Raw genomic sequence first — 230686 nt, forward strand, 5'->3', positions numbered from 1 at the left:
ACGGCCCAGCCGTCCATCGCCGAGGTGTCGAAGGAGGGGAGATCGCACAGGGCGGTCAGGGGCTCGGCGAGGACGTGCCCGAGGGCGTCGGCCGGCGGCAGCCGGTGCGACCGCGGGGTGTCCAGGCGGCCGAGACGGGCGGCTAGCGCGGTGGCCTCGGGCCAGGGGGTGGCGCGGTGCCGGGGGGTGGGACCGGGGCGGCCGCCGGTGCCCGGGGCACCGGAGTGGCCGCCGGCGCCCGGGGCTCGGTGGCCGGGGCCGTCGGTGCTCCGGGTGCGGGCCGGGTCCTCGTGGCGGGCGGGGCCCGGGCCGTCGGCGGCCGGGTCCTCGTGGCGGTGGCCGGGGCCGTCGGTGCCCGGGGCTCGGTGGCCGGGGCCCTCGGTGCTCCGGGTGCGGGCCGGGTCCTCGTGGCGGGTGGTCGGGTCCTGGTGGCCGGTGGGGGTGGGGGCGGCGCGGCCCGGGGCCGGGTCGGGCGGCGTGGGAGCGGGGGACGCGGAGGCCGCCGGGCCGCCGGGCTCCGGGGCGGCGCCCCGGCCACGGGGGCCGTCGGGCTCCGAGCCGGTGCCACGGGGTTCCCCGCCGCCGTCGGAGTGCGCGGAACCGGCGTACCGGGAGGCGTTGTGCGCGGTGCCGTCGTACGCACTGCCGCTCAGGAGCGCCAGGGCCTCGTCGACGCCGTGGAGGTACGCATCCGTGCCGTCGGCCGCCTTCCCGGGCGCCGGGGAAGGCGCGGTCCCGTCCACACGGGGGGCCTCCCCCGGGCCGCACGGCGCGACGGGGTGCCGGGTGACGGCGTCGTCGGCCAGGACCGCGTCGGCCGCGGCGGCCGGGTCGGGTTCTCGTCCGTGGTCCGTCATCCCGACGCGGCCCCGCCCCGGCTGCCGCCCTCGCCCGGGCCGGCGCCGGGCGGCTTCGGGGCGTCGGTGCCCTCGGCCTCCTCGGCCCAGCGCGTGGCGAGGGCCGCCGCCTTGCGCGCCGCCTCCGCCACCGCCTCGGGTCCGCCGCCGGCCTGGGCCGCCGCATAGCCGACCAGGAAGGTCGTCAGGGGCGCGGCGGGGCGGGCGACACCGTGCGCGGCGTCGCGTGCGAGGTCCAGAAGACCGGGGGTGTCGACGTCCAGTCGGATGCCGAGTTCGTTCTTGACAGCGGTGATCCATTCATCCAGCACCTGCCCATGCTCCCTGATGCGGGCCCGGGCCGTGGAGATGTCCTCCCAGGTGTCGCAGTCGAAGGAGGCGAGGGAGTCGGCGGCGACCCGGGCGAGGTCCAGTTCCCGGGTCAGCAGACGCAGCGGGAGCCCCGACAGGCTGCCGTGCTCGGTGGCGAGGAGAGCGATCTCACGTCGCAGCGGCTCGGCGCGGTAGGCGCCGACGAGCGGCTGGTCCCGGCCCCCGGCGTCGCTCAGCAGCGCGCCCTCCGCGCCCTCCGCACCGGCCGCGAGGGCCGCGAGCAGGCGGCGGACTGTGGCGGCGTCGAGGAACGGCAGGTCCGCGGAGAGGACCAGGACGGTCTCCGCCTCGCAGTGGCGCACCCCCGCGTCGAGCGCGGCGAGCGGTCCGCCCCCGGGCGGTTCCTCCCTGGCCCAGACGACGGGCCGCCCGGTGGGGCGCCGGGCGCCGACGACGACCGTGGACCGGGCACCCTCGCAGGCCGTGAGGACCCGGTCGAGCAGCGTCCGGCCGCCCACGCGCACCGCGGGCTTGTCGGCTCCGCCCAGGCGGCGCGCCGCACCGCCGGCCAGGACGACGGCGTCGTACGCGGTGCCCCCGGGCACCCCTGCTGTGGTCACCACAGCAGTATGGTCCCCCGCTTCGCGGCCCCGGGTGCGGGGTCGGGGTGCGCGACTCCGGGTGCACGCCCGGCCCGCTGCGGGCGCGGCCCGGGGGCGGGTGCGGCCCGGGGGCGGGTGCGGGGGATCACGGGCCAGGTGCACGCCCGGCCCGGGGAACGGGTGCCGCGGGTCACGGGCCGGGTGCGGGCGGACAGATGGGCCGCCGCGCGCCCGGGGCCCGCCCACCGCGCCGGGGCCCCGCCGCTCCGCCTACAGCGTGCGCAGCAGCACCGCCGGCTGCTCCACGCAGTCGGCCACGTACCGGAGGAAGCCCCCGGCGGTGCCGCCGTCGCAGACCCGGTGGTCGAAGGTGAACGAGAGCTGGACCACCTGCCGCACCGCCAGTTCGCCTTGGTGCACCCACGGCTTGGGCACGATCCGGCCGACGCCGAGCATCGCCGCCTCCGGGTGGTTGATGATCGGCGTGGAGCCGTCGACACCGAACACCCCGTAGTTGTTCAGGGTGAACGTGCCTCCCGTCAGGTCCGCCGGCGTCAGCGTGCCCTGCCGGGCGGCCTCCGTCAGCCGGGCGAACTCGGCCGTCAGCGACTCGGCGGACCGGGTGTGCGCATGCTTCACCACCGGGACGACCAGGCCGCGTTCGGTCTGTGCGGCGAAGCCGACGTGCACCTCGGGCAGCCGCACGATCTCGCGGGCCTCGGTGTCGACGGTGGCGTTCAGCTCGGGGTGGCGCGCGAGTGCGGCCACGCAGATCCGGGCGAGAAGCGCGATCAGGGAGACCTTCGGTCCACCCGCCGCGTTCATCGCGGCGCGGGCGGCGAGGAGTTCCGTGGCGTCCGCGTCCACCCAGCAGGTGGCGTCGGGGATCTCGCGGCGGCTGCGCGACAGCTTCTCCGCGACGGCGCCGCGCACCCCGCGCAGCGGCACGCGAACCGCCTCGGCTGCAGCGGACACCGGCGCGGCGGAGTCGGCGGGCCCCGGCGCGGCGGCGGCACCCGGCGCGGCGACCGCGGCCGCCTGCTCCCCGCCCGCCCGCAGGGCACGCTCGACGTCGGCCCGCAGGATCAGCCCGTCCGGGCCGGAGCCGGTGAGCCGCCGCAGATCCAGGTCGTTGTCCCGGGCCAGCTTGCGCACCAGCGGGGAGATCACCGCGACCGGACCACTCCCGGCCCCCGCGCCCGTGGCGGCAGCCGCGACGGGCGGCGCCTGCCGGACGACCGGCTCGGCCGCCCGCGGCGGGGCGGGATCCACAGCCCGGCCGTCCGCCGCTGCGGCCGCGCCCGCCGCGCCGAACGCGGTGGGCCGCAGCCGCCGCCGGCGCGCGGCCGGGGCGCCCGTGCCGTAGCCGACCAGGACGTTCCCCGAGGTCTCGCCGTCGGCACCGGAGGAGGCCCCGGAGGCTCCGGCGGCTTCGGCGGCTCCGGACGCCCCGGTGCCGCTCCCGGCGCCACCGGCCGGGACGTCCTCGTCGCCCCGCGCGCCGACCGCGACCGTCAGCAGCGGCGCGCCGACGGGCAGTTCGGTGCCCTCCTCGCCGAACCGGGCGGTGACCACACCGCCGTACGGGCAGGGGACCTCCACCATCGCCTTGGCCGTCTCGACCTCGACCACGGGCTGGTCGATGGCCACGACATCGCCGACGGCCACCAGCCACCGCACGATCTCGGCCTCGGTCAGCCCCTCGCCCAGGTCGGGCAGCTTGAACTCCAGGACCTGCGCCATCAGTTGCCCGCCTCCCACTGCAGCCGCGCCACCGCGTCCAGCACCCTGTCCACGCCGGGCAGGTGGTGCTTCTCCAGCATGGGCGGCGGATACGGGATGTCGAAGCCGGCGACCCGCAGCACGGGCGCCTCCAGATGGTGGAAGCAGCGCTCGGTCACCCGGGCGGCGATCTCCCCGCCGGGGCCGCCGAATCCGGTGGACTCGTGGACGACGACGGCCCTGCCGGTCCGCCGCACGGAGGCGCACACGGTCTCGTCGTCGAACGGGACCAGGGAGCGCAGGTCCACGACCTCCAGGTCCCAGCCCTCCGCCCGGGCGGCCTCCGCCGCCTCCATGCACACCGGCACCGAGGGACCGTACGTGATCAGGGTGGCGCTGCCGCCTTCGCGCCGGACGACCGCCCGGCCGATCGGCTCCACGGCGTCGGGCGCCTCGGGCGACCACGAGGACTTGGACCAGTACAGCCGCTTGGGCTCCAGGAAGACCACGGGGTCGTCGGAGGCGATCGCCTCGCGCAGCATGCCGTAGGCGTCCTCCACCGTGGCGGGGGTCACCACATGGAGCCCCGGGGTGGCCATGTAGTACGCCTCGGAGGAGTCGCTGTGGTGCTCGACGCCGCCGATCCCGCCGCCGTAGGGCACCCGCACGGTGATCGGCAGCGGCATCGCCCCGCGGGTGCGGTTGCGCCAGCGGGCGACATGGCTGATCAGCTGCTCGAACGCGGGGTAGGCGAAGGCGTCGAACTGCATCTCGACGACCGGCCGGAGTCCGTACATCGCCATGCCCACGGCGGTGCCCAGGATGCCCGCCTCGGCGAGCGGGGTGTCCGTGCAGCGGTCCTCGCCGAACTCCTTGGCGAGCCCGTCCGTCACCCGGAACACGCCGCCGAGGGTGCCGACGTCCTCTCCCATGACGTGCACGGTCGGGTCCTCCGCCATCGCGTCGCGCATCGCGCGCTGGAGGGCCTGGGCCATGGTGGCCGGCTTCGCCGCGGCCGTGGTCATCGTGCTTCTCCTTCGGCGTCCGCCGCGGCGTCCAGCTCGGCGCGCAACTGCGCCGCCTGCTCGCGCAGCTGGCTCGTCCGCTCCGCGTAGACATGGCCGAACAGGTCCATCGGGTCGAGGACGGGATCGGCGTTCATCCGCTCGCGCAGGCGCCCGGCCATGGTCTCCGCCGCCTCGGCCGCCGACCGGCGGGTCTCGTCGTCGAGCAGGCCGCGCTCGGTCAGCTCGCGCTCCAGCAGGGTGATCGGGTCGTGGGCGCGCCAGGTCTCGACCTCGCTGTCGACGCGGTAGCGGGTGGCGTCGTCGGCGTTGGTGTGGGCGTCCATGCGGTAGGTGACGGCCTCGACCAGGGTGGGGCCGCCACCGCGCCGGGCGCGCTCCACGGCCTCGCCGAGCACCTGGTGGACGGCGGCCGCGTCGTTCCCGTCGACCAGGCGGCCGGGCATGCCGTAGCCGACGGCCTTGTGGGCGAGGGAGGGGGCGGCGGTCTGCTTGGCCAGGGGCACGGAGATGGCGAAGCCGTTGTTCTGGACGAGGAAGACGACCGGGGCCTGCCACACGGCGGCGAAGTTCAGCGCCTCGTGGAAGTCGCCCTCGCTGGTGCCGCCGTCGCCGACCATGGCGAGGGCGACCACGTCGTCCCCCTTGAGGCGGGCGGCGTGGGCGAGGCCCACCGCGTGCGGGAGCTGGGTGGCAAGCGGGGTGCACAGGGGCGCGACGCGGTGCTCCCGCGGGTCGTAGCCGGTGTGCCAGTCGCCGCGCAGCAGGGTGAGGGCCTGGACCGGGTCGAGGCCCCGGGCGACGGCGGCAAGGGTGTCGCGGTAGCTCGGGAAGAGCCAGTCCCGCTCCTCCAGCACCATCGCGGCGGCGACCTCGCACGCCTCCTGGCCGGTGCTCGACGGGTAGACCGCGAGGCGGCCCTGCTTCGTCAGCGCCGTCGCCTGCACGTTGTACCGGCGGCCGCGGACGAGCTCCGCGTAGAGCCGGAGCAGCAGGGCGGGGTCGGCCGACGCGGCGGCCTCGGTGCCGAGCACGCGCAGCGGCTCGGCGTCCGGGAGCAGGGGGGCGGGGTCGGTGCGGGGCTGCCAGGCCGGGGGCGGGGTGGGCCGGTATGCGGCAGCGGCACCGGGCAGCTCCGGGACCGTCATGCTGCTCTTTCTCAACGCGAGCACCTCCTCGTGGGAGCGCCGACGAAACGAGGCCGTGGGCGACGACGAATTGCGGACAGGAGGCGGCGCCGGGTGTGGCGTGCCTCACCTACCGATTGTTCGGTCGTGGGCGCATTTTGGCTACAGGCACGGGCAGCCTGTGGACAAACGGTTCTCCACACCTTGTGATGGAAACAGGTCGTCCATATGACGGAGGCGGGGGGACATGTCCACTGAACAAATGGCCGGTGGCGGTGACCACGCGGAGCCGGCACCTCCGCCGAGGCCGCTGGACGCCGTCGACCGCGACATCCTGCGCATGCTCCAGGCGGACGGGCGGGCCTCCATCCGTTCCGTCGCCGAACGGGTGCACGTCTCCCGCGCGAACGCCTACGCGCGGATCAACCGGCTCATCGACGACGGCGTGATCCGGGGCTTCAGCGCCCGGGTGGACCACGAGCGGGCGGGCCAGGGGGCCTCCGCCTACATCACGCTGAAGATCGTGCAGAACTCCTGGCGCACGGTGCGCGAGCAGTTGCAGGCGCTGCCGGGGGCGGCGCACATCGCGCTGGTCAGCGGGGACTTCGACGTGCTCCTGCTGGTGCACACCCCGGACAACCGCACCCTGCGCGAGCTGGTGCTGACCCGCCTCCAGGCCATCCCGGAGGTGCTGTCCACGCGGACGCTGCTGGTGTTCGAGGAGACGGACCTGGACCCCGTCCCGGGCCCGTCCCCCGCCGGTCTCGGCCCGGACCCGGACCAGCCCGCCCCCTGAGCCCGGGCGGGACGGCCACGCCGCGCCACGCCACGCGGCTACGCGGTCGTGTTCGTGCGCAGCCCGTCGAAGGCCAGGCGCACGACCGCCTCGGCCGCCTGGTCCCCGTCGTGGCCGCCGCCCGGCTGCGGGCGGTACCACTCGACCAGGGAGTTGATCATGCCGAAGAGCAGCCGGGTCGCGAGCCGGGTGTCCACGTCCGCGCGCAGGTCCCCCTCGGCCGCCGCGGCCTTCAGCAGATCGGCGACCCGCTGGTCGAACTCGCGGCGGCGCTCCAGCGCCCACCGCTCGGTCTTGGTGTTGCCCCGCACCCGCAGCAGCAGCGTCACATAGGGCAGTTCGGCCATCAGCACCTCGACGGTGCGCCGGGTGACGTACTCGACCCGCTCGACCGCGCGGCCCTGCCCGGCCCCCGGCTCGTCCAGGATCGCGAAGAGCGCGTCCAGGGCCCGGCTGACGGCCCGGCGCAGCAACTCCTCCTTGCCCGCGACATGGTGGTAGATGGAGGACTTGGAGATACCCGCCGCGCGGGACAGGTGCTCCATGGAGGTGCCGTCGTAGCCGCGGTCGTTGAATATCCGCACGGCGACCGTCAGCAGGCTCTCGGGCGTGTAGGTGTCCCGCTTCACCGTGGTCATGAGGCGTCCCCCGGTCCGGTCGGGGGCGCGGTGTGCGCCCACTGGTGGAGGCCGAGGGTACGGGCGTAACGGCCGGTCGGGACCGTCTCGTGGAGGTTGGCCAGCAGCTCCCACGCCCAGTCCCGGCCCAGCTTCTCGTTCCATTCGACGGGCCCCAGGGGGTAGTTGACCCCGAGCCGCATCGCGGTGTCCACGTCCTCGGCGGTGGCGAGGCGGCGGGCCACGGCGTCCAGGGCGAGATCGCCGAGCATCGCGACCGTGCGGGCGACGATCATGCCGGGCACGTCCCCGAGGACGGTGACCTTCTTGCCGAGGGCCTGGAAGAGGCCGACGGCCTGGGCCAGGGTTCCGGCCGGGACGTCGGGCGCGGCGGAGAGGGCCACGCGGGCGGCGGTGCGGTAGTCGAGGGCGAGGTCGAAGTAGACCACGTCACGGAACTCGCAGGCCGCCTGCCCGTCGGCGAGGACCAGCTGACCGCCGCCCGGCAGCACCAGGCGGGTGCCCTCGTCCTCCTCCGCCCGCCGGAGGGTGATCCCCGCCTCCGTGATCATCGCGAGGAGCTCGCCCGCCGGTCCGAGGCCGCCCTCCGCCACCACGTACTCCGGTGCCGGCTGCGGCGCCGCGTCGGCGGGCACCGGCCGCTCCGCGCCCTCCGCGTAGGAGAACCAGCCCTGGCCGGTCTTGCGGCCCAGCCGGCCGGACTCGACGAGCCGCCGCTGGGCGAGGGAGGGCTGGAACTTGGGGCTGTGGAAGAAGGACTCCCAGACGGAACGGGTGACCGCCTCGTTGACGTCCTGGCCGATCAGGTCGGTCAGTTCGAAGGGGCCCATCCGGAAGCCGCCGCACTCCCGCAGGACCAGGTCGATCACCGCGGGGTCGACGCCGTGCTCCTCGTGGACCGCCAGGCCCTCGGCATAGAAGGGGCGCGCGACGCGGTTGACCACGAAGCCGGGCAGGTCGGCGCAGCGCACCGGGGTCTTGCCCCAGGCGGCGACGGTCTCCCGGGCGCTCTCGGCTGCCCACTCGTCGGTGGCGTGGCCGCTGACCACCTCGACGAGCGGCAGCAGCGGCGCCGGGTTGAAGAAGTGCAGGCCGACGAAGCGCCCGGGGGCCCGCAGGGCGCCCGCGACCGCGGTGACCGAGAGGGAGGAGGTGTTGGTGGCGAGCAGGCAGTCGTCGGCGACGGTCTTCTCCAGCTCGGCGAAGAGCTCCCGCTTGACCTCCAGCCGCTCCACCACGGCCTCCACCACGAGGGCGGCGTCCGCCAGCTCCGCGAGGCCGGACGCCGGGGCCAGCCGGGCCAGGGCGGCGTCCCGTGCCGCGGGCTCCATCCGCCCCTTCTCCACCAGCCGGCCGAGGCGCCCGCCGATGGCCCCCGCCGCCTCCTCGGCCCGACCCGGCACGGCGTCGTACAGGCGCACGGGGTGACCTGCGGCCAGCGCGACCTGTGCGATGCCCTGGCCCATGGTGCCGGTGCCGACGACGGCGACCGTACGGCTGAGGTCGATGGCGGTCATGGAGCGATCCTCCCCGATGCGTTGTCCACAGGTTCGACAGGCCCCCTTGTACCGACCGATCGTTCGGTTACTCTAACTCTGTCCGTCCACCCCTGCCCAGCTCGACGAGGAGTTGGTCCGCATGCCGCTGACCGAGACCCACCGGCCCACGCTCGACCAGGCCCTCGAAGCCATCCGCACGCGCGCCTACTGGTCCCCGCACCCCGAGCACCCGAAGGCGTACGGCGAATCGGCGCCGGCCGACGGCCTCGCCGCCTTCGAGGCCGTGCGCAACACCCGCTTCGACCTGGACCAGCCCGGCACCGACGGCTGGGTGGGAGGCGAGGTCTCCCCCTACGGCCCGGAGCTCGGTGTCGAGTACCCGCACCCGGATCTCGATGTGCTGCTCCCCGCCATGCGGGCCGGGATGGCGGCCTGGCGCGAGGCCGGTCCGGAGACACGCGCCCTGGTCTGCATCGAGATCCTCTCCCGGATCAGCGCGCGCACCCATGAGTTCGCGCACGCGGTGATGCACACCAGCGGGCAGGCGTTCATGATGGCGTTCCAGGCCGGCGGCCCGCATGCCCAGGACCGCGGCCTGGAGGCCGTCGCCTACGCGTACGCGGAGCAGACGCGCACCCCCGCCGAAGCGGGCTGGTCGAAGCCCCAGGGCAAGCGGGACCCGCTGGAGCTGACCAAGACCTTCACGGCCGCGGGCCGCGGCATCGCCCTGATGATCGGCTGCAACACCTTCCCCACCTGGAACGGCTACCCGGGCCTCTTCGCCTCCCTTGCCACCGGCAACCCGGTCCTGGTCAAGCCGCATCCGCGGGCCGTGCTGCCCCTCGCGCTGACCGTCCGGGTCGCCCGGGAGGTACTGGCCGAGCAGGGCTTCGACCCGAACCTCGTGGCTCTGGCCGCCGAGGCGCCCGGCGAGGGCATCGCCAAGGTCCTGGCCACCCGGCCCGAGATCCGGATCATCGACTACACGGGCTCCACCGCCTTCGGCGACTGGCTGGAGGAGCACGCCCGCCAGGCCCAGGTCTACACGGAGAAGGCCGGCGTCAACACGGTCGTCGTCGACTCCACCGACGACTACAAGGGCATGCTGGCGAACCTCGCCTTCTCCCTCTCGCTCTACAGCGGCCAGATGTGCACCACCCCGCAGAACGTGCTCGTCCCCCGCGACGGCATCACCACCGACCAGGGCCCCAAGTCCTACGACGAGTTCGCGGCCGACCTCGCGGCGGCCGTCGGCGGTCTGCTCGGCGACGACGCCCGGGCGAACGCGCTGCTCGGCGCCCTGGTCAACCCGGATGTGAAGGCCCGCCTGAAGGCCGCGGCGGACCTCGGCGAGGTGGCCCTCGCCTCCCGCGAGGTCGCGAACCCGGAGTTCCCCGGCGCGACCGTGCGCACCCCGCTGATCGTCAAGCTGGACGGCGCCCGGAAGCTCTGGGAGTCGGCGGACGCCGAGCCGGCGTACCTCTCGGAGTGCTTCGGCCCGGTGTCCTTCGTGGTCGCGGTGGACTCCACGGCGGACGCCCTGGACCTGCTGCGTCGCACCGTGCGCGAGAAGGGCGCGATGACGGTGGGCGCGTACACCACCTCCGCCGAGACGGAGCGCGCGCTGGAGGAGGTGTGCCTCGACGAGTCGGCCCAGCTCTCGCTGAACCTGACGGGCGGGGTGTACGTCAACCAGACCGCCGCGTTCTCCGACTTCCACGGCTCCGGCGGCAACCCGGCCGCCAACGCGGCCCTGTGCGACGGGGCGTTCGTCTCCAACCGCTTCCGGGTCGTCGAGGTGCGCCGGCAGGCGTGACGCGAGGGCCCGCCCGGGGGTCGGCGGGACCGGCCGCGCCGGGCCCGTCGGCCCGGGGCCCGGCTCCGGCCGTGCCGGGCCGGGGGGCCGCCGTCAGGGCAGCGGCACGTCCGCGTGCCGCTGCACCCACGCGTGCATCGCGATCGCGGCGGCCGCTCCCGCGTTGATGGAGCGGGTCGAGCCGAACTGCGCGATCGAGCAGACCAGGGTCGCGTGCCGCCGCGCCTCCTCGGTCAGGCCCGGCCCCTCCTGCCCGAAGAGCAGCACACACCGCCGGGGCAGCTCGGTCCGCTCCAGCGGCACGGCCCCGGGCAGGTTGTCGATCCCGATCACGGGGACGCCCTCATCCTCGGCCCAGGAGGTGAGAGAGGCGGTGTCCGGGTGGTGCCGGACGTGCTGGTAGCGGTCGGTCACCATGGCGCCGCGCCGGTTCCAGCGCCGGCGTCCGACGATGTGCACCTCCTTCGCCAGGAAGGCGTTGGCGGTGCGCACCACGGAACCGATGTTGAAGTCGTGGCCCCAGTTCTCCACGGCGACGTGGAAGTCGTGCCGCCGGGTGTCCAGATCGGCAACGATCGCCTCGCGCCGCCAGTACCGGTACGCGTCCACGACGTTGCGGCGGTCGCCCCGCTCCAGCAGCTCGGGGTCGTAGCGCTCGTCCCGCGGCCAGGGCCCCGGGTACGGGCCGACGCCGACCTCGGGGGCGTAGCCCTCGTCGTACTGGAGGGGTTCCTCGGCGGGCAGGGGTTCCTCGGTGGTGCTCACCCGACGAGGGTACGTGGCTCCCCGTCGGCCACGGGGGGCTGCCCGGAGGGGTCGACCGGGTGCTTTGCGGAGCGGCGGTCCCGGGAGCTGCCGAGGAGCCGGTCCCGCAGCCGGGCCGCCCGGGCGCCGAGCCAGACCAGGAAGACGGTCGGCAGGAAGACGGCGTCCGCGGCGATCATCGCGAGCGAGAAGAACGGCAGCCCGAGCAGCAGGGCGATGCCCGCGTGCTCCAGGATCATGACGACCAGCAGGACGTTCTTCACCCGGCGGTTGAACAGGGTGAACGGGAACGCGACCTGCACCAGGACCGTGCCGTAGGTCAGCACCATGACCGTCAGCGCGCTCGCGGCGAGCAGGTCGGAGAGCGCGGGCCACGGCGTGAAGTACTCCAGCTTGAGCGGGTAGTACAGCGCGGTCCCGTCCTGCCAGCGCGAGCCCTGGATCTTGTACCAGCCGGCCGTCGCGTAGATCAGGCACACCTCGGCCATGATCACGACGAGGGCGGTGTTGTGGACCAGGTTCGCCACGACGTCGAGGAGGAGCCGCGGCTGGCTGCGCGGGGCGTACCGGTTCACCAGCCACCACAGCCCCTGCGTCACCCACACGCCCCAGAGGAGGAGCAGAGGGAAGGTGCCGGTCCGGTTCTCCAGGCCGCTGCCGATGAGCAGCCCCGCCCCGAGCACCGCCCAGAGGACCGGGCCCACGATGTCGCGGGCCGCGTCGGGCCCCTCGCCGGCCTCGGCCCTCGCGGCCCGGCGGGCGTCCAGGGACCAGACCCGGGCGCACCGGGTGAGCACCAGATAGATCGCCATGAGGTGGACGACGTTGTCGCCGCCGTCGCCCACGAAGATCGACCGGTTCTGGAGGGACAGGACACCGAACATGAAGAGCGCGGACATCGCCCGGGTCCGCCAGCCCAGCAGCAGCAACAGGCTGGAGAGGACCGAGAGGCCGTAGACGATCTCGAACCACACCGTGCTGTCCGTCCACAGCAGGGCGGTGAACGCGCCGTTGCCGGCGACGAGTTCGCGGCCCATGTCCCAGCTCCACGGGCTCTCGGGACCGTAGAGCTCGCGGCGGTTGGGGATCTCGAAGAGGAGGAAGACCAGCCAGGTCGCGGCGAAGCCGATCCGGACGACGGCGCTCTGGTACGGGCCGAAGGCCGCGGCCGTGACGCGCTGGACGGCGGCGGCGGCCCTGCGCTCGACGGCGGTGGTGAGCACGGGGTCGGCGGCGGGCTTCCCGTCCGCCCCGGGGGCGGGCGCCTGGGGGACGGGCGCCGGCTCGGAGGCGGCCGGGCGGGACGCGGCGGGGGTGCTCATCGGGCGGCCTCCGCAGGCAGGTTGTCGACGCCGCCGGGCAGGTCGGCGCCGGTCACGGTCCACCACGGCAGCACGTTGTGGACGGGCCGGGTGTCGACCTTCTCGGTGCTCCACGCCGGGGGCCGGATGGCGCGGCTCTCGGACCTCATCTGTATCCGCTGCACCTGGCCGAGGTCCTCACGGTCGAGGCGCTGCATGGCTATCCGGCGTATGTAGCGCTCGGACAGCCGTGCCCGCACCCCGTCCGCGCGCTGCCCGTCGGCATGGGCGCCCACGTAGAAGTCCCAGCCGCGCCGCAGCTGGTTCTGGTGCACATGGCTGGGGAAGAGGTTGCCGCGGATCACCTCGCCGTCCTGACCGGTCAGGTCGATCCAGTCGCTGGTGCGCCGGTCGCCGCCGGCGTCCGTGTACTCGGCGCGCACCTGTACGGAGATGTTCTGCTGGAGCGGATTGGGCGCGAAGAGCTTCCAGTTCTGCTCGAACTCCGGGTACACCCACCACTGCACCGTGTCGCCGTGCTTCTTGGTCACCGTGTTCGACGGCGCGACATGCAGGAAGACCATCCCGAGATGCACACAGGCGACCCCCACGACGAGCACACCGCAGATCGCCGCCACGATCCGGTACGGAAGCCTCAGCCCGGCGATCCCGCCCGCGGCGACGGCCTCGGACCCCGGCCCGCCGCCGCGGTCGGCACCGGACCCGCCGGGCTCGGGGCCTGACCCGCCGGGCTCGGCACCGGACCCGCCGGGCTCGGGGCCTGACCCGCTGGACTCGGGGCCGGACGCGTCGGGCTCGGCGGGGCCGTCACCGGCCGGCGGCCCGGGCGGGCGGGGGGAGGGCAGACCCGCGGCGCCGGTCCCCGCCCCGGTCGCACCCTCGCGCTCGTAGGACTTCATCCCCGCCCCGATCCCCACTCGTCCCCGTCGGTCATCCACAGGGTTGACACCCTAAGGGGCCTCGACCGACCATTGAAGTCAATGAACCGAACGATCGGTCGGTAGGAGTCCGGGATGACCTCAGTGACTGCGGATGCGTACGAGGCGGCAGCGGAGTCGCACCAGGCGGCTTTCGACGCCGCCGTGGCCGCCGACGAGCGCATCGAGCCGCGCGACTGGATGCCGGACGCCTACCGGGCCACGCTGATCCGCCAGATGGCCCAGCACGCGCACTCCGAGATCATCGGCATGCAGCCCGAGGCCAACTGGATCACCCGGGCCCCCTCGCTGCGCCGCAAGGCCATCCTGATGGCCAAGGTGCAGGACGAGGCCGGCCACGGCCTGTACCTCTACAGCGCCACGGAGACCCTCGGGGCCAGCCGCGACGAGCTGCTGGACAAGCTCCACTCCGGCCGCCAGAAGTACTCGTCGATCTTCAACTACCCCACCCTCACCTGGGCCGACGTCGGCGCGATCGGCTGGCTGGTGGACGGCGCCGCCATCACCAACCAGGTCCCCCTCTGCCGCTGCTCCTACGGGCCGTACGCGCGGGCGATGGTCCGCGTCTGCAAGGAGGAGTCCTTCCACCAGCGCCAGGGGTACGAGCTGCTGCTCGCGCTCTCCCAAGGCACCCCCGCGCAGCACGCCATGGCGCAGGACGCGGTCGACCGCTGGTGGTGGCCCTCCCTGATGATGTTCGGCCCCCCGGACGACTCCTCGGCCCACTCCGCGCAGTCCATGGCCTGGAAGATCAAGCGGCACTCCAACGACGAGCTGCGCCAGCGCTTCGTGGACATCTGCGTCCCCCAGGCCGAGGCGCTCGGCCTCACCCTCCCCGACCCGGACCTGAAGTGGAACGAGGAGCGCGGCCAGCACGACTTCGGCGCGATCGACTGGTCGGAGTTCCACGAGGTCATCAAGGGCAACGGCCCCTGCAACGAGCAGCGGATCGCCCAGCGCCGCAAGGCCCACGAGGACGGCGCCTGGGTCCGCGAGGCCGCCGCGGCCCACGCCGCCCGGCACAGCGCGGCCCGCACGGCCACGGCGCACCACCCCACCGCACAGCAGACCCAGTCCCCGGAGGCGACGGCATGAGCAGCTCGACCGAATGGCCGCTGTGGGAGGTCTTCGTGCGCTCGCGCCGCGGCCTCTCCCACACCCACGCGGGCAGCCTGCACGCCCCCGACGCCGAGATGGCCCTGCGCAACGCCCGGGATCTCTACACCCGCCGCAGCGAGGGCGTCTCGATCTGGGTGGTCCCCTCCACAGCCGTGACGGCCTCCTCCCCGGACGAGAAGGACCCGTTCTTCGAGCCCTCGGCCGACAAGCCCTACCGGCACCCCACCTTCTACGAGATCCCGGACGGGGTGAAGCACCTGTGACCCCCACGACGCCCCACGCGGCCACCACCGCGACGCCCGCCGCGCACACCACCGCCGCGCTCGCCCTCGGGGACGACGCCCTGGTGCTCTCCCACCGGCTGGGGGAGTGGGCCGGCCACGCCCCGGTCCTGGAGGAGGAGGTGGCCCTCGGCAACATCGCCCTGGACCTGCTCGGCCAGGCCCGTGTCCTCCTCTCCCTCGTCGGCGACGAGGACGAGCTCGCCTACCTCCGCGAGGAGCGCGAGTTCCGCAACGTCCAGCTGGTCGAGCAGCCGAACGGCGACTTCGCCCACACCATCGCCCGCCAGCTCTACTTCTCCGTCTACCAGTACCTCCTCTACGAGCGCCTGGCCGCCGGCGACGGCCCGTTCGCGGGCCTCGCGGCGAAGGCGGTCAAGGAGGTGGCCTACCACCGGGACCACGCCGAGCAGTGGGCCCTGCGGCTGGGCGACGGCACGGCGGAGAGCCATGAGCGCATGCAGCGCGCCTGTCAGGCCCTGTGGCGGTTCACCGGCGAGCTGTTCCGGCCGGTCGAGGGCCTGGGGCTCGACGCGGAGACCCTGGCCGCGATGGACACCGCCTGGCTGGAGCAGGTCACCGGCGTCCTGGAGCGGGCCACCCTGACCGTGCCCGAGGGCTCGCGCACCGGCGCCTGGTCGGCCGGCGCGGGGCGGGAGGGCCTGCACACCGAGTCGTTCGGGCGGATGCTCGCCGAGATGCAGCATCTGCACCGCAGCCACCCGGGGGCGTCATGGTGACCGGCGTCCAGGAGCCCTGCACCCCGCTGGAGGAGGAGCTGCGCCGGCTGGCCGGCTCGGTCCCCGACCCGGAGCTGCCCGTGCTGACCCTGGAGGACCTGGGGGTCGTGCGCGGGGTGCATCTGACCGGTCCCGACCGCGTCGAGGTCGAGCTGACCCCCACGTACACGGGGTGCCCCGCCGTCGAGACGATGACCGCCGACATCGAGCGGGTCCTGCACGACCGCGGCATGGCCGAGGTCCATGTGGTGCGGGTGCTCACCCCGGCCTGGTCGACGGACGACATCACGGCCGAGGGGCGCCGCAAGCTCGCCGAGTTCGGCATCGCCCCGCCGCGCCCCCACGCGGCCGACGGGCCCGTGCCGCTCACCCTCTCCGTCCGCTGCCCGCACTGCGGGTCGACGGAGACGGAGCTGCTGAGCCGCTTCTCCTCGACGGCCTGCAAGGCACTGCGCCGCTGTGTCGCCTGCCGCGAACCCTTCGACCACTTCAAGGAGCTGTAGATGTTCCACCCGCTCCCGGTCGGCGCCGTCGATCAGCTCACCGACGACTCGGTGGCCGTCACCTTCGACGTGCCGCCCGAGCTGCACGAGCTCTTCCGCCACACCCCCGGCCAGCACCTGGCGCTGCGCCGCTTCGTGGACGGCCGGGAGATCCGCCGCACCTACTCCATCTGCGCCCCGGCCCCCGCCGCCGGCGGCGCCCCGGCCCTGCGGGTGGGCATCCGCCTGGTCGACGGGGGAGAGTTCTCGGCGTACGCCCTGAAGGAGCTGGCCGTCGGCGACGTGGTCGAGGTCATGCCGCCGATGGGCCGGTTCCTGCTCCCGCCGCGCCCCGGTTACTTCGCGGCCGTGGTCGGCGGCAGCGGCATCACTCCGGTGCTGTCGATGGCCGCCACCCTGCTCGCCCGGGAGCCGGGCGCCCGGTTCTGCCTGATCCGCAGCGATCGCACGGCGGCCTCCACGATGTTCCTCGACGAGGTCGCCGACCTCAAGGACCGCTATCCGGACCGCTTCCAGCTGGTGACCGTGCTCTCCCGCGAGGAGCAGCAGTCGGGCCTCCCGTCCGGGCGCCTGGACGCGGGGCGGCTGACCACCCTGCTGCCGGCCCTGCTGCCCGTCGACCACATCGACGGCTGGTTCCTGTGCGGGCCGTTCGGCCTGGTGCAGGGGGCGGAGAGCGCGCTGCGCGCGCTGGGCGTGGACCGGGCCCGGGTCCACCAGGAGATCTTCCATGTCGACGAGGGGCCCGCGCCCGCGGTGGCCCGCGCCGCCGCACCCGCGCACGCCTCGCTGACGGCCACCCTGGACGGCCGGTCCGGGACATGGCCGGTGCGCGAGGGCGAATCCCTGCTGGAGACCGTCCTGCGCAGCCGCGCGGACGCGCCCTACGCCTGCAAGGGCGGGGTCTGCGGCACCTGCCGCGCCTTCCTCGTCACGGGCGAGGTCCGGATGGACCGGAACTTCGCCCTGGAGCCGGAGGAGACCGAGGCGGGTTACGTCCTGGCCTGCCAGTCCCATCCGGCGACCGCCGAGGTGGCGCTGGACTTCGACCGGTGACGGCAGCCGCCTGCCCCCGGCTCGGGCAGGCGGACGCCCCCGGCCCGCGGGCCACCGGGCGCGCACACCGGCGCCCCGGTGGCCCCACCCCGCCCGCCGTCAGAGGACGAAGGCGGGGCTTCCGGTCTCCGTCACCATCGGGCGGCCCGCGCCGTCCCAGGCGAGCATGCCGCCGTCGACGTTCACCGCGTCGATGCCCTGCTGCACCAGGTACTGGGTGACCTGGGCGGAGCGCCCGCCGACCCGGCACATCACATAAGCGCGCCGGCCGTCCGCCACGGCCTCGGTCACCTCGCCGAAGCGCGCGACGAAGTCGCTCATCGGGACGTGCAGGGCCCCCTCTACGTGGCCGGCCGCCCATTCGTCGGCCTCCCGCACATCCAGGACCAGACCGTCGGCCGGGACCACCGCGGCTTCCACACTGGGCAGCGGGGCGAAGTTCATGGGGCGGTGCCTTCTCTCGTGCGTCGGGGCCGGGCGGGTCCGGTCCCCGGCCGGAACGGACGGATCTGGTCCCCGGCCGGGCCGGACGGCCGGACCGGAGGACCCGTGGAAACCTACTCCACCAGGGCGGCGAGTTCCTTCTCCCGCTCGGCGACCTGGGCGAGCAACTGCTCCGCGATCTCGTCGAGGAGGGTGTCGGGGTCGTCCGGCGCCATCCGGAGCATCGCCCCGATCGCGCTCTCCTCCAGCTCCTTGGCCACCGCGGTGAGGAGTTCCTTGCGCTGTGCCAGCCACTCGAGCCGGGCGTACAGCTCCTCACTCTCGCTCAGGCGCGCCTTGGGGGGCGGCGGGCCGGCCTCCCACTCCTCGGCCAGCTCGCGCAGCCGCGCCTCGTCGCCGAGGGCGTAGGCCGCGTTCACCCGGGTGATGAACTCCTCCCGGCGCGTCCGCTCGCCCTCCTCCTGGGCGAGGTCCGGGTGGGCCTTGCGCGCGAGCTCGCGGTAGAGCCGGCGCGCCTCCTCGCCGGGGCGGACCCGCCCGGGTGCGCGGACCGGCTGGTCGGTGAGCATCGCGGCGGCCTCGGGCGAGAGTCCGTCGCCGTCCATCCAGTCGTGGAAGAGCTCGTCGACCCCGGGCATCGGCTGGACCAGGGCACGCGCCTCCCGGGCCCGGCGCAGGTCCTCCGGGTCCCCGCTGCGCGCGGCCCGCGCCTCGGCGATCCGGGCGTCGAGCTCGTCCAGCCGCGTGTACATCGGCCCCAGCTTCTGGTGGTGCAGCCGGGAGAAGTTCTCCACCTCGACGCGGAAGGTCTCCAGCGCGATCTCGAACTCGATCAGGGCCTGCTCGGCCGCGCGCACGGCCTTGGCCAGCCGGTCCTCGGGCCGCGGCGGGGCCTCCTGCCGCGCTGCGTGCTCTTCGTTCCGGGTGGTGGAGCCCCCGGCTGCGTCCTGGGTCACCCGACCAGCCTACGGGCGCTGCCGGCCCCCGGCTCACACCCCCAGCTCAGCGGCTATCCGCCCACTCTTGATCGCCGTCAGGAGGTCCGCGTGGTCCGCCTCGGTCCGGTCCGCGTAGGTGACGGCGAACGCGGCCACGGCCTCGTCGAGTTCGTCGCTCTTGCCGCAGTAGCCGGCCAGCATCCGGGGATCGGCGCTGTGGGCGTGCGCCCGGGCCAGCAGGGCGCCGGTCATCCGGCCGTAGTCGTCGAACTGGTCCGGGGCGAGGGCCGCGGGATCCACGCTGCCCTTCCGGTTCCGGAACTGCCGGACCTGATACGGCCTGCCGTCCACCGTGGTCCAGCCGAGCAGGGAGTCGCTGACCACCTGCATGCTCTTCTGCCCGAGGACTACGCGGCGGCCCTCGTGCCCGGCGGGCACGACGGTGAAGCCGGCGGCGCGCAGATGCGGTTCCAGCACCGAGGGCCGCGCCTCCTTGACCTGGAGGACCAGCGGGTCCCCCCGGTGGTCGAGGAGGAGCACCACATAGGAGCGGGTGCCGACGCTTCCGGTGCCGACCACCCGGAAGGCGACGTCGTGGATCGCGTACCGGGCGAGCAGGGGGTGCCGGTCGGGCGGGAGGGTGTCCAGATAGGGCCCGAGGGAGGCCGCCACGGCCGCGGCCTCGCCGTCGCCCACCCGCCGCAGCACGGGCGGCGCGTCCACGAAGCGGCAGACCTGGCCGCCGTGCTCGTCGGTGACGGACTCGGTCGACTTGGCGGCGAAGCGGGCGCTGGTGTTGTTCCGGGCCTTGGCCTCGACTCGTTCGAGGGTGCCGACCAGGTCCCTGGCGTCCGTGTGGGAGACCAACTCCTCGTCGGCTATGGCGTTCCACGCGTCATGGGCGGGGAGTCTCGCCAGCAGGCGCATGGTGCGCCGGTAGGCGCCGACGGTGTCGAACGCGGCGGTCCGGCACACCTCCTCGTCGGCTCCGGCGACCCGGCCGGCGAGCACCAGGGAGGTCGCGAGCCGCTTCAGGTCCCACTCCCAGGGGCCGACCACGGTCTCGTCGAAGTCGTTGAGGTCGATGACGAGCTGGCCGCGGGCGTCTCCGTACAGGCCGAAGTTGGCCGCGTGCGCATCACCGCAGAGCTGGGCGCTGATACCGGTGACGGGGGTGCCCACCAGGTCGTGCGCCATCAGCCCGGCCGCGCCGCGCAGGAAGGCGAACGGCGAGGCGGCCATCCTGCCGACCCGGATCGGGGTCAGCTCCGGCACCCGGCCGACGCTGGACTCCTCGACCGCCCGCACCGCGTCCGGGCGGTCGGTGGTGAGCACCAGGGAGTCGTGGCCGGAGCGGGGCACCCTGCCTCGCAGCGCCTTCCCCTGCGCCTTCGGTGAGGCGACGGGCTCCGCCGCCGCGCCGCGCATCGCCGGGCGTCCGGCGAAGCCGGGCACCTCGGGAATCCTGCTGTCTCCCGCTCCCCCGGATGCCGGCCGCTGCGCCGGCACCACCGTCTCGGTCGCGCTCATGGTGCCTCCCCCGCCCTGGAACAGTTCATTCGGTTCACGTGCACCCAGCGTCCACGCCACCGTCCACGTGCACCGACCGTACCGCCGCGTCATGACCGCCGTCTGCCCCTGTGGAAAACCCTCCGGGACCCGCTCACTCTCCCGCACGCCCTCCCCGCACCACGTCCGCCCGGTGCCGTCCGGCGTCCGCCGCGCGTCGCCGCCGACGCCTCAGCAGGACTCCCGCCGCTCCGGCGGGAGATGGGCCTCCGCCCAGCGGGAGAGCTCCCTGAGGGCGGGCTCCATGGCCGCGCCCGCCTCGGTCAGCCGGTAGGCCACCCGCAGCGGCGGCCCTTCGTCGACCTCCCGCACGAGCAGCCCCGCGGCGCCGAGTTCGGTGAGGCGGTCGGAGAGCATGCGTTCGCTGATCCCGGGGATCGCGCGCCGCAGCTCGGTGAAGTGGGCCGGCCGCTGCATCAGCACCGCCATGATCAGCCCGTTCCAGCGCTTCCCGAGCAGACCGAAGACACGCGTCATCGATGCGTCGACCTGCTTGCAGTCCTCCTGACCGTGCGTCCTCCTGTCCGCCATGGCCCCAGGCTACGGCCCCGCGCAGCATTAACTTACAAAAAGTAAGCTGCTATGTGATCCATAAGTACACAGGGCAGAGCTGGTCCCGCTCGCCGCCTCGCCCCACACCAGGACCCCGGACGAGGCGGCCGGGAAGCGCCCCGCACCCGCGGCAGGGGATCCCCCATGAGCGGGTGTTCCACGTGAAACATCCCACTCCGGGAGAAACACGGCGAGGCCCTGCCCGGCCACCCCGGGAAAACCCCCGAACACACGAAAAACGGGCCCCCACCAGGACTTTCGTCCGGTGGAGACCCGTCTCCATGGTGCGCGAGGGGGGAGTTGAACCCCCACGCCCTTTCGGGCACTGGAACCTGAATCCAGCGCGTCTGCCTATTCCGCCACCCGCGCATTGGGTGTTGTCGTGGGTTCCTCACCTGCTTGGTGCGGCCCCCGGCGACATGCAGAAGATTAGCACGCTGCGGAGGGTGGATTCACATCCGTTTGTTTGGCCCTCCCCGCGAGCGAACAGGCAAGGACGGGGAAGGAGAGGAACGGCACCACCGCGGCCGGGGAGGGGACCCCACCGGGGGCGCGGGGCGCTGCCACCGGGCACCCTGCCCGGCGGGCGCACGGTGCGAATCCCGACAGGACCGGAGGGAACGCACAGCGGTCTTCCCCCACTCCTCCTGTACACGCCCGGGGTGCGGGACACTGTGGAGAGGCCGCCTCTACGATCCGTGTGAGAGGTGACACTCATCGACGGGGCAGACAAGGGGAACCAGCCGATTTCCCGACGCGTGGATACGATCAGTAAGCAGTACCAGGGCGACAACGACGGAGGAGGTGCCCCATGGGAGTCCTGAAGCGTTTCGAACAGCGCCTCGAAGGCTTGGTCAACGGCACCTTCGCCAAGGTGTTCAAGTCCGAGGTCCAGCCCGTGGAGATCGCGGGCGCGCTCCAGCGAGAGTGCGACAACAACGCGACGATCTGGAACCGCGACCGCACGGTCGTCCCCAACGACTTCATCGTGGAGCTCAGCGCTCCGGACTTCGAGCGCCTGAGCCCCTACTCGGGCCAACTCGGCGACGAGCTCGCCGGCCTCGTCCGGGACTACGCCAAGCAGCAGCGCTACACCTTCATGGGCCCGATCAAGGTCCATCTGGAGAAGGCCGACGACCTGGACACCGGGCTCTACCGGGTGCGCAGCCGCACCCTCGCGTCGAGCACCTCCCAGGCCCCGGCCGGCGGCCAGGGCGGCGGCGCCCGGGGTGGTTACGGCTACCCCCCGGTGGGCGCACCCCCCATGCCGGCCGCCCCGCCGCCCGGCGGGCACCCCGGCCCCTCCGCGGGCCAGCGCGCCCCGAGCCCCGGAGGCCCGGCGGGCGCGCACGTACGACGCTGGATCGAGATCAACGGCACACGCCATCAGATCTCCCGCCCGACGCTGGTGCTGGGTCGCAGCACCGACGCCGACGTGCGGATCGACGACCCCGGCGTATCGCGCCGGCACTGTGAGATCCGGACCGGAACGCCCTCGACGATCCAGGATCTCGGGTCTACCAACGGCATCGTGGTAGACGGGCAGCACACCACCCGCGCTACGCTCCGCGACGGCTCGCGGATCGTCGTGGGCAGCACCACCATCGTTTACCGGCAAGCCGAAGGGTGAAGCGGGGGCAATGTCAGAGCTGACCCTGACGGTCATGCGGCTGGGTTTCCTGGCTGTTCTGTGGCTGTTCGTCATCGTGGCCGTCCAGGTCATCCGCAGCGACCTGTTCGGAACGCGCGTCACACAGCGCGGGGCGTCGCGGCGCGGGGCGGACACGCGTCCGCAGCAGGCGCGCCAGGCCGCCGCGCCGCCGCAGCAGCGCCAGCAGCAGGGGGGCGGGCGCCAGCGCCGTGGCGCGCCGACCAAGCTGGTCGTGTCCGAGGGCACACTCAGCGGCACCACGGTCGCGCTCCAGGGGCAGACCATCACCCTGGGCCGGGCCCACGATTCGACGATCGTGCTCGACGACGACTACGCGTCCAGCCGGCATGCCAGGATCTACCCCGATCGGGACGGCCAGTGGATCGTCGAGGATCTCGGGTCCACCAACGGCACCTATCTCGACCGGACCCGGCTCACCACCCCGACCCCGATTCCGCTGGGCGCGCCGATCCGCATCGGCAAGACCGTCATCGAGCTGCGGAAGTAGTACGACAATGAGCGAGCGGAGCGAGCGAGCCGCAACGGTCGTCACCGGCGACCGCCACGGGCTCCCGACCGGAGGGTGGGCAGTGTGGCTCGAGACCGGCTGTACCCCGAGTCGGCGTCAACAGGGCAGGTGCGCATGAGTCTTTCCCTGCGTTTCGCCGCCGGATCGCACAAGGGCATGATCCGCGAGGGGAACGAGGACTCCGGTTACGCCGGTCCCCGGCTGCTGGCGATCGCCGACGGCATGGGCGGACAGGCGGCCGGCGAGGTCGCGTCCTCCGAGGTCATCTCGACCCTCGTCACGCTCGACGACGACGTTCCGGGCTCGGACATCCTCACCTCGCTCGGCACCGCGGTGCAGCGGGCCAACGAGCAGCTGCGGATGATGGTCGAGGAGGACCCCCAGCTCGAAGGGATGGGGACCACCCTCACCGCCCTGCTGTGGACCGGTCAGCGCCTCGGCCTGGTGCACGTCGGCGACTCCCGCGCGTACCTGCTGCGGGACGGGGTGCTGACGCAGATCACACAGGACCACACCTGGGTGCAGCGCCTCGTCGACGAGGGGCGCATCACCGAGGAGGAGGCGACCACCCACCCCCAGCGCTCGCTGCTGATGCGGGCCCTGGGCAGCGGCGACCACGTCGAGCCCGACCTCTCCATCCGCGAGGTCCGGGCCGGTGACCGCTATCTGATCTGCTCCGACGGTCTCTCCGGCGTGGTGTCCCACCAGACGATGGAGGACACCCTCGCCAGCTACCAGGGCCCCCAGGAGACCGTTCAGGACCTGATCCAGCTCGCGCTGCGCGGGGGCGGTCCCGACAACATCACCTGCATCGTCGCCGACGTCCTGGACACGGACTCGGGCGACACCCTGGCGGGCCGGCTCAGCGACACCCCGGTCGTCGTCGGCGCGGTCGCCGAGAACCAGCACCAGCTCAACGACGGCGGCGCCATGCAGACCCCGGCCGGGCGGGCGGCCGGCCTCGGCCGCGGCGCGTCCTCCTCCGGCGGCGGGAAGTTCGGCCCACCCGGATCGGGCGCCGGATACGGCGGCATGCCCCCCGAGGACTCCTTCGACGCCTACACCGACGACGACTTCGCCAAGCAGCGTGGCGGCCGCAAGTGGCTGAAGCGCTCGTTCCTTCTCGTCCTCGCGCTCGCGGTGGTCGGCGGCGGACTCTACGGCGGGTACCGCTGGACGCAGACCCAGTACTACGTGGGCTCCAACGAAGAGCACATCGCCCTGTACCGCGGTATCAGCCAGGACCTCGCCTGGGTCTCGCTCTCGGAGGTGGAGAAGGACCACCCCGAGATCGAACTCAAGTACCTACCGCCCTACCAGCGCAAGCAGGTCGAGGCGACGATCACCGAGGACAGCCTCCCCAGGGCCCGGGCGAAGATCGAGGAGCTCTCCCGCCAGGCGACGGCCTGCAAGAAGGACGAGGAGCGCCGCGAGGCGGCGGACCGCGCCAGCGCCAAGCCGCCCGCCGGGGACACGGCGGAGGACACCGCCGGGACGCCCACGACCCAGGACGACACGACCAAGCCGAACGCAGCCTCTCCCTCTCCGGGTCCCACCCTCTCGGAGGAGGAGCAGAAGCTGGCCTCCAACTGCGGCAAGCAGTAGCGGGCCGTAGGGGGCCTTCTCCACCATGAGCGTTGTCACCAACACGACCACGATCGGCGCGATCGACGCACCGAGCCGGCGGAACACCGAGCTGATGCTGCTCGCCTTCGCCGTCGCGATCCCGGTGTTCGCGTACATCAACGTGGGCCTCGCGCTCGACGGCACACTGCCGGCGGGCGTCATCGGCTACGGCCTCGGCCTCGGCCTGATGGCGGCGGTGGCCCACATCGTGGTGCGCCGGTTCGCCAAGTACGCCGACCCGCTGCTGCTGCCCCTGGCGACCCTGCTGAACGGGCTCGGCCTGGTGCTGATCTGGCGGCTGGACCAGTCCCCGCGCCTGCTGGCCCGGGGCGAGGCGGTCCAGGCGACCAACCAGCTCATGTACTCGGCGCTCGGGATCGCGCTCTTCGTGGGGGTGCTGCTGGTCCTGAAGGACCACCGCGTCCTCCAGCGGTTCACCTACATCTCGATGGCCGTCGCCATCGTCCTGCTGCTGCTCCCGCTGGTGCCCGGCCTCGGCGCGAACGTCTTCGGCGCCAAGATCTGGATCCGCGTCGGCGGCTTCTCCATCCAGCCCGGTGAGTTCGCGAAGATCGTGATCGCGGTCTTCTTCTCCGGCTATCTGATGGTGAAGCGGGACGCCCTGGCCCTGGCCAGCCGGCGCTTCATGGGCCTCTACCTGCCGCGCGGCCGCGACCTCGGGCCGATCCTGACGATCTGGGCGATGAGCCTGCTCATCCTCGTCTTCGAGAACGACCTCGGCACCTCACTGCTGTTCTTCGGCATGTTCGTGATCATGCTGTACGTCGCCACCGAGCGGACGAGCTGGATCGTGATCGGTCTGCTGATGTCCGCGGGCGGCGCCGTCGTGGTGGCCTCCTTCGCCAGCCATGTGCAGTCCCGCGTGGCCGCCTGGCTCGACCCCTTCGGCTGCCGGGAGACCGCCGAGGCGGGCACCAACATGCTGAACGCCTGCGACCAGATGACGCAGGTGCTGATGTCCTTCGGCGCCGGCGGCACCCTCGGCACCGGCCTCGGGCAGGGCAACTCGGACCTCATCGGCTTCGCCACCAACTCCGACTTCATCTTCGCCACCGTCGGCGAGGAGCTCGGGCTGGCCGGTGTGATGGCCTTCCTGCTGCTCTACGGTCTGATCATCGAACGGGGTGTGCGCACCGCGCTGGCCGCCCGTGACCCCTTCGGCAAGCTCTTCGCGATCGGCCTGTCCGGCGCCTTCGCGCTCCAGGTGTTCGTCGTCGCCGGCGGTGTGATGGGGCTCATCCCGCTGACCGGTATGACGATGCCGTTCCTCGCGGCAGGTGGCTCGTCCGTCATCGCCAACTGGGCCCTGATCGGGATCCTGATCCGGATCAGCGACACCGCGCGCCGCCCCGCGCCCGCGCCTGCCCCGTCCCCCGACGCCGAGATGACCCAGGTGGTCCGACCGTGAACAAGCCCCTGCGCCGAGTCGCGATCTTCTGCGGGATCCTCGTCCTGGCCCTTCTGATCCGGGACAACTGGCTCCAGTACGTCCGCGCGGACGAGCTGAACTCCCACAAGCTCAACAAGCGCGTGGAGATCGAGCGCTACGCCCACGAGCGCGGCAACATCATCGTCGACGGCAAGGCCATCACCGGCTCCGAGGAGACCGACGACGAGTACTACAAGTTCAAGCGGACCTACACCGACGGGCCCCTGTGGGCCCCGGTGACCGGATACGCCTCCCAGGTCTTCGGCGCCAACCAGATCGAGAAGCTCGAGGACGGCATCCTCAGCGGCAACTCGGACCAGCTCTTCTTCGACCGCACGATGGCGATGTTCACCGGCGACAAGAAGAAGGGCGGCAACGTCGTCACCACGCTCAAGGGCGCGGCTCAGAAGGCCGCGTTCAAGGGCCTCGGCGACAAGAAGGGCGCCGTCGCGGCGATCGACCCGCGCACCGGCAAGATCCTCGCCCTCGCGTCCACGCCCTCGTACGACCCCTCCGCCTTCGCGGGCCGGCTGAAGGCTGACGAGAAGGCGTGGGTCGCGAACAACAAGGACAGCGACAAGCCGATGCTCAACCGGGCGCTGCGCGAGACCTACCCGCCCGGCTCCACGTTCAAGGTGCTCACCGCCGCCGCCGCGCTGGAGAACGGCAAGGTGACCGACATCGACGCGGCCACCGACACCCCCGAGCCCTACATCCTCCCCGGCACCCGCACCCCGATGGTCAACCACGCCCAGGGCTGCGAGAACGCCTCCCTGAACAAGGCGATGGAGGTGTCCTGCAACTCCGTCTTCGCCAAGCTGGGTGACGACGTGACGCGGGACAAGATGGTCGAGATGGCGGAGAAGTTCGGCTTCAACAACGCGGAGATCGACACCCCGGTCCGCGCCGCCGCCTCCGTCTACGACAAGAACATGAGCCGGGACGGCAACGCGCAGTCCTCCATCGGCCAGTTCAACACCGCGGCCACCCCGCTCCAGATGGCCATGGTCACCGCGGCGATCGCCAACGACGGCAAGCTCATGAAGCCGTACATGATCGACAAGCTGGAGTCCCCCGACCTGGAGGTCATCCAGCAGAACGAGCCGGAGGAGATGAGCCGGCCGGTCTCCGGGGAGAACGCCCAGCTGCTCCAGCGGATGATGGAGAACGTCGTCGAGCGCGGCACCGGCAGCAACGCCGCGATCCCCGGCGTGAAGGTCGGCGGCAAGACCGGTACCGCCCAGCACGGCGAGAACAACAGCAAGAACCCGTACGCCTGGTTCATCTCCTACGCCAAGGACGACAACGGCTCCCCGGTCGCCGTCGCCGTGGTCGTGGAGGACAGCAATGCCCGCCGTGACGACATCTCCGGCGGCGGTCTCGCGGCCCCCATCGCGAAGGCCGTGATGAAGGCCGTACTGGACGAGAAGTGACGAGGATCACTCCCGACCCGCATACCTGCACATTGCGATACCGGTCGGGTATCAGCTGACGGCCTCGGGCGGATCACGTGGTAGGTGGCCGGTAGCGTATGCGCGAACAGCACACCGCCGGACCACACACGGGTGCGGTCGGGACTGACGGAGAGGGCTGGAAGGTTATGGAAGAGCCGCGTCGCCTCGGCGGCCGGTACGAACTGGGCTCGGTGCTCGGCCGCGGTGGAATGGCCGAGGTCTACCTCGCCCACGACACCCGGCTCGGCCGCACCGTCGCCGTGAAGACGCTGCGGGCCGACCTCGCCCGCGACCCGTCCTTCCAGGCCCGGTTCCGCCGGGAGGCCCAGTCCGCCGCCTCGCTCAACCACCCGGCGATCGTCGCGGTCTACGACACCGGCGAGGACTACGTCGACGGGGTCTCGATCCCCTACATCGTCATGGAGTACGTCGACGGGTCGACCCTCCGTGAGCTGCTGCACTCGGGGCGCAAGCTGCTGCCCGAGCGCACGCTGGAGATGACGATCGGCATCCTCCAGGCCCTGGAGTACTCCCACCGCAACGGCATCGTCCACCGTGACATCAAGCCGGCGAACGTCATGCTGACACGCACCGGCCAGGTCAAGGTCATGGACTTCGGCATCGCGCGCGCCATGGGCGACTCCGGGATGACGATGACCCAGACCGCGGCCGTCATCGGCACCGCCCAGTACCTCTCCCCGGAGCAGGCCAAGGGCGAGCAGGTGGACGCCCGTTCCGACCTGTACTCGACCGGCTGCCTCCTCTACGAACTCCTCACGGTACGGCCGCCGTTCGTCGGCGACTCCCCCGTGGCCGTGGCCTACCAGCATGTGCGCGAGGAGCCCCAGCCGCCCAGCGTCTTCGACCCCGAGATCACGCCCGAGATGGACGCGATCGTGCTGAAGGCCCTGGTCAAGGACCCGGACTACCGCTACCAGTCCGCCGACGAGATGCGCGCCGACATCGAGGCGTGCCTCGACGGCCAGCCCGTCGCCGCGACCGCCGCCATGGGCGCGGTCGGCTACGGCTACCCGCCGGAGGACCAGCCCACGGCCGCGCTCCGCCAGGCGGACCCGGCCGGGCAGACCTCCATGCTGCCGCCGGTCAACCCGGACGACGGCGGTTACGGCGGCTACGACGACCGCCCGGACCGCCGGCGCCAGAAGAAGTCCAGCACCTCGACGATCCTGCTCGTGGTCGCCGGCGTCCTGGTGCTGATCGGCGCGGTGCTGATCGGCAAGTCGCTCTTCGGCGGGGACGGCGGTGGCGAACAGGTCCCGGTGCCCCAGCTGGTGGGCAAGACCCTGGAGGAGGCCCGCAGCTCCGCGGTCAACGCCAAGGTCGAGATCGAGGAGAACGGCACGGCCCGCTGCGACCAGCCGAAGGGCAGCATCTGCAGCCAGTCGCCGCAGCCGCCCGGGAAGATGGCGGAGGGCGGTCTCGTCACGGTCGTCGTCTCCGAGGGCGCCCCGAAGGTCAAGGTCCCGGACGTGGTCGACCAGGACCGCGACCGCGCCACCGAGATCCTGGAGAAGGACAAGTTCAAGGTCGACGTCGAGGAGGTCGAGTCCTCCGAGGCCGAGCCCGGCACGGTCCTGAAGCAGAACCCGGGGGCCGGCAGCGAGGCCGAGACCGGCGCGACCGTCACGCTGACCGTCGCCAAGGAGGCCAAGGAGAACCTGCCGAACGTGGTGGGCCGCTCCTTCGACCAGGCGCAGAACCAGCTCCAGGCGCTGGGCTTCGAGGTCGTCCGCTCGGACGTCGACTCCGACCAGCCGAAGGACCAGGTCACCGCCCAGGACCCGGCGGCGGGCCAGGTCACCAAGGGCTCGAAGGTGACCCTCCAGGTCTCCAAGGGGCCGCAGCAGACCCAGGTCGCGGTGCCCGCCGAGATCGTGGGCAAGCGGCTCGGTGAGGCCAAGCAGATCCTCGCGCAGGCCGGCTTCGCCCAGGTCTCCGTCGCCCCGGGCTCCCCGCAGGGGGACAACGCGATCGTGATCGCCTCCAACCCGGGCCCGGGCGCCCAGGTCGACCCGGCGACGACCCCGATCGTCCTCCAGACCTTCGGGGGCGGGGGCGACAACGGCGGGAACGGCAACGGCGGCAACGGCGGCGGCGGTGGCTTCATCGGCGGCAACGACGGGGACTGACCCCGGCCCGGCAGCACGGAGCCCCCGGCACCCCCCTCTGGGGATGCCGGGGGCTCCGTCGTGTACCGGGGGCGCCCCGCCGTGCGGCCCGGGGCCCCGGGCCGGCTAGCGCAGTTCCGCCGGCGGGGTGCGCTCGGCGTCGACCTTCTCGGTGCGCTCCAGCTCGCCCCAGACGATGTAACGGAAGTCCGAGGTGAAGATCGGGGTGCAGGTGGTGAGCGTGATGTAGCGGCCCGGCTTCTTCTTCCCGGACTCCTCGGGCACCGGCTGCAGCACGTCCACGTTGTACTTCGACGTCTTCGGCAGGGTCTCGTAGACCTTGTATACGTACCAGGTGTCCCGGGTCTCGAAGACGATCGGGTCGCCGTCCTTGATCTTGTGGATGTTGTGGAACTTGGCGCCGTGGCCGTCCCGGTGCGCGGCGAGGGTGAAGTTGCCCTTGTCGTCCCAGGGCAGGGCCGACTTGACCGGCTCGGTGTAGTAACCCGCGATGCCGCGGTTGAGGGCCTTGCTGTCGGTGCCCTTCTTGACCAGCACCTCGTCGTCGCCCATGGCCGGGACGTGGAGGAAGCCGATGCCGTCCTTGGTGTTCAGGTCGCCCGGGCCCCGGTCGGCCGCCCAGCCGTCGCGCATCCGGTCGCCCTGGGCGGACGCCTCGCGGTCGGCGAGCACATTGGTCCACCACAGCGAGTAGACGACGAAGAGCCCGAGCACCACACCCGCGGTGATCAGCAACTCCCCGAAGATGCTTATCGCACCGGCGATCCGGCCTCGTGCACGTCCCACTGCACCTGTTCCCTGTCGTGAGGTATCTCGGCCTCGAAGTCTCTCGGCCCGTCCGGACGGCACGGCCTCAGCCGACGAGCGCGTCCGGTTTGCCCTGGCTGCGCGGCCGTTCGTCGACCATCTTGCCCCACACGATCATCCGGAAGGTACTGGTGAATTCGGGTGTGCAGGTGGTGAGCGTGATGTACCTGCCGGGCTCGGTGAAGCCGGACCCCTTCGGGATCGGGTCGATCACCGCCACGTTCGACGGCGAGGTCTGCGGCAGGATGCTGGCCATCTCGTAGGTGTAGTACGTGTCCCGCGTCTCGACGACGATCGGGTCGCCGGGCTTGAGGCGGTTGATGTAGCGGAACGGTTCGCCGTGGGTGTTGCGGTGGCCGGCGACCGCGAAGTTGCCCTGCTCGTCCTCGGGCATGGCGGTCTTGAGCTTGCCGTCCGCGTAGTGGCCGACCAGCCCCCGGTCCAGCACCTTGTTCTTGTCGATGCCCTCGGCGATGGGCGCCACGACGTCCAGCTTGGGGATGTACATGATGGCGAAGCCCTGGCCGGGCTCGAAGGCGCCGGGGGTGCGGGACTTGCCGTCCTCCTTTGCCCAGTCGTCCTGGATCTGGTTGGTCGCCCGGTTGGCCTGCTGCCCGGCGAGGACGTTGGTCCACCAGAGCTGGTAGGTGACGAACAACAGCATCAGCACACCCATGGTGATGAAGAGTTCGCCGATCAGCCGGCTGGCGATCACCGCAGGGCTGTCCTTGGCGGCCTTGGCCGCGCGTCTGGCCTCCATCCGCGACATCGGCTTCGCCGGTGCCTTCCCGGCCCCGGCCGCCGGTGAGACGGCGGACGACGGGGCTCCGGCGGGCGCGGAGCGCCGGTGGCCCCGGCCGCCCCTGGCCGCGCGCCGGCGCTCCGCCCGGCCGGGACCCGGGGGGGTCTCGGCGGCCCGGCGGGTCTCGGAGGTGCGCAGGGCCACGGTCTCGTCGTCCGTCACCGGATCCGGCGCGGCGGGGCCCCGGGGTCCGGGAGGGGCGGCGGCCGGATCGTCCACGACGGGGAGGACGGCGGTGCCCTCCGCGTAGGAGGTGTCGTACGCCGCGTCCGGAGCGGGGGCACCGTAGGCGTCGGCCGCCGGGTGCCCGCCGCCGGCCCCGGGACGCGGTTCGTCTGCGGCCCCAGGCCCGGGGCCGTAGGGGGCGCGGGAGCCGGGGCCCGTGCCGTAAGGGGCGCGGCGCGGCGGGGCGGAGCCGGGCACGCGCGGGGCCGCCGCCCCGGGCTCCGTGGCGTACCAGTCCTGCCGGTAGCCCTCGCGGTCGTACCAGTCGTGCGGTTCGTCGGTCGCCCGCCGGGCGTACGGACCCGGCCGCGTGGCCCCGGCGGGGGGTTCGGCGGTGTCGGGGGCAGGGGACCAGGGCGGTCCGCCGGCACCCGGCGGCAGCGGATCGGTCAGGGGGTCGTAGCCGCCCTGACCGCCGTATCCGTCGGGCCCGTCGTGGCCGTGCCCGGGACGCCCGGCGCTCACGCCAGCGCCTTGCCCACCACTGGCGCGAGCCCGGCCGAACGACCCACCGCACCGTTGTCCCCGCACTGCTCCAGCCAGTTGGCGAGCATCAGGTGCCCGTGCTCGGTGAGCACCGACTCCGGGTGGAACTGCACGCCCTCGACGGGCAGATCACGGTGCCGGAGCCCCATGATGATGCCGTCGGCGGTACGGGCGGTGACCTCCAACTCCGCGGGAAGATCGCCCGGTTCGGCCGCCAGCGAGTGGTACCGCGTGGCCGTGAAGGGCGACGGCAGCCCGGCGAAGACGCCCTTGCCCTCGTGGGTGACGAGGGAGGTCTTGCCGTGGAGCAGTTCGGGGGCCCGGTCGACCACGCCGCCGTAGGCGACCGCCATGGACTGCATGCCGAGGCAGACGCCGAAGACGGGCACGCCGGTCGCGGCGCAGTGGCGCACCATCTCGATGCAGACACCGGCCTGCTCGGGGGCCCCGGGGCCGGGGGAGAGCAGCACGCCGTCGAAGCCGTCCTGCGCGTGGGCCGTCGACACCTCGTCGTTCCGCACCACCTCGCACTCGGCGCCGAGCTGGTACAGGTACTGGACGAGGTTGAAGACGAAGCTGTCGTAGTTGTCGACGACCAGGATGCGCGCGCTCACCGGGCCGCCCCCGCTCCGTCGACCGTCACGTCGTTGAAGGGGAGCAGCGGCTCCGCCCACGGGAAGACGTACTGGAACAGCACGAAGACGGCCGCCAGGACCAGCACGAGCGAGATCGTCGCCCGCACCCACGCGTTGCCCGGCAGATGCCGCCAGATCCAGCCGTACATGCCGTCCCTTTCCGTTCGGTACGGGACCAGACTAAAGGTCGGCGGGGACGCGTGGGCCTGCTGTGGAAAGCCCGCGACTTGCCGTCCGTCACAGCGCGCCCGTCGCCGTCCGTCACCGCGCGCCCGTCGCCGTCCGTCACCGCGGGTCCGCGACGACCCGGGCGGGCGGCGGCCGCTCACTCCTCGACGGGCTCCGCGTGGTGCAGGTCCACCGTGCCCGAGTAGCCGGGCAGGGTCACGTCGTCGGCGTCCTCGACCCGCCAGCCGAGTCCGTACGCCTTCACGTAGAGCTGGTAGTTCTGGATGGCGGGCGACTCGGCGAGGGCCTTCCGCAGCCGGTCCTGGTCACCCACGGCGGTGATGCGGTACGGCGGCGAGTAGACGCGGCCCTGGAGGATCAGGGTGTTGCCGACGCAGCGCACGGCGCTGGTGGAGATCAGGCGCTGGTCCATCACGCGGATGCCCTCGGCCCCGCCCTGCCAGAGGGCGTTCACCACGGCCTGCAGGTCCTGCTGGTGGATGACGAGGTCGTTGGCCTGCGGCTCCGGGTACCCGGGGGCGGCGCGGGCGTCCGGCGGGGCGTCGTCGAGGGTGACGCTCAGGGCGTCCCCGGTCAGCGCCCGGGTCCCCGCGGCCGTCTCCAGCTTCCTGAGCTCGGCGTCCTGCGCCTCGGTGGAACCGTCGTCGCGGCGGGCGAGGGCTTCCACGTCCTGGCGGAGGGCGGACGTCGACTCCTCCAGGTCCTTGTTGTCCGTGCTGCGCTGGGTGATGAGGTCGCCCAGCTTGAGCATGGACGCGTCGGTGCGCAGGTCCGTACCCTTGGCGGTGTTGAAACTGGTCACGAAGATGACTCCCGCCAGGGCGAAGACGGCAGCCGTGAGCAGCCGGACCGGTCGCCGGTCGAAACGGCGGACCGGGCCTCGGGGGGAGTCGGCGGAATTGCTCAACGTACCCTTATCTCCTTAGGCACCGCGGAAGCACTACGCTAACGGACGCCCGGGGGAGGTCGTGGGCCCCCTCGCACCCCCCGGCGCCAGCCACAGTTACCTGCGCGGTCACGCAGCGCATCGACAGGAGAGTCCCTCGTGCCGAAGTCACGTATCCGCAAGAAGGCCGACTTCACGCCGCCTCCGGCCTCGAAGCAGGCCGCGAACATCAAGCTGACCAGCCGTAGCTGGGTGGCCCCGGTGATGCTGGCGCTCTTCCTGATCGGCCTCGTCTGGATCGTCCTGTTCTATGTGACCGAGGGTGAGCTGCCGGTCCAGAGCTTCGGCAACTGGAACATCGTGGCCGGCTTCGGCTTCATCGCGGCGGGCTTCGGCGTCTCGACGCAGTGGAAGTAGCGCCTGCGCGCCCCTCCCGTCAAGCCCTGCCCCAAGGTTGTCCACACGGTTATCCACAACCCGGGGAAAAGGTCTGACGATCTGTGGATAACTCTCGGATCGTTGACGCCGATCTGACTACTTCACTCTTGGCGGTGAAGTTTCGTGCCCCTCACACCGACCGAGAAACCCCAGGTCAGTGCCGAGGGGCACGCGCGTTCCCCACAAGGTGCACACGATCCGGCACACGCTGTGGACAACTTTGGGGAAAGCTGGCGTCCGGGCCCGCACCCCGCACCCTCAGGTGAGCGCGAGGGTGCGCAGGACCACCACCAGCAGCGAGACCGCCAGCACCAGCCCGCAGGTCCCGAACTGCACCAGGCTCCGGCGGCTCCCCTGCGGCGCGTGGACCATCCCGTAGGCGATGAGCGCTCCGGCGACGAGACCGCCGATGTGCGCCTGCCAGGCGATGCCCGGCGCGAGGAAGGTGATCGCCAGGTTGATCGCGAGGAGCACGACGATCGGCCGCAGGTCGTAGCGCATCCGTCGCATCAGGACGATCGTCGCCCCGAAGAGGCCATAGACCGCGCCCGAGGCGCCGAGGGACCCTTGGTTGGGAGCGGCGAGGAGATAGGTCAGGGCGCTGCCCGCGAGGCCGGAGACCAGGTACAGCGCCAGATAGCGCGACCGCCCCAGCGCCTGCTCGAGCTGCCCGCCGAGCCACCACAGCAGCAGCATGTTGAAGAAGACGTGCCAGATCTCCTGGTGCAGGAAGACCGAGGTCAGCAGCCGGTAGTACTCGCCCTGCGACGCGACCCCGACGAAGTCCCCGACCGAGCGGTCGTAGGCCCCGCCGATCAGCGTCAGGCGCCCCACGAACTCGTCGCCGAGGGAGACCGCGAGCAGGAACACCACCGCGTTGATCCCGATGAGGATCTTGGTCACCAGCCGGGGGTCGGCGGCGACCGTCCCGCCCGCGATCGTCCGCGGCCGGCTCGCGTCCGGCTTGTGGCCGGTGCCGGAGCCCGTGCGCACGCACTCGGGGCACTGGAAGCCGACCGAGGCGCTGATCATGCACTCGGTGCAGATGGGCCGCTCGCAGCGGGTGCAGCTGATGCCCGTCTCGCGGTCCGGGTGGCGGTAGCAGCCGGGCAGGCCGTGCGTGGCCCCCGGCTCCTGCGGACTGCCTGGCGCCTGGTCCATGGGTCCCTCGTCCTCCCGGCTCGCGACGTCGCCCTGTCCATCCTGTCGCCCTGTCCATCCATACGGACGGGCAGGGCCGAAAGGTTCCCGGCGGGCTACGCCTCGCGCTTGTCCACGGCCACCTGCGTGCCCCGCTTCTCCACGACGACCGACTCGATGACGACGTCCTGGAGCGGCCGGTCGGTGCGCGGGTTGGTCTTGGTGCCCGCGATCGCGTCCACGACCTTGCGGCCGGCGTCGCTCGCGACCTCGCCGAAGATGGTGTGCTTCCGCGTCAGCCAGGCCGTCGGGGAGACCGTGATGAAGAACTGCGAGCCGTTGGTGCCCGGGCCCGCGTTGGCCATCGCCAGGAGGTAGGGCCGGTCGAAGGCCAGCTCCGGGTGGAACTCGTCGGCGAACTCGTAGCCGGGGCCGCCCGTGCCGTTGCCCAGGGGGTCACCGCCCTGGATCATGAAACCGCCGATCACCCGGTGGAAGACGGTGCCGTCGTACAGCCTGTCCTGCGACTTCTTGCCGGTGGCGGGGTTGACCCACTCGCGCTCACCGGTCGCCAGCTCGACGAAGTTCTTCACGGTCTTCGGCGCATGGTTCGGCAGGAGCCGGATGTCGATGTCGCCGTGGTTGGTCTTGAGGGTGGCGTAAAGCTGCTCGGCCACGGTGTGCCTTCCGTAAGTCTTCCTGTGACGTCGCCCGATCCTCGCACGGACGGACGGGCCTCCCGGTGGCGGACGGGGGAAGGCATGCGGAAGCGGCCGGTGGCGCAGTCGGCACCGGCGCGTCGCCGCCCGGAGGCGGTCACTCTGGCATCGCGTCCACGGACGCGGATGTGCCGCGTCAGACGACGCGGATGTGACCCGGATGCGCGTCCCGCATGCCGAAGAGGCTCACGAGAGGCATGATTTGCAACCGGGTGGAAAGGCGGAACTGTGCCCCCAACTGGGGACAACCCAGGCCCTCAGAACGCCACCGAGGAGGAGGATCCCGTGACCCGCATCGACAGCGTGCGCGCCGCGACCGGTACGGCGAAGGACAGCGTGCTGCACGCCGCGGACGTGGTGGCGCCCTACGCCGGCACAGCCAAGGACCAGGCCGCTCTCTATGCACGCGAAGCGCGTGTGAAGCTCGCGCCCACGGTCTCGAAGGCAGCCGCTCAGGCCCGCGCACACTACGACGTACGCGTGGCGCCGCATGTGCCGCCCAAGGTCGACCACGCCGCTCACAAGGCCGCGAAGCGTGCCCGCAGGGCCGCGAAGCAGGCGGCCGACTACACCGTTCCCCGGGTCGAGCACGCGGTGGCGGTCGCCCAGCCCGTCGGTGCCGAGGCCGCGGCGCGGTCGTCCGCCGCGCTGGCCGCGCTGCGCGGACAGGTGACGGCCAAGGAGATCCAGAAGCTGGTGCGCAAGCACGAGCGGCGTTCCAAGGCAGCCGGTGTGGCCAAGGGGCTCGCCATCGCCGGAGTCCTGGCCGCCAGTGCCTTCGCGGCGTGGAAGTGGTGGGACAAGCAGGCCAACCCCGACTGGCTGGTGGAGCCTCCCGCGGCCACCGAGGTCGCCGACCGGGGCCGGCTGTCGTCGGTCGACGGCAGCGCCACGGCCGATCTGGACCCCGAGGTCCGGGCCAAGCAGGACGAAGCGGAGGGCGACGAGGGCCGCTGAACCGGCTGAGCCGGGGGGGGCGCCGACAGGCGGTCCGGGCGGTCGCTCCGGCCGGGGCGGTCGGTCCGTTCGCCGGCACAGGCACCTCTGACGCGGGCGCCGGGAGAAGGAGACGCTCCCGGCGCCTCATGCTGCCACGACATACGCGTCACGGGCAGGCAGGTCCGCGACGTAGGCATCACGGGCGGACGAGGCGGCCGCGCTGCGGGCGGCGGCGTCGCGGGCGGAGCTGTCGGCCGCACGGCGCACGGAGGGACGGCCGCCGGCGACGGCGGACAGGGCACGCACGGGCGCGGCGGTCCCGGAGTTCAAGGCGGCCGGCGAGCCGGTCGTGGAGCCGGTCGTGGAGCGGGCGGCGGGCACGGACGAGGCCGTCGCGTGGCGTTCGGGGGTACGGCGGCCGGTGCGGACGACGCCCTCGGGGGCCGTGGCGGCGGGACGTGCGAGGCGGGCGGCGGCCCGGGCGGTGGAGGTGGCACGGCGGGCGGGCTTCGGCGCGGCCGCGTCATGCACCGGAGCGGTTTCGGCGGCCCGGGCGGCGGTGCCGGGGGAACCGGCGTCACCGATGCCGGCGGGCTCGGTCTCCGCGGTGGGCAGGTGCCGGGTGGCGGGTGAGGCGCCGTGCGCCTCGGCGCTGATGCGCTGCTTCATCGTCGGCGGCAGGGAGCGGTCCCGCGCCGCTCGCAGCAGCGGGGTCCACGTTCGCCTGCTCTGCGCCGGGACGGCCGCCGTGCGGACCGCCTCGGTGCGGGGCGCCGCGGGCTCGTCGGGCGTCGCGACGGCCGGCTGGGCCGTGGCGGCGGAGGCGGTGGTGAGCCCCACCGAGGCAAGCAGAGCGAAGAACGCTGTGACGAACGCGGTCCACAGATTCCTGACCTTGAAGGCGGTCATGACCCCTCACTTTCGGGTTGAGCGCTTTACATACCTTTCTCATGATGTGTACGCATCTCGAGGAGTGGGGGACCGACGCCCCTGCCGCGCAGTTCTTCCGATGAACACCACCCGTCCGGCCCACCCGCCCGACGCCCTGGACGGATGCGCACGGGATGCGGGCCCCGTGAGGACGGGGTAGACGACGGGACCCCCGGTCCGCGAGGTCGCGGACCGGGGGTCCCGGTGGAAGTGGAGCCTAGGGGAGTCGAACCCCTGACATCTGCCATGCAAAGACAGCGCTCTACCAACTGAGCTAAGGCCCCGGAAGGGTTGTGCACAACGGTGGCCGACCGTGTGGTGACCATCGTCGCGCACCAGAGTACCGGGTCGCCACCATGATCCTGCAAAAGCCCGGGGACTCCCTCTCGGGCCTCCCCGTGAGCGACCGCTCTCCGTAGGATGCACCACAGCTTCGCAGCAGCGAAGCCACCAGGGGAAGCGATGGGGAGACGCTATGGACGCAGCACAGCAGGAGACGACCGCGAGAGCCAGGGAGCTCCAGCGGAGCTGGTACGGGGAGCCGTTGGGGGCGCTCTTCCGCCGGCTCATCGACGACCTCGGCCTCAACCAGGCCCGTCTCGCGGGTGTGCTCGGCCTCTCCGCCCCGATGCTCTCCCAGTTGATGAGCGGCCAGCGCGCCAAGATCGGCAACCCGGCGGTGGTCCAACGCGTCCAGGCACTGCAGGAGTTGGCCTCCCTGGTGGCGGACGGCAGTGTGAGCGCGGTCGAGGCGACGGCTCGCATGGAGGAGATCAAGAAGTCCCAGGGCGGCTCCGTCCTCACCGCCACGAGCCAGTCCACCGGCACGTCCGGCGCCCCGACGGTGCGCCGGGTGGTGCGGGAGATCCAGTCGCTGCTGCGCTCGGTCGCGGCGGCGGGCGACATCATCGACGCGGCGGACTCCCTCGCCCCGACCCACCCCGAGCTGGCAGAGTTCCTCCGGGTGTACGGCGCGGGCCGGACCGCCGACGCGGTCGCCCACTACGAGTCGCACCAGAGCTGAGCGAGGCGGCTGACGCCTCCACGAGGGAAGCAGGAGCCGGCACACCACCATGGGTGAGGTCTTCGCTGGTCGGTACGAGCTGATCGACCCGATCGGGCGCGGCGGAGTCGGCGCCGTCTGGCGTGCCTGGGACCACCGGCGCCGCCGCTATGTGGCCGCCAAGGTCCTCCAGCAGAGCGATGCGCACACCCTGCTCCGCTTCGTCCGCGAGCAGGCGCTGCGCATCGACCACCCGCACGTCCTGGCCCCGGCGAGCTGGGCGGCGGACGACGACAAGGTCCTGTTCACCATGGACCTGGTCGCCGGCGGCTCGCTGGCCCACGTCATCGGCGACTACGGACCGCTCCCGCCCCGTTTCGTGTGCACCCTGCTCGACCAGCTCCTGTCGGGGCTCGCCGCCGTGCACGCGGAGGGCGTGGTGCACCGGGACATCAAGCCGGCCAACCTCCTCATGGAGGCCACCGGCACGGGACGGCCGCATCTGCGGGTCTCCGACTTCGGCATCTCGATGCGCAAGGGGGAGCCCCGGCTGACGGAGACGGACTACGTCGTCGGCACCCCCGGCTACTTCGCGCCCGAGCAGATGATGGGCGCCGAACCGGACTTCCCCGCCGACCTGTTCGCGGCCGGGCTGGTCGGGCTCTATCTGCTGGAGGGCAGGAAGCCGGACTCCCGGGCGCTGATCGAGCACTTCGCCCGGCACGGCACCCCCGGCGCCCCGCAGGGTGTGCCGGAGCCGCTGTGGCAGGTCCTGGCGGGGCTGCTCCAGCCCGATCCCGGCGCCCGGTTCCGTACGGCGACGGGGGCGCGCAAGGCGCTCGGCGCGGCCGTGGAGCTGCTGGCCGAGGGGGGCCCGGACGAGGAACCGGTGGAGATCTTCGACCAACTCGGCCCGCTGCCGGCCGGGTTCGGGCCGTCCGGGCCGGTGGCCTCGCCGGGTGCCGCCTCCGGTGCCGCCCCGGCGGGGTCGGCTGAGGCGGCACCGGCCGCCGCCGCTCCGGTGCCCTCGTCGTCCGGGACCGGCAGCTTCCATCCGGCTCCGCCCCCGGCACCCGCGCCCCGCCCGAACCCGGGTCCGCCGACCGCCAACGGCCCGGGCCCGGGCGGTCCGGCCGCGCACGTGCCGGAGCCCGCCCAGCCGCCCGTGGGGCATGGGCCCGGCCCGGCTCAGCCGTTCCCCGCGCCGGCGGCGCCGCCGGGGTACGACCCCTCCGCCACCCGCCCGTACACCGCCGGCGCCCCGCGGCCGGACGTGCCCGGGCCCGGCGCCGCGACCGTGAAGCGGCCGGGGCCGCCCCCGAAGGTCGCGGTCCCGGTGCTGGTCGTGGCACTGCTCTGCCTCGCGGTGGGTGTCTGGGCCCTGACCCAGGTATAGGCCGCTCCTTTCCGATCACCGTGAGGACCGGCTGAAGCCGGGCGGCGAGGTGGATGGGCCGGCCCGCCGGCCAGGGCTCCCGGGGGCGGGCCGGTGCGTCCACGGCTTACGGGTGCGGTGCGTGGGCGGTACCCACGCCGGCCCGTGCGCCGGTCCGTGCGTCGGCCCGTGCGCCGGTCCGTGCGTCGGTCCGTGCGTCGGTCCGCGGAACATTTCTCCAATACGGGGCGGCCCGGGTCCGTCAGGGTGGAGGCATGCACAGTGACGAAGTGAACGCCGAGGGCGAGGCCGTGGCCGTGGACCATGGTCCCGACGGCGACCGGGGAGCCGGCGGGGGCTGGGAAGTGGCGCGGCCCGGCGGCGCCCCTGCTGTCGTCGGTGTCCGGATGGCCGGATTCCGGGATCGCGTCGACCGGGCACTGGACCTGCGGGTGCTGCCCCAGCCTGCCGTGGTCGTCGTCATCGGTCTGGGGAACGAACCGTTCACGGTCGAAGGCGAGACCGGGCAGCGCCCCCCGACAGGCCCGAGCCTTCGTCCGAGCCTGGTCGCGTCGTTGTCGCCCGGTCCCGCACGGATTCGCGGCCGGGACGTCGAGTGCGTCGAGTTATGCCTGTCGCCCGGCGCCGCATACGCACTGCTGGGTGTGGCGCCGCACGAACTGGAGGGGGCGGTCGTCGGCCTGGGGGACCTGTGGGGACGGCAGGAACGGCAGCTCCGGGAACGGGTGGCCGCCGCCACCGCCTGGCAGGAACGTTTCACGCTGGTCGGCGAGTTCCTCGCCCGCCGGGCGGCCCGGGGGGCGTCGATGACACCTGAGGTCGCCGGTGTGTGGGACACGATCGTGGCGCGCGGGGGCCGGGTACGGGTCGACGACCTCGCCGCGTCCTGCGGGTGGAGCCGCAAGCGGCTGTGGTCCCGGTTCCACGCGCAGACCGGCCTCACACCCAAGCGCGCCGCCATGCTTGTGCGCTTCGACCGGGCCGCCCGGGCCCTGCGCGCGGGCGGCAACGCCGCGGACGTCGCCCTGGCGCACGGATACGCCGACCAGTCCCACCTCCACCGCGACGTCCTCGCCTTCGCCGGGTGCACGCCCGCCGCCCTGGCCGGCCTCTGACCCGCCCCGGACATCACAGCCGGTCATCCCGACGAGAAAGGAAGTCATCCGTGAGCACCCTGGACACCACTGCCGGCCAAGAGGCCGAGGCCGACCGAGGTCTGATCGTCCGGCTCGCCTTCGGCAGCATGGCCTCGCAGACCTTGCGCGCCGCACTGCGGCTCGGAGTCTTCGACCTGATCGGCGGCGAGGGGCGGCGGGCCGTCGAGGTGGCCGCCGACGCCGGAGCCGAGCACCAGCCCATGACGAGGCTGCTGCGCGCCCTCGCCGGTCTGGGCCTGATGGAGGAGCACGAACCCGACGCGTTCTCCGTGACCGCGGCCGGCGCCCTTCTCGATTCCGGCCGGCCCGACTCGCTCGTCTCGTTCGTCCGGATGTTCACCGACCCGGCGATCGTGCGGGCCTGGGACGGCCTGGACACCAGCGTCCGTACCGGCGAGACCGCGTTCGACGCCGCCTTCGGCACCGACTTCTTCAGCCATCTCGGCCGGCACCCCGAGCTGTCCGCCGACTTCAACGCGGCGATGAGCCAGGCATCCGAGGAGACGGCCGCCGTACTGCCGCACGCCTACGACTTCGGCCGCTTCACCTCGGTCACCGATGTCGGCGGCGGCGACGGAAGCGTCCTCGCCCGCGTACTCGCCGCGCACCCGGCGCTCACCGGTGTCCTCCACGACACCGAGGAAGGTCTGGCCCAGGCGCCGAAGACTCTGGACCGGCACGGGGTGACGGGCCGCTGTTCCCTGGCCGCGGGCGACTTCTTCCGTTCCGTACCCGGCGGTTCGGACCTGTACCTCGTCAAGAGCGTCCTGCACGACTGGCCGGACGATCAAGCGGTCACGATCCTCCGCCACTGCCGCGAGGGGCTGCCGCCCGACGGCCGCGTCCTGGTCGTGGAGCCGGTGCTTCCCGAGGTCGTCGGCACCGGCGCCGCTGCGCACGCCGCGGACGGCGGGATCACCTACCTCAGCGACCTCAACATGCTGGTGAACATAGGCGGGAGGGAACGTACTCGCAAGGACTTCGACGAGCTGTGCCACCGCGCGGGACTGTCCGTCGTGTCGGTGACTCCCCTGCTGGAGGCGGCCCCCTTCTCCCTGATCGAGGCCGCGGCCTGCTGACCACGAGCGCGCGCCGAGGGCCGGTGGGGCCGGCCGGCCCCTTCCGGACACACCCCTTCCGGACACGTCGCTAGGACCCCGGCGGCCCGTACGCCCCCTGACCGTGGCCCGGGCCGGCCCCCTGGCCCTCGTGGGGTGCGCCGCCGTGCGTCGGCGGGTAGCCGTAGCCGGACGCGGGAGGGCCGTAGGCCGGGTACCCTCCCGGGCCCGGGGGCGCGGCCTGGGCGGGCACGGTTCCGGTGCCCGCGGGCTTGGCGGCCCGGCGGCGGGCGAGCAGGGTCCAGGCTCCCAGCGCGAGGAGGAGGACCGTGCCCGTGCCCAGGCCCGCGGCGGCGACCAGGGCCATGGTGTCCCCGCGTTCCTCGTCGGCCACCGTCCGGCCGGTGTCGGCGGCCTCCCGGTCGTCGCCGGTGACCTGGAAGGGGCCGGCGTCCCCCGCGTACGGGGGCCCGCCCTTCGCCTCGCCCCGCACGTTCACGCGCAGGGTGAGGGGCAGCGGGCCGTCGCCGAAGGAGTCGGCGATCTCCGGGCTGAGTGTGACCGAGAGGTAGTACCAGCCGGCGAACCGGACCGCGGCGTCCTTGCTGCTGGAGGCGTAGCGGTTCTCGTAGGCGACCGGCGGCAGGGGGTCGAGGTCCAGGCCCTTCTGCTTGCCGTCGTAGTAGACGCTCGACTTCTCGTCCACCAGACCGCGGGCCGGGTTGTGCAGGGCGACGGCCAGCGCGTTGCCGACACTGCCGAGACGGTCGTCGGAGACCGTGCTGCTGCCGAGGTCGGCGCTGACGAAGAGCTGCTGCCCCCAGTCGACCGGCACCCGGTAGAAGTGCGTCCGGCCGGGGCGGATCGTGTCCTTCCACTCGCCCTGGGCCAGGCCCGTCGCGTCGTGGAAGCCGCTGCCGCCCGCACGCTCGACCGCGGCGCCGGCAGGGGCGGCGGGTGAGGCGGACGGCCAGCCCTCGGGCGCTACGGCGGGGCCCTTGCTGGTCAGCCCGGGCTCGGTGAGGAAACGGATCTCCACGTCCCACCGGTCGGGCGAGGAGTCGCTCTCGCTGCTGCGCTCCAGCAGTACGTAGTAGGGACCGGCCTCCTTGCAGCCGCTGCTGCCGCTGCGGTCGACGCGGCGGGAGGCGTAGTCCGCGACCGGGCGGGCGTACTCGGCGGAGCCGAAGCGGGCCCGACCGTCGCTGCACGAGGAGCCAGAGCGGTTCTCGATCGACACCTCCAGCTCGTCGCCGTAGGAGACCTTGGTGCCGGGCTTCGGGACGGCCACGGCGGAGACGTACGCGTTGGTCTCGGCGTCCAGGTCGACGCGGTAGTAGCGCTTCTCACCCGGCCCGATGCCGTCCTTGTACGTCGAACCGGCGGTGAGGGAGGGCCCGTCGGTGTTCACGGGCGTGCCCGTGACGGGCTTCGCTCCGCTGTCGAAGGAGTACGGGCTCGGCTCGTCCGCCGCCCGGGCCGCTCCGGGCAGCGCCGTTACCGCGCACACCGCCGCGATCCCGGCGAGCGCCGCCCGGCCCGCCCTGCCGCGCTGCCTCTTCACGCGCTTCTCCTCGTGTCCGTCCAAGCCCTCATGCGCCGTCGCCGCGTGCGCGGTCGCGCGGCGTCCGCCGTCGCTGCGCCCACGGGCCGCGCGAGGACGGTCCGGGCGCCGGACCATCCTGCCCCGCGGCCGGGTGCGCTGTCTGCGCGCGGGGGTGAATCATCCGCCGTGCCCCGCTTCGCCTCGCCTCGACGGCCCCGAACGGCACGGAGCCCCGGCCGCGTTGACGCGGCCGGGGCTCCGGTTCCGGAATCTGGGTCTCACACACCCGAACCTGCGGGCACGGAGTCGGTCGCCTCCGTCCACAGATCCTGCTCGGCGCGATCCGCCTGGATCTGGCGGTACACGAGGAGCCCGCCGATGGCGGCCAGTGCGACCAGGAGGAGCTTCTTCACCGCGCGACCTCGTCTTTCCTTGACGTATGAGGACTTCTGGCGCCCGACTATACACACCGGCCGATACCGTTCGGTGACCTGCGTGGGCCCCCGCAGACCCCTGCCCGGCACCCGACCCGGCCCGCCCCGCGCACGCCGAAGGCCCCCGACCGGAACCGGTCGGGGGCCTTCGAACTGGTGGGGCTAACAGGATTTGAACCTGTGGCCTCATCCTTATCAGGGATGCGCTCTAACCAACTGAGCTATAGCCCCGCCGCGCTGCGCGCTGACCTCTGAAGATTAGCGCACGCGGGGTGCAGCGCCAAAATCGGTTACCGGGGACCCGGTGGAAGCCGCTTCCGGCGCCGCCCCGGCCGCTACTCGTCCTCGGCGAGGGTGAGCTCCACGCCGCCGACGAAGCCGGCGGAGAGGTTGTAGATGAAGGCGCCGAGGGTGGCCAGCGCGGTCGCCAGGACCACGTCGATCACCGCGATCACCGAGGTGAAGATGAGCACCCGCGGCAGCGAGAGGAAGGACTGGAGGTCGAAGCCGTTGCTCTCGTTCGAGCCGGTCGCCTCGCTGATCGTGCCGCCGACGGTCGAGAAGACGCCCATGGCGTCCATGACCATCCACAGCACCGCGGCCGCCACCACGGTGCAGATGCCCAGGGCGATGGAGAGCAGGAAGCTGACCTTCATCACCGACCACGGGTCGGCCTTGGCCACCCGCAGCCGCGCCTTGCGGGTGCGCGGTGTGGTGCGGGCCCCGGTACGCGGCTTGCGCGTCGCGGCGCCGGGCCCGGCCGGGCGGCCGGGCTGCTGCTGTCCGCCCTGCGTCCCGTCGGGGGACGGGTACGCCTGGGGTGGGTGGTACGGCCGGCGTGCGTTCTGCGCGCCGTCGTACGCGTCGTAGGAGGGCTGCTGCTGCCCTCTGGTGTCCGTCACTGTTGTGGCCCCCTGGGAGTCCGCGGCAGGGCCACGGGCACCGTTCGCTCCGGAAGCGGCCGCTCCGGCGCCCGTGGCTCCACTCACGTTCTACTCCTCGTGCTCCCCTGCCGAGGACGGGGTGCCCTCGGCTGCCGATACGTCCGCCTCGCCGTCGGCCGCTCCGGCCGCGTCGACCTCTTCGGCCTCGCGACCCGCCTCGGCGTTGCGGGCGATGCCGACGACGGCGTCCCGCTTGCCGAGATTGATCAGTTGGACGCCCATGGTGTCACGGCCCGTCTCCCTGACTTCATTGACTCGCGTGCGAATCACACCGCCGCCCAGGGTGATGGCGAGGATCTCGTCGGTCTCCTCGACCACCAGCGCCCCCACGAGCGAGCCGCGGTCCTCCACGATCTTGGCAGCCTTGATACCGAGGCCGCCACGCCCCTGGACGCGGTACTCGTCGACCGCGGTCCGCTTCGCGTACCCGCCGTCGGTTGCGGTGAAGACGAACGTACCGGGCCGGACGACATTCATCGAGAGCAGTTCGTCTCCCTCACGGAAACTCATGCCCTTCACACCCGAGGTCGCGCGGCCCATCGGGCGCAGCGCGTCGTCGGTCGCGGTGAACCGGATGGACTGCGCCTTCCTGCTGATGAGCAGCAAATCGTCCTCGGCGGAGACCAGCTCGGCCCCGATCAGCTCGTCGTCCGCGCCGGACTCCGTCTCGCGGAGGTTGATGGCGATGACGCCGCCGGAGCGGGGGGAGTCGTAGTCCTTCAGCGCGGTCTTCTTCACCAGGCCGCCCTTGGTCGCGAGGACCAGGTAGGGCGCGGCCTCGTAGTCGCGGATCGCGAGGATCTGGGCGATCTGCTCGTCCGGCTGGAAGGCCAGCAGGTTGGCGACGTGCTGCCCGCGGGCGTCCCGGCCGGCGTCGGGGAGCTCGTACGCCTTGGCGCGGTAGACGCGGCCCTTGTTGGTGAAGAACAGCAGCCAGTGGTGCGTGGTGGAGACGAAGAAGTGGTCGACGATGTCGTCTTCCTTCAGCTTCGTACCGCGCACGCCCTTGCCGCCGCGCTTCTGGGAGCGGTAGTCGTCCGTCTTGGTGCGCTTCACATAGCCGCCACGCGTGATGGTGACGACGATGTCCTCCTCGGCGATCAGGTCCTCGATGGACATGTCGCCGTCGAAGGGCACCAGCTTGGAGCGGCGGTCGTCGCCGAACTTCTCGACCAGTGCGGCCAGTTCCTCGCTGATGATGGCGCGCTGCTTCTCCGGGGAGGCGAGGATCGCGTTGTACTCGTTGATCTTCGCCTGGAGTTCGTCGTGCTCCTGGATGATCTTCTGGCGCTCCAGTGCGGCGAGCCGCCGGAGCTGCATCTCCAGGATCGCGTTGGCCTGGATCTCGTCGATCTCCAGCAGGTCCATCAGGCCCGCGCGGGCCACCTCGACCGTGTCGCTGCGCCGGATCAGGGCGATGACCTCGTCGATCGCGTCCAGGGCCTTGAGCAGGCCGCGCAGGATGTGCGCCCGCTCCTCGGCCTTGCGCAGCCGGAAGCGGGTGCGGCGGACGATGACCTCGACCTGGTGGGTGACCCAGTTCCGGATGAACGCGTCCAGCGAGAGGGTGCGCGGCACCCCGTCGACCAGGGCGAGCATGTTGGCGCCGAAGTTGGTCTGCAGATCGGTGTGCTTGTAGAGGTTGTTCAGCACGACCTTGGCGACCGCGTCGCGCTTGAGCACGATCACCAGGCGCTGGCCGGTCCGGGAGGAGGTCTCGTCGCGGACGTCGGCGATGCCGCCGATCTTGCCGTCCTTCACCAGGTCGGCGATCTTCTGCGCGAGGTTGTCCGGGTTGACCTGGTAGGGCAGCTCGGTGACCACCAGGCACTGGCGGTTCTGGATCTCCTCGACCTCGACGACCGCGCGCATCGTGATGGAGCCGCGGCCGGTGCGGTACGCCTCCTCGATGCCCTTGCGGCCCACGACCAGCGCGCCGGTCGGGAAGTCCGGGCCCTTGATGCGCTCGATCAGGGCGTCGAGCAGCTCCTCGTGCGTCGCCTCCGGGTGCTCCAGCGCCCACTGGGCGCCGGCCGCGACCTCGCGGAGATTGTGCGGCGGGATGTTGGTGGCCATACCGACGGCGATGCCGGCGGAGCCGTTGACCAGCAGGTTCGGGAAGCGCGCCGGCAGGACCGTCGGCTCCTGGTTCCGGCCGTCGTAGTTGTCCTGGAAGTCGACGGTCTCCTCGTCGATGTCCCGGAGCATCTCCATGGACAGCGGCGCCATCTTGCACTCGGTGTAGCGCATGGCGGCGGCCGGGTCGTTGCCCGGGGAGCCGAAGTTGCCGTTGGAGTCCACCAGCGGCATCCGCATCGACCACGGCTGGGCGAGGCGCACCAGGGCGTCGTAGATCGAGGAGTCGCCGTGCGGGTGGTAGGTGCCCATGACGTCGCCGACGACGCGGGCGCACTTGTAGAAGCCCTTCTCGGGACGGTATCCGCCGTCGTACATCGCGTACAGCACCCGGCGGTGGACGGGCTTGAGGCCGTCCCGGACGTCCGGCAGCGCTCGCGACACGATGACGGACATCGCGTAGTCGAGGTAGGAGCGCTGCATCTCGGTCTCGAGCCCCACCGGTTCGATCCGCAGCTGCGGGCCCAGGTCCTCGGTGGTGGTCACGGGGGTGGGGGTCTCCCCGCCGGGGGCAGGGGAAGTCTCGTCGGCCATTGCTGGTCTTCAGTCCTTTCGCGCGGTCAGCAGAGACCGACTCAGATGTCGAGGAAGCGGACGTCCTTGGCGTTCCGCTGGATGAACGAGCGACGTGCCTCGACGTCCTCGCCCATCAGCACGGAGAACAGGTCGTCGGCCTGCGCGGCGTCGTCCAGGGTGACCTGGCCGAGCACCCGGTGCTCCTGGTCCATGGTGGTGACGCGCAGCTCCTCGGCGTTCATCTCGCCAAGACCCTTGAAGCGCTGGATCGAGTCCTCCTTGATCCGCTTGCCGGCCTGCTTGCCCATCTCGACCAGGGCGTCCCGCTCGCGGTCCGAGTAGGCGTACTCGAAGTCGTCACGACCCCACTTGATCTTGTAGAGCGGCGGGCGGGACAGGAAGACATGACCGGCCTCGACCAGCGGGCGCATGAAGCGGAAGAGGAAGGTCAGCAGCAGGGTGTTGATGTGCTGGCCGTCGACGTCGGCGTCCGCCATCAGGATGATCTTGTGATAGCGCAGCTTCTCGATGTCGAAGTCCTCGTGGACACCGGTGCCGAAGGCGGAGATCAGCGCCTGGACCTCGGTGTTCTGGAGGATCTTGTCGATCCGGGCCTTCTCGACGTTCAGGATCTTGCCGCGGATGGGCAGGATGGCCTGGTACATCGGGTTCCGGCCGGACTTGGCGGAGCCGCCGGCGGAGTCACCCTCGACGATGAAGATCTCGCACTTGGTGGGGTCGTTCGACTGGCAGTCGCTCAGCTTGCCGGGCAGGGAGGCCGACTCCAGCAGCCCCTTGCGGCGGGTCAGGTCCCGGGCCTTGCGCGCGGCGACCCGGGCGGTGGCCGCCTGGATGCCCTTGCGGATGATGTCCGCGGCCTCGTTCGGGTTCCGGTCGAACCAGTCGGTCAGGTGCTCGTGGACGACCTTCTGGACGAAGGTCTTCGCCTCGGTGTTGCCCAGCTTGGTCTTGGTCTGGCCCTCGAACTGCGGCTCGCCCAGCTTGACCGAGATGATCGCGGTCAGACCCTCGCGGATGTCCTCACCGGTGAGGTTGTCGTCCTTCTCGCGGAGCAGCTTCTTGTCCCGGGCGTAGCGGTTGACCAGGCCGGTGAGCGCCGCGCGGAAGCCCTCCTCGTGGGTACCGCCCTCGTGCGTGTGGATCGTGTTGGCGAAGGAGTACACGCCCTCGCTGTACTGCGAGTTCCACTGCATCGCGATCTCGACCGAGATCATGCGCTCCTTGTCCTCGGCCTCCACGTCGATCACGGTCGGGTGGATCAGCTCTCCCTTGCGGGAGTTGAGGTACTTCACGAAGTCGACGATGCCGCCCTCGTAGTGGTACGTCACCGTGCGCGCCGGCTGCTCCTCGGCCGTCTCGGCGGCGTCGGGGTCGTCGGCGTTCATCGTCGCCTTGGCCGACTCGCGCTCGTCGGTGAGGGTCAGGGTGAGGCCCTTGTTGAGGAAGGCCATCTCCTGGAAGCGGCGGGCGAGCGTCTCGAAGGAGTACTCGGTGGTCTCGAAGACGTCCGGGTCCGCCCAGAACGTGACCGTGGTGCCGGAGTCCTCGACCTGCTCGTGCTGGGCGAGCGGGGCGGTCGGCACACCGAGCTTGTAGTCCTGGGTCCAGCGGTAGCCGTCCCGCTTGACCTCGACCGACACCTTGGAGGACAGGGCGTTCACGACGGAGACACCCACACCGTGCAGACCGCCGGAGACGGCGTAGCCGCCGCCGCCGAACTTGCCGCCCGCGTGCAGCACGGTGAGCACGACCTCGACCGCGGGCTTCTTCTCCACGGGGTGCATGTCCACCGGGATGCCGCGGCCGTTGTCGACGACGCGCACGCCGCCGTCGGCCAGGATCGTGACGTCGATCGTGTCCGCGTGGCCGGCGAGCGCCTCGTCGACGGAGTTGTCGACGACCTCTTGCACAAGGTGGTGAAGTCCGCGCTCACCGGTTGAGCCGATGTACATGCCGGGGCGCTTGCGGACCGCGTCCAGACCCTCGAGGACGGTGATCGCGCTGGCGTCGTACGAGGCGGGTGCCTCGCCGATCCCCTCGGCGGCGGCGGACGGGGTGTTCTCGTTGGGGTTGCCGGAATCGGCCACGAAGCGCCCTTTCTGGCACAGCACAGGCCGTTCTCCGGGCTAGCGGGACCGGCTGCGTCGTTCGGCATCTAATCGACGAATCCCGCGAGCGAGCGGGATTCGCTCTCAGTCTACCGGTACCGCCGACACGAATGGGGGTTTGGCGGTGGCTGAGTCCGCATGTGCCGCCCTGAACCTCCTCCGTCCGAATCCCCATATCCGGGCAGGGGGCCCAAGAGGCTCACACGGGCTTTGAGCGCTTCGGGCTGTCAACCCCCCGCTACCGAGAGGGACGCCTCATGCGCACCAGGCGTTCCCGGGCTCCCCGGCGGGGGTCCACCGGGGGCTACTCGGCGGTACGCGGGCGGGCGCGAGCCCCGCGCGCGAAGCGGGTGGGTGCGCCCGCATGCGCGGAGCCGGCGGCGTGCGCCCGCATGCGCCGGGGCACCGGTGGCGGGCGTCCGCTCCGGGCGCGGACGCCCGGCGTCACCCGTCCGCTCGGGGCGCGGGCCGGGGCGGCCTCACCCGTACGTGTCACCGGGGCCGGTGCTGCCCGGAGCCCGGAGCGGGCCGAACCGGCGCTGTGGACCACCCGGGCCCAGGACCTTGATGGCGCGGACGGTTCCGTGGCCGAGGTCCTCGTTGAGGCGGGCCACCAGCCGGGGCGCCAGCAGCCGGAGCTGGGTCGCCCAGGCCGTGGAGTCGCACTCCACGGTGAGCAGGCGCTCCTCGGGGGACTCGTCGTAGCGCAGCGGTACGCAGTGCTTGGCCAGGTCCTCGCCGACGATCTGCGGCCAGCGGCCCATGACGCCGCCGACCGCGGCCGGGGTCTCCCAGCCCCGCTCGGTGATCAGCCGGTTGATCGCCGACCCCAGCGGCAGCGGGTCACGCCCGTCGGCCCGGGCCCCGGAACGGAGTCCGCCGCCGCGCCGCGCCTGCTTCTTCTGCCGGGCCGCGTCGCCGCGGGCCCTGGCCTGCTCCTTGGCGGCGCGCAGAGCGACCCGGGCGAGGTCCACGCCGGAGACCTCCGGGGCGGCGGCTTGCGGCCGGCCGTCCCCGGGCAGCGGTCCGGCACCTGGCAGCGGGGGGCCGCCGAGGGGGGCCCGGTTCGACGGGCCGTCGGGCAGCGGTGCGGCGCCGCCGAAGGGGCCGCGGTCCTGGGGAGCATCGTTCACGCGCGGGCCACCTCCCCGTCCGCCACCGTGTACCGGGCGCCCGCGAGGACGCCGGGGACGTCGTCGTCGACCGCGGCCGTCACCAGCACCTGCTCGCCCGGCGCGACCAGCTCCGCGAGGCGCTCGCGGCGGCGCGCGTCCAGCTCGGCGAAGACGTCGTCCAGGACGAGCACCGGCTCGTTCCCCTCGGAGCGCAGCAGGTCGTAGGAGGCGAGGCGGAGCGCCAGCGCGTAGGACCAGGACTCGCCGTGGCTCGCGTACCCCTTGGCGGGGAGCTGCCCCAGCTTCAGCAGGAGGTCGTCACGGTGCGGCCCGACCAGGGTCACGCCCCGTTCGATCTCCTGCTTGCGGACCCCGGCCAGCGCGCCGAGGATCTGCTCGTAGTACTCGTCCCGGCTCTGCGCCGGACCGGCCTCCCCCGCCTCCCCGGCGGAGGAACGGTACGCCAGCGCGACCGGGCCGCCCCCCGGCGCCAGCGCCTCGTACGCCTTGTCCGCGAGAGGCTGGAGCGCGGCGATCAGATCGGCGCGGCGGGCGAGCACCTCGGCGCCGGCCCGGGCCAGGTGCTGGTCCCAGACGTCGAGCGTGGACATGTCCATGGAGCGTCCGCCGTGCCGGCGGGCCATCGCGGCGGACTTGAGCAGGGTGTTGCGCTGCTTGAGCACCCGCTCGTAGTCGGAGCGGACGCCGGCCATCCGCGGGGAGCGCGCGGTGACCAGCTCGTCGAGGAAGCGGCGGCGCTCACCCGGGTCCCCCTTGACCAGCGCCAGGTCCTCCGGGGCGAACAGCACCGTGCGCACGATCCCCAGCACATCACGCGGCCTGACCTGCGAGGACCGGTTGACGCGGGCGCGGTTGGCCCGCCCCGGGTTGAGCTCCAGCTCGACCAGCTGGGACCGCTCCCCCTGGGTGACGGCCGCCCGGATCACGGCCCGGTCCGCGCCCATGCGCACCAGGGGTGCGTCCGAGGACACCCGGTGGCTGGCGAGCGTCGCCAGATAGCCGACGGCCTCGACCAGATTGGTCTTGCCCTGCCCGTTCGCCCCCACGAAAGCGGTGACGCCCGGGTCGAGCGGGACCTCGACCCGGGCGTACGAGCGGAAGTCGGCCAGCGACAGGTGCGTGACGTGCATGGTGTGGCGCCGACCTTCCCCCGGCGGGCTGTGCACCGGGGCGCACAGCCTGTGGACTACTTCTTGCTCTCCACCGCGTGGCCGCCGAACTGGTTGCGCAGCGCGGCGATCATCTTCATCTGCGGGGAGTCGTCCTGACGGGACGCGAACCGCGCGAACAGCGAGGCGGTGATCGCCGGCAGCGGGACCGCGTTGTCGATGGCGGCCTCGACCGTCCACCGGCCCTCGCCGGAGTCCTGGGCGTAACCACGCAGCTGGTCGAGGTGCTCGTCCTCGTCCAGGGCGTTGACGGCCAGGTCCAGCAGCCAGGAGCGGATGACCGTGCCCTGCTGCCAGGAGCGGAAGACCTCGCGCACATCGGTGACGGAGTCGACCTTCTCCAGGAGCTCCCAGCCCTCGGCGTACGCCTGCATCATCGCGTACTCGATGCCGTTGTGGACCATCTTGGCGAAGTGGCCGGCGCCGACCCTGCCGGCGTGCACCGAGCCGAACTCGCCCTCGGGCTTGAGGGCGTCGAAGACCGGCTGGACCTTCGCGACGTCGGCCTCGTCGCCGCCGTACATCAGGGCGTAGCCGTTCTCCAGGCCCCAGACGCCGCCGGAGACACCGCAGTCGACGAAGCCGATGCCCTTGACGCCCAGCTCGACGGCGTGCTTCTCGTCGTCCGTCCAGCGGGAGTTGCCGCCGTCGACGACCACGTCACCGGGGGAGAGGAGCTCGGCGAGCTCGTCGATCGTGGACTGGGTCGCGGCGCCGGCCGGGACCATGACCCAGACGACGCGCGGGCCCTTGAGCTTGCCCACCAGCTCTTCCAGGCTGTGGACGTCCGCGAGGTCCGGGTTGCGGTCGTAGCCGATGACGGTGTGACCTGCGCGGCGAATGCGCTCGCGCATGTTGCCGCCCATCTTGCCGAGGCCGACGAGACCGAGCTCCATCTGATGTTCCTCAATCGTTGTGTGCCGTGTTCCTGCCCGCCTCCGAGCCTACGCCGGGAGGCGGGCGCACACCTGTGGGGTCAGGCGCTCATAAGGCCCTGATCAGCCGCTCGGCCCGCCGGTGGGCGCGGCGCCGGGCACGGCCGTCGCACCCGGCCGAGGGGGCGGGCACGACGGCGGGCACACGTCAGCCGCTGAGGCGCACCGGCATGATCAGGTACTTGTACGCCTCGTCCGCCTCGGCGTCCATCGCGGGGCGGCCGCTGAGCAGGGCCGGCTTGGTGGACGTGGTGAACGAGAGCTGGGCGACCGGGGAGTCGATCGCGCTCAGGCCGTCGAGCAGGAAGGTCGGGTTGAACGCGATCGAGATGTCGTCGCCCTCGAGCTGGGCGTCGACGCGTTCCACAGCCTGTGCGTCGTCGCTGGAGCCGGCCTCCAGGATCAGCACGCCCTGCTCGAAGCTGAGGCGCACCGGGGTGTTCCGCTCGGCGACCAGGGCGACGCGCTTGACGGCCTCGACGAACGGGGCGGTCTCGATCACCGCGACCGAGTTGAACTCGGTGGGGAAGAGGGTGCGGTACTTCGGCAGGTCGCCTTCGAGCAGCCGGGTCGTGGTGCGGCGGCCCGCGCCCTCGAAGCCGATCAGGCCCTCGCCCGCGCCGGATCCGGAGAGCGCCAGGGTGACCGTGTCACCGCTGGTCAGCGCCTTGGCCGTGTCCAGCAGGGTCTTGGCGGGGACCAGGGCGACGGCGGAGGCGTCGGGGCTCTCGGGCTTCCACAGGAACTCGCGCACGGCGAAGCGGTAGCGGTCGGTGGAGGCGAGGGTGACCGTGTCGCCCTCGATCTCGATGCGCACACCGGTGAGGACGGGGAGGGTGTCGTCGCGGCCGGCGGCGATGGCCACCTGGGCGGCGGCGGAGGCGAAGACCTCGCCGGGCACGGTGCCGGTCGCGGTCGGCATCTGCGGCAGCGCCGGGTACTCCTCCACGGGCAGGGTGTGGAGGGTGAAGCGGCTGGAGCCGCACACCACCGTCGCCCGTACACCGTCTGTGGAGATCTCCACCGGGCGGTTGGGCAGGGCGCGGCAGATGTCGGCGAGCAGGCGGCCGGAGACCAGGACCGTGCCGTCCTCCTCGATCTCGGCCTCGACCGAGACGCGGGCCGAGACCTCGTAGTCGAAGCTGGAGAAGCTCAGGGCGCCGTCCTCCGCCTTCAGCAGAAGGCCCGCGAGAACGGGCGCCGGCGGACGGGCCGGAAGGCTCCGGGCCACCCAGGCCACCGCCTCCGCGAGTACATCGCGCTCCACCCGGATCTTCACCGGAACCGCCTCCTGCTGTTGCTGGCTCGCCCTGCTGGCCTTCGTCGTCGGCTTGATGCCGGAGACCAGTCTGACGTACCGCACCGACACTCGGTGCGGGTCGGGGTCAAGTCGTGACGAGGGGCGGGTGGGGCTCCGGCGTCGAGTTGTGCACAGGGCCCCCTTCCAAGCGAATTTCCCGGTAACTCTGAGTGGGAGTAGTAGTAGGGGCTGTGGAAACCGTGGATAACGTCGTCTGCGCTGGTCAGAGGCGGTTTTTTGTCCACGGGGCCTGTGGGCCGCACTCGTGGACAACCGGGCCTCTCTGTGGACGCGCGAAAGTTCTGCACACCCGATGCACAGCCCGGTGGGACTTCTCCCCAGTGCTGTCCCCAGCTTTACCCACGTTCCCCACAGGCCAATCGACCTCGTTGGTGTGACGGCTTTCACTCGCGTCGGTGAGGAACGGTGTTGCGTTGCCGAACAGTGGACAGGGGTGGGGAAAAGCTGTGGGCAATCGCCCTTCGCCTGTGGGCCGCCGGTGGACAAGGTCGATCAAGGTTCCGGGGCGGTTTCTCCCTCCACAGGCTGTGGAGATCGTTCGGCCACAAATCCACAAGCGGCTGACCAGGCAGAATGACCGCTGGGTTGGCTGTCCTGTGGACAGAATCGGGACAACTTCGCGGTCCCCAGGCTGTGGACGGAAGATCGTCCACGGATCTGTGGGTAACCGCCGTGCCCGGCAGGTATTCGAACACAGTGGGGCCGGCCGCGGGCCGCGTTCACCGGCTTCGGCGCCGGCGCACGGTGCTCTCGACGGCGGTCGCACGGCGGTCGTCAGTGGTTCGTTCAGCGGCCGCACGGCGGATCCGGCGGCCCTCGACGCAGGCTTCCGCGGTGCCCGGCGGCGCTCACCGCGCGCGGTGCTGGCGGTGCTGGCGGTGCCCGGCGGCGCTCACCGCGCCCCCACGCAGAGAAGGGCGCCCCGGGACACAGGTGTCCCGGGGCGCCCTCGGGGCCGTCTGGGGCGGTCCGCTCAGCCGTTCTTGATGCGGTTGGTCAGCTCGGTGACCTGGTTGTAGATGGACCGGCGCTCGGCCATCAGCGCCCGGATCTTCCGGTCCGCGTGCATCACCGTGGTGTGGTCGCGGCCGCCGAACTGCGCGCCGATCTTCGGCAGCGACAGGTCCGTCAGCTCCCGGCAGAGGTACATCGCGATCTGGCGGGCCGTCACCAGCACCCGGCTGCGCGAGGATCCGCACAGGTCCTCGACCGTGAGCCCGAAGTAGTCGGCCGTGGCCGCCATGATCGCGCCCGCGGTGATCTCGGGCGCCGCGTCCTCGCCGCCGGGGATGAGGTCCTTGAGGACGATCTCGGTCAGCCCGAGGTCCACGGGCTGCCGGTTGAGGGAGGCGAACGCGGTCACCCGGATCAGCGCGCCCTCCAGCTCCCTGATGTTCCGGGAGATCCGGGAGGCGATGAACTCCAGTACCTCCGGCGGGGCGTTGAGCTGCTCCTGCACCGCCTTCTTGCGCAGGATCGCGATCCGGGTCTCCAGCTCGGGCGGCTGGACATCCGTCGTCAGACCCCACTCGAAGCGGTTGCGCAGCCGGTCCTCCAGGGTCATCAGCTGCTTGGGCGGCCGGTCCGAGGAGAGCACGATCTGCTTGTTCGCGTTGTGCAGGGTGTTGAAGGTGTGGAAGAACTCCTCCTGCGTCGACTCCTTGCTCGCGAGGAACTGGATGTCGTCGACGAGCAGGATGTCCACGTCGCGGTACCGCTTGCGGAAGGTGTCGCCCTTGCCGTCGCGGATGGAGTTGATGAACTCGTTGGTGAACTCCTCCGAGCTCACGTACCGCACCCGGGTCCCCGGATAGAGGCTGCGCGCGTAGTGCCCGATCGCGTGCAGCAGGTGCGTCTTGCCGAGGCCCGACTCCCCGTAGATGAAGAGGGGGTTGTACGCCTTCGCCGGCGCCTCGGCGACCGCGACGGCCGCCGCGTGCGCGAACCGGTTGGACGCGCCGATGACGAAGGTGTCGAAGAGGTACTTGGGGTTCAGCCGGGCGTGCGGCTCGCCGGGGCCGGGGGCCGGTGCGGGCTTCGCGCCGAGCGGACCGGGCGCACCCGGGGAGGCGCCGCGGTGTCCGGGCCCCGGCTCGGGGAGGTCGCGCCGGTCGCCCCCGCGCGGGTCGTACTGCTGGTGCTCGGGCTGCGGCGGCCGGCGGTAGTCGTGCGGGGCGCGGTTCTGCGGCGGCGAGGCATAGGGGTCGCGCTCCTGGAAGCCGCCGAGGCGGGGCTGCTGCCAGGAGAGGTCCTCCTGCGTCCGCGGCCAGGCGCCCGGCTCGGGGCGCTGCTGGTACTCGGGGTAGGTGGGGCGCACGTTCGGCAGGCCGTCGTCGGCCTCCGGGCGGCGGCCGTAGTCGTCGTACCGGTCACCCGGCCGGGGAGCGTCGTACCCCTCACCCGGGCGGGTGGGCTCGTAGCTGTCGTTGCCGTCGTTCTGGCGGGAGCCGTTGTCGTAGCCGTCGCCGCCGTGGCGCCCGCCGTCGTAGCCGTCGGGTCCCGGGCGCCCGCCGTCGTACCCCTCGTTCTGCCGGCCCCCGTCGTATCCGTCGCCGGAGCGGGGCTCGTCGTGCGGGGCCGCCGGGTAGCGCGGCGCCTGCTGCTGGTGGCCGCGGCGTGCGGGACCGGGGGCCGCGGCCTCGCCCACCGTGTCGTCCACGGTGATCGCGATGCGGATCGGGCGTCCGCACTCACGGCTGAGGGTCTCGCTGATCAGCGGCGCGAGCCGGCCCTCCAGCACGCGCTTGCCCCACTCGTTGGGGACGGCGAGCAGTGCCGTGTCCGCGACCAGCGCCAGGGGCTGGCACCGCTCGATCCACTGCTTGTCCTTGGGCTCGACGCCCTGCTGGCCCTCGTCGAGGAGCTGATCCAGCACCCGTGGCCACACTGCGGCAAGATCGGCAGGTACGTCAGCCACAAAGCACGCTCTCTCGCAGGTCCCACGAATGTGTGGTTCTCGGGACGGGATAGGAAGACAGGCAGGAAAAGAATCCGAGTTCAGCCACGGTAGTCAGGCCGACCCGTGCGGTTCAAGTTGTTGTCCACAGCCTGTGCACAGTGGACCCCGGCCTCGACGTGGTTTGACCGGATGGCGTAGCCGCGCGTACCGTAACCAGGTCGAGTTGTCGATGGCTGCTGCCGCCTGCCTCCGATGGGCAAAGATCACGGTCTGTGATTGTGAAGCGGTGCACTCGGGCGTAATCGCGAGCTACTCGTGGGCGCACGGTGACAGCCAGGCGATGTCCCGCCATCAACGAATTACTTCTGGAGCCCCCGAGTGAGCAAGCGCACCTTCCAGCCGAACAACCGTCGTCGCGCGAAGACCCACGGTTTCCGCCTGCGCATGCGTACCCGTGCCGGCCGCGCCATCCTGGCGAACCGCCGCAGCAAGGGTCGCGCGAACCTGTCCGCCTGATCGCTTTTAACAGGTCATGACGTGCTGCCTACCGAGAATCGGCTGAGGCGGCGCGAGGACTTCGCGACTGCGGTACGCCGAGGACGCAGGGCCGGACGCCCGCTACTCGTCGTCCACCTTCGAAGCGGTGCCACGGACCCGCACGCGCCTGGGGAGAGCGCTTCCCCGACGTGTGCGGGTTTCGTCGTGAGCAAGGCCGTCGGTGGTGCCGTCGTCCGGAACAAGGTGAAGCGGAGACTGCGCCATCTCATGCGGGATCGGCTCACCCTGCTGCCCCCCGGTAGCCTGGTGGTGGTACGGGCGCTGCCCGGTGCGGGCGACGCCGACCACGCACAGCTGGCCCGAGACCTGGACGCCGCTCTCCAGCGGCTGCTGGGAGGGGGCGCGCGATGAAGTACCCGCTGCTGGCACTGATCAAGCTCTACCAGTGGACGATCAGCCCGCTGCTGGGGCCTGTGTGCCGGTACTACCCATCGTGTTCCCACTATGGATTCACGGCCATCGACCGGCACGGCGCCGTGAAGGGAACGGCCCTGACCGCCTGGCGGATCCTGCGGTGCAACCCGTGGTCGCCCGGCGGTGTGGATCACGTTCCTCCGCGCAAACGTCCTCGATGGCACGAGATGCTGCGCGACGCCTTGCGCGGCAACAAGGGCGGGCACTCCGCCACTGACGTGCCTGCCCCGGGATCGGCGGCCACGGCCCCGGGCCCGGCCGCAGAGACCTCGCCCAATGCTCAAGGAGCCTGATTAGTGGACACGATTGCCAGTCTCTTCAGTTTTATCACCACACCTGTCTCGTGGATCATCGTCCAGTTCCACAGTCTCTACGGGGCGATCTTCGGCCCGGACACGGGCTGGGCCTGGGGACTGTCCATCGTGTCGCTGGTGATCCTCATCCGGATCTGCCTGATCCCGCTCTTCGTGAAGCAGATCAAGTCGACCCGGAACATGCAGGCGCTCCAGCCGAAGATGAAGGCCATCCAGGAGCGCTACAAGAGCGACAAGCAGCGTCAGTCCGAAGAGATGATGAAGCTGTACAAGGAGACCGGGACCAACCCGCTCTCCTCGTGCCTTCCCATCCTGGCGCAGTCCCCGTTCTTCTTCGCCCTCTACCACGTGCTCAGCAAGATCGCCTCGGGTGACGAGATCGGTGTGCTGAACCAGAGCCTCGTGGACAGCGCCCGGCAGGCGCACATCTTCGGCGCCCCGATCGCCGCCAAGTTCACCGACTCCCCGGAGAAGGTCGAGGCCCTCAACGCCTCCCTCACGGACGTGCGCATCGTCACCGCGGTGATGATCGTCCTGATGTCGGCCTCGCAGTTCTTCACCCAGCGCCAGCTGATGATGAAGAACGTCGACCTCACGGTGAAGACCCCGTTCATGCAGCAGCAGAAGATGCTGATGTACATCTTCCCGGTGATCTTCGCCGTGATGGGCATCAACTTCCCGGTCGGTGTCCTCGTCTACTGGCTGACCACCAACGTGTGGACCATGGGCCAGCAGATGTACGTGATCAACCAGAACCCCACCCCGGGCAGCAAGGCACAGGACGCCTACCTCCAGCGCATGCTGAAGAGCGTCACCTCGCACGGCCAGGTCCGCTCCCGCCGTCACCGCAACGTCCTCCAGGTGATCGCGGCCAAGAGCACCAGCGACCGCAACGAGAACGAGCGCCGCCTCATCAGCGGTCTGGCCAAGGCCGGCCTCGCCGCCCAGGCGGACGGCACGGTGGTCAAGAGCGACACCGCCCTCGCCGAGGCCGAAGGCGGCGCCGCGCACCGCCGACAGCAGCCCAAGCGCCAGAGCAAGTCCCAGCGTCAGTCCGCTGCCGCGAAGGGCTCCGAGGGCGGCGGCACGGCCCCCAAGACGTCGCTCGACAAGGGCGACGCCGAGGGCTCCAAGCCCGCGCCCGGTGGCGGTGGCAAGGCCGCCGGCGCACCCCGTCAGCCCAAGTCCGCCCAGCGCAAGGGCCAGCAGCGCCCCAAGCACCCGTCCTCGAAGAAGTAACGAAGGAGTCGATCCGTGACGGAAGGCACCATCTCCGCCGCCGCCGAAGGTGGCGACACCCTGACCCGCCTGGAGCAGGAAGGGGAGATCGCGGCCGACTACCTCGAGGGTCTGCTGGACATCGCCGACCTCGACGGTGACATCGACATGGATGTCGAGGCGGACCGTGCGGCTGTCTCCATCATCAGCGACGGCGGCAGCCGGGATCTGCAGAAGCTCGTGGGGCGCGACGGCGAGGTTCTGGAGGCTCTGCAGGAGCTGACGCGGCTGGCCGTGCTCCGGGAGACCGGGGACCGCAGCCGTCTGATGCTGGACATCGCCGGCTTCCGGGCGCAGAAGCGTGCGGAGCTCGCCGAGATCGGTGCCAAGGCGGCCGGCGAGGTCAAGTCCACGGGCGAGCCGGTGAAGCTCGACCCGATGACCCCGTTCGAGCGCAAGGTCGTGCACGACGCGGTGGCCGCCGCGGGCCTGCGCAGCGAGTCCGAGGGCGAGGAGCCCCAGCGCTTCGTCGTTGTCCTCCCTGCCTGACCCCCGTTGTTCTGTCGGCCCCGTCTGTTCGCAGGCGGGGCCGATCTTTGTCAGCCTGAATGTCAGCCCACCACCGCCCGCTGGGGCAGTGCGGTACGGAAGGACGGTTTCCCGTGACGGAAGCAGAGGAGCTTCCTCAGGCGCCCGAGGCGGCGCGGACGGTTTTCGGTGAGTTCTTCCCGGAGGCCGTGAGGTACGCCGAGCTGTTGGCGGACGCGGGAGTGAAGCGCGGCCTCATCGGCCCCCGTGAGGTGCCGCGGCTCTGGGAGAGGCATCTCCTGAACTGTGCCGTGCTGTCCGAGGTGGTGCCGGAAGGGGTGACGGTCTGCGATGTGGGTTCGGGGGCGGGGCTGCCCGGGATTCCGCTCGCCCTGGCCCGCCGGGACCTCAAGATCACCTTGCTGGAGCCCCTGCTGCGCCGGACGAACTTCCTGCAGGAGGTCGTCGAGCTGCTGGGCCTGGACCATGTGACCGTGGTCCGGGGCCGGGCCGAGGAGATGCTCGGCAAGGTGCAGCCCGTCCATGTGGTGACGGCCCGCGCGGTGGCGCCCCTGGACCGTCTCGCAGGGTGGGGTGTCCCGTTGCTGCGGCCCTATGGCGAGATGCTCGCCCTCAAGGGAGACACCGCCGAGGAGGAACTGCACGGAGCCCGGGCCGCTCTCGGAAAGCTGGGTGTCGTCGAGACCTCGGTGCTCCAGGTGGGAGAGGGAATCGTCGACCCCCTCTCCACGGTGGTGCGCGTCGAGGTGGGCGAGAGCCCTGGCGGGGTGCGGTTCGCGGCGAAGAGGGCCAAGGCGGCGCGTACCAGCCGGTCCCGTCGGCGCAGGTAGTTACCGCGAGAGCCCGCACCATATGTTCCTTGTGCGGGCATTTCGGAGTGTCGTCCTCGTGCCGCCTCGCCCGTCCGGGCATCGTGTTTCACGTGAAACGTCGCTCACTGCTGCAGGGAATCATCAGCCGTGGCCGTGCGGCCGCCCCGACCAGGGGGCGAAAGCCCCTCGTGCGGGCTACCGAGTTGTCCACAGAGGTGGATTCCTCCACAGAACCACGGGGCTCGCTGGTTCACGACCCCGAAAGCATGGCAGGCTCTGTTCATTGCGAGCCTGATGTCGAGGAGAGTGAATCCTTGCGGTCCGACGCCAACATTGCGGGACCGATGACCGATCCGGTCCCCGGTCCCCGTACCGAGTTCACGGCGGAGGATGTTTCACGTGAAACACCGCCGCCGATGGACGACACCCCCATTGGTCGGGCTGCTCAGCTCGCCGTGGCGGCGCTGGGGCGTGCCGGAGAGGGGCTGCCCCGACCCGAACAGACCCGTGTCATGGTGGTCGCCAACCAGAAGGGCGGTGTGGGGAAGACCACCACGACGGTCAACCTGGCCGCGTCACTCGCCTTGCACGGCGCCCGCGTGCTGGTGGTGGACCTCGACCCGCAGGGCAATGCCTCCACGGCACTGGGGATCGACCACCACGCGGAAGTCCCCTCCATCTACGACGTCCTGGTGGACAGCCGGCCCCTCTCCGAAGTGGTCCAGCCGGTTCCCGACGTCGAAGGTCTTTTCTGCGCCCCTGCCACCATCGATCTCGCCGGTGCGGAGATCGAGTTGGTGTCGCTGGTGGCGCGGGAGAGCAGACTGCAGCGCGCCATCCAGGCGTACGAGCAGCCGCTGGACTACATCCTCATCGACTGCCCACCGTCGCTCGGGCTGCTGACCGTGAACGCCCTGGTCGCCGGAGCCGAGGTCCTCATTCCCATCCAGTGCGAGTACTACGCGCTGGAAGGACTGGGTCAGCTGCTGCGGAACGTCGACCTGGTGCGCGGTCACCTCAACCCCGCGCTCCATGTCTCCACGATCCTCCTCACGATGTACGACGGCCGGACACGGCTCGCCTCGCAGGTGGCGGAGGAAGTGCGAAGCCACTTCGGCGAAGAGGTCCTGCGCACGAGCATCCCGCGCTCCGTCCGTATCTCGGAGGCCCCGAGCTATGGCCAGACGGTCCTCACCTACGATCCGGGTTCCAGCGGTTCCCTGTCGTATCTTGAGGCGGCCAGGGAGATCGCACTGCGTGGCGTCGGCCTGCGCTACGACCCGCAGCACGCCCACACAGTGCAGAACGCGCAGCAGAACATGTCGGAGGGGATCCAGTGAGTGAGCGACGTAGAGGACTCGGACGCGGGCTCGGCGCACTGATTCCCGCAGCTCCGCAGGAGAAGCAGGTCTCCCCGTCGAGCACGAGCCCGGCTTCTTCACCCGGGTCTCCCCTGCTGACCGCGGACCGCGGGGTGGCGGCGGCCAAGGTCACGACCCTCCCTGCGGCGGCCCCGGCCCCTGATGCGGGCACCACTCCGGTCGCGGAGCAGCAGGCCGATCCCCGGGCGGCGGAGCCGGCGGGCGCACACTTCGCCGAGGTACCGCTCGACGCCATCACGCCGAACCCCCGGCAGCCCCGCGAGGTCTTCGACGAGGACGCCCTCGCCGAGCTGATCACCTCGATCAGGGAAGTCGGCCTGCTCCAGCCCGTGGTGGTCCGGCAGCTCGGGCCGGACCGCTACGAGCTCATCATGGGTGAGCGCCGCTGGCGTGCCTGCCGTGAGGCCGGCCTCGAACGGATTCCGGCGATCGTCCGGCACACCGAGGACGAGAAGCTTCTCCTGGACGCCCTCCTGGAGAACCTCCACCGGGCGCAGCTGAACCCGCTGGAGGAGGCGGCCGCCTACGACCAGCTCCTCAAGGACTTCAACTGCACCCATGACCAGCTCGCGGACCGCATCGGGCGTTCGCGTCCACAAGTGTCCAACACCCTCCGCCTGCTGAAGCTCTCCCCTTCGGTCCAGCGCCGGGTGGCGGCCGGTGTGCTGTCCGCCGGTCACGCCCGGGCTCTGCTCTCCGTGGACGACTCGGAGGATCAGGACCGGCTTGCCCACCGGATCGTGGCCGAGGGGCTCTCGGTGCGTGCGGTGGAGGAGATCGTCTCCGTCCTCAACTCCTCCGTCGCCAAGAGCTCGCCCAAGCCCAAGGGGCCACGTGCGGGAGCCCGTCTCTCCCCCGCGCTCAGCGACCTCGCCTCGCGTCTCTCCGACCGCTTCGAGACCAGGGTCAAGGTCGACCTCGGCCAGAAGAAGGGGAAGATCGTCGTGGAGTTCGCGTCGATGGAGGATCTGGAGCGCATCCTCGGGACGCTGGCACCCGGCGAGGGCCGCGTCCTGGACTCGGGCACCGCTGAGGAGCCCTCCGAGGAAGACGCCTCCTAGGCGTTCCGGCGGACAGGGCGGGCCGTGTTCCTTTACGGAACACGGCCCGCCCCTTTGCCGTTTGCGCGGTACCCGTGCCGGTCCTGGGTGGATACGATGCGTTCTGGTAGGGCGCATCCACCTTGAGCCACCTCAGAGGAGGGCGGGGGCCGTGCGAGCCGTGAGCCGGAGCCGACTTGTCACAGTAGGCCTGGGACTGGGAGCAGTGGGCGGATTCGTCAGCAGTCTGCTCCGGGAGAGGAACGCGCTGGCCGCGGCACTCGGTGCGGCAGATCAGAGAGGTGAGGAACAGCCTTCATGGGGCGTCGGCTCGTACCACTCACACTGGACAACCTCGCGGACCTTCCCGCGCGCTGTCGTTCGTGTGTCTTCTGGGAGCTCGACCCGGTCAGCGGGGAAGCCGCGGTAGAGGCCGGAACTCCCCAGCTCGAGAAGGAGGCATGGATCTCGGCGGTTCTTCTCGAGTGGGGCTCCTGCGGCCGCGTGGTCTATGTCGACGACACCCCGGTCGGCTTCGTTCTCTATGCCCCGCCCGCGTACGTTCCCCGTTCGACGGCCTTTCCGACGAGCCCGGTCTCGCCCGACGCCGTTCAGCTGATGACCGCCTGGGTCATGCCCGGCTATCAGGGCCAGGGTCTGGGGAGGGTGATCGTGCAGACCGTGGCGAAGGATCTGCTCCGCAGGGGATTCCGCGCGATCGAGGCGTTCGGTGATGCGCGCTGGAAGGAGCCCGGATGCCTGCTGCCGGCGGATCATCTGCTGGCAGTGGGCTTCAAGACGGTGCGCCCCCATCCGGTGCATCCGCGTCTGCGGCTGGAGCTGCGGACCACGCTCTCCTGGAAGGAAGACGTGGAGATGGCGCTGGACCGCTTGCTCGGAGCGGTCCAGAAGGAGCCGGCGCTGCGCCCCCTGTGACGGGAGGAACGCAGCTGGGCCCGACACCCTCCGGGGTGTCGGGCCCAGCGATGTTTCATGTGAAACAGTCTGCTACTCGCCGATGAAGCTCTCCAGGTCGCGGATGATCGCGGCCTTCGGCTTGGCACCGACGATGGTCTTGGCCACCTCGCCGTTCTGGTAGACGTTGAGGGTGGGGATGGACATCACGCCGTACTTGGCGGCAGTGGCCGGGTTCTCGTCGATGTTGAGCTTGACGATCTGGATCTTGTCGCCGTGCTCGGCTGCGATGGCCTCCAGCGAGGGCGCGATCTGACGGCACGGGCCGCACCAGGTCGCCCAGAAGTCCACCAGCACGGGCTTGTCGCTCTTCAGGACATCTTCTTCGAAGGTGTCGTCGGTCACGTTCTTCAGGGCGCCGGCCACGGCGGCCTCCTTCACTTCTCTGCGGGGTGTGGGAGTGCGGTACGGGGGTCAGACGGCGGGGGTCTTCTCCGGCTCGGGGGCCTTCTCGCTGTCGGCGAGGGCGGCCAGGAAGCGTTCCGCGTCCAGGGCGGCGGAGCAGCCGGTGCCCGCGGCCGTGATCGCCTGACGGTAGGTGTGGTCGACGACGTCGCCCGCGGCGAAGACACCCGTGAGGTTGGTACGCGTCGACGGGGAGTCGACCTTGAGGTAGCCCTCGGAGTCCAGGTCGAGCTGGCCCTTGAAGAGCTCCGTGCGTGGGTCGTGGCCCACGGCGATGAACAGGCCCGTGACGGCGAGCGGGGAGGTTTCGCCGTTCTTGGTGTTGCGCAGGGTCAGCCCGGTGAGCTTCTGGTCCCCGTGGATCTCGGCGACCTCGCTGTCCCAGGCGAAGGAGATCTTGGGGTCGGCGAAGGCCCGCTCCTGCATCGCCTTGGAGGCGCGCAGGGTGTCACGGCGGTGGACGATGGTGACGGACTTGGCGAAGCGCGAAAGGAAGGTGGCCTCCTCCATCGCGGTGTCCCCGCCGCCGATCACGGCGATGTCCTGGTCCTTGAAGAAGAAGCCGTCACAGGTCGCGCACCAGGAGACGCCACGGCCGGAGAGCACGTCCTCGTTGGGCAGTCCGAGCTTCCGGTGCTGGGAGCCGGTGGTCACGATGACGGCCTTGGCGCGGTGCACCGTTCCGGCGGTGTCCGTGACGGTCTTGATCTCGCCAGTGAGGTCGACCGCGACGACGTCGTCGGGGACCAGTTCGGCACCGAAGCGCTCGGCCTGGGCGCGCATGTTGTCCATCAGGTCCGGGCCCATGATCCCGTCGCGGAAACCGGGGAAGTTCTCCACATCGGTCGTGTTCATCAGTGCGCCACCGGCGGTGACGGCACCTTCGAACACCAGCGGCTTGAGAGAAGCACGTGCGGTGTAGAGGGCGGCCGTGTAGCCCGCGGGCCCGGAGCCGATGATGATCACGTTACGGACGTCGCTCACGGATGTGTTCCTCGTCTCTGGGGACTGCCTACTGCCTACGGGGGCGGTTCATCGCTCTCACCCCACCCAACGGATCCTACGGGGCGGGCATTCCCGGGACGCCGCGGCGGCACAGGCAGGGGCTCACTGCCGAGGGTAGGTCCTGGTCAGCAGAAGGGAACCGGTCGGGGTGTCCGAGCTGCCGACGCAGTCGGCGTCCACGACATAGGCCGTGACCCGGGTGTCGTCTCCGCGGTCGGGGAGGACGACGAGATAGGCGTCCTCTCCTGCGTAATCGCCGCGTTCGAAGGCGATCGGCTGTTCCGCGCGGCCAGTACCGCGCTGCACGCACTCGGGGAGGGTGTCGCCGGGGGAGCTTCTGGGCGAGACGGCCTCGGCCTCGGCGGAAGGCATCTTCTCGATGCGCGGTTCAGCGGACGTGACGCCGGCCGCCAGCAGCGAGTCCACCCGCTCCTGAACCGGTGCGCCGGCGAAGTCCTCGGCGGTCCTGCCGGTGCTCGCGTCGCTTGCCGTGCCCGATTCGCCGGACGTGGTGGTGGACAGCGACTGGGTGAGGAGCACGCTCACACCGACGGCCGCGACACCGAGGACGGCGCTCAGAACGACGGCGCGCCGGCGGCGCCGGGGCCTGCTGCGGCCCGGTCCGGAAGCGGCACGGGGGTGACCCGCCGGCCGGTCCGGAGTCGCACCGATCCTGTCGGAGGCCGTGGAACCGGTTGGTGTTTCACGTGAAACATCGTCGGAGCCCCTCGGAGCGGTGGCGCTGAGCAGAGCTTCGGCCGCGAGAGCCGCGTCGATACGGCCCGCGACGTCCGAGGGCATACGACTGGGGCCGGGCAGGGTCCCGAGGAGTCCTCTGATCTCTTCGAGAGAGGTATGCACGTCCGCACAGAGCTCGCACTCGGAGAGGTGTCGGCGCACATCGGCGGACTGCGACGGAGTGAGCAGTCCTTCGGTGAGATCGGAGATCTCGGAGACATCGGGGTGCCGATTCGCATCGGTCGAGGAAGTCACGCGCGTCCACCTCCACCCTTCATTGCCGCCGGACCGTTCGGCCCCTGCTCATTCGCTCCCGACGCCGGTGGGACGGATGTCCCCGCCGTCCGGTTCCCTCCCCCGGAGAGATCGGCGTTATCCCCGCCGGAGCCGCGCAGATGGCTGACCATCGGCAGCAGCCGGGCCCGCCCCCGCGCGCACCGGCTCTTGACGGTCCCGGTCGGCACACCGAGGATCTCGGCCGCCTCTGCCACGGGATACCCCTGCATGTCCACCAGGACCAGTGCCGCTCGCTGGTCGCCGGGAAGCCTGCTCAGCGCGGCCAGGAGTTCCCGGTGCAGATCCTGCCGCTCCGCCGGTGCTTCCGCGGACTCCTGCGGCTCCAGCAGCTCTTCCAGGCGCTCCGGGTCGTCCACCGGGGAGGTCTTGCGGGATGCGGCCTTGCGGACCCGGTCCAGGCAGGCGTTCACCGTGATGCGGTGCAGCCAGGTGGTGACCGCCGACCGTCCCTGGAAGGTGTGGGCCGCGCGGAAGGCCGAGACAAGCGCGTCCTGGACGGCGTCGGCGGCCTCCTCCCTGTCTCCCAGGGTGCGCAGCGCCACCGCCCAGAGACGGTCGCGGTGGCGCCGTACGAGTTCACCGAAGGCGTCGGGGTCTCCGGCGACATGGCGGGCCAGAAGCTCCTGGTCGTCGGCGTCGCCGAGGGCCGGGTCGTTCAACAATGAGCCCCTCCCCTCGTCACGCCGTCAGCCGGTGAAGGAGACGTCCGTGATCCCCTGCTTGTGCCCGGGATCGCTGTATCCATCCTGAGGCGAGTGAGGCATCGCCGTCATCCAGAGCAGCACGTACCGGGTGTTCACCGGCTTCTCGGCGGTCAGCTCGAGCGCCGTGTCGCTGGTCCGCCCGGTGGCGATCCGCTCCATCGAGGAGACGGGACCCGACGGGGACAGGGAGTTCACCGCGTAGAGGCTGATCTTCGTGTGATCGCCCCCGAACCGCAGCGCTATGGAGCCGCCGGACACCGGCTTCTCCGCGCCGAGGTCGTAGACGATGCCCACACCCTGCTTGATGGAGGGAGCGAACTCCGGACCGTCCAGGTAACTCTTGGTGCGCCAGAACGTCGAGCTGTCGCCGTCGTGGGTGGCGCCCACCGCGTCGGTGTTCTGCGGCTTGCCGTCGGGTGCGTACTCCTGTGCGCCCTGGATCGCGAAGGGCTGCGGAGCCTTCGGCTTCTCGTTTCCCTCCTCGCCGGTGGTCTCCGAGGCAGGCGGATTGCGGTCCGTCCCGCCTCGTTCGAGGAGCCTGTCGGCGATCTGCCAGCTCCCCAGGCCCAGTGCCGCGATGAGCAGGGCGGAGACGGTCCACTTCAGTGCCTTGCCCGTCCTGCTCTGGAAGGGCGGGGGCGGAGCGGCGACAGACGGGACCACGTTGGTCGCCGTGGTGCCCGGGCGGCCGTAGGCGCCCGGCTGGTAGCCCGTCCGCTGGTACTCGGGAGGGGCGGCGAAGACCGGCTCCGGCGGGCGGATACGGGGCATCGCCGCCACGGCCTTGGCCAGCTCGTCGGGCGTGGTGCACGGCGGCTCCTGGCGGGAGGCCGTGGCGCCGTCGTTGACGAGGGCGCGCATGGCCAGCTCGGACAGCCCCCGATGGACGCCCGCTCGAACCTGGTCGGGGGCGACCAGACCGACCCCCTTGGGCAGGCCCGTGAGGCCGTAGGCGTCGCTCTCGTAGGGCCAGCGCTGGGTGAGTGCCGCGTAGAGAAGGGCGCCGATCGCTTCGGTGTCGGTGCGCTGCGGGCGGTCGTCGGTGATGCCGCGCAGGGCGGCGTTCACCGCGAGGCCGCGGATCCGGTACTGGCCGGTGGAGGTGCGCAGCACCGCGCCGGGGGTCAGGCGCAGATGGGAGAGACCTTCGCGGTGTGCCGCGGTCATCGCCAACGACACCTGCTCGACGAGCTGGTAGGCGTCGTGCGCCTCCAGCGGGCCGGTGGCGAGGAGGGTGGTCAGCTCCACCGCGTCCGGGAGCCACTCATGGACGACGTAGACGAGGTCGTTCTCCTCGACGGCGTCCAGCACCTGGACGAAGCGCGGGTCGCCCAGCAGGGCGGAGGAGCGGGCGGCGGCGAGGACGGACCGGGCCCGCGGGTGCTCCGCGGGCAGGAGGTGGACCCCCACGGCCCGGCGCAGCTTCTCGTCGACCGCGCGCCAACTGCTGAAACCGTCCAGCCGGGTGACGCACTCTTCGAGGCGGTAGCGGTTGGCGAGCTTGTGCCCGCTGTGCAGTTCGGGCGCCGCGACCGGGGAAGCCGTCCCCCCGCCCTCGTCGCCCCCTTCCGGTGCGGTCCTGTCCGCAGACTCCTGGGATTCAGCCGCCCCGTCGGTCGTGGCCTTGCGCTTCCGCGCGGTCAGCGAGTCGTCCCCGCCGTTGTCGGCCACGTCGACGGCAGCCGTGCTACGTTCCGCCACCGTCGTTCCTGCCTCCCCATCCGTTGCGTCATAGTCGAACGCCAAGCCAATTGTGCCCACAGTCCCGCGCTATGCACGACACACGGCGTCGGGCGATGGTTGTGCCAGGGCCGCTCCGTCCTACCGTCCGAGACGTCCGCGCACCATGCCGACCAGCGCGTTGAGCTCCGTGATCCGCATCTTCCTGGCAGCCACGAAGAAGACGCCCAGGAGGACGATTCCACCGGCCACGAGAGCGACGAGCGAACCCCCGGCCCCGCTGCCGAGCGCCGTCACCACTCCGAAGGCCACCGCGCCGGCGGCGACCGCGGCGGGTACCGAGGCCAGGCACAGCCGTGCGTAGGTCCGCAGGACGTGGGTGCCGTCCAGGTCCCCGTCGAGGCGCTTCCTGAGCCGGCGCCAGGCCACGCCCACACCGACCGCGTAGGCGAGGCCGTAGGAGGCGGCCATGCCCACGACCGCCCAGCGGGCCGGGAGCAGCGCATAACACAGGGCGGATGCCGCCGCGTTGACCGCGGCCACGATGACGGTGTTGTAGAAGGGCGTCCTGGTGTCCTCGTAGGCGTAGAAACCGCGGAGGACGACGTACTGCACCGAGTAGGGGATCAGGCCGAGGCCGAAGGCCATCAGGATGAAGCCCATGCCCTGCGCGGCCTCCTGGCCGCTGGAGGCGAAGAGCAGCATGGACATCGGGACACCGAGGGCGAGGAAGGCGAACGCGACGGGCACGATGGCCACCGCGGAGTTGCGCAGGCCCTGCGAGATGTCGTCCCGGACGGCGCCCGGGTCGCCGTCGTGCGCGGCGCGGGAGAGCCGGGGCAGCAGGGCGGCCATGACGGAGACCGTGATGATGGCCTGTGGCATGCCCCAGATGAGCTGGGCGTTGGTGTAGGCGATGAAGCCCGCGCCCTGGCGTCCGGACGCCTCACCGGCCGCGGTGGCCAGCTGGGTCACCACCAGGACGCCGGCCTGGTTGGCGAGGACGAAGAGCACCGTCCACTTCGCCAGCTTCACCGTCTTGCCGAGGCCGTGGCCCTTCCAGTCGAAGCGGGGACGGAAGCGGAAGCCGGTCTCGCGGAGGTACGGGATCATCGCGAGCGCCTGGACGACCAGGCCGAGCAGGGTGCCGATACCGAGGAGCCGGACACCGTCCGGGGGGATGGTCTGCACACCCATCTGGGACTCGGCCGAGGTGCCGTACACCCAGATGAAGAGCCCGAAGGTGGTGATCATGACGATGTTGTTGAGGACCGGGGTCCACATCATCGCGCCGAACTTGCCGCGGGCGTTGAGGATCTGGCCCATGACCACGTGAATGCCCATGAAGAAGATCGTGGGCAGGCAGTAGCGGGCGAAGGTGACCGCGACGCCGTTGGCGGCCGGATCGCTCGCGATCGTGTCCGACATGAGCTGGATCAGGAGCGGTGCCGCGAACACGGCCAGCAGGACGATGGCGCCCAGGGCGACCATCACCAGCGTCAGCAGGCGGTTGGCGAAGGCCTCGCCGCCGTCCTCGTCGTCCTTCATCGCCCGGACGAGCTGGGGGACGAAGACTGAGTTGAGGCCGCCGCCGACGGTGAGGATGTAGATCATCGTCGGCAGGGTGTAGGCGACGGTGTAGGTGTCGCCGAGGAGCGCGGCGCCGAGCGCCGCCGTGATGACCAGGCTCCGGACGAATCCGGTCAGCCGTGAGACGAGCGTGCCGGCGGCCATCACGGCGCTGGACTTCAGCAGCCCGGAGGCGCGCCCGGCAGGCTTCTTCGGCGGCACCGGGGCCGGCACGGGCTCGGGGGCGGGCGTGGGCTGCCCGGAGGCCTGCTGGTCCCGGAAGAGGTGTGCGAAGGCGTCCGGCTCCGGCCTGTCCTCGGAGGCGCGGGTGACGAGGTCGTCCACGCCGGTGAACTGGGTCGTCCGGGCGTCGTCCCCGTACGGGAGATGACGGGAGGGGCCGGCCGGCTCCGGCGGCGGGGTCTGGGCCCAGACCCGGGGGTCGGGGGCGTACGGGGGCGCGGCGGGCTGCTGGTAGAGCGCCTGGGGGTCCTGGTACGTGCCCGGCGGCGGGGGCGGGTGCGCCGAGCGGTCGTAGAGCGCCTCGGTCACCGGGTCCTGTGCCGACAGGTCCCGGGCCTGGAACGGATCCGGTGTGTAGGCGTCCTGGACATAGGGGTCCTGCGCGTACGGGTCCGTGGTGGGGTGCTGCGGCGCCGGGTCGCGTCCGGCGGAGTCTCCGCCCGCGCCCTGGCCGCGGTCACCGTCGTACGGCGCGTTCATGACTACCCCACCTCATCGTCCCCGGCCGACCGGCCACGACATCGCTCAACGGTCCACTTTCTCACCGGCGCCCGACGGGTCGCCGCTTTCGGGTCGGGTGTCCGGCCGCGGGTCACTCGGCTGCTCGGGTTCCGGGCCCGGGACGCCGGGAGCGACATCCGCGCCGGCCGGTTCCCCGCGCGCCTTCCCCGCTTCGGTGTCCGCCTCGGTGTGTGCCTCGGCGGCCGCCGCTTCGAGGGCGGCGGCGCGCTTCCGCTGGGTGTACATCCTGATGCCCGCGAGGACAAGAAGCAGCACGCCGCCCGCGATCACCAGCATCACCTGGGGGGTGATCTCCGAGACCTTCACCGTGAACGTCATGGCCTCGCCGTAGGGCTTGCCGTCCTTGGTGAACAACTGCGCGGTCATCTGGACCTGGCCGTTCGCCTTGGCCGCGGCCGGGAACTTCACCGTCTGGCTGTGGCCGCCGCCGACCCGGACGGGCTGCTCGGTGACCGCCCGGCCGTCCAGCCCGAGACGGGTCGGGCTCTGGGACTGGAGCCGCAGCACGAGGTCGTCGACGTCCTGGACGAGCTGGTTCTGCACGGTGACCGGGATCATCGCGCTGCGGCCCGACAGGGTCACATCCGACTTCTGGATGAGCTGGACCTCTTCCGTGAGGTCCTGCAGATAGGTCCGCACACCCTGCCGGTACTCGGCCGCGCCCACGGGGTTGCCCCGCCAGGACGTGGAGAGCTCCCGGTCGACGGCCCGGCCGAACGGCGTCCTCACCCGGTCGGCCTCGGTGAGGATGCCCTCGAACATGTCGAGGGTCCGCTGGGTGCTCCGGATGTCCTGGAACGCCTCGACCGGCAGCTCCTGCTTCCGCAGTTTCGCCGGGTACGCGGCCGCCCGGGGCACCGCCGTGTTGGCGTCGGCGTCCGGCTTGGCCTCTGCCGCGCGCGGCAGGTCGAGCGGCTGGCTCCACCGCTTGGCCTCCAGCGCCTGGAGCGCACGGGCCATCGACTGCGCCTGGGTCGCCGTGGGAACGCGCTGCGGGGCGACCACGATGCTCCGCTGCTTCTCCGGATCCTGCAGCGTCACGGTGAGGGAGTGGGCGAGGAACTTCTGCACGGCCAGGGTGGAGGCGCCGGCGCCCGTCATATCGCCCTCGAAGGCTTGGGAGAGCCGGGAGTCGGCCACCACCGCCGTCGTGCCGCCTCCGACGGGCCTGGCGGCCGTCGGGGTGTAGGCGAGGTTGTCCCGGAGGCTGTCGCTCCGTGCGATGACGTTGTGGGCACCCGCGGAGGTCGCGACATCGACGATCGAGGAGTCGATCGCCCCGTCGACCGGCCAGGCGAAGTCCACCGAGGGCTTCACATGGAGGACGGTCTCCACGGTCGTCGCCGCGACTTCGGTGGCCGGCTGGAGGTGGCTGAGCGAGCCGGAGACGGCCTTGCCGCGGTGGGCGAGCGAGGCGAGGTCGGGATCGGCGAACGGCAGGGCGACCACCTTGTCGTCCTGTACGGCGGCCTCCAGCGACTTCAGCCAGCGCTTGGCCACGTCCCGGTTGGTGCCGGGCACGGTGGTGTCGCCCTGCTTGACCTCGTACTTCTCGGCCATGGCGTCCACGGTGGCCAGCAGGTCCGGGTCGATGACCCAGGTCACCGGCAGTGTGCTGCCGAGGGTGACCATCTGCTCCAGGCGCCCGCCCGGGGACAACTCCTTGACCAGGGACTCGTCCTCGAAGACCGGGGTCTGCTGTTCGTCGGAGCCGGTCTCGGAAGTGAGGTGCGTCGACGAGATCAGCGGCCAGAGATACGTGAGCTGGGTCTTCTTCTCGGTGGCTTCCGGCTGCCAGGGAAGGAAGGTCCGCTCGATGCCGAGGACCTGGTCGTAGGCGAAGTCCGGAGTCCGGCCGGAGAGGGAGACTCCCAGGGGGTAGACCCCGCCGTCCTCGCCGAGGTCGAGCTTGTCGAGGGGGACGGAGAGGGTGAAGTCGTGGCTGATGCCGGACGCCAGCCGCGGGATGTCCACCGCGAACTTGTCGTCGATCTTCTGCCCGTCGAGCACCGGGTCGAAGCCGGTCCGCTCGGACGCCTGGTCGATGGCGGTCCGGCCGGACAGCTTCGGCCCGACGCGGAGATCGACATGGGCGTCGGTGATCGTGCGCTTGCTGCGGTTGATCACCGTGCCGGACACGGTGAGGGTGTCCTTCTCGCCGGGGGCGGCGGGCGTCATCGCGTCCAGGGACACGTCGACGGTCCGGGTGCCTGTGGCGTCCTCCGCGGCCGCTGCGGGAGTCGCGGTCGGCCCGTACAGCAGTCCGGCCATGAGTGGTACGCCGGCGATCACGGAGGCTGTGCGTCGCAGCCACCGGCGTGCAGGAGAAAGGTGCATCTCCTGGAAGTCTGCCGCCTCGGCCACGCGCTCGCCCGTCCCTCGTCGTCGTGCCTACTGGTGGTCGTTCTGTGGGTCTCTCGTTCGTGCGTCCACGCATGGTAACGAGACCCGCTGTGCCGAAGTGCCGCGGAGGGACCCACAAGATCGCGTGAGAACCGGGACGGGGTCCTGGAAACCGAGGCGCCCCGTGGTGGCGCGGCCACGTACCCTTTCCTGCTGTGCCGAACGCCAATGAAGACAGCCCCACTGCCCTGAGCCAGGTGCAACACCGCGCCGTGAGCGAACTGCTGCGGGTTTCGCCCGTCGCCGACGACCTGGCCCGCCGTTTCGAGGGGGCCGGCCACCGGCTCGCTCTCGTCGGCGGCTCGGTACGCGACGCGCTTCTCGGGCGGCTCGGGAACGATCTCGACTTCACCACGGACGCCCGGCCCGAGGACGTGCTCAAAATCATGCGCCCCTGGGCCGACTCCGTATGGGACGTCGGTATCGCCTTCGGCACGGTCGGGGCGCAGAAGGAGAGCGGTGCCGGGGAGGAGGCTCAGCGCTTCCAGATCGAGGTCACCACCTACCGCTCGGAGGCGTACGACCGGACCTCGCGGAAGCCCGAGGTCTCCTACGGCCACTCCATCGAGGAAGACCTCGTCCGCCGTGACTTCACCGTGAACGCCATGGCCGTGGCCCTCCCGGAGAAGGAGTTCATCGACCCCCACAAGGGACTGGAGGACCTCGCCGCCCGGGTCCTGCGCACTCCCGGCACCCCCGAGGACTCGTTCTCCGACGACCCGCTGCGGATGCTGCGCGCCGCCCGCTTCGCCGCCCAGCTGGACTTCGAGGTGGCTCCCGAGGTCGTGGCCGCGATGACCGCCATGGCCGAGCGTATCGAGATCGTGTCGGCAGAGCGGGTGCGGGACGAGCTGAACAAGCTGCTTCTGTCGGCGCACCCCCGCAAGGGCCTGGCACTGCTGGTCGAGACCGGCCTCGCCGCGCATGTCCTCCCGGAGCTCCCTGCGCTGCGCCTGGAGAGCGACGAGCACCACCGTCACAAGGATGTGTACGAGCACTCACTCACCGTGCTGGAGCAGGCGATCGACCTGGAGGAGGACGGGCCCGATCTCGTGCTGCGCCTGGCCGCGCTGCTCCACGACATCGGGAAGCCCCGGACGCGGCGGTTCGAGAAGGACGGGCGGGTCTCCTTCCACCACCACGAGGTCGTCGGCGCCAAGATGACCAAGAAGCGGATGGCCGCACTGAAGTACTCGAACGAGCTGGTCAAGGACGTCTCGCGGCTGGTCGAGCTGCATCTGCGGTTCCACGGTTACGGCACCGGCGAGTGGACCGACTCCGCGGTGCGCCGGTATGTGCGGGACGCGGGACCGTTGCTGACACGGCTCCACAAGCTGACCCGCTCCGACTGCACGACCCGGAACAGGAAGAAGGCGGCGGCGCTCTCCAGGGCCTACGACGGCCTGGAGGAGCGCATCGCCCAGCTTCAGGAGCAGGAGGAGCTGGACGCGATCCGGCCGGACCTCGACGGCAACCAGATTCAGGAGGTGCTGGGAGTCGGGCCCGGCCCGGTCATCGGCAAGGCGTACGCCTTCCTCCTCGATCTGCGGCTGGAGAACGGCCCGATGGAGCACGATGCGGCGGTCGCAGCGCTCAAGGAGTGGTGGGCGACGCAGGGCTGAGCACCGCACCGGAGGTGTGTTTCACGTGAAACACACCTCCGGTGCGGAAGCAGGTGACAGTGAACAGGGGCGGTGTTTCACGTGAAACACCGCCCCTTCGCCTTTCTGCTCTCACCCCGGAGCAGGGCGGCGTCTCAGGAGCGCTGCCGCCACTGCCGCATAGAGGACCGCCACGGCGGTGATCAGTGCGGCGGACCGGCCGTCCGGCGGCAGCATCAGTGCGGCCACCCCGGCCGCTCCCACGAACGCCACATTGAAGAGCATGTCGTAGAGGGAGAAGACCCGGCCGCGGAAGGCGTCGTCCACCGAGGTCTGCACCACGGTGTCCGTCGCGATCTTGGCGCCCTGGGTGACGAGACCGAGGACGAAGGCCGCGGCCAGCATCGGCGCGGGAGCGAAGGGCAGACCGAGGGCCGGCACCAGGACGGCCGCCGCGCCCGAGCCCGCTGCCATCCAGCCGTACTGCCCAAGCCTGCCGATGGCCCAGGGGGAGATCAGTGCGGCGGCGAAGAAGCCCGCGCCCGAGATGCCCACGGCCAGCCCGAGGAGCGCGAGCCCGTCCGCTTCGGAGTCGGACCAGGCGTACCGGCAGAGCATCAGGACCGTCACGGTGAGCGCGCCGTAGCAGAAGCGGAGCAGCGCCATCGCGGCCAGCGCGTCCGCCGCGAGCCGCCGCGAACGGAGATGCCTCAGGCCGTCCAGCAGACCCCGGGCGGTGGAGGCGAGAGCCTTGGACAGCCGCGGCTGGACCAGATCCGGGTCGGGCCCCAGAAGCTCACGTCCCATGCGCAGGGAGGCGGCGGCAGCACAGAGGTAGAGGGCCGCGCCCAGCAGGACCACGACGGCGTCGGAGTCCGAGAGGGCGAACCGCACCAGGAAGGCCAGACCACCGCCGGCCGTGGCGGCCAGGGTCCCTGCGGTCGGCGAGAGCGAGTTCGCCACCACCAGGCGCTCCTCGTCGACCACGCGGGGGAGGGCGGCGGAGAGCCCGGCCAGTACGAAGCGGTTGACGGCGGTGACGGAGAGGGCGGAGGCGTAGAAGAGCCAGTCCGGGGCGGCCGCCAGAACGAGCAGGGCCGTCCCGCAGGCCAGGACGGCGCGCAGCACATTGCCGTAGAAGAGCACCTGACGGCGGCGCCAGCGGTCGAGCAGGACGCCGGCGAACGGGCCCACGAGGGAGTAGGGCAGCAGCAGGACTGCCATGGCGGACGCGATCGCCGCGGGCGAGGTCTGCCGCTCCGGGGAGAACACCACGTAGGTCGCGAGGGCCACCTGGTAGACGCCGTCGGCCGACTGCGACAGCAGCCGCACCGCCAGGAGGCGGCGGAAGCCGCTCAGGCGCAGGAGTACGCGCAGATCACGTACGGCAGACATGCGAGCTAGCGTCACATACGAGGAGGGTCCCCGGGGCAGCGACCCGGGGACCCTCCTCGATGGCAGGGGCAGCGATCAGCGCTCGACCTCGCCCTTGATGAACTTCTCGACGTTCTCACGAGCCTCGTCGTCGAAGTACTGCACCGGCGGGGACTTCATGAAGTACGAGGAGGCCGAGAGGATCGGGCCGCCGATGCCGCGGTCCTTGGCGATCTTCGCGGCGCGCAGGGCGTCGATGATGACACCCGCCGAGTTCGGGGAGTCCCACACCTCGAGCTTGTACTCCAGGTTCAGCGGGACGTCACCGAAGGCACGGCCCTCGAGGCGCACGTACGCCCACTTGCGGTCGTCGAGCCAGGCGACGTAGTCCGAGGGGCCGATGTGGACGTTCTTCTCGCCCAGCTCACGGTCGGGGATCTGCGAGGTGACGGCCTGCGTCTTCGAGATCTTCTTGGACTCCAGGCGCTCGCGCTCGAGCATGTTCTTGAAGTCCATGTTGCCGCCGACGTTGAGCTGCATCGTGCGGTCCAGGATGACACCCCGGTCCTCGAACAGCTTGGCCATCACGCGGTGGGTGATGGTGGCGCCGACCTGGGACTTGATGTCGTCACCGACGATCGGGACACCGGCCTCGGTGAACTTGTCCGCCCACTCCTTGGTACCGGCGATGAAGACCGGGAGGGCGTTGACGAAGCCGACCTTGGCGTCGATGGCGCACTGCGCGTAGAACTTCGCAGCGTCCTCGGAGCCGACCGGCAGGTAGCAGACCAGGACGTCGACCTGCTTGTCCTTGAGGACCTGGACGATGTCGACCGGCTCCTCGGCGGATTCCTCGATGGTCTGGCGGTAGTACTTGCCCAGGCCGTCCAGGGTGTGGCCGCGCTGCACGGTGACGCCGGTGGACGGCACGTCGCAGATCTTGATGGTGTTGTTCTCGCTGGCGCCGATGGCGTCCGCCAGGTCGAGGCCGACCTTCTTGGCGTCCACGTCGAAGGCGGCGACGAACTCGACGTCACGGACGTGGTAGTCGCCGAACTGGACGTGCATCAGACCCGGCACCTTGCCGGCCGGGTCGGCGTCCTTGTAGTACTCGACGCCCTGCACCAGCGAGGCGGCGCAGTTGCCCACGCCGACGATGGCTACGCGAACCGAACCCATTCCGGTTGCTCCCTGTGTGATCTCGGTGTTCCGGATGAAACCCTGCGGAGCGCAGGGCCTCACTTGGCGGTGTCGTCGGACGGATCCGGCGGAGTAGGGCCGCCGGGGGGTGTCCCCCCGGAAGGTCCGGGCTCCGTGTGCCGGGGCAGGCCGTCCGTCGCTCCAGATGTGTTGTCGTGCTGAGCGGTGCTCTCGGAAGAGGGTCGTCGCTGATCCCGCCCCGCCCGCTCGCTCTCGATGAGCTCGTTCAGCCAGCGCACTTCGCGCTCCACGGACTCCATGCCGTGGCGCTGTAGTTCGAGCGTGTAGTCGTCGAGGCGCTCGCGGGTGCGGGCGAGAGAGGCCCGCATCTTCTCCAGGCGCTCCTCCAGCCGGCTGCGGCGCCCCTCCAGGACCCGCATCCGCACCTCGCGCTCCGTCTGGCCGAAGAAGGCGAAACGGGCCGCGAAGTGCTCGTCCTCCCAGGTGTCGGGGCCGGTGTGGGAGAGCAGCTCCTCGAAGTGCTCCTTACCTTCGGCCGTCAACCGGTAGACGATCTTCGCGCGGCGCCCCGCCAGGGAGGCGGCGAGGGCGTCCTCGGGTGCGCTTCCCGGCTCCTCGATCAACCAGCCGTTGGCGACCAGCGTCTTGAGGCAGGGATAGAGGGTGCCGTAGCTGAAGGCCCGGAAGATCCCCAGCGAGGTGTTGAGCCGCTTGCGCAGCTCGTACCCGTGCATCGGTGCTTCGCGGAGCAGGCCGAGCACAGCGAATTCGAGGATGCCCGAGCGCCTGCTCATCGCCGCCTCCTTCGCTGTGCCGTGCCGTTGTCTCGCCGCGATGTGTCGTGCTGATGTATCGACTCGATACATCAGCACGATAGAGCCGCGTGCCTGCTGCGACAAGTGGGGTCATCGTGAACGGCGTCACATCGTCAATTCACCGTCACTGAGTTGCCGGAAATGGGGTGAACTTCGGCCCTAGGCGGGTTTTGACCGTGCGTAGTCTGTGCGGCATGCAGACCACCGGGAACCATGTGACGCCCCCGAGCGTCATCGCCGTGGATGCGCAGCGGATGAGCTCTACCCAGAGCTCGTCCGTATCCATTTCGGGGGGACCGGAACTCACCTGCCGCTTCCAGGCGTCTCGCCTGCCCGAGGAGTAGTCGTTCGATGAGCGAGCACCGTCGCAAACCGCCCCAGTCGCAGGGTGGCGGACGCGCCGCGGCCCGTCGCGCCGCCCAGCAGCCGGGCCGTCGCGGAGCATCAGGCCGGGATGCCGCACCGGCCTCCCCCACCGCCTCGCACGGCGAGGAGCGCCCCTACGGGGGCCGTGCCGAGGCGCGTCGTGCCGCCCAGCGCGGCGGCCGCCGGCGCACCGAGGAGGGGGCGGGCGCGGGCCGCGCCGCCAGGCGGGCCGGTGCGGCCGGGGCGGCGGCAGGCCGTCCGGGCAAGAATCGGATGATCGACTATCCGCGCCACGACAAGGACGGGTGGCGCCGGTGGGTGCCGTCCTGGAAGCTCGCGGCGGGCCTGGTCATCGCCCTCTTCGGCAGCATGATGACGGCGGCGACGATCGCCTACGCGATGGTCGGTGTGCCCGATCCCGCCAAGACCGCGACGGCCCAGAACAACGTCTACTACTGGAAAGACGGCTCTCAGATGGCCGCGACCGGTGGGGAGATCAACCGGCAGATCATCCCCATCGACCAGATTCCGCTGGTGATGCAGAACGCGGTGATCTCGGCCGAGAACAAGACCTTCAAGGAAGACTCCGGCATCGACCCGATGGGTATCGGCCGGGCCCTGTTCAACATGGCCCGCGGGCAGCAGACCCAGGGCGGATCCACGATCACCCAGCAGTACGTGAAGAACGCGCGGCTCGACAACCAGGACCAGACCCTGAGCCGCAAGTTCAAGGAGCTCTTCATCTCCGTCAAGATCGACAACGAGATGGAGAAGGACGAGATCATGGAGGGTTACCTCAACACCTCCTACTACGGGCGGGGCGCCTACGGCATCCAGGCAGCCGCCCGCACGTACTACGGCAAGGACGCCAACAAGCTCAACGCCAGTGAGTCCGCCGTGCTCGCCTCCCTCCTCAAGGGCGCGACGTACTACGACCCGGCGGGCAACCCCTCGATCGACCCCGAGGCCTCCGCGGCCAAGAACCGCGAGCGGGCCGAGAAGCGCTGGCGGTGGATCCTCGACGAGATGGTCAAGGACAAGCACCTCACCGCCGAGGAGCGGGCGACCTTCACCACGTTCCCCATGCCGGATCCGCCGAAGAAGAACGCGCAGCTCAGCGGCCAGATCGGCTACCTCGTGGACCTGGCCAAGGCCAACTTCGTCAACAACGCCGAGGGCTACACGGCCGAGGACCTCGCCCAGGGCGGCTTCGAGATCCACACGACCTTCGACAAGAAGAAGGTCCAGCTTCTCGAGAAGACCATCAAGAAGATCCAGGACAAGCACATCGACCCCGAGAAGCGCCCCGACACGGACACCCACGTCCAGTTCGGCGGCGCCTCGGTCGAGCCCGAGACTGGCAAGATCGTCGCGATCTACGGCGGCACCGACGCCACCAAGCACTTCACCAACAACGCCGACGCGACGGGCGCCCAGGTCGGATCGACCTTCAAGCCCTTCGTGCTCGCCGCGGCCATGCGCGACGGCGTCCGTGACCCCGAGGGCGCGGAGGAGCAGAGCCAGGCCGACCGCCGCATCGTGGACCCGGACAAGAGCCGTTACAGCGGCAAGAACAAGCTCAAGATCAAGAACTACGACGGCAGTGTCTGGCACAACGAGGAGGGGAAGGAGTGGGAGCAGGTCAACGACGACGACGCCAGCTACGGCGACATCAGCCTGCGCAAGGCCATGATCCACTCCGCCAACTCGCCCTATGTGCAGCTCGGCATGGACGTCGGCATCCCGCAGGTCCGTGATGCGGCGATCGACGCGGGCCTGCTGAAGTCAAGTCTCGTGGAGGGCAACGTCCCGTCGTTCTCCCTGGGCATCTCCACCCCCAGCGCCATCCGGATGGCGGGCGCCTACGGCACCTTCGCCGCCGAGGGCGAGCAGCGCGACCCCTACTCGGTGACCAAGGTCCTGCTCGAGGGCAAGAAGATCTACGAGCACGAGGACACCGCCAAGCGTGCCTTCAGCCGTGCCGTCGCCACCAATGTGACCGATGTGCTCACGGACGTCGTCGAGAAGGGCACCGGCAAGAACGCCCGGCTCCCGGGCCGCCCCGTCGCCGGCAAGACCGGTACCACCGACGGCAACAAGCAGGCGTGGTTCGTGGGCTACACCCCGCAGCTCTCGACCGCGATCGACATGTTCCGCCTCGACGACAACGAGAAGAACAAGAACCGCAAGTTCGAGGACATGTTCGGCACGGGTGCCCAGCCCAAGATCCACGGTTCGTCGTTCCCCTCCGAGATCTGGCACGACTACATGTCCGCCGCCCTCAAGGGCGAGAAGGTCATCGAGTTCCCCGAGCCGGAGGACCTGGGCGGCGAGGCCGTCTGGGGCGGTGGCGCGATCAGCCCGGCGCCGTCGCCGAGTATCACGCCCTCGGAGAAGCCGTCCGAGACGCCCTCGGAGAAGCCGTCCGAGACGCCGTCGACGTCGCCTTCCCCGTCCGAGTCCTGCAACCCGTGGGAGGACTGGACCTGCGACCCGACCGCCGGCACCGGCAACAACGGTGGCGGGAACATCGGCGGGAACAACGGCGGGGCCAACAACGGCGGCACCGACGAGGGAGCGAGCAACGGCGGTCCGACGGTGAGTCCCCCGCCCGGTACGGACAGCGGCGGCACCGACAGCAACGGTGGCGGCGGCAACGGCGGCAACGGCGGGAACAACGGCGGTGGCGGGTTCATCGGAGGCTCCGACGGAACCTAGGAGGTGCCCGGCCCTGATCCGACAGACCCCTCCTGGCGCCTGACCGCACCCGGTGCCGGACCACCGCGTACGGCATCCGACCCACCGCGCGGCTCACGGGCCGCCGCATCCGGACCCCACGGCACCCGCCGGCCGGATGCGGCGGCCCGCGCCGTGTCCGCAGGCCCTTACGGCAGGATGTGCACCATGCCCAGCCCAGAAGAGACGAGCGCCTACGAGGACCGCCCCGCCGGCCGGCCCGCGCGCCGCGACCGTACGGACGTCGTCGCCCCCACCCGGCGCGACAGGATCGCCGCGGCGGGCAGCGAACTGATCGGCGGGCCCATCGGTAGCAGGGCGCTGGGCGGACAGGGCGGCCGGCTCACCCCGGTGGCCGTCGTCGCACTCACCGCGATCGGCATGTTCGCGCTCGGCATGGTGCAGAAGCTGCCCTGCTACAACTGGGCCTGGTTCCGGGGCAGCAGCTCCCAGTACACCCACGCCTGCTACTCCGACATCCCCCACCTCTACCTGGGGCGGGGCTTCTCCGAGGGCCTGACCCCCTACTTCGACCGGCTGCCCGGCGACATGCAGTACCTGGAGTATCCGGTGCTGACCGGGCTCTTCATGCAGGTCGCGTCGTGGTTCAGCGAGGTCGGCTTCTGGCTGGGCATCTCCGACGGCGACCTGGTGCAGCAGGAGCAGCTCTACTGGCTGGTGAACGCAGGCATGCTACTGGCCTGCACGGCGGTGATCGCCGCCTGCGTCGCCCGCACCCAGCGGCACCGCCCCTGGGACGGTCTGCTCCTCGCCCTCGCGCCCGCCTTCGCGCTCACGGCCACCATCAACTGGGACCTGTTCGCCGTGGCGCTCGCCGCCGCCGCGATGCTGATGTGGTCCCGGGGACGGCCGCTCGCGTTCGGCATCCTGATCGGCCTGGCGACGGCTGCCAAGCTCTACCCGGTCTTCCTGCTGGCCCCGCTGCTTCCGCTCTGCCTGCGCACCGGGAAGTGGCGGGAGTTCATCACGGCGAGCCTGGGGGCGGCCGGTGCGTGGCTGGTCGTGAACCTGCCCGTGATGGTGTTCGCCCCCGAGGGCTGGAAGAAGTTCTACACCTTCAGCCAGGAGCGCCAGATCGACTTCGGGTCGTTCTGGCTGGTCATCACCCAGCGCACCGGCGAGGGCATCGCCGTGGAGACCGTCAACGACACGGCCCTCGTGCTGGTCGCCCTGGCCTTCGTCGCCCTCTGCGTGCTGACCGTGCGGGCGCCGCGCCGTCCCCGGTACGCGCAGCTCGCCTTCCTCCTGGTCGCCGCGTTCATCCTGACCAACAAGGTCTACTCGCCGCAGTACGTGCTCTGGCTGATCCCGCTGGCGGTGCTGGCGCGGCCGCGCTGGCGGGACTTCCTGATCTGGCAGGCGTGCGAGGTCATGTACTTCCTGGGGATCTGGATGTACCTCGCGTACACGACCAGTGAGAAGCAGCAGGGGCTGCCGGCCGAGGGCTATCAGCTCGCCATCGCCCTGCACCTCCTCGGCACGCTCTACCTGTGCGCCGTGATCGTGCGGGACATCCTGCGGCCCGAGCGGGACGTGGTCCGCCAGGACGGCTCCGACGATCCTGCGGGCGGTGTCCTCGACGGCGCCCCGGACGTGTTCGTCCTCGGCGGGGCGCGGCGGCGTCCGGACGAGGCGGCCGGGGCGGCGGAGGAGCCGCGGGCGGGCCGGGGCGCGGAGCCGGCCAGCGGGGCGGAGAAGGCGCCGCAGCCGGCCGGCTGAACGGACCGGCCCCCGGCGGACGCGCGATGCGTCAGCCGGGGGCCGGGGAGTCCCGCGGTGCCACCGGCACCGGTCAGTGGTCCACCAGGCGGTCGAACTGCGTGGTGGTGTGCCGCAGATGGGCGACGAGCTCGTCCCCGACCTTCGGCTCCTGCGCGTCGGCGGGCACGAAGAGGATCGACACCTGCATGTGCGGCGGCTCGGCGAACCAGCGCTGCTTGCCGGCCCACACGAACGGGGACAGGTTGCGGTTCACCGTGGCCAGCCCGGCCCGGGCCACGCCCTTGGCGCGCGGCATCACGCCGTGCAGGGCTTTCGGCGCCTCCAGGCCCACACCGTGCGAGGTCCCGCCCGCCACGACGACCAGCCAGCCGTCCGAGGCCGCCTTCTGCTGGCGGTAGCCGAACCGGTCGCCCTTGGACACATGGGTCACGTCCAGTACGGCGCCCCGGTACTCCGTTGCCTCGTGGTCGCCCAGCCAGAGGCGGGTGCCGATGCGGGCGCGGAACCGGGTCTGCGGGAACTGCTGCTGCAGCCGCGCCTGTTCGTCCGCGCGCAGATGGCTCACGAACATGGTGTGCAGCGGGAGCCGGGCGGCCCGCAGCCGGTCCATCCAGGCGATGACCTCCTCGACCGCGTCCGAGCCGTCGGTGCGGTCCAGCGGCAGGTGGAGCGCGAAGCCCTCCAGCCGGACATCCTCTATGGCGGCGTGCAGCTGCCCGAGCTCGTGCTCGCCGACGCCATGGCGCTTCATCGAGCTCATGCACTCGATGACCACCCGGGCGCCGACGAGGGCGTGCACACCGTCGACGGAGGAGACGGAGCGGACAACCCGGTCCGGCAGCGGCACCGGCTCCTCGCCCCGGCGGAACGGGGTGAGGACGAGCAGGTCGCCGCCGAACCAGTCCTTGATCCGCGCGGCTTCGTACGTCGTGCCGACGGCCAGCATGTCGGAGCCGAAGCGGGCCGCCTCCTCGGACAGCCGCTCGTGACCGAAGCCGTATCCGTTGCCCTTGCAGACGGGGACGAGGCCGGGGAACTGGTCGATCACCGACTTCTGGTGTGCCCGCCAGCGCGCGGTGTCTACGTAGAGGGAGAGCGCCATGGCAGGCCCGGACCCTTTCTGGTGGCTGCGGAGTTCGGATGGTGGTGCGGGTGGTGCGTGCTGTCCGGGGGGAGTGCCCCGGACGGTCAGCGCCGCGACATGTAGATGTCGAGCGCCTTGTGCAGCAGCTTGTTGAGCGGGAAGTCCCACTCGCCGACGTACTCGACGGCCTCGCCGCCCGTGCCGACCTTGAACTGGATCAGGCCGAAGAGGTGGTCCGTCTCGTCGAGGGAGTCGCTGATGCCCCTCAGGTCGTACACCGTGGCGCCCATCGCGTAGGCGTCGCGCAGCATCCGCCACTGCATGGCGTTCGACGGGCGGACCTCGCGGCCGATGTTGTCGGAGGCGCCGTAGGAGTACCAGACATGGCCGCCGACGACGAGCATGGTGGCCGCCGACAGGTTCACCCCGTTGTGGCGGGCGAAGTAGAGCCGCATGCGGTTGGGGTCCTCGTTGTTGAGGACGGTCCACATGCGCTGGAAGTACGAGAGCGGGCGGGGGCGGAAGCGGTCGCGCTCGGCGGTGATCTCGTAGAGCCGCTGCCACTCCTCCAGGTCCTCGTAACGGCCCTGGACGACCTCGACGCCGGCCTTCTCCGCCTTCTTGATGTTCCGGCGCCACAACTGGTTGAAGCCCTTGAGGACGTCGTCGAGCGACCGGTTGGCCAGCGGCACCTGGTAGACGTAGCGCGGCTGCACGTCACCGAAGCCGGCGCCGCCGTCCTCGCCCTGCTGCCAGCCCATCTTCCGCAGGCGGTCGGCCACTTCGAAGGCGCGCGGCTCGATGTGGGTCGCCTCGACGTCCCGCAGCCGCTTCACGTCCGGGTCCTGGATGCCCGCCTTGATCGCGGGGGCGTCCCACCGGCGGATGACGACCGGCGGACCCATCTTGACGGAGAACGCACCCTGCTTCTTCAGGTGGGCCAGCATCGGCTGCAGCCACTCGTCCAGGTTGGGGGCGTACCAGTTGATGACCGGGCCCTCGGGGAGGTACGCGAGGTAGCGCTTGACCTTGGGGAGCTGGCGGTACAGGACCAGGCCCGCGCCGACGAGTTCGCCGTTCCTGTCGAACCAGCCCAGGCTCTCCGAGCGCCACTCGGTCTTCACATCCGCCCACGCCGGGACCTGGCAGTGGCTCGCCGAGGGCAGGGTCTGGATGTACGCCAGATGCTGCTCACGGCTGATGGTCCTCAGGGTCAGGCTCATGCGGGGCGCTCCTCGGCAGGTGTGTCCCCATGGGTTCAGGGGCTCCGGCTCTCGCGCCGAAGCCTACTGCGCCCGGACGGACCTCCGAATGTCTGTGCACAGGAGCAGCGCGGCCCTTGCCCCCACCCGGGTGGGGGCAAGGGCCGCGCCGGAGCGGAGCGGGTGTCCCTCAGCCGAGTACGCCGCCGAAGAGTCCGCCGTGGGCCATGCCGAGGAAGAAGCCGACCGCGGAGGCCCCCAGGCCGATGATCAGCAGGAACCGCTCGCGCGTGGTGACCGAGATGAACTGCCCGTACCCGCCGGTGAGGATGCCGACGAGTCCCGCCCAGGAACTCAGCAGGTGGAGGTGGTGCCACATCGCCGTGATGAACGCGACGGCGCCGAGCACCAGTGTCGCGGCCATCAGGGAGTCCTGGAGGGGGTGGGGCTTGCCGTCCGTGGCGAGGAGCGAACCGGAGGACGGCCGCCGCGTCGCGGTGGTGGAGGACTGGCGTCGCATTGCATGTGCCATGAGGCACCTCCTGGCTGAGCCGGAAGGCGGCGCATCGTAGCGCCGCGCGCACCCGATGTGTACAGGTTGCGGCCATTCGCACCCGGATTTCAACCGGAAGCCGGTTGCCGGTACGCTGGTCCGTCTGCACCGGTGTCTGTTCCGGGCCGGAAGCCGTCCCTCACGATCCGCAGGATCCGCACGGGACTGTCAGTGGCCCCGGATACCGTTGCGCACGCATCACGACCCTCCTGCCACGGAACGACCGTGGCCGCTGAGTCCAAAGGAGGTGGGTTCCACATGCGTCACTACGAGGTGATGGTCATCCTCGACCCCGATCTCGAGGAGCGCGCTGTCTCCCCGCTGATCGAGAACTTCCTCTCCGTCGTCCGTGAGGGCAACGGAAAGGTGGAGAAGGTCGACACCTGGGGCCGTCGTCGTCTCGCTTACGAGATCAAGAAGAAGCCCGAGGGCATCTACTCGGTCATCGACCTGCAGGCCGAGCCTGCGGTCGTCAAGGAGCTCGACCGCCAGATGAACCTGAACGAGTCGGTCCTCCGGACCAAGGTCCTCCGTCCCGAGACCCACTGAGCGTCTAGCTCAGAGGTCATCGGGTCCGAGTAGCAGCAAGCAGCCAGAAGCAATCCCCGCCGAGAGGTTCCCCCATGGCAGGCGAGACCGTCATCACGGTCGTCGGCAATCTCGTCGACGACCCCGAGCTGCGCTTCACCCCGTCCGGTGCGGCGGTCGCGAAGTTCCGCGTCGCGTCCACTCCCCGCACCTTCGACCGGCAGACCAATGAGTGGAAGGACGGCGAGAGCCTGTTCCTGACCTGCTCGGTCTGGCGGCAGGCGGCGGAGAACGTCGCCGAGTCGCTCCAGCGCGGCATGCGCGTCGTCGTGCAGGGCCGTCTGAAGCAGCGGTCCTACGAGGACCGCGAGGGCGTCAAGCGCACGGTCTTCGAGCTGGACGTCGAGGAAGTCGGCCCCAGCCTCAAGAACGCCACCGCCAAGGTCACCAAGACCACCGGTCGTGGCGGCCAGGGTGGGTACGGCGGCGGCCAGCAGCAGGGCGGCGGCTGGGGCGGCGGCCCCGGCGGTGGCGGCCAGCAGGGTGGCGGCGGTGCTCCCGCCGACGACCCGTGGGCCACCAGCGCGCCGGCCGGCGGCGGCCAGCAGCAGGGTGGCGGCGGAGGCTGGGGCGGAAGCTCCGGCGGTTCCGGCGGCGGCTACTCGGACGAGCCCCCCTTCTAAGGGGCGGGGCTCGTACTCCCCTTCTTGATCACACAGGAGAAACACCATGGCGAAGCCGCCTGTGCGCAAGCCTAAGAAGAAGGTCTGCGCGTTCTGCAAGGACAAGACCGCTTACGTGGACTACAAGGACACGAACATGCTGCGGAAGTTCATTTCCGACCGCGGCAAGATCCGTGCCCGCCGCGTGACCGGCAACTGCACGCAGCACCAGCGTGACGTCGCCACGGCCGTCAAGAACAGCCGTGAGATGGCGCTGCTGCCCTACACGTCCACCGCGCGATAAGGGAAGGGTGACCAGAACATGAAGATCATCCTCACCCAGGAGGTCTCTGGCCTCGGTGCCGCCGGTGACGTCGTCGACGTCAAGGACGGTTACGCTCGCAACTACCTGGTCCCGCGTGGTTTCGCGATCCGCTGGACCAAGGGTGGCGAGAAGGACGTGGCGCAGATCCGCCGCGCCCGCAAGATCCACGAGATCGCGACCATCGAGCAGGCCAACTCCGTCAAGGGCCAGCTCGAGGCCGTGAAGGTGCGCCTGGCCGTTCGCTCCGGCGACGCCGGCCGCCTCTTCGGCTCCGTCACCCCGGCCGACATCGCCTCGGCGATCAAGGACGCGGGTGGCCCGGAGGTCGACAAGCGTCGTGTCGAGCTCGGTGCGCCGATCAAGACCCTGGGCTCGCACCAGGTGTCCGTGCGTCTGCACCCCGAGGTTGCCGCGCAGCTCGGCGTCGAGGTCGTCGCCGCCTGAGCAGCGTTCTCGACTGAGCAGTAGGAAGGGCCGCATCCTCCGGGATGCGGCCCTTCTGTTTCACGTGAAACACCGCTCTCCTGCCTCCGGACGGTCCTGCGACGCCGGCGTCCTCAGGGTCAGCGGGCGGCGCCCGTCACCAGCCACTTGCCGGACCGGGCCCGCCACCAGAGGGTGAGCAGGCGGACGGACATCATCAGGGTCATCGCCCACCACAGAGCCGTCAGACCGCCGCCCAGCGACGGTACGAGGAGGGCCACGGGCGCGAAGACGGCGAGGGTGACGATCATGGCCCAGGCCAGGTAGGGCCCGTCCCCCGCTCCCATCAGGACGCCGTCCAGGACGAAGACCACACCGGCGAGGGGCTGGGAGAACGCCACCACCAGGAGGGCGGGGAGCAGGGCGTCCTGGACCGTCCGATCGCTGGTGAACAGGGGGACGAAGAGGGGGCGTGCGGCCACGACGAGCACCCCCAGGACGACACCGGTGGCGATCCCCCACTGCACCATGCGCCGGCAGATCTGGCGGGCCCCTTCCGCGTCCCCGGCGCCGAGACAGCGGCCGATGATGGCCTGCCCGGCGATGGCGATGGCGTCCAGGGCGAAGGCCAGCAGACTCCAGAGGGAGAGGACGACCTGGTGGGCGGCGATCTCGGCATCCCCGAGGCGGGCGGCGACCGCGGTGGCGATCAGCAGAACGGCCCGGAGCGAGAGGGTACGGACGAGGAGGGGAACGCCCGCCTGGGCGCTGGCGCGGATACCGGCGGCGTCCGGCCGAAGGGTCGCGCCGTGCCGTCGTGCTCCTGAGACCACCACGATCAGATAGGCGACGGCCATCCCGCACTGGGCGATCACCGTGCCCCAGGCCGATCCCGCGATACCGAGGCCGGCTCCGTGGACCAGGCCGACACTGAGTGCGGCGTTGGCCGTGAAGCCGCCGACGGCCACATACAGCGGGGTGCGGGTGTCCTGGAGCCCGCGGAGGACACCGGTGGCGGCGAGGACGATCAGCATGGCCGGGATGCCGAAGCTGGAGATCCGCAGATACGTGACCGCATACGGTGCTGCGGTCTCCGAGGTGCCGAAGAGGCCGATGAGCCAGGGCGCGGCCGGCACGGTCACGGCGACGACCGCGAGGCCGAGGTCGAGCGCGAGCCAGATCCCGTCCATGCCCTGGCGGATGGCGGCGCGCAGATCCCCGGCGCCGACCCGGCGGGCCACGGCGGCGGTGGTGGCGTAGGCGAGGAAGACGAACACGCTCACGGCGGTCATGAGCAGAGCGGCGGCGACTCCGAGGCCGGCCAGCTGCGGGGTGCCGAGATGGCCGACGACCGCACTGTCGACCATGACGAAGAGGGGCTCGGCCACGAGTGCGCCGAAGGCGGGGACGGCGAGGGCGACGATCTCTCGGTCGTGCCGACGACGGGGTGCCCGGGCGGGCGCGGGAGCCGGTGTCATGGCATCAATGTAATCTTCCACAGGTAAGAGATGCAATGCCAAGGGGACCCTTACGAACAGCTTCGCTTCAGTGCCGTGTCCGGGGCGGTCGGGCGGATCTTGATCCACTCGCGAAAGTTTTTCTCTCCCACAGTCAGTGGATGGAAAGTTCCCAGCTCAGAGCATGGTTCGCCGCGGTGGTGTGGCTTTGTCCACAGTGCTGTCCCCTGGTTCGTGCACAGGTTCCGGAGACTTCTCCACAGCATCTGATCCTTCGTCCACATGGCCTGTGGATAACCAGATTGGCTGACGGTGCCGCCGGGCCTACCGTGGACCGTCGCCCGACGCGCCGAAAGCGGAGTCCAGCGACTCGATTTGTCGGTGCCGTGGCGTAGAAAGAGTGCCACGGCAGAGGTCCGCGAGGCGGACGGGAGGAGGTGGCCGCGGGTGAGCATTTCCGAACCCCTGGACGACCCGTGGGCGGCCGACACCCCGGGGGACCGCCTTCCCGCATCCCGCCGCCGCGGCGACGGCGGCGGGAGCCGCGGCAGCCGGGAGGACCGCCACGACCGGGGCAGCGACGGCGGCAGCTGGGACAGCGGGCCCGGCTTCGAGCGGGTCCCGCCCCAGGACCTGGACGCGGAACAGTCGGTCCTCGGCGGCATGCTGCTCTCCAAGGACGCCATCGCCGACGTCGTCGAGATCATCAAGGGCCACGACTTCTACCGGCCCGCCCACGAGACGGTCTACCAGGCCATCCTGGACCTGTACGCCAAGGGCGAGCCGGCGGACCCGATCACCGTGGCCGCCGAGCTGGTGAAGCGGGGCGAGATCACCCGGGTCGGCGGGGCCCCCTATCTCCACACCCTGGTCCAGTCGGTGCCGACGGCGGCCAACGCCTCGTACTACGCGGAGATCGTCCATGAGCGGGCGGTGCTCCGCCGGCTGGTGGAGGCCGGCACCAAGATCACGCAGATGGGATACGCGGCCGACGGCGACGTCGACGAGATCGTGAACTCGGCCCAGGCCGAGATCTACGCCGTCACGGAGCAGCGGACCAGCGAGGACTACCTCCCGCTCGGCGACATCATGGAGGGCGCCCTCGACGAGATCGAGGCGATCGGCTCCCGCAGCGGTGAGATGACCGGTGTGCCGACCGGGTTCACCGACTTCGACTCCCTGACGAACGGCCTCCACCCGGGCCAGATGATCGTCATCGCCGCCCGTCCCGCGATGGGCAAGTCCACCCTGGCGCTGGACTTCGCCCGGGCCTGCTCGATCAAGAACAACCTGCCGAGCGTCATCTTCTCCCTGGAGATGGGCCGCAACGAGATCGCGATGCGTCTGCTCTCCGCCGAGGCGCGGGTGGCCCTGCACCACATGCGCTCGGGCACGATGACCGACGAGGACTGGACCCGGCTCGCCCGCCGGATGCCGGACGTCTCCCAGGCCCCGCTCTACATCGACGACTCGCCGAACCTCTCGATGATGGAGATCCGGGCCAAGTGCCGCCGCCTGAAGCAGCGGAACGACCTGAAGCTCGTGGTCATCGACTACCTCCAGCTGATGCAGTCGGGCGGCTCCAAGCGCGCCGAGAGCCGCCAGCAGGAGGTCTCGGACATGTCCCGGAACCTGAAGCTGCTGGCCAAGGAGCTGGAGATCCCGGTCATCGCGCTCTCCCAGCTGAACCGAGGCCCCGAGCAGCGGACGGACAAGAAGCCCATGGTCTCCGACCTGCGTGAGTCGGGATCGATCGAGCAGGACGCCGACATGGTCATCCTGCTCCACCGCGAGGACGCCTACGAGAAGGAGTCCCCCCGCGCGGGCGAGGCGGACCTGATCGTCGCCAAGCACCGAAACGGCCCGACGGCGACGATCACGGTCGCCTTCCAGGGGCACTACTCCCGCTTCGTGGACATGGCGCAGACCTGATCCCGGCACGTGTTGGGCCTCAGATTTCGTGGCCACATCTCATGAGCGATGGCCGACCGATGGCATATCTGACACGAATCTGAGACTGGCAGGTCAAGCAGCTCACTCGTATGGGTGATTGAGCACCAGCCTCACCGCCAAGCAGGCCACCCCTGCCCAACTCGCCCGACTCGTCCGTGACCACTGGAAGATCGAGGCCCTGCACCACGTCCGCGACACCACCTTCGCCGAAGACGCCTCCCTGCTGCCAACCGGCAACGCACCCCGCGTGATGGCCACCTGGCGCAACCTCCCCATCGGAGCCCTCCGCACGGCCGCAGTGAAGAACATCGCGGCCGGTCTCCGCAGCAACGCCCGCAACCCTCAGTGACCCCTCTCACTCCTGGGCCTCGGATGACCATGAACCGGACATCATGCGACTACGCCGAAGCCCTGGCTCCTGAGGCCGTCGAATAGGTCCCGTGCCGTGCCACCGGTGGACGTGCAGACTCGCCCCATGGCGGACATGAGGGTGTTCCAGGATGCGGTCACCAGCTGGGCGACGGGGGGTCCCGACGGGCCGGCACGCGATCTGGCGGAACGCCTGGGAGTACGGACTGCGGTGCTCCTGGAGGGGGCTGAGCGATCTCGCGGCAGTCGAGGCGCTGGCCGCCCGGCGCGCCGGAACCTGGCCGCCGAGGGAGTGTGTGTCGTGTCGATGGGCGGGGCAATGAACGTCGGCCGCTATGCCGGGCTCCTCGGGCCGCCCGGCCTCGGTCTGCGCCTGACGGGACTGTGTGAAGAGGGCGATGAGGGCTTCTACGAGCGCGGGCTGACGCGCTCACAGGCTCCGCCCCAGCACATCTACGTATGCACCACAGATCTGGAGGACGAACTCATCCGCGCGTTCGGCACGGCAGGAGTCGAGGAGATCCTCCGCGCCGAGGGTGACCTCCGTGCCTGGCAGTCCTTCCAGCGTCAGCCCGCTCAGCATGGCCGGCCCCGGCATCAGCAGGTGCGGCGCTTCCTCGGCACGAAGAAGGGCGGGCCGCAAGATCCGCTACGGCCGTCTCCTTGTCGAGGCTCTCGCACCGGACCGGACACCGCCCCCACTCAACGGCCTCCTCGCGAGCCTGTGAGGGCGTGGACGCACTGCCGTTTCGAGCGTGCTCGACAGCGGATGACCGCGGTCGTTAATCAGTTGACCAGGTGGCAACGGCTGGGCAGGCTCCAGCACGAGCCGCCTGCCTCTACCGGGAGACCTACGGATGACTTCTCGCCTGCACGCGCTCTGTTTCGATGCGCACGACCCTCTCCGTCTCGCGCGCTTCTGGGCGGACTTTCTCCGCTGGGAGACAGCCGAGGACTCCTCCGCCGACATCACGCTGCTGCCCAGCGACGAGACCGGGTTCCGACTCCGCTTCCGACCGACCCAGGAGCGGAAGACAGGCGAGAACCACATGCACTTCGATCTGACGAGCACGTCCCTCGATGACCAGAAGCAGGTGGTGGAGAGGGCGCTCCGACTCGGCGCCCGGCACATCGACATCGGTCAACGCCCGGAGGAGGGGCATGTGGTGCTCGCCGACCCCGAGGGCAATGAGTTCTGTGTCATCGAACCGGGCAACAGCTTCCTCGCTGAGTGCGGATTCATCGGAGCGCTGGCGGGCGACGGCTCGCAGGAGACCGGGTACTTCTGGAGCCGAGCGCTGGGCTGGCCATTGGTCTGGGACCAGGATCAGGAGACCGCGATCCGCTCACCCCACGGTGGTCCGAAGGTCACGTGGGGTGGTCCACCACTGATGCCGAAGACGGGGAAGGAACGGCTGCACTTCGACCTCGCTCCACCGGCCGGCAGCGACCAGCAGACGGAGGTCGATCGGCTCGTCTCGCTCGGGGCAACGCGCATCGACATCGGCCAAGGTGACGTCGACTGGGTGGTGATGGCCGACCCCGACGGTCACGAGTTCTGTGTGCTGACCCCTCAATAGAGCTCGGAGTGGGCGTGGGTGCATGAAGAACTGAATCTCGCGCCAACCCCGGCAAGGTCATCCTGCTGCCCTGACGGTGAAGCTGCCCCGCATCCGGAACGTGTGGCCCTTGCGGCTAGGAGGATCGCCGCAGGGGAAATGACACGGCGGTGAGACACAACTCATTGGCCAGGCCATGAGACAACCAGTGAAGTCGCAGTTCACAGCACCAAGCTATGCCAGAGGGGGGGCGAGATCCTACAGCACGTGCGGCCTCCCGAGGTGTAGAGAACCGGCGCGTGCGGGCTCCCGAGGCGTAAAGAAGTCGACTGCCTCGGGGCGGCCGGATAGACCTGGGGCATGACGTCATCAGTGGAAGAACTTCTCCCCGGAACGCGCCGTGCGCTGCTGCACCGTCTTGCCGTCGCCCAGGCCGAGGGGCGCACGCCGTCGTATGTCGGGGCGGTGCTGCGGGACGGGAATCTGGTGTGGACCGGCGCGCGCAGTGGGGTGGAGGGGCCGGCCCCCGGCGCGGACACCCAGTACCGGGTCGGCTCGATCACCAAGACCTTCACGGCCGTGCTGGTGATGCGCCTGCGCGACGAAGGGCTGCTGGATCTCGGTGATCCTCTGGAGAAGCACCTGCCCGGGACCGGGGTGGGCGAGGTGACGATCGCTCAGCTTCTCGGCCACAGCGCCGGGCTGAGCGCGGAGTCCCCTGCTCCGTGGTGGGAGAGGACGCCCGGTTCCCTGCGCCCCGAACTGGCGGATGTGATTGGCGAGGGCGGGCGGATGCATCCGCCGGGGCGCCGGCACCACTACTCCAACCCTGGGTACACCCTGCTCGGCGCCCTGGTCGCGGCGGTCCGCGGGGTGCCGTGGGAGGAGGCGCTGCGACGGGAGGTCCTGGAGCCGCTGGGGCTGACCCGCACGAGTACCGAACAGGTGGCGCCGCACGCCGACGGCTGGGCCGTGCATCCCTGGGCGGATGTGCTGCTGGCGGAGCCGGCCGAGGACCTTGGACTGATGGCGCCCGCCGGGCAGTTGTGGTCCACCGCGGCCGACCTGTGCCGCTTCGCCTGGTTCCTCGCGGAGGGGGACGACCGGGTGCTCGGGGCGGCCTCCGTACGGGAGATGCGGACGCCGTCCGTGCCCCCGGAGGCCGGTGACTGGACGAGCGCCTACGGCCTCGGCATGCAGATCGTGCGCGCCGGGGAACGCACCCTGGTGGGCCACTGCGGGTCGCTGCCGGGCTTCCTGGCCGGCCTGTGGGTGAGCGTGGCGGACGGCGTCGCCGCGGTGGCACTGACCAATGCGACCTCCGGGCCGCAGGCCGGGACGACCGCCGCCGAGCTGCTGGGTATCGTCGCGGAGGCGGAGCCGCGTATCCCGGAGCCCTGGCGTCCCCTCCCGGATGCCGATCCGCGGCTGCTGGAGCTCACCGGCCCCTGGTACTGGGGGACATACGCGTATGGCCTGCGGCTGGCCGAGGGCGGTGGGGTGGAGCTGGAGCCGCTGCGCGGTGGCGGTCGCCGGTCGCGCTTCGCCGCGGCGGGGGACGGCTCCTGGACCGGCCTGGACGGCTACTACGCGGGGGAGACCCTGACGGTGGCGCGCCGCAACGACGGCTCGGTGAGCCATCTGGATCTGGGGTCCTTCGTGTTCACACGGGAGCCCTACGGGCCTGCCGACGCGGTGCCCGGCGGAGTGGACGAGGAGGGCTGGCGCGGGCGCTGAGCGGGTTTTGGTCGTCCTCGACAACGAGGACAGCCAGACCCCGCCGATCAGGGCCCGGAAGCGGCCGAACAGGGCCGGCCGTGCGGCACGGCCGGCCCTGTTCCACGTGAAACCAGCCGGCCCTGTTCCACGTGAAACACCGGTCGGCAACCGAGGCCGGCAGCCGTCGACGGCGGCTGTCAGAGGGGCAGCTTGAACCCGACATGGGACGCGGTGAAGCCCAGGCGCTCATAGAAGCGGTGGGCGTCCGTGCGCTGCGCATCGGAGGTGAGCTGGACCAGGTGGCAGCCGAGGCGCCGGGACTCCTCGACGGCCCACTCGACGAGTTGTGTCCCGAGTCCGCTGCCCCGCTCGTCCCGGTGGACCCGGACGGCCTCGATGACCGAGCGGGTGGCCCCTTGCCGGGACAGGCCCGGGATCACGGTGAGCTGGAGGGTGCCGACCACCCGGCCGTCCCGTACGGCGACCGTCTGGTGCTGGTGTGGGTCGCCGGCCAGACGCGCGAACGCGGCCCGGTACGGCGTGAGGTCGTCGGGGGACTCGCGCTGGGCGCCGAGGGGGTCGTCGGCGAGCAAGGCGACGATCGCCGGGAGGTCGTCCTCGTTCGCTGCTCGTATCTGAAGATCACTCATGATCGGCAGGCTACGCGGAGACCCGCAGCTCCTCGACGGCCCTGACGAGAGAGGCGAGCTCGGGGTTCTTCGCGGCTTCGTCGAGGGCTTCGCGCAGGGCGGTGTCGTTGGTGGGCCGGGCCTCCGCGAGCAGGGCGAGGCCGTCCTCCGTGACGTCGGTGTAGATCCCCCGGCGGTCCGTGTCGCAGAGATAGCGAGTCAGCAGTCCCCGGTCCTCGAGCCGCGTGACCAGGCGGGTGGTGGCGCTCTGACTGAGGACGACGGCGTCGGCGACCTGCTTCATCTGGAGGTGACCGCCGGGGCCGCTGTGCTGCCTGCTGAGGACGTCGAGCAGGGAGAACTCGCGCATGCTCAGGCCGTGCCGGGCTTCCAGGGCCTTCTCGATGTGGGACTCGATCCGCCCGTGCAGGAGCGAGAGGGCGCACCAGCCCTGCGCGAGGGCGGTGAGCGCGGGATCTGTCGCAGTCATGGGTTCCTCCTCGGTGGCAGGCGGCTCAAGGACCAGGATAGGCGACCATCGCAATAGTCGGCGTTTGCAATTAACCGGCGCATGCAATTATTGTGGACGCCCGTAAGGCGCTATAGCAATCCATGGAAGGGTCTCTCCCATGCCTCTCGCGCTTCTGGCTCTGGCGATCGGGGCCTTCGGCATCGGCACCACCGAATTCGTGATCATGGGCCTTCTGCCCCAGGTCGCGGGTGACTTCGGGGTGTCGATCCCCACCTCCGGTCTGCTGGTGACCGGCTACGCACTCGGCGTCGTGGTCGGGGCTCCGCTGATGACCGCACTGGGCACCAGCATTTCCCGGAAGCGGATGCTGATGCTGCTGATGGTCCTGTTCACGGCCGGCAACCTGCTCTCCGCGCTGGCGCCCACCTTCGGCACGATGCTCGCCGGACGGATCGTCGCCTCGATGGCCCACGGCGCGTTCTTCGGGATCGGCGCCGTCGTGGCCGCCGGCCTCGTCGCCCCGCACAAGAAGGCGGGCGCGATCGCGATGATGTTCACCGGGCTCACCGTGGCCAATGTCGTCGGCGTTCCCGGCGGCACCCTGATCGGCCAGTCCATCGGCTGGCGTACCACCTTCGCCGTGGTCGCCGCGCTCGGTGTCGTGGGCCTCGCCGGCATCGCGAAGCTCGTTCCCGAGGTGCCCGCACCGCGGGGCGTCCGGCTCCGCGACGAGGTGGCCGCCTTCGGGAACGCCCAGGTGCTGCTCGCCATGGCGATGACCGTGCTCGGGTTCGGCGGTGTCTTCGCGGCCATCACCTACATCGCGCCGATGATGACCGAGGTGGCCGGCTTCGCCGACTCCTCCGTGACCTGGCTGCTGGTCCTCTTCGGGCTGGGTATGGTCGGCGGCAATCTGCTCGGCGGACGCTTCGCCGACCGGCATCTGATGCCGCTGCTCTCGATCACACTCGGTGCCCTGGCGACCGTCCTCGCGCTGTTCACCGTGACCGCGCACAACAAGGTCCTCGCCGCGGTCTCCGTTGCCCTCATCGGCGCCCTCGGCTTCGCCACCGTGCCGCCGCTGCAGAAGCGTGTCCTGGACCAGGCCCACGGGGCGCCCACCCTGGCCTCCGCGGTCAACATCGGCGCCTTCAACCTCGGCAACGCCCTGGCCGCGTGGCTCGGCGGCATGGTGATCGCCTCCGGTCTGGGGCTGACCGCGCCCAACTGGGTGGGTGCGCTGCTTGCCGCGTCGGCCTTGGTGCTCGCCGTCCTCTCCTCGGCGCTGGAACGCCGTGAACGCGGGGCCGCGCCCGTGGCAAAGCCCGTGCGGGAGGCGGAGCTGCTGAGCCGCTGACCACGCCCGGCGCGTAGGCCCCGCCCAGCGGTCCCGCCCCGCGGTCCCTGAACGACGCCACGGCCCCGCACCGGAATCCGGTGCGGGGCCGTGGCGCGTCCGACGGGGCGGTCAGCCCGCGGCGACCGTGAGCGGGGCGAAGCGGCGGGTCCAGTCCCCCGGCAGACCCGGAATCCCGCGGGTCATCACGGCGTTGAACGCGATCGTCTCCAGACCACGGGCGCGGACCCACTCCAGCAGTTCCTCGTGCCGGACGTCGATGTCCGTGCGCAGCGGCCGGTCCGAGTGCGCGGCGAGCGAGGCGATCAGCGCCTTCGCGGTCTCCGTGTCCTCGGCGATGAGCGGACCCACGACATGCGTCGCCATGTTCGGCCAGGCGGCCGCGTATCCGGTCAGCTCGCCGTCGCGCACGGCCACCCTGATCTGGTCGGCGAAGGCCGGCAGGCGCGTGATCATATGGGTGCGGTCCACCCCGAACACCTCGGCGTCCAGGCGCACCAGGGCCGCCAGATCCTCGGCGGTCGCGGGGCGGGTGGTGACCTCGGACACCCCGCCGTCCGCCCGGAAGTGGCCGCGGACCATCTCCGCCCGGCCGGTCGTCGCGAACCCCAGCTCCTCGTAGAGGGGACGGCCGTTGGGAGTGGCGTGCAGGGTGAGGGGGGTGGTTCCGGTCTCCGTCAGGACATGGTGCATCAGCCGCCTTCCGACACCGCGGCGGGCGAAGCGTTCGGCCACGAGAACCATGCCGATCGCCGAGAGGTCACCGCCGTACTCGGTCACCACGCAGGCGGCGACCAGGCCCTTGCCCTCGGGGTCGTCGATGCCGTAGCCGGTGCCCGCCGTCAGCAGCAGTCCCCATTTGTGTTCCTCGCGTGGCCAGCCGCGGTCCTCGGACAGGTCGGCGCACGCGACGAGGTCCTCATGGGTCAGGTGCCTGATGGGCAGCTCGGAGAGCGAAGTCGACATGGTGTCAGGCTGTCGGACGCGGTGATCGTCCGTCCAGCCCTTTGTGTGATTTGGCATCCTTGCCGGGGGTGTCCGCGGAAGGCCCCTCGCGGCCGCCAGCAGTCGCCGGCCGTGACGAGAACCGTGCGGCGAACGGGGCGCTCAAGTGTTTCACGTGAAACACACAGCCGAGCCGGGGAGGGCTGCGCGCGCCACGCGGGGGAAAAGCGCCTCTGTTCGCCCTGGCGGACACCGGGCGCCGGCAGTGGGGTACGGGCGGACGGACCCGGCGGCGCGGAACGTGAAGATCACGGACCGGCGCTGTGCAGACTTGGCGGTGAAGCTGGACGGGTGCGTTCCGAGGGGTGGTTCGATGTGGCGCGGAGATCCGTGCGGCCCCTGTGCGCAGGTTCGAACGGTGTGATCGTCCGGTGCCGCGTACGGGCGAGTGCGCGGTGGCATGGGGGGCAACGAGCTTAGAGGGGATGGGATGCGGCTGCCCGGACTTTCCGGACTCTGTCCCGCACCCGGGAACCGCCTGGCAAGCTGCGTCAGCGGGCGAAGCGGACAGAGCAGGCAAGGCAAGGCGTTCCGTGCCCACGGACGCGCGTGCACCCGACCGAGAGATGTTCGAGGCGAGGCAGACACATGGATGCTCGTGCCACCACGTCGGCAGAGAACGTGATGTCGGGCGGTAACGGCGAGTGGTTCACCCCACGACGGCAACCCGCCACGGAGGGGCGGCCGTCCGGTGAGGCAGGACAGTCCGGTACGGACGGCGGCGATGCCGAGCGGAACGCGGACTCGGAGGGCGGCCACGCGGAGGCGGGCGGAAGACCCGGCGCCGTGCCGTCCCGGCAGGTGAGGGCGATACGGCCGGTGGGCTCCGGCACCGCCCGGCGCACCCGCCCTCGGCTGTCGATCGTCCGCGACGAGCCCGCGCGCGCCGAGAAGACACTGCCGCCCGCCGAGCCCGCCGAGCCCGCCGAGCCCTCCGCGTCGACCGGGCACCCCGCGTCGACCACGCATCCCACCGCGGCCGGTGAACCCGCGCCGCCCGAGTACGACCGCGTCCCGGCCGCCGAGCCCGGCCCGCCCGCCTCCCCCGACGCGGTCCTGGTCCGCCGGACCCTCCAGGAGATCGCCCCGGTCGCCGACCAGGTCACCTCGTACTTCTACGCCCTGCTCTTCGTGCGGCACCCCGCCCTGCGCCCGATGTTCCCCGTGGCCATGGACGCCCAGCGCGACCGGCTCCTCAAGGCGCTGCTGACGGCCGCGGAGCACATGGACAACGCGGCCGTCCTCACCGACTACCTCCGCCATCTGGGCCGCGGCCACCGCAAGTACGGCACCCAGCCCGCGCACTACCCCGCCGTGGGGGAGGCCCTGGTCGGCGCCCTCAGCCGCCATGCCACCAGCACCTGGGACGCGGCGACGGAGGCGGCCTGGGTCCGGACGTACACCACGATCTCGCAGATCATGATCGACGCGGCCGCCGAGGACGAGCGGCACGCCCCCGCCTGGTGGCAGGCCGAGGTGGTCTCCCACGACCTGCGCACCCCGGACGTCGCGGTGGTCACCGTCCGCCCGGACCAGCCCTACGCCTTCCTCGCCGGGCAGTACACGACGCTGGAGACCCCCTGGTGGCCGCGTGTCTGGCGGCACTACTCCTTCGCCGGCGCGCCGCGCTCCGACGGCCTGCTGACCTTCCACGTCAAGGCGGTCCCCGCCGGATGGGTCTCCAACGCGCTGGTGCACCGCGCCCGTCCGGGAGACGTGCTGCGACTGGGGCCCCCGGCCGGGTCGATGACGGTCGACCACACCACCGACAGCGGTCTTCTCTGCCTCGGCGGCGGCACGGGGATCGCCCCCATCAAGGCCCTCGTCGAGGATGTGGCCGAGCACGGGGAGCGGCGCACGGTGGAGGTCTTCTACGGGGCGCGCACCGACTACGACCTCTACGACATCGACACCATGCTGCGCCTCCAGCAGGCGCACCCCTGGCTCTCCGTGCGGCCCGTGGTGGACGACCGCGCCCAGTTCCCGGCGGTCCTGCGCGACTACGGCCGGTACGGGCCCTGGAACGGCTTCGACGCCTATCTGTCCGGGCCGCCCGGGATGATCCGCAGCGGGATCGACGCGCTGCGCCGTATCGGCATCCCGGGCGAGCGGATCCGGCACGACTCGCTGGAGGACCTGGTCGCCGTCGGCGGCTGAGCCGGTACCGGAGGGCCCGGCGGTCAGCCGAGGTCGTGGGCGTGCATCGCCCGTACGCCCTCGATGTTGCCGTCCAGGTAGTGGCGCAGGGAGAGCGGGACCAGGTGCACGGCGGCGATGCCGACCCGGCTGAACGGCACCCGGACGATCTCGTACTCGCCGCAGGGCTCGTCCACCTCGGGGCCGTGGCGCAGGGAGGGGTCCATGGACTCCAGCCGGCAGACGAAGAAGTGCTGCACCTTCACCCCGGTCACCCCGCCGTCCGCGATGTGCTCCACGGTGTCGACGAAGCAGGGCACCACATCGGTGATCTTGGCGCCCAGTTCCTCGTGGACCTCGCGGTGCAGGGCGTCCACGACGGTGGCGTCCTCCGGCTCGACCCCGCCGCCGGGCGTGAGCCAGTAGGGATCGACCCCCGGCTTGGTGCGCTTGATCAGGACGAGGTCCGGCCCGTCGAGCAGAACGGCGCGTGCGGTGCGCTTGACCACTGGTCGTTCGGTCATGGCAAGAGAGTGGCCCAGCCGGGGGCGTCTGAAACCGACCCCGGCCCACGGGCCCGCGTCTCACCAGCCGGCGGCGGCTCCGAGCAGGCACTCGTGGGCCCGCGCGATATGCGGATGGGCCAGGGTTCCGGTGCGTACGACGAGGAAGTAGGTCCGCAGCGGGGGTACGGCTGGTTCATGGAGGGCGACGACCCGGCCGCGCCGCAGCGCCTCCTCGCACAGATAGCGGGGCAGGACCGCCAGCCCGGCACCCGCCGCCGTGGCCTCCAGCACCGCGCGCAGATCGGGGGCGATCACGGTGCCCGCGGCCGCCGGGGGCGAGTCGAAGACCGCGTGCCAGTAGCGGGAGACCAGCGGCAACGACTCGTGCACCTCCACCACCGGGAGCTGTTCCAGGACCACATGACCTCTGCGGAGACCGTCGGGGCCCAGACGGGCCGCCCAGCGCGGAGCGGCGACCAGGACGTGCTCCTCGTCGCAGAGGGCGGTCGGGCTGAGCAGCCGCCCCCGGGGGCGGGCGGTGGTGATCGCCAGGTCGTGGTGGCCCGCGGCGAGCCCGTCGAGGGTCTCCTCGGCGTTGCCGAAGGAGGTGCGCAGGGCCAGGCCCTGCCCGGTCAGGGGCGTGAGGGCGGGCAGCGCGCGCAGGGTGGTGAACTCGGGCGGCCCGGCGAGGTGCAGGGTGCGGACCGGGGACTCCTCGTCGAGCCCGGCCTCGGTGATCTCCAGCAGGGCGTCCAGGTGCGGGGCCGCCCGGTGGGCCAGTTCGTCGCCGATGGTGGTGGGGGTGACCCCGCGGGCCTGGCGCAGGAAGAGGGGGCGGCCGAGCTGGCGTTCCAGGGTGCGTATCTGGCCGGTCACGGCCGGCTGGGAGAGACCGAGGAGGGCCGCGGCGCGGGTGAAGGAGCCGGCCCGGTGCACCGTGACGAATGTGCGCAACAGGGCCAGATCCATGTCATGCCCCTCCCGACCCGCCGATGGCCTCGAACCCGGCCAACTATAAATAAGTCGATAGGTCGCTGTCGCTCATGTGATTGGACACTGACGCAGAGTCAACTAGCCTTGTCCGCACGGTTCTTCGTACGGCGGGGGACCGGGGGCGGTCCGAGCCACGAGGGGGGAGGCTCGGACCGTCCGGCATGTCCCGGGTCTTTCGGCCTGTCCTCGACCGTTCGGCCGGTACGACGCCCCCGGCATGTACGGCGCCCTCCGGCCGGTGCAACGCCCTCCGGCGGTCATGACGCGCACCGTCCGGCGGGCCCGGCGGTACGGCCGGTCAGCCCCCGGCGGCCTCGTCCAGGGCACGCTCCACGTCGGCGAGGAGGTCCTCGGCGTCCTCCACCCCGACGGAGAAGCGGATGAAGCCCTCCGGGACCGCGTCCCCGCCCCAGCGCCCCCGGCGCTCCGCCGTCGAGCGCACCCCTCCGAAGCTGGTGGCGTCCTCCACCAGGTGCAGCGCGGCGAGGAAACGCTCCGCGTGGGCCCGGTCGGGCAGTACGAAGGAGACCACTGAGCCGAAGCGGCTCATCTGCCGCGAGGCCACCGGGTGCGAGGGGTCCTCCGGCAGGCCGGGGTGGCGCAGCCCGGTGATCTCGGGGCGCTTCCCGAGGGCCCTGGCCAGGGCGAGGGCGCTGGCGCACTGCCGCTCGGCCCGGAGCTGGAGGGTCGCGAGGGAGCGGTGGGCGAGCCATGCCTCCATCGGCCCGGGGATGGCGCCGACGATCTTGCGCCAGCGCCGCACCCCCTCCGCCAGCCCGGCGTCCCGGCAGCTGACATGGCCGAGCAGGATGTCCCCGTGGCCGGTCAGGCCCTTGGTGTCGCTGGCCACCGAGAAATCCGCGCCCAGCTCCAGGGGCCGCTGCCCGAGGGGCGTGGCCAGGGTGTTGTCGACGGCGACGAGCGCGCCCGCCGCGTGCGCCGCCTCGGTCAGCCGGCGCACGTCGCACACGTCCAGGCCGGGGTTGGAGGGGGTCTCGATCCACAGCAGTCGCGCCCCGTCGAGCAGGGCGAGCTGGGCGTCGCCCGCGGTCGGCGCCGTGCGCACCTCGACGCCGTAGGCCGCCAGCTGCTCGTGTGCCAGGGGGAGCGCCTGGTAGCCGTCGTCGGGCAGGACCACGGCGTCGCCGGTGCGCAGCTGGGAGAAGAGGACGGCGGAGACGGCGGCCATCCCGGAGGCGAAGGCGACGGTCTCCACGTTCTCGCCCGGTGCCTCCAGCTCTCCTATGGCCCGCTCCAGACGGGTCCAGGTGGGGTTGCCGTCCCGGCCGTACGTGTAGGGGCCCGTCGGATCGCCGGAGAGGTGGAAGTGGGCGGCGAACACCGGTCCCGGGAGCGTCGGTTCATGGTTCACCGGCTCCGGGAGGCCCGCCCGTACCGCTCGTGTGCCCTCTCCCAGAGGTGTCCTGGTCATGTCGTTCCTTTCTCGGCCGTCGGTCTTCGGCCGTCAGTCCTTGTCCGGCAGGACGACGTTCAGCGCCCACGAAACGACGGAGATGATCAGGCCGCCGAGGACCGCGGTCCAGAAGCCCTCGACATGGAAGTTCAGGTTGAACTGGTCCGCCAGCCAGGAGGTCAGCAGCAGCATCAGCGCGTTGACCACCAGGGTGATCAGGCCGAGTGTGAGGATGAACAGGGGCAGGGTGAGTACCTGGACCAGGGGCTTCACGAAGACGTTGACCAGACCGAAGATCAGGGCGACCAGGACGAGGCTGAGGGCCTTCTTCCCGGTGCTGTCACCGGTGAGCGTGATGTCCTGCACGAGCCAGATGGCCACGAGCAGGGCTCCCGCGTTCGCGAGCGTCTTGACGAGGAAATTCATCATGTGTCTGATCGTGGCAGACACGATCGGACCAAGGCAGGGGCGGGCGGCGATGAAGGCATTCCGGCTGGACGAACTGGAGGCGGAGCGCGCGGCCAACGACGGCGCGTATCTGCAGTTCCTCCGGGAGCGGAACATGTCGGTGGGGCTGTACGCCCTGGACGCGGGGCAGCTCGACCCGCAGCTTCCTCACCAGCAGGACGAGGTGTACTTCGTCGTCAGCGGCCGGGCAGCGATCACGGTCGGCACGGAGACGACTCAGGTCGGGCGCGGCAGCGTGGTCTACGTACCGGCCGGGGTGCCGCACAAGTTCCACCACATCAGCGAGGACCTCCGGGTGATGGTCGTCTTCTCGCCCCCCGAGGGCTGAACCCGGGCGGCACGGCCCGGGGGCCGTGCCACCCGGCTCGGGGGAGACGGCCACGGATTCCCTAAGGGTCCGCTCAGGGGTCTTCAAGGGCTCGCGGGCGTCCGGCGGCCCACCCCGGGCGCCTAGCATCGGGAGCACGGACTCGGAGAAAGAGGTAGGGACGATGGCTGTGCGGGAGATCTTCGCGGGGATGCCGTGGTGGGTGAAGTGGATCGCGGTGCCCGTCCTCGCCCTCGTGGTGTTCGGCGGGCTCATCACGAGCCTCGTCACCTTCGTCGTCGGACTGCTGTTCAAGGTGCTGCTGTTCGTCGCGCTGGTGGCGGGTCTCGTCTTCGTCGTCCGGAAGTTCATGACCTCCTCGGAGTCCTCACGCGGCGACTGGTGACCGCGGGGGACGGCGACAGGTGGCCCGCCGCGGCGCGTGCCGTTAGCCCGGCCGGGGGAACGGTCCCGAGAGGGCCCCTCCCGGCCGGGCCCTGTCGTTAGAGTGGCATCCCTCTGCCCTGGGGGTGACCTGTGGCCGGAGCCGCGAACTCCGCCGTCCCTACCCTGATCGGCTCGGTGCAGCGCGCGTTGAGGCTGCTGGAGGCGGCCGGGGCGCACCGCGACGGCGCCCCCGCGAAGCAGCTCGCGCGCGAGGCCGGGCTCCCCCTGCCCACCGCCTACCATCTGCTCCGCACCCTGACGTACGAGGACTATCTGCGCCGGGACAACGGGGTGTTCACCCTCGGGTCCGCCGTGGACCGGCTGGCGCAGGGGGCGGCGGCGCGGAATCGTCGCGGCACGATCGAGGAGTCCCTGTCCCACTGGCGGGACGCGATCGGTGTCGCCGTCTACTTCGCCGTCTACCGCGAGGGTGAGATCGAACTCGTGTCGATCTCGGACACCCCGTACGCGCCGGCGGTCGCCGAGTGGGCCGACTTCCGTGAGACCGGACACGCCCACGCGATCGGCCAGTGTCTGCTCGGGCAGCTCGACGAGGCGGCCCGCCTCGACCATCTCGACCGGCACCCCGTGCAGCCGGTGACACCCCACTCCGTGCGCGGCCGCTCGGCCCTGCTGCGCCGGATCGCGCGCACCGGCCCGGGCCAACCCTCCTTCGAGCGCCAGGAGTACGCGCTCGGGACCGTCTGCGCGGCGATACCGATCACTCTGGGTGACATTCCCGCAACGGTGGCCATTTCGCTGCCCGTTCATCAAGAAGCGCGACTTCACCCGGCAGTTGAGCAGTTGCGGGCGGGGGTAAGTGGTCTGATGGGGTCACGCTGGTTCTCTATCAGTATCTGAAATATCACTCCTTGTGATCTGCTGGTGCTTCCAGCACGATGGCGTCAAGAGGGTCAAGAGGGTCGTTCCCGGCCATGTTCCTGTACCTCGTCAGCACGCCAGCACGTCCGCACGTCCGCACGTTCATGCAAGGCTTCATCTACTGCGAGGTATGTGATGCGCGAGTCGGTTCAGGCCGAGGTCCTGATGAGTTTCCTCGTCTCCGAGGAGCTCTCCTTCCGGATCCCGGTGGAGCTGGGCTATGAGACGTCCGATCCGTACGCGGTCCGGATGACGTTCCACCTCCCCGGCGACGCCCCGGTGACCTGGGCCTTCGGCCGGGAGCTGCTGCTCGACGGGATCAACGCGCCCAGTGGCGACGGCGATGTGCACATCGCGCCGACCGGGCCCGAGGCCCTCTCCGACGTGCACATCCGCCTGAGGGTGGGCGAGGACTCGGCGCTGTTCAGAGTCGGCGCACCGCCGCTGGTGGCCTTCCTCGACCGCACGGACAAGCTGGTGCCGCTCGGCGAGGAGCTCGCCCTCGGTGACTTCGAGACCAGCCTGGAGGACGCGCTGGGGCGGATCCTCGCGGAGAATGCCGGCTGAGGCCGCCCCGGCCGCCGCTGCGCGCGGGCGAGCGGATCCCCGCTGCCGGACCGGCTACTTCTTGCGGCGGCGCCCACGGCCGCCCCGGGAGGCCGCCGTCGCCGGGCGTCCGCCGGAACCGGCCGTGTCCCCCGGCCGGTCCGCCGAGACGACCAGGGCGGCGAGCGCGGTGGTCACCGGCACCGAGGCGACGAGCCCGATCGAGCCGACCAGGGTCCGGACGATCTCCTGAGCCACCAGTTCGCTGGTCGCGACCTCGCCCACGCTGGACTGCGCGATCGAGAAGAGCAGCAGCAGCGGGAGGGCGGCGCCCGCGTACGCCAGCACGAGGGTGTTGACCACCGAGGCGATATGGTCGCGGCCGATGCGGATCGCCGCGCGGTAGAGGGCGCGCGGCCCCTGGGAGGGGTCGGCCTGGTGCAGTTCCCAGACGGCGGAGGTCTGGGTCACCGTCACATCGTCGAGCACACCGAGCGAGCCGATGATCACACCGGCCAGGAGCAGGCCGCTCATGTCGATCTCCGGGTAGAGCCCCTTGATCAGACCGGTGTAGTCGTCCGTGTTGCCGCTGAGGCTGGCCCAGCCGATGAACAGTGAGCCGAGCAGGCCGATCAGCAGCAGCGAGATGAGGGTGCCCAGCACGGCGACCGAGGTGCGGGCGTTGACACCGTGGCACAGGTAGAGCGCGATCAGCATGATCGCGCTGGCCCCGACCACCGCGACGATCAGTGGATTCGACCCCGCCAGGATCGCCGGCAGGATGAACAGGGTCAGCAGGGCGAAGGAGGTGGCGAGCGCGATCAGGGCCGTCACCCCGCGCATCCGCCCCACCAGCACCACCACCACCGCGAAGATGCCGGCCAGCAGCGCCATCGGGAACGTGCGGTCCACATCGGTGACCGAGTACTGGAGGTCGCGGGGCGCGTCCGGCGCGTACGCCACCCGGACGCCCTGGCCTTCCTTCAACTGCCGCGGCGCGTCCGGCTGGACGATCTCCGTGAACTGTCGGCCCTTGTCCTTGCCGCTGGTGACCTCGACGGTGGCCCGGCCGCACTCCCCCTGCTGGGCCCGCTCCGCCTCGCGGCCCTCGGGCGCGGCCGGGTTCTCGGTGGGAGGCACCTGCCCGGCGTTGACGTCGGCGCAGTCGACCTGCTCGACGCTCACCACCCGGCCCTGCTCGATCTGCCGGTCGAACCCGACACCGGTCCGCTCGTGGCCCGGTGTGCTGCCCGGCCAGAGCACGGCGAGCCCGACGAGGACCGCCGTCGCGAAGGGGATCAGCACCGCCGCGATGACCTTGCGGAGGTGCTGGGAGACGGGCGCGACGGGCCCGTGCGCGTGGACATGGCCGACGGCGGCGTGGCGGTCGTGAGCGGCTCCCCGGGCGGGGGGAGCGCCGTCGTCGTGGCCGTGCGGATCGGGTGGCTGCGGCGAAGAGGTCACCGACAGATCATCGCAAGAACGAGAGGGGGCCCTCTGTTCAGCGCGCCAGGGATGGCGTTAGCGTGGTGGCACCTTTGCACACGCGGGAGCTCGGAGCACCGGGCTGAGAGGGCGCTGACCTCCGTCGATCGGGACGGGAAAGCTGCGCCGACCGCCGAACCTGTTACCGGGTAATGCCGGCGTAGGGAGTAGGTCTCATGACCGTATCGGACGCACGCACGCCTGCCTCCAACCAGAACGACGAGGCCGGGAAGTCCATCGGCTGGCACAAGGGTTACGTCGAGGGCTCCCGCCCCGACATCCGGGTGCCGGTGCGCAAGGTGCATCTCACCAACGGCAAGGACGTCACGCTCTACGACACGTCCGGGCCCTATACCGATCCCCAGGTGGAGACCGACGTCCGCCGCGGGCTGCCCCCGCTGCGCGACAACTGGATCATCGCGCGCGGTGACACCGAGGAGTACGCGGGCCGCCCCGTGCGCCCCGAGGACGACGGCATCAAGCACACCTCCCCGCGCGGCGGGCTGCGGAACCTGGACGCGGTCTTCCCCGGCCGCCCGCGCCAGCCCCGGCGCGGACGCGGCGGGGCCGCGGTGACCCAGCTCGCGTACGCCCGCCGGGGCGAGATCACGCCCGAGATGGAGTACGTGGCCGTCCGGGAGAACGTGGCGCCCGAGGTGGTGCGGGAGGAGATCGCGGCCGGCCGGGCCGTGCTCCCCGCCAACGTCAACCACCCGGAGATCGAGCCGATGATCATCGGCAAGCGGTTCCTGGTGAAGGTCAACGCCAACATCGGCAACTCCGCCGTCACCTCCTCCATCGAGGAGGAGGTCGAGAAGATGACCTGGGCGACCCGCTGGGGCGCCGACACGGTCATGGACCTGTCCACCGGCCGCAATATCCACACCACCCGCGAGTGGGTGCTGCGCAACTCCCCGGTGCCCATCGGCACCGTGCCGCTGTACCAGGCCCTGGAGAAGGTGGACGGCCGGGCCGAGGACCTGACCTGGGAGATCTACAAGGACACGGTCATCGAGCAGGCGGAGCAGGGCGTCGACTACATGACCGTGCACGCCGGTGTGCTGCTGCGCTACGTGCCGCTCACCGCGCGCCGCAAGACGGGCATCGTCTCCCGCGGCGGCTCGATCATGGCCGCGTGGTGCCTGGCGCACCACAAGGAGTCCTTCCTGTACGAGAACTTCGAGGAGCTCTGCGAGATCCTCGCTGCGTACGACGTGACGTACTCCCTCGGCGACGGCCTGCGGCCCGGCTCGATCGCGGACGCCAACGACGAGGCGCAGTTCGCCGAGTTGAGGACGCTCGGCGAGCTCAACACCATCGCCAAGCGGCACAACGTGCAGACCATGATCGAGGGTCCGGGCCATGTCCCGATGCACAAGATCAAGGAGAACATCGACCTCCAGCAGGAGATCTGCGAGGAGGCGCCGTTCTACACCCTGGGCCCCCTGACCACCGATGTCGCCCCGGCGTACGACCACATCACCTCGGGCATCGGCGCGGCCATGATCGCCTGGTGGGGAACCGCGATGCTCTGCTACGTCACCCCCAAGGAGCACCTGGGGCTGCCGGACCGCGACGACGTGAAGACCGGTGTCATCACCTACAAGATCGCGGCCCACGCGGCGGACCTGGCGAAGGGGCACCCGGGCGCCCAGGAGTGGGACGACGCGCTCTCCGACGCCCGCTTCGAGTTCCGCTGGGAGGATCAGTTCAATCTGGCCCTCGACCCGGACACGGCACGGGAGTTCCACGACGAGACGCTGCCCGCGGAGCCGGCGAAGACCGCGCACTTCTGCTCGATGTGCGGGCCGAAGTTCTGCTCGATGAAGATCTCCCAGGACATCCGGCGCAAGCACGGCGGCAGCCAGGAGGAGATCGAGGCGGGGATGGCGGAGAAGTCCGCGGAGTTCGCCGCGGCGGGCAACCGGGTCTATCTGCCGCTGGCGGACTGACCGGCGCACCGGGCCCCGGGGGAGCCGGCGCCTCCGGCCTCGGTACCGGCCGCCGCCTCCGCCGTGCCCGGACAGGGGCGGGGCGCGGGGCGGTCAGTCCGGCCGGTGCTCGGGGCCGCCGAAGTCGGGGCTGGAGAAGTCCGGGCTGCTGAAGGTCGGCCGGCGGTCCGTGGTCCGGCCCTCGGCGGGGCTGGAGAAGTCCGGACCGCTGTAGCCGACCTTCGGTATACGGCTCGCGGAACGCGGCGGGTCCACGGCCGTCTTCGCCGGCCGCTGCTCCGCGAGGGCCGCGCGCAGGAAGGGCAGCATGCCCCGGTGCAGCAGCGCCTCGCACCAGGCGTCCCGGGCGAGGGCCACCTCCTCGGGCACCCGGTCGGGCCCGCCGCCGTCGGCGACATGGCTGGCGTCGTTGCGCAGCGCCGTCAGCAGCAGGGCGACGGCGGCCACCAGGATCGCGGCGGCGGTGAGCGCGCCGAACACCCAGCCGGTCGACAGCAGGGTGTCGGCGAAGGGCGGCGGCGGGCTGAGCATCTTCAGCAGATAGCCGACGATCAGCAGGATCGCCGCCGCGGTGCCGGCCAGCAGCGGGGCGAGGACGGCGGCCACCGCCGCCACACCCGCGCCCGCCTCCCCGGCCCCGACGGCGGGGGCGAGGACCCCCGCGGCCGTGGCGGAGCGGCTCTCGGCGCGCAGCTTCACGTACCGGTCGTACTCCGCCGCCGCGGCGGCCGTGATCAGGGCCGTCGCGTTCAGGGCCGTGGCGCGCAGCTGTTCACTGGTCAGACGCGCTGTCACGGTGGCCGGATCCCGGTCCTCGTGGGCGGTGCGCAGTGCCTCGGCGAGGACCCGCTCATAGTCGGCGCGGTCCTCGTTCAGCAGGTGCGGAGCGCTGTTCATGTGCATCCCCCGATGCTCCGTAGGGCCGGATCGACCGGTGGGGACCGGGCAGTCGGGCGGAAACGGAGGAGAGCCTGCTACGGATGACCCGATGGTAGAGCGGTTCCGGCGCAGGGTGACAGAGGGTTTCCGTAAATCGCCTGTGGGGAAGCGGATCAGTCCTGCAAGGGGAGCTGCTGCACCAGAAGCTTTCCGGCCATGGTCACTCCGCCGTCCATCGCGATGGCGAGACCGTCCGCGTAGACGTGCGGTCCCTCGACCGCCGGGCGCTCGCCGTCCTCGCCGTCCTCGGTGCCCACTTCGCCGAGGAGGTAGGGGATCGGGCTGTGGCCGTGCACCACGCGGCTGCCGCCGTAGGCCGTGAGGAGTTCGCGCACGGCGTCGGGGCCGCCCTCGTCGCGGAAGGCGAAGCGCTTGGTGAACTTGCGGAACAGGTCCCAGCACTGGTCGGCGTCGTTGGCCGTCAGGACCTCGTGCACGGCGTCGTTGACGTCCTCGACGGTGGAGCCGTAGTCGAGGTACGCGGTGGTGTCCGAGTGCAGCAGCAGGTGGCCGTCCTCCTCGACGATGGCGTCGAGGCGGGACATCCACTGGAGGTGGACGTCCTGGAGGCGGTCCATGTCGTACTTCTGGCCGCCGTTGAGGAGCCAGGCGGCCTGGAAGGTGGCGGTGCCGGCGCCGGAGTTGACCGGGGTGTCGCCGAAGCGCTTGGCGCCGAGGAGCAGCAGCTCGTGGTTGCCCATGAGGGCCTTGCAGTACCCGCCGGCGGCCGCCGCCTCCGCGGAGAGGCGCATGACCAGGTCGATGACGCCGATGCCGTCGGGGCCCCGGTCGGTGAAGTCGCCGAGGAACCAGAGCCGGGCGTTGCCCGCGGCCCAGTGGAGGTCGGCGTCGATGAGGCCCTTCTCGGCGAGGGCGGCGACGAGTTCCTCCAGGTAGCCGTGGACGTCTCCGACGACGTAGAGCGGGCCGAGGCCGCCGTTCCCGGCGGGCGGGGGCTGCTCCTCGGGGTCGACGGCGACCTGGACGGTGTCGCCGGGGCCGCCGCTGCCGATCACCGGGAGGTTGCGCTCGGTGGGGGTGTAGCCCTCGGGGGTCTCGCCGTCGGGGAAGGCGTTGCCCGGGTGGGCGGCGTGTCCGGGGTCCGCGGACTGCGACTGCACGGGCACCTGCGCGTACGGGGGTACGCGGAAGTCGCGCAGTGTCGCCGTCCGCACCACGGGTCCCTGACCGGCCCCCTGAGTCATCGACCCCTCCACCACCGTCGCGCCGCCGTTCACCTCTCGGCCCAGCCTGGTCGGGGTGGTCCGCGGTGTCGTTCGCCCATCATAGGAATGAGCCAGGCGGTGTGTGACGCACCAGGGGTGATGAATCGTGCCGCACCCCTGGTTCATCGACCGCTTCGTCCGGATTGAGAAGGTCCGGACCTGAGGCGGGAGGTGTCCGGCCCTGGCCCGGCGGACAACCCCCGGACACGACTCAGCCCTTCTCCGGGGACCGCGGCGCGCTGACGGTGGTGCGCGGAGGGCGCCGCTGGGAGGAGGTCCTGACGATCAGTTCGGTCGGTATCACCTGTTCGACGGGCCCGTCGTGCTCCACGCCCTCGATGGCGTCGATCAGGAGCTGGACCACCGCGGTGCCGATGCGGCGCGGCTTGAGGGACAGGGTGGTGACGGGCGGGTCGGTCGCGGCGTACACGGCCGACTCGCTGCAGCACACGAGCAGCAGGTCCTCGGGCACCCGCAGGCCGTAGCGCCGGGCGGCGGCCAGCAGGTCCGTGCCGTTGGGGTCGAAGAGTCCGTAGACCGCGTCCGGGCGGTCGGGCCGGGCGAGCAGCCGGTCGGCCGCTACGGCCCCCGCGCAGGGGTCGTGGGCCGGGTAGGACTCGTAGACCGGGTCCTGGCCGACGCGCTCGCACCAGTTGAGGTAGGCGGTCGTCGACAGATGGGTGTACGTGTCCGTGCTGGTGCCGGTGAGCAGACCGATCCGGCGGGCGCCCGCGTCCGCGAGATGGTCGAGGAGGTCGATGACGGCCGCCTCGTGGTCGTTGTCCACCCAGGCGGTGACCGGCAGGCTGCCGGCCGGGCGGCCGTCGGAGACGACCGGCAGCCCCTGGCGGACCAGCTCGCTGACGACCGGGTCCTCGTCGGAGGGGTCGATGACCACGGTGCCGTCCAGGGCCACGTTCGACCAGACGTCGTGGCGGGAGGTGGCGGGGAGGATGACGAGGGCGTAGCCGCGGGCCAGGGCGGCCGAGGTCGCCGCTCTGGCCATCTCCGCGAAGTAGGCGAACTCCGTGAAGGTGAAAGGTTCATCCCCGTAGGTGGTCACGGTCAGGCCGATTAAGCCCGACTTCCCCGTGCGGAGGGTGCGGGCCGCGGCGGAGGGGCGGTAGCCCAGCCGGTCGGCGACCTCGCGGACGTGCCGACGGGTGGCATCGGGGAGTCTGCCCTTCCCGTTGAGCGCGTCGGAGACCGTTGTGATCGAGACCCCGGCGGCGGTGGCGACGTCCCTGATGCCCGCGCGTGCCTGCCGAGTGCCCCCGTGGGATGTGTCCGTCCGGCTCACCTGGTGCTTCCCTGCTGCTGTCATGGCGTGCCGATAGTAGGGCTCGCGCGGTGGGTCTGGCCGGTCGCATATGCACGCGTTGACAGGCACGTTTCTGCATGATCGTTAATGATCAACGCCCTTGCAAATCAAGGGAGTTGACGCACCTTGACATGATGTTCGGTGTACAGGGGCGCGTGTGCCTGCCGAGGGGTCCAGGTTGCGAAGAGGTCTCAACTCACCACTACGGGGGACGCGCGCCACGGAGCGAGCCACCGGCGCGCGCCAGGGGGCCGCACTCCCCCCTCCCTCGGCTCCGCTCCCCTCTTCCTCGGCTTGGCCCCCCACCTTCCTCGGCTCCGGCCATTCGCACCGGCCGGGAATCCTCATAGGGTGAGCAGTATTGGTGAGCACGAGTCGGCGAGCGGCACCGCGCAGGCGGCGGTACGAGCCGGCCGAACGGTCGAGGAGGACCCGCGGTGAGCGAGAAGAGCCCCAGGCTTCGAGCCGAGCTGGACGGCATTCCCACGTACAAGCCGGGCAAGCCGGCGGCGGCGGGCGGGCCCGTGGCCTTCAAGCTGTCCTCCAACGAGAACCCCTATCCGCCGCTGCCCGGGGTGATGGAGAGCGCCGTCGCGGCCGCGGAGAAGTTCAACCGCTACCCGGACATGGCCTGCACCGCCCTGACGAACGAGCTGGCGGAACGCTTCGGCGTCCCCGCCGAGCATGTGGCGACGGGCACCGGCTCGGTCGGTGTGGCGCAGTCCCTGCTCCAGTCCACCTCCGGGCCGGGCGACGAGGTGATCTACGCCTGGCGCTCCTTCGAGGCATACCCGATCATCACCCGGATCAGCGGCGCGACCTCGGTGCCCGTGCCCCTGACCGGGGGTGATGTGCACGACCTGGACGCCATGGCGGACGCGGTCACCGAGCGGACCCGGCTGATCTTCGTCTGCAACCCCAACAACCCCACCGGCACCGTGGTGCGCCGGGCCGAGCTGGAACGCTTCCTCGACCGGGTCCCCTCGGACGTGCTGGTCGTGCTGGACGAGGCGTACCGCGAGTTCATCCGGGACCCGGAGGTCCCGGACGGCCTGGAGATCTACCGGGACCGCCCGAACGTGGCCGTGCTGCGGACCTTCTCCAAGGCGTACGGGCTGGCCGGGCTGCGGGTCGGCTTCGCCGTCGCCCATGAGCCGGTCGCGGCGGCGCTGCGCAAGACGGCGGTGCCGTTCGGCGTCTCGCAGCTCGCGCAGGACGCGGCGGTGGCCTCCCTGCGCGCCGAGGACGAGCTGCTGGGCCGGGTGGGTTCGCTGATCGGCGAGCGGACCCGGGTCTACGAGGGACTGGTGCGCCAGGGCTGGACCGTGCCCGAGACCCAGGCCAACTTCGTGTGGCTGCGGCTCGGTGAGCGCACCACGGACTTCGCCGCGGCCTGCGAGCAGGCGGGGGTGGTGGTGCGGCCGTTCGCCGGGGAGGGCGTGCGGGTCACCATCGGCGAGTGCGAGGCGAACGACCTCTTCCTGCAGACGGCCGAGACCTTCCGCAAGACCCTCTGAGTCCGGACCCCGAGGGGTTGCACGGCCAGGGTCCCGAAGGGCCGCAGGGCCAGGACCCCGAGGGGTTGCACGGCCCGGCCCGGAGGGCCACCGGCCGCGCCGCCCCGTGGCGGGCGGTCCCGGACACCCCACGAGCGCACCGCTCGTGGGGTGTCCGGCTTTCGGCCGGAGCCGGTGTGGCGGGGGTCACCGGACCCCGGTACGACCTTCGGATTTCGTGTGCGCCATAATGCTTGTGAATGTGAACGCGTTCACAAGCGCGCCCGTGTTCCTCCGGCAATGAACCGGTATGCACAGGGGCGGGCTGCCTCGGTCACCACGCCGACGTAAGGAGAGACGACGTGGATCTGAACCTCGCACTGGCGCCGGAGACCCTGTCGCGCTGGCAGTTCGGCATCACCACCGTCTACCACTTCCTCTTCGTCCCGCTGACGATCTCCCTGGCCGCGCTCACGGCCGGGCTGCAGACCGCCTGGGTCCGGACCGGCAAGGAGAAGTACCTCGGAGCGACCAAGTTCTGGGGCAAGCTGTTCCTGATCAACATCGCGATGGGTGTGGTCACGGGCATCGTCCAGGAGTTCCAGTTCGGGATGAACTGGTCGGACTACTCGCGCTTCGTCGGCGACATCTTCGGCGCCCCCCTCGCGTTCGAGGCCCTGATCGCCTTCTTCTTCGAGTCGACCTTCATCGGCCTGTGGATCTTCGGCTGGGACAAGCTGCCCCAGAAGATCCACCTCGCCTGTATATGGATGGTGTCGATCGGCACCATCCTCTCCGCCTACTTCATCCTGGCCGCCAACTCCTGGATGCAGCACCCGGTCGGCTACCGCATCAACGAGGAGCGCGGCCGGGCCGAGCTGACCGACTTCTGGCTGGTTCTCACCCAGAACACCGCCGTCACCCAGTTCTTCCACACCATCACCGCCGCCTTCCTGGTCGGCGGGGCGTTCATGGTCGGCATCGCCGCGTACCACCTCGCCCGCCGCCGGCACATCCCGGTGATGCGCACCTCCCTCCGCCTCGGGCTGGTCACCGTCACGGTCGCCGGTCTGCTGACCGCCGTCAGCGGCGACCTCCTCGGCAAGGTCATGTTCCAGCAGCAGCCGATGAAGATGGCGGCCGCCGAGGCGCTGTGGGACGGGGAGGCGCCCGCGCCCTTCTCCCTCTTCGCCTACGGCGACGTCGACGCCGGCCACAACGAGGTCGCCGTCGAGATCCCCGGCCTGCTGTCCTTCCTGGCCCACGGCGACTTCGACTCCCATGTCCCCGGCATCAACGACATCAACAAGGCCGAGCAGGAGAAGTACGGGCCCGGTGACTACCGGCCCAACATCCCGGTCGCCTACTGGGGCTTCCGCTGGATGATCGGCTTCGGGATGACCTCGCTGACCATCGGCATGATCGGGCTCTGGCTCACCCGCCGGAAGTTCCTGCTGCCGGCGGCGATGCGCACGGGCGAGGACGAGGTGCCGCATCTGGTGCCGTTCCGGAAGAAGGCCCTCGGCCCGGGGCTCACCGGCTGGTACTGGCGGATCGCCCTGCTGACCATGACCTTCCCGCTGATCGCCAGCTCCTGGGGCTGGATCTTCACCGAGATGGGCCGCCAGCCCTGGGTGGTCTACGGCGTGCTGCGCACCGAGGACGCGGTCTCCCCCGGTGTCTCCATGACCGAGGTGCTGATCTCCATGACCGTCTTCACCCTCCTGTACGCGGTGCTCGCCGTGATCGAGGTGAAGCTGCTCGTGAAGTACGCCAAGGCCGGGCCGCCCGAGCTGACCGAGGCCGACCTCAACCCGCCCACCCGGATCGGCGGCGACGACCGCGACCCCGACCGGCCGATGGCCTTCTCGTACTGAGACCGGCTCCCCCTGACACCGCCTCGTCCGAGACCGCTGAGGAGCTGTTGAGGCATGGAACTCCACAACGTCTGGTTCGTACTCATCGCCGTCCTGTGGATCGGCTACTTCTTCCTGGAGGGCTTCGACTTCGGTGTCGGGGTGCTCACCAAGCTGCTCGCCCGTGACCGGGCCGAGCGCCGGGTGCTGATCAACACGATCGGACCGGTCTGGGACGGCAACGAGGTGTGGCTGCTGACCGCCGGCGGCGCCACCTTCGCCGCCTTCCCCGACTGGTACGCCACCCTCTTCTCAGGCTTCTACCTCCCCCTGCTGCTGATCCTCGTCTGTCTGATCGTGCGCGGGGTGGCCTTCGAGTACCGGCACAAGCGCGCCGAGGACCGCTGGCAGACCAACTGGGAACACGCGATCTTCTGGACCTCCCTGCTGCCCGCGTTCCTGTGGGGGGTCGCCTTCGGCAATATCGTCCGAGGGGTCGCGATCGACGCCGAGAAGGAGTACGTCGGCGGATTCCTGGATCTGCTCAACCCCTACGCCCTGCTCGGCGGGCTGGTGACGCTGACCCTGTTCACCTTCCACGGGGCGGTGTTCGCGGCTCTGAAGACCGTGGGCGACATCCGGGCGCGGGCCCGGGCACTGGCCCTGAAGCTGGGCGCACTGACCGCGTTGGCGGCCCTGGTCTTCCTGCTCTGGACGCAGGCGATGCGCGGAGACGCAGGCAGCCTGGTCGCGATGGCCGTCGCGGTCTTCGCCCTTCTCGGGGCCCTCGGAGCCGTGCGGGCCGGACGGGAGGGCTGGTCCTTCGCCCTCTCCGGGATCACCATCGCGGCCGCCGTGGCGATGCTCTTCCTCACGCTTTTCCCGAACGTGATGCCCTCCACGCTGGACCCGGCCTGGAGCCTGACGGTCACCAATGCCTCGTCGAGCCCCTACACCCTGAAGATCATGACCTGGCTCGCCGCCCTTGCCACCCCCCTCGTGCTGCTCTACCAGGGCTGGACGTACTGGGTGTTCCGGAAGCGGATCGGCACCCAGCACCTGGCCGACTCGCACTAGCGAGGGGATGTTTCACGTGAAACCGATCGATCCGCGTCTGCTGCGGTACGCCCGTGCCACCCGCTTCTTCCTGGTGGCCGTGGTGGCCCTCGGCCTCTTCGGTGCCGCCCTGGTCGTGGCCCAGGCGATGCTGATCGCCGAGATCGTCGTCGGCGGCTTCCAGCGGGGGCTGTCGGCGGACGGCCTCGTGCGGCCCCTGGTCCTGCTGGCACTTGTCGCGGTGGGCCGGGCCGTGGTGGCTTGGCTCACCGAACTCGCGGCCCACCGGGCCAGCGCGGCGGTCAAGTCCGAACTGCGCGGCCGGCTCCTGGAACACGCCTCCGGTCTGGGACCGGGCTGGCTCAGCGGGCAGCGGAGCGGCTCCCTGGCGGCCCTGGCCACCCGTGGGATCGACGCTCTGGACGACTACTTCGCCCGCTGTCTGCCGCAGCTCGGGCTCGCGGTCGTGGTGCCGGTGGCGGTGCTGGCGCGGATCGTCACGGAGGACTGGGTCTCCGCGGCCATCATCGTGGTGACCCTGCCCCTGATCCCGGTCTTCATGGTCCTCATCGGCTGGGCCACCCAGAACCGGATGGACCGTCAGTGGCGGCTCCTGTCCCGGCTGTCCGGGCACTTCCTGGACGTAGTGGCCGGTCTGCCGACCCTCAAGGTCTTCGGGCGGGCCAAGGCGCAGGCGGAGTCGATCCGGGAGATCACCTCCCAGTACCGGCGGGCGACGGTACGAACCCTGCGGATCGCCTTCCTCTCCTCCTTCGCGCTGGAACTGCTCTCGACGCTCTCCGTCGCCCTGGTCGCCGTGACCATCGGCATGCGGCTGGTCCACGGCGGTCTCGACCTCTACACCGGGCTGGTCATCCTGATCCTCGCCCCCGAGGCATACCTCCCCCTGCGCCAGGTGGGCGCGCAGTACCACGCGGCGGCGGAGGGGTTGTCGGCCGCCGAGGAGATCTTCGAGGTCCTGGAGACCGAACGGCGGGCATCCGGCACCGCCCCGGTCCCGGACCACCTCCGGATCGAGGTCGACGGGGTCTCCGTGCACCATCCGGGCCGCACCGAGACCGCGCCGCACCGCGCCCGCCTGGCCGTGGAGCCCGGTGAGACGGTCGCGCTGGTCGGGGAGAGCGGCAGCGGCAAGTCCACCCTCCTCGATGTGCTGCTCGGGTTCACCGCCCCGGACGAGGGCCGGGTCCTGGTCGGCGGGACGGACCTGGAAGGTCTCGACCCGGAGGAGTGGCGGGCCCGGATCGCCTGGGTTCCCCAGCGCCCGTACCTCTTCGCGGGGACGATCGCCGACAATGTGCGCCTCGCCCGCCCGGAGGCCGACGACGACGCGGTCCACGAGGCCCTGCGGCAGGCGGGGGCGGAGGAGTTCACCGACGCGCTCCCGCTGGGCGCCGCCACCCTCCTCGGTGAGGACGGCGCCGGGCTCTCCGCCGGGCAGCGCCAACGGCTCGCCCTGGCCCGGGCGTTCCTGGCCGACCGGCCCGTCGTCCTGCTCGACGAGCCGACGGCCGCGCTGGACGGCGAGACCGAGGCGGGCATCGTCGACGCGGTCGCCCGGCTCGCCCGGGGCCGCACGGTCCTTCTCGTCGTCCACCGTCCGGCGCTGCTGGCCGTGGCCGACCGCGTGGTCGCCCTCAGCCGCGCGGAGGTGCCGGTCCGGGCCGGGGAGCAATCGCCCGCCCATGCCGGGGGGCCTGCGCCCGGGGCGGGCGGGGAAGGCGTGCCGGACACGGCCAGGGGGCCTGCGCCCGGGGCGGCCGTGCCGCCCGTGGCGGGCCGGGCCGCCGGCGACGGCGAGCCCCTGGGTGCCGTGGCACCCGCGCCCCCGGCGGCGCGGTCGCCGCTGCTCCGGGTCCGGGCCGCGGCGCACGGGATGCGCGGCCGGCTGGCCCTCGCCCTGCTGCTGGGGTCGCTCGCGCTCGCGTCCGCCGTCGGTCTGATGGCGGTCTCCGGCTGGCTGATCTCCCGCGCCTCCGAACAGCCTCCCGTGCTCTATCTGATGATCGCCGTCACGGCGACCCGGGCCTTCGGCATCGGCCGGGCCGTCTTCCGCTATGCCGAACGCCTGGTCTCCCACGACGCCGTGCTGCGGATGCTCGCCGAGACACGGGTCGCGGTCTACCGCCGGCTGGAGCGGATCGCCCCCGCCGGGCTGCGGCGCGCCCGGCGGGGCGATCTGCTGTCGCGGCTGGTCGCCGATGTGGACGCCCTCCAGGACTACTGGCTGCGCTGGATGCTGCCCGCCGCGGGGGCGGCCGTGGTCGGCACCGCGGCCGTCGTCTTCACCGGCTGGCTGGTCCCGGCCGCGGGCGCGATCCTCGCGGTGGGGCTGCTCCTCGCGGGTGTCGGCGTCCCGCTGGCCGGCGGAGCCGTTGCCCGGCGCGCGGAGCGTCAACTGGCGCCCGCGCGGGGCGAGCTGACCACCGCGGTGGTCGATCTGTTGCGCGGCACCGCCGAACTCACCGTCGCCGGCGCCCGCGACCGGCGGCTGGCCGTGGCCGGGGCGGCCGACGCCCGGCTCACCGCGATCGCCGCCCGGGGAGCGGCGGCCACCGCCCTCGGCGGCGGCCTGTCGGCCCTGATCTGCGGACTGACCGTGACCGCCGCCGCGATCGCCGGAGTACGGGCGGTGCACGACGGCGGGCTCTCCGGAGTCTCCCTCGCGGTCGTCGTGCTGACCCCGCTGGCCGCCTTCGAGACGGTGGCAGGGCTGCCGCTCGCCGTGCAGTACCGCCGCCGGGTCGAGCGCAGCGCCGAGCGGGTGCACGAGATCCTCGACGCCCCCGAGCCGGTGAGCGAGCCCGAGCACCCCGCGACCCCGCCGGCGACCGCCTTCCCGCTGGTCCTGCGCGGGCTCGGCGCCCGCTACCCCGGGCAGGGGTCGCCCGCCCTGGACGGGGTCGACCTCACCCTCACCCCGGGGCGCCGGATCGCCGTCGTCGGCCCGTCCGGGTCCGGCAAGACCACCCTGGCCCAGGTGCTGCTGCGTTTCCTGGACGCCGAGTCGGGGACGTACACCCTCGGCGGGAGGGCCGCGGAGGCCCTGGCGGGCGACGCCGTGCGCCGACTCGTGGGCCTGTGCGCCCAGGACGCCCATCTCTTCGACAGCTCCCTGCGGGAGAACCTGCGCCTCGCGCGCCCCGACGCGAGCGAGGACGACCTTCGGCGCGCCCTGGCGGCCGCGCGGCTGCTCGACTGGGCGCAGGCGCTGCCCGAGGGCCTGGACACCCTGGTCGGGGAGCACGGCGCCCGCCTCTCGGGCGGCCAGCGGCAGCGGCTCGCCCTGGCCCGCGCGCTGCTGGCGGACTTCCCCGTTCTGGTGCTGGACGAGCCGGCCGAGCACCTGGACCAGGCCACGGCGGACGCCCTCACGGCGGATCTGCTGGCCGCGACCCGGGACCGGACGGGCGCGGGCCGGGCGACCGTGCTGATCACCCACCGGCTGCGCGGGCTGGAGGCGGTGGACGAGATCGTCGTCCTGGACGGCGGACGGGTCGTCCAGCGCGGTACGTACGAGGAACTCGTCCTCCTCGACGGGCCGTTGCGGGCGATGCGGGACCGGGAGCGGGCGGTGGACGCGGTGCGACCGCGAGGTGCGGAGGAATCACCACTTTCTGTGGCGAAGACTCCTGCTTAGGCTCGGCCCATGACCGGGTCGCCGCAGCCGTCACCCCCACCCCCACCCTCACAGCCGCGGTAGCCCGCCCCGCGCGGGGCGGGACGGGGCGGCCGACTGCCCGTGGGCGTGGGGGTGGGCTTGGGTGTGGGGGTGGGCGAGGCCGCGCGGCCGGCTGTCTGCCGTCGTCGCCCGGGAAGCGGGGCCCGTTGGGCCGGGTGGCCCCAAGGACGCGGCGTGTCCCCGGGCCCGGTGACGGTGCCGGGTCACGATCCGTGGATGTGCTTGAGACGCCGAGATCGGGTGATCGTCCTCCCGGTGGTGCTGTGCACGCTCCTGGGCGCGCCGGCGCCCGCCGCGGCTGCCGCCCGCCAGCGCCCCGCGTACGCCGTGGTGGCCACCGACGCCGCCGTGCCGGTGACCCCGGCCGTCGATCCGGAACCACCGGCCGAGGGGCCGGGCGACCCGGGGGCGGACGGTTCGGGGCCGGACGACCTCGCCGTCGGCGTCCCCGGCCCGGACGCCGTGGACGCGGGCGGCTCCCGGCCCCAGGGCACCCCGCCCGCGCCGGGCCCGGGCGGCTCCCCCGCCCCGCCCGCCCCCTCGCACGACAGCCCGGAACCGCCCACCGCCGTCGCCGTGGCGCGGCTCTACGAGGAGGCCGCGCGCGCCACCGAGCGGTACGAACGCGGCCGCCGGGCCGCCGACAAGCAGCGCGCCGCGGCGGACCGCCTCCAGGCGCGCCTCACCGTGCAACGGGACCGGCTCGGCGCCCTGCACGACGCCCTCGGCGGGGTGGCCCGCGAGCAGTACCGCACCGGGGGCTCCCTCGCGCGGGCCGCGCGCCTGCTTCTCGTCGACGACCCGGACACCCTGTTCCGCAGCTACCACGCCGCCGCGCAGGCCGAACGCGCCCTCAACCGGCTGCTGGACGACACCCGGCGCGCGGAGCGGCGGATCGCCGGGGACGAGAAGAAGGCGCGGGAGGCGTGGCGGTCCCTCGCGGTGCGCGAGGCCCGGCTCGCGGCCGTGCGGCGAGGCGTCGAGACGAAACTGGAGACGGTCCAGTGGCGGCTCCAGGGCGAGGCCGACAGCAGTGTGGCCGCCGGTTCCTGCCGGGGCGCGGTCCGGCTGGAGCAGCCACCGCTGCCGGAGAGCGGCCCCGACTGGGTGGCGCCGGTGGAGCGGTACCGGCTGTCCGCCGGCTTCGACAGCACCGGGGAGCGCTGGGCCCACCGGCACACCGGTCAGGACTTCGCCGTGGGCATCGGCGCGCCGGTGCGGTCGGTGGGGGCGGGCCGGGTGGCGTCGGTGCGCTGCGGCGGCGGTTTCGGCATCGAGATCCTGGTCCGGCATCCGGGCGGCTACTACTCGCAGTACGCGCACCTCGCCGGGGTCACGGTCGACCAGGGGGAGCGGGTGCGGCCCGGGCAGTGGATCGGCCAGGCCGGTACGACCGGCAACTCCACCGGACCGCATCTGCACTTCGAGGTGCGGCTCACCCCGCACCTCGGCTCCGGAGTGGACCCGGGGCCGTGGCTGCGGGCCCGGGGTGTGCCGCTCTGAACAGGGGCCCGGGTCTGCGCCGTCCGCCCTGCGTGTGTCCGGGTCCGCGCCACCCCTCTGCGCGTGCCGGGGTTCGCGCCGTCCGCCCTGCGTGTGCCCGGTCCGCGCCGCCTGCTCGCGGCGTGCCCGGCCGGGCACGGCTCAGCGGTGCCGCCGCTGCCGTTCGATGATCTGCTCGATGACGACCGCGACGCCGTCCTCGTTGTTGGCCACCGTGCGCCCGGAGGCCGCCGCGACCACGTCCGGGTGGGCGTTGCCCATCGCGTAGGAGGCACCGGCCCAGGAGAGCATCTCCACGTCGTTGGGCATGTCCCCGAAGGCGACGACCTCGTCGGCGGAGATCCCGCGCTCCGCGCAGCACAGGGCGAGGGTGCTGGCCTTGCTGACGCCGAGGCCGCTCACCTCCAGCAGGGCGGTGGGGCTGGAGCGCGTGATCGAGGCGTGCCCGCCCGCCGCGACCCGGGCGGCGGTGAGGAACCCGTCGGGGGTCAGTTCGGTGTGGTGCGCCAGCAGCTTCAGCACCGGCGCGGCCTCCTTGGGCCTGTCCTCGTGGAGGAGCTTCTCCGCGGTGGCGACCGTGGCGCCGGGGTCGAGGTGGAAGGGCGGGTACTCGGGCTCGTAGTGGATGCCGGTGGAGAGCTCCACGGCGAAGGAGGTGCCGGGCACCGCGTCCCGCAGCGCCCGCACCACGTCCAGCGCGGTGGACCGGGGCAGATCGCGGACCTGGATCAGCCTGCCGCCGTCGTGCAGGTCCACGACGGCCGCGCCGTTCCCGCAGATGGCGAGACCGTGTCCGTGCACGTGGTCGCTGACCACGTCCATCCAGCGCGCCGGGCGGCCGGTGACGAAGAAGACCTCGATCCCGGCCTCCTCGGCTGCGGCGAGCGCGGCGACCGTCCGGTCCGAGACGGACTTGTCGTCGCGCAGCAGCGTCCCGTCGAGATCGGTGGCGATCAGCCGGGGGACCGTGGACAGGGGCAGGGGATCGGTAGCTGAGGTCACCCGGTCATTCTTCCGCACCGGGTGCACGGGCGTGCGAGGGGGCGCACATCTGAGTGAGCGCGCGGGCACGGGCTGTGCCGAGCGCGCCCCGGGGCTTGGTGGCCCTGGTCGAGCCGCACTGCCCCACTACGGGCTGACCGGCCGAAACGCTGAAGATCGCCTAGCACCTTCCGGTCCTGGGCGACCTGAGCGGCCGGCTGTGCCCGGTCAGAGCTGCCGCGGCGGTCCGAGCAGCGGAGTGCGGACCGGGGCGGCCAGCCCGACGAAGACCACCATCTCGTGTCCGCCGGGGTTGGTCTGCAACGGGATGGTGCGCCAGTTGTTGGCCAGCCAGACGTTTCCGGAGGGGTCGATCTGTACGGCGGTGTTCCGCTCCAGTCCGTCGCTGGTGTAACCGGTGCCGGCCGGGGAGATGGGATCGCCCGTACGGAGGCCGGGCGGGCAGGCGGACACGCGGGCGCCGCACAGGTTGGCCAGGCGGTGACCGCCGAAGTTCGCCACCCAGACGGTGTCGTCGCCGTCGACGGCGATCCCCCAGGGCAGGAACAGGCCGTCGTTGACGAACGGCTCGGCGGCTGTGGTCCCGTCGGGACGAACCAGGGTGACCGAAGCGTCGACGTGGCGCGTGACGATGTCCTCGACCGCCTCGGCGAGCATCGCGGGGGTGGTGCCCTCGCAGGGCGCGACCACCACTCCGCCGTTGGCCACCCATACATTGCCCAGCGTGTCGGAGGCGATGCCCATGGGCCGCTTGATGCCGCCGCCGGTGATCGAGCGCAACGGCCGGCCCTGCGGGGAGAGCAGCGCCACGCTGTTGCTCCCGTTCCCGGTCACCCATGCCTGGCCCCGGGGGTCCACTGTGACGCCGAACGGCTTGACCAGACTGTCGCCGCCCGGCGCGATGTTCCGGGCCCGGACGGCGTCCCCGTGCGGAATCCTGGTCACGCTCCGGCCGCCGCAGTTGGCGATCCAGATGTTTCCCTCCCGGTCCGACGCGGTCCCCTGGGGCTGGACGATGTCGCCGAAGCGCCAGCCCCGCGGCGGCGAGAGCGGCCGTCCCTCAGGCGTGAACTGCGAGACGCTGCGGTAGAGACGGCTGGCGTCGAGGGGGCAACCGGTGCCCTGGAACCCGAAGTTGGCGGCCCAGACCTGCCCCTTCGGGTCGATGGCGGCGCCGAAGCCCACCCCGTACAGCCCGCCGCCCCGGTAGGGCGCGCCGGGGAACGCCCGGCCCGTCGGCGTGAACCGGGACAGGATGCGGGAGCCGCACACCGACTTCAGGGGATCGGGGTTGTACGTGTAGTTGTTGACGATCCAGGCCGTGCCCGCCGCGTCGAACGCGACGTTTCCAGGACCGTCCAGTTCATGCCCGTTGCCCACGTAGCGCAGCGCGATGGTCCATGCGTCGGGTGCCTCGGCCAGCCGGGGCCGGTAGGTGTCGCGGCCCTCGCCCAGGGCGAACAGCTCGGCGGGGTGGTTGCCGGGGAGCCGGGCGATGTCCGCGACGGCCTGGAAGGTCTCCCGGGGCGCGGGGGCCCCGGGGCGCCCGGCCAGGGAGAAGAGACTCTCGCAGGTCTGTCCCGCGGTACAGCCGGACAGGATGTCTGCCAGGGTGTTGAAGGCGCGCAGGGTGGAGGTCTGCTCCCCGTTCGGTGCGGTGGCGAGTACCTCGGCCGCCGACCCGTCGCCGATGTCCGCGAGGTTGTGCGAGACGGCCGCGGCGTTCTGAAGTCCGGGACGGCGGCCCGCGACCTCACCACGCTCGGTGAACTGCGCCATCGAGAAGCCCGCGGCGACCGTGGTGCGCTCGTTGAGCACGACCTTGCCGTGGCGCCGCCCGGTGCCGATCATCGCGACCAGCCGGACCGGCCGAACACGCTTTCCGGCCCTGCCGTGCGGGTGGCCGGCGGGGCCCGCGTCCGCGGTCAGGTACAGCACGGCGTCCGGGCTGTCCGGGGCACGGTACGACAGGGTGAAGCGGCCGTGGGCGTCGCTGTGGGTGCGGGCCAGTCGGCGGGCACCGGCTCCGGGGCGGTCCCCGGCCTGGAGCAGCGTCACCTCGGCGGCGGCGATGGGCCGGTCTCCGCTGCGTACCACCCCCTGCTGCTTCAGCACCCCGTGCCCGGCCGGCGGGCCGCCGGTGGCGGCCGGCAGGGAGGCGCCGACCGTGAGGCCGGCGAGAACGGCGGTGAGCAGTGCGGCTCTGCGAAGACCCACGGGAGTCGCCTTTCCGGGCGGGGACATGAGGCCGCCGGGGCTCGCGCGGTCGGGTCACGGTCGCTCGGCGACAGCGCGCACGTTGCCAGAGGAGGGGTACGCATCCCGGGCAGGCGTCACAGCCGGACGTCATCGCCACCCGTTCAGGTGACCGGACGGGGCTGGACGGCGGCGGGGCCGTCCTGAGGTCCGCCGGGGCCCGCCGGATCGCGGTGTGCTCGACGCGGTGACCGCAGCGGCGCACAGCTCGGCCGTGTTCCGTGCCGCCGGCGGCCGATGTGAGACGGCCCCCTGACCGGCTGGTGGCGCGCCGGCGCGGCGACGTCGGCATGCCGCGGTGCGCACTCCGCCCGTCGGGCCTTTCCGCCCTGGCGCGCATGCTCCCGGCACACCGGGCCCAAGACCGGTGTCGCCGGGTAACAGCAGTCGGGGGCCGGCACGGCGTCCGGGGCCGGCCGCCCGCGGCCCGGTGCGGCCGGCTCCCGGGATGGGGGCCTCCGGTGCTCAGGACGCCTGCGCGTAGGGTCACCACCATGCGACTGAGCACCGTGATCCTGCCGATCGACCGCTGGCACGAGGGAGGCCGCGCCAAGTGGCGGCACGCCGAGGAACTCGGCTTCCACGCCGCGTACACCTACGACCACCTGTCCTGGCGGACCTTCCGCGACGGGCCGTGGTTCGGCGCGGTCCCCACGCTCACCGCCGCCGCGGCGGTCACCGACCGGATCCGGCTCGGCACCCTCGTCACCTCGCCGAACTTCCGGCACCCGGTGACCCTCGCCAAGGAGCTGATCTCGCTGGACGACGTCTCCGACGGGCGGATCGTGCTCGGGATCGGGGCGGGCGGCGTCGGCTTCGACGCGACCGCCCTCGGGCAGGAGCCGTGGTCCCCCAGGGAACGGGCGGATCGGTTCGCCGAGTTCACGGCGCTGCTCGACCGGCTGCTCACCGAAGGGGACGTCTCCCAGGAGGGCACCTACTACTCGGCCGTGGAGGCCCGCAACATCCCGGGCTGCGTCCAGCGGCCGAGGCTGCCGTTCGCGGTCGCGGCGACCGGTCCGCGCGGCCTGCGGCTGGCGGCCCGGTACGGGCAGGCGTGGGTGACGACGGGCGACCCCAAGCTCTTCGAGTCGGGGACACCGGAGCAGTCGCGCGAGGCACTGCGCCGGCAGGCGGACGCCCTCGCCGGCGCGTGCGCGGAGATCGGCCGGGAGCCCGCCGGGATCGAGAAGATCCTGCTCACGGGGTTCACCCCGGACCGGACGCGGCTGCTGGAGTCGGTCGACGCCTTCGTCGACTTCGCGGGGCGGCACCGTGAGCTGGGCTTCACCGAGCTGGTGATCCACGCCCCGATTCCCGACTCGGACTTCGCGGTCGACCCGGACGTGTTCGAGCGCATCGCCACGGAGGGCCTGGCGCAGCTCGGGGACTGACCCCACGGGCCCGAGCCGCACGGGCGGCGGGCCGTCCCGGTGTGGTCCGGGCACGGTACGGTTCCGCGCCCGGCCTACGCCCCGGGGAAGCGGATGTGCTCCGGGGGCACCGAGGCCGTCAGCCACACCCCGTTCGCGCTGACCCGGAAGACGTGTCCGGCGCGGTGCATGGCTCCCGCGTGCACGGACAGGACGACCGGGCGGCCGCGCCGCGCGCCCACCCGGGTCGCGGTCTCCCGGTCGGGGGAGAGATGCACGTCGTGCCGGGCCATCGGGCGCAGCCCCTCGGTACGGATCGCGTCCAGATTGCGGGCGACCGTGCCGTGGTACAGGTACTCGGGTGGTTCGGCGGGCGGCAGACCGAGGTCCACCTCGACCGTGTGTCCCTGGTTGGCCCGGATCAGGGAGCCGTCGACGGTGAAGCGGCGCTTGTCGTTGACGGCGACGACGCGGTCGAGTTCGGCGCGGGTGAAGCGGAACCCGTGCTCGGCCGCGGCCCGCATCAGCTCGTCGATCGCCACCCAGCCCTGGGCGTCCAGGCTGATGCCGATCCGCTCCGGCTGGTGCCGCAGGTGCTTGGAGAGGTACTTCGAGACCGTGACCGTGCGGCGTGCGTCGGGCGGGGGAGCGTCCGGTCCCGGGTCCTTCGGATTCATCGGTTCCATCGGTTCCATCGGGTCAGAGTGCCGGGGGAAGGCCGCGGCCGCCACTCGAATCGGTTTCGGTCGCAGGGTTTGATCCACAGCCAACTCGCTTTATCCACAGGCGCATTGAGCATTCTGTGGACAACGGATCTGCCCTTTCAGTCCATTTGATCAACTATGCGTTCTTTGACGTGATTTGCTGCCAGACGGTCCATCACACGTGCCCTGACCTCCCGTTCGGTCGCGGCGGCGATGAACTCCACGACCCCGTCAACCCCAACAAGCCTCTCCACGCCGTCGATCACCCCGGCCGGAAGGACGACGGATCGGGTGCCGGCAGCCGGTTCATCCGTCTTCCCCGGAGCGAGGTGCCGGCGCAGGTGCCGCGTCGCGAACAGCTGCATGGCACGAGCGAGTTCCGCGTCCACCGTCTGCCGGGCCAGCGGCCGGAGCCGCCGCACCAGGGAGGCCGCCTCCGCCGCCTCGGCATCGCTGGGCGGCCCGTGCTCCAGATAGCGGGCGAAGACATGCTCGGTGGTGAACTCCAGGAAACGGGAGGCGATGTGCTCGACCTGGAGCCGAAGTTCCCTCAGATGCGCGGAGATCGCCCGAAGTGGCACACCCTCGGCGTACAACTCCACCGCCACCGCGAGCTCTTGGGGGCTCGGCACCAGGAACTCGTCCCGGGCGCCCGGGACCGGCTCCAGCACACCGAGCTCCACCGCCTCGGCCAGGGCCCGTTCGTCCGGTGCCCCGCCGAAGGCCGCGTCCAGCTCGGCGCGGGTGATCCGCGTCGTCTCCTCGTCCGTCCACGGGCCCTGCACCTCGGCGACGAGACCGAGCACCCCGCCGAGGCCCCGCCCCGCGTCCCATGCCTCCAGCAACTCCTTGATGGAGGACAGGGTGTACCCGCGGTCGAGCAGATCCGCGATCTGCCGCAGCCGGGTCAGGTGCGCCGCCCCGTACACATTGGCCCGGCCGCGCCGCTCCGGCCTCGGCAGCAGGCCGCGGTCCTGGTAGGCGCGGATGGTGCGGACCGTGGCCCCGCTGAGGTGGGCCAGATCCTCTATCCGGTACTCGGCGGACGGTTCCCCGGGTGCGGGGCCCTTGGCCACGGACCCGTTCACAGCGGGGGCTGGAGCCGGGCGAGACCGCGCAGGGCCTTCGGGGCGAGTCGCGACAGCAGCCGGGCGCCCCGGGCCTCGGGCGTCACCGGTGCCACGGCCCGGTTCCTCGCCACGGCCCGCAGCACCGCCTCCGCGACCTTCTCCGGCGGATAGTTGCGCAGCCTGTAGAGCCGGGTGGACTTCTTCTGCCGGCGCTCCTCCTCCGCCGCGTCGACCCCGGCGAAGCGGGAGGTCGCGGTGATGTTGGTGTTGACGACGCCGGGGCAGATCGCGGACACCCCGATCCCCTGCCCGGCCAGCTCCGCCCGCAGGCACTCGCTCAGCATCAGCACGGCCGCCTTCGAGGTGCTGTACGCGGGCAGGGTGCGGGACGGCAGGAAGGCCGCGGCAGACGCGATGTTGACGATGTGGCCGCCCTGACCGCGCTCCGCCATCTGCCGGCCGAAGAGCCGGCAGCCGTGGATCACGCCCCACAGGTTGACGTCCAGCACCCGCTTCCAGTCGTCCGTGCCCGTGTCCAGGAACGAACCGGCAAGGCCCACACCGGCGTTGTTGACCAGGACGTCCACCACCCCGTGCTCGGCGGCGACGCGGTCGGCGAGCTTCTCCATCTCCTGCTCGTCGCTCACGTCCACCGCCTCGGCCCACGCACCCGGGGCGCCCTCGTCCAGGGCCTCCTCGGCCACCCGCGCCGCGCCCTCCGCGTCCCGGTCCACCGCCACGACCCGGGCGCCGACCCGGGCGAAGGCCAGCGCCGTCGCCCGGCCGATGCCGCTGGCCGCGCCCGTGACCAGGACGAGCCGGCCGCCGAAGCGCTGCCCGTACTCCCCCTGCGCGGCCGGGGCCGTGAGCGATGTGCGCTGCTCCACGGCACCTTCACCCCCCTCGTGCGCCGTGATGAACTCGGATATCCACAAGGCCAGTTGATCGGGCCGGGTGCGCGGGACCCAGTGCTTCGCGTCCAGGGTGCGCCGGGTCAGCTCCGGCACCCACGCGCCCAGGTCGTCGTAGAGCCGCTCGGAGAGGAAGGCGTCACCGGTCGGTGTGATCAGCTGCACGGGCGCGTGGGCGTGCGCGTCCTCGCGGGGGTGCCGCAGCCGGGTGCGGACGTTGTCCCGGTAGAGCCAGGCGCCGTGGGCCGCGTCCTGCGGCAGGGAGGCCGTCGGGTAGTCCCCGGCGGGCACCCCTTCCAGCTTCTCCAGCATCCGGGGCCAGCGCCTGCCCAGCGGGCCGCGCCACGCAAGCTCCGGCAGGACCGGGGTGTGGAGCATGTACACGTACCAGGACTTGGCGCCCTGGCCGAGGAGTTGGCCGACCCGGCGGGGGGTGGGCCGGGACATCCTGCGCTTGATCCAGTGGCCGAAGTGGTCCAGGGACGGCCCCGACATCGAGGTGAAGGAGGCGATCCGGCCCCGGGTGCGCGGGGTGGTCACGAACTCCCAGCCCTGCACGGAGCCCCAGTCGTGGCCGACCAGATGGACCGGCCGGCCGGGGCTCACCGCGTCGGCGACCGCCAGGAAGTCGTCGGTCAGCTTGGCCAGGGTGAACCCGCCGCGCAGCGGCTTCGGGGCGGTCGAGCGGCCGTGCCCCCGCACGTCGTAGAGGACCACGTGGAAGCGGTCGGCGAGCCGGGAGGCGACCTCGGACCAGACTTCCTTGCTGTCCGGATAGCCGTGCACCAGCAGCACCGTCGGCCGTGCCGCGTCACCCAGCTCCGCCACGCACAGCTCGATGCCGCCGGTCCGGATCCGGCGCTCGCGCGCCCCCTGCAGACCCCTGGTGCCCACTGGACTCTCCCTCTCCCCGGCCCCTGCCACGGTCCGTCCCCGCCGTGCCACGTGCTGTGATCTGACACCGATGAATGTGACAATGCCCGACGGCTGCGTCAAGAGGTCCGCCGCGCCTGTGGAAAACCTCCCGGGTGCCTGGCTGCCCGGCTTCCGTCCGTCCCGGCTACCGGCCGGTCCCGGCACCCCGCGGCCGGCCGGGGGCGGCGCGCCCCGACACCTCTCAGGTCGCACGGCCCCTACGGGCCCGTAGTTCTGGAGTCGGACACGGTTCGGCCCGCGAGGCTGACGTGCGGTGTGGTGCGCGCCACTACCGTCGAAGCGTGACTGTGATCGCGACCGAAAGCCTGAGCAAGCGGTTCCCCCGGGTGACCGCGCTTGACCGGCTCTCGTTGGACATCGGCCCCGGTGTGACCGGCCTGGTGGGCGCCAACGGAGCCGGCAAGTCCACGTTGATCAAGATCCTGCTGGGTCTGTCCCCCGCCACCGAGGGCCGTGCCGCAGTGCTCGGCCTCGACGTGGCCACGAGCGGCGCCGAGATCCGCGAGCGCGTCGGCTACATGCCCGAGCACGACTGCCTGCCGCCCGACGTCTCGGCCACCGAGTTCGTCGTCCACATGGCGCGCATGTCCGGGCTCCCGCCGGCCGCCGCCCGCGAGCGGACCGCCGACACCCTGCGCCATGTCGGGCTCTACGAGGAGCGGTACCGCCCCATCGGCGGTTACTCGACCGGTATGAAGCAGCGGGTCAAACTGGCCCAGGCGCTGGTCCACGACCCGCAGCTGGTGCTGCTGGACGAGCCGACCAACGGCCTCGACCCGGTCGGCCGGGACGACATGCTGGGCCTGATCCGCCGTGTCCACACGGACTTCGGGATCTCGATCCTCGTCACCTCCCACCTGCTGGGCGAGTTGGAGCGCACCTGCGACCACGTCGTCGTCATCGACGGCGGCGCCCTGCTGAGGTCCAGTTCCACCCAGGACTTCACCCGCACCACGACCACCCTCGCGGTCGAGGTCACCGACTCCGACGCCCACCCGGACGGCACCGCCGCCCTGAGCGCGGCCCTGACCGCCGCCGGGGTCCGGCTGGCTGCGAGCACCGAGGAGGGCCTGCCGGGTGCGGGTCACATCCTGCTGCTGGAGGCCACCGGCGAGGAGACCTACGACGTCGTCCGGGACACGGTCGCGGGCCTCGGCCTGGGTCTGGTCCGGATGGAACAGCGCCGCCACCACATCGCCGAGGTCTTCCGGACCGAGGCGCGGGAGGCGGCCGAGGGGAGCATGGAGGTGCAGTCCCGGTGAGCACGCACACCCCCGGAACATCCGTGTCGCGCGCCGGCGGCGCCCCCGACGCGACGCGTATCCACAACATCGGCTACCGCCACTACGAGGGCCCCCGGCTGGGCCGCGCCTACGCCCGCCGCTCGCTGTACGCGCAGTCGCTGCGCGGGGCGTTCGGCCTGGGCCGCTCGGCGAAGTCCAAGGTCCTGCCGATGATCCTGACGGGCATCATGGTCCTGGTGGCCGCGATCATGGTCGCGGTGGCGGTCGCGGTGCCCAACACCACCGAACTCCCCATGGAGTACACCCGCTACGCCATCGTGATGCAGGCCCTGATCGCGCTCTTCCTCGCCGCGCAGGCCCCGCAGTCCGTCTCCCGCGATCTGCGCTTCAAGTCGGTTCCGCTGTACTTCTCGCGCCCCATCGAGCGGGTGGACTACGTGGTGGCCAAGTTCGCGGCGATGGCCTCGGCCCTCTTCGTCCTCACCGGTGTGCCGCTGGTGATCCTCTATCTCGGCGCGCTGCTGGCCAAGTTCGACTTCGCCGACCAGACGAAGGGCTTCGCGCAGGGCATGGTCTCCGTGGCACTGCTCTCCCTCCTCTTCGGCGGGATCGGGCTGGTGCTCGCGGCGCTCACCCCGCGGCGCGGCTTCGGCGTCGCGGCGGTCATCGCCACCATGACGATCACCTACGGCGCCGTCTCCACCGTCCAGGCCATCGCCTGGGAGACCGGCTCGCCGGGTGTGGTGGAGTGGCTGGGCCTGTTCTCGCCGGTGACGCTGATCGACGGCGTGGGGACCGCGTTCCTGGGCGCGACCTCCGCGTTCCCGGGCGGGCAGGGGCCGGGCGCGGGCGTCGGCGTCGTCTATCTGGCGGTCGTCCTCGCGCTGGTCGCCGCCTCGTACGGGATCCTGATGCGCCGCTACCGAAAGGTCGGACTGTGACCACGATCGAGATCGCGAACACCTCACGGTGGTTCGGCAACGTCGTCGCCGTCAACGACGTCACGATGACGATCGGGCCCGGCGTCACCGGGCTCCTCGGCCCCAACGGCGCCGGGAAGTCCACCCTGATCAACATGATGGGCGGCTTCCTCGCGCCCTCCACCGGCACCGTCAGCCTCGACGGGAAGCCGATCTGGCGCAATGAGACGGTCTACCGGCACATCGGCGTGGTCCCCGAGCGGGAGGCCATGTACGACTTCCTCACCGGCGAGGAGTTCGTCGTCGCCAACGCCGAACTCCACGGCCTGGACGCGCGGGCCGCCCGCACGGCCCTCGCCACGGTCGAGATGGAGTACGCGCAGGACCGCAAGATCGGCACGTACAGCAAGGGCATGCGGCAGCGCGTGAAGATGGCCTCCGCGCTGGTGCACGACCCCTCCGTGCTGCTGCTGGACGAGCCGTTCAACGGGATGGACCCGCGGCAGCGGATGCAGCTCATGGACCTGCTGCGGCGGATGGGCGCGGACGGCCGGACCGTGCTGTTCTCCTCGCACATCCTGGAGGAGGTCGAGCAACTCGCCTCGCACATCGAGGTGATCGTCGCCGGCCGGCACGCGGCCAGCGGCGACTTCCGGCGGATCCGCCGGCTGATGACGGACCGGCCGCACCGCTATCTGGTGCGCTCCAGCGACGACCGCGCGCTCGCGGCGGCGCTGATCGCGGACCCGTCGACGGCCGGGATCGAGGTCGACGTGACCGAGGGCGCGCTGCGCGTGCAGGCGGTGGACTTCGGCCGGTTCACGGAACTGCTGCCGAGGGTCGCGCGGGAGCACTCCATCCGGCTGCTGACGGTCTCGCCCTCCGACGAGTCCCTCGAATCGGTCTTCTCCTACCTCGTGACGGCCTGAAAGGAGCGGTGACGCAGATGTACAACCCCACAGTCGCCCGGCTCACCTACCGGGGCGTCCTCGGCAGGCGGCGGGCCGCGGTGCTGTTCGTCCTCCCCGCCGTGCTCATCGTGATTGCGGTCGCGATCCGGACCTTCAACGGGCCGGACGACCAGATCGCGGCCGATGTCCTCGGCGGGTTCGCCCTCGCCACGATGGTGCCGCTGATCGGCGTGATCGCGGGCACCGGCTCGATCGGCCCGGAGATCGACGACGGCTCGATCGTCTACCTGCTCTCCAAGCCGGTGAAGCGCTCGGAGATCGTCTTCACCAAGCTGATCGTGGCGATCGCGGTCACGATGGCGTTCTCGGCCGTCCCGACCTTCGTCGCGGGCTTCATCCTGAACGGCAACGGCCAGCAGGTCGTGATCGCCTACACGGTCGCCGCGCTGGTCGCCTCGATCGCGTACAGCGCACTCTTCCTGCTGCTGGGGACGGTGAGCCGGCACGCGGTGGTCATCGGCCTGGTCTACGCGCTGGTCTGGGAGACCCTCTTCGGCAGCCTGGTCCCGGGCGCGCGCACCCTGAGCGTCCAGCAGTGGTCGCTCTCGCTCGCCGAACGCATCGCCGGCGACGGCCTGATCGGCTCCGACGTCGGCCTCCCGGCCGCGGTCGCCCTCCTGGCCGGTGTCACCGTCGCCGCGACCTGGTACGCGGGCCAGAAACTCCGCGGCCTCACCCTCGCGGGCGAGGAGTGACCCCCCGCGCAGCCTGAGCCGCGCCCACACCGCCCGGCCCCGCCTTTCCGGCGCGGGGCCGGGCGTTCGCGTGACTGTGCGCTTATCGGTTCGTTGTCCACCGTGCGTGGAGGCAACTGGAGTGAGCAGCGTCGAGCGTTCGTGAAGTCGGGGATTGCCGGTGCCGGGTGCGAGGGATCTCGCCGGGCCGGTCATTGAGTGGATTGCACCGTGAGCCGACCTCCACCCCTGTGCCCGGGGTCAGGGCCGTCCATGATCGGTTTCCGCTTACGGAAGGCATGACCATGCCACCAGAAGGTGTTCTGCTCGAATCGCGCGCGATGCGCGACAGCGTCAACGGGCGGGTCGAGGCGCTCGACAAGGTGAAGGCTCTGCGGCTGCTGCCGGACGGCGTCCATGTGTCCACAGACGGGGTCGCGGCGTACTACGAAGTATCCACAGAGGTCGTGCGACAGATGGCGTCACGACACCGGGAGGAGCTCGCCGGGAACGGGATGCGGGTGCTGCGAGGCTCTGAGCTGCGCGAATATCAGAGTGACAACATGTCACTCTCATCCGGAGGTCCCGGAAGTTATCCACAGCGCCGGTCCGGGCTCACCCTCTTCACCCGCCGCACCGTGCTCAACGTCGGCATGCTCCTGCGTGACAGCGACATCGCGCGGCGGGTGCGGGCCTATCTGCTCGACGCCGAGGAAGGGTGGCGTGACAGCCACGCCTCGCTCGATCGCCGGGTCACCGAGACCGAGCGCGGGCTCGCCGGGGTCGGTGTGGCGCTCCAGGAGCTGGGGCCCGTGCTGCAGCGGATGTCCCTGCGGCTGGACAGCCTCGACCGGCGGCTCGACGCCACCAACCGTGTGGTCGGGGCGATGAGCAGCAGGCTGTGCGAGCTGTCCGACGACATGGTCCGGATGGACGCCAGGATGGACGACGCGGTCCGGCAGTTGAGGGAGCTGCGCCGACGGCGGCGCTGACACCCGGCAGCCGTACGCCGCCGGTCGCGGGTCGGTGCCGCGTGGCCGGCGGCATCCGGCATGCCCGCCGGAATATTCGGTGGCATCGAACTGGTGTACGCGGCACAGTGGACGAACCGGTGCACAGTGCCCAGCGCACGGCACCGGGCACGGGGCCGGGGTGGCCGCTTCGAGCGCGCGGTTGCGCGGGCCGCCCCGGCCCCGTCGGTCGGCGGGCTCAGGCGTCGGCGAGGAGGTGTTCCAGGACGACGGCGATGCCGTCGTCGTCGTTGGACGCGGTGATCTCGTGGGCCACGGCCTTGAGTTCGTCGTGCGCGTTGGCCATCGCCACGCCGTGCGCCGCCCAGCCGAACATCGGGATGTCGTTGGGCATGTCGCCGAAGGCGATGGTGTCGGCAGCCCGCAGGCCCAGGCGGCGGGCCGCCAGGGAGAGGCCCGTCGCCTTGCTCAGGCCGAGCGGCAGGATCTCCACTATCCCCGCGCCCGCCATCACCACGTCCACCAGGCTGCCGACGGTCTCCCGCGCCACCGCGGCGAGTTCGTCGTCGCCGAGGGTGGGGTGCTGGATGTAGACCTTGTTCAGCGGCGCGGCCCACAGGTCGGACGGCTCCCGCATCGGGACGTACGGCAGCGGGCCGCCCTGGGCGCGGTATCCGTCGCCGATGAGGACGTCGCCGTCCAGACCGTCCCGGCTCGCGGCGAGCAGCAGCGGGCCGACCTCCGCCTCGATCTTGGAGAGGGCGAGCCCGGCCAGCTGCCGGTCCAGGGTCACGGAGGTGAGCAGCCGGTGCTCGCCCGCGTGGTAGACCTGCGCGCCCTGGCCGCAGACCGCCAGGCCCCGGTAGCCGAGGTCGTCCAGGATGTGGCGGGTCCACGGCACCGCGCGCCCGGTGACGACGATGTGCGCGGCACCCGCCGCGGTGGCCGCGGCGAGCGCGTCGCGGGTGCGCTGCGAGACGGTGTCGTCCGCCCGCAGCAGCGTGCCGTCGAGATCGGTCGCGACGAGGCGGTACGGGAAGCTGCCGGCGCTCACTTGGTGATCGGCTCCAGCACCTCGCGGCCGCCCAGGTACGGGCGCAGCACCTCGGGCACCCGCACCGAGCCGTCGGCGAGCTGGTGGTTCTCCAGGATCGCCACGATCGTCCGCGGCACGGCGCACAGGGTGCCGTTGAGCGTGGCCAGCGGCTGCACCTTCTTGCCGTCGCGCATCCGTACGGAGAGCCGGCGCGCCTGGAAGCTGTCGCAGTTCGACGCGGAGGTCAGCTCGCGGTACTTGCCCTGGGTCGGGATCCACGCCTCGCAGTCGAACTTGCGCGAGGCGGACGCGCCGAGGTCGCCCGAGGCGACGTCGATCACCTGGAACGGCAGCTCCAGGCCGGTCAGCCACTGCTTCTCCCACTCCAGGAGCCGCTTGTGCTCGGCCTCGGCGTCCTCCGGCGCGACGTACGAGAACATCTCGACCTTGTCGAACTGGTGGACGCGGAAGATGCCCCGGGTGTCCTTGCCGTAGGTACCGGCCTCGCGGCGGAAGCAGGGCGAGAAGCCCGCGTACCGCAGCGGCAGCCTGTCCGCCTCGACGATCTCGTCCATGTGGTACGCGGCGAGCGGGACCTCGGAGGTGCCGACCAGGTAGTAGTCGTCCTTCTCCAGGTGGTACACGTTCTCCGCGGCCTGGCCGAGGAAGCCGGTGCCCTCCATGGCACGAGGGCGGACCAGCGCGGGGGTGAGCATCGGGACGAAGCCGGCCTCGGTGGCCTGCGCGATCGCCGCGTTGACGAGGGCGAGTTCGAGCAGGGCGCCCACGCCCGTCAGGTAGTAGAAGCGCGAGCCGGAGACCTTGGCGCCGCGCTCGACGTCGATGGCGCCCAGCGCCTCGCCCAGCTCCAGGTGGTCCTTGGGCTCGAAGCCCTCGGCGCCGAAGTCGCGGATGGTGCCGTGCGTCTCCAGGACGACGAAGTCCTCCTCGCCACCGACCGGGACGTCCTCGTGGACCAGGTTGCCGAGCTTCAGCAGCAGGCTCCGGGTCTCCTCGTCCGCGTCGTTCTGCGCGGCTTCGGCCGCCCTGACGTCGGTCTTGAGCTGCTCGGCCTTCTTGAGCAGCTCGGCCCGCTCCTCGGGGGACGCCTTGGGGATCAGCCTGCCGAGCGACTTCTGCTCGGCGCGCAGCTCGTCGAAGCGCAGGCCCGAGGACCTCCGCTGCTCATCGGCGGAGAGCAGGGCGTCGACGAGGTCGACGTCCTCTCCACGGGCGCGCTGGGAGGCGCGGACACGGTCGGGGTCCTCACGGAGCAGACGAAGGTCAATCACCCCACCAGGCTACCGGTGCCGACTCGGGCCACCCCACCGCATATTGCCACGCGTGTCGCTTTGTCCGAATTGCTCGCATTGATAGAAAAGCCGCGGAGAATCGTCCCCGGCGGGGATTGTGATCCTTTTACGGGGAAAGGGAACGTTTTCCCGTCTCGGGGCCGGTCCACCGACCGGCCCCCAACCCACCCCACCCCACCGGTGGCGCGGTGTGTGTCGGTGTCCGCGTCCCGGGACCGCTTGTCCACAGGAAGGTTGGCATCCGAAAGAGTTATCCACAGGCTGTGCGGCGATCCTGTGGACCAAGGAATTGATCATTCCGAGGTCTGGCTTCGACTGGAGGATTCCTGGTTCAAACCGCGTTCGCGCACTCATTCGGGTGGGAATTCCTCGCCCTAAAGAGTTGATCGCGCGAATTGAGGTGACAAAGTCATCCTCCGACTCCCCGGGCGGAACTGGGTGGCGAGGGCCGATTTGTCGACCGTGCGACGGTCTCCGCGGCGACCTGTGTCGACTTGTCCCCAGGTCGAGAACCGAGCCTGTGGATAAGTTTTGTGGATAACGAAAATCAGCAGGTAGGACCGGCCACGGTCGACTGGGCTCTCGCCTGTGCCCGGTCCCGCCGGAGCCCGGCTCAGCCCTCCGCGCGCCCGTCCTGGCAGCGTGCCAGCCAGTCCGACGCCTCGGTGAACTCCGCGTCCGAGGTCCCCGCGCGCAGGGGCCGCACATCCTGCCGCGCCACCCCCGCCCGCGGGTACGAGCCGAGAAAGCGCACCTTGGGGCAGATCCGCTTGAGGCCCATCAGGGCCTCCCCCACCCGCCGGTCGGAGATGTGCCCCTCGGCGTCCACCGCGAAGCAGTAGTTGCCGATCCCGGCGCCCGTCGGCCGGGACTGGATCAGCATCAGGTTGACCCCGCGCACCGCGAACTCCTGGAGGAGTTCCAGCAGCGCACCCGGGTGGTCGTCGCCGAGCCAGATCACCACGGAGGTCTTGTCCGCGCCCGTCGGCGCGGACGGCCGCGCGGGCCGGCCCACCAGCACGAAGCGGGTCTCCGCGTTCTGCGCGTCGTGGATCTCCGTGACCAGGGGCTCCAGCCCGTACGTCGCCGCGGCGAACTCGCCCGCGAAGGCCGCGTCGTACCGGCCCTCCTGCACCAGACGGGCCCCGTCCGCGTTGGACGCCGCCGACTCCCACAGGGCGTCCGGGAGATGGGCCCGCAGCCAGTTGCGCACCTGGGGCTGGGCGACCGGGTGACCGGTGACGGTCTTGATCCCGGCCAGCCCGGTGCCGGGCCGCACCAGCAGGGCGAAGGAGATCGGCAGCAGAACCTCGCGGTAGATCATCAGGGGCTCGCCCGCGGCGAGTTCGTCGAGGGTGGCGGTGACACCGCCCTCCACCGAGTTCTCGATCGGCACCAGCGCCGCCGCGGCCTCACCGGCCCGCACGGCGTCGAGCGCCGCGGGGACGGAGACCATCGGGACGAGTTCCCGGGTGGCGGCCTCGGGGAGCGTGCGCAGGGCGGCCTCGGTGAAGGTGCCCTCGGGACCCAGATACGTGAAGCGCGTGGCGGACATACCCGTCACCCTAGGGCCTGACCGCACCCGCCCGCCGTGCCGTCCGGCGCCCGGACGGGTACCCGCCCCCACCCCGGACGGGCACCCGGCCCCGCCCCGGACAGGCCCGGCGCTCGGTGCCCCCGGGCCCGGCTCAGCCCTCCAGCAGTCGCTGGCCCACGTACTCGCCCGCAGCCGGCGCGGCCGGCACCGCGAAGAGCCCGCTCGCCTCGTGCCGGACGAACGGTGAGAGCGCGTCCCCGCGGTCGAGCTTGCGCTGCACCGGCACGAAGCCGCGCAACGGGTCCGCCTGCCAGCAGACGAAGAGGAGTCCCGCGTCCGGTGTCCCGTCCGCCGCGATTCCGTCGTGGTAGGAGAACGGCCGCCGCAGCATCGCCGCGCCGCCGTTCTGCTCGGGTGCCGAGATCCGGGCGTGGGCGTTCGCCGGGACCACCGGCCTGCCGTCCGCTCCGGTCGCGTCGAGGTCGGGCTCGGTGGTCTCCGTGCCGCCGGTCAGCGGCGCGCCGTCGGACTTGCGCCGGCCGATCACCTTCTCCTGCTCGCCGAGGGAGAGCTTCTCCCAGTCGTCCAGCAGCATCCGGATCCGCCGGAACACCGCGTACGAACCCCCCGCCATCCAGGCCGGATCGGCCGAGGACGGCACGAACACCCGCTGGGCGAAGTCCGGTTCGGAGGGCTTCGGGTTGCCGGTGCCGTCGACCTGACCCATCAGGTTGCGGGCCGTCATGGGCTTGGTGGTGGCTCCCGGGGAGCGGTTGAAGCCGGTCGTCTGCCAGCGCACCCGGGCCGCTTCGCCCGCCGCCTTCTGGAGGGCGCGCAGGGCGTGGAAGGCGACCAGCGCGTCGTCCGCGCCGATCTGCACCCACAGGTCGCCCTCGGACCGCTTCGCGTCCAGGGCGTCCGCCGAGAAGGCCGGCAGCGGGTCCAGCTGCGCGGGCCGGGCCGCGACCAGGGAGGTGCGGTCGAAGAAGGTGTGCCCGAAGCCGAAGGTGACGGTCAGCGAGGACGGCCCCGCGTCGAGGGCGATCCCGGTGTCCCCGTCCGCCGCGGGCCGGCCCCCCATCAGCTCCCCGGCCAGCGCGGACCAGCGTCGCATCAGCGCCGCGGCCTCCCGCCGCCCGGCGCCCGGGGCCAGGTCGAAGGCGACCAGGTGCCCGTGTGCCTGCTGGGGATCGGTGATCCCCGCCTGGTGCCGGCGCCCGTCGCCCCGGTGGAAGGGGACGGCGGTGGAGCCGACCGTGGTGAGCGCGGTCGGCTCGCTCCGCGTACCGGCCCAGGCCGCCGCGCCGCCGGCCGCGCCCAGGGCGAGCCCGGTCGCACCGGCGGCCCCCGCGGTCCCGAGCAGCCGGCGGCGGGAGACGCCGGTCTCCGCCGCGGGCCCCGGTCCGGGGGCGGCGGAGCCGGTCACGGTGGTGTCCGTGGTGTCCGCGGTATCGGTGGTATCCCTGGTGTGCGTGGTGCCCCGGGTGCTCTTCGGGGCCTTGGCGCGGTCTTTCACGGTGGTTCAGCCGATCTTGATGTTCTTGTCGACGGTGGCCTGGTCGATGTCGGAGGTCCGCACGGTGACCTTCACCTGCCAGGTGCCGGGCATCGGGATCTGGACGGAGTTCGCGCTCCAGTGTCCGGCGGTCACGCGGTCGGGAGTGATCGGCAGCGGGCCGATCTGCTCCGCCTTGAGCGTGAACGACACCTTCAGCTCCTCCGCGTCGAGGGGTTTGCCGCCGGACGCCTCGGTCCAGACGTGCATCTCGTTGGAGCCCGGCTGCGCGGGGTCGAGGGTGAGCCGGACGGTGCCCTTGCCGCCCACACCGCCGGTGTCGAAGGGCAGCTTGATCTCGGCAGGGCCGGCGGGCGCGGCGGGAGCCGTCCGGCCGGTGCCGGCGAGGCCGGCCTCCTCCTCGGTGCGGCCCGGTTCGGTCGAGGTGAGCACGGTCGTCACCGCGAGGATCACGACCGCGATGCCCGCCTCGGCGAGGACGGTGCGGCGCAGGCCGGACCGCTCGGTGTCGGCGTCCCGGGCCCGCCGCCGTTCGGCGGTCGCCACGGCGGCCCGCTGACGGGCCAGTTGGGCGGCCCGCTCGGGGTCGGCCGGGTCCTTCCCCGAGGCCGCGGCCACGTCCGCGACGGGGGCCGTGTCCGCGTCCGCCGCGCCCCCGGGCACTGAAGTCCCGGCCACCGAAGCCTCGGCCACCGAAGCCTCCGCCGCGTCCCCGTCGACCACGCCGGCCGCGTCCGCCTCCGAGGCCCTGTCCGCCCGGTCGGCCCGGTCCGCCCGGTCCGCCGGGCCGGAACCCGCCCCGCCCGCCACCGGAGCGCCCGCCCCCACGGCCACCGCCGCCGTCTGCTTCTCCGTCGCCACCGGCACCTCGGACAGCCGCCGCGTCCACCGCCGCGACAGCCAGGCGACGCCCACCAGCACCGCCACCAGCGCGATCTTGATGAGCAGCAGCTGTCCGTACCGGGTCCCGGTCAGCGCCGACCAGGAGCCGACCTGCCGCCAGGACTGGTACACCCCGGTCGCGGCCAGCACGGCGACGCTCCAGAACGCGGCCGCCGAGAACCGCTCCACGGCCGTCCGCTCCACCGCGTCCGAGCGGTACAGCGCGGTCAGCAGGGTGGCGAGGCCGCCGAACCAGACGGCCACCGCCAGCAGATGCAGCACATCCACCGGCATCGCCAGCCCGGACTGGATTCCCGTCGACGCGTGCTCGGAGAGCGCCCAGGTCGCCGCGATCCCCGCGGCCACCACCGTGCCGCCCATCGCGAGCCCGAAGCTCAGGTCCCGCTTCTCCGCCGGGTCCTCGCGCCGCGCGTACGCCCCGAAGAGCACGGCCACGAACAGCGCCGCCGCCCCGAGCAGCAGCAGCCGGGACATCAGCGCCGCCCCGGTCTTGGTCTCCAGCACCTCCCCGAGCGCGCCCAGGTCGGTGACGTCCCCGAGCCCGCCGGATCTGGTGTACGGGCCGCGCAGCAGCAGCATCGCCAGCGTGGCGGCGGTCAGCGTCACCCACCCCTGCACGACCAGCCGCTGGACGGGGCGCACCGAGGCCCCGCGCGGCCAGCACAGCAGGATGAAGGCCGCACCGCCCGCGAGGACGGTGAAGCCCGCGTAGGCCGCGTACCGGGCGATGCCGTAGAGCACGCCGACGGCGCCGCCGCCCGCCTCCTGCTGCGGCACGGTGACCGTGGTCTTGGAGGGGGCGCCGATGGAGAAGGTGAAGGCGCCCGCGATGGGATGACTGTCGGCGGAGACGGCCCGCCAGGCCACCGTGTAGGTGCCGTCGGGCAGCCCGGCGAGCAGGCTCACCCCGTACGTGACGGTGCCGCCGGTGCCGAGGTCGCGCACGTCCTTCTTGTCGGCCCGCTTGCCGCTCGGTTCGAGGACCCGGATCGCGTCCTCCCCGACGGCGATCTGCTCGGAGAAGGTGAGCTTGATCTCCTTCGGCGCGGTGGCCACCACCGCCCCGTCCGCCGGGTCGGTCGACAGCAGCGCGGCGTGCGCGGACGCGGGGCCCGCGCCCGCCAGCAGGGCGCCGAGGACCGAGCCCAGGAGCAGGGCCGCGGCCAGGAGCAGCCGTATCGCCGCCGCCGGTCCGGAGCGCGGGACGGTGGTGGTGGTCGTCATGCGATCAGTCCCTCACGGCTCAGTGATGCGGGTTGTAGGTCGCCGCCTTGACGGGGACCTCCACGGTGATCGGGTCCGACTTCTCGAAGTGCAGCTCCACGGAGACCGTGTCGCCTTCCTTCGGCTGTTCCTTCAGGGCCATGAACATGATGTGGTTGCCGCCGCGTTCGAGGTCCAGGGAGCCGTCGGCGGGCACGTCGAACGACGTCACCTGCCGCATCTTCTGGTCCTGCGTCTCGTGGATCTGGACGTCGTCCGAGAGCTCGCTGGTGACGGAGGTCAGCTTGTCGCCCGCACCGCCGGTGTTCTCGACGGTGAGGAAGCCGGCCGCCATGTCGCTGACGGGTTGTGGCATGAACGCGCCGCTGACCGTGAGTTCCGGCTCGCCGGAGCCGGACGCGGAGCAGCCCGCGAGGACCAGGGGCGCGACGACGGCGGCGGCCAGGGCCGGGCGGAGCCGGGGGATGCGCGGGCGGGTCACGGCTTCGCCCCCTTCACGAGCTTCGGCAGGTCCTTGGTCCACTCGTCGACCGAGGTGTCCTCGCCGTAGAGCGCGTACCCCTCGTCCGTCTCGGGGGAGAAGGCGATGACCTGCGCGCCGTGCATGGAGACGACGTCGCCGTTCTCGTCCTTCTCCGGCGCCTCGATGCCGATGCCCATCGAACGGGCGCCCGCCTGGATGTCGGCGAACTCGCCGGTGAGGCCGATGAACGAGGCGTCGCCGGCGCTCGGCAGCCACTTGGCGAGCTCGGCGGAGGTGTCCCGCTCGGGGTCGGTGGTGACGAAGACGACCTGGAGACGGTCCTGGTCGGCCTTGGGCAGGGACTTCCGGGCGGTCGCCAGGTTGCTCATGGTCAGCGGGCAGACGTCCGGGCAGTGGGTGTAGCCGAAGTAGACCAGGGTCGGCTTCCCCCTGGTCTCCTTCCGCAGGTCGAAGCTCTTCCCGCGGGTGTCGGTGAGGACCAGGTCCGGCTTGGTGAACGGGTCGTCCAGCAGGGTCGCGGCCTTCGTCTTCGGCTCGGCCGAGATCTCGAAGCCCGACTCGGACTTCGTGTCCCCGGTGCCGGTGGAGCAGGCGGAGAGGGCCAGGCCCGCGGCCGCGAGGAGCGCGGCCGCGAGCAGGTTCTTCTTCTTGCGCATCAGTGCGGTTCCAGACGTGGGATACGGGCTCAGGAGGCGCGGCGGCGGCCGGCCAGCACACCGAAGGCCACACCGGCGGCGCCGACCACGATGCCGACGACGGCGAGGACGCGTGCGGTCGAGTCGCTGCCGGAGGAGGCGGCGGCCTTCTCGGTGTGCTCGCCGTCCTTGGTGTGTCCGGCGTTCTTGTCGTCGGCCTCGGCGTCCTCGCCGGCCGCGCCGCCGCCGTGGTGGTCGTCGGAGGCGGCGGACAGGGCCAGCACGGGCGCGGGGGCCTCCGGCTCCTCACCGCCCTCGACCGGCTCCTCGATCCAGCGCACGACCTCCTTGTTGTCGTACGTCTGGAGGGCCTTGAAGACGAGCCGGTCGGCGTCCTCGGGCAGGGCGCCGAGGGAGACCGGGAACTGCTGGAAGAAACCGGGCTCGATCTTCGAACCGTCCGAGGTCCAGGTGATCTTGGTGACGGCCTCGGTGATCTCCCGGCCGTGCACCGTCAGCGGCTTCTCCAGCTTGCCCTTGGTGACCTCGGCCTTCCATCCCGGCACGGCCTGCGGCGAGACGGAGGCGATCGGGTGCTCGGCGGGCAGCGTGACCTCGAGCTTGACGGTCGAGGCGTTGTCGCGCTCGTTGGGGACCTTGAAGTTGACGGTGGCGTAGCCGCCCTTGGCGGCCTCGCCCTGCGGCTGGACGCTGACATGGGCGAAGGCGGTACCGGACAGGGCGACGACGGAGACGGCGGCGACTGCGGCAGCGGCGGCGGCGCGGGAAACGTTCATCGGGAAACACACTCCACGGTGAGGAGAGAAGCGAGGACGTGCCGCGCGCGGGCACACGCGGACACGGCACCCGGGCACGGCTGTGCACGGGTACGGCGGCTCCGCTCCCGTCGAGCGGGCCGCGTCAGGCGACGAGCGTGTATACGTGCGGCGGGCCGCGCCTGATCACCGTGTGCTGGAGTGCCTCGCGCCGCCGCAGGGCCGGGGGCCCGTCCCCGCCGGCCGGCACCAGGGTCGCGCCGGGCCCGGTGAGCGGCCCGCCGCGCAGCGCGCGGACGAGGGTGAGGGCGGTCCGCAGGGCGCGCAGCCGTGTGGTGGCGACCAGCCCGTGGGCCGAGCCGGCGGAGAGGGCCATCAGGCGCAGCAGGGCGGTGTCGCCGCGGCGCAGCAGCAGACCGGTCGCGACGGCGGCCAGCAGGTGCGCGAGCAGCATCGCGAGCGAGGGGACGCCGGTGGCGGCCGCGGCGGCAGCGGCGGCCTCCGCGCCGTGCGCGTGGGCGCCGTGCACCGCGGTGGCCGGGTCGATACCGGCGGTGGTGACGATGCGGCGGGCGTCGGTCGCCGTGATGGTGGCGGGGCCCGCCCCGCACATCAGCTTCGCGGCGATCGCGATGAGCGCCTCGTCCGCCGTCCGCGCGAGCTGGAGCCGGGTCTGCGAGAGCCCGAACAGGGTGTGCAGTCCGAGCTGTCCGGCGGTGAGCACCAGGGCGATGGCGGGCAGTGAGCGCTGCCGTCCCGTGAACGGCACGACCAGCGCGAACACACCGGCGAAGGCGGCGGCGAGCGTCCACAGCGGCACCGCCTCGCAGGCGGCGAGCACATGACCGGTCCCGGACAGCACGACACAGACCGCGGTGAACACCGCGGCCCTCAGGAGCCGCAGCCCGGCTCCGGTGCGTACGTGGCGCGTGGACGACATGGCCGGGTCATCATCGCACTGCCCCCTCGGAGCCCGTACGGCAGGTCCGGAAGATCCGGTTTGCCGACCGGGTGCGGAGCGGGCGCAGGTCGGGGCGGTGGGCGGCGGATCCGGGCCCGCCGGGGGAGCGTTCCGGGGGCGTCCGGAGGTATACACGCGCCTCCCCGGCCGCGCATCCGCCGAACGAGCGCTGTCGGTCTTCGCGGGCTTACCCCCCGGTGACCCGGGCAATACGTATCGGTATGTCGAGCCGCGACCAGGAGGCTGGAGCATGAGCATCTGGTGGTCACTCCGTCTGCGGCGCGACGCTGCCAGCGTGCCTCTCGCCCGGCGTCTGCTGCTGGGCGCGATGGAGACCGCGGGCGTCGACCCGGACATCTCCTTCGATCTGTCGGTCGCCCTCACCGAGGCGTGCGCCAACGCGGTCGAGCACGGCGGGTCGGCGGGCACGGGGGGAACGGGGGGCGGTGGCGCGGAGGAGTACCGGGTCACCGCGTACCTGGACGGCGAGAAGTGCCGGATCGAGGTCTCGGACTCCGGGCCCGGGTTCAGCCCGCGTCCGGTGGCCCCGCACGAACGCCGCCCGTCCGCCGTGGCGGAGAGCGGGCGGGGCCTGTGCCTGATCGAGCAGCTCGCGGACCATGTGCATGTGCGGAGCGGGCCGGGGGTCGGGGCGGTGGTCAGCTTCGACAAGATGCTGAAGTGGCGCGACGGCGCGCCTCTCGCCGTCGTCTGACCGCACCTCTCGGTCCGGGCCGTGCCCGAACCACTCAGCCCGCCGGCGTTCGAGGCGCGCACCGGACTTGCAGGCCGGTGGCCGCGGCACGGCCTGCGGCCGAATCCTCGAACGCCGGGCGGGCCGACGGGTTGACGGGCAACCCTCCGGCCTGACAAGCAGCGCCCCGGCCGGAGAGACAACGCCCCCGGCCTGAAGGGCGATTGCTCAGCCCCGGAGGGACGCCATCCACGCCTCGACCTCGTCCGCCTGACGAGGCAGCGCGGCCGACAGATTCCGGTTGCCGTCCTCCGTGACGAGGATGTCGTCCTCGATCCGGACGCCGATCCCCCGGTACTCCTCCGGCACCGTCAGGTCGTCCGCCTGGAAGTACAGCCCCGGCTCCACCGTCAGGCACATCCCCGGCTCCAGCGTGCCGTCGACGTACGCCTCGGTGCGTGCGGCCGCGCAGTCGTGCACGTCCATGCCGAGCATGTGCCCGGTCCCGTGCAGCGTCCAGCGGCGCTGGAGGCCCAGCTCCAGGACCCGCTCGACCGGGCCCTCGACCAGGCCCCACTCCACGAGCCGCTCCGCAAGCACCCGCTGCGCCGCGTCGTGGAAGTCGCGGTACTTCGCCCCCGGCCGCACCGCCGCGATGCCCGCCTCCTGCGCGTCGTACACCGCGTCGTAGATCTTCCGCTGGATCTCGGTGTACCGGCCGCTGATCGGCAGGGTGCGGGTGACGTCCGCGGTGTACAGCGTGGTGGTCTCCACACCCGCGTCGAGCAGCAGCAGGTCGCCCGCGCGGACCGGGCCGTCGTTGCGGACCCAGTGCAGCGTGGTCGCGTGCGGTCCGGCCGCGCAGATCGAGCCGTAGCCGACGTCGTTGCCCTCGACGCGGGCGCGCAGGAAGAACGTGCCCTCGATCCAGCGCTCGCTCGTCGCCTGCGCCTTGTCCAGGACCTTGACGACGTCCTCGAAGCCGCGTGCGGTGGAGTCGCACGCCTTCTGCAGCTCGCCGATCTCGAACGCGTCCTTCACCACGCGCGCCTCGGAGAGGTACACCCGCAGTTCCTCGTCGCGCTCGGCGGTGACCTTGTCGGTCAGGGCCGCCTCGATGCCCGCGTCATGGCCGCGGACGACCCGCACCGCCCCGGTGGCCTCGCGCAGGAAGTCCGCGAGCTCGCGCACGTCCTTCGCGGGCACGCCGAGGAGCTGTTCCGCCTCCGCGAGGGAGTGCCTGCGCCCGACCCACAGCTCGCCCTGGCCGGACAGCCAGAACTCGCCGTTCTCCCGGTCGGAGCGGGGCAGCAGGTGGATGGTGGCGCGGTGGCCGTCGCCCTCGGGCTCCAGCACGAGGACGCCGTCCTCGGTCTGGTCGCCGGTCAGGTACGCGTACTCGGTGGACGCGCGGAAGCTGTACTCGGTGTCGTTGGAGCGGGTCCTGAGGTTGCCCGCCGGGATCACGAGGCGCTCGCCCGGGAAACGGGCGGAGAGCGCGGCGCGGCGGGCCGCGGTCTGCTCCGCCTGCGGGATGGGCTCCAGGCCGTGCAGCTCGGTGTCGGCCCAGCCCTGGGTCATGTTCTCGGCCAGCTCGTCGGACACGCCCGGGTACAGGCCGTTCTTGCGCTGCTTGATCGGCTGCTCTTCTTCCGGGGTCTCCGGGGTGAGCTCCTCCGCCACGTCTGCCTCCTGGCCCTTCGGCCGCTCGCGATACGACTCGGGTCCCCGCCGGGTGCAGGTCTGCTCGTGCGGGGGACGCCCTCCATCGTATGTGCGAGCGGAAGACGGCCTCGGACGGTCCGGATGAATGTGACGAAGGCGATGAACCATGTGAACCATCCGAACCGGGCTAATCAGTCGAATCGTGCGGCGAGGAGCACGATGTCCTCTCCGTTCCCGTCGTGCGTCCCCGTGGTGCCGGACCCCGTGCCCCGGCCCGGTCCCTCCGGCAGCAGTGTGCGCAGCACATGGTCGACGATCGCCGAGGGGTCACTGCGGGCGGCCCTCGGCACGCTCGCTGCCGCCCTGTGCAGCCGGGTGAACGCCCGGTCCATGGCCTCACCGGTCTGCCGGAGCAGCCCGTCGGTGTAGAGAAGCACCGTTTCTCCGGGCTCCGGGGACAGCTCCACGCTGGGCGCCTCCCAGCAGGCGAGCATTCCGAGCGGGGCGGAGAGGGAGGTCTCGACGAAGTCGGTCCGCCGCTCGCCGACCAGCAGCGGCGGGGTGTGCCCGGCCCCTGCCAGAACGATCCTGCGGGCGGCCGGTTCGGCGTAGGCGAACAGGGCGGTGGCGGTGCGCGCGGGCTCGGTCAGGCGCAGCAGGAGTTCCAGGTCGGAGAGGACCGCGACCGGGTCCTCGCCCTCCATCACCGCGTACGCCCGCAGCGCGGCCCGCAGCCGGCCCATCGCGGCGAGGGCGCTCGGGCCCGACCCGCTCACCGAGCCGATCGCGAGGCCGAGGGCCCCTTCGGGCAGCGGCAGCGCGTCGTACCAGTCGCCGCCGCCGTGCGCACCGGTGTGGTGGCGGACCGCGAGGCGGACGCCGGGCACCCGGGGCAGCCGGCTGGGCAGGAGTTCGTCAGCGACCGTGGCCACCGTCGCGCGGGCGCGCTCCAGTTCCAGCAGGCGCGCGAGGTGTTCGGCGGCGTAGCGCGTGTAGAGGCCGATGAGGTGGACCTGGCGCTCGTCGGGGGCGGCGGGCTCGTCGTACAGCCAGACGGCCGCGCCGAGCACGGTCGCGTCCTCCGTGGCCAGCGGGGCGGTCCAGCTCGCGGCGTACCCGACGCGGCGGGCGACCTCGCGGTGCAGGGGGTGCAGGTCCTCGGCGAGCAGATCGGGGTGGGCCACCGGCTCGGGGGCGCCGGCGCCGGCGCCGCGGCCCTCCAGCATCGCGCCGTACGCGGTCGCCTCGCGCGGCACGGTCTCGATGTGGCCGAGGTCGGCGCGGCTGAGGCCGAGGCCCCGGGTGGTGGACCGGTCGTCGGGGAAGGGGAGGGCGCGGTCGCGGGCGGGGCGGGCCGGGGGTTCGAGGACGGCCATGCCGCGCGGGGCGCCGACGAGGGCGGCGCCGGCGGTCAGCAGTTCGTCGAGAGCGGCGGTCACGGTGGAGGTGCGGACCAGGCGCTCGGTGAGTTCGTGGAGGGTGGTGAGGTCGGAGACCCAGCCGGCCAGGCGGTCCTGGATCACCGCGCCCGGCGGAGGGGCCGCGGGGGCGGGCGGCAGCGGTGCCGGGGCCGCCGAAGTCTGCGAGGCGACAGAGCGCGTTGAATCGATTCCGGCCACTTTCGGCAGGTGCGGGGCGTTCACGGCCGCCGGCTTTCCGGCGGGTGCGTTTCGCTCAATAGCATCGCAAACCCCCATGTCCATCTGCGCCGCTACCCATGCGTCCACATCTACACGTAGACGAGAGGTGATGTCCAGCATTGTCCCGGTGCTATTGATGCCGTCCGGGGTCCGGTTAACTTGGCCGAAAAAAGCACCCGATGGAGGGTGGCTGCGGTCGACTGAGGGCGTTCGGCAGGGGGACCCAGGGGTTCGCACCCCGGGGAAAGCGTCATGGCCTGCGTGCTGGGTACGTGTACGGAGACGGTGGCGGCGAGGGGCAGTTGAGCACCTCGGAACCTGGCGGCGGCAACGGACGTCTTCATGTCCGGGGGCCGCGCTCCCGTCCTCCAGGCGGCGGGGAGAGTTCCGCGGAAACGGTGCGCGCACCGCAAGCGCCACGCGCACGCCACCCCTCGCCACGCGTTTAATGGACCACAGCCGATGTTCGGCCCCCGGGCGGAGATCCAGCCGCCTGCACGACGGGGGCGCCCATGCCAGTGGCGAGGCGATGACGCGCCGACCAGTACGCATGTGTACGAGAAGTTCAGTTTCACGCACGCGTTGTGATGTGGACCCCGGCGTTCAACGGAAAGGAACGAGCGCTCATGCGCGAGATCCTCGGAAGGCGACGCAGGCTTCGTAACCGGCGGAAGAAGGGGCCTGACCAGCTCCGCGCGGCGCTCACCAGCGCCGTCGAGTGGGGATGGCCCGTGCTGCCCGGTGTGGGACGGAGCACGGCGGCGGTGGACGGGCCGTTCGGCCCCGGCTCTCGGGCCGCCACCGGAACAAGCGGTGGCGGTGACTGCGCCTGCCCCGACCCCGAGTGCGTGGTCCCCGGCGCACACCCCTTCGATCCGGGGCTGCTGGCGGCCACCACCGACGAGCGGATGATCCGCTGGTGGTGGTCGAACCGCCCGACGGCCCCCGTCGTCCTGGCCACGGGCGGGCGCGCCCCGTGTGCCGTGAGCCTGCCCGCGGTGGCCGCGGCGCGGGCGCTCGCCGTGCTCGACGAACGCGACCTGCGGGTGGGGCCGGTCGTCGCGACCCCCACCCGGTGGTCGCTGCTGGTCGCGCCCTACGGTCTGGAGCAGCTCGGCGAACTCCTCTTCGCGCAGGACTGCGTGCCCAGTTCGCTGCGGTTCCACGGCGAGGGCGGCTACCTGGTGCTGCCCCCCTCGCAGACCGGTTCGGGGCAGGTGCGGTGGGAGCGGGCGCCGCTGCCCGGGTCCGCGGCGCCGTGGCTGCCCGATGTGGAGGCGGTCGTCGACGCGCTCGTCGAGGCGAGCGCGAACTGCGCACCCGAGCCCGGGCTCTCCCCGCCGGACTCCGGCGGCGGCAGCCGGCTCGCGTACTGACACCCTCGGGCGCCCACGCGGACGTCCGCCGAACTCGCGGACGCGCTCCGGGGTCTGGTGGGACCCCTCGGGCCCATGCGGATCTTCGTCCCGCGCCGTCCTGTGCTGCCCGCCGCCCGCCGCCCGCCGCACGCGCCCTCGCGTGCTCAGCCGAGGGTGGCCCGCCGCCCGCGCCCTCGCTTGCTGAGCCGGGGGCCGGGCCGGCGGATGATACCGGAGGCCGGGCCGCGGTCCCACCGTGCGCGATCGGGCGATGTGGGCCGGAAGTCGCCTCTTCGGAAAGCGCCCGGGAACGAACCGGTGGGCGCTCTCCGGCGCCCGTCGCGCCGCGGCACGAGTCAATACGGGCAATGTCCGGTGCGCGGAATTGACGGCGGCCGTGGACGGGAGACCTATCGCGTGCGGGCCCGTACCCGCCGGCGAACTGCGGATCCCCGGCCCGTGCCCGCCGGACGCCTCGGAAAGGTGCCGCGGGCATTCACTGGGCCCCTTGCGGCGGCGGGCCGGTGGACAGGGGCTCGGGGCCAACTCCGGTACGTCCCGGGCGGGTTGATGTGCACATGGCACTCGGGAAATGGAAGCGCCCGGTCGCTGGCGACGGGGGATGCACCAGCGACCGGGCTTCTAGAACGGTAACAAGAGATCTGCGTTCCGCAAATTCGATCTCCCGTATTCGGACAGGAATTTACCTACCGGTAGAGCGAGTTGTGACTGGGGTCACCCACACTCCGGGGGCATTCGTCACTCTCAGCTCAGGGTGACCTGGCGGTTGGTGAGACCGCCCCGGGCCCGGCGCTCCTCCGGGGAGAGCGGGCTGTCGTCGGCCAGCGCGGCCGCCAGACGCTCGGCGAACTCGGCGGCCGGCTTCTCGCACTCCTCCGCGCCCATGCTGGTCGGCAGGTCCCAGACCGGGACCATCAGACCGTGCGCGCGGAAGGAGCCGACGAGCCGGGTGCCCTCGCCCAGCGAGGAGGTTCCCGCCGCGTGCAGCCGGGCGAGCGCGTCGAGCAACTGCTCCTCGGCGTGCGGCATGACCCAGCGCAGGTGGTTCTTCTCCGGCGTCTCGCACCAGTAGGCGGCGTCCGCGCCGGTCAGCTTCACCGTCGGGATCGCGGCCGCGTTCGCGCGCTCCAGGGAGGCCGCGACATCGGGGCCGGCCTGCTCGGCGGAGCCGGGCACCCAGAACTCGAAGCCGGAGTGGACGGTGGGCGCGAACGGGGCGTCCGGGTCGAGCAGGTCCTGAAGACGCTCGGAGCCGTCCGTCTGCCCGCCCGCGGGGACCGGGGTGCCGGGCTCGGCGGCCAGCGCCTTGCGCAGCGTCGCCGCGAGGTCCCGGCTGAGGTCGCCGGAGGGGGTGTCGTTCTGCAGACCGAGGAGGACGGAGCCGTCCTCGCGGCGCAGCGCGGGCCACGCCATGGGCAGGACGGTGGCCAGGGTCACCGACGGCACCCCCTCGGGGAGACCGTCCCGCAGGGTCAGCTCGACGGTCGCCGCGGGCACCAGCTCGCGCAGCGCCACCCAGTCGCATTCGCCGGCCAGCCCCTCGAAGGGGCGCTGGACCAGCTCGGTCACGGCGTGCGCGGCGGCCCGGCCGTGGCACGCCTTGTAGCGGCGGCCCGAACCGCAGGGGCAGGGCTCGCGGGCGCCCACGACCGGCACGGGCTCGTTCGCGCCTGCGGCACGGGCGCCGGCCTTGGTCTGAGGCTTCGTCGCCTTCGTCTGGGGGCGCTTCTTGGCCATGGTGTGGCTATCTCCCGAGTGCGGCGGTGCTGTGTCGGCCGCGAGCCTAGCCGTATGCCGCCGCTGCCGGGGCGGCGCAGCCCCGGGACCCGCTCCACGGGTGACACCGGGCGAGCCCTGGGCGCGCCTGGGCGGTGCCACCCGGGCCCGCGCGGTCCCCGCCGTCTCAGTCCAGGTCGTCGAAGGCGTCGGAGAAGTCGAAGGACGGCCCCGCGACCCGGGCCGCGAAGTCCTCGCGCCGGTGCCCGGAGGTGACGGTCACCCAGACCGTCACCTCGCCGGAGACCCCGTCCCGCACACCCCATTCCTGGGCGAGCGCCGAGATGATGTTCAGCCCGCGCCCACCGCGTGCCGTCACCGACGGGGTGGACGGGACCGGGCGGGTGGGCCCGCCGCCGTCCGTCACCTCCACCGTGAGCCGGCCCGCCGGGTCGACGCGCCAGGCGGCCCGGACGTCGCCGTCACCCACCTCCGCCCGGCCGAGCGGCCTGCCGTGCCGGCACGCATTGCTCAGCAGCTCGGACAGGATCAGTACCGCGTCGTCGACGACCGTGTCCGGCACACCGTTGAGCCTCAGCTCCGCACGCATCCGGTGCCGTGCCTCACCCACGCCCGCAGGGCCATGGGGAACGGCCATGCTCGACGACGCGGGCACCTCCTGTGCCACCACCAACGCCACCCCCGAGACCTCCTTCGCCCCACGCCACGGTGTGAATGCCCTCCTGGACTGGACCGGAAACCGGCCAGGCACACGACAGTGACGCACTCGACACGACCGCGTACGCGGCGAACGCGCCGGAGCACTCCCCGGGGCGGAGGTCACTCGCGTCCCAGCTGGGACAGGACCCGCCGCGGCCGGTTGGTGATGATCGCCTCCACGCCGAGGCGCGCGCACAGCTCCACGTCCTCCGGCTCGTTCACCGTCCACACGTGAACCCGGTGGCCCGCCCGGTGCAGCCGCTCCACGAAAGCGGGGTGGGACCGGACGATCCGGATGCCCGGGCCGGCGATCGTCGCGCCCGCGGGCAGCCGCCCGTCCCGCACCCGCGGGGTCATGAACTGCATCAGATACACGGTGGGAACGAGCGGGGCCGCGGCGGCCACCCGGTGCAGGGAGCGTGCCGAGAAGCTCATGATCCGCACCCGGGACTCGGCGGGCGTCGCGGGCGAGGCCAGCCCGAAGCGGTCCAGCAGCGTCAGCAGCCGCTCCTCCACCTGGCCCGCCCACCGGGTGGGGTGCTTGGTCTCGATCGCGAGCTCGATACGGCGGCCGGAGTCGGCGACGAGTTCCAGCAGGCGTTCCAGGGTGAGCACCGAGGTGAGGGAGGGGTCCTTCCAGTCCGGGCTCTCGGCCGCGTCCTTCCAGGAGCCGAAGTCGAGCGCGGCGAGGTCCGCGAGCTCCAGGGCGGAGACCGCGCCCCGGCCGTTGGAGGTGCGGTCGACCCGCCGGTCGTGGACGCAGACGAGGTGTCCGTCCGCCGTCAGGCGCACATCGCATTCGAGGGCGTCGGCGCCGTCCTCGATGGCTTTGCGGTAGGCGGCCAGGGTGTGCTCGGGGGCGTCCTCGGAAGCCCCCCGGTGGGCGACGACCTGGATCGCGGTCCGGCTGGGGCGGGGTGCTGGGGTGGTCACCGCGTCATGGTGTCACCGGTACGGGGAAGAAGAGCCGGGAGGGCGCCGGAGCGATCCGTTCCGCGCTCCCTTACGGCTCGCTGCGGATGCGGTCGTTTTGTCCGAAGTAAAGGATTGCGTGAATACACACAGGTCCTGCTTACAGTGGCCTGACGTGCTGTGGGAAAGGCTTGCCCGCAGCAACGTGCACAGCGGATGCCGTCCCGCGCACCGGACCCGCCGCGGCGCGGTCCGGGCCGAAGACCGACGTGGAACCTGAGGAGACAGAGCTGTGAGCACCGAGAACGAGGGCAACGCGGTCCCGGACGCCCCGTCCGTACCTCCTCGGCCGGGCACCGCTCCCGAGGGACCTGCCGCCGCCGCCCCGGCGGCCGGGGGGCCGTCCGGCCACGAGCCGGCGGCCCCGGCCGGTCCTCCCGCGCCGACCGGTCCCGCGCCGGGTGGCGCCGCGCAGGCCGGTCCCGCCCCGGGCGGTCCTGCCCCGGGCGGGCAGCCGGATTCCGGCGCGGCGTGGCCGCCGCCTCCGCCCGCGCTCCCCTCCTACGGGGGCGGTGCCCAGGGGGCGGCCGGGGCCCACGGGTCCCACGTCCCTCACGGTTCCCACGGCGACGGCTCCGAGGGCGGCGGCGCCTACGGCGGCGGAGGCGGCTCGTACGGGGGCGGCTCGTACGGGGGCGGCGGTCCCGTGTGGGGCGCGCCCGCCCCGGCCCCCGCCCCCCGGCCCAAGCGGTCCGGAGGGCTGGTCGCCGCCGTGCTCGTCGCCGCCCTGGTCGCGGGCGGCGTAGGCGGCGGTATCGGCTACTGGGCCGCCGAGCGCGGGGACGACGGCGTCGACTCGACGACGGTCTCCGCGGTCTCCCCGCAGGACGTCAAGCGCGAGGCGGGCACGGTGGCCGCGGTCGCGAACAAGGCGCTGCCGAGCGTCGTCACCATCGAGGCCAAGTCCGGCGGCGGCGGACTGGACGGCTCCGGTGGCGAGGGCGAGGGCGGCGGCACGGGCACCGGCTTCGTCTACGACAAGCAGGGCCACATCCTCACCAACAACCATGTCGTGGAGTCCGCGGCCGAGGGCGGCACGCTCTCCGTGGTCTTCTCCGACGGCAAGTCCTACGAGGCCGAGGTCGTGGGCCGCGCCCAGGGCTACGACGTCGCCGTCCTCAAGCTGAAGAACGCGCCCGACGGCCTCGCCCCGCTTCCCCTCGGCGACTCCGACAAGGTCGTGGTGGGCGACTCCACCATCGCCATCGGCGCCCCGTTCGGTCTGTCCAACACGGTCACCACCGGCATCGTCAGCGCCAAGAACCGCCCGGTGGCCTCCGGTGACGGCGCGGGCGGCAAGAACTCCTACATGAGCGCGCTCCAGACCGACGCGTCCATCAACCCCGGCAACTCGGGCGGTCCGCTGCTCGATTCGCGCGGCGCGGTCATCGGCATCAACTCGGCGATCCAGTCGGCGGGAAGCGGCGGCCTCGGCCAGTCCCAGGCGGGCTCCATCGGCCTCGGCTTCGCCATCCCGATCAACCAGGCGAAGACCGTGGCCCAGCAGTTGATCAAGACGGGCGTCCCCGTCTACCCCGTCATCGGCGCCACGGTCGACATGGCCGGCCAGAGCGAGGGCGCCCGCATCGCCCGCGACGGCGCGGGCGGGACCGACGCGGTCACCCCGGGTGGCCCGGCGGCGAAGGCCGGCCTGCGCTCCGGCGACGTGATCACCGCCTTCGACGACAAGCCGATCGACAGCGGCCCGACCCTGATCAGCGAGATCTGGACCCACGAGCCCGGCGACCGGGTCACCCTCACCTACGAACGCGACGGCAAGGAGCGCACCGCCGAAGTGACCCTCGGCGAACGCAAGGGCGACAGCTGACGCTGCACGAGGGCACGCCGCTGCGGGTAGTCTGTAGCCCGCTCCGGCACGGACGCCCGGGGCGAGGGTGGGTTGCCCGAGCGGCCTAAGGGAACGGTCTTGAAAACCGTCGTGGCGCGAGTCACCGTGGGTTCAAATCCCACACCCACCGCCGCGGAGCACGGCCCCTGACCAGCTGAATCGGTCAGGGGCCGTGCTCATGCCGCGCCCCGCCGGTACGGTCGCCCTCACTCCACCGGGGACGGACGGGGGCACAGGGCTGGGGACATCGGGGGATGCAGCTCGGGGCGGGGCTTCGGGGGGCCCGTGGGTGCTGCGGTCCTGTGCTTGGCAGTTGCTCACCGGTTGGGGTCGGCGGGCGGACCACCACGGAGACCGCAGCGGCCCCCGACCTGGGGCAGGTCGGGGGCCGTTGGGCAGTGTGGGGCCGGGCGTCAGGCGGAGGTGCGGCGGCGGGCCGCGACGACCGTGACGGCGCCGAGGGCCAGGGCCGCGGCGGCCGCCGCGGCGAGCTGGGTGGTGCCCGAGGAGCCGGTGGCGGCGAGGGTGCCGGAGCCGCCCTGGGCCGTGGTGTTGGTGCCCGTGGTGGTGGCCGGGACCGTGGTGAGGGGCTTCGGGGTGGCGGTGCCGGCGCCGTCGGCCAGCAGGTCGAACTCGTAGTCGGTGAGGTCGTTCCCGCCGCAGGAGTCGTCGTCGTTGAAGTAGTCGGCCGCGACGAAGGCCGCGCCCTCGGCGGCGGGGGTGCCCTTGTCGACCTTCAGGCGGATCTTGACCTCGCCCGAGTCACCGGGCTTGAGCGCCGTGAACCCGCCCGCGAAGGTGCCGTCCTTGACGACGGCCCACGTCGGGGACTCCTTCGAGGACCACTGCAGCGTGAGCGCGTCGTCCAGGACCTCGTGGCTCTTCTTGTCCGTGGCGTGCACGAAGACGAAGGGCTTGACCTTGTCGAGGGTCCGGTCCGTGCCGTTGGTGACCTCGACCGTGAAGTCGACCGTGGCGCCGGCCTTGATCTCGGTGGGCAGGCCCTTCGCCACCGAGACCAGCTCGGGTTCGGCGATGCACGAGGGGGCCTCGGGGTCCTCCGGGTCCTCGCCGTCGTCGGCCTTCGCGTCGGCGAGCGCCTTCTCGGCGGCGTCCAGGGCCTTCTTGGCCTCGTCCAGGGCGGTCTGGGCGCGGTGGAGTGTCTTGAACGCGGCGACCATCGCGTCGTCGTACGCGTCGCCGGCCTTCTCCGACTCCTCGTTGGCGGCGGTGAGCGCCAGCTCGGCGGCGGCGAGGGCCTGTTCGGCGTCGGTGACCTTCTTCTCCGCCGCGGCCTTCTCAAGGTCGGTGGCGGTGTCCGGGAGGGCGGCGAGCTCGTCCTTGGCCTCGGTGAGCGCCTTCTCGGCGGCATCCCGGGCGGTCTCGGCCGCGGCCGCCTTCTCCCTGGCGGCTTTGGCGGCCGTCTTGAGCGGGGCGTCGGCCGCGTCCAGGGCGTCGATCGCGGCGATGGCCGCCGCCTTCTGGTCCTTCGCGGCCTCGTGCGCCTTGCGCGCCTCCTCGACCGCCTTCTCCAGCTCCGCGACGCTCGGCTTGTCCGCCTTCTTCGCACCCTCGGCCTTGCCGCCGTCCGTCTCGCCGGTGCCGGTGTTCTGCGTGGCGGCCTCGGCCTGAGCCGCCGAGCGCTCGGCGACGGGCGGTTCGGCGGCCGGGGTGTCGGCGAAGGCGGGGGTGACGGTGAGCGCGACGGGAGCGGTCACGGCGGCCACGACGGCCGTTGCCAGCATGCGGCGGATGTTCAAGAGAGCCCTCTCCACGGGTCCGGCTCCAAGTGATCCGGAGCACAGGTCAACAGTTTCGGACGGACTCGGGAGCTGGTCCGGCCCCCGGGAAGGCGGCCGCCGCGGCAGGTCCTCACGCGCGGCCGTCCACTGATCGTATGACCGGGTGTCAGATGGGCGGAAGGTGATTACCGGGGCGTATGGGCGCCTTGGAGCGGGTGGTGGTGAACAAAGCGGACGAGGGAGCGCAGTTGCCTCTGATGTGGCGCTTTTTCTGTGATCCATGTCTCGCCGGCGGGGGTTCGGTGTCGCCCCGCGCAGGTGAGCGTCATGGACGGGGGCGTCCGGTCAGCCGGGCCGCCGAGGCGATCGTCGCCCGTGCCTCCCGCTCGGGGAGTCCGGCCCGCACGGCCGCGTCGGTGAGCGCGTCGGAGAGGGCGTCCCCGAAGCCGTGCTCGTAGGCGCGGCAAGCGGCCCAGAACAGGCGGGTGTTGCGCTGCCCTGCGCGGGCCGCGAGGACGAACTGCACCAGTCCCTGGCCCTGGGCGGCGGCCGGAGGGGTGGAGTCCGCGGGCCGGGGCCCGTGGGCGGGCGGAGGGGGCCGTCGGCGCGGCGGTGGCGCGATCAGGCGGAGGAGGGCGTCGGGGCACGGCGCGGGCGGCAGGTCCGCGCTGCCGGGCGCCAGGCGGTAGGCGCCGTGGGCGGTCACGGACCCGGGGCCGACGAGGTAGCCGCCGGCCCCGCGGATGTCGATGCCGGGGGCGAGCCTGCTCGCGGAGTTGGGGACCGTCACTCCCGGCGGGCCGGTCAGCCAGAGGTGCCGTCCGCCGCTCGGGGTCAGCACGGTGACGGTGTCGGGGATGGTGAACAGGTGCCGCAGGGCGAGGAGGCGCAGTTCGGTGATCGCGTCGGTCTGCTGGGAGGTGGTGTCCAGGTCGACGCCGATGAGCCGGTGCGGCGGCCGGCCACAGGCGATTCCGTAGCCGGTGGCCCAGGGCGCGGCGGCGAAGAGGGCGCGTACGCCGGCCGGGTCTGCGGTGGCGTCGTGCACGCCGTGGCCGTAGCGGCCGCACTCGCCCCGGCAGGAGGAGGGTTCCGGGTCGTCGCGGTGGGGCGAGCGGAGGGCGGGGAGCTTGGCCGGGGTGAGGGGGATGACGGGGAGCCCGCGCTCGGCGGCGGTGAGGGCGTGGGCGAGGGCCAGGGTGGCGGACTGCCGGTCGGAGATGGCCATGGGGTCATTTTCGTACATACGTTCGAGGAAGGGAAGGGGGGCGGGATGGCCGTGGTGGTGACTCGTGTGGAAACAGACGCGAGAGCGGGTGCGAAAAGAGGTGCGAAAAGTATGCGCAGGGGGTTTATCGATAAGTCATCACGCTTGCGCGTGAATCGGCTCTCGCGGGGGATTCGCCGGGTTCGGGGCGGGCAGCTCTGATCGTGCGACGTCGGTGAAGTGATCCGGAGCGGTCGGCCAACCGCCCGGAAAGTGAGGGCACTTGTTCCGTTTGGATCGAGAAGTGAGAAGGAGAGGCGAAGGCATGGACAGCAGTCGTGGTGACCGGAGTCGTACGGCGCGAGGCCCGCGTCCCCGGAACAGGTCGCCGTCCATCGCTGCCCGGGGAGTCGTCGGGGCGGACGGCCCGAGGGGGCGGAGGGGATGCGTGGGGAGCGCGGCGCACCGGGAGGGGAAGCGGACCGAGGGGAGCTGAAGGGAAGAGGGGGGACCGGGGGAAGGGGAGTGGTCGCCGGTCCGGCGGTGTTGGGGCACCGCCGGACAGGCGCAGTGCCGGGCGGGGCGTCCGGAGGGGGTGGGAGGCCGGCCGGAGAAGGGGTGCGGGAAGAGAGGATGCGGGGAGAGGGGGTGCGGGAGTTCCGGAGGCCGCGCGTTCGCGGCTTGCCGGTGGAGGCCCCTGAGAGGACCCTCCACCTTCAGGAGGTGCGGCCCTGTTCGGCCCTACAACCTGAGGGGGACACGGCTTCGGTCCCTGGGGCCGATCCGCGAGGGCGGGGGCGCTTCTAGCGTTGAGGCATGACCACGCCAGTCTGTACGAGTGCCTCCCAGGTCGCCGCACCGGTGCCGTCGTACACGCGCTACACCTCCTTCTCGTCGTATGTACGGGCGCGGGGGCCCGTACTGCTGCGCACCGCGCGCTCGCTCACCGCGAACCCGTGCGATGCCGAGGATCTGCTGCAGACCGCCCTCACCAAGACGTATGTCGCCTGGGAGCGGATCGAGGACCACCGGGCCCTGGACGGGTACGTCCGCCGCGCCCTGGTGAACACCCGCACGTCGCAGTGGCGCAAGCGCAAGGTGGACGAGTTCGTCTGCGACGAGATCCCGGAGCCGGAGGCGCAGCCGACGGCCGACCCGGCCGAGCGGCAGGTGCTGCACGACGCGATGTGGCGTGCGGTCATGAAGCTGCCCGACCGGCAGCGGGCGATGGTCGTGCTGCGGTACTACGAGGACCTGAGCGAGGCCCAGACGGCCGAGGTCCTGGGGGTGTCCGTCGGTACGGTCAAAAGCGCGGTGTCCCGGGCGCTCGGCAAGCTCCGCGAGGACCCGGAACTGACACCCGTGCGCTGACCCGCACGTTCACCCGGCCGCCGGGGCGGGCGCGCCCTCGACGGCCGGATGGTTCCGCGGGTGGTGCGCGGTGCTGAGCGCTGCTGCGCGGTATTGCGCGGTGATGTGCGTCGATTCATTACCCCCGGGTAGTGACATACCGAACGGTATGTGCGCAGAATCTTCCCACCTTGTCGCAACGTAGCGCCAGCGCCCACCGGGAGGACGCCGTGCTCAGCACCATGCAGGACGTACCGCTGACTGTGACCCGCATCCTTCACCACGGGATGACGATCCACGGGAAGTCGCAGATCACCACCTGGACCGGCGAGCCCGAGCCGCAGCGCCGCAGCTTCGCCGAGGTGGGCCGGCGGGCCACCCAGCTGGCCAACGCCCTGCGCGACGAGCTCGGCATCGACGCCGACCAGAGGGTCGCCACCCTCATGTGGAACAACGCCGAGCATGTCGAGGCGTACTTCGCGATCCCGTCCATGGGCGCCGTCCTCCACACCCTCAACCTGCGCCTGCCCGCGGAGCAGTTGGTCTGGATCGTCAACCACGCCGCCGACCGCGCCGTGATCGTCAACGGCTCCCTGCTCCCCCTGCTCGGCCCGCTCCTGCCCCATCTGCCCACGATCGAGCACATCGTGGTCGCCGGCCCCGGCGACCGCTCCCTGCTCGCGGACACCGAGGCCCAGGTCCACGACTACGAGGAGCTGATCGCGGGCCGCCCCACCACGTACGACTGGCCCGAGCTGGACGAGCGCTCCGCGGCCGCGATGTGCTACACCTCCGGCACCACCGGCGACCCCAAGGGCGTCGTCTACTCGCACCGTTCGATCTATCTGCACTCGATGCAGGTCAACATGGCCGAGTCGATGGGCCTCACCGAGGCGGACACCTCGCTGGTCGTCGTCCCGCAGTTCCACGTCAACGCCTGGGGCCTGCCGCACGCCACCTTCATGACGGGCATCAACATGCTGATGCCGGACCGCTTCCTCCAGCCGGCTCCGCTCGCCGACATGATCGAGCGGGAGCGGCCCACGCACGCCGCGGCCGTCCCCACCATCTGGCAGGGGCTGCTCGCCGAGGTGACCGCCAACCCGCGCGACCTGACCTCGATGAAGCAGGTCACCATCGGCGGCGCGGCCTGTCCCCCGTCGCTCATGGAGGCGTACGACAAGCTCGGTGTGCGCCTCTGCCACGCCTGGGGCATGACCGAGACCTCCCCGCTCGGCACCATGGCCCATCCGCCCGCCGGCCTCTCCGCCGAGGACGAGTGGCCGTACCGGCTCACCCAGGGCCGCTTCCCCACCGGCGTCGAGGCCCGGCTGATCGGCCCCGCCGGCGAGATCCTCCCCTGGGACGGCGAGTCCGCGGGCGAACTGGAAGTCCGCGGTGCCTGGATCGCCGGCGCCTACTACGGCGGCGCGGGCGGCGAGGACTTCCGCCCGGAGGACAAGTTCAGCGCGGACGGCTGGCTCAAGACCGGTGACGTCGGCGTCATCAGCCCCGACGGCTATCTGACTCTCACGGACCGGGCGAAGGACGTCATCAAGTCCGGCGGCGAGTGGATCTCCAGCGTCGAACTGGAGAACGCGCTGATGGCGCACCCCGAGGTCGCCGAGGCGGCGGTCGTCGCCGTCCCTGACGAGAAGTGGGGCGAGCGCCCGCTGGCCACGGTCGTCCTGAAGGAGGGGGCGACGGCGGACTACGAGACGCTGCGCGAGTTCCTGGCCGGGAAGATCGCCAAGTGGCAGCTGCCGGAGCGCTGGTCGCTCGTCCAGGCGGTGCCGAAGACGAGCGTCGGCAAGTTCGACAAGAAGGTCATCCGCCGCCAGTACGCGGACGGCGAGCTGGACGTCACCCGGCTCTGACGGGTGGCGTCGCCCGGCTTCGACGGGTGGCGGAAGCGCGGGGCCGGCGGTGTCCGTACCGCCGGCCCCGCGTCGTGTGCGCTCGTCCCGGACCCGGACCCGGACCCGGCACTCGGACCCGGCACTCGGGCCGGGTCCCCGTCCTCGTCCGCGCCCGGTCCGTCAGGTGGTGCCGATCTTCGCCAGCAGGTCGACGATGCGGGCCTGGACCTCGTTGCTCGTGGAGCGTTCCGCGAGGAAGAGGACCGTCTCCCCCGAGGCGAGGCGCGGCAGTTCGGAGCGGTCGAGACCGGCGGAGGTGTAGACGACCAGCGGCGTCCGGTTCAACTGCCCGTTCGCCCGCAGCCAGTCGATGATCCCGGCCCGCCGGCGGCGCACCTGCATCAGGTCCATGACCACCAGGTTGGGCCGCATCTGCCCGGCCAGGGTGACCGCGTCCGCGTCGGCCGCCGCCCGCGCGACCTGCATCCCGCGCCGCTCCAGGGTCTCCGTCAGCGCGAGCGCGATCTCCTCGTGCTCCTCGATCAGCAGTACCCGCGACGGGTGCTGCTCGCTGTCGCGCGGCGCAAGCGCCTTGAGCAGCACGGCCGGGTCCGCGCCGTACGCGGCCTCCCGCGTCGCCTGCCCGAGCCCCGCCGTGACCAGCACCGGGACCTCGGCCGCCACGGCGGCCTGCCGCAGCGACTGGAGCGCGGTCCGGGTGATCGGACCTGTCAGCGGGTCCACGAACAGGGCGGCCGGGAAGGCCGCGATCTGCGCGTCGACCTCCTCGCGGGAGTGCACCACGACGGGACGGTAGCCGCGGTCGCTCAGCGCCTGCTGCGTCGAGACGTCGGGCGCGGGCCACACGAGCAGCCGCCGCGGGTTGTCGAGCGGCTCGGGCGGGAGTTCGTCGTCCACGGGCTGCGGCTGCGGACGGTTGGCCACCTCCACTGCGCCACCGGGGCCGTCCAGCGGCTCGGGCCCCTCCGCGCCCTCGTCGGGCGCTCCTATCGCGTAGGCCCGCCCCTCGGAGCGGTCGGCGGGCAGCAGGGAGCCGCCCGCCGTGCCGCTGACCTGACCGGGCACCGCAGTCTGACCGGTACCGGTACCGGTACCGGTACCGGTACCGGTGGCCGGTGTCCGGTCCGGGGCGGGGGCGTGGCCGGGAACCTGTCCGGGGACGGGGGTCTGCCCGGTGGCGGGACCCTGCGGTGCCGCGGGCGCGGGGGAAGGCGCGGCCTGCGGCTGCGGCCGGGGAGCGGCCGCGCCCGGGGGCAGTTCGCTGTCGGGCCGGGTGGACAGCTTCCGCCGGCGGCCCGAGCCGAGGGACTGGTTCTGCTGCTGGGTGAGGTGCTGCGCGAACGGCACGCCCTGCCCGAGCGTGCGCACGCGGAACGCCCTCCCCTGCGTCGAGTCCGCCGCGACGGGCTCCTCGGCGGGGAGCGGCTGGGCGACGCGCGCGGGCTGCTGCGGCGGCAGGGGCAGGGACACCGATCCGGTGTCCGGCCCGTTCGCCGCAGCGGCCTCGTCCTGACCGGGCTGCCCGGTGGACGTGTCCTGACCCTGGGCCTGCCCCGTGGCGGGTGCCACCGCACCTTGCCCACCGGCCGGAACGGCATCCGGAAGCGTGCCCGGACCCGCACCCGGAACGCCGCTCGGGCCCTCGGGGCCGGTCCCCGGCGCGCCCTCCGCCAGGCCCTGGCCGTGCCCGCCGTGCGTACCGTCGACCGCGCCGCCGCCGCCGTGCGGGGCGGGAGCGGCGGCCACCGGCCCCGCCGCGCCTGCGTACCCGCCGTCCGGGACCCCGGTACCCGCCTGGTCCGCCACGGGGACGACGCCCGCGACTCCCGCCACCCCGTCCGACACGACCCCGTCGGACACGACCCCGCCCGAGACGACCCCGTCCGCCGGAGTCCGGCCGGCCTCGGCCGTGCGGTCCGGCGGCAGGGACACGGCCCGGCGCCGACCCGTCGGCGCCGGAACACCCTGCTCCACGGTCCCGGCCTCGGTCCCGGCCGCCGCCTGCGGGCCCCTGTCGGCTTCGGCCGGCGGCAGGGCGAACGGCGTCCGCGCGGCGGCCTCCGCCTCCGCGGGCGGCGCGGCGGCCAGCGCGCGCCGCGCCCGGCGCCCGGTCGGCTGCTGGGCCTGCCCGGCCTGCGCCGCGGCCGGCTCATCCGGTCCGCCGGGCGCGGGCGCCGCGGCGAGTTCCGGCAGCCCGGGGCGCGCGGGTTCGACCGCGCGGCGCGCCCGTCGGCCCGTGGGGGCCGGGGCCAGTCCGCGCGCGTCCACCGGGACGCCCTGCGGCGGCACGGTCTCGCCGAACGCGGCCCGCCCGTTCGCGCCCTCGGCGGCCGTCACGACCGAGCCCTCCGCGGGCTGTTCGACGGCGGCGGCCTCGGCGGGACTGGGCCGCCCGCGCCGCCGCCCCGTACCGCCGTCACCCTGACCGGGCACAGCAACGGCACCAGCACCGGGAACCGGGCCGGCACCAGCAGCGGGCACAGCACCAGCACCGGGAACCGGCCCGGCACCGGGAACCGGGCCGGCACCGGGAAGCGGACCGGAAACCGCGCCGCCCGGCGCCTCCTGGGCCGGGATCCCGTCCTTCGCCGCCGCCGCCCGCCGCCGCCCGGTCGGCACCGCGGCCACCGGGTCCTCGGCCGCGACCGGGCTCTCCAGGAACGCGTCCGTAGAAGCGCGCCGCGCCCGCCGGCGCCCGCCACCGGACGTCCCACCGGCACCCGGCACCGGCCCCGGGCCCGCCGGTGTGGCCGACTGCTGCGCGGGCAGGGCCGGAACGCCCGCCTCCGGAGCGGGGACGACCGTGCCCGCGCCCTCGCCGAGCGGCACCTCCAGCACATACGCGCTGCCGCCCGCGCCCGGCACCTCGTGCGTCTGCAGCACCCCGCCGTGCGCCCGGACGATCCCGCGAACGATCGGCTCGTGCACCGGGTCGCCGCCCGTGAACGGCCCGCGCACCTCGATCCGGACCACGTCCCCGCGCTGCGCCGCCGCGACCACGATCGTGGAGTCCACGTAGCCGCCGCCGGGCACCACCCGGGCCTTGCCCGTGGAGTCGACCCCGGCCACGTCCGCGACGAGGTGGGCCAGCGCGGTCGCCAGCCGGACGCCGTCGACCTCGGCCTCGATCGGCGGGGCGTGTACCGCGAACTGCACCCGGCCCGGGCCGATCAGCTCGATCGCGCCCTCGACACCGGCCGCCACCACCCCGTCGAGCAGGACCTTGGCCTTCGCGAGGTGCTCGGCACCCGCGTCGAGGCGCTGGTAGCCGAGGACGTTGTCGACGAGGGTCGTCATCCGCGCGTACCCGGCGGCCAAGTGGTGCAGGATCTGGTTGGCCTCGGGCCAGAGCTGGCCGGCCGGGTCGGCGGCGAGGGTGCTCAGCTCGGCGCGGAGCTCCTCCAGCGGGCCGCGCAGGGACCCGCCGAGGACGGCGGCGAGCTGCGCGTGGCGGGCGGCGAGTTCGGCGTACCGCTCCGCTCCGGCCTCCAGCTCGGCGGTGTAGCGGTCGGACCGGTCGGCCAGTTCGGCCTCGTGCTTCTCGGCCGCGGCGGTGAGTTCGCCGGTCAGCCGCTCGGTGGTCCGGGCGAGCTCGCCCTCCAGCCGCTCGGTCGTCTCCGCGAGCTCCTTCTCCAGGCGCTCGGTGGTCGCGGCCAGCTCCGCGCTGTGCTTGTCCGCCAGCTCCTGGAAGGGGCGGCGGTCGGTGAAGGTCATCACCGCGCCGACGAGCTGGTCCCCGTCGCGGACGGGTGCGGTGGTCAGGTCGACGGCGACCCTGTCCCCGCTCTTCGACCACAGCACCTGGCCGCGCACCCGGTGCTTGCGGCCGGACTTGAGGGTGTCGGCCAGCGGCGACTCCTCGTACGGGAACGGCTCGCCGTCCGCACGCGAGTGCAGGATCAGGGGGTGCAGCTCCCGGCCGCCGAGGTCGCTGGCGCGGAAGCCGAGGATCTGCGCGGCGGCCGGGTTGACCAGCACCACCCGGCCGTCGGTGTCGGTGCCGACGACGCCCTCCGCCGCGGCCCGGAGGATCATCTCGGTCTGGCGCTGCGAACGCGCCAGCTCGGCCTCGGTGTCCACGGTGCCGGTCAGGTCCCGCACGACGAGCATCAGCAGCTCGTCGCCGGTGTAGCCGCCGGCCGAGTCGTAGGCCTCGCGGCCGTCCAGGCTCGCGCTCGTCACCTCGACGGGGAACTCGCTGCCGTCCGTGCGGCGCGCGATCATCCGGGTCGGCTTGGTCCGGCCACGGGCGTCGGCCGTGTCCGGCCGGCGCATCGAGCCGGGGATCAGCCGGGAGTCGAAGCCGGGGACCAGGTCCAGCAGACCCCGGCCGACGAGGGCGGTGCCGGGCGTCTCGAAGAGCTCCAGGGCGATCGTGTTGGCGTTGACGACGGTGCCGTTGGCGTTGACGAGGACGAGCCCGTCGGGGAGCGCGTCGAGTATCGCGGCGAGGCGAGCAGCGCCTCGGGATGGCCTGCTGCTCACGACGACGGTTCCTCCCTGACCTACTGCGTATTACGGACAGCCGGACCCATCTTGCCCCTCGGGCCACCACCTGTCACTGAGGGAGTCTAAGCGCAGGGGGCGCGGCCGGACGGTGGATGAGGGGGAGCTCTCACCAAGGTTGTGTGCCGAAGGTGTTCCGCCGGTACCGCTCAGCCGGTGCCGGGCTACCTGGTGCTGGGCAGCACGGGCTCCAGGGCGCGCCAGCGGTCGATCTCGCAGCCGTTCGACCGGTCGAACGCGGCGTCGACCGGCCGGCCCTGCCAGGTGCCGGTGACGCGGGCGGTCGCGGACCCGCCGAACTGCTGGGTGCACATCTGGCCCTCGGGGACGGGCGCGAACGGGTCCCGGCCCTCCTCGGCGAGCCGGTCCAGCCGGTCGCAGGCGGACCGGGCGGCGGGGTGCGTGCCGCCGGCCGGGTCGCACTCCAGCTCGTACCTGCCGTCCGTCCGGGTGTTCCCGGTCTGCGAGACGACCACGGTGAGCCGGTCGGGTGCCTCCTCGGCCGGGGCGCCGGGCCCGCCGGCCGCCTCGGGGACCGGCCCGGTGAGGTCCGGCAGGCCGAGGGAGGGCAGCGGCGGCAGGGGCAGGGGGTCCGAGACCGCCCCGGCGGTGGGCACGGCCGCGCCCAGGGCGGCGGCGGAGACGACGGCGGTGAGGACGAGGCGGCGCAGCATCAGGAGCTCCTGGGAGATCAGGGGGACCGGCGGGGGCCCGGGGGCCCCGGCATCTCTAACGCTGCGCACGCCCCGGCGTTGCGCAACCGCAACGCCTTTGCCCTCCGGCCCGGCGGCCTAGTACCGTGGACGGGCGATTGGTGGCAGGCCACGCGGCTGTGTCATCATCTGCACGCACCACCCGCTCGCGCGAGTGTGCTGGAGGCGTCGCCTAGTCCGGTCTATGGCGCCGCACTGCTAATGCGGTTTGGGCCTTAAAGCCCATCGAGGGTTCAAATCCCTCCGCCTCCGCCCCACCTGCTGAAGCCCCGGCCCCACGGCCGGGGCTTCGGTCGTTCCCGGGCTCACCGCCCAGCCGGCCGGCGTGCTGCCACACGAGTGGGCTGTTCGGGTGTTTGTGCAGGTCAGGCGGGGTGCACCTAATGGATTTCGCCTGACGGCGCAGGTCATGTAATGTTGTTCCCGCAACGCCGACCGGGCAGAAAAGCCCGAGAAGCACAAGCACTCGTAGCTTAACGGATAGAGCATCTGACTACGGATCAGAAGGTTGCAGGTTCGAATCCTGCCGAGTGCACACAGATCAGAGGCCCCGGAGAGATCCGGGGCCTCTGGCGTTCAGGGGCGTACAGCAGCGAAGTACAGCAAGCGGCTTCGACTAGTCGGTGCCGCTGCCTCCCATCACGTCGGACAGCTTGCCGATCGCGGCCCGCACCTCTTCCTCGCTTGCCTCCGCGTAGACCTCCATCGTCATGGCGATCTGCGAGTGCCTCAGGATGCGCTGCGCCACCTTCGGGTGGACCTTGAGAGCCACCAGGAGCGAGCTGCACGTGTGCCGGGTGTTCCGGAGCGGGATCTCCCGCAGTCCGGCGCGACGAGCGCGCAGAGCGAACATGCGGGTCAGGTTGCCCGGTTCGATCGGCGTGCCGTACTTCGTGGTGAAGACCAGATCGTGACTGTTCTGCCAGAGCTCCCCGGCAGCCTTCCGGTCCCCGATCTGCTGAGCACGACGCATCCGCAGCGCCTTGAGGCAGAGTGCCGGCAGAGGAAGAAAGTCGTCGGAGTCCTCCGTCTTGGTCTCCCGGTGCAGTATCTGACGCCCGGCGCGCTGGATCTGGTGGTCCACATACAGCTCGCCTCGCTCGAAGTCCACGGACTTCCACGTCAGCCCCAAGACCTCTCCCCGGCGGAGGCCGAGGCAGAGCACCAGGACCCACGCTGCGAAGAGGTGGTCATCGCGCGCGGCGGCATCGGTGAGGAACTGGCTCGCCTCTGCGACGGACCAGGGCTTGATCCGGCGGCGCCGCGGCTTGGGCACCTTCACCAGCGAGGCCACGTTTTTGCTGATCAGTTCCTCGGCGACCGCGTGAGTCAGGGCGGCCCGCAGGGCATCACGGGCGGCTTGGATCACGCGACGGGACGGGTACGACTCGCAGCACTCCCCGATCGCGCAGCACCGCCGGCGGGACGGTTCCCGCTTCGCGTCTTTGCCCTGGGCGCAGCACTGGCAGACCGTGGACAGCTTGGTCAGCCACTCCCGAACATCCCGGACCGTGAGCCGGTCGAGGCGCTTTGATCCGAGGTGCGGAGCGATGTACAGCCGGACGGAGCCCTCGTACGAGACGTACGACAGGGGAGCCAGGTTCGGCTTCACAACCGAGTCCAGCCAGTACGAGAGGAACGCGCCCACCGTGGGATGCCGGGTGGCCACCGGCCCGCGCTTGGCCTCCGCGTGGAGGTTGAGCCACTTCTCGTGGACCTCTTCACGCGTCTTGCCGTAGGCGTACTTCCGAGCCCGTTTGCCGTCCGGCTTGGTGACCCAGACGTAGGCCGCGTAGCCGTTCTTGTACGGGTAGATCGATCCTTCACCGTTGCCGCGCTTGCCGCTCATGCCGACCACCCGGTGACGTCGGCGGTGACGCGCTGGATGTACTCGTCCACCCACTCCGGCAGGATGCGGCGGTTGCGGCCGATCTTGACGGAGCGGATCTCTCCGGTGAGCACCAGCATCTTGGTCTTGGACAGGCTGAAGCCGAGCATCTCGGCGACCTCTGCCGTGGTGTACCACTTACGTGTGATCACAGCCGTCGTCATGTAGCGGTTCCTTCCAGGTCGAGCAGGGCGGGTAGTTCCTCGCGGGCGGTGTCGCGGTTGTGCTGGATGTCCCGGCGGATGTTGGCGGCGAGCCAGGATTCGCCGGGGGTGTGGCCGTGGCCTGCGTAGGTCCAGTGGGCGAGGGTGAGGGTGGTTGCTTCCTCGTCGTCGGGGTCGGGCAGGCCGAGGGCGGCGCGTTGCTGGGCGGCGCGGTAGTCGGCGCGCGTCTGGCGGAGTTCGCCGAGGGTGGTGGAGTAGCGGCGGGACTTGGTGGAGAAGTGGCCGCGGAAGCCGAGCATGTGGGCCCAGTCGCGGAGCTTGCGGTCCGGGTAGAGCGGGTGGAGGTCGAGGCAGGCGGCGATGAGCCGGGCCGGGTGCTCGGGGACGTCGAGGAGGACCAGGGCTTCCTTGTTGCCGATGCGGCGGTCCACGGTGCCGGTGGTCTCGGCTGCTTTGGTGGCGTACTTGGCGACGTAGGAGGCGACTGCCTGCTCGGTGATGTCCTCGCCGTCGCCGAAGGCGCGGATCGGGCGTACGTCGAGCTGTGTGCCCCATCGCAGGGTGCGGGCCGGTTGGTCCCCGGACGGGGGTACGTCGACTTCCACGCGGGCGGCAGCGGCCTGGATGGCGTCGGTGAGCAGGTCGAGGGTGGCCCACGCCGGTGGCGGGTCGTCGGGGCCGGCCGGGCCGTCGAAGCGGATCACGGCGTGGAAGTGCACGGCCCCGCGCTTCTGGTATTCGGCGACCTTCCCGAACGACACCCGTGACTGCTCGCGTGCGGCCTTCTGGGTGAGTCCGGCCCGCTTGGCGATCTCCCGGCGTAGGTAGATCGTGAAGTAGCGCCACAGCTCGGAGGCGTGGTTGTTCCACAGCACCGCGCCGGCGTAGTCGTAGGTGTCGGGGTCGAGCGGTGTGCCCAGCTCGGGGGCGTCTTCGGCGTGGTGGGTGCCGCAGCGGCAGGGCCGGTTGCCGGGCCGGTTGTGGACCGGGCCGAACGAGGGCGCGGTGAGCGTGGCGAACACGCGCGGGTGGTCTCGGATGGTCTCGGGGGTGCCCTTGGCGGGGTCGCCGACGAGGCCGGCGCGGATCAGGTGGTAGGTGTCGCCCGCGTAGGTCCAGGCGCAGGCCTGGCAGCGGGAGGCGCGGCGGTTGCCGCAGGCGACGCGCAGGACTCCGCCGGGCTCGGTGTCGGTGGAGTAGGAGTGCAGCACCTGTCCCGTGGTGGCGTCGCGGGTGACGGTCGAGCCGGTCAGGCGGATGGGGTCGGTGCAGCCGCCGGTACGGCGGATCTGTTCCTGGATGCGGTCGAAGCCGGGAGACCCGGCCAGCCTCAGCAAGTCGGCGAGGGTGGCCGGGTCCAGGCCCGCCGCGGCGGTGGCGGTGGTCACGCGTCGTCCTCCGTGGCGGGGTGACGGTCCATCCAGTCCTCGGCACAGACCTTGTGGACGGGCTTGCCGCGGTCGGAACGGAGCGGGGTGGGCTTGTCACAAAGGACGCACGGCTTGTCGCCCGTGTGGTCGAAGTGCTCGGGCGAACGCCAGTCGAGGAGTCCCACGGCGGTCACCGCCCCGTCCGGACGACGGCAGCGGGGGCGGTGGTGCCGGTGCCCTTGCAGGCCGGGCAGGTGACGCGGAGGGTGGTGCGGGTCCCGTCGCGGTGGCGGGTGCCGGTGGTGATCGCGGCGGTGGCGAAGCCGTCGCAGTCGCGGCAGACGCGCGTGATCTGGGCGTGCTGGGGCATGATGAGGCTTCCCTTTCGGGTCCGTTGGATCTGGATGGGTGGAGCCGTCCGGGGCGGCGGATACTTGGCGGTAGAGGCCGCCCCGGAGGGCGTTAGCGTCGGCGGTTGCGGCGACGCGGGGGGTTGACCGGCGGGAGGGCGTCGTAGGCGGCGCGGCCCTGCTCGAAGGAGGCGCGGTCGTCGCCGTTCATGCCGGTCTGGCCGATCTGCCGGTTGATGCGCTTCACGGTCTTGCGGTCGCCGTGGCGCTGGGCGATGGCGTATTCGCGGCCGAGTTCGGCCATCTGCGGGTTAGCCGGGGTGTCGTTGCTCTTGCGGTTGAAGAAGCCCATGTCACTTGCCCTTCCGTGTCTTGGAGGTGCGGTTGATGGCGTAGCTGAGTCCGCCGGTGGCCGACAGGACCGCGACGGCGGCGCCGGCGACGACCTGGACGACGAAGGCGATCACCAGCAGCACCGCGACCGACCCCGTGACGACGACCAGCGTCAGGACGATGGGACCCGTGTAGGAGCGGGGTGCTTCCTGCACGATCACGACGCGGCGCAGGTCGGTGCCGGGCGGGATCTGCCGGTAGAGGTCGGCGGGGATGTGACCGGCGCGGATCTGGTCTTCGGGGAGCTGCATGGTGGTGTCCTCCTCTCAGGTGCAGCGGTGGGTTCGGGCGGCGAGTTCGGCGGCAGAGCGGTCGCGGTGCTCGGTGGAGAAGCCGCAGTTCGGGGCGGTGCAGGCGGCGGTGTGTCGGGTCTGGCCGCGGCCGTTGTTGAAGGTGCCGACCTGCACGGGGCCGATGCGGATGACGTCGTAGAAGCGGTTCGGGCGCATCTGGTCACCTCCTTTCAGGCGATTTGGGCGACGATCGCGCCGGCGAGGTCTTCCGGGATGCCGAGGCGGGCGCGCAGGGTGGCGGTGTCGATGTCGGTCCCGGTGCGGGCGCGGTGTTCGGTGGCGACCTTGCGTGCGTGGTCGACCAGCGCCGGGGGCACCGCGGGTGCGGTGGCTTTCGGCAGGGCCGGGGCGGGCTCAGGTACGGAGATCTCCGGGGCCGGTTCGGGTGCCGCGGGGCGGTCGATGACCGGCGCGGGATCGGCGGCAGCCGCGGGCACGGGTGCCGGTGTCGGTGTGGGTTCGGTGGGTTGGTGGACGAGGAGGGTTCCGCCGAGGAAGGCCAGCGCGGGCCAGCCCGCGACGAGGATGCGCAGCCAAGCGGGCACGTTGGCCAGGTCGAGGAGTCCGGCGGTCGCGACGTTCGCGCCGAGGGAGGCGACCAGGGCGATGACGAACCACGTCCAGGCCGAGCGGTCCCGGCGAGCGCTGCGGAGTCGACGCCAGGCCGCCACCAACAGCAGGTCGACGGAGACCGGGTAGGCCCACGCCTTCCAGCCGGACTGTCCAGCCGCTTCGGCGAGGTCGTGCAGGTGGGCGAAGGACAGGGCACCGGCGATCACGGCCTGGATAAGCACGGCATCGATGCGGATCGAGCGGAACACGTCCTCACCTCCGTTCACGGGGTCGAGCCGGGGCGGGGCGGGGGTCATGTGCCGCCCCGACCCCGGCGGGTTCACTCGGTGGTGGGTGCATCACCGGAGCCGAAGCAGGTCAGGCACATGGCCGCCTGCCGGTGCTCGGTGGCACGGCCCTTGCGGGGGCCGACCCGGACGGTTTCGGCGATCTCGCCCTTGCCGTCGCAGTCCGGGCACTTCGGGATACGGGGCTTGCTGGCCTTACGCGGAGCCATGAGCGATCCCCCTTTCCGGATCAGGTCTGCGGGCTCACCAGCGGCGGCACGGTGGGCATCGGCGGCACCGTCCGGGCGTGCGGGCGGAACGGGGCCAGGAACGGCAGATCTGGGGTGAGGTGGGCGAACTCCTTGCAGATGGCCGCCGCTTCCGCCGGGGTGGTCTCCGGGGTGCGGATGCGGGACCAGCCACCGGAGGTGTCACCGGCCACCGCGATGCCGGGACGGTCCACCCGGATCGAGGTCGCCGCCGTCACCGCGTCCGGGGCGATGTCGCCCAGGCCCATATCCGCCGTCTGCTTGTCGTTGACGCGGTGCACCACACGGCCGGTGAGCTGAGCCCGCAGCGCGGTCGCACCGCGGCCGAGGTCGGAGCCGAAACGCTGCCCGCACACCTCCAGGTAGATCCCGACCGCGCGGGCCATCTGCCCCAGCCGCACCAGTTGCATGACGGTCCGGTCCCGCGCCGCCTCATCCTTCTTCGAGGTCACGAAGAACAGCTCCGCCACCTCATCGATCAGGACGACCAACGGCACCGGCCGCAGCTCCTCGGGCAGGTCCCAGATGTCGGAGACTCCGTGCAGGGCGAGGAGATCGAACCGGTCGCTCATCTCCAGCACCAGCGCGTCTATCAGGCGACCGGCCATGTCCGCATCGGTGGCCAGCGCCGACAACCGGGGCAGGTACCGGCTGTGCTCGACACCGCGCTTGCAGTCGATCCCGACCAGGCCGACCGGGAGCTTCGCTAGGCCCTTGACCAGGTTGCGCTGGTACATGGACTTCCCCGACGAGTTCGCCCCCAGGGTCAGCGCCATCGGCACCTTGCGGTAGTCCCGCTCGAAGACCGTGCCGTCCTCCCGCAGCGCCACCGGAATTACCAGGTCACGAGGCTGAGCCTTACGCGGCAGACGGACCCGGCGCAGCACGTCGTAGCCCGTCATCCGCAGCTCGACATAACCCGGCTTGGTCTCCGACACGGTCACCGACTGGACACCGAAAGCGTGGCGCAGCCGCTCGCAGGACGCGGCCACGTCCGCGGGCTCCAGACCGGCCGGCAGGCGCAGTGTGACGCGCAGCCCGGTCGAGGTGGGGCGGATGCGGCGGACCTTCGGCGGCACGGGCCGCACCTCACGGCGGGCCAGGTTGCGCGTCATGAAGGCACGCAGGCCGGTCGGCTGCACCGTCAGGCCGCACACGTCCATCGTGGAGCGGTAGGACCAGGCGAACCGGCCCCACGTCAGCGGCAGACCCACCGTCGACCAGTACACGCGCGGAGCCCGAGCCTTGGCGTAGCCGACACCGCCGGCCCCCGCTAACGCCCCCGTGGCCTCCAGCCACAACGTCCAGTCGCTCATGGTCAGGCCGCCGGGGTGATCGCGACCGCGCGGAAGGAGATCCCGTGCCGCTTCTGGCCGTTGAACTCGTTCTCCCAGTCACGGGCCTTGAGTCCGATGACCTTGACCGGCATGCCCGGCTGGAGACCCTCCGGGTAGCCCGTCTCCGGGATGGTCACCTGGTAGAGGTTCCCCTCCCCCTCGTCCGAGACCAGCAGGCCCACGGTCGACAGCGCAGCGCCGGTCTCCCGGTCCAGCGCCCGCTCACCGGTCTTGGCGTTCGCCAGCTTCGGCACCGGCGCGGTCGCCACGAACACCACGGCGGACGAAGTGTCAATCTTGAAGGACGGCATTATGGAGCCTCCCCTTGAGGGATCAGCCCCGGGCTGCGTTGTGATCTTGGCGGATGCACGTAGCCCGGGGCGCCTTGTTTTCCGACACCATCGAAGCTACTCGCAGAAAAACTGCGAGTCAACAGAAAACCTGTGACTAGCAGTAAAAGTCTGCCTCTGCGAGACTGGATGCGACGAGAAGGAGGAGAGATGGCCAACTATGGGCTTTTTGTACGCTTCACTCTTCGCGAGGGTGCAGGCGAGGCGTTTGACGCGCTGATCCGGGAGACCGCAGCGGGCATACAGGCTTACGAGCCCGGCACACTCGTGTACGCGTGCCACGAGGTCGAGGGCGCACCCAATGAGCGGATCTTCTTCGAGCTGTACGCCGACCGCGAGGCGTTCGAGGAGCACGAGCGTCAGCCCCACACGCGCCACTTCCTCGCGGAGCGCACCAAGTACGTCGAGAAGACCGAGGTCGACCGGCTCCAGCCGTACGCCGGCAAGTATCCGACCGGGGCAGAGGCATGACAGGCGCCGACACCAAGGCACTCGGTCAAAGGATCAAGGAACTGCGCCGTGATGCAGGCATGTCGCAGAGCGACCTTGCCGCCGCCATGGGGCGCTCGGAGAGCTGGGTTTCGCAGGTCGAGAGAGGGGTGCAGCCCGTCGAAAGGCTGTCGATCCTTCAGGCCCTTGCCGACGCACTCAACGTGTCCGTGCGCGACGTGCGGCCGGATGCCGCGCCGGCCGAGCCGATCCAGCCCGAGGAGCTCGAGAGGAGCAACGACCTTGAAGGGCTGCGCGTCGCCCTCACGGGACATCCAGCCTTGGGCAGCTTGTTCGAGGAGTCGTCGGGTGAACCGGTTCCCTCCCTCTCCGACTTCCGTCAGCGCGTGGAGGAGGCTTGGACCCTCGCACACGCTTCGAGCTACGCGGCACTGAGTGAGCACCTTGCCCAGTTGCTGCCGAGCATTGAGGCAGCGGTACGCCACGCGCCGGCGAGCGATCGCACGGAACTTCACGCCCTCCGCGCCAAGGCTTATCAGGTGGCAGCGGCGAGCTTCACCCGGCAGGACCAAGCCGATGCGGCATGGGTCGCGGCCGACCGGGCGCTACAGGCCGCCGAGCTTGCAGGTCAGCCGCTGGAGGTTGTCGCGAGCCTGTTCCGCATGGCGCACGCGTTCATGCGGCAACAGCACATGGAACAGGCCGAGCAGGCAGCGAAGTCCGCCGTGGCAGTCATGGCGCCCAGGGCGGAAGCCCCCGGGTGCCCACCCGAGGAGCTGTCGCTGTTGGGCGCTATGAACCTCGTTCTCTCGGTGATCAACGCGAGGGAGGGGAACCGGAGCGGGACGCATGAGCACATCGACCGAGCGCGCGGGATCGCGGCGCGATTGGGGGAGGACCGCAACGACTTCGACACGGAGTTCGGTCCGACGAACGTTGAGATCCACGCGGTGAGCACGGCGGTCGAGTTGGGAGACGCGGGGCTTGCCCTGGAGGTGGCCCAGCAGGTCGACGCATCAGGTCTCTCACCGGAGCGACAGTCACGTTTCCTTCTTGACGTGGCGCGAGCGCACGCGCAGCGGCGACACGTCGGCGAGGCCACAGCCGCACTCTTGGAAGCCGAGGCTTTGGCGCCGGAACAGATCCACGATCACCACTTGGCCCGCGGGGTCATTCGCGATCTGGTCCAGCTCTCCGAACCTCGTGTTCCGGAATCCCTTCGCGGATTGGCCGAGCGGAGCGCGGTCAGCTAGCCGATCTTGTTACAGATTTCTCTACCTCATCAAGCCCCGGCTGCGCTCCGCTCCGCCGGGCGCGCTTCCCGGCTCCGCTCCGGGCGCCGCTCCTGCCTTCGGCCCGCTCCGCCCGCGCTGCGCCGACGCGCGCCCACTGATGGGTAGGGCCGAAGGCCATGAGGCGAGCACCGCACAGAACGACCTGCGGTCACAGGCGATGCCTCCGGCGGGGGATCGGCCGGCACCGGGATAGAGGGGGCACCGTCGCCGACCGCGGGCCGGTAGTGGCGTGCGCGGGGTGCTCCCATCCCGTCCACCATCGACCCAGGCAGAGCCGAGCAGACGCGGTTCAGGGCGTCCAGGTCGTTCGTACAGTGGCGCGCTCCACCTGGACGCCCTGAACCACGCCCGCTCCACGGTGTGTGGGTCGACGGCGGACGGGATGGGAGCGGGGTAAGTGGTGGCTGAGGTGAGGACAGCAGGCGACGTTGTCCAGGAGAAGTGGGCCGTGGGACAGCGAGCCGCGGTGAACGCCAGGTCACCAGTCATGGAGAGGACTCCCCCAACGAGCCACGATCCGCGCTGGCAGCTCTGACCGAAGCCGTTCTGCAACTTTGGGGCAAATATGCAAAAAACTCCCAGGCGCATACGCGCAAAAAGCGGATGAACGTTGACTTACCCCTGTGGTTCGCTCGGTGATCCGCGGGAGTGACGGTTCAGAAGGTAACAAGCGTCATAAGCTAGGTCCCCACTTAGCGATCATCGGGCGGTGTCGTGGACATCGCTCCTGGCTGGTGGGGGGCCACATGCACCAGGACTACAGGGAACTCTCCCTCGACGAGCTCGAAAGTGTAGAGAAGCAGACGCTACGAACAATTGTTCAAGCCTTGCAGCAGTATTCGAAGGAGGCAAAGTCCATCTTTGAAACTACTGCAGCTGACTCTAGTGGCGAAGTTATCGTGCTCGCCGAGGACATAACTCAGTACGCGCTGGAGGTTGCGGAAACCTACCCAATCAACAGGAGGTTTGCCGGCTTTATCGATTATAAGAGGGTTCGCTGGCTTCCCTCTCCGCATGGTCTCCTCCCGCAGGTGCTTCTAGTAGATGCCAAAGCGTCTACGGAGAAGAATCGTGACACTCTCCAGCGATCTCAACTTCCAATGGACGCGGAATTTCGCAATACCAGTTCCGGTGAAGTGGTCACTATGGAAGCCGGGGTCATCCCACACCTCATGTTGCAATCGGCGAATGATGGGCTTCTTCCCGCCGTAACCACGTCCATTTTTGTTCACTTTTATTACAAGGAGTTGAAGGACGTAGAAGGGCGTTACCGTGAGTTGAAGTCGATCTATGCCCTAAGCCTCCCGCATGCGCGGTTGAAGCAGCGCTACAACCCCGATCCGGATACTTCATTCTTCGGGGCGGGGAAGCATTCGCCGGCGCGAGGCGAGGTGGCGCGGATCCGCGTTTACTTTGACCGTCTCAAGGAGGCATGCCCTTGGCGCTTGCAAGAACTTCACTACTCCGCTGACAGTGAATACACGCAGCCTCGTTGGCGTGATGTGAATGACGCCGGGCATGAAGTCACCAAAGAGTTTCTGTTTCTGGAGAGATGACTCCAGATTCAACTAGATAGTCCGTCATGTAGTGCTCGTTCACATCTACTCCGATGAAACGCCCGCCCAGTTCGCGTACCACTCTGCCAGTAGTGCCACTTCCCATGAACGGGTCAAGGCATGAACCGTTCACGGGAAGTGTGGCTTTCAACGCGAAGTGGGCGAGCTTTCTGGGCATAACAGCGAAATGGTTTGCACCGCTGGGAGCTGTCGGGATGCTCAGTAGGTCGCCGGGGTTCTTCCCGTTGGGGTGGTTCCGGAAGACGTTGTCTCCTACTTCCACGGTCATGGCTTCGTCATACGTAGCGTCGAGCTCTAGAAGATCCTTCAGTTGCTCCCATACTTCAGGCGGAGGCAGACGCGAGCCAATTTCATCCGTGCGGAAGTAATGTCGGGTACGCTCGAAAGGAAGATCGAGTTGCTCGGCCACCCAAGCGATGGAGCGTTTCTTTTCCTTCAGTGCTGTGCGCAAGTAGGATGCAAGTTCTACAGCGGCCGGCGCGTTGGGTCGGCGTTCGACTTCCTTTATACCCTCGATGGTGGCGCGATGGCGCGGAGAGTTAAGCCACTTGCGTAGCTCTTTCTTTCCCTGCGCCTTTCCAGTTACAGTGCCTGATTCCGCGCGGCGGCGTTCGATGGCGTCACTGGTCTGATGCGGGACGCGAATCTCATCCAGGTTGAAGTAGTAACGCTCTGACTTAGTGAGGAGGAATACTGGTTCCCAGGTAACTGTCAGACGATCGCGAACACTAGCAGGCATCGCATTCGGCTTGTGCCAAACTGCGACGTTCCTAATCCACCACCCGTCATCCTGCAAGGCTAGGGCAACCCGAAAAGGCACCAGGGAAAGCTGCTTATTACGCTTCCAGCCTGTGCGCGGTGGTTTCCCGCCGACCGTGATCTGCTTGTTGAAGTAAGAATCGCCAATGTTCAGCCATGCGCTACCGTCAGTGGCAAGTACGCGGTGGACCTCGCGAAAGATCTTCACCAGACGCTCCACATAGTCGTCTACCTCGTCCTCCAAGCCGAGCTGCTCGTCGTGTTCGTAGTCACGTACAGCCCAGTACGGGGGCGAGGTAACCACCGTGTTGATCGACTCGTCCGGAAGCTTCGCCAGGCAGTCGAGGGAGTCGCCGACGTACAGAGCGAAGTCAGGGCCGGCGTGTGTAGCGAGGGATCGTGTCTCGTCCCAAGCATCGAGGCCTGCTGGCTGACCGGAAGAGGGTTTGCGCATGGTTCGCAAGCGTACCTACTGGCACTGACGGGGACAGCACCCTTGCCTGTCAGAGGGTCTGGCAGTGGCGGTGTACAGCAGCGATGCACAGCAACCAGCGCGTCCAGGGGTGCCCGAGCATGGTCCTCAGCAGCTCAGGTGTGACCTGTACGACCGGCAACGACCCATCCGCATATAGCTACGGATCAGAAGGTTGCAGGTTCGAATCCTGCCGAGTGCACACAGCTGAGAGGCCCCCGGAGATGATCCGGGGGCCTCTTGCGTTTCGTCGGCGGGTCGGGGCAGCCCGGGCCACCGGGAGGGTGCCGGGGGTCGGCTGTGACGGCAGCCGGGCCGCTGCCCGGCCTGTTCGGGCGGGTGTGGGGTGGGGCCGGCCACGTCGGGGCGAGGGGGTGGCGGACCTCGTCGTGAGTCGTCCCGGGCGGGGGCAGGATGGGGGGCGGTGGAGGAGGTGGGCGCCGTGGTGTGGCGGTGCGGTGGGGTCGGGTGGCCCGAGGCGGTGGGGCCCGCGCTGTTGCGGTGGGAGGGCGGGCGGACGAGTTCGCTGGCGCTGGGACGGGAGATCGGGTTCCGGGCCGAGGGGGAGCGGCGGTGTGTCGGGGCGCGGGGGCACGCGTGTCCGGTGCGGGCAGTCGTGCCGGCGCGGGCGACGCAGGCCCGGTGTGCCGAGTGCGCCCGGCTCGACCGGGCGTTCTCCGTGGCCGCGGACGGGGTGCCCGACGACCCCCGGCCGTACCGGGTCTATCTGGCCTGGTTCGGGCCCGGCACGGTCAAGGTCGGCATCACCGCCGAGGAGCGCGGCGGGGCCCGGCTGCGTGAGCAGGGGGCCTTGGCGTACGCGTGGCTGGGCCGGGGCCCGTTGATGGCCGCGCGCCGGACGGAGGAGTTGCTGCGGGCGGCCCTCGGTGTCCCCGACCGCGTCCCCTACGCGCGCAAGCGGGTGCTGCGTTCCGCACTGCCGCCCGTCGGCGAGCGGGCCGGGGAGGTGGTCCGGCTGCACGGGCGGGCCCTTGCCCTCGGCGGCTGGGCGGAGGCGCTGGAGCCGCTGGAGTGCCGGGTCGTGGACCACGCGGAGCTGTTCGGTCTCGACGGGCTGCCGGCGCCCGGCGCCGTGGTGCGCGAGCTGGTCGACGGGGGTGTCGTCGCCGGGCGGCTGGTCGCCGTGGCCGGGCCGGACCTCCATCTGCGCACGCCCGGCGACGGGTCGGACGACGCCCGGTCGGGGGGCCGGATCGTGATCCTGGACACCCGGCTGATGACCGGGTGGGCGCTCACGGCCACCGGACCGGGAGGGGGAGGGGAGGCGGGCGCACCGCCCGGGGCGGGCGTCGGGGTCCCCGTCACGGAAGTCGAGCGGCCCGTCCCCGGGGAGCAGGGCGGGTTGTTCTGACGTCGTGCCGGGGCCAGGATCGGTACCGCCGGCAGCGGACGCCGGGAGGAGCAGCCGGTGCGGGCAGGGCAGGGCGGGCGGCGCAGGCGACGGAGAGCAGGAGGGGCGCGGATGCCGGGTGGGACTGAGCCGGAGGCGCACATCGGAAGTGGCGCGCCCGGCGCCGAAGAGGCACTCCGGGTAAGGGAGTTCTGGACGCGGCTCGGGCTCCCCGGGCTCGTCGACGTCCATACCCACTTCATGCCCGAGCGCGTGCTGCGGAAGGTGTGGGCGTACTTCGACGCCGTCGGCCCGATGACCGGCATGGAGTGGCCGATCACCTACCGGCACGAGGAGGACGAACGGGTCGCGCTGCTGCGGGGGTTCGGGGTCCGGACGTTCACCTCGATGATCTATCCGCACAAGCCGGGGATGGCCGTCTGGCTCAACGCGTGGGCCGAGGAGTTCGCCGCCCGCACCCCCGACTGCGCCCGTACCGCGACCCTGTTCCCGGAGGAGGGCGTGGCCGGGTACGTGCGCGAGGCCGTCGAGGGCGGGGCACGGGTGTTCAAGTCCCATGTCCAGGTGGGCGGTTACGATCCCACGGACCCGCTCCTCGACCCGGCGTGGGGGCTGCTCGCCGAGGCCGGCGCACCCGTGGTGATCCACTGCGGTTCGGGCCCCGCGCCGGGGCGGCACACCGGCCCGGAGCCGATCGCCCGGCTGCTGGCCCGCCACCCCCGGCTTCGGCTGGTGATCGCGCACATGGGCATGCCGGAGTACGCCGACTTCCTTGGCCTCGCGGAGCGGTACGCGGACGTGCACCTGGACACGACCGTGGCGTTCACGGACTTCAGCGAGGCGCTGGCGCCCTTCCCGAAGGAGGAGCGCGGGCGGCTGGCGGACCTCGGTGACCGGGTGGTGCTGGGCACGGACTTCCCCAACATCCCCTACCCGTACCTGCACCAGCTCGAGGCGCTGGAGCGGCTGGAGCTGGGGGACGACTGGTTGCGGGCGGTGTGCCACACCAACGGGGCGAGGCTGCTGGGCGCGGGCGGCTGAGGGCCCGGCCCGGTACCGGCCGGGGCGTACCCCGGGCCCGGGCGGGGCGCGGCGGGCGGGGCGGCTTTCTCAGGGAATTCACAGGTTCGGACAAGGCCCCTCTCAGGACCGCCCGCGAGTGTGACGGTATGACCGTGACCACGCCCCAGGGGCGCACCGAACTGCTCAGGCCCGACGGCAGCCCCGTCCGGGTGCTCGTGGTCGACGACGAGGCGCCGATCGGCGAACTGCTGTCGATGGCCCTGCGCTACGAGGGGTGGGAGGTGCGCGGCGCCGAGGACGGCCGGGACGCGGTGCGCTCGGCGCGCGAGTTCCGGCCCGACGCGGTGGTGATCGATGTGATGCTGCCCGACATGGACGGCCTCACCGTCCTCGCCCGGCTCCGCCGCGACCTGCCGGACGTGCCGGTGCTCTTCCTCACCGCGCGGGACGCCGCCGAGGACCGTATCGCGGGGCTGACGGCCGGCGGGGACGACCATGTGGCCAAGCCGTTCTCCGTGGAGGAGGTCGTGGCCCGGCTGCGCGGGCTGATCCGGCGGTCCCGGGCCGCGGCCGTGCGCAGCGAGTCCCTGCTGGTGGTCGGCGACCTCACGCTGGACGAGGACAGCCACGAGGTGACGCGCGGCGGGGACTTCGTCCACCTCACGGCGACCGAGTTCGAGCTGCTGCGCTATCTCATGCGCAACCCGCGCCGGGTGCTCAGCAAGGCGCAGATCCTGGACCGGGTGTGGAGCTACGACTTCGGCGGCCACGCCAACGTCGTCGAGCTCTACATCTCCTATTTGCGGCGGAAGATCGACGCGGGCCGCTCCTCGATGATCCACACCCGGCGCGGTGCCGGGTACCTGATCCGGCCCGCCGAGTAGGAGACCGGGGCGGTCGGCCGGGCTCCGCCCCGCGGTGGGCGGCGGCGGCCGGCGCGCCCGTGGGCACGGTCGGCGGCGGTGGCCGGGAAGCCGCAGGGGAAGGTCGCGCCGCGGTCCGTCAGGGGGTCCGTCCGGGGGCCGTCCGCACCGGTCGTGCGTCGCTCTTCCGACGAGGTCTCAACGTCTCCCTCTCTCCCCCGCCGGTCCGCGGCCCGGACAATCCGTTGTACGCCGTAAGGGAGTACTTGTACGGTGTAGAGGAACGCCCCCTCTACACCGTACAAGGAGCCCCGCCGATGACGGCGACGCCCGCCGGGAACCGCGTCGAGAGGCGCGCCTCCCTCACCGGTCACTCCCAGCGCTGGCTGATCCTCGGCGTCATCTGCCTCGCCCAGCTCGTCGTGCTGCTGGACAACACCGTCCTGTCCGTCGCCATCCCCTCCCTCACCCGGGAGCTCGACGCCTCCACCGCCGACGTCCAGTGGATGATCAACGCCTACGCGCTCGTCCAGTCGGGCCTGCTGCTCACCGCGGGCAACGCGGCCGACCGCTACGGGCGCAAGAAGATGCTGGTCGCCGGTCTCGCGCTGTTCGGCATCGGCTCGCTCGCGGCCGGACTCGCGCAGACCTCGGGCCAGTTGATCGCCGCCCGTGCCGGGATGGGCGTCGGCGGCGCGCTGCTGATGACCACGACCCTCGCCGTGGTGGTCCTGATCTTCGACGACACCGAGCGGGTCAAGGCGATCGGCATCTGGTCGACCGTCAACTCCCTCGGCTTCGCCTCCGGGCCGCTGCTCGGCGGGTTCATGCTGGAGCACTTCTGGTGGGGCGCGATCTTCCTGATCAACATCCCCGTGGTGGCGCTCGGCCTCATCGCCGTCGTGGCGCTGGTCCCCGAGAGCAGGAACCCTCAGGGCGAGCGTCCCGACCTGCTCGGCGCGCTGCTCTCCACGATGGGTATGACCTCCGCCGTCTTCGCGATCATCTCCGGCCCCGAGCACGGCTGGACGTCCGGGCGGGTGCTCGGGGCCGCCGCGCTCGGCGTCCTGGTCCTCGGGCTCTTCGTCCTCTGGGAGCTGCGCGTCCCCCACCCGATGCTTGACATGCACTTCTTCCGCAACCAGCGCTTCGTCGGCGCGGTGGCGGGCGTGATCCTGGTGGCCTTCGGCATGGCCGGGTCGCTCTTCCTGCTGACCCAGCACCTCCAGTTCGTGCTGGGCTACGCGCCGCTGGACGCCGGTCTGCGCACGGCTCCGCTGGCGCTCACCGTCGTCGCGGTCAACCTCACCGGCCTCGGAGCGCGGTTCGTGACGAAGGCCGGCACCCCGCTCGCCATCGCCACCGGCATGACCCTGGTCGCCGCCGGTCTCACCGCCATCGCGGTCCTCGGCCGGGACGGCTACGGGGGCATGTTCGCCGGGCTCGTCGTGATGGGCGCGGGCGTGGCCCTGTCCATGCCCGCGATGGCGAACGCGATCATGAGCGCGATCCCGCCGGCGAAGGCGGGCGTGGGCGCCGGGATCAACGGCACCCTGGCCGAGTTCGGCAACGGTCTGGGCGTCGCTGTCCTCGGCGCGGTCCTCAACTCCCGGTTCGCCGCCCTGGCCCCGGCCGTCGTGGGTGCCGCCTCGCTGCCGGCCGCCCTCGCGGCGGCCGACGGAGCGGGTGAACGGGCCCGGATCGCGGACGCGTTCGCCGACGGCCTGGCGACCAGTCAGCTCGTCGGCGCGGCGGCCGTCCTCGCGGGCGGCCTGCTGGCGGCCGCTCTGCTGCACCGGGCCGGGCGCGCCGACCCGGCCGCCGTCACCCAGGCCGGCCCGCCGGCGAAGGCGCCCGCCGCCACGCCGTCGGCGCCCCCGGCCAAATAGCATCGGCCCGGACGGGCCACCCGCCTGCCCGGCCCCGGCCGGAACCGGGAGGCCCCAGCACCCCCCGCAGGACCCCGCAGGACCGTGATCAACGAGGAGGATGCGGGATGGCACGATCCGCCGACCGCGCGTCGGGCCCCGTCAAGACCAGCGTGTGGCTCGACGACAAGGCGGAGCGCGGGCGCAGGTCGGGCCAGCCCGACGGCCTCGACCGAGAGAAGATCATCGAGGCGGCGGTCCGGCTGCTGGACGCGGAGGGCGCGGGCCGGTTCTCCATGCGCAAGCTGGCGTCCGAGCTGAACGTCACCGCGATGTCCCTCTACTGGTACGTCGACACCAAGGACGACCTGCTGGAACTCGCCCTCGACTCGGTCTTCGGCACCTTCCCGCTGCCCGTGGACGAGGTCATGGCCGAGCCCGCCCGCGACTGGCGGGAGCGGCTGCGCGCGCTGGCCACCGCCTACCGCGGGCTGCTGGTGCGTCACCCCTGGGTCCCGGGGCTCATCGGCACGTACCTCAACATCGGGCCGCACTCGATGGCCTTCTCGCACGCCGTGCAGGACGTCATGCGCAGCACGGGTCTGCCCCTCCAGGGGCAGATGGGCGGGGTCTCCGCGGTCTTCCAGTTCGTCTACGGCTTCGGCACCATCGAGGGCCACTTCGTGCAGCGCTGCCAGGAGGCCGGGCTCAGCCAGGACGCGTACTTCCGGCGGGCGATGGGCAGCATCGGCGAACGGCCGGACGTCGCCGAGTCCTTCGGATACGCGACGGAGTTGATGGAGGCGCGGGCGGGCCAGACGGTGGAGGAGATGCGGGAGCGGGACTTCGGCTTCGCGCTGGATCTGCTGGTGGCGGGGATCGAGGCGATGGTGGCGCGCTCCCGGGGCTGAGCCCCGGCCCCCGCGCGGCCTCGCCCGAGAGGCCCGGTCCGGGGCCCCGCGCGCCGCGCCCGGCCCGGCTACGGAAGGCGGTCCCCCCGGCCGGCCTGGATGTCCAGTTCCACCCGCAGCGTGGTGCCGATCGCGTCGATGCCCGCCCCCACCACCTGGTTGTACGTCATCGCGAAGTCCGCGCGCCGCAGTTCGGCGGTGGCCCGGAAGGCGGCCCGTGTCCCTCCCCATGGTCCGGCCCGGTGCCCGGATACGCCAGATCGAGGTCGACGGGGCGCACCGTCCCGCGCAGGGACAGCTTCCCGCGCACGGCCCACCGGTCGGGCCCGGCGGCGCCCCGCACGCTGGAGATCCCCAGGTGCCGGGCGACGGCCCCGACGGAGGAGTGTGCGGGGTCCAGCGTCCAGGCGCCGGGCGGCGGCAGTCCGGTGCCGTCCTGCCGCGCGAGCACCACCGTCCCCAGGTCCGCCCGCCCGCTCGCGGTGAAGTGCCATGTTCCCGATCCCGTTTCCCGTCCGGCCCGGACTCCCCGTGGGCTGTCCGGGCCCTTGCTGCCGGGCCCCGGGCGGGGGCGGGCCGTCCCCTGCCCGCCGCCCCGCTCCGGGGCCCGTTCCGCCGGTCCGGCCGCCCGCTCCGCTACGGGCGGGCGGCCGCCCGGAGGTCTTCCGGCCGCTCGACGGCCCGACCACTCGTCCGGGTGGGCGAGTTCGACGTCGTGGCCGTCCGCGCCGGGGCCGCCCACGGTGAACGCCACGGCGACCGGCGGTAGCCGGCGGCGATGACCGTGGAGAGCGGCTCCTCGCCCACGACCACCGTGGGACGCCTGCGGCTGGAAGCCGTCGGCGGAGGCGATCAGGACGAGACCGCGTCCGAGCCCGGACCGGAATCCCTGCCGTCGGCACCGGACCCGTCGCCCGCCCCCGCACCCGTCCCCGCATCGAGCGTCTTCAGCGCGACTTCCTTGACGAACAGCGTCAGCACCAGCGCCAGCAGCGCGAACGGCGCCGAGTACAGGAACACGTCGCCGATCCCGTGCCCGTACGCGTTCTCCATCACCAGGCGGACCGGCTCCGGCAGGGCGTCCAGGTCGGGGATGCCCCCGCCGCCGGTGCCGCCGTGCCCGAGGGCCGCCGCGTCCGGACCCAGCTTGCCGAGCCCCTCCTTGACGTAGTCGGTGACCTTGGTGCCCAGGATCGCGCCGAGCGCCGAGACGCCCATCGCGCCGCCCAGGGAGCGGAAGAAGGTGACGACGGAGCTGGCCGCGCCGAGGTCCTGCGGCGGGACCTGGTTCTGCGTGCAGAGCACCAGGTTCTGCATCATCATGCCGATGCCGAGCCCCATGACCGCCATGTAGACGGCCACATGCCAGTACGCCGTGTCGTAGCGGATGGTCCCGAGCAGCCCCAGGCCCGCCGTGACGAGCACACCGCCGCTGACCAGCCACGCCTTCCAGCGCCCGGTACGGGTGATGACCTGGCCCGAGACGGTCGAGGACACGAAGAGGCCCGCGATCATCGGTATGGTCAGCACCCCGGACATGGTCGGCGACTCACCGCGCGCCAGCTGGAAGTACTGGCTGAAGAAGACGGTCCCCGCGAACATCGCGACACCGACGAAGAGGGAGGCGAGCGAGGCGAGGGTGATCGTCCGGTTGCGGAACAGCCGCAGCGGGATGATCGGGTCGCTCGCCCGGGACTCGACGAGGACGAACAGCAGCCCGAGCACCACCGACCCGCCGACCATCGCCCCGGTCTGCCAGGACAGCCAGTCGTACTTGTCGCCTGCGAAGGTCACCCAGACCAGCAGCAGCGAGACGGCGGCGCTGATCAGGAACGCGCCCGTCCAGTCGACCTTGACCCGCCGCTTCACCACCGGCAGCTTCAGGGTCTTCTGGAGCACGATCAGGGCGATGACGGCGAACGGCACCCCCACGTAGAAGCACCAGCGCCAGCCGAGCCAGCCGGTGTCGGTGATGACACCGCCGAGCAGCGGGCCGCCGACGGTCGCGACCGCGAAGGTGGCGCCGAGGTAGCCGCTGTAGCGGCCCCGCTCGCGCGGGGAGATCATCGCGGCCATCACGATCTGCGCGAGGGCGGAGAGCCCGCCGACGCCGATGCCCTGGACGACCCGGCAGGCGATGAGCATGCCGGAGCTCTGGGAGAGCCCGGCGACGACCGACCCCAGGACGTAGATCAGCAGGGCTATCTGGACCAGCAGCTTCTTGGAGAAGAGGTCCGCGAGCTTGCCCCAGAGGGGGGTGGTCGCGGTCATCGCCAGCAGCGAGGCGGTCACCACCCAGGTGTATGCGCTCTGTCCGCCGCCGAGGTCGCTGATGATCTCGGGCAGGGCGTTGGACACGATCGTCGACGAGAGGATCGCGACGAACATGCCGAGCAGCAGCCCGGACAGCGCCTCCATGATCTGCCGGTGCGTCATCGGCGCGCCGGCCTCGGGAGCGGGCGCTCCCGCGTGCCTGGCGTGGCCGGCCCGCACACCGGACGGTGTGGTCGTAGCCATGGGCTTCCTTTACGTGGTCGTGGTCTGTGCGGGCGGTGCGGGTCGTGCGGGCGGTGCGGGTGGCGTGGGTGGTGCGGTCTGTGCGGGCGCTGCGGGTACCTGGGCGGCGTGGGCCCGGCAGTCTCCGAGCGACCCCCTCAGCCGGGCCAGCAGCGCGTTGAGCTGTCCGACCTCGTCGTCGGTCCAGTCCCCGAGGTGGTGGGCGAACAGGTCCGCGCTGCGCCGGCCGAGGTCGTCGAGGAGGGCCTCGCCCTCCGGGGTCAGCCGGAGGATGCGTGAGCGCCGGTCGTCCGGGTCGGGCTGCCGCTCCAGCCAGCCGCGGTCCACGACGTGGGCCACGTGCCGGCTGGTCACCGACATGTCGACGGCGAGCAGCTCGGCGAGGCGGCCGAGCCGCATCTCGCCGTACCGGCCGACCAGGGAGAGGACGGCGGCCGATCCGGGCGGGCACTCGGCGGGCAGGAGCCGCGCGAGGCTGCGCCTGACGGCTCCGACGGCGCTGATCTGCCGGGCCAGTTCCTCGTACTGACTCCGCTCGGCCATGGCCCCTCCGTAGCTTGTTGCTTAGGGCAACGATAGAAGCGGTTGGTTGTTACAGGCAAACTAAAAAGCCCCTGAACGGGTAAAGGAAGGCAAAAGGCTGCGCATGGGCGCAGTCACGCCGACGTCATGAGTGCGGACGGGCACGGAGCGTACGGCCCCCGGCCGCTCCGCCCGGCCGGCCGCGGGCGGGCCCGTGCCCGGGGTTGGGCGGCGGAGCGCCGTTCGCTAGGGTCCTGCCCCATGGCACACAACCCCCATGCTCCCCAAGGCCAGGGCCCCGAGGGCAACCACGACCCCGCGGGCAGCACGCAGATGTTCCGCGCGTTCGTCGACGAGGGCGCTCCGCAGGGCCGCGCCGCCACTCCGGCGGCCGGCTCCCCGTCCTCCGGCCCCCGCACCGGTCTGATCGCCGGCGTGATCGCCGCCGTCCTGATCCTCGGCGCGGTGGCCTGGCTGGCCCTCGGCTGACATGCCGCCGGGCGGCGGGTGCGGACCAGGTGTCCGTACCCGCCGCCCGGCGTACGCGTCCAGGCGGACCGTCAGTCCGCGATCAGACCCTCGCGGAGCTGGGCGAGGGTGCGCGTCAGCAGACGCGAGACATGCATCTGGGAGATGCCCACCTCTTCGCCGATCTGGGACTGCGTCATGTTGGCGAAGAAGCGCAGCATGATGATCTGCCGCTCCCTGGGCGGGAGTTTGGCCAGCAGCGGCTTCAGTGACTCGCGGTACTCCACGCCCTCCAGCGCACTGTCCTCGTACCCCAGCCGGTCGGCCAGGGAGCCCTCGCCGCCGTCGTCCTCGGGGGACGGGGAGTCCAGGGACGAGGCGGTGTAGGCGTTGCCCACCGCGAGGCCGTCGACCACGTCCTCCTCCGACACGCCCAGCACGGCGGCCAGTTCGGGGACGGTCGGTGAGCGGTCCAGCTTCTGTGAGAGCTCGTCGCCGGCCTTGGTGAGGGCGAGCCGCAGCTCCTGGAGCCGGCGCGGCACCCGCACCGACCACGAGGTGTCCCGGAAGAAGCGCTTGATCTCGCCGACGACCGTCGGCATCGCGAACGTCGGGAACTCCACGCCGCGTTCGCAGTCGAAGCGGTCGATCGCCTTGATCAGACCGATCGTGCCGACCTGGACGATGTCCTCCATGGGCTCGTTGCGGCTGCGGAAACGGGCCGCCGCGTACCGCACGAGGGGGAGGTTCAACTCGATGAGGGTGTCGCGCACATAGGTGCGCTCCGGGCTGTCGTCGGCCGCTCCCTCGGTGTCCAGCGCGCGCAGCCGCAGGAACAGGGAACGGGAGAGGGTGCGGGTGTCGATGGCTTCCGGGGCGCCGGGCGCCGGGGACTCGGGTGCGGTGGCCGGCGCGGGAACGCCCGGCGCACGCGTGAGCACCTTCGAGCTGCCCTGTTCTGCGGACATGCCACCCCCTTGAGGTCGCGGACGGTCGCGGTGGCCGCGACCGACTGAGGAACGCAGCCTCCACCTGAATACCGGCGGTGGGGCCGCGGCAAACGCGCTTCCGGCAGAATGTCACATGTCGGCAACACGCTGTAGTGACTTGTCGACAACCGACGGGTGGAAATGCCCAGGAAACAGGGGGTTATGAGGCCCCAGGACGCCTCAGGTTCACCCAGAAGGGGTGTACCCGTTCTGCTTACGCTTCGATCCTGTTTGCGGATCGCAGTCGAGCGAAGCTGCGCGCCAGAAGCCTTGACACATGCATCTGCGAGACGCCGAGTTCCTGACTGATCTGAGACTGCGTCAAGTTGCTGTAGTAGCGCAGCATCAGGATCCGCTGTTCGCGCTCGGGCAGCTGGACGAGCAGATGCCGTACCAGGTCGCGGTGTTCGACGCCGGCGAGGGCCGGGTCCTCGTAGCCGAGCCGGTCGAGAAGGCCGGGCATGCCGTCGCCCTCCTGAGCCGCCTCCAGCGAGGTGGCGTGGTACGAGCGGCCCGCCTCGATGCAGGCGAGGACCTCGTCCTCGCCGATCCTCAGCCGCTCCGCGATCTCGGCCGTGGTCGGCGAACGCCCGTGAGCCGTCGTCAGGTCCTCGGTCGCGCCGTTGACCTGTACCCACAGCTCGTGCAGCCGGCGCGGGACGTGCACGGTGCGCACGTTGTCCCGGAAGTAGCGCTTGATCTCGCCGACGACGGTCGGCATCGCGAAGGTGGGGAACTGCACGCCCCGGTCCGGGTCGAAGCGGTCGATCGCGTTGATCAGACCGATGGTGCCGACCTGGACCACGTCCTCCATGGGCTCGTTGCGGCTGCGGAAGCGGGCGGCCGCGTACCGGACGAGAGGGAGGTTCGCCTCGATGAGGGCGGCGCGCACCCGGCTGTGCTCCGGGGTGCCGGGCTCCAGCGTCTTCAGCCGGGCGAAGAGCACCTGGGTCAGCGCCCGGGTGTCGGCGCCCCGGCTCTGCTGCCGGGTGGGGACGGTGGCGGTGGTGGCTGCGGCGCCTGCCGGGGGACCGCCGGGGGCGGGTGCCCCGTCCGTCCGCTCGTTCTGGGGCGGCACTTGAGGCGCAGTACTGGCAGGCACGTTCACGCCACCCCTTTGCGGTCGGTTCAGGGTCGATTCAGTCAACTCATCCGTCAAAAGCGGTCATAGCATCACAAGACATGTCCACTGTGTGCAAGCACCTGATAACGCCGTGTTGACGCACAGTGTTGACGCGTCGCGCCCGGTCCGGGAGAGGCGAGGACGGGCCGGGCGGCGGGAACGCGACGACCCCCCGCCGGATCCGGCGGGGGGTCGCGGGGGGCCGGGGCTCAGAACTCGTAGTCGGCGATCACCCAAGTGGCGAACTCGCGCCACTGCGCGGCGGCCGCCTGGTGGGCCGGGTGCTCGATGTAGCGCTTCAGCGCGTCGGCGTCGGCCACGGCCGAGTTGATGGCGAAGTCGTAGGCGATCGGCCGGTCGGTGATGTTCCAGGCGCACTCCCAGAACTCCAGCTCGGGCACGAGGCCGTCGAGTTCCCGGAACGCCCGCTCGCCGGCGAGGACGCGGGGCTCGTCCCGCTCGACGCCGTCGTTCAGCTTGAACAGGACCAGATGGCGGATCATGCGGCGCTCCCGGGGGGCGGGCTGGGCGGAGGGCTAGTTGACGAGTTCGGTCATGAACTGTCCGACGCCCTGAGCGGCGTCCGAAATGCCCTCGAACCCTACCTGGACCAGCTCGGCGGCCTTGTCGGGGGAGGTGATGATCGTGTACAGGACGAAGACGGTGACTATGTAGAGGGCGATCTTCTTCGCTTGAGCCATCGTCCGCTGTCTCCCCTGCTGCCCCTGCCCCTGCCCCGGTCCGTGCGTCGCGGAGTCTAGCCGAGCCCCCGCCGGCCGTTTCCGGCCAGGACCGGAGCAGTTGCCGGCCGTCGCGCAGGGCCAACGCGCAGGGCAAACGCGGGGCCCAACGCACAGGGCCCCGGTGCGATGCACCGGGGCCCTGCGACAAGAGCGGTAGCGGTGGGATTTGAACCCACGGTGACGGGTTACGCCACACTCGCTTTCGAGGCGAGCTCCTTCGGCCGCTCGGACACGCTACCGGGAGAGATCCTAGCCCACACCGGGCCGTGCTCTGAAATCGGTTTGCCCGCGCGGGCGCACACGACGCGCCAGCCGGCCCCGCCGCCCCGGGAAGGAGCAGGTCAGGGGCCCGCCGGACGTTCCCGGAAGAAGCGGGTGAGCTGGGCGGAGCAGACGTCCTCCAGCACTCCGGCGATCACTTCCGGTCGGTGGTTGAGGCGGCGGTCCCGCAGCAGGTCCCAGAGGGAGCCCGCCGCGCCCGCCTTCTCGTCGCGCGCGCCGTAGACCACCCGGTCCAGCCGGGACTGCTGGAGCGCGCCGGCGCACATCGTGCAGGGCTCCAAAGTGACGACGAGCGTGCAGCCCGTCAGCCGCCACTCGCCGAGCCGTGCGGCGGCCCGGCGCACGGCCACCACCTCGGCATGCGCGGTCGGGTCGCCGGTGGCCTCGCGCTCGTTGTGCCCGGTGGCGAGGACCGTGCCGTCGGGGCCGAGGACGAGGGCGCCGACCGGCACGTCCCCGCCCTCGGCCGCCCGCGCGGCCTCGTCGAGGGCAGCCCGCATGGCCGCCTCCCACGGGGCGCGCACCAGCGCGTCCGTGGCGGGCGGTTCGGCGTCACGGTGGCGCGCGGCGGCGGGCGGTTCGGTGTCACCGTGGCGCGCGGCGCCCGGATCCGGTGCGGCGCGCGGGTCGTCCCTGCCGGGGTGCGGATCCGCAGGGGGTTTGGGAGCGGTGGGGTCGGGGGCGATGGGTTCGGGAAGGGTCGGTTCGGTCATCGCGGGGACGTCAGCGGACGGTCTCCAGGATCTCGCCCGCGCCGATGGCCTCGGCGATCTCGGGCAGGGCCTCCGTCTCCAGGGTCAGCAACTCCTTCTCGCCGAGCCCGAGGTCCGCGAGGATCGTGTGGTCGCCCACCGGGCCGGCCGGCACCGACTCGTCGCGTGCGGCGTCGCCGTCCGCGTCGGCCTCCTCCGGCTCGCCGTCCTCGGTGCCGTCCAGGTCCAGTGCGTCGAGGGCGTCGGCGGGATCGTCGTCCCCGCCGAGCAGTTCGTTGGTGAGGATCTCCCCGTAGGAGGAGCGTGCGGCCGCGGCCGCGTCCGAGACGTAGATACGAGGGTCCTCCTCGCCCTCGATCCGGATGACGCCGAACCAGGCGTCCTCCTGTTCGATGAAGACGAGCACCGTGTCCTCGTCCACCGAGGCGTCCCGGGCCAGGTCGGTCAGATCCGACAGGGTCTCCACATCGTCGAGCTCTGTGTCGCTCGCTTGCCACCCGTCGTGAGTGCGCGCGAGCAGTGCGGCGAAGTACACCGTGACTCTCCCACTGATCAGAGGTGTGACGACCGGCGAAGCGCTGCGTCGTGCCCCGCCCAATCGGCATCGTGGCAGAAACAACCGCTTCGCGAGAGGTCTTCCGTCGTTGCGTCGGCCATCAGTTCTGCCGGACCGCTCCGACGGGGGCACGGTACGGGAGCCGCCGGACGGCGCCCGGTCACCAGCGGAACGTGCGCATCCGCATCTGCTGGCGCATCCGGGCGGCCCGGGCCCGCCGGGGCTGGACGCGGTCGCGCAGCGCCTTGGCCTCGTTCAGCTCGCGCAGGAACTGGGCGCGTCGCCTGCGGCGTTCCGCGTCGGACTCGGGCTGCTCCTCGCCCGCCGCCTCGGACTGAGCCATCGGTCTCACCACCCCACGAATGCCGCGTCCGCCCCGGTCACACGGCCGGGGTACCCCACCACCTTCCCTCCGGCACCCGGGTTGATGCGAGCGCGGGCTACTGTGGGGCCCATGCGGATCCATGTCGTCGACCACCCGCTGGTGGCGCACAAACTCACCACACTGCGCGACCGGCGCACCGACTCCCCCACCTTCCGGCGCCTCGCCGACGAGCTGGTCACCCTGCTCGCGTACGAGGCCACCCGGGACGTGCGCACCGAGCAGGTCGACATCGAGACGCCGGTGACGGGCACGACCGGCGTCAAGCTGTCCCACCCCCGCCCCCTGGTGGTCCCGATCCTGCGCGCCGGACTCGGCATGCTGGACGGCATGGTGCGGCTGCTGCCGACGGCCGAGGTGGGCTTCCTCGGCATGATCCGCAACGAGGAGACGCTGGAGGCGTCGACCTACGCGACCCGGATGCCCGAGGACCTCTCGGGCCGCCAGGTCTACGTCCTCGACCCGATGCTCGCGACGGGCGGCACCCTGGTCGCCGCGATCCGGGAGCTGATCAAGCGCGGCGCGGACGATGTCACCGCGGTCGTGCTGCTCGCCGCCCCGGAGGGCGTCGAGGTCATGGAGCGCGAGCTGGCCGGAACCCCGGTGACCGTGGTCACCGCCTCGGTCGACGAGCGGCTCAACGAGAACGGCTACATCGTCCCGGGCCTCGGCGACGCGGGCGACCGCATGTACGGGGCCGCCGAGTAGCGGCACAGCGGAGCCCGCGGCGCAGGCCGCGGGCCCGTCCTCAGCACTTACCGGAGGGCGCGGGCGCGGGCCTGGTCAGAGCGGCCAGGGCGGTGTCCGCGTCCTTCTTCGCCGAGAGGGACTTGTACGCGGTGCCGATGATCAGGTCGATGTCGGCGCTCTTGCGGGCGTCGGTCTTGAGCTGGGTGCCCATGAGCTGGGTGCCGAGCACCCGGAAGGGGCCCTCCTGCGCCGCGCTGCCGCCGAGGAGGACGGCGGTGCCGGGGACCTTCTTGTCGTACTCGGGGGTCGCGTTGCCGACCTTTCCGATCCTGAAGCCACGTTTCTTCAGCTCGTCGGCGGTGGCCTTGGCGAGCCCGCTGCGCGGGGTCGCGTTGTAGACGTTCACCGTGACGGCCCCGGGCTTCGGCGGGGGCGGCGCGGCGGAGGGGGTGGGCGCGGGCTTGCACTCGCGGCTCTTGGCGGTGGCCGAGGTCTTGCCGCCCTCGCCGCCGGTGAACGCGTGGACGAGCTGTGTCGTGCCCCAGCCGGCGAGGCCGAGCGCGACCACGGCGGCGAGTGCCGCGAAGACGATCCTGCGGCGGTTCCGGGGGCGTCGCATCCGCGGGTATCTGTCGCCCGTGATGCGGTACTTTCCGCCCATGCCGGGGGGAGTGAGCATGCTCATGGGCGCAGCGTAGTGCGCACCGGACGCCATGCCTACTAAACGATCAGCTCACTGCGTCCGTCCGGTGGTGAACAGACTCGAAAGGATCAGCGGCGGCCCGGCCGGGGTGCCGCCGGACATGCCCGGGGGCGGCCCCGGGCACGCCGGGAACCATTCACCCGTAAGGGGTCAGCCGAGTTCGAGCACCCGGGCGTGGAGCACCTGGCGCTGCTGCAGCGCGGCCCGTACCGCGCGGTGCAGGCCGTCCTCCAGGTAGAGGTCGCCCTGCCACTTCACGACATGCGCGAAGAGGTCGCCGTAGAAGGTCGAGTCCTCGGCGAGCAGCGTTTCCAGGTCCAGCTGTCCCTTGGTGGTCACGAGCTGATCGAGGCGGACCGGGCGCGGCGCGACGTCCGCCCACTGCCGGGTGCTTTCCCGGCCGTGCTCGGGGTAGGGCCGCCCGTTGCCGATGCGCTTGAAGATCACACGGAAAGCCTACCGGCCAAGAGGCTCCGGGCGCAGCCAGGAGAGGCGAGTGCCATCCTGCTGAAAAGGGGGCGAAGCGGAGAAAACGGGGTCCGGCATGACAGCCGAGGAGCCTGCGCCGCGGGGGTCGGACGGGGAAACGGGCGGGGAACCGGCTGTACGGGCCGGGCTCACCGGACCCGCCGCGGGGATCGCCGCCGGCTATGCCTTCGACGGTCCCGCCCTCGAACTGGGCGCGCTCCTGTGGGACGGCGGGTGCCTGCCCGGGGCCCCGGTCCGCATCCCGCTGCCGGTCCTCTACCGCCACGGACTCGTCGCGGGCGCCACCGGCACCGGCAAGACCAAGACCCTCCAGCTGATCGCCGAGCAGCTCTCCGCCCACGGCGTCCCGGTCTTCCTCGCCGACGTCAAGGGCGACCTCTCCGGGGTGTCCGCGCCCGGCCGGGACGGTGAGAAGGTCCGGGAGCGGGGCGGCCAGGTCGGCCAGGACTGGGCCCCGCGACCGCCGGGGTGATCCCGCGCTCGATCACCGCCTTCGAGCAGCAGGGGGCGTCCGGCTTCTTCGGCGAGCCGGAGTTCGACACCGCGGACCTGCTGCGCGCCGCCCCCGACGGGCGCGGCCCGGTGTCCGTGCTGGAGCTGCCCGCCGTCCAGGAGCTCGGCCGGGAGATCACGCGCTCGCTGTTCGGAACGGCGCGCCGCCGGCGGTGACCGCCGGCGGCGCGCCTGCCCGGGCCCGTACGGGCCCGGGTGGGTGTTACTCGGTCACCTCGTGGTCGTGACCGTCGTGCAGACCGCCGCCGCTGCCCGCGTCGCCGTCCGTGGGGACGGAGGTGACGGGCTTGCGGAGCGAGCTGATGTCGTGCGCGTAGGTGCCCACGGCGTTGGCGATGATGCCCAGGTTGATCCCGAGCGCCTTCTTGTTGATGTTGCGCAGGTCGTCGCCGGCCGCGTGGTAGTTCGGGTCGTACGCGACGCCCGCCGTGCCGCCGAACTTCTTCGCCTGGGCCTCGGTCTTGATGCCCTCGGCGCCGGTGAAGGTGCCGCCGGACGGGATGCCGACCTCGATGAACGGGCCGTAGTCCGAGCGGCCGGTGAAGTCGGTGCCCTCGTGCGGGATGCCCCGGCGGTCGAGGTACTCGTTGATGTCCCGCTCCAGCTGCGCGGAACCGGCCGGGCCGGGGCCCGCGCCGACGCCGTCGGAGTCGTCGCCGTCGTAGACGAAGATCCCGTAGTTGGGCGAGGCGATCATGTCGAAGTTCAGATAGAGCTTGATCTCCTTCTTGCCCAGCGAGGAGAGGTTGGCGACGTAGTGCTCGGAGCCGAGCAGGCCGTTCTCCTCCGCGGACCACCAGGCGAAGCGCACCTTGTTGGCGGGGCGCTTCTCCTTCTTGGCCAGCTCCTCGGCGACCTCCAGCAGACCGGCCGAGCCGGAGCCGTTGTCGTTGATGCCGGGGCCCTCGGTGACCGAGTCCAGGTGGGCGCCGAGGACCACGGTGTTGGCCGCGTTGCCGCGGCGGGTCTCGGCGATCACGTTGTTGGTGGTGCGCTTCTGCTGGAGCTGGCGGATCTCGAAGGAGACCTCGACCGGGCCCTTCGCCAGGTCGGCGGCGAGCTTCTCGCCCTCGGCCCGGGTGAGGCCGCCCGTGGGGATCTTGCCGGCGGCGGCGTCCCCGAGGGTGCCGGAGAGCACTCCCTCGGTGTTGTTGTAGACGATCGCGCCGACCGCGCCCGCGGTGGCGGCGGCGGCCTGCTTCTCGGCGAAGGTGCAGCCACCGCGCTTGATCAGCGCGATCTTGCCGGTGAACGTCCCCGAGGCGTAGTCGCCGGCCTCGCAGCCGGTGGTGTCGTCCACCGGCACGGCGGCGAGCTGCGCCTTCAGCCCGCCCACCGGGGTGGACTTGGTGTAGGTCATCGCCTTGATGTCGATGTCGCGCGGCGCGGGCGAGGTGACGGACAGCTTCTCGGCCAGCGTCTCGGTGTACATGAACTCGAACTTCTGGTACGAGACGTCGTATCCGTACTTCTTCATCTGCTGGTACACGTACGCGGCCGAGGCGTCGTGCCCGAGCGAGCCGGCGGCGCGGTGGCCGCCGGTGGAGTCGGCTATCTGCTGGAACTTCTCCAGGTGCTTGAAGGCGTCGTCGGCGGACGCCCTGGCGACCAGCTTCCTGGCCAGCTTCGCCGCGTCCTTGGCCGCCCGGTCGGCGGGCTGGTGGCGGTGTGCGGCGGAAGGGGAGGCGGATGCCAGCAGGAGCGGGGTCGCGAGTGCGGCTGCGGCCACGGCGGCCACGGCTCTGCGATGGGATGCGTTCACAGAGGTCCTTCCCGATGCGAACGAGGGTCCTGAGGAAGCTAGCGATCTCCGGGGGGTTCTGTGAACACTTGTGCCACAACTGGCGGCGTATTTCATGTCATTGACAGCCGGACGAGATCTTCGTCCGGCGCGGAGGGCCCATCGGCCGGAGGACTTCGCCGTGGCGGCGCCCGTCCCCGGGACCTGGCCGAAGAGGACCGTTCGGGCGCTAACTCTCCTTTTTCGGGCGCCCCTTCGCCGCCTTCGCCGCGGCCTTCTTCTCCTGCTTGTACGCACGCACCCGGGCCAGCGACTCCGGTCCGGTGATGTCCGCCGCCGAGCGGTAGGAGTCCTTCTCGCCGTACGCGCCGGCCGCCTCGCGCCAGCCCTCGGGCGTCACGCCGTACTGCTTGCCCAGCAGGGCGAGGAAGATCTGCGCCTTCTGTTCGCCGAAGCCGGGCAGGGCCTTCAGCCGGGCCAGGAGTTCCCGGCCGGTGGACACGTCCCGCCACACCGCGCTCGCGTCGCCGTCGTACTCGTCGACGAGGTGGCGGCACAGCTCCTGCACCCGCTTGGCCATGGAGGCGGGGTAGCGGTGCACGGCGGGCTTCCGCCGGAGCAGTTCGCCGAACGCGTCCGGGTCGTAGTCGGCGATCTGCGCGGCGTCGAGGTCGTCGGTGCCGAGCCGCTGCGCCACGGTGTACGGGCCGGTGAACGCCCACTCCATGGGGATCTGCTGGTCGAGCAGCATGCCGACGAGGGCGGCGAGGGCGCTGCGGCCGAGCAGCTCGTCGGCCTCGGGCTGCTGGGCGAGGTGAATCGTGGCGTCCATGCCCTCGATGATCACCCCGGGGTGCGGGCCCCGCCAGCGTGGCGGGCCTGGCCGGGCGGCGGCGCGGGTGACGGGCCGTCGCCTTCAGGCGCTCAATCCGGCCGCCCGCATCCGCAGACAGCGCGCCTCGGGGGTGCTCAGGGTGCCCGCAGCCGCCGAGCGGTACGCCTCCGCCGCCGCGGCCCGTTCGCCCGGGGGCGCCGTCTCGACGACGCGCCGGAGCTTGTTCCCGACCGGTTCCGGCCCGGACCCCGGCCCCCGCTGTCAGCGCAGGCCGTGCCGGCGGGCCGTCATCCGTTCCACGGCCGAGCGGGGCATCACCCGGCGGAGGGCGAAGGCGAGGGGCGCGTTGCTGCCGACCGCGTAGAGGGGGCGGGGGCGCGCGGACTCGATCGCCCGGAGGACGGTGGCGGCCACCCGGCCGGGCGGGGTCCCCTTCGCCTCGTTGGCGTTGAGCGCTTCGAGCATGGTGCGGTACTCGTCGAGGTAGGGGGAGTCCTCGGCGATGTACTCGGTGCGGCGCTCGCTGATACCGGTGCTGATCGCACCGGGCTCCACCGTCGTCACCCCGATGCCGTACGGGGAGACCTCGCGCCGCAGGGAGGTGGCGAAGCCCCGGAGCGCGGCCTTGGAGGCGACGTACGAGGAGCGGTACGCGAGCGGGAAGCTGGCCAGCATGGAGCCGACCATGACCACCCGGCCGCGGCGGCGGGCCCGCATGCCGGGGAGCAGGAGCTGGGTGAGGCGGACCGCGCCGAAGACGTTCAGCCGGAACAGCCGTTCCAGGGCCTCCAGCGGCAGTTCCTCCAGCGGCCCGTTCTGGCTCTCGCCCGCGTTGTTGACGAGGACGTCCACCTCCCCGGCCGCCGCCGCGCACGCCTCGATCGACGCCTCGTCGGTCAGGTCGAGGGCCAGGTACTCCACCCCGGGGATCCGGTCGGTGACCGCCTCGGGCCGTCGGCTGGTGCCGTGGACCCGGTAGCCGCGGGCGACCAGGGCGGCGGCGACGGCCGCGCCGATGCCGGAGGAGGCCCCGGTGACCAGGGCGGTTCCCGGTCCCTGTGCGGGAAGGCTCATCCGAGCCTCCTCGCGAGGGCCCGGCCCGCGGCCCGGCCGGAGAAGATGCAGCCGCCGAGGAAGGTCCCCTCCAGCGCGTTGTAACCGTGCACGCCGCCGCCGCCGAAGCCGGCCACCTCCCCCGCCGCGTACAGCCCCTCGAAGGGTTCGCCGTCGGGGCGGACCACCTGCGAGTTCAGGGTGGTCTCCAGGCCGCCGAGGGTCTTGCGGGTCAGCAGGTGAAGCCGGACGGCGATCAGCGGCCCGTGCGCCGGGTCGAGCAGCCGGTGCGGCTTGGCGACGCGGGTGAGCTTGTCGGGCCAGTACGCGCGGGCGTTGGCGATCGACATCAGCTGGAAGTCCTTGGAGTAGGCGTTGCCGACCTCGCGGTCGCGGGCCGTGATCTCCCGCTCGACCTGCGCGTGGTCCAGCTCCGGGCCGGGGGCGATGGCGTTCATCCCGTCGACCAGTTCCCTGAGCGTGCGCCGCACCACGAAGTCCTCACCCCTGTCGAGGAAGGCCTGCACCGGGGCGGGCGCGCCCTTCTTCGCCCGGGACAGGACCAGCTTCAGGTCCTTGCCCGTGACGTCCGGGTTCTGTTCGGAGCCGGAGAGCGCGAACTCCTTCTCCACGATCTCCCGGGTGAGCACGAACCACGAGTAGTCGTACCCGGTGGCGGTGATGTGCTTCAGGGTCGCCAGGGTGTCGTGGCCCGGGTAGAGCGGCACCGGAAGCCGCCGGCCGGTCGCGTCCAGCCAGAGGGAGGAGGGGCCGGGGATGATCCGGATGGCGTGGTCGGGCCAGATAGGGTCCCAGTTGCGGACGCCCTCGGTGTAGTGCCACATCCGGTCGCGGTTGACGATCGAGCCGCCCGCGTCCTCGGTGATCTCCAGCATCCGGCCGTCGACGTACGCCGGCACACCGGTGATCATCGAGGCCGGGGGTGTGCCGAGGCGGTCCGCGGGCCAGTTCTTCCGGACCAGTTCCTGGTTGCCGCCGATCCCGCCGGAGGTCACGACCACGGCCTGCGCGCGCAGCTCGAACCCGCCCGCCGGCGTACGGGAGGAGGCGACGCCGCGCGGCTCGGCGGCGGGCTCCAGCACGGTGCCGCGCACGCCGACCGCGGCGCCGTTCTCGACGATCAGGCCGTCCACCCGGTGCCGGTGCCGGAAGGTGACCAGCCCGCGGGCCGCCGCCGCGAGGACCGGCTCCCTGAACACGCGCACCACCTCGGGGCCGGTGCCCCAGGTGATGTGGAAGCGGGGCACCGAGTTGCCGTGCCCCGAGGCCGCGCCCGCCCCGCGCTCGGCCCAGCCGACGGTGGGCATCACGCGCAGCCCCAGCCGGTGCAGATAGTCCCGCTTCTCCCCGGCGGCGAAGTCGACGTACGCCTCGGCCCAGCGGCGCGGCCAGTGGTCCTCGCGCTCCCGGTCGAAGCCGGCCGAGCCGAGCCAGTCGGCGAGGGCGAGCTCGGCGGAGTCCCTGATGCCCATGCGGCGCTGCTCGGGGCTGTCGACCAGGAACAGCCCGCCCAGCGACCAGAAGGCCTGGCCGCCGAGGTTGGCCTCGTTCTCCTGGTCGACCACGACCACACGCTTCCCGGCGCGGGTCAGCTCGTATACGGCGACCAGCCCGGCCAGTCCCGCGCCCACGACGATGACGTCGGCGTCCTCGCTGCTCACAGTGCCTCCTCGGTGATCGGGGTGCTGTACGCGTTCAGTACGGCCTCGAAGAGCGCCTCGCGCCGCAGGCGGGGGACCTCGCTCCCGGGTTCCAGCAGGACCTGCACCGAGGTGCCGTCGTGCACGGCGACCAGGGCCTGGCCGAGCGCGGCCTCGTCCGGGACGCGACGGCCGGTGCGGGCGAGGGCGTCGACCACGACCGGCAGGATGGTGTCGAGGATCGCCTGCTCCCGCGCGGCCATCACCCGGCGCAGCGATCGGTTGCGCAGGGCGTGCGCGGTGAACTCGGCGGTCACCCGGTACCAGGCGTCGTCGACGGGGATGGCCGCGACCGCCGCCCGGATCGTCTCCTCGGGGGCGGCGGACGAGGCGGTGGCCAGCGCCTCGCGCACATCGGCGAGCATCCGCTGCGAGCGCTCCTCCCACATGGCGAGGAACAGCTCGTCGAGGGAGGAGAAGTTGGAGTAGAAGGCGCCCCGGGTGTAGCCGGCCCGCTCGCAGACCTGCTCCACGGTGGAGCGGCCGAAGCCCTCCTCGGCGAAGACCTCCAGCGCGGCGTCGAGCATCCGCCGCCGGGTCCGGGCGCGGCGCGCGGTGACCCGCCGGGGCGCGGGCGCCGCGTCGGCGTCCGGGCCTGAGTGCGGAGCTGAGTCCGGGCCTGCGTCCGGGCCCGAGTTCGGACCGGTGCCGGCTCCGGTTCCGATACCGGTCCCGGCGTGGGGTCCGGCGTCGCTTCCGGTCGCGGTCGCGGTCGCGGTTCCGGTCCCGGAAGCGGCTCCGGTCCGGGTCCCCGTCTCGGCGTTCATCGTGACGTGCCCCCTTGTCGATGCGTGAACGTATCCGATGCGTTCGTGTATCGACAAGGGTCGTGCACGGCCTCTGTCGCGGGTGCACGCGCACAGCGGACGGCCCCCGGAACCGGTCGTGGTTCCGGGGGCCGTCCCCTGGGGGTGCCGGTGCTCCCGGCGAGGTACCGCGGTGCCGCTCCGCGTCAGTTGGCGTCGACGAGGTCGTGCGCCGGGACCTTCACCGTCCGGGCGCCCTTGGTGCCGCCGAGGACGATCTTGCGCAGGGCGCTGTTGTTGTCGAGGTCGGTCTCCTTGAGGCGCTTCTCCGGGTTGGCGAGCACCTGGATCCAGTACGTGCCGTTGGGGAGGTCGGTGATGTCGAAGGACTGGCCGGGCAGGTCCTGGGTGTAGGTGTCGCCCGAGCCGACGTCCAGGACCTCACGCACGGAGATCGAGTTCTCCTGGCCGCACGCGGTGGACAGGTCGGTGTTCTGCGGGTGCCAGTTGGCGTTCTTCACCGTGTAGTCGACGGCGTCCGTGTTGGCCAGGCAGAACGCCTCCTTGCCGCTGCGCACGGCCTCCTTCTTGTCCGCCTTCAGCAGCCGGTAGCTGGCGAAATCGGTGAAGTGCCAGTGCTCGTGGCCCGGACGCGGGTCCCACTCCATGGTGCCGGTGGGCGCGTAGCCGACCTGCTTGCCCTTGGCGTCGTAGAAGTACTGGTACGCGTCCATCTTGTCCTTGCCGGGCTTGCGGAAGCCGTCGACGACGAGCTGCGCGGGGCCGGCGTTCCACACGTTGGCGCTGAAGGACAGGTAGTCCTTGCCCGGTGCCTCGTCGAAGCCCTCGCCGATGCCGATGCCGTAGGCGGGCAGCGACCGCAGGTCGGGCTTGGGGACGTCGGGCACCTTCGCCTTGCCCTTGGGCGGCGCGGCGTTGGCCTTGAGGGCGGGAGCGAGGCGGGAGCCGTCGGTGCGGCCCGGGCCGTCGCCGGGCTTCTGCGCGGTGCGCAGGCCGGCCTTCTTGGCGGCCCAGGGGAGCGCCGGCGGAGCGGGGGCGTAGGGGCCGTGGCCGACGTTGTAGGTGGGGGCCGCGCCGGTCGTCGGGGCCTCCGGGGCCTCGGCGCGCACGGCGGGGTGGCCCTCGGGGTGCGCGGCGGTGTGGCCGCCCTCGGCGTGGGCGGCGTGGCCCGAGGCCGTGCCCGCCCTGTCCGGCGCCCTGCCCGGCGTCTTGTCCTGCCCGTGGCCGCCGTGGGCCGCGCCGCCGCCGTGCCCGGCCGCGTGGTGGTCGCCGTGCTTGGCCGCGCCCCGGGTCCCGGCGCCGGCGCGGCCCTGGTCCTCCCAACTGCGCTCGCGGACGGTCACCTTGATGGTCTGCGGCTTGTTGGCGATGCCGAACAGGTCGCGGTAGCGCTTGGTGACGGACACCTTGGCGGTGTACTTGCCGGGCTTCAGTGCGACGGGGGAGGCGTAGAAGCCCGCGTAGGTGTTGGACGCCCAGCCCTTCTCCACCCCCCACACCGAGCCGAGGGTGAACGGGTTCACCGGGCAGCTCTCCGGGTACTTGGAGGTGCTCGGCGCGTCCGGGCGCACTCGGCCTGACGCGTTGTTCGGGCAGAAGGACTCCTGACGCTTCAGGACCTGCTTGCCCTTCGTGTCGGTGATGGCGATCTCGGTGAAGCCGGGCAGCCCGCCGAAGTCCTTCACGGTCCCCTTGGGCAGGGTCCTCGTGGTGGTCTTCTTCCCCTGGCGGACGATCTGCCGGGCGACCACCGGGTCCTTGTAGGACTTGCGGGTCACCTTCAGCTCCAGGGGCCCGTTCTCGGCGGTGACATAGGTGCCGAGGTCCAGGTAGACGCCGGGGTCCTCCTTCCACGAGTCGAGGGTCACCGACGGAGTCGCGGCGATCAGGCCGAGCTTCGGTCCGGCGGCCTGCCTGGCGTCGGGCGCGGCGGCGATCACGCCCGCGGCGACCGCGATCGCCGCACCCCCGGCGATCGCGGCGCGGCCGATACGAGCCTTGTGGGATCTGGTCATCTTCCTCGTTCTCCCAGTACGTGACGGGACGGAGGAGGAACAGCGGCCCAGCCGATGCGGTCACGCGGCTCCCTCCAGCCTCTGAGAGGGCGGAGCAGGGAGAGGGGTTGGCTGCATGCCCCGGCCAAGCGCTCAATGGCCAGAATCGCGGTCCCCGACGGGTGTTTCCGGACGTTCACGGACAAGGCGGGGCCGGAACGGCGGCGTCCGTAGTAAAGGGCACAAGCCCCGGGGAGCGCGCTCACGATCCCGGAGGAGCGCGATCAGTTTTCGAGAAGCCCGCGTGACGGGTGGCGATACATACTGCTCGAAGCCGGCCGCATCGAGCCGTGTGGCACGGACGCGGGCCGCCGGGCCGGCCCCGTCCGGACAGGACGCGGGCCGGCCGGAGGTCCCGTCCGGACAGAGGGAGAGACGATGAGCAGGGCCAAGAGGACGGGCGCGCAGCCGTCCGCGCACGCCGCCGACAGCCACGAGATGATCCGCGTGCACGGCGCGCGCGAGAACAACCTCAAGGACGTCAGCATCGAGATCCCGAAGCGCCGGCTCACGGTGTTCACGGGCGTCTCCGGCTCGGGCAAGAGCTCGCTGGTGTTCGACACCATCGCCGCCGAGTCCCAGCGGCTGATCAACGAGACCTACAGCGCCTTCCTCCAGGGCTTCATGCCGACCCTCGCCCGGCCCGAGGTCGACGTCCTCGACGGTCTGACCACCGCCATCACCGTCGACCAGCAGCGGATGGGCGGCGACCCGCGCTCCACCGTCGGCACCGCCACCGACGCCAACGCGATGCTGCGCATCCTCTTCAGCCGCCTCGGCAAGCCGCACATCGGCCCGCCCAGCGCGTACTCCTTCAACACCGCCTCGGTCCGGGCCAGCGGCGCGATCACCGTCGAGCGCGGCGACCGCAAGGCGGTGAAGGCGACCTTCTCCCGCACCGGCGGCATGTGCCCCCACTGCGAGGGCCGGGGCAAGGTCTCCGACATCGACCTCAGCCAGCTCTACGACGACTCCAAGTCCCTTGCCGAGGGCGCGTTCACCATCCCCGGCTGGAAGTCGGACAACGTCTGGACCGTGGGGCTGTACGCGCAGTCCGGCTTCCTCGACCCGGAGAAGCCGATCCGCCGCTTCACCAAGCAGGAGATGCAGGACTTCCTGTACCGGGAGCCGGTGAAGGTCAAGGTCAACGGCGTCAACCTCACCTACGAGGGCCTGATCCCCAAGATCCAGAAGTCGTTCCTGTCCAAGGACAAGGAGTCGATGCAGCCCCATGTGCGGGCCTTCGTGGAGCGCGCGGTCACCTTCACCGACTGCCCCGAGTGCGAGGGCACCCGGCTCAGCGAGGGGGCCCGCTCGTCGAAGATCAAGAAGATCAGCATCGCCGACGCCTGCGCCATGGAGATCCGGGACCTCGCCGAGTGGGTCCGCGGCCTGGACGAGCCCTCGGTGGCCCCGCTGCTCACCGCGCTCGGCGGAACCCTGGACTCCTTCGTGGAGATCGGCCTCGGCTACCTCTCGCTGGACCGCCCGGCGGGCACCCTGTCCGGCGGCGAGGCGCAGCGCGTCAAGATGATCCGCCACCTCGGCTCCTCGCTCACCGACATCACCTATGTCTTCGACGAGCCCACCATCGGCCTGCACCCGCACGACATCCGGCGGATGAACGACCTGCTGCTGCGGCTGCGGGACAAGGGCAACACGGTCCTGGTCGTGGAGCACAAGCCGGAGACGATCGCGATCGCCGACCACGTCGTCGACCTCGGCCCCGGCGCCGGGACGGCGGGCGGCACGGTCTGCTACGAGGGCACCGTCGAGGGGCTGCGGGCCGGCGACACCCTCACCGGCCGCCACCTCGACGACCGCTCCACCCTCAAGGAGACGGTGCGGGCCCCCAAGGGGGCGCTGGAGATCCGCGGCGCGAGCGCGAACAACCTGCGGGACGTCGACGTGGACATCCCGCTCGGGGTCCTCTGCGTGGTCACCGGCGTCGCCGGCTCCGGAAAGAGCTCCCTGATCCACGGCTCGCTGGTCGACGGCCCGGTGGCCGCCGAGGAGGGCGTGGTGGCGATCGACCAGGGCGCGATCAAGGGCTCGCGCCGCTCCAATCCGGCGACGTACACCGGACTCCTCGACCCGATCCGCAAGGCCTTCGCCAAGGCCAACGGCGTGAAGCCCGCGCTGTTCAGCGCCAACTCCGAGGGCGCCTGCCCCAATTGCAACGGCGCCGGGGTCGTCTACACGGACCTGGCGATGATGGCCGGGGTGGCGACCACCTGCGAGGCCTGCGAGGGGAAGCGTTTCGACGCCTCCGTCCTCGAACACCGCCTGGGTGGGAAGGACATCAGCGAGGTGCTGGCGATGCCGGTGAGCGAAGCGGTGGAGTTCTTCGCGGACGGCGAGGCCCGCACTCCGGCCGCGCACCGGATCCTCGGCCACCTCTCCGACGTCGGCCTCGGCTATCTGACCCTCGGCCAGCCGCTCACCACCCTCTCCGGCGGCGAGCGCCAGCGGCTCAAGCTGGCGACCCACATGGGCGAGAAGGGCGGCGTCTACGTCCTCGACGAGCCGACCACCGGCCTGCACCTCGCCGACGTCGAGCACCTGCTGGGCCTGCTCGACCGGCTGGTCGACGCGGGGAAGTCGGTCGTGGTCATCGAGCACCACCAGGCGGTGATGGCCCACGCGGACTGGATCGTCGACCTCGGCCCCGGCGCCGGCCACGACGGCGGCCGGATCGTCTTCGAGGGCACCCCCGCGGACCTCGTCGCCGCCCGCTCCACCCTCACGGGCGAGCACCTGGCGGAGTACGTGCGGGGCTGACGGACTCGCCTCCGTCCGATGTCGAAGGGCCCCACCGCGAACGGTGGGGCCCTTCGACATCGTGCTGTCCGAACTGCCGTGGACGGCAGCGGATGCAAGCAGAACCGCAGTTACGGGAGTCCGCTACAGGAGTCCGCCCCCGATCACGCCCTGCGCCAGGCGCCGAGCAGTTCTTCGGGTCCGTACGCCGCCTGGAGCCCGGAACACGCGGTCCCGTTGCGCGAGACCGCCACGAGCGGTACGGGCTCATCGGTGATGGCCGCCCGGTGCTTCTGCAGCGCGGCCAGGTCGTGGCCGTCGAACGCGGAGGTCTCCAGCCACTTGACCGAACCGAGGAAGAGCAATTCCCTGGCCACCGGCTGCCGGTCGGCGCCGACCAAGTCGATTTCGACGTCGTTGCCGCGGGTCCAGTAGCCGCCGATCGCCGGAGCGGCCGGCAGGATCCCGTCCGGCAGGAGGCGGGCGAGGGATTCCCGGACGAGCGGTTCGACCGCGCGCCCCCGCCAGCTCGTCCACTGCTCCTTGATCCGGCTCAGCGTGAGATCTCCGCGCATCCGTTCGATCTCCGCCATATGCGGATCCAGGAACGCCAGCCAGAACCGCAGGTAGGGATCGGCCACGCGGTAGCGGCGTTCCTTCGACGGTCTCAGGGAGAGGGGCAGCTCGGCTGCCACCACCCGCTTCTCGGTCAGGACATCCGTGGCTCGCGTGAGGGTGGTGTGGGCGATGCCACCCGCCGCGCGAGCGATGTTGGTGAAGGTTCTCTCGCCGCTTCCGATGGCCCGCAGGACTTCCCGGCTCATCGCCTGTGGTGGGAATTCCGCGGCAAGCGATCGCTCGGCGGAGACCAGCAGCGCCGAGATCGGGTTGTCCAGCGAGTCACGGAGGAACTCCCAGACATCGGCCCCGGGCCGCCACTCCGCGCAGATCAGCGGAAGGCCGCCGGTGATCAGAGCGGCGTCGAAAGCGGCCGCCGGCCCGAGTCCGAGCATCTCGCCGATGTCGGCCGGGTTCAGCGGTCCCACGACCATCTCCCGGCCTCGCTGGTGGAAGGGGCGGTCGTAGCTGTTCAGCGCCTCCATCATCGACAGGTCGGAGCCGACCAGGAGGAGGAGCACGGGCTTGCGGCTGAGCAGACGGTCCCACGCCCGCTGGAGCATGCCCTCGAAGGCGTCGATGCGGTCCATCAGGTACGGAACCTCGTCCATGACGACCACGCTTGGCCTGTCGTCGGGAAGGATCTCCGCGAGCAGCCTGAACGCCGCGTTCCACTGCTCCGGAGTCTCCTCCGAAAAAAGCGCCCGCTCCGGCAGGGTGGATCTGGCGACGGCGTCGAGCAACTCCACCAGCTCGTCCTCCGCCGTGCCGCCCGCCGCCGTGAAGAACAGGTACGGCACCTTGGTCCGCCGGAGGAATTCTTCGACGAGGCTGGACTTGCCGACCCGCCTTCGCCCACGCATGAGGACGCACTGCCCCGGCTTCGCCGAGCCGACGGCATCGTGGACCGACCGCAGGGCGCTGCCGAGCACGTTCAGCTCGCGGTCCCGTCCGATGAAACGCCGCATACACACCTCCCGCGAGCAATAGTATCGACAGAGATAGTATCGATGCCGACACTATCTCTCCTCCTCGCCGGTCTCCCTCGCCGCCGTCCTCCGCGCGCATGCCGAGGCGCACGAGCGCGAGCGCAGGAGGCTCGGCAACCTGTGGAACGAGTCGGTCTGCCCGGGCACCTCCGCGAGCGTGCGGGCGAGGTGCCTCCCTGTGCCGGACGCCGTGCTGGACGGCGTCGCCCGGAAGATCGCCGATGCCATCCGAGGGCCCCGGAAGCGCCCGCTGTGGACAAAAACCAGGACAACGAGGGCTGAGAAACGTCGAAGGGCCCCACCGCGAACGGTGGGGCCCTTCGACATCGTGCCCGGTGAGGCACTGGCGGAGGATACGAGATTCGAACTCGTGAGGGGTTGCCCCCAACACGCTTTCCAAGCGTGCGCCCTAGGCCTCTAGGCGAATCCTCCGCCGGGAACATTACATGACTCCGGGCAGTGCTCGCGAACTCGTTCTCCGGCGGGTGGGGAGGGGGTCCGAGCACGTCCGGGGATCGGGTAGCCTGGGGCCCAGCCCCTCACGCGGCGCTATCTGACTGAACTCCCCCAGGGCCGGAAGGCAGCAAGGGTAGGTCGGCTCTGGCGGGTGCGTGGGGGGCCCTTGTGTTTCCGGGGCGGTGCGGCCTCGCGGGCGGTGCAGTCGCAGGGAGGGCAGGGCGGCGCCGGTTGTCGGTGGGCCCCGATAACCTCGTAGGCGTGTCGTCCCTTGCGCTGTACCGCCGCTATCGCCCCGAGTCGTTCGCCGAGGTCATCGGGCAGGAGCATGTCACCGACCCCCTGCAGCAGGCCCTCCGCAACAACCGGGTCAACCACGCGTACCTGTTCAGCGGGCCGCGCGGCTGCGGCAAGACGACCAGTGCCCGCATCCTCGCCCGCTGTCTGAACTGCGAGCAGGGCCCCACGCCCACCCCCTGCGGCGAGTGCCAGTCCTGCCGCGACCTGGCGCGCAACGGCCCCGGTTCGATCGACGTCATCGAGATCGACGCCGCCTCCCACGGTGGTGTGGACGACGCCCGTGATCTGCGGGAGAAGGCGTTCTTCGGCCCGGCGAGCAGCCGGTACAAGATCTACATCATCGACGAGGCGCACATGGTCACCCCGCAGGGTTTCAACGCCCTGCTGAAGGTGGTCGAGGAGCCCCCGGAGCACCTGAAGTTCATCTTCGCGACCACCGAGCCCGAGAAGGTCATCGGCACGATCCGGTCCCGCACCCACCACTACCCCTTCCGGCTGGTGCCCCCCGGCACCCTCCGGGAGTACCTGACGCAGGTGTGCGGCCAGGAGGGCATCCCTGTGGACGACGGCGTCATGCCGCTGGTCGTCCGCGCGGGCGGCGGGTCGGTGCGTGACTCGATGTCCGTGATGGACCAGCTGCTGGCCGGAGCCGCCGCGGACGGTGTGACATACGCCATGGCCACCGCCCTCCTCGGGTACACCGACGGCGCCCTGCTCGACTCCGTCGTGGACGCCTTCGCCTCGGGTGACGGCGCGGCCGCCTTCGAGGTCGTCGACCGGGTCATCGAGGGCGGGCACGACCCGCGCCGGTTCGTCGCGGACCTGCTGGAGCGGCTGCGGGACCTGGTCATCCTGGCCGCCGTGCCGGACGCCGGCGCCAAGGGCCTGATCGACGCCCCGGCCGATGTGGTCGAGCGGATGCAGGCGCAAGCGCAGGTGTTCGGGGCGGTCGAGCTGAGCCGCGCCGCCGACCTGGTCAACGAGGGGCTGACCGAGATGCGCGGCGCGACCTCGCCGCGCCTTCAACTGGAGCTGATCTGCGCCCGGGTGCTGCTGCCCGCCGCGTTCGGCGACGAGCGCTCGCTCCAGGCGCGGCTGGACCGGCTGGAGCGCGGGGCCGGGGCGGCCCTGGCGATGGGCGCCGTGGGCGGGCAGCCCATGGCGGGCCAGGCCCCGCCGATGGGCTACGTGCCGGGGCCTCAGGCCCAGGCGCATGTCCCGCCGGGCGGCGGCCCCGCGGCGGCGCGCGCCGCCGTGCGTCCGGACGCGGCGCCGCAGGCGGCCCCCGTGGCCCCGGCGACCCCCGCGGCTGCTCCGGCACCACCCACCCAGGACCGGCCCCCCGCCCCCGAGCCCACGCCGCAGGAGCCGCCGCCCGCCGCCCGCCCGGGCGCCTGGCCCGGCGCCGCGGCGCCCGGCTCGGGCGCCCCCGGCGGGCAGAATGCCCCGGCCCCCGCCGGAACCGGCCCGGCGCCCGGCTCCGGCGACGCCGGCTCCGGGGCCGCTTCCGCCGAGCCCGCCGCCCGCCGCCCCGGCGGCTGGCCCACCGCGGCCGCCCCCGGCCGGGGCGCGCCCCCCGCCCCGTCCCGGCCGACCCCGGCGGCCCCCGAGCCGCAGCGGTCCGCGCCCGCCCCGGCCGCCGCGCCGGGACCCGTCGCCTCCCAGGGCGCCGGCCAGGTGCGCAACATGTGGCCGGACATCCTGGAGGCGGTCAAGAACCGCCGGCGCTTCACCTGGATCCTCCTCAGCCAGAACGCCCAGGTCGCCGGCTTCGACGGCACCACTCTCCAGCTCGGCTTCATCAACGCCGGCGCCCGCGACAACTTCGCGAGCAGCGGCAGCGAGGACGTCCTGCGGCAGGCCCTCGCCGAGCAGTTCAACGTGCAGTGGAAGGTCGAGGCGATCGTCGACCCGTCCGGCGGGGCGGGCGGCCAGCCCGGCTCCGGTGGCCAGCCCCCCTCCGGCGGGTACGGCGGCCAGGGCGGCGGCTACGGCGGCGGCGGGGGCCAGGGCGGCTACGGCCAGCCCCGTCCGCCGGCGCCCGCCCCGGCCCCCGCCGCACCCCCTGCCCGTCCGGAGCCCGGGTCCCCGTCCCCGGCGTCCTCGCCGGGGCCCGCCTCCCGGCCCGCACCCCCCTCCGCCGCCCCGGAACCGCCGCGTCCGGCCGAGTCGTACAGCCCGCCGCCGCCCCCGCCGGTCTCCCTGGAGGACGACGTCCCCGAGGAGGACGACCCGGACCTGGTGGACTCGGCGCTCTCCGGCCACGACCTGATCGTCCGCGAGCTCGGCGCCACGGTGGTGGAGGAATATACGAACGAGTGACCGGCCCCTCCTCGGAGGCCCGTACGACGGCGGGCGGCGCGCGGCCGTTAGGCTGGCGCCCGTGAAGGTCCTCGTCATCGGCGGCGGCGCCCGCGAACACGCCCTGTGCCGCTCCCTGTCCCTCGATCCCGACGTCACCGCTCTGCACTGCGCGCCCGGAAACGCCGGTATCGCCGAGGTCGCCGAGCTGCACCCGGTCGACCAGCTGGACGGCCGGGCCGTCGCGGAGCTGGCGACCGCCCTGGAGGCCGACCTCGTCGTCGTCGGCCCGGAGGCCCCGCTCGTCGCCGGGGTGGCCGACGCGGTGCGCGCCGTGCGCATCCCCTGCTTCGGCCCCTCGAAGGAGGCGGCCGAGCTGGAGGGCTCCAAGGCGTTCGCCAAGGACGTGATGGCCGCCGCCGGCGTCCCCACGGCCCGCAGCTACGTCTGCACCACCCCCGCCGAGGTCGACGAGGCGCTGGACGCCTTCGGCGCCCCGTACGTGGTCAAGGACGACGGGCTGGCGGCCGGCAAGGGCGTCGTCGTCACGAGCGATCTCGCCACCGCCCGGGAACACGCGCTCGCCTGCGGCCGGGTCGTCATCGAGGAGTACCTCGACGGACCCGAGGTCTCCCTGTTCGCCGTCACCGACGGCACCACCGTCGTCCCGCTGCGCCCCGCCCAGGACTTCAAGCGCGCGCTCGACGGCGACGAGGGCCCGAACACCGGCGGCATGGGCGCGTACTCCCCGCTGCCGTGGGCCGACCCCAAGCTGGTCGACGAGGTCCTGGAGACGGTCCTCCAGCCGACCGTCGACGAACTCCGCCGCCGCGGCACCCCGTTCTCCGGGCTGCTCTACGCGGGCCTCGCGATCACCTCGCGCGGGGTGCGGGTCATCGAGTTCAACGCGCGCTTCGGCGACCCGGAGACGCAGGTCGTGCTCGCCCGGCTGAAGACCCCGCTGGCCGGGGTGCTGCTGGCCGCCGCGAACGGCACCCTCGACACCTTCCCGCCGCTCAACTGGCGCGACGACGCGGCTGTGACCGTGGTCGTCGCCTCGCACAACTACCCGGACACCCCCCGAACCGGGGACCGGGTCGAGGGCCTGGCCGAGGTCGCGGAGAAGGACGCCCCGCACGCCTACGTCCTGCACGCGGGCACCCGTCGGGACGGCGACGCGGTCCTCAGCGCGGGCGGGCGGGTGCTGTCCGTCACGGCGACGGGCAAGGACCTCGCCCAGGCGCGTGAGCGGGCGTACGCGGCGGTGGCCCGGATCCGCCTCGACGGGTCGCAGCACCGCACGGACATCGCGCGGGCGGCGGCCGAGGGGGCCTGAACCCGGCCACGGGGCCGGGGGGGACGAATCCCCGGCCACCGGCGGGCACGGCCTCCCGGCCCAGGGCGGCCGGCCGCCGCCGTCCGGCCACGGCCCCCGTGGCCGGAGGGCCGCCCCGGGCCCGTGACGGTGACGGATGGCGGCCCGGGCCGTCCGGTTGCCGGCCCGGGCCGGGAGAGCCCGGCCAGCGGCCGGTCCGGCAACGGCCCCCGGCTCCGGCCCCGGCGGGCCACCCCGGGCACGGACACCCACGCCGTCCGGTCGCAGGCCCCCGGCCGGGAGAGCCGGTCCTCCGCCGTCCCGGCGACGGAAACTCGGCCCACGCCGTCCGGCCGCGGCCCCCGTGCCCGGAGGGCCGCCCCGCGCTCGTCCCGGGCACGGATGCCGGCCCACGCCGTCCGGTCGCAGGCCCGGGCCGGTTCCGGCAATGGACGCTCGGTCCGGGCCGGGAGAGCCCGGCCAGCGGCCGGTCCGGCACCGGGCCCCGGCCCCGGCCCCGGCGGGCCACCCCGGGCACGGACGCCCACGCTGTCCGGTCGCTGGCCCCGGCCGGGAGAGCCGGTCCGCCGTCGTCCCGGCGACGGATACTCGGCCCACGCCGCCCGGCCACGGGCCCCCTGCCCGGAGGGCCGCCCCGCGCTCGTCCCGGGCACGGACGCTGACGCCGTCCGGTCGCCCGCCCCGGCCGGAGCCACTGGCCCGCCGCTGGCCCGCCACCGCCCCGCCGCCGGTCCGGCCGCTCGGCATGACGCCGCACCCCCGCCCCACACCCCCTGGACGCCCCCCCCGAGCGGCCCGGCGCAGTCGCGTCGGGTCTGCTCGCGTGTGCGGCGCACCGGGGCGCGCACCACCCCGGCGCACGGGGCGCGGGACCCGATCCCGTCGGCGCCCGTTTCGCCCGACCCTTTGACCAAAGCCATTCCATCGAGTGATGAGTCCCCCATCCGGATGACGGTCGCGCAGGCCCCAACTATGGTGCGGCGCAGGCGTTCCGGCACTTGGCTCACCGACATTGCGATGTCGGTGGGCGGTGCCACAGTGGGGGAGTGACCAACACCGTCGCAGGGCAGAGGGGGTGAGGTCCGGCCGTGTCCGGTACCGGTTCCGCGGATTCGACGGGCGCGCGCGGCGCCCGCGCCAAGGCCCATGCCGTGCTGCGCGTCAGGGGCCGGGCGCTCGCCGTCGTGCTGCTCCCGGCCGCGGTCGCCGTCGTCCTGCTGGCCGGCGGCATCACGGGCCGGCTGAGCGGCCCGGGCTGGGACACGGCGCGCTGGGTCGCCACGGCCTTCGCCGTGCCGGTGCTCCTGGCCGCGGCCGCCGTCGCCCTCGTCATCCGGCGCGCGGTACCCGCCCTCAGCCCCACCGTCGACCTGCCGCCGTCCTCGGCCCCCGACCTGTACCGGCTGGTGGACGAGCTGGCGGACCGGCTGGACGTTCCCGCGCCGTCCGCCCTGGCCCTCACCCCGGACTGCGACAGCTGGCTGGAGGACCGCACCCACCCCGCGCACCGTACCCACCCCGCGCACCGCACCCCCGGCCCGGAGCCGCGAGGGGCGGACGGCGCCGCGCCGGTGCTGGTGATCGGCTCGCCGTTCCTGTGGTGGATGCGGGTCGCCGAACTGCGGGCGGTGCTGGCCCCCGTCGTGGCGGGGGCGGGGCTCGCCGCCGACCCGGACATAGCCGCCGCCCGGCGCTTCGTGCTCGGGCTGGACGCGGCGGTCGCCGACGGCACCGGGAGCAGGCCGCACCGGGGCATATCCCGGCCCCTGGCCCCGCTGTCCGCCCGGGCGGCACGGGTGCTGCTGCGGGCCTGCCGGGAGGACGCGGCGGAGATGGAGCGCTGGGTCGCGGCGGCCGCGTCGGAGCGCGCACAGGATGTGGACTACGGGCTGCGGATCGTGGCCCAGGAGCAGGTGGGCCTGGCGTACGCGGGCTGGGACCGGCTGCTGACGCGGGTGGCGCTGCCCGCGTGGCGGATGGGCCGCTGGCCCGCGCGCCTGGACGCGGGGGTCGTCTCGGCCCTGACCGAGCTCTCGCGGCGCGACCGCCTCGCGGAGGGGTTCACCTCCCGGCTCGGCGAGCGGCCCGCGTGCGATCTGCTGGAGGAGCCCGGCACGGTGGACGAGGCGGTGTCCCTGCTGGCGGCCCGGCTGTTCCACGGCGGTCCCGGCGGCGCCGGGCCGCACTGGTCACCGGTGGACTGGGAGCAGTATCCGGCCGAGGTCGTCGACCGGAAGTGGCGCACGGAGGCGGCCCGGATCCATCAGGTGCTCGATGATCTGGGGATGCCGGAGGGCACGGGCGGGTCCGCCGGGCCCACGAGTCCCACCGGCACCGCCGGGCCCACCCTCTCGCGGGTGATGGAACACCTCTCGCGGGAGCCGGGCGGGGAGGCGAGCGACGGTCTGGCCGCCGCGATCACCGCCCGTACCGCCCGCGAGGACACGGAGGCGGAGGCTGCCGGCCCGGGCGGCGGAACCCCGGCCGCACCGGCGGGCGGGGCCCCCGGCCCCGGCGTCCCCGAAGCCGGGGAGGCTCCGCTCTGCGGCGGCGACCCGCTGCCCCTGTTCCCCCTCCAGCCGCCCCGCACCGGCCGTGACCTGCTCGCCGACCACGTCGTGGCCATGGTGTGCTGCACGGCGATCGACACCGTGGGCGCCGCACCCGGCCTGGACTGGCTCGACGGCCCCGTCCTCCTGATCGACGGCGAGCGGCGCTCGGATCTGCTGGGGCCGGTGATGAGCCTGGTGGAGGAGGGGGACGCCAAGCCGCTGCGGGTCTGGCTCGGGTCGCTCGGGGTCCGCCCGGAGAACCCGGTCCGGCTGGCCTGAACAGCGTCCCGGTCCCGGCCCGGGAGCCGTGGAACCCGTCGCCGCCCGGCCTGGTCACCCGGCCTCCGGGGCCCCGGGGAGGAGGCTCCTCGCGCCCGACCCGGAGCGGTCTCGTCCGCTTCACGTCAATTCGCGACGAACGGTGACGGAGTGAGCGCGTTATGTGATGTGCTGGAGACCGGCGCTGCACAGCTCGGCGCTGTGGCGGACCGGGGCACCGAGGGAGGGCGCTGACATGGGGGCGGAGCAGATCCGGCGATGGGAATCGGGCGCCCTCGCCCACGCGGTCAGCGATCCGTTCGGCCAGGGCCCGCTGCCCTGGCTGCGCGGCAGCGAGAACTACTTCGACGACACCGGCCAGGTCGTCCCCTGGTATGCCGACCCGGACCTGGCGCGCGGCGGCTCCGGCCGCCCCCGTACCGCCGACGACGTGCACCGCCAGATCAAGGGCTTCGCCTCCCCCGGGGCGGCCTCGCCGGGCGGCGCGATCGACTTCCACGTCACGGTGGACCCGCCCCAGCAGTTCTCCGTCGACGTCTACCGCATCGGCCACTACGGGGGCGACGGCGCAGCCAAGATCACCACCAGCCCGCGCCTCTCCGGCATCGTCCAGCCCGCACCGCTCACCGCCGACCGCACGGTCTCCTGCCACCACTGGTGGCTCTCCTGGCGGCTCCAGGTCCCCTCGTACTGGTCGGTCGGCGCCTACGTGGCCGTGCTGACCACGGCCGACGGGCACCGGTCGCACGTCCCCTTCACCGTCCGCGACGACCACCCGGCGGATCTGCTCCTCCTGCTGCCGGACGTGACCTGGCAGGCGTACAACCTCTACCCGGAGGACGGGCGCACCGGTGCCAGCCTCTACCACGCCTGGGACGGGGACGGCCGGCTGCTGGGCGAGCAGGAGGCGGCCACCACCGTCTCCTTCGACCGCCCCTACGCGGGCGCCGGCCTCCCGCTGCACGTCGGCCACGCCTACGACTTCATCCGCTGGGCCGAGCGCTACGGCTACGACCTGGCCTACGCCGACACCCGGGACCTGCACGCCGGCCGGGTCGACCCCACCCGCTACCGGGGCCTGGTCTTCCCCGGCCACGACGAGTACTGGTCGGTGCCCATGCGGCGGGCCGCCGAGCGGGCCCGGGACCACGGCACCTCCCTGGTCTTCCTCTCCGCCAACACCATGTACTGGCAGGTCGAGCTGCACGCCTCCCCGTCCGGGGTCCCCGAGCGGCTGCTGACCTGCCGCAAGCGCCGGGGCCCGGGCCGCTCCGCGCTCTGGCGGGAGATGGACCGCGCGGAGCAGCAGCTGCTGGGCATCCAGTACGCGGGCCGGGTCCCCGATCCCTCCCCGCTGGTGGTGCGCAACGCCGGGCACTGGCTGTGGGAGGCGACCGGCGCGGGCGAGGGCGACGAACTGCCCGGCCTGGTGGCGGGCGAGGCGGACCGGTACTTCCCGCGCACCGCCCTGCCCGAGCACGACGGCCGGATCCTGCTGGCCCACTCGCCCTACCGGGACGGCGAGGGCGCGGTCCGCCACCAGGAGACCTCGCTCTACCGGGCGCCCTCCGGGGCTCTGGTCTTCGCCTCCGGCACCTTCGCCTGGTCGCCCGCGCTCGACCGCCCGGGCCATGTCGACGCGCGGGTCCAGCGCGCCACCGCCAACCTCCTGGACCGGATCTGCAAACGCGACTGAGCAGGGGCAGAACCGGGCCGAGCGGGCCCAGAGGGCGTCCGGCGGATCAGGGCCCGTCAGGCCGGACGGGGCCCGCCCGCACCCTGGTCAGGAGAGTCCCGCCCGCATACGGGACAATCGGAGCCGTCGTATGTCTCCACGGGAGGAACCGTGTCCGGATTCGTCGAAAAGCCCGAGCCGCGCCAGGTGCCCGGCCTGGTGCATCTGCACACCGGCAAGGTGCGCGACCTGTACCGGAACGAGGCGGGCGACCTCGTGATGGTCGCCAGCGACCGTGTCTCCGCGTACGACTGGGTGCTGCCCACCGAGATCCCGGACAAGGGGCGGGTGCTCACCCGGCTGTCCCTGTGGTGGTTCGATCAGCTCCGGGACCTCGCCCCCAACCATGTGATCTCCACCGAGCTGCCCGCGGGCGCCCCCGCCGAGTGGGAGGGCCGCACCCTGGTCTGCCGCTCGCTGCGGATGATCCCCGTGGAGTGCGTGGCCCGCGGCTACCTGACCGGCTCCGGCCTCGCCGAGTACCGGGAGACGCGAACGGTCTGCGGCCTCGCCCTGCCCGAGGGGCTCAGGGACGGCTCCGAGCTCCCGGCGCCGATCTTCACCCCCGCCACCAAGGCCGCGGTGGGCGACCACGACGAGAACGTGAGCTACGAGGAGGTCGCCCGCCAGGTCGGCGCGGAGACCGCGGCCCTGCTGCGCCGCACCACGATCGACGTCTACGCGCGCGCCCGGGACATCGCCCGGGAGCGGGGCATCATCCTGGCGGACACCAAGTTCGAGTTCGGCCTCGACGGGGACGCGCTGGTCCTCGCGGACGAGGTGCTGACCCCCGACTCCTCGCGGTTCTGGCCGGCCGACACCTGGGAGCCGGGCCGTCCCCAGCCTTCGTACGACAAGCAGTTCGTCCGCGACTGGCTCACCTCGCCGGCCTCCGGCTGGGACCGCCGGAGCGAGCAGCCGCCGCCCGCCCTGCCCCAGGAGATCGTGGACGCGACCCGGGCGAAGTACGTGGAGGCGTACGAGCGCCTCACGGGCCTGAGCTGGTCCTGACCTTGCGGTGTGCCGGTGCCGTCCCCGCCCCCGCGGGCACGGTGCCGGCCCCGCGGGCACATGAAGAAGCCCCCGGCGATCCCGCCGGGGGCTTCTTCTGTGGAGCGGACGACGAGATTCGAACTCGCGACCCTCACCTTGGCAAGGTGATGCTCTACCAACTGAGCCACGTCCGCATGCGCCGTAGCGCGGAGCCCACTATACCCAACCTTTCCGCCGCGCGAGACGTACCGCCGTATGGCGGTTCTCGGCACCCAGCTTCGCGGCGGCCGAGGAGAGGTAGTTGCGCACGGTTCCCGGGGAGAGGGAGGCCCGTGCGGCGATCTCAGCGACCGGCGCGCCGTCGGCGGCCAGGGCCAGCACCTCGGCCTCCCGGGTGGTGAGCGGGGAGTCGCCGGCGGAGATCGCGTCGGCGGCCAACTCCGGGTCCACATAGCGGTTTCCGTTGTGCACGGTCCGGATGATCTCGGCGAGCCTGCGGGCGCTCACGGTCTTCGGCACAAAGCCCCGGACGCCCGCGGCCAGGGCCCGCTTCAGATGGCCGGGCAGTCCGTGGCTGGTCACGATCATGGTGCGGCAGCCGGGGAGTTCGTCCCGCAGACGTGTGGCGACCGTCACGCCGTCGGTGCCGGGCATCTGGAGGTCGAGCACGGCCACGTCCGGTCGGTGGGCCAGGGCCATGGCGAGCGCCTCGGGTCCGCCGGCCGCCTCGGCGACGACGGTCAGGTCGTCCTCCAGGGCGAGCAGGGCGGCGAGTGCGCCACGGATCAGATGCTCGTCGTCGGCGAGCAGGACGCGCACGCTCATACGGACTCCTTCAGGTCCTCGGGGTCGTCACGGCGGGAGCCGGTGCCGGTGCCGGCGTCGGCGTCGTCAAGGCCGGAGCCGGCGTAGGCGTCGGCGTCGTCAAGGCCGGACACGGAGCCGAGGCCCGCGCCGGGCGCGCCCGGCGGGACCCGGGCGACCACCCGGAAGCGGCCCTCCGGGACGGGCCCGGCCTCCAGCGTTCCGCCGACCGCCTGGAGCCGTTCGCGCAGCCCCGCGAGGCCGGATCCGGCGACGGGTGCGGACGGACCGGCCGGGGCGGCGCCGTCGTTCTCCACGGTCAGCCGCACGGCGTCGGGGGAGGTGTCCACGGTGACCGCGCAGTGCCGGGCGTCGCCGTGCCGGAGGACATTGGTCGTCGACTCGCGGACCACCCAGCCGAGGGCCGACCGCACCCGCGGCGACAGCGCGGCGAGTTCCGCGGCGGACCGTGCGGAGGGCGGCAAGCGAACCGTGCAGTCGATCCCGGCGGCGGCGAGCACACTCCGGGCGCCCTCCAGCTCCGCGCGAAGATCGGCCTCCCGGTAGCCGCGCACCACCTCCCGCACCTCACGCTGGGACTCGCGGGCGATCCGCTGGGCCTCGGTCATCTGGTCCACGGCCTCCGGCCGTCCCCGCTCGGCAAGCTGGACCGCCAACTCGGCCTTGAGCGCGATGACGGCGAGGTTGCGGCCGAGCACGTCGTGCAGGTCGCGGCCGAAGCGGAGGCGTTCCTCCGCGACGGCGAGCCGGGCCTGGACGTCGCGGGCGTCCCGCAGTTCCCACATCACGCCCAGCACCCACAGCGACAGCCGGACGGTGAGCGCCAGCCAGCCGGTGACGACGCCGACCGTGACGACGGCGACGATCGTGGTCGCGGCGTCCTGGCCGCCGAGGGGGAGGAGGACGGCCAGCACGGCGAGCACCGCCGCCTGGTGCAGGACCACCGTGCGCACCCGTGCGACCAGGCAGTGGGCGCTCATGACCGGCACCAGGCAGCAGCCGATCAGCAGCGGCACAAGACCGGTCGGATCGGCCCGGCCCGCGAGCGCGATCACCAGGACGACCAGGGCCGTGGTCGAGGCGGCCGCCGGGGCGGCGGCGCGCGGCGGGATCGGACGGTGCACCAGATAGGCGTTCATCGCGGTGCGGGCGAAGCGGTGGCACAGCACGCCGTTGAGCGGCACCAGCAGCAGGGCGGGCACCACCAGCAGGAGCGGGCCGTCCGTCCGGACCGGGCGGGTGAGCAGGCTCAGCAGGGTGCCGAGGACCGCGCCCCACTGGAGGACGTAGACCGTCCCGCGGGTGTAGAGGTCGACCTTGGCGAACCTGCTGCGGCCCCGCCAGCCCTTCCGGGCGGTGGCCCGGTCGTCCGCCGCCGTGTTCCCGGCCGGCCCGGCACCGGTCACCGTCGCGTCCGTCACGTCCCGCTCGCCCTCCGTCGTCGCTGCCCGGTCCCGGCCCAGTTCAAGGCGCCGCACGTCTCCAGGCGCCGTGCTGTTCAAGGCCCCGCCTCGTGCAAGAGCCGCCCCGCTCAGCGGCCCCGCCCCGCTCAGCGGCGCGGCTCCCAGCGGAACCACCGCCGCACAGCAAACACGGCCAGCCCGGTCCAGGCCAGTGCCGCACCCAGTGCCCAGGTCACCTCGCCGGTGTCCGCGCCGCCGAGCCAGCCGGCCCGCACCAGGGTCATCACCCCGGTCATCGGCAGGAACTCGCACACCGAGGCCATGCGCTCGGGCAGCATCTCCAGGGGCAGGAACAGGCCGGATCCGAGGGAGGAGACGAGGAGGAACGGCAGGGTGGTGATCTGCGCGCTCTCCACGGTCCGGGTGACGGCCGCCGTCGCCGCGGCCAGTGCGGCCGTCATCACGATGCCCACCAGTACGCCCGCGACCAGAAGTCCGGGGCGTTCGGGCGCGCCGAGGCCGAAGAACGCGACGCCGGCGACGAGCAGGGCGGCGCACTGCGCGAGGGCGACGGCCGCCGAGGGCAGCGCGGTCCCCGTCAGGATCTCGGTGTCGGACGCCTCGCCGGTGCGCAGCCGCTTGAGGACCAGGTCCTCGCGCCGGGCCACATAGGCGGAGACCAGGTTCATGTGCACGACGAAGAGCAGGGCCATGCCGATACCGCTGGTCATCACGGTGCCGGCGACGGTCAGTCCGGTGCCGTCGAGATCGAGGTTGCCGAGGGAGCCCTTGATCGCGCCGACCATCAGCGCGGGCATCAGGAGGGCGACGAACAGCGCCGACCTGTTGCGGACGAGCAGGGTGATCTCGGCCCGTCCGAGTGCCGTGAGCCGCCCCACGGTCGCCGTCGAGGTCGTCATCGGACACGCACCGCCTTGTCCTCGAAGTCTCCGTGGTCTGCGTGGTCTCCGTTGTCCCCGCCGCCACGGTGGCGCCCGCCGACGAGAGCGCCGTCGGGGCCGTGCTGTTCCCGTTGCGCGATGTCGAGGAACGCCTCCTCCAGGGAGGCGGACCGTGCGTCCAGGCCCCCGAGGACGACGTCCGACTCCCTTGCCCAGTCGATGAGCCGGCCCAGGTCCTGCTGGAGCTCGTGGGTGCGGATCTCGACCCGCTGCCCCTGCGCCCCGGCCCGCAGGCCCAGCGGCAGCCGGGCGGCGGGGACGGACCGGGGCAGGGTGAACCGGATACGCGCCGGGCGCCGGGCGGTGACCTCGGCCGGGGTGCCCGCCGTGACGATCCGGCCGCGGTGCATGATCGCCAGCCGGTCGGCCAGGGACTCGGCCTCCTCCAGGTAGTGCGTGGTGAGCAGCACCGTGGTGCCGGTGTCCCGCAGGGCGCGCACCAGGTCCCAGGTGTCGCGCCGGCCCTCGGCGTCGAGACCGGTGGTCGGTTCGTCGAGGAAGAGGACCTCGGGGCGGCCGAGGAGCGCGAGGGCCAGGTCGAGCCGCCGCCGCTCACCGCCGGAGAGCTGCTTGACGCGGACGCCGGCCCGGCCGGTGAGCCCGACCAGGTCCAGCGCCTCCGCGACGGGACGGGCGCCGGTGGTGCAGCCCGCCCACATCCGGGTGGTCTCGGCGGCGGTCAGATCGGACGGGAAGCCGCCCTCCTGGAGCATCACCCCGATCCGGGGGCGTACGGCGGCCCGGTCGCGCCAGGGATCGCGCCCGAGGACCCGGACCTTTCCGCCGCTCGCGGGCGCCAGGCCCTCCAGCAGCTCCACACTGGAGGTCTTGCCCGCCCCGTTGGTCCCGAGCAGGGCGAACACCTCACCGCGGCGGACGCCCAGGGAGATCCCGCGGACCGCCTCGAACCCGCCGCTGTAGACGCGGCGCAGGCCGTCGGCCTCGATCACGTACTCGTCGTCGGTCATGTCTCCAGGCTTCCGCCGCCGCGGGCACCGGGGCAGTGCGGGCTGTCATCGCCCCCGATGACAAATGTCATCCAGGGAAGGAGCGGCGGCCGGGAACGACGAAGGCCCCGATCCGTAGATCGGGGCCTTCGCTCACGAGCGGACGACGAGATTCGAACTCGCGACCCTCACCTTGGCAAGGTGATGCTCTACCAACTGAGCCACGTCCGCATTGCTCCCGCGCGGCTTTCACCGGGCGGTGCGCCACCACTCTACCTGATCCACAAGAGTGGCCGGTAAAGCGATGCGGAGCGGGTGACAGGAATTGCACACTGCGCCTTCCCCCTGGAAGGGGGATGTTCTACTACTGAACTACACCCGCACGCTCCTCGGGATCCGGCCTTCCGGCCTCGCCCCTCGGCGTGCTCCAGACTCTAGCCGATCACCCGGGGTGCCGTGCAACTCGCCTTCGCGGCGGGCCTCCGGAGCCGGCCCCGGAGGCCCGGCCCGGAGCGGGAGGTCTCAACTCGCCTCGCGGAACGCCTCGTAGACGTGCTTGGGGATCCGGCCGCGGGCGGGGACGTCCATCTTGCGGGACTGTGCCCAGGCGCGGACGGCCGCCGGCGCCGGCGCCAGGGAGGTGTGCCGGTACCCGCCGGCCGGGCGCTCGCGCTTCGTGCCGCCCGCCGCCCGCTTTCGTCCGGCCGCCATGTACGGAGCCAGTGCCTTGCGCAGTTTCTTGGCATTGGACGTATTGAGGTCGATCTCGTACGACTTCCCGTCGAGGCCGAACGTGACCGTTTCCGCCGCTGCTCCCCCGTCGATGTCGTCGGAGAGCTCGACCACTACTCGCTGAGCCACGGACATCGGTCCTTTCCCTGCGGTGCCGACGCTTCTGACGTGCGCAGACACCGGATTTTCGGCAGTCGAGGCGCAATGCTGCTTTCCTCTGTATTCCTTTGTACAGCGGTCGGCGGTGCATTGTGAAGCCCCGCCAATTGTCTGCGCGTGTCCGGTGCAAAGTGCTTCAGGATTGTGTCCGGGATTTCCCGGTCGTCCCTTCTGAATATCTACCCGCGTAGATTTTCCGGCCGGGTACGCTGAGGGAACCGCCCTCGCAACACACCACCGGGAGTGCCCGTGGCTCGCGTCGTAGTCGACGTCATGCTCAAGCCGGAGATCCTCGACCCCCAGGGGCAGGCGGTGCAGCGTGCACTGCCCCGACTGGGGTTCGACGGCATCGCGGACGTACGTCAGGGGAAGCGCTTCGAGCTGGAGGTGGACGGGCCGGTCGACGACGCCGCCCTCGCCCGCATCCACGAGATGGCCGAGACCTTCCTCGCCAACACCGTCATCGAGGACTTCGTCGTGAGGGTCGAGTCGTGACCGCACGCATCGGAGTCGTCACCTTCCCCGGGACGCTCGACGACCGGGACGCCCTGCGCGCGGTCCGTCTCGCGGGCGCCGAGCCGGTGTCGCTCTGGCACCGCGACAAGGACCTCCACCAGGTCGACGCGGTCGTCCTGGCCGGCGGGTTCAGCTACGGCGACTATCTGCGCGCCGGCGCCATCTCGCGCTTCTCCCCCGTGATGGAGACGATCATCGAGCAGGCCCGGGGCGGTATGCCGGTCCTCGGCATCTGCAACGGCTTCCAGATCCTCACCGAGGCGCACCTGCTGCCCGGCGCGATGCTGCGGAACAACCATCTGCACTTCATCTGCCGCGACCAGAAGCTGCGCGTCGAGAACGCGGACACCGCCTGGACCGCCGACTACGCCCGGGGCCAGGAGATCTCGGTCCCCCTGAAGAACATGGACGGCCGCTACACCGCCGACGAGCACACGCTCGACGAGCTGGAGGCCGAGGGCCGGGTCGCCTTCCGCTACCTCGACGTCAACCCCAACGGCTCGCTCCGCGACATCGCGGGGATCACCAACGCCGAGGGCAATGTCGTCGGCCTGATGCCGCACCCCGAGCACGCGGTGGAGCCGGGCATCGGAACCGGTGGCACCGACGGGCTCGGATTCTTCACCTCGATCCTCAAGAAGTTGGTCAGCGCCTGATGACTCTCGACACCGTCAAGCACGCCTCCGGGACCCCTGACGCCGAGCAGCCCTGGCGGGAACTCGGGCTCAAGGAGGACGAGTACACGCGCATCCGCGAGATCCTCGGCCGCCGGCCCACCGGCGCCGAGCTGGCGATGTACAGCGTCATGTGGTCCGAGCACTGCTCCTACAAGAGCAGCAAGGTCCATCTGAAGCAGTTCGGCGAGAAGGCCCCCGAGTCCGACGCCCTGCTCGTCGGCATCGGCGAGAACGCGGGTGTGGTCGACGTCGGCCAGGGCTACGCGGTCACCTTCAAGGTCGAGTCGCACAACCACCCCTCCTACATCGAGCCCTACCAGGGCGCGGCCACCGGAGTCGGCGGCATCGTGCGCGACATCCTCGCGATGGGCGCCCGCCCGGTCGCCGTGGTGGACCCGCTGCGCTTCGGCGCGGCCGACCACCCCGACACCAAGCGCGTGCTGCCCGGTGTGGTCGCCGGCATCGGCGGCTACGGCAACTGCCTGGGCCTGCCGAACATCGGCGGCGAGGTCGTCTTCGACTCCTGCTACCAGGGCAACCCGCTGGTCAACGCCGGCTGCATCGGTGTGATGAAGCACGAGGACATCCACCTGGCGAAGGCCTCCGGCGCGGGCAACAAGGTCATCCTGTACGGCGCCCGCACCGGCGGCGACGGCATCGGCGGCGTCTCGGTCCTCGCGTCCGAGACCTTCGACGACTCGAAGCCCACCAAGCGCCCCGCCGTCCAGGTCGGCGACCCGTTCCAGGAGAAGCTGCTCATCGAGTGCACCCTGGAGATCTTCAAGGAGAAGCTGGTCGCGGGCATCCAGGACCTCGGCGGCGCCGGGCTCTCCTGCGCCACCTCGGAGCTGGCGAGCGCCGGCTCCGGCGGTATGCGCGTCGAGCTGGACCGCGTCCACCTGCGCGACGCGACCCTCTCGCCCGAGGAGATCCTCATGAGCGAGTCGCAGGAGCGCATGTGCGCGATCGTCGAACCGGAGAAGGTCGACCGCTTCCTCGCCATCTGCGAGAAGTGGGACGTCATCGCCACCGTGATCGGTGAGGTCACCGACGGCCAGCGGCTGGAGATCTTCTGGCACGGCGAGCAGATCGTGGACGTGCCCCCGCGTACGGTCGCCCACGAGGGCCCGGTCTACCAGCGCCCGTACGCCCGCCCGTCCTGGCAGGACGCGCTCCAGGCCGACGACGCGAACGCGCTGCCCCGCCCGGCCACCTCCGAGGAGCTGCGCGCCCAGGTCCTGAAGCTGGTCGCCTCCCCGAACCAGGCCTCCAAGGCGTGGATCACCGACCAGTACGACCGCTTCGTGCAGGGCAACACCGTGCTCGCCCAGCCCGAGGACGCGGGCATGGTCCGCATCGACGAGGAGACCAACCTCGGCGTGGCCATGGCGACCGACGGCAACGGCCGGTACGCCAAGCTCGACCCCTACACGGGTGCGCAGCTCGCGCTCGCGGAGGCGTACCGGAACGTGGCCGCCTCCGGCGCGAAGCCGCTGGCGATCTCCGACTGCCTCAACTTCGGCTCCCCCGAGGACCCGGACGTGATGTGGCAGTTCGCCGAGGCCACCCGCGGTCTCGCGGACGGCTGCCTGGTGCTCGGCACCCCGGTGACCGGCGGCAATGTCTCCCTCTACAACCAGACCGGGGAGACGGCGATCCACCCCACCCCGGTGGTGGCGGTCCTCGGTGTGATCGACGACGTCACGCGCCGCACCCCGATCGCCTTCGCCGAGGAGGGGCAGCTGCTCTACCTGCTCGGTGACACCCGCGAGGAGTTCGGCGGCTCGGCCTGGTCGCAGGTCGTCCACGACCACCTCGGCGGTCTGCCGCCGGCCGTGGACCTGGAGCGGGAGAAGCTGCTCGCCGAGATCCTGATCTCGGCCTCCCGCGACGGCATGATCGACGCGGCGCACGACCTCTCGGACGGCGGTCTGATCCAGGCCGTCACCGAGTCCTGCCTGCGCGGCGGGAAGGGCGCCCGGCTGGTCGTCCCGGACGGCCTGGACGCGTTCACCTTCCTGCTGAGCGAGTCGGCCGGCCGCGCGGTCGTCGCCGTCCCGCGCAGTGAGGAGCTCCGCTTCACCGACATGTGCGGTGCGCGCGGGCTGCCCGCGACCCGGATCGGCGTCGTCGACGGCGACGCGGTCGAGGTCCAGGGCGAGTTCGGCATCCCGCTCGCCGAACTGCGTACGGCGCACGAGGAGACCGTCCCGGGTCTGCTCGTCTGACCTCGCGCCCTTCTCCGCACGGCATCCAAGCCCCGCCCGGTCCGTCCGGGCGGGGCTTCGGCGTTCCCCTCGGCGACCCTTGCACGCTTATACGTAATTACGTAATCTCAGAGCCATGGAACTGGAGGAACGGGTCGCGGCGCTGGAGGCGCGGTTGGCCGCGCTGGAAGCCGCCGCGTCCGGCGCGGCCGGTGCTCCCGGTGCCGCGGACGGCGATTTCTGGGCCCTCGACGGGCTGAAGCAGCAGCTCGACGGCCTCGGCGCGGAGGACGGCGGGGTGCTGTTCACCGGCGCCGTCCGGCTGCCGCCCGGCGAGCGCTACGAGTGGCAGTACGCCCTCGCCACCGAGTCCCTGCTGGGCGAGGAGAGCGAGGAGTGGGCGGACCGCGCCGAACCGCTGGCCGCCCTCGGGCATCCGGTCCGGCTGCGGCTGCTGCGCGAGATCCTGGCCGGCCGCCGTACCGCCGCCGAGCTGGCCGAGCTGGCGGGGCTCGGCACGACCGGCCAGATCTACCACCATCTGCGCCAGCTCAGCGGCACCGGCTGGCTGCACCCGGCCGGCCGCGGCCGCTACGAGGTGCCCCCCGCGCGGGTCGTCCCGCTGCTGGTGGTGCTGACCGCCGCACGACCCTGACCGCCCCCGGGCCGGGGAACCCCGCCATCCGGCTCCGACCGCGGGGTTCCCCGGCCCGGCGGAGACGACGCCCGACACGACGCGACAGGGGAAGCCCATGACCGCCCGCACCACCCTCAAGATCCTCGCCGCGGTGCGCAGGACCGCCTGGCTGGCGTTCTTCGCCTGCGTCACCAGCACCTTCCTGGTCGACTGGCCCTTCGGCCGGTTCTGGCTGTGGCTGCCCGCCCTGCTCGCCCTGGCGATCGGGCTGGGGACGGCCGTACACCACCGGCGCGCCGTCCGGCTGCGGCGGCGCGAGGCGGTCGAGGTGGGCCCGCCCGTCTCGGGCCGCTGGACCGCCCTGCACAGCCCCGCCGACCGCACCCCGAGCCACGGCACCCACACCTACGGCCAGACCTACGCCATCGACGTCATCGCCGAGCCGGAGGACCGGCCCCGCCCCGCGTTCGCCGCACTGTGGCCCCTGGCCCGCCCCGCGCGGGACTTCCCCGCCTTCGGGGCCCCGCTCCACGCGGTGGCCGACGCCACCGTGGTGCACTGCGAGGACCGGCAGCGCGACCACCTCAGCCGCAACTCCGTGCCCGCCGCCCTCTTCATGCTCTTCGTGGAAGGCTCCTTCCGGGACATCGGCGGCCCGCGCCGGGTCCTCGGCAACCATCTGGTCCTCGACCTCGGCGACGGTGTCCACGCGGTCTACGGGCATCTGCGGCGCGGCTCGCTCACCGTGCGCCCCGGGGACCGGGTGAGCGCCGGGCAGGTGATCGGCGCGTGCGGCAACTCCGGCAACTCCAGCGAGCCGCATCTGCACTTCCAGCTCATGGACGGCCCCGATTCCGAGACCGCGTACGGCATCCCGTTCCACTGGCGCGGGGTGGGTGTGCCCGCGAACGGCGAGGCGTTCACGGCCGGCCCCGCCGCCGCCCCCGCCGCCCCCGGTCCGCTCGCACGGTCCGCTCGGGAGTCCGCTCCCGCCCGGCCCGCCCGGGAGCCCGTCCCGGGCGGCGGGCCCACGGCCCCGCCCGCGCCGTAGGCTCGGACCATGCCGCCTGCCAAGAAGCGCCCGAGGACGTACGACCACGACCGGACCAGGGCCGCCGTCCTGGCGCAGTTCGGACACGTCCGTGAGGCCGTGGAGGGACTGACGTCCGGGCAACTCGCCCTGCCCACCCGCCTCGGCGACTGGACGGTGCGCGAACTCGCCGCGCACATCGCCATGGTGACCGGTCTGGTCGCCGGATACCTGGAGCAGCCGGAGCCCGCGAAGGCCGATCTGGCCCTCCTGGACTGGCCGTTCGCGACGGTGACGGCGGCGGGCCGGGTCGACGAGGACACCCGCGCCTTCGCCGCGGGCGGCACCCTCCCCGAGCTCTACGCGCGCACCGCCGAGCGGGTCGGCGCCCTGCTGCCCGGCGCCCCGGCCGAGCGGCTGGTCCCGATGCGTTTCGGCGGCATGCGGCTCGGCGACTTCCTGGTCACCCGGACCGTCGAACTGATCGTCCACACCGACGACCTCA

At 71.9% G+C, this 230686-nt stretch carries 198 protein-coding genes, 11 tRNA genes, 1 other RNA gene and 6 pseudogenes (2 of these 216 cut by a window edge); 90 read left to right on the top strand and 126 right to left on the bottom strand.

Translation table 11 applies throughout. The features are described 5' to 3' along the window. The 5 genes from C593_RS31265 to pdhA form a co-directional block, all read right to left on the bottom strand. Positions 1-857, bottom strand: partial view of a molybdopterin-binding protein gene (locus C593_RS31265; protein ID WP_018846044.1) — the start only. 1060 nt of this gene lie to the left of the window's left edge; only the first 857 of its 1917 coding nucleotides appear in the window; the start codon lies at positions 855-857; its stop codon lies off the left edge, out of view. Further along, a complete protein-coding gene (locus C593_RS0104105) occupies positions 854-1789 on the bottom strand; it encodes a molybdenum cofactor guanylyltransferase (protein WP_106434559.1) in 936 nt (311 codons plus the stop codon). Before C593_RS0104105 ends, C593_RS31265 begins: the two co-directional genes overlap by 4 nt. A 252-nt stretch (positions 1790-2041) precedes the next feature. Further along, entirely contained in the window at positions 2042-3514 is a 1473-nt protein-coding gene (locus tag C593_RS0104110) for a dihydrolipoamide acetyltransferase family protein (protein WP_018846046.1), read from the bottom strand. Continuing rightward, entirely contained in the window at positions 3514-4518 is a 1005-nt protein-coding gene (locus tag C593_RS0104115; protein ID WP_018846047.1) for an alpha-ketoacid dehydrogenase subunit beta, read from the bottom strand. Before C593_RS0104115 ends, C593_RS0104110 begins: the two co-directional genes overlap by 1 nt. Further along, positions 4515-5666: a pyruvate dehydrogenase (acetyl-transferring) E1 component subunit alpha gene (pdhA, locus tag C593_RS0104120; RefSeq protein WP_018846048.1), complete on the bottom strand. Its 1152-nt coding sequence runs from the start codon at positions 5664-5666 to the stop codon at positions 4515-4517. The genes C593_RS0104115 and pdhA overlap by 4 nt, the downstream gene beginning before the upstream one ends. A 241-nt stretch (positions 5667-5907) precedes the next feature. Here pdhA and C593_RS28840 point away from each other — a divergent pair, with 241 nt between their 5' ends. Then, entirely contained in the window at positions 5908-6441 is a 534-nt protein-coding gene (locus tag C593_RS28840) for an Lrp/AsnC family transcriptional regulator (protein WP_018846049.1), read from the top strand. Positions 6442-6479: 38 nt separating this feature from the next. Here C593_RS28840 and C593_RS0104130 read toward each other — a convergent pair whose 3' ends face one another. Continuing rightward, a complete protein-coding gene (locus tag C593_RS0104130) occupies positions 6480-7079 on the bottom strand; it encodes a TetR-type transcription factor C-terminal domain-containing protein (protein WP_026277331.1) in 600 nt (199 codons plus the stop codon). Then, positions 7076-8596: a 3-hydroxyacyl-CoA dehydrogenase gene (locus C593_RS0104135; protein WP_018846051.1), complete on the bottom strand. Its 1521-nt coding sequence runs from the start codon at positions 8594-8596 to the stop codon at positions 7076-7078. Before C593_RS0104135 ends, C593_RS0104130 begins: the two co-directional genes overlap by 4 nt. Positions 8597-8717: 121 nt before the next feature. On the opposite strand from C593_RS0104135, the gene paaN reads away from it, so the two are divergent. Further along, positions 8718-10394 carry a phenylacetic acid degradation protein PaaN gene (gene paaN, locus C593_RS0104140; RefSeq protein WP_018846052.1) on the top strand — a complete coding sequence of 559 codons (1677 nt, stop codon included), beginning with the start codon at positions 8718-8720 and terminating at the stop codon, positions 10392-10394. A gap of 93 nt (positions 10395-10487) precedes the next feature. Here the strand turns inward: paaN and C593_RS0104145 are convergent, their stop codons facing one another. Genes C593_RS0104145 through C593_RS0104155 form a run of 3 tightly spaced genes read right to left on the bottom strand, consistent with a single transcriptional unit; the run spans position 10488 to position 13380 of the window. Beyond that, entirely contained in the window at positions 10488-11159 is a 672-nt protein-coding gene (locus C593_RS0104145) for a TrmH family RNA methyltransferase (RefSeq protein WP_018846053.1), read from the bottom strand. After that, positions 11156-12481 (bottom strand): HTTM domain-containing protein, encoded by a 1326-nt coding sequence (locus tag C593_RS0104150; protein ID WP_018846054.1) that lies wholly within the window; start codon positions 12479-12481, stop codon positions 11156-11158. The genes C593_RS0104145 and C593_RS0104150 overlap by 4 nt, the downstream gene beginning before the upstream one ends. Then, a complete protein-coding gene (locus tag C593_RS0104155) occupies positions 12478-13380 on the bottom strand; it encodes a DUF5819 family protein (protein ID WP_018846055.1) in 903 nt (300 codons plus the stop codon). The genes C593_RS0104150 and C593_RS0104155 overlap by 4 nt, the downstream gene beginning before the upstream one ends. 114 nt (positions 13381-13494) lie before the next feature. Here C593_RS0104155 and paaA point away from each other — a divergent pair, with 114 nt between their 5' ends. The 5 genes from paaA to C593_RS0104180 are packed head-to-tail and all read left to right on the top strand — an operon-like array spanning position 13495 to position 17118. Continuing rightward, entirely contained in the window at positions 13495-14514 is a 1020-nt protein-coding gene (gene paaA / locus C593_RS0104160) for a 1,2-phenylacetyl-CoA epoxidase subunit PaaA (RefSeq protein ID WP_018846056.1), read from the top strand. Beyond that, positions 14511-14801 carry a 1,2-phenylacetyl-CoA epoxidase subunit PaaB gene (gene paaB / locus C593_RS0104165; RefSeq protein WP_018846057.1) on the top strand — a complete coding sequence of 97 codons (291 nt, stop codon included), beginning with the start codon at positions 14511-14513 and terminating at the stop codon, positions 14799-14801. Before paaA ends, paaB begins: the two co-directional genes overlap by 4 nt. Next, complete coding sequence (paaC, locus tag C593_RS0104170; RefSeq protein WP_018846058.1) at positions 14798-15559, top strand: 1,2-phenylacetyl-CoA epoxidase subunit PaaC; 762 nt, start codon at positions 14798-14800, stop codon at positions 15557-15559. Before paaB ends, paaC begins: the two co-directional genes overlap by 4 nt. Next, the gene (gene paaD / locus C593_RS0104175) at positions 15553-16062 is read left to right on the top strand and encodes a 1,2-phenylacetyl-CoA epoxidase subunit PaaD (RefSeq protein ID WP_018846059.1); all 510 of its coding nucleotides are present in this window, start codon (positions 15553-15555) and stop codon (positions 16060-16062) included. The genes paaC and paaD overlap by 7 nt, the downstream gene beginning before the upstream one ends. Next, complete coding sequence (locus C593_RS0104180; RefSeq protein WP_018846060.1) at positions 16063-17118, top strand: 2Fe-2S iron-sulfur cluster-binding protein; 1056 nt, start codon at positions 16063-16065, stop codon at positions 17116-17118. Positions 17119-17217: 99 nt separating this feature from the next. Here the strand turns inward: C593_RS0104180 and C593_RS0104185 are convergent, their stop codons facing one another. The 5 genes from C593_RS0104185 to C593_RS0104205 form a co-directional block, all read right to left on the bottom strand. Continuing rightward, positions 17218-17562, bottom strand: a complete 345-nt coding sequence (locus C593_RS0104185) for a rhodanese-like domain-containing protein (protein ID WP_018846061.1) — start codon at positions 17560-17562, stop codon at positions 17218-17220. Between the two features lie 113 nt (positions 17563-17675). Beyond that, on the bottom strand, positions 17676-18518 hold the full coding sequence (locus C593_RS0104190; RefSeq protein ID WP_018846062.1) for a hypothetical protein: 843 nt from the start codon (positions 18516-18518) through the stop codon (positions 17676-17678). A 33-nt stretch (positions 18519-18551) separates the two neighbouring features. Then, the gene (locus C593_RS0104195) at positions 18552-20030 is read right to left on the bottom strand and encodes a DUF2252 domain-containing protein (protein ID WP_051093613.1); all 1479 of its coding nucleotides are present in this window, start codon (positions 20028-20030) and stop codon (positions 18552-18554) included. A 210-nt stretch (positions 20031-20240) separates the two neighbouring features. Continuing rightward, positions 20241-20600, bottom strand: a complete 360-nt coding sequence (locus C593_RS0104200; protein WP_026277332.1) for a winged helix-turn-helix transcriptional regulator — start codon at positions 20598-20600, stop codon at positions 20241-20243. Positions 20601-20903: 303 nt separating this feature from the next. Beyond that, positions 20904-20990 (bottom strand) — tRNA-Leu (locus C593_RS0104205). 442 nt (positions 20991-21432) lie between these two features. Between C593_RS0104205 and C593_RS0104210 the strand changes: the two genes are divergently transcribed. The 6 genes from C593_RS0104210 to pknB all read left to right on the top strand — a co-directional run bounded on the left by C593_RS0104210 (position 21433) and on the right by pknB (position 29481). After that, positions 21433-22251: a DUF3662 and FHA domain-containing protein gene (locus C593_RS0104210; protein WP_018846065.1), complete on the top strand. Its 819-nt coding sequence runs from the start codon at positions 21433-21435 to the stop codon at positions 22249-22251. Between the two features lie 10 nt (positions 22252-22261). Next, positions 22262-22780 carry an FHA domain-containing protein FhaB/FipA gene (locus C593_RS0104215; protein ID WP_018846066.1) on the top strand — a complete coding sequence of 173 codons (519 nt, stop codon included), beginning with the start codon at positions 22262-22264 and terminating at the stop codon, positions 22778-22780. A gap of 135 nt (positions 22781-22915) precedes the next feature. Then, on the top strand, positions 22916-24406 hold the full coding sequence (locus C593_RS0104220) for a Stp1/IreP family PP2C-type Ser/Thr phosphatase (RefSeq protein ID WP_018846067.1): 1491 nt from the start codon (positions 22916-22918) through the stop codon (positions 24404-24406). A gap of 25 nt (positions 24407-24431) precedes the next feature. Continuing rightward, positions 24432-25856 carry an FtsW/RodA/SpoVE family cell cycle protein gene (locus tag C593_RS0104225; protein ID WP_018846068.1) on the top strand — a complete coding sequence of 475 codons (1425 nt, stop codon included), beginning with the start codon at positions 24432-24434 and terminating at the stop codon, positions 25854-25856. Next, positions 25853-27310 carry a penicillin-binding transpeptidase domain-containing protein gene (locus tag C593_RS0104230; RefSeq protein ID WP_018846069.1) on the top strand — a complete coding sequence of 486 codons (1458 nt, stop codon included), beginning with the start codon at positions 25853-25855 and terminating at the stop codon, positions 27308-27310. The genes C593_RS0104225 and C593_RS0104230 overlap by 4 nt, the downstream gene beginning before the upstream one ends. Before the next feature lie 167 nt (positions 27311-27477). Further along, complete coding sequence (gene pknB, locus C593_RS0104235; RefSeq protein ID WP_018846070.1) at positions 27478-29481, top strand: Stk1 family PASTA domain-containing Ser/Thr kinase; 2004 nt, start codon at positions 27478-27480, stop codon at positions 29479-29481. Positions 29482-29586: 105 nt separating this feature from the next. Here pknB and C593_RS0104240 read toward each other — a convergent pair whose 3' ends face one another. From C593_RS0104240 to C593_RS0104260, 5 genes are all read right to left on the bottom strand, one after another. Next, a complete protein-coding gene (locus C593_RS0104240) occupies positions 29587-30267 on the bottom strand; it encodes a class E sortase (protein WP_026277333.1) in 681 nt (226 codons plus the stop codon). Positions 30268-30334: 67 nt separating this feature from the next. Next, positions 30335-31780 (bottom strand): class E sortase, encoded by a 1446-nt coding sequence (locus tag C593_RS0104245; protein ID WP_018846072.1) that lies wholly within the window; start codon positions 31778-31780, stop codon positions 30335-30337. Then, positions 31777-32415 carry an aminodeoxychorismate/anthranilate synthase component II gene (locus C593_RS0104250; protein WP_018846073.1) on the bottom strand — a complete coding sequence of 213 codons (639 nt, stop codon included), beginning with the start codon at positions 32413-32415 and terminating at the stop codon, positions 31777-31779. Before C593_RS0104250 ends, C593_RS0104245 begins: the two co-directional genes overlap by 4 nt. Further along, positions 32412-32585 (bottom strand): hypothetical protein, encoded by a 174-nt coding sequence (locus C593_RS33235; RefSeq protein WP_018846074.1) that lies wholly within the window; start codon positions 32583-32585, stop codon positions 32412-32414. The genes C593_RS0104250 and C593_RS33235 overlap by 4 nt, the downstream gene beginning before the upstream one ends. A gap of 176 nt (positions 32586-32761) precedes the next feature. Beyond that, positions 32762-33532, bottom strand: a complete 771-nt coding sequence (locus C593_RS0104260) for a DUF881 domain-containing protein (RefSeq protein ID WP_018846075.1) — start codon at positions 33530-33532, stop codon at positions 32762-32764. Positions 33533-33670: 138 nt separating this feature from the next. Here C593_RS0104260 and crgA point away from each other — a divergent pair, with 138 nt between their 5' ends. Further along, positions 33671-33928 (top strand): cell division protein CrgA, encoded by a 258-nt coding sequence (gene crgA / locus C593_RS0104265; protein WP_018846076.1) that lies wholly within the window; start codon positions 33671-33673, stop codon positions 33926-33928. Between the two features lie 279 nt (positions 33929-34207). Here crgA and C593_RS0104270 read toward each other — a convergent pair whose 3' ends face one another. Further along, positions 34208-35110 (bottom strand): rhomboid family intramembrane serine protease, encoded by a 903-nt coding sequence (locus C593_RS0104270; RefSeq protein ID WP_018846077.1) that lies wholly within the window; start codon positions 35108-35110, stop codon positions 34208-34210. Between the two features lie 95 nt (positions 35111-35205). After that, entirely contained in the window at positions 35206-35766 is a 561-nt protein-coding gene (locus C593_RS0104275) for a peptidylprolyl isomerase (protein WP_018846078.1), read from the bottom strand. A 327-nt stretch (positions 35767-36093) separates the two neighbouring features. Here C593_RS0104275 and C593_RS0104280 point away from each other — a divergent pair, with 327 nt between their 5' ends. Further along, positions 36094-36765: a DUF5324 family protein gene (locus C593_RS0104280; RefSeq protein ID WP_018846079.1), complete on the top strand. Its 672-nt coding sequence runs from the start codon at positions 36094-36096 to the stop codon at positions 36763-36765. A 486-nt stretch (positions 36766-37251) separates the two neighbouring features. Here C593_RS0104280 and C593_RS33575 read toward each other — a convergent pair. Continuing rightward, positions 37252-37656 (bottom strand): annotated as a pseudogene (locus C593_RS33575) (DUF6344 domain-containing protein); the annotation flags it as partial. A 232-nt stretch (positions 37657-37888) separates the two neighbouring features. After that, positions 37889-37961: transfer RNA gene (locus tag C593_RS0104290), tRNA-Ala, on the bottom strand. 191 nt (positions 37962-38152) lie between these two features. Between C593_RS0104290 and C593_RS0104295 the strand changes: the two genes are divergently transcribed. The 4 genes from C593_RS0104295 to C593_RS0104310 all read left to right on the top strand — a co-directional run bounded on the left by C593_RS0104295 (position 38153) and on the right by C593_RS0104310 (position 42312). Continuing rightward, entirely contained in the window at positions 38153-38701 is a 549-nt protein-coding gene (locus tag C593_RS0104295; RefSeq protein WP_026277334.1) for a helix-turn-helix domain-containing protein, read from the top strand. A gap of 49 nt (positions 38702-38750) precedes the next feature. Beyond that, a complete protein-coding gene (locus tag C593_RS0104300) occupies positions 38751-40076 on the top strand; it encodes a serine/threonine-protein kinase (RefSeq protein ID WP_018846082.1) in 1326 nt (441 codons plus the stop codon). 254 nt (positions 40077-40330) lie between these two features. Next, positions 40331-41191 carry a helix-turn-helix transcriptional regulator gene (locus C593_RS32295; protein WP_018846083.1) on the top strand — a complete coding sequence of 287 codons (861 nt, stop codon included), beginning with the start codon at positions 40331-40333 and terminating at the stop codon, positions 41189-41191. A 50-nt stretch (positions 41192-41241) separates the two neighbouring features. After that, positions 41242-42312, top strand: coding sequence for a methyltransferase (locus C593_RS0104310; protein WP_486591070.1), 1071 nt, complete (start codon positions 41242-41244; stop codon positions 42310-42312). A 70-nt stretch (positions 42313-42382) separates the two neighbouring features. Here C593_RS0104310 and C593_RS0104315 read toward each other — a convergent pair whose 3' ends face one another. The 12 genes and pseudogenes from C593_RS0104315 to C593_RS33580 all read right to left on the bottom strand — a co-directional run. Continuing rightward, a complete protein-coding gene (locus C593_RS0104315; RefSeq protein WP_018846085.1) occupies positions 42383-43855 on the bottom strand; it encodes a hypothetical protein in 1473 nt (490 codons plus the stop codon). 260 nt (positions 43856-44115) lie between these two features. Next, positions 44116-44250 (bottom strand): DLW-39 family protein, encoded by a 135-nt coding sequence (locus tag C593_RS31275; RefSeq protein WP_003958712.1) that lies wholly within the window; start codon positions 44248-44250, stop codon positions 44116-44118. Between the two features lie 175 nt (positions 44251-44425). Next, positions 44426-44502, bottom strand: a tRNA-Ile gene (locus C593_RS0104325). A 104-nt stretch (positions 44503-44606) separates the two neighbouring features. Continuing rightward, positions 44607-45173, bottom strand: coding sequence for a DUF3566 domain-containing protein (locus C593_RS0104330; RefSeq protein ID WP_018846086.1), 567 nt, complete (start codon positions 45171-45173; stop codon positions 44607-44609). 90 nt (positions 45174-45263) lie between these two features. Further along, positions 45264-47885: a DNA gyrase subunit A gene (gene gyrA / locus C593_RS0104335; RefSeq protein WP_018846087.1), complete on the bottom strand. Its 2622-nt coding sequence runs from the start codon at positions 47883-47885 to the stop codon at positions 45264-45266. Between the two features lie 41 nt (positions 47886-47926). After that, positions 47927-49999: a DNA topoisomerase (ATP-hydrolyzing) subunit B gene (gene gyrB, locus C593_RS0104340; protein WP_037744655.1), complete on the bottom strand. Its 2073-nt coding sequence runs from the start codon at positions 49997-49999 to the stop codon at positions 47927-47929. A 476-nt stretch (positions 50000-50475) separates the two neighbouring features. Further along, on the bottom strand, positions 50476-51036 hold the full coding sequence (locus C593_RS0104345) for a DciA family protein (RefSeq protein WP_078521197.1): 561 nt from the start codon (positions 51034-51036) through the stop codon (positions 50476-50478). Between the two features lie 89 nt (positions 51037-51125). After that, complete coding sequence (gene recF / locus C593_RS0104350; RefSeq protein ID WP_018846090.1) at positions 51126-52262, bottom strand: DNA replication/repair protein RecF; 1137 nt, start codon at positions 52260-52262, stop codon at positions 51126-51128. Between the two features lie 56 nt (positions 52263-52318). Beyond that, positions 52319-53197, bottom strand: coding sequence for a phosphogluconate dehydrogenase (NAD(+)-dependent, decarboxylating) (gene gnd / locus C593_RS0104355; protein WP_018846091.1), 879 nt, complete (start codon positions 53195-53197; stop codon positions 52319-52321). A gap of 187 nt (positions 53198-53384) precedes the next feature. Continuing rightward, positions 53385-54515: a DNA polymerase III subunit beta gene (gene dnaN / locus C593_RS0104360; RefSeq protein ID WP_026277337.1), complete on the bottom strand. Its 1131-nt coding sequence runs from the start codon at positions 54513-54515 to the stop codon at positions 53385-53387. Positions 54516-55530: 1015 nt separating this feature from the next. Continuing rightward, the gene (gene dnaA / locus C593_RS0104365; RefSeq protein ID WP_486591077.1) at positions 55531-56874 is read right to left on the bottom strand and encodes a chromosomal replication initiator protein DnaA; all 1344 of its coding nucleotides are present in this window, start codon (positions 56872-56874) and stop codon (positions 55531-55533) included. 243 nt (positions 56875-57117) lie between these two features. Beyond that, a pseudogene (locus C593_RS33580) lies at positions 57118-57474 on the bottom strand (chromosomal replication initiator protein DnaA); the annotation flags it as partial. Positions 57475-57834: 360 nt separating this feature from the next. Here C593_RS33580 and rpmH point away from each other — a divergent pair. The 9 genes from rpmH to C593_RS0104405 all read left to right on the top strand — a co-directional run bounded on the left by rpmH (position 57835) and on the right by C593_RS0104405 (position 64679). After that, positions 57835-57972, top strand: coding sequence for a 50S ribosomal protein L34 (gene rpmH / locus C593_RS0104370; RefSeq protein ID WP_018846094.1), 138 nt, complete (start codon positions 57835-57837; stop codon positions 57970-57972). A gap of 21 nt (positions 57973-57993) precedes the next feature. Then, on the top strand, positions 57994-58365 hold the full coding sequence (gene rnpA / locus C593_RS0104375) for a ribonuclease P protein component (RefSeq protein WP_026277338.1): 372 nt from the start codon (positions 57994-57996) through the stop codon (positions 58363-58365). Next, complete coding sequence (gene yidD, locus C593_RS31285) at positions 58362-58721, top strand: membrane protein insertion efficiency factor YidD (RefSeq protein ID WP_078521165.1); 360 nt, start codon at positions 58362-58364, stop codon at positions 58719-58721. Before rnpA ends, yidD begins: the two co-directional genes overlap by 4 nt. A 3-nt stretch (positions 58722-58724) precedes the next feature. Further along, entirely contained in the window at positions 58725-59981 is a 1257-nt protein-coding gene (gene yidC, locus C593_RS0104380) for a membrane protein insertase YidC (RefSeq protein WP_018846096.1), read from the top strand. 15 nt (positions 59982-59996) lie between these two features. Beyond that, positions 59997-60509 carry a R3H domain-containing nucleic acid-binding protein gene (locus C593_RS0104385; RefSeq protein ID WP_018846097.1) on the top strand — a complete coding sequence of 171 codons (513 nt, stop codon included), beginning with the start codon at positions 59997-59999 and terminating at the stop codon, positions 60507-60509. A gap of 113 nt (positions 60510-60622) precedes the next feature. Next, positions 60623-61339, top strand: a complete 717-nt coding sequence (rsmG, locus tag C593_RS0104390; RefSeq protein WP_018846098.1) for a 16S rRNA (guanine(527)-N(7))-methyltransferase RsmG — start codon at positions 60623-60625, stop codon at positions 61337-61339. Positions 61340-61587: 248 nt separating this feature from the next. Continuing rightward, positions 61588-62661 (top strand): AAA family ATPase, encoded by a 1074-nt coding sequence (locus C593_RS0104395; protein ID WP_078521167.1) that lies wholly within the window; start codon positions 61588-61590, stop codon positions 62659-62661. Further along, entirely contained in the window at positions 62658-63764 is a 1107-nt protein-coding gene (locus C593_RS0104400; RefSeq protein WP_078521169.1) for a ParB/RepB/Spo0J family partition protein, read from the top strand. The genes C593_RS0104395 and C593_RS0104400 overlap by 4 nt, the downstream gene beginning before the upstream one ends. Before the next feature lie 297 nt (positions 63765-64061). Then, positions 64062-64679, top strand: coding sequence for a GNAT family N-acetyltransferase (locus C593_RS0104405; protein ID WP_018846101.1), 618 nt, complete (start codon positions 64062-64064; stop codon positions 64677-64679). A 72-nt stretch (positions 64680-64751) separates the two neighbouring features. Here C593_RS0104405 and trxA read toward each other — a convergent pair whose 3' ends face one another. From trxA to C593_RS0104440, 7 genes are all read right to left on the bottom strand, one after another. Next, on the bottom strand, positions 64752-65084 hold the full coding sequence (trxA, locus tag C593_RS0104410; RefSeq protein ID WP_018846102.1) for a thioredoxin: 333 nt from the start codon (positions 65082-65084) through the stop codon (positions 64752-64754). Positions 65085-65132: 48 nt separating this feature from the next. Further along, positions 65133-66107: a thioredoxin-disulfide reductase gene (gene trxB / locus C593_RS0104415; protein WP_018846103.1), complete on the bottom strand. Its 975-nt coding sequence runs from the start codon at positions 66105-66107 to the stop codon at positions 65133-65135. Positions 66108-66230: 123 nt separating this feature from the next. Continuing rightward, positions 66231-67121 carry a hypothetical protein gene (locus C593_RS0104420; RefSeq protein ID WP_026277340.1) on the bottom strand — a complete coding sequence of 297 codons (891 nt, stop codon included), beginning with the start codon at positions 67119-67121 and terminating at the stop codon, positions 66231-66233. Continuing rightward, positions 67118-67822 carry an RNA polymerase sigma factor SigM gene (sigM, locus tag C593_RS0104425; RefSeq protein ID WP_018846105.1) on the bottom strand — a complete coding sequence of 235 codons (705 nt, stop codon included), beginning with the start codon at positions 67820-67822 and terminating at the stop codon, positions 67118-67120. The genes C593_RS0104420 and sigM overlap by 4 nt, the downstream gene beginning before the upstream one ends. Positions 67823-67849: 27 nt before the next feature. Then, positions 67850-69568: a protein kinase family protein gene (locus tag C593_RS0104430; RefSeq protein WP_018846106.1), complete on the bottom strand. Its 1719-nt coding sequence runs from the start codon at positions 69566-69568 to the stop codon at positions 67850-67852. 120 nt (positions 69569-69688) lie between these two features. Further along, entirely contained in the window at positions 69689-71839 is a 2151-nt protein-coding gene (gene murJ / locus C593_RS0104435) for a murein biosynthesis integral membrane protein MurJ (RefSeq protein ID WP_018846107.1), read from the bottom strand. Positions 71840-71884: 45 nt separating this feature from the next. Beyond that, a complete protein-coding gene (locus C593_RS0104440) occupies positions 71885-74245 on the bottom strand; it encodes a DUF6049 family protein (protein WP_026277341.1) in 2361 nt (786 codons plus the stop codon). Positions 74246-74439: 194 nt separating this feature from the next. Between C593_RS0104440 and C593_RS0104445 the strand changes: the two genes are divergently transcribed. Next, the gene (locus C593_RS0104445) at positions 74440-75906 is read left to right on the top strand and encodes a CCA tRNA nucleotidyltransferase (RefSeq protein ID WP_078521170.1); all 1467 of its coding nucleotides are present in this window, start codon (positions 74440-74442) and stop codon (positions 75904-75906) included. 111 nt (positions 75907-76017) lie between these two features. Here C593_RS0104445 and C593_RS0104450 read toward each other — a convergent pair whose 3' ends face one another. From C593_RS0104450 to C593_RS0104460, 3 genes are all read right to left on the bottom strand, one after another. Beyond that, positions 76018-77280: an MFS transporter gene (locus tag C593_RS0104450; protein WP_018846110.1), complete on the bottom strand. Its 1263-nt coding sequence runs from the start codon at positions 77278-77280 to the stop codon at positions 76018-76020. 75 nt (positions 77281-77355) lie between these two features. Beyond that, on the bottom strand, positions 77356-78438 hold the full coding sequence (locus C593_RS0104455) for an inositol-3-phosphate synthase (RefSeq protein WP_018846111.1): 1083 nt from the start codon (positions 78436-78438) through the stop codon (positions 77356-77358). Positions 78439-78497: 59 nt separating this feature from the next. Beyond that, entirely contained in the window at positions 78498-79214 is a 717-nt protein-coding gene (locus C593_RS0104460; protein ID WP_018846112.1) for a helix-turn-helix transcriptional regulator, read from the bottom strand. Positions 79215-79586: 372 nt separating this feature from the next. Between C593_RS0104460 and C593_RS0104470 the strand changes: the two genes are divergently transcribed. Both C593_RS0104470 and C593_RS0104475 read left to right on the top strand, forming a co-directional pair. Further along, positions 79587-82319 carry a transglycosylase domain-containing protein gene (locus C593_RS0104470; RefSeq protein WP_026277342.1) on the top strand — a complete coding sequence of 911 codons (2733 nt, stop codon included), beginning with the start codon at positions 79587-79589 and terminating at the stop codon, positions 82317-82319. Between the two features lie 186 nt (positions 82320-82505). Further along, positions 82506-84077, top strand: coding sequence for a glycosyltransferase 87 family protein (locus C593_RS0104475; protein WP_018846115.1), 1572 nt, complete (start codon positions 82506-82508; stop codon positions 84075-84077). Between the two features lie 73 nt (positions 84078-84150). On the opposite strand, the gene C593_RS0104480 is transcribed toward C593_RS0104475, so the two are convergent. The 3 genes from C593_RS0104480 to C593_RS0104490 form a co-directional block, all read right to left on the bottom strand. Continuing rightward, entirely contained in the window at positions 84151-85182 is a 1032-nt protein-coding gene (locus C593_RS0104480) for an alanine racemase (protein ID WP_018846116.1), read from the bottom strand. An 86-nt stretch (positions 85183-85268) separates the two neighbouring features. Continuing rightward, positions 85269-86387, bottom strand: a complete 1119-nt coding sequence (locus C593_RS0104485) for a peptidoglycan bridge formation glycyltransferase FemA/FemB family protein (protein WP_018846117.1) — start codon at positions 86385-86387, stop codon at positions 85269-85271. Between the two features lie 169 nt (positions 86388-86556). Continuing rightward, a complete protein-coding gene (locus tag C593_RS0104490; protein WP_051093614.1) occupies positions 86557-86898 on the bottom strand; it encodes a hypothetical protein in 342 nt (113 codons plus the stop codon). Between the two features lie 279 nt (positions 86899-87177). On the opposite strand from C593_RS0104490, the gene rpsF reads away from it, so the two are divergent. The 4 genes from rpsF to rplI all read left to right on the top strand — a co-directional run bounded on the left by rpsF (position 87178) and on the right by rplI (position 88878). Next, on the top strand, positions 87178-87468 hold the full coding sequence (rpsF, locus tag C593_RS0104495) for a 30S ribosomal protein S6 (protein ID WP_004950685.1): 291 nt from the start codon (positions 87178-87180) through the stop codon (positions 87466-87468). A gap of 74 nt (positions 87469-87542) precedes the next feature. Further along, positions 87543-88130, top strand: coding sequence for a single-stranded DNA-binding protein (locus C593_RS0104500; protein WP_018846119.1), 588 nt, complete (start codon positions 87543-87545; stop codon positions 88128-88130). Between the two features lie 46 nt (positions 88131-88176). Next, entirely contained in the window at positions 88177-88413 is a 237-nt protein-coding gene (gene rpsR / locus C593_RS0104505) for a 30S ribosomal protein S18 (protein WP_005315025.1), read from the top strand. 18 nt (positions 88414-88431) lie between these two features. Next, positions 88432-88878 (top strand): 50S ribosomal protein L9, encoded by a 447-nt coding sequence (gene rplI, locus C593_RS0104510; protein ID WP_018846120.1) that lies wholly within the window; start codon positions 88432-88434, stop codon positions 88876-88878. 119 nt (positions 88879-88997) lie between these two features. Here the strand turns inward: rplI and C593_RS0104515 are convergent, their stop codons facing one another. Then, entirely contained in the window at positions 88998-90335 is a 1338-nt protein-coding gene (locus C593_RS0104515; RefSeq protein ID WP_018846121.1) for an MATE family efflux transporter, read from the bottom strand. A 426-nt stretch (positions 90336-90761) separates the two neighbouring features. Between C593_RS0104515 and dnaB the strand changes: the two genes are divergently transcribed. From dnaB to C593_RS0104540, 5 genes and pseudogenes are all read left to right on the top strand, one after another. Then, positions 90762-92246 (top strand): replicative DNA helicase, encoded by a 1485-nt coding sequence (gene dnaB / locus C593_RS0104520; RefSeq protein ID WP_018846122.1) that lies wholly within the window; start codon positions 90762-90764, stop codon positions 92244-92246. Between the two features lie 118 nt (positions 92247-92364). Continuing rightward, positions 92365-92616 (top strand): transposase, encoded by a 252-nt coding sequence (locus tag C593_RS0104525; RefSeq protein WP_018846123.1) that lies wholly within the window; start codon positions 92365-92367, stop codon positions 92614-92616. Between the two features lie 126 nt (positions 92617-92742). Further along, positions 92743-93364: pseudogene (locus C593_RS33585) on the top strand (TOPRIM nucleotidyl transferase/hydrolase domain-containing protein). A gap of 129 nt (positions 93365-93493) precedes the next feature. Beyond that, positions 93494-94216: a VOC family protein gene (locus C593_RS0104535; RefSeq protein ID WP_018846125.1), complete on the top strand. Its 723-nt coding sequence runs from the start codon at positions 93494-93496 to the stop codon at positions 94214-94216. A gap of 339 nt (positions 94217-94555) precedes the next feature. After that, positions 94556-95932 carry a serine hydrolase domain-containing protein gene (locus C593_RS0104540; RefSeq protein WP_026277343.1) on the top strand — a complete coding sequence of 459 codons (1377 nt, stop codon included), beginning with the start codon at positions 94556-94558 and terminating at the stop codon, positions 95930-95932. Between the two features lie 179 nt (positions 95933-96111). On the opposite strand, the gene C593_RS0104545 is transcribed toward C593_RS0104540, so the two are convergent. Further along, complete coding sequence (locus tag C593_RS0104545; protein WP_018846127.1) at positions 96112-96564, bottom strand: GNAT family N-acetyltransferase; 453 nt, start codon at positions 96562-96564, stop codon at positions 96112-96114. Between the two features lie 10 nt (positions 96565-96574). Then, positions 96575-97033, bottom strand: a complete 459-nt coding sequence (locus C593_RS0104550; RefSeq protein ID WP_018846128.1) for a MarR family transcriptional regulator — start codon at positions 97031-97033, stop codon at positions 96575-96577. Between the two features lie 139 nt (positions 97034-97172). Here C593_RS0104550 and C593_RS0104555 point away from each other — a divergent pair, with 139 nt between their 5' ends. After that, the gene (locus tag C593_RS0104555) at positions 97173-98372 is read left to right on the top strand and encodes an MFS transporter (RefSeq protein ID WP_018846129.1); all 1200 of its coding nucleotides are present in this window, start codon (positions 97173-97175) and stop codon (positions 98370-98372) included. Positions 98373-98483: 111 nt separating this feature from the next. Here C593_RS0104555 and C593_RS0104560 read toward each other — a convergent pair whose 3' ends face one another. Beyond that, a complete protein-coding gene (locus C593_RS0104560; protein ID WP_018846130.1) occupies positions 98484-99338 on the bottom strand; it encodes a GNAT family N-acetyltransferase in 855 nt (284 codons plus the stop codon). A 627-nt stretch (positions 99339-99965) separates the two neighbouring features. Here C593_RS0104560 and C593_RS0104565 point away from each other — a divergent pair. Then, a complete protein-coding gene (locus tag C593_RS0104565) occupies positions 99966-101534 on the top strand; it encodes a globin domain-containing protein (protein WP_106434544.1) in 1569 nt (522 codons plus the stop codon). A 23-nt stretch (positions 101535-101557) separates the two neighbouring features. Here C593_RS0104565 and C593_RS0104570 read toward each other — a convergent pair whose 3' ends face one another. The 4 genes from C593_RS0104570 to C593_RS0104590 form a co-directional block, all read right to left on the bottom strand. Then, entirely contained in the window at positions 101558-102037 is a 480-nt protein-coding gene (locus C593_RS0104570; RefSeq protein WP_026277345.1) for an NUDIX domain-containing protein, read from the bottom strand. 60 nt (positions 102038-102097) lie between these two features. Then, positions 102098-102988, bottom strand: a complete 891-nt coding sequence (locus C593_RS0104575; protein WP_018846133.1) for a LysR family transcriptional regulator — start codon at positions 102986-102988, stop codon at positions 102098-102100. A 322-nt stretch (positions 102989-103310) separates the two neighbouring features. After that, positions 103311-104444: a cystathionine gamma-lyase gene (locus C593_RS0104585; protein WP_026277346.1), complete on the bottom strand. Its 1134-nt coding sequence runs from the start codon at positions 104442-104444 to the stop codon at positions 103311-103313. Between the two features lie 33 nt (positions 104445-104477). Continuing rightward, a complete protein-coding gene (locus C593_RS0104590; protein WP_018846135.1) occupies positions 104478-104855 on the bottom strand; it encodes a phage holin family protein in 378 nt (125 codons plus the stop codon). A gap of 49 nt (positions 104856-104904) precedes the next feature. Between C593_RS0104590 and C593_RS0104595 the strand changes: the two genes are divergently transcribed. The 4 genes from C593_RS0104595 (at position 104905) to C593_RS0104610 (ending at position 107097) form a co-directional block, all read left to right on the top strand. Next, positions 104905-105222, top strand: a complete 318-nt coding sequence (locus C593_RS0104595; RefSeq protein WP_020610224.1) for a cupin domain-containing protein — start codon at positions 104905-104907, stop codon at positions 105220-105222. A 163-nt stretch (positions 105223-105385) separates the two neighbouring features. Beyond that, positions 105386-105607 (top strand): DUF5326 family protein, encoded by a 222-nt coding sequence (locus C593_RS0104600; protein ID WP_078521171.1) that lies wholly within the window; start codon positions 105386-105388, stop codon positions 105605-105607. A gap of 131 nt (positions 105608-105738) precedes the next feature. Beyond that, the gene (locus C593_RS0104605; RefSeq protein WP_018846138.1) at positions 105739-106509 is read left to right on the top strand and encodes a helix-turn-helix domain-containing protein; all 771 of its coding nucleotides are present in this window, start codon (positions 105739-105741) and stop codon (positions 106507-106509) included. A 156-nt stretch (positions 106510-106665) separates the two neighbouring features. Next, entirely contained in the window at positions 106666-107097 is a 432-nt protein-coding gene (locus C593_RS0104610; RefSeq protein ID WP_018846139.1) for an SsgA family sporulation/cell division regulator, read from the top strand. A 54-nt stretch (positions 107098-107151) separates the two neighbouring features. Here C593_RS0104610 and C593_RS0104615 read toward each other — a convergent pair whose 3' ends face one another. Continuing rightward, a complete protein-coding gene (locus C593_RS0104615) occupies positions 107152-108540 on the bottom strand; it encodes a YibE/F family protein (protein ID WP_018846140.1) in 1389 nt (462 codons plus the stop codon). Between the two features lie 197 nt (positions 108541-108737). Here C593_RS0104615 and thiC point away from each other — a divergent pair, with 197 nt between their 5' ends. Further along, the gene (gene thiC, locus C593_RS0104620) at positions 108738-110513 is read left to right on the top strand and encodes a phosphomethylpyrimidine synthase ThiC (protein ID WP_018846141.1); all 1776 of its coding nucleotides are present in this window, start codon (positions 108738-108740) and stop codon (positions 110511-110513) included. A gap of 93 nt (positions 110514-110606) precedes the next feature. Here the strand turns inward: thiC and C593_RS0104625 are convergent, their stop codons facing one another. The 3 genes from C593_RS0104625 to C593_RS0104635 all read right to left on the bottom strand — a co-directional run bounded on the left by C593_RS0104625 (position 110607) and on the right by C593_RS0104635 (position 114002). Further along, positions 110607-111416 (bottom strand): hypothetical protein, encoded by an 810-nt coding sequence (locus tag C593_RS0104625; protein ID WP_018846142.1) that lies wholly within the window; start codon positions 111414-111416, stop codon positions 110607-110609. Positions 111417-111565: 149 nt separating this feature from the next. Beyond that, positions 111566-112672 (bottom strand): metallophosphoesterase, encoded by a 1107-nt coding sequence (locus C593_RS0104630; RefSeq protein ID WP_486591078.1) that lies wholly within the window; start codon positions 112670-112672, stop codon positions 111566-111568. Positions 112673-112889: 217 nt separating this feature from the next. After that, positions 112890-114002 carry a LacI family DNA-binding transcriptional regulator gene (locus C593_RS0104635; RefSeq protein WP_078521173.1) on the bottom strand — a complete coding sequence of 371 codons (1113 nt, stop codon included), beginning with the start codon at positions 114000-114002 and terminating at the stop codon, positions 112890-112892. A 434-nt stretch (positions 114003-114436) separates the two neighbouring features. On the opposite strand from C593_RS0104635, the gene hisC reads away from it, so the two are divergent. From hisC to C593_RS0104660, 5 genes are all read left to right on the top strand, one after another. Next, positions 114437-115516, top strand: a complete 1080-nt coding sequence (hisC, locus tag C593_RS0104640) for a histidinol-phosphate transaminase (RefSeq protein ID WP_018846145.1) — start codon at positions 114437-114439, stop codon at positions 115514-115516. Positions 115517-115863: 347 nt separating this feature from the next. Then, entirely contained in the window at positions 115864-117372 is a 1509-nt protein-coding gene (locus C593_RS0104645) for a cytochrome ubiquinol oxidase subunit I (protein WP_026277348.1), read from the top strand. 54 nt (positions 117373-117426) lie between these two features. Continuing rightward, complete coding sequence (gene cydB / locus C593_RS0104650; RefSeq protein WP_018846147.1) at positions 117427-118428, top strand: cytochrome d ubiquinol oxidase subunit II; 1002 nt, start codon at positions 117427-117429, stop codon at positions 118426-118428. A 16-nt stretch (positions 118429-118444) separates the two neighbouring features. Beyond that, positions 118445-122068 carry a thiol reductant ABC exporter subunit CydD gene (gene cydD, locus C593_RS0104655; protein ID WP_018846148.1) on the top strand — a complete coding sequence of 1208 codons (3624 nt, stop codon included), beginning with the start codon at positions 118445-118447 and terminating at the stop codon, positions 122066-122068. Positions 122069-122332: 264 nt separating this feature from the next. Beyond that, entirely contained in the window at positions 122333-123613 is a 1281-nt protein-coding gene (locus C593_RS0104660) for a murein hydrolase activator EnvC family protein (protein WP_486591071.1), read from the top strand. Positions 123614-123754: 141 nt separating this feature from the next. On the opposite strand, the gene C593_RS0104665 is transcribed toward C593_RS0104660, so the two are convergent. After that, positions 123755-124615 (bottom strand): Cof-type HAD-IIB family hydrolase, encoded by an 861-nt coding sequence (locus C593_RS0104665; RefSeq protein WP_018846150.1) that lies wholly within the window; start codon positions 124613-124615, stop codon positions 123755-123757. Between the two features lie 207 nt (positions 124616-124822). Further along, positions 124823-126832: an NHL repeat-containing protein gene (locus C593_RS0104670; protein ID WP_018846151.1), complete on the bottom strand. Its 2010-nt coding sequence runs from the start codon at positions 126830-126832 to the stop codon at positions 124823-124825. 533 nt (positions 126833-127365) lie between these two features. On the opposite strand from C593_RS0104670, the gene C593_RS0104675 reads away from it, so the two are divergent. After that, complete coding sequence (locus C593_RS0104675; protein ID WP_018846152.1) at positions 127366-128265, top strand: LLM class flavin-dependent oxidoreductase; 900 nt, start codon at positions 127366-127368, stop codon at positions 128263-128265. Positions 128266-128339: 74 nt separating this feature from the next. Here the strand turns inward: C593_RS0104675 and C593_RS0104680 are convergent, their stop codons facing one another. From C593_RS0104680 to C593_RS0104690, 3 genes are all read right to left on the bottom strand, one after another. Further along, positions 128340-128939, bottom strand: a complete 600-nt coding sequence (locus tag C593_RS0104680; protein ID WP_486591072.1) for an RNA 2'-phosphotransferase — start codon at positions 128937-128939, stop codon at positions 128340-128342. 128 nt (positions 128940-129067) lie between these two features. Next, complete coding sequence (locus C593_RS0104685) at positions 129068-130036, bottom strand: MerR family transcriptional regulator (protein WP_020610225.1); 969 nt, start codon at positions 130034-130036, stop codon at positions 129068-129070. Then, positions 130033-131823, bottom strand: coding sequence for an SDR family oxidoreductase (locus tag C593_RS0104690; protein ID WP_018846155.1), 1791 nt, complete (start codon positions 131821-131823; stop codon positions 130033-130035). The genes C593_RS0104685 and C593_RS0104690 overlap by 4 nt, the downstream gene beginning before the upstream one ends. A 329-nt stretch (positions 131824-132152) precedes the next feature. On the opposite strand from C593_RS0104690, the gene C593_RS0104695 reads away from it, so the two are divergent. The 5 genes from C593_RS0104695 to C593_RS0104715 all read left to right on the top strand — a co-directional run bounded on the left by C593_RS0104695 (position 132153) and on the right by C593_RS0104715 (position 136666). Next, positions 132153-133127 carry an ABC transporter ATP-binding protein gene (locus tag C593_RS0104695; protein WP_018846156.1) on the top strand — a complete coding sequence of 325 codons (975 nt, stop codon included), beginning with the start codon at positions 132153-132155 and terminating at the stop codon, positions 133125-133127. Further along, on the top strand, positions 133124-134050 hold the full coding sequence (locus C593_RS0104700; protein ID WP_026277350.1) for an ABC transporter permease: 927 nt from the start codon (positions 133124-133126) through the stop codon (positions 134048-134050). Before C593_RS0104695 ends, C593_RS0104700 begins: the two co-directional genes overlap by 4 nt. Further along, positions 134047-134958, top strand: coding sequence for an ABC transporter ATP-binding protein (locus C593_RS0104705; RefSeq protein WP_018846158.1), 912 nt, complete (start codon positions 134047-134049; stop codon positions 134956-134958). Before C593_RS0104700 ends, C593_RS0104705 begins: the two co-directional genes overlap by 4 nt. 17 nt (positions 134959-134975) lie before the next feature. Then, positions 134976-135695, top strand: coding sequence for an ABC transporter permease (locus tag C593_RS0104710; RefSeq protein ID WP_018846159.1), 720 nt, complete (start codon positions 134976-134978; stop codon positions 135693-135695). Between the two features lie 284 nt (positions 135696-135979). Further along, positions 135980-136666: a hypothetical protein gene (locus tag C593_RS0104715; protein ID WP_026277351.1), complete on the top strand. Its 687-nt coding sequence runs from the start codon at positions 135980-135982 to the stop codon at positions 136664-136666. A gap of 217 nt (positions 136667-136883) precedes the next feature. On the opposite strand, the gene C593_RS0104720 is transcribed toward C593_RS0104715, so the two are convergent. The 9 genes from C593_RS0104720 to C593_RS0104760 form a co-directional block, all read right to left on the bottom strand. Continuing rightward, positions 136884-137699: an HAD family hydrolase gene (locus tag C593_RS0104720; RefSeq protein ID WP_018846161.1), complete on the bottom strand. Its 816-nt coding sequence runs from the start codon at positions 137697-137699 to the stop codon at positions 136884-136886. Continuing rightward, a complete protein-coding gene (gene serS / locus C593_RS0104725; RefSeq protein ID WP_018846162.1) occupies positions 137696-138973 on the bottom strand; it encodes a serine--tRNA ligase in 1278 nt (425 codons plus the stop codon). Before serS ends, C593_RS0104720 begins: the two co-directional genes overlap by 4 nt. Positions 138974-139607: 634 nt before the next feature. Beyond that, positions 139608-140549, bottom strand: a complete 942-nt coding sequence (gene pheA, locus C593_RS0104730; protein WP_018846163.1) for a prephenate dehydratase — start codon at positions 140547-140549, stop codon at positions 139608-139610. Between the two features lie 133 nt (positions 140550-140682). Further along, a complete protein-coding gene (efeB, locus tag C593_RS0104735; RefSeq protein WP_051093624.1) occupies positions 140683-141957 on the bottom strand; it encodes an iron uptake transporter deferrochelatase/peroxidase subunit in 1275 nt (424 codons plus the stop codon). Positions 141958-142053: 96 nt separating this feature from the next. Further along, a complete protein-coding gene (locus tag C593_RS0104740) occupies positions 142054-144174 on the bottom strand; it encodes a copper resistance protein CopC (RefSeq protein WP_018846165.1) in 2121 nt (706 codons plus the stop codon). Positions 144175-144193: 19 nt separating this feature from the next. Beyond that, positions 144194-144655 carry a copper chaperone PCu(A)C domain-containing protein gene (locus tag C593_RS0104745; protein ID WP_018846166.1) on the bottom strand — a complete coding sequence of 154 codons (462 nt, stop codon included), beginning with the start codon at positions 144653-144655 and terminating at the stop codon, positions 144194-144196. After that, positions 144652-145314 (bottom strand): SCO family protein, encoded by a 663-nt coding sequence (locus C593_RS0104750; RefSeq protein ID WP_018846167.1) that lies wholly within the window; start codon positions 145312-145314, stop codon positions 144652-144654. Before C593_RS0104750 ends, C593_RS0104745 begins: the two co-directional genes overlap by 4 nt. 29 nt (positions 145315-145343) lie before the next feature. After that, positions 145344-146090: a YcnI family protein gene (locus C593_RS0104755; protein WP_018846168.1), complete on the bottom strand. Its 747-nt coding sequence runs from the start codon at positions 146088-146090 to the stop codon at positions 145344-145346. Between the two features lie 124 nt (positions 146091-146214). Next, positions 146215-147009, bottom strand: a complete 795-nt coding sequence (locus C593_RS0104760; RefSeq protein WP_018846169.1) for a hypothetical protein — start codon at positions 147007-147009, stop codon at positions 146215-146217. A 271-nt stretch (positions 147010-147280) separates the two neighbouring features. Between C593_RS0104760 and C593_RS0104765 the strand changes: the two genes are divergently transcribed. Beyond that, on the top strand, positions 147281-147745 hold the full coding sequence (locus tag C593_RS0104765) for an ATP-binding protein (RefSeq protein WP_018846170.1): 465 nt from the start codon (positions 147281-147283) through the stop codon (positions 147743-147745). Positions 147746-147952: 207 nt separating this feature from the next. On the opposite strand, the gene C593_RS0104770 is transcribed toward C593_RS0104765, so the two are convergent. Together C593_RS0104770 and C593_RS0104775 are read right to left on the bottom strand one after the other, a co-directional pair. Beyond that, positions 147953-149407 carry an aminopeptidase P family protein gene (locus C593_RS0104770; protein ID WP_018846171.1) on the bottom strand — a complete coding sequence of 485 codons (1455 nt, stop codon included), beginning with the start codon at positions 149405-149407 and terminating at the stop codon, positions 147953-147955. A gap of 173 nt (positions 149408-149580) precedes the next feature. Next, positions 149581-151149, bottom strand: coding sequence for a PP2C family protein-serine/threonine phosphatase (locus C593_RS0104775; protein ID WP_078521175.1), 1569 nt, complete (start codon positions 151147-151149; stop codon positions 149581-149583). A 506-nt stretch (positions 151150-151655) separates the two neighbouring features. Between C593_RS0104775 and C593_RS0104780 the strand changes: the two genes are divergently transcribed. After that, positions 151656-152405, top strand: a complete 750-nt coding sequence (locus C593_RS0104780; protein ID WP_026277355.1) for a bifunctional DNA primase/polymerase — start codon at positions 151656-151658, stop codon at positions 152403-152405. 747 nt (positions 152406-153152) lie between these two features. Here C593_RS0104780 and C593_RS0104785 read toward each other — a convergent pair. From C593_RS0104785 to C593_RS0104795, 3 genes are all read right to left on the bottom strand, one after another. Then, a complete protein-coding gene (locus C593_RS0104785; protein WP_018846174.1) occupies positions 153153-154145 on the bottom strand; it encodes a DUF5926 family protein in 993 nt (330 codons plus the stop codon). Between the two features lie 166 nt (positions 154146-154311). Beyond that, positions 154312-154911: an ATP-binding protein gene (locus C593_RS0104790; RefSeq protein WP_078521177.1), complete on the bottom strand. Its 600-nt coding sequence runs from the start codon at positions 154909-154911 to the stop codon at positions 154312-154314. Positions 154912-154964: 53 nt separating this feature from the next. Next, entirely contained in the window at positions 154965-155777 is an 813-nt protein-coding gene (locus C593_RS0104795; protein ID WP_018846176.1) for a glycerophosphodiester phosphodiesterase, read from the bottom strand. A gap of 271 nt (positions 155778-156048) precedes the next feature. On the opposite strand from C593_RS0104795, the gene C593_RS0104800 reads away from it, so the two are divergent. After that, positions 156049-157644, top strand: coding sequence for a trypsin-like peptidase domain-containing protein (locus C593_RS0104800; RefSeq protein ID WP_018846177.1), 1596 nt, complete (start codon positions 156049-156051; stop codon positions 157642-157644). Positions 157645-157710: 66 nt separating this feature from the next. Next, positions 157711-157795: transfer RNA gene (locus C593_RS0104805), tRNA-Ser, on the top strand. Between the two features lie 283 nt (positions 157796-158078). On the opposite strand, the gene C593_RS0104810 is transcribed toward C593_RS0104805, so the two are convergent. Together C593_RS0104810 and C593_RS0104815 are read right to left on the bottom strand one after the other, a co-directional pair. Next, positions 158079-159410 carry a hypothetical protein gene (locus tag C593_RS0104810; protein ID WP_020610226.1) on the bottom strand — a complete coding sequence of 444 codons (1332 nt, stop codon included), beginning with the start codon at positions 159408-159410 and terminating at the stop codon, positions 158079-158081. A gap of 322 nt (positions 159411-159732) precedes the next feature. Next, positions 159733-160635, bottom strand: a complete 903-nt coding sequence (locus C593_RS0104815; protein ID WP_018846179.1) for a bifunctional DNA primase/polymerase — start codon at positions 160633-160635, stop codon at positions 159733-159735. A gap of 795 nt (positions 160636-161430) precedes the next feature. On the opposite strand from C593_RS0104815, the gene C593_RS0104820 reads away from it, so the two are divergent. Then, positions 161431-161985 carry a SigE family RNA polymerase sigma factor gene (locus tag C593_RS0104820; RefSeq protein WP_026277356.1) on the top strand — a complete coding sequence of 185 codons (555 nt, stop codon included), beginning with the start codon at positions 161431-161433 and terminating at the stop codon, positions 161983-161985. A 209-nt stretch (positions 161986-162194) separates the two neighbouring features. Then, positions 162195-163841: a long-chain fatty acid--CoA ligase gene (locus C593_RS0104825; RefSeq protein WP_018846181.1), complete on the top strand. Its 1647-nt coding sequence runs from the start codon at positions 162195-162197 to the stop codon at positions 163839-163841. Positions 163842-164003: 162 nt separating this feature from the next. On the opposite strand, the gene C593_RS0104830 is transcribed toward C593_RS0104825, so the two are convergent. Both C593_RS0104830 and C593_RS0104835 read right to left on the bottom strand, forming a co-directional pair. After that, positions 164004-168329: a PAS domain-containing protein gene (locus C593_RS0104830; protein WP_018846182.1), complete on the bottom strand. Its 4326-nt coding sequence runs from the start codon at positions 168327-168329 to the stop codon at positions 164004-164006. Between the two features lie 185 nt (positions 168330-168514). Beyond that, positions 168515-169024 carry an SSI family serine proteinase inhibitor gene (locus C593_RS0104835; RefSeq protein WP_018846183.1) on the bottom strand — a complete coding sequence of 170 codons (510 nt, stop codon included), beginning with the start codon at positions 169022-169024 and terminating at the stop codon, positions 168515-168517. Positions 169025-169224: 200 nt separating this feature from the next. Here C593_RS0104835 and C593_RS0104840 point away from each other — a divergent pair. Together C593_RS0104840 and C593_RS0104845 are read left to right on the top strand one after the other, a co-directional pair. Then, positions 169225-169315 (top strand) — tRNA-Ser (locus C593_RS0104840). Between the two features lie 210 nt (positions 169316-169525). Next, positions 169526-169598 (top strand) — tRNA-Arg (locus C593_RS0104845). A gap of 81 nt (positions 169599-169679) precedes the next feature. Here C593_RS0104845 and C593_RS0104850 read toward each other — a convergent pair. The 12 genes from C593_RS0104850 to C593_RS0104905 form a co-directional block, all read right to left on the bottom strand. Continuing rightward, positions 169680-170921 carry a site-specific integrase gene (locus C593_RS0104850; protein WP_018846184.1) on the bottom strand — a complete coding sequence of 414 codons (1242 nt, stop codon included), beginning with the start codon at positions 170919-170921 and terminating at the stop codon, positions 169680-169682. Then, positions 170909-171115: an excisionase family DNA-binding protein gene (locus tag C593_RS0104855; RefSeq protein WP_018846185.1), complete on the bottom strand. Its 207-nt coding sequence runs from the start codon at positions 171113-171115 to the stop codon at positions 170909-170911. Before C593_RS0104855 ends, C593_RS0104850 begins: the two co-directional genes overlap by 13 nt. After that, positions 171112-172503, bottom strand: coding sequence for a replication initiator protein RepSA (gene repSA / locus C593_RS0104860; protein ID WP_018846186.1), 1392 nt, complete (start codon positions 172501-172503; stop codon positions 171112-171114). The genes C593_RS0104855 and repSA overlap by 4 nt, the downstream gene beginning before the upstream one ends. Beyond that, entirely contained in the window at positions 172500-172679 is a 180-nt protein-coding gene (locus C593_RS0104865; protein ID WP_018846187.1) for a hypothetical protein, read from the bottom strand. The genes repSA and C593_RS0104865 overlap by 4 nt, the downstream gene beginning before the upstream one ends. Then, positions 172676-172855, bottom strand: coding sequence for a hypothetical protein (locus C593_RS0104870; RefSeq protein WP_018846188.1), 180 nt, complete (start codon positions 172853-172855; stop codon positions 172676-172678). Before C593_RS0104870 ends, C593_RS0104865 begins: the two co-directional genes overlap by 4 nt. 92 nt (positions 172856-172947) lie before the next feature. After that, positions 172948-173187: a hypothetical protein gene (locus tag C593_RS0104875; RefSeq protein WP_018846189.1), complete on the bottom strand. Its 240-nt coding sequence runs from the start codon at positions 173185-173187 to the stop codon at positions 172948-172950. A gap of 1 nt (position 173188) precedes the next feature. Beyond that, the gene (locus C593_RS0104880) at positions 173189-173479 is read right to left on the bottom strand and encodes a hypothetical protein (protein ID WP_018846190.1); all 291 of its coding nucleotides are present in this window, start codon (positions 173477-173479) and stop codon (positions 173189-173191) included. A 15-nt stretch (positions 173480-173494) separates the two neighbouring features. Next, positions 173495-173677, bottom strand: coding sequence for a mobile element transfer protein (locus C593_RS0104885; protein WP_018846191.1), 183 nt, complete (start codon positions 173675-173677; stop codon positions 173495-173497). A 14-nt stretch (positions 173678-173691) separates the two neighbouring features. Beyond that, positions 173692-174342: a DUF2637 domain-containing protein gene (locus C593_RS0104890; protein ID WP_026277357.1), complete on the bottom strand. Its 651-nt coding sequence runs from the start codon at positions 174340-174342 to the stop codon at positions 173692-173694. Positions 174343-174413: 71 nt separating this feature from the next. After that, entirely contained in the window at positions 174414-174590 is a 177-nt protein-coding gene (locus C593_RS33250; RefSeq protein WP_018846193.1) for a hypothetical protein, read from the bottom strand. Positions 174591-174610: 20 nt separating this feature from the next. Then, the gene (locus tag C593_RS0104900; RefSeq protein ID WP_026277358.1) at positions 174611-175945 is read right to left on the bottom strand and encodes an FtsK/SpoIIIE domain-containing protein; all 1335 of its coding nucleotides are present in this window, start codon (positions 175943-175945) and stop codon (positions 174611-174613) included. 2 nt (positions 175946-175947) lie between these two features. Further along, positions 175948-176277, bottom strand: a complete 330-nt coding sequence (locus tag C593_RS0104905) for an SCO3933 family regulatory protein (RefSeq protein WP_018846195.1) — start codon at positions 176275-176277, stop codon at positions 175948-175950. Positions 176278-176466: 189 nt separating this feature from the next. Here C593_RS0104905 and C593_RS0104910 point away from each other — a divergent pair, with 189 nt between their 5' ends. From C593_RS0104910 to C593_RS32300, 3 genes are all read left to right on the top strand, one after another. Beyond that, on the top strand, positions 176467-176787 hold the full coding sequence (locus C593_RS0104910; RefSeq protein ID WP_018846196.1) for an antibiotic biosynthesis monooxygenase: 321 nt from the start codon (positions 176467-176469) through the stop codon (positions 176785-176787). After that, the gene (locus tag C593_RS0104915) at positions 176784-178019 is read left to right on the top strand and encodes a helix-turn-helix domain-containing protein (protein ID WP_026277359.1); all 1236 of its coding nucleotides are present in this window, start codon (positions 176784-176786) and stop codon (positions 178017-178019) included. The genes C593_RS0104910 and C593_RS0104915 overlap by 4 nt, the downstream gene beginning before the upstream one ends. 788 nt (positions 178020-178807) lie before the next feature. Next, the gene (locus tag C593_RS32300) at positions 178808-179617 is read left to right on the top strand and encodes an SfiI family type II restriction endonuclease (protein ID WP_106434545.1); all 810 of its coding nucleotides are present in this window, start codon (positions 178808-178810) and stop codon (positions 179615-179617) included. Here C593_RS32300 and C593_RS31300 read toward each other — a convergent pair. Next, entirely contained in the window at positions 179586-180851 is a 1266-nt protein-coding gene (locus C593_RS31300; RefSeq protein ID WP_018846198.1) for a DNA methyltransferase, read from the bottom strand. The genes C593_RS32300 and C593_RS31300 overlap by 32 nt on opposite strands. A 460-nt stretch (positions 180852-181311) precedes the next feature. Here C593_RS31300 and C593_RS0104925 point away from each other — a divergent pair, with 460 nt between their 5' ends. The 5 genes from C593_RS0104925 to C593_RS0104945 all read left to right on the top strand — a co-directional run bounded on the left by C593_RS0104925 (position 181312) and on the right by C593_RS0104945 (position 186906). Continuing rightward, positions 181312-182241, top strand: a complete 930-nt coding sequence (locus tag C593_RS0104925) for a DUF2797 domain-containing protein (protein WP_037744826.1) — start codon at positions 181312-181314, stop codon at positions 182239-182241. Between the two features lie 111 nt (positions 182242-182352). Next, on the top strand, positions 182353-183282 hold the full coding sequence (locus C593_RS0104930; protein ID WP_018846200.1) for an amidohydrolase family protein: 930 nt from the start codon (positions 182353-182355) through the stop codon (positions 183280-183282). Between the two features lie 128 nt (positions 183283-183410). After that, positions 183411-184148 (top strand): response regulator transcription factor, encoded by a 738-nt coding sequence (locus C593_RS0104935; RefSeq protein ID WP_018846201.1) that lies wholly within the window; start codon positions 183411-183413, stop codon positions 184146-184148. A 296-nt stretch (positions 184149-184444) separates the two neighbouring features. Then, a complete protein-coding gene (locus C593_RS0104940; RefSeq protein ID WP_018846202.1) occupies positions 184445-186016 on the top strand; it encodes an MFS transporter in 1572 nt (523 codons plus the stop codon). A 107-nt stretch (positions 186017-186123) separates the two neighbouring features. Then, entirely contained in the window at positions 186124-186906 is a 783-nt protein-coding gene (locus tag C593_RS0104945; protein ID WP_018846203.1) for a TetR/AcrR family transcriptional regulator, read from the top strand. 68 nt (positions 186907-186974) lie between these two features. Here the strand turns inward: C593_RS0104945 and C593_RS33590 are convergent. The 3 genes and pseudogenes from C593_RS33590 to C593_RS0104965 form a co-directional block, all read right to left on the bottom strand. Further along, positions 186975-187660, bottom strand: a pseudogene (locus C593_RS33590) (YceI family protein). Positions 187661-187812: 152 nt separating this feature from the next. Further along, positions 187813-189342: pseudogene (locus C593_RS0104960) on the bottom strand (MDR family MFS transporter); the annotation flags it as partial. A gap of 90 nt (positions 189343-189432) precedes the next feature. Then, entirely contained in the window at positions 189433-189966 is a 534-nt protein-coding gene (locus C593_RS0104965; protein ID WP_018846205.1) for a MarR family winged helix-turn-helix transcriptional regulator, read from the bottom strand. Positions 189967-190206: 240 nt separating this feature from the next. On the opposite strand from C593_RS0104965, the gene C593_RS0104970 reads away from it, so the two are divergent. After that, positions 190207-190434, top strand: coding sequence for a hypothetical protein (locus tag C593_RS0104970; protein WP_018846206.1), 228 nt, complete (start codon positions 190207-190209; stop codon positions 190432-190434). A 71-nt stretch (positions 190435-190505) separates the two neighbouring features. Here the strand turns inward: C593_RS0104970 and C593_RS0104975 are convergent, their stop codons facing one another. From C593_RS0104975 to C593_RS0105010, 8 genes are all read right to left on the bottom strand, one after another. After that, positions 190506-191381 (bottom strand): RNA polymerase sigma factor SigF, encoded by an 876-nt coding sequence (locus C593_RS0104975; RefSeq protein WP_018846207.1) that lies wholly within the window; start codon positions 191379-191381, stop codon positions 190506-190508. Positions 191382-191616: 235 nt separating this feature from the next. Continuing rightward, positions 191617-192504 (bottom strand): RNA polymerase sigma factor SigF, encoded by an 888-nt coding sequence (locus C593_RS0104980; protein WP_026277362.1) that lies wholly within the window; start codon positions 192502-192504, stop codon positions 191617-191619. A gap of 230 nt (positions 192505-192734) precedes the next feature. Then, positions 192735-193028 carry a Dabb family protein gene (locus C593_RS0104985; RefSeq protein WP_018846209.1) on the bottom strand — a complete coding sequence of 98 codons (294 nt, stop codon included), beginning with the start codon at positions 193026-193028 and terminating at the stop codon, positions 192735-192737. Positions 193029-193061: 33 nt separating this feature from the next. After that, positions 193062-193226 carry a hypothetical protein gene (locus C593_RS33255; RefSeq protein ID WP_018846210.1) on the bottom strand — a complete coding sequence of 55 codons (165 nt, stop codon included), beginning with the start codon at positions 193224-193226 and terminating at the stop codon, positions 193062-193064. A 193-nt stretch (positions 193227-193419) separates the two neighbouring features. Continuing rightward, positions 193420-193507, bottom strand: a tRNA-Ser gene (locus tag C593_RS0104995). A 102-nt stretch (positions 193508-193609) separates the two neighbouring features. Next, entirely contained in the window at positions 193610-194050 is a 441-nt protein-coding gene (gene tadA / locus C593_RS0105000) for a tRNA adenosine(34) deaminase TadA (protein ID WP_026277363.1), read from the bottom strand. A gap of 223 nt (positions 194051-194273) precedes the next feature. After that, the gene (locus tag C593_RS0105005) at positions 194274-194798 is read right to left on the bottom strand and encodes a tRNA adenosine deaminase-associated protein (protein ID WP_018846212.1); all 525 of its coding nucleotides are present in this window, start codon (positions 194796-194798) and stop codon (positions 194274-194276) included. Between the two features lie 181 nt (positions 194799-194979). After that, positions 194980-195162: a hypothetical protein gene (locus C593_RS0105010; protein ID WP_018846213.1), complete on the bottom strand. Its 183-nt coding sequence runs from the start codon at positions 195160-195162 to the stop codon at positions 194980-194982. Positions 195163-195273: 111 nt separating this feature from the next. Here C593_RS0105010 and upp point away from each other — a divergent pair, with 111 nt between their 5' ends. After that, positions 195274-195909, top strand: coding sequence for a uracil phosphoribosyltransferase (gene upp / locus C593_RS0105015; RefSeq protein ID WP_018846214.1), 636 nt, complete (start codon positions 195274-195276; stop codon positions 195907-195909). A 40-nt stretch (positions 195910-195949) separates the two neighbouring features. On the opposite strand, the gene C593_RS0105020 is transcribed toward upp, so the two are convergent. Both C593_RS0105020 and C593_RS0105025 read right to left on the bottom strand, forming a co-directional pair. Beyond that, a complete protein-coding gene (locus tag C593_RS0105020) occupies positions 195950-196576 on the bottom strand; it encodes a LytR C-terminal domain-containing protein (protein WP_486591073.1) in 627 nt (208 codons plus the stop codon). Positions 196577-196744: 168 nt separating this feature from the next. Further along, positions 196745-197041 (bottom strand): type II toxin-antitoxin system VapB family antitoxin, encoded by a 297-nt coding sequence (locus C593_RS0105025; protein WP_018846216.1) that lies wholly within the window; start codon positions 197039-197041, stop codon positions 196745-196747. 97 nt (positions 197042-197138) lie between these two features. Here C593_RS0105025 and C593_RS0105030 point away from each other — a divergent pair. After that, positions 197139-197698, top strand: a pseudogene (locus C593_RS0105030) (helicase HerA-like domain-containing protein); the annotation flags it as partial. 100 nt (positions 197699-197798) lie between these two features. Here C593_RS0105030 and C593_RS0105040 read toward each other — a convergent pair. The 6 genes from C593_RS0105040 to C593_RS0105065 form a co-directional block, all read right to left on the bottom strand. Continuing rightward, the gene (locus C593_RS0105040) at positions 197799-199334 is read right to left on the bottom strand and encodes a M28 family metallopeptidase (protein WP_018846217.1); all 1536 of its coding nucleotides are present in this window, start codon (positions 199332-199334) and stop codon (positions 197799-197801) included. A 232-nt stretch (positions 199335-199566) separates the two neighbouring features. After that, entirely contained in the window at positions 199567-200169 is a 603-nt protein-coding gene (locus C593_RS0105045) for an HhH-GPD-type base excision DNA repair protein (RefSeq protein ID WP_020610228.1), read from the bottom strand. A gap of 264 nt (positions 200170-200433) precedes the next feature. After that, positions 200434-201246, bottom strand: coding sequence for an SDR family NAD(P)-dependent oxidoreductase (locus C593_RS0105050; RefSeq protein WP_018846219.1), 813 nt, complete (start codon positions 201244-201246; stop codon positions 200434-200436). Beyond that, positions 201243-202907: an FAD-binding dehydrogenase gene (locus C593_RS0105055; protein WP_018846220.1), complete on the bottom strand. Its 1665-nt coding sequence runs from the start codon at positions 202905-202907 to the stop codon at positions 201243-201245. The genes C593_RS0105050 and C593_RS0105055 overlap by 4 nt, the downstream gene beginning before the upstream one ends. Next, positions 202904-203473, bottom strand: coding sequence for a TetR/AcrR family transcriptional regulator (locus C593_RS28870; RefSeq protein WP_106434563.1), 570 nt, complete (start codon positions 203471-203473; stop codon positions 202904-202906). The genes C593_RS0105055 and C593_RS28870 overlap by 4 nt, the downstream gene beginning before the upstream one ends. 425 nt (positions 203474-203898) lie before the next feature. Beyond that, positions 203899-205728, bottom strand: a complete 1830-nt coding sequence (locus C593_RS0105065) for a lysyl oxidase family protein (RefSeq protein ID WP_018846222.1) — start codon at positions 205726-205728, stop codon at positions 203899-203901. Positions 205729-206145: 417 nt separating this feature from the next. Here C593_RS0105065 and C593_RS0105070 point away from each other — a divergent pair, with 417 nt between their 5' ends. Next, positions 206146-208548, top strand: a complete 2403-nt coding sequence (locus C593_RS0105070) for an excinuclease ABC subunit UvrA (protein ID WP_018846223.1) — start codon at positions 206146-206148, stop codon at positions 208546-208548. A 143-nt stretch (positions 208549-208691) separates the two neighbouring features. Here the strand turns inward: C593_RS0105070 and C593_RS0105075 are convergent, their stop codons facing one another. Together C593_RS0105075 and C593_RS0105085 are read right to left on the bottom strand one after the other, a co-directional pair. Then, positions 208692-210113 carry an ATP-binding protein gene (locus C593_RS0105075; RefSeq protein WP_018846224.1) on the bottom strand — a complete coding sequence of 474 codons (1422 nt, stop codon included), beginning with the start codon at positions 210111-210113 and terminating at the stop codon, positions 208692-208694. Between the two features lie 365 nt (positions 210114-210478). Then, positions 210479-210566, bottom strand: a tRNA-Ser gene (locus C593_RS0105085). Positions 210567-210665: 99 nt separating this feature from the next. Here C593_RS0105085 and ffs point away from each other — a divergent pair. From ffs to C593_RS0105110, 6 genes are all read left to right on the top strand, one after another. Next, an RNA gene (gene ffs / locus C593_RS31305) (signal recognition particle sRNA small type) lies at positions 210666-210760 on the top strand. A gap of 91 nt (positions 210761-210851) precedes the next feature. Next, positions 210852-213212 (top strand): DNA polymerase III subunit gamma and tau, encoded by a 2361-nt coding sequence (locus C593_RS0105090; RefSeq protein WP_018846226.1) that lies wholly within the window; start codon positions 210852-210854, stop codon positions 213210-213212. Positions 213213-213273: 61 nt separating this feature from the next. Continuing rightward, positions 213274-214527, top strand: coding sequence for a phosphoribosylamine--glycine ligase (purD, locus tag C593_RS0105095; protein ID WP_018846227.1), 1254 nt, complete (start codon positions 213274-213276; stop codon positions 214525-214527). 1088 nt (positions 214528-215615) lie between these two features. Continuing rightward, positions 215616-217358, top strand: a complete 1743-nt coding sequence (locus C593_RS0105100) for a hypothetical protein (RefSeq protein WP_018846228.1) — start codon at positions 215616-215618, stop codon at positions 217356-217358. Between the two features lie 235 nt (positions 217359-217593). Continuing rightward, on the top strand, positions 217594-219054 hold the full coding sequence (locus C593_RS0105105) for a N,N-dimethylformamidase beta subunit family domain-containing protein (RefSeq protein WP_018846229.1): 1461 nt from the start codon (positions 217594-217596) through the stop codon (positions 219052-219054). 150 nt (positions 219055-219204) lie between these two features. Then, positions 219205-220104 carry a phosphoribosylaminoimidazolesuccinocarboxamide synthase gene (locus C593_RS0105110; RefSeq protein ID WP_018846230.1) on the top strand — a complete coding sequence of 300 codons (900 nt, stop codon included), beginning with the start codon at positions 219205-219207 and terminating at the stop codon, positions 220102-220104. Positions 220105-220204: 100 nt separating this feature from the next. Here C593_RS0105110 and C593_RS0105115 read toward each other — a convergent pair. The 8 genes from C593_RS0105115 to C593_RS0105150 form a co-directional block, all read right to left on the bottom strand. Further along, positions 220205-220280, bottom strand: a tRNA-Gly gene (locus tag C593_RS0105115). A 22-nt stretch (positions 220281-220302) separates the two neighbouring features. Further along, positions 220303-220911 carry a response regulator transcription factor gene (locus C593_RS0105120; RefSeq protein WP_018846231.1) on the bottom strand — a complete coding sequence of 203 codons (609 nt, stop codon included), beginning with the start codon at positions 220909-220911 and terminating at the stop codon, positions 220303-220305. Continuing rightward, positions 220908-222332, bottom strand: coding sequence for a sensor histidine kinase (locus C593_RS0105125; protein ID WP_018846232.1), 1425 nt, complete (start codon positions 222330-222332; stop codon positions 220908-220910). Before C593_RS0105125 ends, C593_RS0105120 begins: the two co-directional genes overlap by 4 nt. 128 nt (positions 222333-222460) lie before the next feature. Further along, positions 222461-223234, bottom strand: coding sequence for an ABC transporter permease (locus C593_RS0105130; RefSeq protein WP_018846233.1), 774 nt, complete (start codon positions 223232-223234; stop codon positions 222461-222463). After that, positions 223231-224244: an ABC transporter ATP-binding protein gene (locus C593_RS0105135; protein WP_018846234.1), complete on the bottom strand. Its 1014-nt coding sequence runs from the start codon at positions 224242-224244 to the stop codon at positions 223231-223233. The genes C593_RS0105130 and C593_RS0105135 overlap by 4 nt, the downstream gene beginning before the upstream one ends. 137 nt (positions 224245-224381) lie before the next feature. Continuing rightward, positions 224382-224454: transfer RNA gene (locus tag C593_RS0105140), tRNA-Gly, on the bottom strand. A 79-nt stretch (positions 224455-224533) separates the two neighbouring features. After that, positions 224534-224605: transfer RNA gene (locus C593_RS0105145), tRNA-Gly, on the bottom strand. 140 nt (positions 224606-224745) lie between these two features. Continuing rightward, entirely contained in the window at positions 224746-225084 is a 339-nt protein-coding gene (locus tag C593_RS0105150; RefSeq protein ID WP_486591074.1) for a histone-like nucleoid-structuring protein Lsr2, read from the bottom strand. Positions 225085-225363: 279 nt separating this feature from the next. On the opposite strand from C593_RS0105150, the gene purS reads away from it, so the two are divergent. The 6 genes from purS to C593_RS0105180 all read left to right on the top strand — a co-directional run. Beyond that, positions 225364-225609: a phosphoribosylformylglycinamidine synthase subunit PurS gene (purS, locus tag C593_RS0105155; RefSeq protein WP_026277368.1), complete on the top strand. Its 246-nt coding sequence runs from the start codon at positions 225364-225366 to the stop codon at positions 225607-225609. After that, a complete protein-coding gene (purQ, locus tag C593_RS0105160; protein ID WP_018846237.1) occupies positions 225606-226286 on the top strand; it encodes a phosphoribosylformylglycinamidine synthase subunit PurQ in 681 nt (226 codons plus the stop codon). The genes purS and purQ overlap by 4 nt, the downstream gene beginning before the upstream one ends. Further along, on the top strand, positions 226286-228535 hold the full coding sequence (purL, locus tag C593_RS28880; protein ID WP_018846238.1) for a phosphoribosylformylglycinamidine synthase subunit PurL: 2250 nt from the start codon (positions 226286-226288) through the stop codon (positions 228533-228535). Before purQ ends, purL begins: the two co-directional genes overlap by 1 nt. Before the next feature lie 115 nt (positions 228536-228650). Further along, entirely contained in the window at positions 228651-229169 is a 519-nt protein-coding gene (locus C593_RS0105170; RefSeq protein ID WP_018846240.1) for a winged helix-turn-helix domain-containing protein, read from the top strand. 97 nt (positions 229170-229266) lie between these two features. After that, on the top strand, positions 229267-230202 hold the full coding sequence (locus C593_RS0105175) for a M23 family metallopeptidase (protein WP_018846241.1): 936 nt from the start codon (positions 229267-229269) through the stop codon (positions 230200-230202). 9 nt (positions 230203-230211) lie between these two features. Further along, a protein-coding gene (locus C593_RS0105180; RefSeq protein WP_018846242.1) for a maleylpyruvate isomerase family mycothiol-dependent enzyme crosses the window boundary here: on the top strand, positions 230212-230686 show its 5' portion. The gene runs 317 nt beyond the window's last position; only the first 475 of its 792 coding nucleotides appear in the window; its start codon is at positions 230212-230214; the stop codon falls past the right edge of the window.

The sequence above is a fragment of the Streptomyces sp. CNT372 genome, from assembly GCF_000377145.1.

What these genes read in the sequence shown, in the direction of transcription:
- C593_RS0104675 (WP_018846152.1), top strand. Translation starts at nt 127,366, where the DNA reads ATGCGACTGAGCACCGTGATCCTGCCGATCGACCGCTGGCACGAGGGA.
- C593_RS0104195 (WP_051093613.1), bottom strand. Translation starts at nt 20,030, where the DNA reads ATGAGCGCGACCGAGACGGTGGTGCCGGCGCAGCGGCCGGCATCCGGG.
- pheA (WP_018846163.1), bottom strand. Translation starts at nt 140,549, where the DNA reads ATGTCCGCCACGCGCTTCACGTATCTGGGTCCCGAGGGCACCTTCACC.
- C593_RS0104470 (WP_026277342.1), top strand. Translation starts at nt 79,587, where the DNA reads ATGAGCGAGCACCGTCGCAAACCGCCCCAGTCGCAGGGTGGCGGACGC.
- C593_RS0104550 (WP_018846128.1), bottom strand. Translation starts at nt 97,033, where the DNA reads ATGACTGCGACAGATCCCGCGCTCACCGCCCTCGCGCAGGGCTGGTGC.
- C593_RS0104635 (WP_078521173.1), bottom strand. Translation starts at nt 114,002, where the DNA reads ATGACAGCAGCAGGGAAGCACCAGGTGAGCCGGACGGACACATCCCAC.
- C593_RS0104185 (WP_018846061.1), bottom strand. Translation starts at nt 17,562, where the DNA reads ATGAACTTCGCCCCGCTGCCCAGTGTGGAAGCCGCGGTGGTCCCGGCC.
- C593_RS0104610 (WP_018846139.1), top strand. Translation starts at nt 106,666, where the DNA reads ATGCGCGAGTCGGTTCAGGCCGAGGTCCTGATGAGTTTCCTCGTCTCC.
- pdhA (WP_018846048.1), bottom strand. Translation starts at nt 5,666, where the DNA reads ATGACGGTCCCGGAGCTGCCCGGTGCCGCTGCCGCATACCGGCCCACC.
- C593_RS0105020 (WP_486591073.1), bottom strand. Translation starts at nt 196,576, where the DNA reads ATGAGCATGCTCACTCCCCCCGGCATGGGCGGAAAGTACCGCATCACG.
- rpsF (WP_004950685.1), top strand. Translation starts at nt 87,178, where the DNA reads ATGCGTCACTACGAGGTGATGGTCATCCTCGACCCCGATCTCGAGGAG.
- C593_RS0104965 (WP_018846205.1), bottom strand. Translation starts at nt 189,966, where the DNA reads ATGGCCGAGCGGAGTCAGTACGAGGAACTGGCCCGGCAGATCAGCGCC.
- paaA (WP_018846056.1), top strand. Translation starts at nt 13,495, where the DNA reads ATGACCTCAGTGACTGCGGATGCGTACGAGGCGGCAGCGGAGTCGCAC.
- C593_RS0104570 (WP_026277345.1), bottom strand. Translation starts at nt 102,037, where the DNA reads ATGACCGAACGACCAGTGGTCAAGCGCACCGCACGCGCCGTTCTGCTC.
- C593_RS0104515 (WP_018846121.1), bottom strand. Translation starts at nt 90,335, where the DNA reads ATGACACCGGCTCCCGCGCCCGCCCGGGCACCCCGTCGTCGGCACGAC.
- C593_RS0105170 (WP_018846240.1), top strand. Translation starts at nt 228,651, where the DNA reads ATGGAACTGGAGGAACGGGTCGCGGCGCTGGAGGCGCGGTTGGCCGCG.
- C593_RS0104835 (WP_018846183.1), bottom strand. Translation starts at nt 169,024, where the DNA reads ATGCTGCGCCGCCTCGTCCTCACCGCCGTCGTCTCCGCCGCCGCCCTG.
- C593_RS0104900 (WP_026277358.1), bottom strand. Translation starts at nt 175,945, where the DNA reads ATGAGCGACTGGACGTTGTGGCTGGAGGCCACGGGGGCGTTAGCGGGG.
- yidD (WP_078521165.1), top strand. Translation starts at nt 58,362, where the DNA reads ATGAAGTACCCGCTGCTGGCACTGATCAAGCTCTACCAGTGGACGATC.
- gnd (WP_018846091.1), bottom strand. Translation starts at nt 53,197, where the DNA reads ATGGAGCTCGGTCTCGTCGGCCTCGGCAAGATGGGCGGCAACATGCGC.
- C593_RS0104295 (WP_026277334.1), top strand. Translation starts at nt 38,153, where the DNA reads ATGGACGCAGCACAGCAGGAGACGACCGCGAGAGCCAGGGAGCTCCAG.
- C593_RS33235 (WP_018846074.1), bottom strand. Translation starts at nt 32,585, where the DNA reads ATGTACGGCTGGATCTGGCGGCATCTGCCGGGCAACGCGTGGGTGCGG.
- C593_RS0104150 (WP_018846054.1), bottom strand. Translation starts at nt 12,481, where the DNA reads ATGAGCACCCCCGCCGCGTCCCGCCCGGCCGCCTCCGAGCCGGCGCCC.
- C593_RS0105050 (WP_018846219.1), bottom strand. Translation starts at nt 201,246, where the DNA reads ATGAGCCTTCCCGCACAGGGACCGGGAACCGCCCTGGTCACCGGGGCC.
- C593_RS0104885 (WP_018846191.1), bottom strand. Translation starts at nt 173,677, where the DNA reads ATGCGCCCGAACCGCTTCTACGACGTCATCCGCATCGGCCCCGTGCAG.
- upp (WP_018846214.1), top strand. Translation starts at nt 195,274, where the DNA reads ATGCGGATCCATGTCGTCGACCACCCGCTGGTGGCGCACAAACTCACC.
- paaN (WP_018846052.1), top strand. Translation starts at nt 8,718, where the DNA reads ATGCCGCTGACCGAGACCCACCGGCCCACGCTCGACCAGGCCCTCGAA.
- C593_RS0104600 (WP_078521171.1), top strand. Translation starts at nt 105,386, where the DNA reads ATGGCTGTGCGGGAGATCTTCGCGGGGATGCCGTGGTGGGTGAAGTGG.
- C593_RS0104490 (WP_051093614.1), bottom strand. Translation starts at nt 86,898, where the DNA reads ATGGCACATGCAATGCGACGCCAGTCCTCCACCACCGCGACGCGGCGG.
- C593_RS0104395 (WP_078521167.1), top strand. Translation starts at nt 61,588, where the DNA reads ATGGCAGGCTCTGTTCATTGCGAGCCTGATGTCGAGGAGAGTGAATCC.
- pknB (WP_018846070.1), top strand. Translation starts at nt 27,478, where the DNA reads ATGGAAGAGCCGCGTCGCCTCGGCGGCCGGTACGAACTGGGCTCGGTG.
- C593_RS0105130 (WP_018846233.1), bottom strand. Translation starts at nt 223,234, where the DNA reads ATGACGACCTCGACGGCGACCGTGGGGCGGCTCACGGCACTCGGACGG.
- C593_RS0104905 (WP_018846195.1), bottom strand. Translation starts at nt 176,277, where the DNA reads ATGCCGTCCTTCAAGATTGACACTTCGTCCGCCGTGGTGTTCGTGGCG.
- C593_RS0104450 (WP_018846110.1), bottom strand. Translation starts at nt 77,280, where the DNA reads ATGTCTGCCGTACGTGATCTGCGCGTACTCCTGCGCCTGAGCGGCTTC.
- C593_RS0104875 (WP_018846189.1), bottom strand. Translation starts at nt 173,187, where the DNA reads ATGGGCTTCTTCAACCGCAAGAGCAACGACACCCCGGCTAACCCGCAG.
- C593_RS0104270 (WP_018846077.1), bottom strand. Translation starts at nt 35,110, where the DNA reads ATGGACCAGGCGCCAGGCAGTCCGCAGGAGCCGGGGGCCACGCACGGC.
- thiC (WP_018846141.1), top strand. Translation starts at nt 108,738, where the DNA reads ATGACCGTATCGGACGCACGCACGCCTGCCTCCAACCAGAACGACGAG.
- C593_RS32300 (WP_106434545.1), top strand. Translation starts at nt 178,808, where the DNA reads ATGCACCAGGACTACAGGGAACTCTCCCTCGACGAGCTCGAAAGTGTA.
- C593_RS0104815 (WP_018846179.1), bottom strand. Translation starts at nt 160,635, where the DNA reads ATGGCCATCTCCGACCGGCAGTCCGCCACCCTGGCCCTCGCCCACGCC.
- C593_RS0104555 (WP_018846129.1), top strand. Translation starts at nt 97,173, where the DNA reads ATGCCTCTCGCGCTTCTGGCTCTGGCGATCGGGGCCTTCGGCATCGGC.
- C593_RS0104500 (WP_018846119.1), top strand. Translation starts at nt 87,543, where the DNA reads ATGGCAGGCGAGACCGTCATCACGGTCGTCGGCAATCTCGTCGACGAC.
- C593_RS0104625 (WP_018846142.1), bottom strand. Translation starts at nt 111,416, where the DNA reads ATGCACATGAACAGCGCTCCGCACCTGCTGAACGAGGACCGCGCCGAC.
- C593_RS0104985 (WP_018846209.1), bottom strand. Translation starts at nt 193,028, where the DNA reads ATGATCCGCCATCTGGTCCTGTTCAAGCTGAACGACGGCGTCGAGCGG.
- C593_RS0104930 (WP_018846200.1), top strand. Translation starts at nt 182,353, where the DNA reads ATGCCGGGTGGGACTGAGCCGGAGGCGCACATCGGAAGTGGCGCGCCC.
- C593_RS0104200 (WP_026277332.1), bottom strand. Translation starts at nt 20,600, where the DNA reads ATGGCGGACAGGAGGACGCACGGTCAGGAGGACTGCAAGCAGGTCGAC.
- C593_RS0104970 (WP_018846206.1), top strand. Translation starts at nt 190,207, where the DNA reads ATGGCACACAACCCCCATGCTCCCCAAGGCCAGGGCCCCGAGGGCAAC.
- C593_RS0105135 (WP_018846234.1), bottom strand. Translation starts at nt 224,244, where the DNA reads ATGACCGACGACGAGTACGTGATCGAGGCCGACGGCCTGCGCCGCGTC.
- C593_RS0105120 (WP_018846231.1), bottom strand. Translation starts at nt 220,911, where the DNA reads ATGAGCGTGCGCGTCCTGCTCGCCGACGACGAGCATCTGATCCGTGGC.
- purL (WP_018846238.1), top strand. Translation starts at nt 226,286, where the DNA reads ATGACTCTCGACACCGTCAAGCACGCCTCCGGGACCCCTGACGCCGAG.
- C593_RS33255 (WP_018846210.1), bottom strand. Translation starts at nt 193,226, where the DNA reads ATGGCTCAAGCGAAGAAGATCGCCCTCTACATAGTCACCGTCTTCGTC.
- C593_RS0104110 (WP_018846046.1), bottom strand. Translation starts at nt 3,514, where the DNA reads ATGGCGCAGGTCCTGGAGTTCAAGCTGCCCGACCTGGGCGAGGGGCTG.
- C593_RS28840 (WP_018846049.1), top strand. Translation starts at nt 5,908, where the DNA reads ATGGCCGGTGGCGGTGACCACGCGGAGCCGGCACCTCCGCCGAGGCCG.
- C593_RS0105065 (WP_018846222.1), bottom strand. Translation starts at nt 205,728, where the DNA reads ATGACCAGATCCCACAAGGCTCGTATCGGCCGCGCCGCGATCGCCGGG.
- C593_RS32295 (WP_018846083.1), top strand. Translation starts at nt 40,331, where the DNA reads ATGCACAGTGACGAAGTGAACGCCGAGGGCGAGGCCGTGGCCGTGGAC.
- C593_RS0105105 (WP_018846229.1), top strand. Translation starts at nt 217,594, where the DNA reads ATGGGGGCGGAGCAGATCCGGCGATGGGAATCGGGCGCCCTCGCCCAC.
- C593_RS0104780 (WP_026277355.1), top strand. Translation starts at nt 151,656, where the DNA reads ATGCGCGAGATCCTCGGAAGGCGACGCAGGCTTCGTAACCGGCGGAAG.
- C593_RS0104595 (WP_020610224.1), top strand. Translation starts at nt 104,905, where the DNA reads ATGAAGGCATTCCGGCTGGACGAACTGGAGGCGGAGCGCGCGGCCAAC.
- C593_RS0104975 (WP_018846207.1), bottom strand. Translation starts at nt 191,381, where the DNA reads ATGTCCGCAGAACAGGGCAGCTCGAAGGTGCTCACGCGTGCGCCGGGC.
- C593_RS0104460 (WP_018846112.1), bottom strand. Translation starts at nt 79,214, where the DNA reads ATGAGCAGGCGCTCGGGCATCCTCGAATTCGCTGTGCTCGGCCTGCTC.
- C593_RS0104715 (WP_026277351.1), top strand. Translation starts at nt 135,980, where the DNA reads ATGCCACCAGAAGGTGTTCTGCTCGAATCGCGCGCGATGCGCGACAGC.
- C593_RS0104300 (WP_018846082.1), top strand. Translation starts at nt 38,751, where the DNA reads ATGGGTGAGGTCTTCGCTGGTCGGTACGAGCTGATCGACCCGATCGGG.
- C593_RS0104485 (WP_018846117.1), bottom strand. Translation starts at nt 86,387, where the DNA reads ATGAGCCTGACCCTGAGGACCATCAGCCGTGAGCAGCATCTGGCGTAC.
- C593_RS0104225 (WP_018846068.1), top strand. Translation starts at nt 24,432, where the DNA reads ATGAGCGTTGTCACCAACACGACCACGATCGGCGCGATCGACGCACCG.
- C593_RS33250 (WP_018846193.1), bottom strand. Translation starts at nt 174,590, where the DNA reads ATGGCTCCGCGTAAGGCCAGCAAGCCCCGTATCCCGAAGTGCCCGGAC.
- C593_RS0104155 (WP_018846055.1), bottom strand. Translation starts at nt 13,380, where the DNA reads ATGAAGTCCTACGAGCGCGAGGGTGCGACCGGGGCGGGGACCGGCGCC.
- C593_RS0104585 (WP_026277346.1), bottom strand. Translation starts at nt 104,444, where the DNA reads ATGACCAGGACACCTCTGGGAGAGGGCACACGAGCGGTACGGGCGGGC.
- gyrA (WP_018846087.1), bottom strand. Translation starts at nt 47,885, where the DNA reads ATGGCCGACGAGACTTCCCCTGCCCCCGGCGGGGAGACCCCCACCCCC.
- C593_RS0104475 (WP_018846115.1), top strand. Translation starts at nt 82,506, where the DNA reads ATGCCCAGCCCAGAAGAGACGAGCGCCTACGAGGACCGCCCCGCCGGC.
- C593_RS0104680 (WP_486591072.1), bottom strand. Translation starts at nt 128,939, where the DNA reads ATGGAACCGATGGAACCGATGAATCCGAAGGACCCGGGACCGGACGCT.
- C593_RS0104455 (WP_018846111.1), bottom strand. Translation starts at nt 78,438, where the DNA reads ATGGGTTCGGTTCGCGTAGCCATCGTCGGCGTGGGCAACTGCGCCGCC.
- C593_RS0104785 (WP_018846174.1), bottom strand. Translation starts at nt 154,145, where the DNA reads ATGGCCAAGAAGCGCCCCCAGACGAAGGCGACGAAGCCTCAGACCAAG.
- paaD (WP_018846059.1), top strand. Translation starts at nt 15,553, where the DNA reads ATGGTGACCGGCGTCCAGGAGCCCTGCACCCCGCTGGAGGAGGAGCTG.
- C593_RS0104710 (WP_018846159.1), top strand. Translation starts at nt 134,976, where the DNA reads ATGTACAACCCCACAGTCGCCCGGCTCACCTACCGGGGCGTCCTCGGC.
- C593_RS0104130 (WP_026277331.1), bottom strand. Translation starts at nt 7,079, where the DNA reads ATGACCACGGTGAAGCGGGACACCTACACGCCCGAGAGCCTGCTGACG.
- C593_RS0105175 (WP_018846241.1), top strand. Translation starts at nt 229,267, where the DNA reads ATGACCGCCCGCACCACCCTCAAGATCCTCGCCGCGGTGCGCAGGACC.
- C593_RS28870 (WP_106434563.1), bottom strand. Translation starts at nt 203,473, where the DNA reads ATGCTCGACGCCGCGCTGGAGGTCTTCGCCGAGGAGGGCTTCGGCCGC.
- C593_RS0104910 (WP_018846196.1), top strand. Translation starts at nt 176,467, where the DNA reads ATGGCCAACTATGGGCTTTTTGTACGCTTCACTCTTCGCGAGGGTGCA.
- C593_RS0104820 (WP_026277356.1), top strand. Translation starts at nt 161,431, where the DNA reads ATGACCACGCCAGTCTGTACGAGTGCCTCCCAGGTCGCCGCACCGGTG.
- C593_RS0104940 (WP_018846202.1), top strand. Translation starts at nt 184,445, where the DNA reads ATGACGGCGACGCCCGCCGGGAACCGCGTCGAGAGGCGCGCCTCCCTC.
- C593_RS0104855 (WP_018846185.1), bottom strand. Translation starts at nt 171,115, where the DNA reads ATGACGACGGCTGTGATCACACGTAAGTGGTACACCACGGCAGAGGTC.
- C593_RS0104135 (WP_018846051.1), bottom strand. Translation starts at nt 8,596, where the DNA reads ATGACCGCCATCGACCTCAGCCGTACGGTCGCCGTCGTCGGCACCGGC.
- murJ (WP_018846107.1), bottom strand. Translation starts at nt 71,839, where the DNA reads ATGAACGCGCCGTACGACGGTGACCGCGGCCAGGGCGCGGGCGGAGAC.
- C593_RS0104210 (WP_018846065.1), top strand. Translation starts at nt 21,433, where the DNA reads ATGGGAGTCCTGAAGCGTTTCGAACAGCGCCTCGAAGGCTTGGTCAAC.
- C593_RS0105070 (WP_018846223.1), top strand. Translation starts at nt 206,146, where the DNA reads ATGAGCAGGGCCAAGAGGACGGGCGCGCAGCCGTCCGCGCACGCCGCC.
- recF (WP_018846090.1), bottom strand. Translation starts at nt 52,262, where the DNA reads ATGCACGTCACGCACCTGTCGCTGGCCGACTTCCGCTCGTACGCCCGG.
- C593_RS0104870 (WP_018846188.1), bottom strand. Translation starts at nt 172,855, where the DNA reads ATGCCCCAGCACGCCCAGATCACGCGCGTCTGCCGCGACTGCGACGGC.
- C593_RS0104755 (WP_018846168.1), bottom strand. Translation starts at nt 146,090, where the DNA reads ATGAACGTTTCCCGCGCCGCCGCCGCTGCCGCAGTCGCCGCCGTCTCC.
- paaB (WP_018846057.1), top strand. Translation starts at nt 14,511, where the DNA reads ATGAGCAGCTCGACCGAATGGCCGCTGTGGGAGGTCTTCGTGCGCTCG.
- C593_RS0104565 (WP_106434544.1), top strand. Translation starts at nt 99,966, where the DNA reads ATGGATGCTCGTGCCACCACGTCGGCAGAGAACGTGATGTCGGGCGGT.
- C593_RS0104765 (WP_018846170.1), top strand. Translation starts at nt 147,281, where the DNA reads ATGAGCATCTGGTGGTCACTCCGTCTGCGGCGCGACGCTGCCAGCGTG.
- C593_RS0105045 (WP_020610228.1), bottom strand. Translation starts at nt 200,169, where the DNA reads ATGGACGCCACGATTCACCTCGCCCAGCAGCCCGAGGCCGACGAGCTG.
- C593_RS0104935 (WP_018846201.1), top strand. Translation starts at nt 183,411, where the DNA reads ATGACCGTGACCACGCCCCAGGGGCGCACCGAACTGCTCAGGCCCGAC.
- C593_RS0104220 (WP_018846067.1), top strand. Translation starts at nt 22,916, where the DNA reads ATGAGTCTTTCCCTGCGTTTCGCCGCCGGATCGCACAAGGGCATGATC.
- C593_RS0104945 (WP_018846203.1), top strand. Translation starts at nt 186,124, where the DNA reads ATGGCACGATCCGCCGACCGCGCGTCGGGCCCCGTCAAGACCAGCGTG.
- C593_RS0104480 (WP_018846116.1), bottom strand. Translation starts at nt 85,182, where the DNA reads ATGGCGCTCTCCCTCTACGTAGACACCGCGCGCTGGCGGGCACACCAG.
- C593_RS0104880 (WP_018846190.1), bottom strand. Translation starts at nt 173,479, where the DNA reads ATGCAGCTCCCCGAAGACCAGATCCGCGCCGGTCACATCCCCGCCGAC.
- C593_RS0104590 (WP_018846135.1), bottom strand. Translation starts at nt 104,855, where the DNA reads ATGATGAATTTCCTCGTCAAGACGCTCGCGAACGCGGGAGCCCTGCTC.
- C593_RS0104810 (WP_020610226.1), bottom strand. Translation starts at nt 159,410, where the DNA reads ATGCTGGCAACGGCCGTCGTGGCCGCCGTGACCGCTCCCGTCGCGCTC.
- C593_RS0104775 (WP_078521175.1), bottom strand. Translation starts at nt 151,149, where the DNA reads ATGCTGGACATCACCTCTCGTCTACGTGTAGATGTGGACGCATGGGTA.
- C593_RS0104760 (WP_018846169.1), bottom strand. Translation starts at nt 147,009, where the DNA reads ATGTCGTCCACGCGCCACGTACGCACCGGAGCCGGGCTGCGGCTCCTG.
- C593_RS0104215 (WP_018846066.1), top strand. Translation starts at nt 22,262, where the DNA reads ATGTCAGAGCTGACCCTGACGGTCATGCGGCTGGGTTTCCTGGCTGTT.
- cydB (WP_018846147.1), top strand. Translation starts at nt 117,427, where the DNA reads ATGGAACTCCACAACGTCTGGTTCGTACTCATCGCCGTCCTGTGGATC.
- tadA (WP_026277363.1), bottom strand. Translation starts at nt 194,050, where the DNA reads ATGCGGGCTGCCCTCGACGAGGCCGCGCGGGCGGCCGAGGGCGGGGAC.
- C593_RS0105010 (WP_018846213.1), bottom strand. Translation starts at nt 195,162, where the DNA reads ATGGCTCAGTCCGAGGCGGCGGGCGAGGAGCAGCCCGAGTCCGACGCG.
- C593_RS0104535 (WP_018846125.1), top strand. Translation starts at nt 93,494, where the DNA reads ATGACTTCTCGCCTGCACGCGCTCTGTTTCGATGCGCACGACCCTCTC.
- C593_RS31300 (WP_018846198.1), bottom strand. Translation starts at nt 180,851, where the DNA reads ATGCGCAAACCCTCTTCCGGTCAGCCAGCAGGCCTCGATGCTTGGGAC.
- rplI (WP_018846120.1), top strand. Translation starts at nt 88,432, where the DNA reads ATGAAGATCATCCTCACCCAGGAGGTCTCTGGCCTCGGTGCCGCCGGT.
- C593_RS0104180 (WP_018846060.1), top strand. Translation starts at nt 16,063, where the DNA reads ATGTTCCACCCGCTCCCGGTCGGCGCCGTCGATCAGCTCACCGACGAC.
- C593_RS0104750 (WP_018846167.1), bottom strand. Translation starts at nt 145,314, where the DNA reads ATGCGCAAGAAGAAGAACCTGCTCGCGGCCGCGCTCCTCGCGGCCGCG.
- C593_RS0104560 (WP_018846130.1), bottom strand. Translation starts at nt 99,338, where the DNA reads ATGTCGACTTCGCTCTCCGAGCTGCCCATCAGGCACCTGACCCATGAG.
- C593_RS0104540 (WP_026277343.1), top strand. Translation starts at nt 94,556, where the DNA reads ATGACGTCATCAGTGGAAGAACTTCTCCCCGGAACGCGCCGTGCGCTG.
- C593_RS0104115 (WP_018846047.1), bottom strand. Translation starts at nt 4,518, where the DNA reads ATGACCACGGCCGCGGCGAAGCCGGCCACCATGGCCCAGGCCCTCCAG.
- C593_RS0104575 (WP_018846133.1), bottom strand. Translation starts at nt 102,988, where the DNA reads ATGGATCTGGCCCTGTTGCGCACATTCGTCACGGTGCACCGGGCCGGC.
- rpsR (WP_005315025.1), top strand. Translation starts at nt 88,177, where the DNA reads ATGGCGAAGCCGCCTGTGCGCAAGCCTAAGAAGAAGGTCTGCGCGTTC.
- C593_RS0104405 (WP_018846101.1), top strand. Translation starts at nt 64,062, where the DNA reads ATGGGGCGTCGGCTCGTACCACTCACACTGGACAACCTCGCGGACCTT.
- C593_RS0104915 (WP_026277359.1), top strand. Translation starts at nt 176,784, where the DNA reads ATGACAGGCGCCGACACCAAGGCACTCGGTCAAAGGATCAAGGAACTG.
- C593_RS0104740 (WP_018846165.1), bottom strand. Translation starts at nt 144,174, where the DNA reads ATGACGACCACCACCACCGTCCCGCGCTCCGGACCGGCGGCGGCGATA.
- C593_RS0105075 (WP_018846224.1), bottom strand. Translation starts at nt 210,113, where the DNA reads ATGCGGCGTTTCATCGGACGGGACCGCGAGCTGAACGTGCTCGGCAGC.
- C593_RS0104545 (WP_018846127.1), bottom strand. Translation starts at nt 96,564, where the DNA reads ATGAGTGATCTTCAGATACGAGCAGCGAACGAGGACGACCTCCCGGCG.